Genomic DNA, 224,323 nt, shown 5'->3' on the forward strand with positions numbered 1-224,323 from the left:
CATCAGGCGGAAATCGGCGTCGGCCAGGGTCAGGGGCGAGAGCGCCGCGGGCGAGCGAGGTGGCGGATCAGCGGCCATGGGGTCTGGCCTCCGCGGCGATTCTGTCGGGTGTCACGAACGTCTTCTGGGGCATGACGGAAAAATGTAGCAAAGCGGGCGTGGCGCGCTTGTCGGGGTTTTTCCCGCGCTGCCGCGGCGCATGCAAAAAGAGGCGGACACCATCCGCCTCAGCGTTCGCGCCGCGACGCCTCCTTGCGGCTGCGGTCGGCGTACGGCGAGCTGCCCTGGTTGTCCGTCTGGCCGACCGGCGCATCGCCGGCCGATGGGGGAGGGCGCGGGGCAGGCCCGGCGCCGGCGGAATCGGAAGGCTCCCCGCGCTCGGCCGGCGTCTTCGAGAACTGCTTCATCGCCTTCTGCGCGGGCGTCTGTGGCGGTGCCGGCTCCTGCGCGGGGCTCGAGGTGTCTTTGTGGGTGGCCATGCCTGCTCCCGGGAGAAATCGATGGAATCAGCGGCCGAGCGGCGCCGTGGTGTCGCGAGCGGGCCCGCCTGGCGTGAGGACGACCTTGCGGCAGTCTTCCTCGGCCTTGTCGAAGATCTGGTAGCCGCGCGCGGCTTCCTCCAGGGCCATGTGGTGCGTGACGATGGCCTCAGGCCGCAGCCTGCCGGCCTGTATGTGTTCGAGCAGCTCCGGCATGAAACGCTGGGCATGCGTCTGCCCCATCCTGAAGACCAGCCCCTTCTCGAATGCATCGCCGAACAGGAAGCCGTGGATGAAACCCGCATAGACGCCGGGCACGCTCACCACGCCGCCGCGCCGGGTGGCCGCGATGGCCTGGCGCAGCGCCTTGCCGCTGGAGCCTTCGAGCTTGAGATCGGTGAGCACGGTTTCCACCGCGCTGCCCTTGGCCTCGAATCCCACCGCGTCGATCGACGCGTCGACGCCGCGGAAAGCGGTGCGCTCGACGATGACCTCGGCCGGATCGCCGATCTTGCGGAAGTCGATCGGCTCCACGCCATAGGCTTCGGCGGCAAAGTCCAGGCGATAGGCATGCTCGTCCACCATGAAGATGCGCTCGGCGCCCAGCAGCCGCGCCGAGGCCGCCGCCATCAGGCCGACCGGGCCGGCCCCGAAGATCGCCACCGTCGAGCCCGGGCCGATCTCCCCGTTGAGCGCGGCCTGGTAGCCCGTGGGCAGGATGTCGGAGAGAAACAGCACCTGCTCGTCCGCAAGGCCCGGCGGAATCACGAGCGGGCCCACGTCGGCCTTGGGCACGCGCACGTATTCCGCCTGGCCGCCGGGGTAGCCGCCGTACAGATGCGAGTAGCCGAAAAGGCCCGCGCCCGGACGCACGTTCTTCTTGTTGATGATGGCGCCGCGGCCGGTGTTGGTCGTCTCGCAGGCGGCGAACAGCGACTTGCTGCAGAAGAAGCACTGGCCGCAGGAAATGGTGAAGGGCACGACGACGCGGTCGCCCCTCTTCACGCGCGTCACGCCGCGGCCCGTTTCCTCGACGATGCCCATGAACTCGTGGCCGAGGATGTCGCCCGACTCCATCGCGGGAATCTTGCCGCGGAAGATGTGCAGGTCGGAGCCGCAGATCGCGGTGGCGGTCACGCGCAGCACGACGTCGTCGTCGGCTTGCAGGACCGGGTCGGGCACGGTCTCGACCGCCACGTTGTGGGCGGACTCGTAGGTCAGGGCTTTCATGCGGCGTCCTTGGTTGGTGTTGGTTGGCGGTCCTGGTGGGAGCCACGCTACGAATGCGCTTCGGGGTCGCGATGTAGGAAGACGTGCCGTCGTCCTGAGCGTATGACCGAAACGATCGGGCGCCGGGTGCGGTGACGTGCGCAGGGCGGGCGCGGGCGGCATAACGACTGCATCACTGCAAGACGTCCTACAAGCGGCCCCTGGAGGGCGTCCTAGCTTGGCTTGCCTCGGTTCCCGTTTTGCCCGTCCCCGCCCCCTTCATCCCTTGCTCAACCACCACACGAGACCCATCCATGCCCAAGACCCCTCGAACCCGCGCGCCCGCAGCTTCCTCGCCTGCCTCGCCTGCTGCCATCGATGCCGCCCGCTCGGCGGCACGCAACACCGACAGCGGCCCGGCCCACGCCGCTCCAGCCGAAGCCGGCAGCGGCGATCTGCCCGCCCGCAAGGCGATCGAGACCCAGGCGCTGGCCGCGGCCATGCCTTCCAACAGCAACAAGCCTGCAGAGCACGGCGACGCGAATGCGTTGGCGGCACCGCAAGGCCAGCACGTGCCGCCCGCATCGCCCCTGGCCACCGCCAGCACGCCTTCGGAAGCCAATGCCTCGGCCAAGACCGGCGGCGTGGCAGCGCAAGGAACGAACCCCACAGTCGGTCCGCTGGAGCGGGTGCGCGTCGACTCCGGCGGCCAGCGGCTCACGACCAACCAGGGCGTGCCGGTGGCGGACAACCAGAACTCGCTGAAGGCCGGTGCGCGGGGGCCGGTGCTGCTGGAAGACTTCATCCTGCGCGAGAAGATCACCCACTTCGACCATGAGCGCATTCCCGAGCGCATCGTGCATGCGCGCGGCTCGGGCGCGCATGGCTTTTTCGAGTGCTACGAGCCGTTGACCGACTACACCAGGGCGGCGCCATTTCGCGAGGCCGGCAAGGTCACGCCGGTGTTCGTGCGCTTCTCCACGGTGGCCGGTGAGCGCGGCTCCAAGGACACGGCGCGCGACGTGCGCGGCTTCGCCGTCAAGTTCTACACCGACGAGGGCAACTGGGACCTCGTGGGCAACAACATGCCGGTGTTCTTCATCCAGGACGCGATGAAGTTCCCCGACCTCGTGCATGCGGTGAAGCCCGAGCCGCACCACGCCATGCCGCAGGCCGCCTCGGCGCACGACACCTTCTGGGACTTCGTGTCGCTGATGCCCGAGAGCACCCACATGCTGATGTGGCAGATGAGCGACCGGGCCATCCCGCGCAGCTTCAGGACCATGCAGGGCTTCGGCGTCCACACCTTCAGGCTGGTGAACGATGCGGGCGAGTCGCGCCTGGTCAAGTTCCACTGGCTGCCCAGGCTGGGCACGCATTCGCTGGTGTGGGAGGAGGCGGTCAAGATCGCGGGCGCCGATCCCGACTTCCACCGGCGCGACCTCTGGGAGGCCATCGACGCCGGCGAGTACCCCGAATGGGAGCTGGCGCTGCAGATCTTCACCGAGGAACAGGCGGCGGGATTCAGCTTCGACGTGCTCGACGCCACCAAGATCGTGCCCGAGGAGCTGGTGCCGCTGCGCGTGGTCGGCCGGCTCGTGCTGAACCGCAATCCCGACAACTTCTTCGCGGAGACGGAGCAGGTCGCCTTCTGCGCCGCGCACGTGGTGCCCGGCATCGACTTCACCAACGATCCACTGCTGGCCGGGCGCATCCATTCGTATGTTGACACGCAGATCAGCCGGCTCGGCGGCCCCAATTTCCACGAGCTGCCGATCAATGCGCCCGTGGCTCCAGTCCACAACAACCAGCGCGACGGCATGCACCGGCAGGCCATCCATCGCGGCCGCGCGGCCTACGAGCCCAACTCGCTCGGCGGCGGCTGCCCGTTCCAGGCCGGCGCCGCGCAGGGCTTCGTGAGCGTGGCGCGCCGCCTCGACGCGAAAGAGACGAGCGACAAGGTGCGCATCAAGCCGGAGAAGTTCGCCGACCACTACACGCAGGCGGCGCTTTTCTATCAAAGCCAGTCGCCGCAGGAGCAGGCCCACATCGCGGCCGCCTTTCGCTTCGAGCTGTCGAAGGTGACGGTGCCCGCGGTGCGCGAGCGCATGGTCGCGAGCCTGCTGAATGCGTCGCCGGAACTGGCGCAGCAGGTCGCGCAGGGGCTCGGCATGGAATTGCCCGCGCCGCTGCCGCGCGTGCTGGACGTGCCGACCGCGCCCGAGGTCGACCGCTCGCCCGCGCTTTCGCTGCTGGCACGGCCGGGCGACGGAGGCATCCGCACGCGCAAGATCGCGATCCTGATCGCCGACGGGATCGAGGGCGGCCCGATCGCCGGGCTGGTGTCGGCGCTGGTGGGCGCGGGGGCCGTGCCGCGGCTGGTGGGATCGCGCCTGGGCCGCTGCACGGCGGCGGACGGTACGGCCTTCGAGGCGGACGCCAGCATGGAGAACAGCCCCAATGTCCTCTTCGATGCGCTGGTGCTGCCGGACGGCCTCGCGGCCCTGGAGTCGCTGACGCAGGATGGCCACACGATGGAGTTCGTGAAGGAGCAGTACAGGCACTGCAAGACCATCCTGGCCTTCGGCGCCTCGCAGGCGCTGCTGGCGGAGGCGGGCATTCCGATGACCTTGCCCGACGGCTCGCCCGATCCGGGCCTGATCCTCGCCGAGGCGAAGGACGCCGCCGATGCGAGCCGGGAATTCATCGCCGCCGCAGGCATGCACCGCCACCTCGCGCGCGAAACCGATCCGCCCATGGTGTGACTGCGGCCCCGGGCAACGCCACCGCGCCGGCGAGCGCGGACACGCCCGGACACGCCTCTTCCGCGCACCTGGCGCGCCTGGCACCGGGGCGGCTCGCGATCGGGACGCCCGCTCAGCGAGGGGGATTGAACGGGATCTCGCGCGGCATGGCGCGACGCCCGCGCAGCAGCGCCATGCGCCCTTCTGGCGTGATGCTGGTGACGATCGCGCGTGGAATGAATCGCTCGCCGGTGCGCAGAACCACCGGCGGCTCGGTGAGCGCCTCCAGCAGCGAGGCACTGCGCAGCGCGAGGATGCAGTCGATCTCCTCGCGCTTGGAGCACACGGCCGGCAGTTGCAGCCGCGACAGCGCCTCGAGCAGGTTCAGGTAGTTCGCGGCGCGCAGCTGGCGTCCTGTGGGGGTCTTTCGTCTCATGGGTTGCCGGGTGGGTTGTCAGGTCTTGTGTTGCATGGCAACCGGCGTGCCTGCCCCGCCTGGAAGGCGATGCCTGTGGACCTACACGTGCTGTCCCGCGGTTCCCACACCTGCTGCCGGCGCGGCGCAAAAGCATGGCCTTCTTCTCTTCATGAAGGAAGGAAACATCCCGATGGCACCCAACAGAAAACCCCAGGCCGGGAAGGACACGAAGGACACGCGCGGACTCGTGCAAAGCGGTGGAGGGGCCGGCATCCCTCCGCTCGATTTCGACGACGACGAGATCTATTCCGGACGCGGCCGCTCGCGCGACGGCGGAACGACCAGCGCCCGGGGCGGCGACAGCGGGAAGCTCGGCCCTCCGGCGGAACAGCTGTCCGGCACGAACGGACCGAGCGATCCGGCGAACCGGAAGGGCCGGCAATGACACGCACCTGTACCGGAGGCACTCGATGACCAGATTGACGGCAATCTTCATGGCCCTGCTGATCCTTGCCGCAGCGGCGATACAGGCAGCCAGGGCTCAGCCCACGGGCAATCCCAGGGGCTCGACGGCACCCAGCACACAAGGCAATACGGAGAAGGCGCCTGCAAACCCGGCCCGCAACGTCGACACGGGGCGAGCCGACAAGCTGGACGAGCGAAAAGGGCCTGCCGAAGCTCGCATCCGGCGCACCGAGCGGCCAGGGGGCGGATCGGCAACAGGCGGGCTGACCCGGCGCAATCCGCAGGATGCGAAGCCTTCGCCGGTGCCGGATCCGGGCAGCGCCAACACGCGCCAGCCTCATAAATGAACGACGAGACCGAAGCCGCCGCCGGCCCCGCCCGTACGCTTCAGCGCGGCAGCCCCTGCTCGTACCAGCGCCGTGACCGCGTCACGACCGACACCACGGCCAGCATGAGCGGTACCTCGATGAGCACCCCGACGACCGTGGCCAGTGCCGCTCCCGACTGGAAGCCGAAGAGGCTGATGGCAGTCGCCACCGCGAGCTCGAAGAAGTTGCTTGCGCCGATCAGCGCCGAAGGTCCCGCGACGCAATGCGCCACGCCGAGCTTGCGGTTCAGCAGGTAGGCCAGCCCCGAGTTCAGCACCACCTGGCAGAGGATCGGCACGGCCAGCAGCGCGATCACCATCGGCTGCGCGATGATCGCCTCGCCCTGGAACGCGAAGAGCAGCACCAGCGTGAGCAGCAGCGCGCCGATGGACCAGCGGCCCAGCCGCGTGCCCACGGCCTGCAGGTGCGACGGGCCCTTCTTCAGGAGATGCCCGCGCAGCAGTTGCGCGATGGCGACCGGCACCACGATGTACAGGCCCACCGAGATCAGCAGCGTGGCCCACGGCACCGTGATCGACGACAGCCCCAGCAGCAGCGCCACCAGCGGCGCGAAGCCCACCACCATCAGCGCGTCGTTGAGCGCGACCTGCGACAGCGTGAAGTACGGGTCGCCCCGGCAGAGCTGGCTCCACACGAAGACCATCGCGGTGCAGGGCGCCGCCGCGAGCAGGATCAGGCCTGCCACGTAGCTGTCGAGCTGGTCCGCCGGCAGCAGCGTCGCGAACGCATGGCGCACGAAGAGCCAGCCCAGCAGCGCCATCGAGAAGGGCTTGACGATCCAGTTGACCGCCAGCGTCACGCCGATGCCGCGCCAGTGCGCCCTGACCTGCCCGAGCGCTGCGAAGTCGATCTTCAGGAGCATCGGCACGATCATCACCCAGATGAGCAGGCCCACCGGAAGGTTGACCTTGGCGAGTTCGAGGCGCGCCACCGCCTGGAACGCGGTGGGGAACCATTGGCCCAGGGCCACCCCGGCGACGATGCACAGCGCCACCCACACGGTGAGGTAGCGTTCGAAGCCGCCGATGGAAGGCTGCGTGGCGGCCTGGTCCGTGCCAGGCGGTGCAATGGAGGAAGACATCGCGCGTCAGGACCCGGCCAGTTCGCGGGCGGTGGCCTGCAGCGCCATCCTGTCGAGGCTGGCCGCCGGCAGGTTCACCAGCAGCTCGAGGCGATGGCGGATGGCGTGCAGCGTCTGGCGGAAGGCTTCGCGCTTGCGGTCGTCGTCGCCTTCGACCGCCGAGGGATCGGCGTAGCCCCAGTGCGCGGTCGCCGGCTGGCCGGGCCAGTAGGGACAGGCCTCGCCCGCGGCGTTGTCGCACACGGTGACGACGAGGTCCATGCGGGGCGCATCCGGCTTCCCGAACTCGTCCCAGCTCTTGCTGCGCAGGCCCGATGTGTCGATGCCGGCCTTGTGCAGCACTTCGATGGCCATCGGATTGGGCTGCTGGTTCGCGCGCGGGCTGCTGCCGGCCGAATAGGCCCTGAAGCGGCCGGCGCCGATGTCGTTGAGCAGCGCTTCGGCAAGGATGCTGCGCGCGGAGTTGTGCGTGCACAGAAAGAGCACGTTGAGCGGGGCGGTGTTGGTGTCGGTCATGAAACGAGGAGGGGCTTGGTGGCTCAGCAGCAGGCGCTGGCCTTGCCAGGGGTGACGCAGCAGGCGGATGACCGCTCGCGCGCAATGCCGTGCACGGGCACCGTGTCGAGCGTGCGGTAGTGCTCCCAGGCGATGCCCTGCGGGTCGGTCACCCAGTGCTTGTCGCTGCGGGCGTAGCAGCAGCTGGTTTCGCCTTCGTCGAGCAGCGACCGGTCAGCCAGTTCGGCGCGCGAGCGCAGCTCCCGCAGCTCGCCTTCGTCCTCTGCCTGGATGCCCAGGTGGTCGATGCCCTTGCCGCTGCCGAAGGTCGAGATGGCGAAGTTCACGCGCGGGTCTTCGAGCATCCACTTGGCATAGTCGGCCTCGACGCGCGCGGGCTCGGCGGCGAACAGGCTGGAATAGAAGGCAATGCTCTTGTGCAGGTCGTCGACGTGCAGGTGAACGTGGAATCGCTTCATGGGGTGGCACCCTGGCTGTGGCAGGACCTGGTTCTGTCTTCCACCGCGCAGGGAGCGCCCGCGCAGCAGTTCTCGGTGAGGAAGCCCAGCAGCGCATCCATCTGCTCGAAGGCGGCGCGGTAGACCAGGTTGCGGCCGCTGCGCTCCTGCGTGATGAGCCCGGAGTTGGTCAGCTCCTTCAGGTGGAACGACAGGCTGGTGGCCGGCACTTCCATCGCTTCGACCAGCGCCCCGGGCGTCAGGCCCTCGGGGCCGGCCACGACGAGGGCGCGAAAGACGCGAAGGCGCAGCGGCTGGGCAAGCGCGGCAAGAGACTGAACGACTTTTGATTCTTCCATGATTCGAGAATATTTGAATTATTGAATGAATGCAAGCGCCATGTCGTGGGCGCCTGCGTTGCTCCTGCCTGTTTATTCCGGCTGCTTCAGCTCTTGCGGCAGCAGACCCTTGGAGGAGGGCGGCGCCAGCATGCCGTGTTTCAGGCTCCATACGCAGGCGCCGAGCCGCAGCAATCTCTCCACGTTGGCGTCGTGCAGTGGATTCTGCTTGTCTTCCCGCTCGATCAGCTCGCTGATGCAGGCGAGCGCGTCCGTGGGCGTGAAGCCCAGGCCGGCGCGCGCCATGCCGATCAACGTCACGAGAACATCCGTCTTCTTCATTTCAGCGCACGCCGGCGGCAAGCCGCATCTCGCTGCACAGCCGAGGGCCGTAGTCCTCGCTGCGCGCCGCGAAACCGTACGCGGCGGCTCGGCGCAGCGCGAAGGCGGTCACGTCGCGCAGATAGGTGCTGCCCGGCTCGCGGCCCGCGGCGGCGCGGGCCTCGAAGTCGGCCTGGAAGTCGCGGGCCCATTCCTCGCAGAGCCTGTAGCGCTCTCCTCGGGCGTCGAGGAAGCCCGCGCGCGCCAGCGTCTGCGCGATGTCGATCAGCGGCACGTTGAAGGGCATCTCCTTGGGTTCGCTCATGGCCGGCCTCTTCAGAACTTGCCCAGCACGTTCAGGAACCAGCCCTTGCTGCGGTAGCTCATGTCCGTGAGGTTGTCGGAGTAGTCGGTGAAGTTGTAGCCGACGCCCACCTTCAGGTTCTCGTTGACGTGGTAGTACGCCGCCGTGACCCAGCCGCTCTTGCGATCCTTGAGCTCCTTCGCGCGCAGGGTGCGCCATTCGAGCATCCAGTCCCAGTTGCGCACCAGCTTCCAGTCGACGCGCAGCACCGCGAGCTCGGCCGAGCTCTTGAACCACGGCGCGGAACTGTCGCGGCTCGCGCGCAGCTCGCCGCGGCGCCAGGCGTACTTGCCGCCCAGCGTCCAGCGCTCGTTGAGGTCCCAGGTGGCGTCGATGGCGAAGACGTGGCTTCGCTGCTGGTAGTCGATGCCGGTGGTCGAGACGGTGCCCAGCGTGGAATCGACACCGCCCGATACCACCTGGCCCGGCGAGGAGAGGTCGTACAGGTAGGTGTACTTGAACAGCAGGTTGAGCCGGTCGTTCAGCGCCGGGCGCAGCGCGTAGCCGAGCATGGCTTCGGTGTACTTGGCTGCGGCCAGCGTGCCGGTGGTGCTGTCGCTGTCGGCCCAGTTGAACTTGCCGATCCAGCGCGAGTCGTCGTCCACCTTCCAGCTGAAGGAGTTCTTCACCAGCCAGCTGGTGCGCGTCTCGGCGGTGGTGCGGTCCTTGCGGTATTCGAGGCCGCCGCTGTACTTCAGGCGCTCGCTTGAATAGCCGCTGGTGAAGGCCACGGCCTGGCGGCGCGTGGCGCCTAGCGTCTCGGCACCGATCCAGCCGTTCTCGAAGTTGACGCCGAAGGTCCAGTGCGTGTCGGGTGCGTACTGCACGCCGTAGGCATGCGTGAGGCCGGGCTGCGCGCCGGTGGCCTGGCGGTGCTCGGTGAAGAGCGTGAGGCCGTCGCCCACGCGCGAGCGCACGCCGGTCACCAGGCTGCCGCCGCGGCCGATGAGGTTCTCGTCGGTGCGGCCGGTGTCCGACACGTAGGTCATGTAGACGCTGGAGCGGTCGTCGTACTGGTAGTCGACGCCGGCCTTGCCCGCGAAGCCGCCGTCGCCGGTGGAGAGCTCGCCGCGCAGCGCGAGCTTGTCGTTGACGCGGTAGCGCCCGCCCAGGCCGATGCGGTCGTTCTCCAGCCGCGTGCCGGTGCGCCGCAGCGTCTTCTGCGCGAAGCCGTAGGCGCTCCAGCGGTCGGCACCGGTGTATTCGAGCTGCACGGCCGCGTCGGCGCGCTCGCCAGACACCGCCTGCGTGGTCGGCAAGGAAGGGCTGGTGATGAGCGCGTCGCCGGTCTTGTCGTCGTAGCGCAGGCCCAGGCCCAGCTTCCACTCGGGCGACAGGGCGAGCGAGTACTGCGCGTCGAGCACGCTGCTGTTGTAGCCGTTCTGTTCGTCGCGGCGGTCGGCCTTCAGGCGCAACTCGCCGTTCTCCGCCTTCTCGCCGAAGGGCACGGTGGCCTGCACGCCGACCTGCCGCGTGGCGTTGCTCGCGTACTGTCCCGGCGCCGAGAAGCCGGCGCCGCGCGACTGCGCGTAGGCGCTCACGCGGCCGCCACCGCGGATGTCGAAGTCGCCGAGGTCGGCCTGGCCTTCGAGGCGCCATGCGCTGGCGCTGCCGGTGGGGCCGTTGCCCAATCCGTTGGTCAGGGAACCGTTGCGGCCTGTGAAGCTGAAGCCCCCGTCCGTCGAGTCGAGCTGGCTGGTGCCCGGGCCGCGGCTGCGCGCGAACTCGCCCTTGAGGTAGGTGTTCTCGGTCTTGCGCAGCGTGATGTCGGCGCCGGCCAGGCGCTGGTCGCCGCCGATCTGGTCCTGCCGCGAGGCGGTGACGCCCACGCCGACGTTGTCGTTGGCCCACCACGAGACGCGGCCGCCCACGGCCAGCGTGTCGAGCGATGTGGCCAGCGGCGTGTATTCGTAGTCCACCACCAGGTAGGTCGGCATGCCGGTGAAGCCGCCGGCGCGCACCAGCGAGCCGTCGTCCGACAGGCTGGGCAGCGGCGCCGACAGCAGCACGCGGCCCTGCAGGTAGTCGATCTCGTAGTCGGTGGTGGGCACGAGCTGCGTGCGCTTGAGCACCAGGCCGGAGTCGCGGTCGCGGATCTCCAGCGTCACGCGCTCGGCGCCGCGCGTGATGTCCTGGTTGCGCAGGTAATAGAGCGAGCCGCCGGTGCCGCGGAACTCTTCTCGCGCGGCCAGCGTGCCGGGCTCGGCCGCGAAGGCGTCGATCTTCAGCCGCGCCTCGCCGAAGGAGGTCGACTCCTCGCCGAGGTAGCGGCCGTGGAAGCCGTAGAGGCCGCGGCTCACGCGGGTGAGCTCGGTGTCGCCGAAGTTGAGCTTGAAGTTGCCCCACATCGCCTGCGAGCGGCCGTCGTCCACGCGCAGGTAGAAGCGGCCCTGGGTGGGCGCGTCCTCTACGGTGGTGGAGTCGTCGCCGAAGGTGCTCCACGAATCCTCGGGGTCGAAGCGGCGGAAGAGGGAGGTCGGGTCCTTGCGGTCGAGGTTGCGGAACAACTCCTTCAGCGGACGCTCTTCCGTGTCGACGCTGGCGGTGAGCGTCCAGCGGTCGTTGAGCTGGCCCTTGGCGTAGCCGGCGATGCGGCCTTCGCTCCAGCCGCCACCGCCGTAGCGGTTCTTGTCGTTGGTCATGATCGCGGCCGGGCCGCTCACGCTGTTGCTGCCCACGGTGAGGTCGGCCTGGCCCACGAAGAACCAGTCGCTGGTGGGCAGGTCGAAGTCGCGGCGGTAGACGCGCGTGGCGCCCTGCGCGTCGGTGACGGCGATCTCGCCGGTCTGCACGCGGCGCGGCACCAGCTGCTGGAACACGAAGCGCCCGTTCTCGTCCACCGGCACCGCGAAGCCCAGCGCGCGCACGCTCTCGCCGGGGCGGATGGCCGCGCCGCTGGCGGTGACGGTGCCCGCGCTCAGCGGAATGTTGGCGATGGCGATGTTGTTCTGGCCGTAGCCGCGCAGCAGCTCGCGTGCGGGGTCGGGCGGCGTGCCGGTCTCGGGCTTGTGGCGCTTGGCCAGCGTGAGCGAGAGGTCGTCGGTCTCGTCGAAGCGGCCCTGGCGGTCGTACACGCGAACGCGGTAGTAGAGCTTGCCGCTCGCGCTCTCGGGCAGGCGGTCGAGCAGGCCTTCGGGCACCTGCCATTCGCCGCGCAGGCCGGCGTCTAGCGGCACGGTGGCCAGCAGGCGGCGCTGCATTGCCTCGTTGGCGGTGTACACGCGCAGTTCGGCCTTCGAGGTGAAGAGCAGGTAGTTGCTGTAGCCCGCGAAGCGCACCGTGTCGCCGGCCACCACGGTGGTGGGCCAGGCGCTGGCGCTCAGGCGGCGCGGCTGCGAGAGGTTGTCGTACTGCAGGCGCAGCTGGTTGCGCTCGAGTTGCACGTCGACGCAGCGCTGGCGGTCGGCGCTGGTGGTGCCGTCGGCCGCGGGCTGCTTGCCGTCGGGCGACAGCAGCTGGCCGTCCACGCTCAGGCGCAGCGGCGCGTCGTCGGTGCCGAAGGCGGTGAAGGTGCGGCACACGCCGGGGTCGGCGGGCGCGGCGACCGCCGGCGCGGTGGCGGGCAGCTCGCGTTCGCTGCTGCGCGGCAGGCGGCGTGCGCCGTCGATCTCCACCGCGCGCGGGTCGGCCGCGGCGTGGTCGAGCATGCGGCCGCGCACCGCGGTCTCCTGCGCGGCGGCCAGTCCCATGCCGAGGCAGGCGGTGGCCACGGCGCTCGCAAGGGCCATGCGCTTCGGAAGCGCCTTCTTCGTTTTTCTCATGTCGGCTCGCTCGATCGGGTTCGGTGTCTGTTGTCGGGACATGGCGGCGGTGTCTTTTCCTCGCGTCATGGCTTGGCCTCCTCGGAATAGGCGGCGGCAGGCACCAGTTCGATCTCGACGTCCAGGTTGAAGAGCGGCGGCTCGTTGCGCGAGGCGCGCTGCTCGCCGAGCTGCTTCCAGCGCGAGAGCACAGCGGCCTTCACCGCGTCGGTGCGGTCGCGGCCCAGCGAGCCGGGCTCGCCCGGCGCGGCCTTGTAGGCCAGCCGCAGTACCGATGTCTTCTCGGCCAGCACGGCGACCGTGCGGTCGAGTTCGCCCGCGAAGGCGGCGCGCAGCGTGGCGGCGCCTTCGTCGAAGGCCGCGCCCTGCAGCGCGAGGCGCACCACGCGGTGCACGGTGGCACCGAAGTTGATCTTCAGCACCTTGCCGCGCGTGGCGCGCTCGGCCGCCGGGTTCTCGCTGGTGGTGCGATAGCCCGAAGGCAGGGTGCGCTCGTCGAGCTTGAGCACCAGGTTGCTGCCGGTGCCTTCCTTCGGAATGGCGGCGCAGGCGATGTGGTAGCGGCCCTCGGCGTCGGTGGTGGCCAGCACGCCGTTGACGGTGGCGATGCGCACGTTGGCCAGGCCCGGTTCGCCGTCGTCCTGGTAGCCGTTGGCGTTCCTGTCGTCGTAGACCTTGCCGATCACGTCGGTGCAGTCGAAGAGGGCGTCGGGCACCACGCGCACGCTGGCGGTGGCCAGGTTCGACAGCGTCCTGCCCCCCACGCCCTGCGTGGCGACGACCTGGTTGACGAACTCGCCTTCGCCCACGCCCACGCCGACGCCCGCGACCATCAGGTATTCCTTGGTCTCGTTGGGCGCGAAGTTCTGGCCGGGCACGATCACCTGGCGGCCGCTGACCTGCGGCACCACCGGCAGCGCCACGCCGCCGGGCAGCGTGCGCACGCTGAGCGAACCCTGGATGTACCGGAAGCCCGGCGGCAGCGTGTCGACCACGGCCACGCCCGGCACCGTGGTGCCGCGCGTGTTGCGCGCCGTGATGCGGTAGGGCAGCAACTCGCCCTTCTTCACGGTGAGCTTCGAGGTGGTCTTGCGCAGCTCGATGAGCGTGGCGTCCGACGGGTCGAGCGGGATGTTGTTGGCCACCACGTGCTGGCCGCCGCCGCCCGGCATGTTGAACAGCATGTAGTAGCCCGCGCCCGGCACCAGTGCCGCGCCGGGGCTCACCACGCAGGGCTTTGTCTGCGCGGGTGCCGGGCCGTTGGCGGGCGCGGCGCACGACTGCGTGCCCAGCGCGCCGGCCGCGGGCGGGTACATCGAGGAGGGCAGGTAGGCCCCCGGCGGCGTGATGACGAGGCGGTACTCGCCGGCCGGCGCGCCCGGCAGCACGAAGAAGTCGTAGTAGCCGCTGGTGCCGGTGGTGTAGCTGTCGCGTCCGTCGAGCAGGTGCTGCGAGGGGTCGAAGCCCGCCGGGCCGACCAGCTTCACCAGCGCGCCGGGCACGGGCGTGCCGCTCACGCTGTCATACACCACGCCGCCCGGGTCGTAGGGCAGGTCCTGCTTCTGGATGTTGGCGCCCGCGCTCACGCGCACCTTGATGCTGAAGCGCGGGTCGCTCGCGGCAGGCGTCGGGTAGGGGCCGTTGGCGCCGTTCTGCGCGGCATCGGTCGGCCACACGCCGCCCACGACGCGGCCGTCGGGCGAGCGGAAGCGCACGCGGTATTCGCCGGGCACGAGGTCGCCGAAGCGGTAGCTGCCGTCGGCGCCGGTGGTCACGGTGTAGAGCACGGTGGCCGCGTTCTCGGCGCAGGCGTTGCCGCCGTCGGCGCAGCGCATCAGCTCGACCGTCCAGCCTTCGCCCTGGCCTTCGCCCGATTCGCGGGTGCGGTTGTGGTTCAGGTCGAACCACACGGTGCCGGTGAGCGACGCGGGCTGGTTGCTGTGCTCGGTGAAGTCGTAGCCGGTGCCGTTGGCTTCCAGGCCGGTGAAGTTCACGCGGATCTGGTTCGTGCCCTGCGCGGTGCCGCCCAGCGTGCCGGGGATGGCGATGCCTTCGTCGTAGCCGCTGGGCTGCGTCTCGGTGATGGTGTAGCCGCCGCTGCCGGGCAGGGGCAGGCCGGGCAGCTCGTAGCGGCCGTTGGCGTCGGTGACGGCGGTGCGCGTCACCGGCTGGCCGGCCGCGTCGGTGCCGGTGAGCGTGATGGTCACGCCGGCGATCGGCAGGTCCTGCGGCTCGCGCTTGCCGTTGCGGTTGGCGTCGTTGTAGACGGTGCCCGCCAGCGATGCGCCGCGTTCGCCGAAGTTGTAGTTGTCGCCGTTGCCGCCGCGGTAGGCGATGGCGCCGATGACGTCGTTGCCCAGCGTGCCGGTGGCCGCGCCCTCGACCGTGCCCACGGCGTCCAGGCCGTCGGCGTAGGTCACGGGCTGCGTCTCGCGGATGGTGTAGCCCGCCGCGTCGGCCGGCAGCAGGCCGGTGAAGACATAGCGGCCGTTCGCGTCGGTGACCACCGTGGCATTCACCGCGAGCCCGCTGGCCGAACGGCCGGTGAGCGTGAGCGTTACGCCCGGAATGCCGGCCTCTGTGGGCTGGCGCACGCCGTCGTTGTTGGTGTCGACGTACACCCAGCCCGCGATCTGGCCGCCGCGCTCGCCGAAGTTGTAGTCGATGCCCGCGTCTTCCGACACCAGCGCCAGGCCGCCGAAGCGGTCGTTGGTGCCGCCGGGGTTGGCGGTGCCGCGCGGCGCGCCGCCCACGGTGCCCAGCGACTCGGGGCCGTCGGCCACGCCGGCGGGTTGGGTCTCGTCGATCTGGTAGGTGCCGGGCGTGAGCGCGTCCACCAGGTAGTGGCCGTCGGCCGCGGTCTGCACCGTGCGGTCGACCGGGTTGCCCTGGAAGTCGGTGCCGGTCACGCGGATGGTGGTGCCGGCGATGCCGGGCTCGCCGGTGTCGCGGGTGCCGTTGGAGGGGGCCACGTCGGCGTACACGTAGCCCGAGAGGCTGGCCGGCTTCACGGCCGAGAAGTTGTTGCCGGTGGAGCCCGCGCCCGCCGCGCCCAGCACGATGTTCTGGATGACGTTCGCGGTCGAGCCGTTGGGGCCGTTGCTCACGCCGCTGCCGCTGGTGGGCACCGAGCCGGGCGTGCTCCCTGCGCCGCTGACGTTGCCGGCGCGCGTGATGCCGGGCAGGTAGCCCGCGGGGCGCGCCTCCGTCACGGCGTAGCTGCCCGGTGCGAGGTTCGGGAAGCTGTAGTCGCCGCTGGCGTCGGTGGTGGCGGTGCGCGACACCGCCTGGCCGTTGACGTCGGTGCCGGTGAGCGTGATGGTCACGCCCGCCAGGCCCGGCTCGGTGGCCGGCGCGCCCTGCGCGCCGTTGCCGTCGCGGTCGTAGTAGACGCGGCCGGAGATGCCGCCGGGCAGCAGTTCGCCGAACCAGTATTCGCCCTGCGTCAGCGGCACGTTGGTGCCCGGGACGGTCACGCCGCTGATGACGTTGCCGCCGCCTTGCGGCGTGCCGGGCTGGCCGTTGTTGTTGGCCTTGCCGGGCGCGTAGTTGGCCGGCTGCGTCTCGGTGATGGTGTAGCCGCCCGCGCCCGAGGGAGGCACGTTGCGGAACTCGTAGCCGCCCGGCGTGCCGGTGGCCACTGCGAGCAGGTTCACCGGGTTGCCCGCGGCGTCGGTGCCCGTCAGGCGCAGTTCGACGTTCGGGATGCCGGTGTCGCCGGCCTGCGGGACGCCGTCGTTGTTGCCGTCGACGAACACGCGCGTGGTGATGCGGGTGAGCAGCTCGCCGAAGTTGTAGCCGGTGCCGTTCACGTTGGAAGCCAGTGCGATGGCGTTCACCACGTCGTTGCCCGCGGTGCCGCCGGCGCTGCCGGCCGTGTCGCTGCCGTCGGCGAAGCCCGCGGGCTGCGTCTCGGTCAGCACGTAGGTGCCGGGCGTGAGGTTGTTGAAGGCGTAGTTGCCGGTACTGGCCGCCGTGGTGGTGGTCAGCGATACCGGGTTGCCGAACATGTCGGTGCCGGTGAGCGTGACGGTCACGCCGGCGATGCCGGGATCGCCCGGGCTGGCCGTGTTGTTGTAGTCGGCGTCCTGGTAGACGCGGCCGGCCAGGCTCGAGGCTCGCACCTCGCCGAAGTTGTTGGCGCTGGAGGAGCCGCCCGTGCCGAGCACGATGTTGTCGATGCGGTTGGCGTTGGAGCCGTTCGGGCCGTTGCCGGTGCCCGGCGGCACGGTGCCGGGCGTGCTGCCCGCACCGCTGACGGTGCCGGCACGCGTGATGCCGGGCAGGTATGCGGCGGGCTGGTCCTCCGTCACGCTGTAGGTGCCTGCGGGCACGGTGAAGGCCCAGTTGCCGCCCGCGTCGGTGGTGGTGGTCATCGAGACCGCATTGCCCGAGCTGTCGGTGCCGGTCAGGCGGATGGTCACGCCGGCGATGGCGGGCTCGCCGCCGTCGATCAGGCCGTTGCCGTTCAGGTCTTCATACACGCGGCCCGAGAGCGCGCTGTTCTGCACGGTCACGGAGCCGTCGTTGAAGTTGTTGCCGCCGTCCGGATCGGTGCCGCCGTTGGTGTCGCCCGAACCGGTGGTGACGATGTGGGCGCGGTTGGTGAGCACGGTGCCGTTGCCCGGCGCCGCGCCGCTGAAGCGCACCGGAATGCGCACGGTGGCCGTGCCATTGGCCGGCATCGAAGCGATGGCGCAGCTCACGGCGCTGCTGCCGGCCGTGCCGGTGCAGGTGGGCGCGGTGGGCGTGAAGCTGCCCCCGGTCACGGTGAACACCGGCGTGCCGGCCAGCACCAGCGGTGCGGGCAGGTTATCGGTGAAGGCGGTGGTCTCGGCGCTGTCGGGGCCGTTGTTGCGCAGCTGCACGATCCAGTCGAAGGGCACCGCCGAGGAGACGGTGCCCAGCGGCGTGTTGGTGCCGGCCACGACGGCGGCCTTGGAGACCACCTGCACGTCGGCCTTGAAGCGGAAGGTGGTGTTCTCGGCCACCGCGTTGTTGCCCTGCACGGTGTCGAAGGCGTTGCGCGCGGCTTCGAAGAAGTCGACCCTGGCGTTGTTCTGGAAGGTGCCGCGCGAAACGCCGCGCAGCACCACGCGGAACTGCAGCGTGTCGGGCTCTCCGGTTGCCCCTGACGAACCTTGCTTGCCGCCCAGCGTCGGGATGGTGAAGACAATCTGCCCGCCGGCCGAGCCGATCGCGGCGCCGTTGGCCAGCGCGAAGGTGGTGCCGCCCGGCGCGGTCACCGACACCAGCGTGGGCGACGCCTCGCCGCTCGGCCCTGGCAGCGGCAGCGTGTCGACCATGCGCACGTCTTCCGCCGTCGAGGCGCTGTTGTTCGACACCGTGATGGTGTAGCCCACGTCGTCGCCCACGTTCACCGGGTCGACGTCGTCGCGCTTGGTGACGACCAGGTCGTACACCGGCGCACCGATGGTGGCCGGCACGGTGGCGTCGTTGTTGGTGGTGCTGATCTCCGGCGTGGCCGTGGAGACGTGCACGCTGTTGGTCACCGTGGAGCCGTTGAGCACGTACAGCGGCCGCACGCGCACGGTGACGGTCTGCTGCACGTTGCGGTCGAGCGAGGTCCACGCGCACTCGAGCTGGTTGTTGGTGGTGCCGGTGCCCGTGGGCTGGGTGGTGTTCGGCTGCGTGCTGCAGCTGCCGCCGCCCGAGGCTGTGGCCGAGATGAACATCAGGTTGGCCGGCAGCGTGTCGACCACGTGCACGTCGTAGGCGCGGCTCATGTTGCCCTGCGCGAGGCTCTGGTTGCGTGCCGTGAGCGTGTAGGTGAGCAACTGGCCGACCGGCACCGTGGCGGGGCTTGCCGACTTGGTGACCGTGACATCGGCGCGCGCCAGCAGGTAGGCGGTGGCGCTGCCGTCGTTGTTGGCCAGGTTCGGATCGGCCGGCGTGGTTGCCAGCGCGTTGGCGGTGTTGTTGATCTGGAAACCGTGATCGGTTGCCGATGCGCCGTCGCCGTAGTGCTTCGCGACCACCTGGATGACGGGGCACAGCGGCAGGGCGCTGGCGGGGTCGGTGCTCGCGCGGCAGACCGGCAGGGTCGACAGCGTGCAGTTCGACAGCGACGCCTGCCCGAAGCCGCTGCCGTTGGCCGGCAGCGCGCAGGTGCCCGCGAAGGTGCCGCCGTTGGGCGTCTGGGTGACGGCGCCCGCGCCGATCACCTGGGCGAAGGCGTCGGTGACGACCACGTTCTGCGCCTCGGAGGGGCCGGCGTTGACCACCTCGATCTGCCAGGTGACGTCCTGGCCCGCGACCTGCCGGTTGCCCGCGCCGTCGCCGATGCCCACCACGCGCTTGAGCACCTTCACGTCGGCCGCGGTGGCGCCGTCGTTCGCGCCGGTGCCCAGGCTCACGCAGTCGTTGCCGGTGTTGGCGTCGGGGTCGGCGCCGAGCGTGGGCGCTGCCGCGGGCAGCGCCACGTTCACGCACATGCTGTTGACGATCTGGCCGCCCGCCGGCAGCGACGGGATGGTGGCGTTCACGATGATGTAGCCGCCGTTGCGCGCGCTGCTGCCGTTGGAGGTGTCCACGCCGATGTCGGCTGCGAGCGTGCGCGTGCAGGTCACGGTGGCGGGGCCGGGCACCGGCGTCGCGGGCGTCGGCACGACGGTGGCGCCGCCCTTGGTCACCGTGCAGGTGTAGCCGTCGCGCTGGGTGACGCTGTTGATCTGCACGCCGGCGGGCAGGTCGTCCACCAGCTGGATGGTGCTGCCCGCGAGCAGGCGGGTGCCGCCGAGGTTGGTGCTGCCGACCTGGTAGTCGAAGGCCTGGCCCAGCGGCACGTTGTTCTGCGGCCAGCCGCGGCGCTTGTCGGCGCGGAAGTCGGTGGCCGAGACCGCCACGTCGGCCGGCACGCTGCCGGTGGCCGAGTTGGCGATGGGGCCGGTCGCGCTCACGGTGGCTTCGTTGACGATGCCGGTGCCGGCGGTCATCGCGATGACCGGCACCACGATGTCGCCGAGCGCCACGTTCGCGCCGCCGCTGCCGCCGATGTTGCTGCGCGTGCAGCTCACCGTCTGGCCGCTGGCGGAGCAGCTCCAGCCGGCCGGCTGGCTGGGCAGCGTCTGGATCGCGAAGTTGGCGGGAATGGTGTCGGTCAGCGTCACGCCCGTGGGCGCGGTGCCGCTGAAGCTCGGGCTCAGCCTGAAGTTGAAGCGCTGGCCCACCAGCAGCTGGCCGCCGTCGTGGCTCTTCGCGAGCGCGAGCACGTAGCCCGCCGTCACGGTGGTGTTGGCGGTGGCGCCGTTGTTGGTGGAAACGCCGTCCTCCACCGAACCCGCGGCCGCCACGGCCGGCTGGTGCGTGATGGTGGAGCCCGCGCCCGCGGTGACCACGGCGTTGATGCTGTAGGTGCGGCTGTTGCTGCCGGCGGTGGCCGGCGTGGCCGGCACGTTGCAGCGCAGTTCGCTGCCCGTGATCGAACAGCCCGAAGGCAGGCCGCTGCCCGACACCGACAGGCCCGTGGGAATCGGGTAGGTCAGCGTCGAGCCGGTGCTGGTGTCGGGGCCGTTGTTGGTGAGCGTGAAGACGATCGGCACCGTCGAGCCGCTCGGCGCGGTGGCCGGGGCGCTGATGGCCACCGCCACGTCGGCGCCCTGGTTCACGGTGATGATCTTCGTCTCGCTGGAGCCGCCACCGCTGGGTGTGGCGGTCACGGTCAGCGTGCCCTGCGAGACCGTGCGCAGCAGCACCTGGAAGTCGCGAAGCTGGTTCGCCGCGAGCGTGATGCCCGAGCAGGTCAACGTGCCGGGGCCGGCCGTGCCCACCGAAATGGTCGCTGAGCAGCTGCCCACGGGGACCGTGCCGGTGCCCATGTAGATCGAATTGCCGGGAATCGTGTACGTGAACGACGCACCCGGTGCGCCGATCGGCAGGCTGTCGGTCTCGGCGATGGTGACGGTGCTCGTCACCGTGCCGCCGGCGGGAAGGATGTCCGGCGAATGCACCAGGCTCGACACCTGCGGCACCGCGTGCGCGGCCGTGGCGAAGAGCAGCCCCGCGAGAGGCGCGGCGATGCGCCTCAGGCAGTGCCGCAGTCGCGCGGCGTTGGAAGACAAGTCGCGGCGCGCCTGCGCGTGCGACAGATTCGATGGGGTCCTGAACATCCCGTCCCTCGTGATGGCTCTGGTGGCCGGGCACCTTTCGTTCTGGCGCCGCGAAGGCGGCGGGGTGCTCCGGAAAGGGCGGGATTCTTCGGCGGCCCCCCAGGGGCCACTTTTGCGATTCAGGACAAAAGCTTTGCCAATGATGACATTTGTTTACTAATGCAACATAATGTGAACTGAATGTGAACTAATTCACGCTGCGTTTAGGCGACGCACTCCTACGCTCGACGCCCATGTCCTACTGGTCGACCACGCCGCCCCGGCGCGCGCACATCCTCGTCATCGACGACAACATCGAAGAGCTGCAGCTGTTGCTGGCAACGCTGCGAGAGGCGGGGCACCGCATCAGCCTCGCATTCGATGCGCTCGAGGGCTACCGCCGTGCGACCGCGCTGCAGCCCGACCTGGTGCTGCTGGACGTGCGCATGGGCGCCACCGACGGCTACGCCACCTGCCGGCTGCTGAAGGCAGATCGCGCGACCGTGCGCATCCCGGTGATCTTCGTGACCTCGTCGAGCTCGGTGGAAGAGCGCCTCACCGGCCTGCGCGAAGGCGCCGTCGACTACATCCTCAAGCCCTTCGAGCCGGCGGAAGTGCTGGCGCGCGTGGCGGTGCACCTCGCGCTCGCGAGCTGCCGCGAGCAGGCGCAGGCCTGCATCGAAGAGGCCGAGAGCGCGCTGGAGCACGCCCGTGGCGAGCCCGCTGCGGACCATGCCGACCGTGTGCTCGCCCAGGCCGTCGAGCGGCTGGTGCGCGCCGACCTCGCCAACGTGCCGGCGCTGCCCGCGCTGGCCGCGAGCGTGGGCACGCACGAGAAGCGCCTGTCGCGCGTGTTCAGGGAGCAGACCGGCCGCACGGTGTTCGAGTTCGCGCGCGAGGCCCGGCTTGCCGAGGCGCAGCGGCTGCTCGCGGGCTCGGCGCTCAGCGTGGAAGAAGTGGCTCTGGCAGTGGGTTTTTCGGGTGCCGCCAATTTCTCGACCGCATTCCGCGAACGCTTCGGCCGCACGCCCACTGCATTCCGCCAGGCGCGCGCCGCGCCAGTCGCGCCGCCGTCGGTGCCTTCGGCCTGACGCGGCAGCGCAAAGGCGGTGACCACCCCGGGCCCTTGCGGCATTCGCGGCATTCACGGCATTCGCGGCATTCACTGCGCTCGCGCGCTCCTGCTGTGCGCCGTCCTGTGGCTGATGGCGCTTCCCGCCGCCTGGGCGGACGTGCTGCGCATCGACGACGAGACCCGCTGGCCGGTGCTGCTCGACACGCGCGTCGAAATGTTCGAGGACACCGGCGCGCAGCTCACGCTCGACGAGGTCGATGCGCTGCAGGACGACTCGCCCGACGGCTTCCAGCCCGGTAACTCCGCGCGCATGCGTCCGGGCTTCTCCAGATCCGCCTTCTGGCTGCGCCTGACCGTGGTGAACGGCAGCGCCACCATCCAGCCGCTGCGGCTGGTGCTCGATGCCACCTGGCTGCAGTTCGTCGACTTCCACGCCCGCCGCGAACTCGCCGGCTGGGCCAGCTGGACGCACGAGCAGGCGGGCGTGTCGGCGCGCTCCAGCGCGGGCCGCGACCGTGACCGCGTGCCCACGCTCGACCTCGACCTGCGCCCCGGCGAGCAGGCGCGCGTGCTGGTGCGCGTGCGCACCGACAGCAGCGTCAAGCTCGTGCCGAAGCTGTATTCGGCGGAGGCTTGGCGCATGTCGGAAAGCAGCCACGCGCTGATCGACGGCCTGCTCATCGGCGGGCTGCTGGTGCTGTCGGTGTATTCGCTGTCGCTGTGGGTCATCTCGCGCAACCTCGCGATGGCGCTGCAGAGCATGGGCTTCGCGCTGGTGGCGCTCTACGAGAGCACGTACCGCGGCCACGCGCGGCTCGCGCTGTGGCCCGACAGCATCGAGTGGAGCTACCGCGCGGCTGGCGTCACCGCGGGCTGCTGCGTGCTCTCGCTGATGTGGTACCTGTACACCGTGTCGCGGCGCGGGCCGGTGCGCGTGCCCGGGCTGCGATGGCTTTTCGTGCTCGCGCTCGCGCAGTGCGTGGTGGTGCTGGGCACGCTCGTCGGCCCCTATGCGCCGTTCGCGATGGCGGGCACGCTGAGCGCGCCGCTGGTGGTGGTTTCGCTGACCGTCAGCACCTTCATCTACATGCGCCGGGCGGGGCCGGGCGGGAGGCTGGCGTTTCCGGTGATGAGCATCGTCGCCGTCGGCGTGTGCCTGCGGCTGGTCGAGCTGGCGATGCCGGCGCACATGATCCGCGGCTTCGACGCCTATGCGCTGGGCTTCCCGGGCATGCTGGTCGGTCTGGTCGCGCTGGCGGCGTGGGCGCAGCACCTGTCGCGGCAGCGGCATTCGGCGCAGCGCACGCTGGCGCACTGGCAGGCGGAAGAGCAGCAGCGGCTGCGCGAGGAAGTGGAGCGCAAGACGCACGCGCTGAACGCGGCGCTGGAGCAGGCCGACCAGCAGGCGCGCGAGCAGACGCAGCTGCTGGCCTACATCAGCCACGACCTGCGCGCGCCGCTGTCGACCATCATCGGCAACGTGCGCCGGCTCAACGACGACGACGCTGTGCCGCCCGAGAGGCTGCAGGCCATCGAGCGCAGCGCGGCCTACCAGCTCGCGCTCGTGGACGACCTGCTCGACTACGCCAGGAGCGAGCTGCTGCCCTTTTCCTTCGAAGCGAAGCCGGTGCACCTGCGTGCGCTGATCGACGACATCGCGCAGTACGCCGACACGCTCGCGCAGCGCCAGCACAACCGCTTCGAGCTCGACGTGCTCGGCGCGCTGCCGACCGCCGTGTACCTGGACAGCAAGCGCTTCCAGCAGCTGCTGCTGAACCTCCTGTCGAACTCCGCGAAGTTCACGCGCGACGGCAAGATGGGCCTGCGCGTGCAGGCCCGGCCGCGCGAGGATTCATGGCGGCTCGAGTTCGACGTGTGGGACAGCGGCGTGGGCATCGAGAAGGAAGAGCAGGCGCGCATCATGCGTGCCTTCGAGCAGGGTGCGCCCAGTTCCAACGGCCATGGGCTCGGGCTGGCCATCGCCCGGCGCATCGTGCAGCACATGGGCGGGCGGCTGCAGCTGGAGAGCCGCCGCAACCTGGGCACGCGCGTGCGCTTCTCGGTGATCGTGAAGGAGGCGCCGAAGGAACTGGTGCCCGTGGTCGCAAGGCCGCTGCCGAACCCGGCGCTGGTCCACAAACCCAGGCGCATGCCGGTGCCCGCCATCGAGCCGTTGCCCGCGGCGGTGCGCGACGAACTGGAAACGCTCGCGCGCGACGGCCGCTGGAGCGACCTTCACGAATGGGCCGACCGCCTCGCGGCCGACGCGCGCCACTCGGCGCTGGTCGAGGCCGTGCGGCACGCACTGGACCTGCTCGATTTCGAGCACATCCGGCTGCTGGCGCGCGCGACGCCGAACGCCAGCCAGTGATCTTCGGCCCGGCTGAGGCCGGAGCTATTGCGGCGAGGCCTGTGCCTGTGCTTCCTGCGGCGGTGTCTGTGCCTGCAGCTGGGCCTGCTGCGCGTCGGGCGCGCCGGCCTGTTCGCTCCCGGCGTGGTGCCTTATCGCAATGCCCTTGACGAGGTGGCGGGGCAGGTGGTGCGTCTTCCGCAACTGAGCCAGCGCCTCGCTGCGCGCCGGCTCGCATACCGGTAGAAACATGTGCAAAACGCTCATGGTGTCGTCCCGTGGAGTAACCGGCGGACATTGTGAGCGCATGAAGACCGCAATGGGGGAATCGCCCTCCCGGCGCAGATGGCTTCGCCGAAGGGCGGCTTCCCGGATCACCATGGCAGCGAGTAAGTCTTGGTGTTGGTGAAGCTCTTCATCGCCTCCAGCACGCCTTCCTTGTAGCCCAGGCCCGAGTCCTTGATGCCGCCGAAGGGGGTGAGCTCCAGCCGGTAGCCCGGCACCTCGCGCACGTTCACGCTGCCCACGTTCAGCTCGCGGATGAAGCAGGTGATGTAGTCCATGCGGTTCGTGCACACTGCCGACGAGAGGCCGTAGGCCGTGCCGTTGGAGATGCGGATGGCCTCCTCGATGCTGGAGAAGCGGATCACCGGCGAGACCGGCCCGAAGGTCTCGTGCTTTACGACGCGCATGCCGGGTTCCACGTGGTCGAGCACCGTGGGCGAGTACAGCGCGCCATCCCGAACGTTGCCGTACAGCAGCTTCGCACCGCCTGCGATGGCTTCGTCGACCACTGCTTCGAAATGCTTCGCCGCGGCCTCGTCGATCACGGTGCCCATGTCCGTGTGCGGGTCCATCGGGTCGCCGTACTTCAGCGCCTTCGTCTTGCGCACCAGCAGCTCGACGAACTGGTCGGCCACCGCCTCGTGCACCAGCATGCGTTTGATGGCCGTGCAGCGCTGGCCCGAGTTCTTGTAAGAGCCGCTGGCGGCCAGCGTCGCGGCTTCCTCGACGTCGGCGTCCTCCATCACGATGATTGGGTCGTTGCCCCCCAGCTCCAGTATCTGGCGCTTGTACACCGCCTTGCCCGCGATGTACTTGCCGATGGCCACGCCGCCGGTGAAGGTCACGAGGTCCACGTCGGCGCTGGTGAGCATCTCGTCGGCGATCTCCTTCGGGTCGCCCGTGACCACCGACAGCATCTGCGGCGGCAGGCCCGCCTCGTAGAGGATGTCGGCCAGGATGAAGGCCGTCAGCGGCGTCTTCTCGCTGGGCTTGAGCACCATGCGGTTGTTGGTGGCGATCGAAGGCGCCACCTTGTGGATCACCTGGTTCAGCGGATGGTTGAATGGCGTGATCGCGGTGATCGCGCCCTGCAGCGGCTCGCGCAGCGTGTAGACCTTGCGGCTCTTGCCGTGGTGCGTGAGGTCGCAGGAGAACACCTGGCCGTCGTCCACCAGGGCCTGGTTGGCCGCGAAAAGCAGCACGTCGGAGGCACGGCCCACTTCATAGAGCGAATCTTTGCGGCACAGGCCCGACTCCAGCGTGATGGTGCGCGAGATCTCGTCCAGGCGCGAGGCGATGATCTCGCCCGCACGCATCAGGATCCGGTAGCGCTCGTAGCGCGTGAGCGTGGGCCTGTAGTCGCAGGCGATGCGGTAGGCGCGCCGCACGTCCGACAGCGTCGCCTTCGGCACGGTGGCGATCACCTCGCCGGTGTAGGGATAGGTCACCTCGATGACCTCGTCGCGGTAGACGCGCTCGCCGGCGATGCGCAGGGCTTCGTGATGGATCCCGGCGGTTTTTTGCAGTGGCTGGTTCATGGCGGGTGTTGCGGCGGGTTACTGGGCGTGGTTCAGCGCGAGGTCGAGCGCATCGAAGTTGCGCAGCCGGCGCTCGGAGGCGATGCCGGCGATGGGGCGGTTGCAGATCAGCGGCACGCGTTGCTCCGAGACGCCGCCATGCGAGCGCAGCGGCACCTCCAGCGCCGACAGGTCGTGCCGGCTCGCGGAGGTGCCGATGACCGTGCTGCGCTCGCTGACGACCACGATGTCGCCGATGCGGTCGGGCGGCAGCTCGAAGCGGGCCGCCGCTTCCTTGCGCGAAAGCACGAGTTCCATGCCCGGCAGGCGCTGCAGGCGGTCGATCCAGCCCGGCACGCGCGCCTCGTCGGGCGCGTACACGGTGGCGAAGGAGCCGAGCGCGCCGTGGTGCACCACGTAGGGGTCGGTGATCGGCAGGATGACGCGCGCCTCGTCCTGGCCGTACCACTCGTCGAGCACGTCCTGCAGGTAGACGACCTTCGGCGCGCCCCGCTCGTCGTGCTTGTCGTTCATGCCGTGGTCGGCCGTGAGCACGATGGTGGCACCGAGCGTGTCCAGCTGCGCGAGGTAGCGGTCCATCATCGCGTAGAAGGCGTTGGCGGCCGGGCTGCCCGGCGCGGCCTTGTGCTGCACGTAGTCGGTGGTCGACAGATACATCAGGTCGGGGCGGCGCGACTCCATCAGCTTCACGCCGGCCGCGAATACGAACTCCGACAGCTCCGCGCTGTACACCGAGGGCACCGGCATGCCGACCATCGCGACCACGCCGTCGATGCCGTTCTCCTGGACGCTCGCCTGGTCGGCCTTCTCGGACGAAAAGCAGATGCCCTTCATGCGGTGGCCCAGCAGCTTGCGCAGCTTGTCCTTCGCGGTCACCACGGCGACCTCGGCGCCGGCGTCCGCGAAGGCCGCCAGCACCGTGCCGGCGCGCAGGTACTTCGGGTCGTTCATCATCACTTCCTGGCCCAGTTCGCGGTCGAAGAAGTAGTTGCCGCAGATCCCGTGCACCGCAGGCGGCGCGCCGGTCACGATCGACAGGTTGTTCGGGTTGGTGAATGAAGGCACCACGCAGTCGGCCAGCAGGTCTGCGCCGGTCTTTCTCATGCGGCCGATGTACGGGGCCACGCCAGCGGCGATGGCTGCGTCGAGGTAGGCGGGCTCGCAGCCGTCGACGCACACGACCACGACGGGGCGGCTCATCCAGCGGTAGCTGCGGGCGTTGACTTCCAGCGATTCGGGTTTCATGGCGGAGGGTTCCTTGATGTAGATGGATCGAATGAATGAAGGGAAGGGGAAGGCGGCCTGCCTCAGCGCCGGATGAAGACCGCGATGGCCGCGCTGACGAGGCATGCGGTCGCGACGATCGGGAAGACCATCGACGTGCTGCCCGAGTGGTCCAGCAGCCGCCCGATGAGAGGCTCTCCCAGGCCCGCCAGCAGGTAGGAGAAGAAGTTCATGACGCCGGTGGCCGTGCCCGAGCGCTTGGCTCCGACGAGGTCCGGGCACAGCGCCCAGAAGGAGGAGGCGGGGCCGTAGACGAAGAAGCCCGCAAGGAAAAGCAGCGCCAGGCCGGCGATGCTCGTGGGCGTGAGGTACATGCCGATGGAGGCGGCCGCGCCCAGCAGCATGTAGAGCACGATGGCCTTGTAGCGCTTCGAGCCGAACACGCGATCGGAGATCCAGCCGTTGGTGAGCGCGCCGAAGGCCATGCCCACCGGCAGCGCCACCGAAATCCAGACCGGATCGATCATGCCGTCGGCCATCTTGCTCCAGTCCTTGCCCAGGAAGTGCACGGGCACCCAGACGATCAGCCCATAGCGCGCGGCGTTCTGGAAGCCGATGGCGAGCGCGGCGATGAGCAGCTTCGGGTTGCAGAGCACGGCCTTGTAGCGGCTCCACGAGCTTTCTTCGGGCGTGTGCTGCAAGGCTGCGGCCTTCGCGTCTTCCGCGTTGGCGATGCCCGTGTCGGGCGACTTGAAGCCCAGATCCTCGGGGCGCTCCCGGGCGATCAGATAGAACGCGATGCCGCCCACCAGCATCAGCAGCACGGGCAGCCTGAAGATCCAGCGCCAGTCCAGGTGCAGCACGTTGACAACCACGATGGAGGTGACGAACGACAGGATCGACGCGCATCCCGCCGCGAAGGTGTAGAAGCCGAACACCTTGCCGCGCTCGCCGGTGCCCCACCAGTTCGACAGCAGGCGGCTGCCCGGCGCCCAGCCGAGCGCCTGGAAGTAGCCGTTGACACCCCATGGAATCGCGAGCGTCTTGAAGCCGACCGCGAAGCTCACCACCCAGTTGGCGGCGCAGGACAGGACGGCGCCTGCGGTCATCACGCGGCGGCCGCCGAACTTGTCGGCGAGGTTGCCGTTGATCGCCTGGCCGATGGCATAGCACCACAGAAGGCTGGCCGAGGCCCAGCCCAGCACCTCCTTCGACAGCCCGAATTCCTTCTGCAGCCCCGGAATGGCGAACCCGAAGGTCTGGCGGCCGGTGTAGAAGAAGAGGTAGCAGAACATCGCTGCCAGCAGCATCCGCCACTGCGCGCGCCGGAATGAAAGCTCGTGGGGCTGCGCGTACGCGCCGGTCTGCAAACCCTGGTTCGCCAATTGCATTTTTGTCTCCTGTGCTTGACGGGCCTGGACCCGTGGAGCCGGCCTTGGCGCCGGCGTTTTTTTCTCGGGCTCTGCGGCTTCGGCCGGCTAGGCCGACATCGCGCCGATGAAGTTCCTGCCGCGCGCCCCGTCCATGGCGCGCGCGATCATGGCGGCGGCCTCGGCGTCCGCCACGCCGTAGTCCGCGAACTCGGTCTTCACGCCCAGCCCCTGGAGGAAGCCGCGCAGCCGCAGTGCGCCGGCGCGCAGGTCGGGCCCGAACAGGCGCTGCAGCGTGCGGTCGCGATCGGGCGAGCGCGCCCAGGCCTTCTCGAGCACGATGGGCAGCGTGAACGAGCAGGCGATGCCGTGAGGCAGGCCGTAGCGCAGCGTCATCTCGTACGAAATCGAATGGGCCAGTGCCGTCTTCGTGTTGGAGAACGCGAGCCCGGCCTTGAGCGCGGCCATCGCCATGCGCTCGCGCAGTTCGATGTTGCAAAGGTCCCCGACCAGGGCCGGCAGGCACTCGAAGATGTCCTGCACGGCGGAGATGGCGAAGGTGTCGGAAACGGGGTTCGCGTTCACGTTCCACACCGACTCCAGTGCGTGGGACAGCGCGTCGAGCCCGGTCGAGACGGTGGTGCCCGCCGGCACCGAGAGCATCAGCTCCGGATCGACGATGGCCGCCTCGGGCCAGGTGGCCTGCAGGTGCAGCGAATACTTCTTCTGCCTGGCGGTGTCCCAGATCGTCGCCCACGGCGTCACCTCGCTGCCGGTGCCGGCCGTCGTCGGCACGGCGATCAGCGGCTTGACGCTGGCAGGCTCGAAGGATTTGCCGGCCGCCAGCAGATCGACCAGTTCGTCGAAGCGGCCGCTCGCCGTGCCCACCATCAGCGCCTTGGCGGTGTCGATGGCGCTGCCGCCACCGACTGCCACGATCGCGTCGCAGGCGCCGGGCGTTTGCCAGAAGCGGTCGTACAGGGCGCTCAGGTGCGCCACGTCGGGGTTGGGGCGCACGTCGTCGATCACCTCGACCAGCGAGGCGGGCAGGAGCTTCTGCAGTCGCTCGACCAGCCCGAGCTCGCGCGCTTCGGGAAAAGTGACGATCGCGACGCGGCGGCCGGCGAGTATCGACGGGAGGCGTTCAAGGCTGCCTCGACCGCTGTGGATGGATACGGGGTTGTGGTATGCGTGGGGCATCGGGTTTGTCTCGTGTCGGCGGTTGTCCGTTTCTCTGCTTGTGCATCGCGCTGTGCCGCGCGTTCCGTGGGAGGCAGTGTCGAAGCCGTCCCGGATTACGTCCAATCGCATTTCCGGTGCGCGCATGGTCGAAAACCGATGGATGAATGTTCCGCCCCGCTGCCGCGCTGCCGCGATCCGGGGGAAAGCGCCCATTCGCGGGCGTCGTTGCCTGTGAGAGGCTCTGTTCCCCCGGGGCCCGAATCCATGTTCCACCAGTACTACAAATCGATCAGATGCTTCCATGCCGTGGCGAAGACCGGCGGCTTCACCTCGGCGGCGCAGTACCTGCACATCGGGCAGCCGACGGTGACCGATCAGGTCAAGTCGCTGGAGACCCGCTTCGGCGTGGAGCTCTTTCTGCGCAGCGGCCGCAGCGTGAAGCTCACGGCAGCGGGCGAGCGGCTCTATGCCATCACGCAGGGCCTGTTCGGGCAGGAAGAGGAAGCCATGCTCTTCCTGCAGAGCGCGCGCAAGCTGAAGGTGGGGCTGGTGCGCGTCGGCGCAGTGTCGCCGCCCATCGCGATGGAGCTGGCGCGCAACTTCAAGGAGGCTCATCCGCCGCTGGACATCACGGTGTCGATCGGTTCGGAGGAGTCCACCCTGCGGGGGCTGCAGGACTTCAGCATCGACGTCGGCATCGTCGTCGATCCGGCCGCGGCCGAGGGCCTGCACATCGAGCCCTATCGCACGGAGCGCATCGTCGCGGTGGTGCCCGAAGGCCATGCATGGACGAAGCGCAAGTCCATCGCCACCCGCGACATCGAGGGCGAGACGGTCATCATGCGCGAGCCCGGTTCCAAGACCCGGCACCGTGTCGAGCGCGCCTGCAGGCAGCGGGCGGTGAACCTGCACTGCGCGATGGAGATCAACAGCCGCGAGGGCATCCAGCACGCGGTGGCCAACGGAATGGGCGTGTCCTTCGTCACGCAGGTGGAGTTCATTCCGCTGCCGGGCCTGGCGGCGGTCGCCATCGACGACGACCAGCTGTCGATCAGCTATTCGCTGTGCTGTCTCTCCATCCGAAGGGAACGGCCGCTGATCGAGGCGCTGTTCGCGGTCGCGCTCGGGTGAGCCTCTCCGCGGCCTGGAAAGCTGCGGGATTTCACCAAGCTTGCGCTCCAGCCTGAGCGGCGCATACTCCGCCAAAAGCGCCACAAGCCACTCGTCGGCCCCTGCGGGGTTCCGGGCGACAGCCAGGAGACACGTGTTGCAGCGAACGAACATTGCCAACCCGGCCTACTTTCACAAGGTCGTCGATTGCCAGTACGCCTGCCCGGCGCACACTCCCGTCCCCGAGTACATACGCATGATCGCGCAGCGCCGATACGGCGATGCGTACATGGTCAACTGGGTCTCCAACGTCTTCCCCGGCATCCTGGGGCGCACCTGCGACAGGCCCTGCGAGCCGGCCTGCAGGCGCGGGCGTGTGGAAGAAAGCAATACAGAGGCCCCGGAGCCGGTCGCCATCTGCAGACTCAAGCGCGTGGCCGCCGACATGAAGGAGGACGTGCGCGCGCGCATGCCCAGGCCCGTGCCGAAGAACGGCAAGCGCGTGGCCTGCATCGGCGCGGGGCCGGCCTCGCTCACCGTCGCGCGCGACCTGGCGCCATTGGGCTATGAGGTGACGGTGTTCGACGGCGAAGCCAAGCCCGGCGGCTTCATCCGCACACAGATACCGCGCTTTCGCCTGCCCGAGTCGATCATCGACGAGGAGACGGGCTACGTGCTCGACCTGGGCGCGGAGTTCCGCGGCGGCGAGCGCATCGATTCGATGAAGGCGCTGATGGGGCAGGGCTGGGACGCGATCTTCGTCGGCTGCGGTGCGCCACGCGGGCGCGACCTGGACATTCCGGGCCGCAAGGAAGCCGCAGCCAGCATCCACATCGGCATCGACTGGCTGAGCTCCGTCTCTTTCGGCCATGTGAGCAGCATCGGCCGGCGCGTGATCGTGCTGGGCGGCGGTAACACGGCCATGGACTGCTGCCGCTCGGCGCGGCGCCTCGGCGGCAGCGACGTGAAGGTCATCGTGCGCAGCGGTTTCGAGGAGATGAAGGCTTCGCCCTGGGAGAAGGAGGACGCCGCGCACGAGGGCATTCCGATCATCAATTTCCACGTGCCCAAGGCCTTCGTGCACGACAACGGCAAGCTCGTGGGCATGCGCTTCGAGATCGTCAAGGCCGTGTACGACGACAAGGGCCGCCGCACGCTGGAGCCCACGGGCGAGCCCGAGGCCTACTTCGAATGCGACGAAGTGCTGGTGGCGGTGGGCCAGGAGAATTCCTTCCCGTGGATCGAGCGCGATTGCGGCGTCGACTTCGACAAGTGGGGCCTGCCGGTGCTGGACGCGAACACTTTCCAGTCGACAGTGCCCAACGTGTTCTTCGGCGGCGACGCGGCCTTCGGGCCGAAGAACATCATTACCGCCGTGGCGCATGGCCATGAGGCCGCGGTGTCCATCGACAAGCTGCTGCGCGCGGAGCCGATCGAGGTCCGCCCGCCGCCGATGACCAACCTGGTGTCGCAGAAGATGGGCATCCATGAGTGGAGCTACGACAACGACACCTCCAACGACCTTCGCTACAAGGTGCCGTGGGCCAAGGCCGAGGCGGCGCTGGCCAGCATCCGGGTGGAGGTGGAACTGGGCTTCGACGCCGCCACCGCCTTCAAGGAAGCCGCGCGCTGCCTCAACTGCGACGTGCAGACGGTGTTCAACGAGCCCGCCTGCATCGAATGCGACGCGTGCGTGGACATCTGCCCCATGGACTGCATCAACTTCGTCGAGAACTCCGATGAAGAGGGGCTGCGCTCGCGCCTGAAGGCGCCCGCGCTCAATCTGGCGCAGGACTTGTACGTATCCGGCGGGCTGAAGACGGGCCGCGTGATGGTGAAGGACGAGGACGTCTGCCTGCACTGCGGCCTGTGCGCCGAACGCTGCCCGACCGGCGCGTGGGACATGCAGAAGTTCCTGCTGAAGATGACGCTTGCCGGGCAGGAAAAGACCCCGGAGCAAAGCCGGAAGGAGACCGCATGAAGCAGATCGAGGCGGTCAACGACTTCGTCATCAAGTTCGCCAACGTCAACGGTTCAGGCTCGGCATCGGCCAACGAGCTGTTCGCCAAGGCCATCCTGCGCATGGGCGTGCCGGTGAGCCCGCGCAACATCTTCCCCAGCAACATCCAGGGCCTGCCGACCTGGTACGAGGTGCGCGTGACAGAAGAGGGCCACCTGGGCCGGCGCGGCGGCACCGACATGATGGTGGCGATGAACCCGCAGACCTGGGACGCCGACGTCGCCGAGCTGGCGCCCGGCGGCTATCTCTTCTACGACAGCACGCGGCCATTGCCGCCCTCGAAGTTCCGCGACGACATCCGCGTGATCGGCATGCCGCTCACCGAGATCTGCAACGCCGTCTACCAGGACCCGCGCCAGCGGCAGCTGTTCAAGAACATCGTCTACGTGGGCGCGCTGGCCGTCCTGCTGGGCATCGAGCCCGAGGTGGTCGAGAAGCTCTTCGGCGAGCAGTACAAGGGCAAGGAGAAACTGCTCGCCTCCAACGTGCAGGCCCTTCACCTGGGCTGCGACTTCGCGCGCGAGAACCTGCGCGAGCCCGTGGGGCTGAAGGTGCGGCGCGCCGACCGGGTGGGCGACAGGATCTTCGTGGACGGCAACAGCGCGGCGGCACTGGGCTGCGTGTACGGCGGCGCGACGGTGGCCGCGTGGTATCCGATCACGCCGTCGTCATCGGTGGCCGAGGCCTTCCAGAAGTACTGCACCAAGTTCCGCGTCGATCAGTCCACCGGCCAGCACCGCTTCGCCATCGTGCAGGCCGAGGACGAGCTCGCATCGATCGGCGTGGTGGTCGGTGCCGGATGGAACGGCGCGCGGGCCTTCACCGCGACCTCGGGGCCGGGCATTTCGCTGATGACCGAGTTCATCGGGCTGGCCTACTTCGCGGAGATTCCGGTCACTCTCATCAACGTGCAGCGCGGCGGGCCTTCGACCGGCATGCCCACGCGCACGCAGCAGGCCGACATTCTTTGCTGCGCCTATGCGTCGCACGGCGATACCAAACATGTGCTGCTCTTCCCCGAAGACCCGCACGAGTGCTTCGAGCATGCCGCCGCGGCGCTGGACCTGGCCGACCGGCTGCAGACGCCGGTGTTCGTGATGACCGACCTCGACATCGGCATGAACCAGCGCCTGTGCAAGCCCTTCGAGTGGGACGACAGCAAGGCCTACGACCGCGGCAAGGTCATGACCGCCGAGGAGCTGGAGGCGGGCCGCGACTTCGGCCGCTACAAGGACGTGGACGGCGACGGCATCCCCTGGCGCACGCTGCCGGGCACGCACCCGACCAAGGGCAGCTACTTCACGCGCGGCACGACGCGCGATGCCTATGCGCGCTACTCGGAGCGCGGACCGGACTACATCTACAACATGGAGCGGCTGCTGAAGAAGTTCGCGACCGCGGCCACGCTGGTGCCGCAACCGGTGCTGCGGCCTGCTGCCCAGAAGACCGGGCTCGGCGTGATCTATTTCGGCTCCACCAGCCCGTCCATGCACGAGGCGCTGCAGGAGCTGGAAGGGCGCGGCATCCACCTGGACGCGATGCGGCTGCGGGCCTTTCCGTTCCCGGAGAGCGTGGTGCAGTTCCTGGCCGAGCATGAGCGCGTGTTCGTGGTGGAACAGAACCGCGATGCGCAGATGCGCAGCCTGCTGGTCAACGAGCTGGATGCCGATCCGGCGAAGCTGGTACGGGTGCTGCACTTCGACGGAACGCCCATCACCGCGCGCTTCATCGTGCAGGCGATCGATGCGCACGTCGGCAAGGCGAACGTGCAAGGCAACACCACGACCGGCGCGAAGGAGGCCGCATGACTTACCTCGCCAAGCCGAAGCTGCGCCACCCGACGCTGGCCACCAACAAGGTCGGCTACACGCGGCGCGACTACGAAGGAAAGATCTCCACGCTGTGCGCGGGCTGCGGTCACGACTCCATCTCGGCCTCGATCATCGAGGCCTGCTGGGAGCTCGACATCGAGCCGCATCGCGTCGCCAAGCTCTCGGGCATCGGCTGCAGCTCGAAGACGCCGGACTATTTTCTCGGCGCATCGCACGGCTTCAACACGGTGCACGGCCGCATGCCCAGCGTGCTGACGGGGGCCAACCTGGCCAATCGCGACCTGCTGTACCTCGGCGTCTCGGGCGACGGAGATTCGGCCTCCATCGGCCTGGGCCAGTTCGCGCACGCCATGCGTCGCGGCGTGCGCATGGCCTACATCGTGGAGAACAACGGCGTGTACGGCCTCACCAAGGGCCAGTTCTCGGCCACGGCCGACCAGGGCTCCAAGAGCAAGAAGGGCGTGGTCAACACCGACAGCCCGGTCGACCTGGTGGCCATGGCGCTGCAGCTCGGCGCGAGCTACGTGGGCCGGGGCTTCTCGGGCAACAAGGCGCAGCTGGTGCCGCTCATCAAGGGCGCGATCAGCCATGGAGGCTCGGCCTTCATCGACGTGATCAGCCCCTGCGTGGCCTTCAACAACCACCCGGGCAGCACCAAGAGCTACGACTACATCCGCGAGCACAACGAGGCAGTGAGCCGCATCGACTTCATCAGCGGGCGGGAGGAGATCGCCGTGGACATGGAGCCCGGCGAAGTGATGGACGTGCGCCAGCACGACGGCACGCTGCTGCGCCTGCGCAGCCTGCACCCGGACTACGACCCGGGCGACCGCTTCGCCGCCATGGCCTACATGCAGCGGCATCACGAAATGGGCGAGGTGGTGACGGGGCTGCTCTACGTCGACCCGCTGGCCACCGACCTGCACACCGCACTCAACACCTGCGACCGGCCGCTCAATGCGTTGGGGCCGCAACAGCTGTGCCCCGGCGCCCAGGCGCTGGAACGGCTCAACGCCTCCTTGCGCTGAGCAACGGCCGGCGGCACCATTCAGGGTTCGACTCACGGAGGGCGCATCATGTCCGAGCGCACCGTTTTCCAATCGATTTCGCGCAAGCACGTGCTCAGCGTGGCCCCGCAGGCCACCGTGCGCGACGCCGCATGCGTGATGACGCGCGCCAACTGCGGCAGCGTGCTCGTCATGGAACTTCCCGACACGCTGCTGGGCATATTGACCGAGCGCGACCTCATGACCCGCGTGCTCGCCAAGGGGCTGGACCCCGACGGCACCTCGGTGCGCGAGGTGATGACACCCAACCCGATCTGCGTGCCGCCCGAGACGCTGGTGTCCGACGCCGTGGTGCTGATGCTGGAGCGGGGCTTTCGACATCTGCCGCTGGTGGCGGGTGCGAAGGTACTGGGCGTGTTCTCGGTGCGCGATGCGCTGCCGAGGGAGATCGGCGCGGCGGTGAGCCTGAGCGAGTTCAGGGAGCAGGTGAACGACGCGCTGGGCTGAAGCGCGGCGAGGCCCCGTTCAAGGGGTCACGTAGTCGGGATACTGCTTGCAGATATCGTTCACCGCGCTGAGCGTGCCCGACAGGTGCTTGCGCAGCGCGGCCTGGGCTGCGTCGGGGTCCTTCGCCTCGATGGCCCGCACGATGGCGCGGTGGTCGCGCAGGATCGCCTCGGTCTTGCCGGCGGTCGGCAGGTGCAGGCGGCGCAGCCGGTCGACATGACCCGAGACGCGGCCCACCAGGTCCCACAGGCCCAGCACGCCGCCGGCTTCGTACATCAGGCGATGGAACGCGCGGTCGGCGCTGACGAAATCGCTGTAGCGCTGCGAGTTGGCGAGCGATGCCTGCTGGGCGATGACGCCCTTGAGCTGGTCGACCAGCCCCGGCGATTCTTCGATTGCCAGCTGGTGCACCAGCTCCAGCTCGATGGAGCGGCGAAGGAAGTGCGCTTCGCGCGCGGCGGAGATGTCGATGCGGCTCACCAGAGTGGCGTGCTGCGGATACACGTTCACCAGCCCTTCCTCGTCGAGCCTGAGCAGCGCCTCGCGCACGGGTGTCTGGCTCACGCCGAAACGATCGGCCAGCTCCTGCCGCTGCAGCACGGTGCCGGGGACGAGTTCGAGCGCAAGGATGGCTTCGCGCAGTTTCTCCAGCACCTGGGGCGCGGCAAGGCGGGTGCGGTCAAGTCGGATCTTCGGGGAGGCGCTCATCGCCGGCGATTGTGTCATTGACGCACTAATATACTAGTGTTTTAATTCTCGGAAAGACGCCGGCGCGGGCCGGCAAGGCCGCACCTGCAGTGCAGCGCCCATGGAGACAACCCCTTGACGAAACGCCCCTACGAATCCCTTCGCAGCGCCCGCTGGTTTGCGCCCGACGACTTCCGCTCCTTCGGCCATCGCTCGCGCGTGCTGCAGATGGGCTACAGCTACGCCGACTGGATGGGCAAGCCCGTCATCGCCATCGTCAACACCTGGAGCGACGCCAACCAGTGCCACTCGCACTTCAGGCAGCGCGTGGAAGACGTGAAGCGCGGCGTGCTGCAGGCGGGCGGCTTTCCGCTCGAGCTGCCGGCCATCTCGCTTTCCGAGAGCATGGTCAAGCCAACCACCATGCTCTATCGCAACTTCCTTGCGATGGAAACCGAAGAGCTGCTGCGCAGCCACCCCATCGACGGTGCCGTGCTGATGGGCGGCTGCGACAAGACCACGCCCGGCCTCACCATGGGCGCGCTCAGCATGGGCATTCCCTTCATCTACCTGCCGGCCGGCCCCATGCTGCGCGGCAACTGGAAGGGCAAGGTGCTGGGCTCCGGCTCCGACGCCTTCAAGTACTGGGACGAGCGCCGCGCCGGCCGCCTGGGCGAACAGGCCTGGGCCGAGATGGAAGCCGGCATCGCCCGCAGCCACGGCACCTGCATGACCATGGGCACGGCCGCCACCATGATGGGCATCGCCGAAGCCGTGGGGCTGACGCTGCCGGGTGCGTCCAGCATTCCCGCGGCGGACGCCAACCACATTCGCATGAGCGCCGACTGCGGCCGCCGCATTGTCGAGATGGTGTGGGAAGACCTGACGCCCGCGAAGATGCTCACACGCGCCAACTTCGAAAACGGCATCGCCTGCGCGATGGCCATGGGCTGCAGTACCAACGCCGTCATCCACCTGATCGCCATGTCGCGCCGCGCCGGCCACGCCGTGAGCCTCGACGACTTCGACGCCTTCAGCCGCCGCGTGCCCGTCATCGCCAACATCCGGCCCAGCGGCGATGCCTACCTGATGGAAGACTTCTTCTACGCAGGCGGCCTGCCCGCGATGCTGGAGCGCATCCGCGGCCACCTGCGCACCGAGGCGCTCACCGTCAACGGCCGCACCATCGGCCAGAACATCGAAGGCGCCGAGGTCTACGACGACGACGTGATCCGGCCGCTTGCCAACCCCATCTACGCCGAAGGCGCGCTGGCCGTGCTGCGCGGCAACCTCGCGCCCGACGGCGTGGTCATCAAGCCCAGCGCCTGCGCGCCGCACTTGCTGAAGCACACCGGCCGCGCGCTGGTGTTCGACGACTACCCGTCGCTCAAGAAGGCCGTGGAAGCCCCGGAACTCGACGTGACCGGCGACGACATCCTCGTGCTGCGCAACGCCGGCCCGCGCGGTGCGGGCATGCCGGAGTGGGGCATGCTGCCTATCCCCACCAAGCTGCTGAAGCAGGGCGTGAAGGACATGCTGCGCCTGTCCGACGCGCGCATGAGCGGAACCAGCTACGGCGGCTGCCTGCTGCACTGCTCGCCCGAGGCAGCCATCGGCGGCCCGCTCGCACTCGTGCAGACCGGTGACCGCATCAGCGTCGACGTGCCCGCGCGCAGCATCCACCTCGAAATCGACGATGCCGAACTTGCCCGCCGCAAGGCCGCGTGGACACCGCCGCCACCGCGCTACGAGCGCGGCTACGGCTGGATGTTCGGCCGCCACATCCGCCAGGCCGACGAGGGCTGCGACTTCGACTTCCTCGAAACCAGCTTCGGCAAGCCGGTGCCCGAGCCCGACATCTTCTGACTCCAATCCGATTCCACCCACTTCCAGACAACGGAGACCCCACGTGAATCCCGCCACCCGCGAGCAGCTCATGAAGGTGAGCACCGCCACCCTGTGCACGGCCCTGTTCAAGCGCGGCCTGCGCCACCAATTCATCCAGGACGTGCGGCCGCTCAACGCCGGCCTGCCCAACATGGTCGGCGAAGCCTTCACGCTGCGCTACATGCCCGCGCGCGAAGACCTCAACCAGATCGGCGTCTTCCTCGACCGCGACCATCCGCAGCGGAAGGCCGTGGAGCAGTGCCCCGAGGGCGCGGTGCTCGTCATCGACAGCCGCAAGGACGCGCGCGCCGCATCGGCCGGCGGCATCCTCGTCACGCGGCTCATGAAGCGCGGCGTGGCCGGCGTGGTCACCGACGGCGGCTTCCGCGACAGCCCAGACATCGCGAAGCTGGGCTTTCCCGCCTACCACCACCGCCCCAGCGCGCCCACCAACCTCACGCTGCACCAGGCCATCGACATCAACGTGCCCATCGGCTGCGGCGACGCGCCCGTCTTCCCCGGCGACGTGATCGTGGGCGATGCCGAAGGCGTGATTGTCATCCCGGCCCACATGGCCGACGAGATCGCCGCCGAGGCGACCGAGATGACCGCCTTCGAAGACTTCGTGCAGGAGAAGGTGCTCGAAGGCCGCTCCATCCTCGGCCTCTATCCGCCCACCGACGAACAGAGCCGCACCGACTTCGCCGCCTGGCGCCAGGCCAACGGCCGCTGAGCCCGCATCGATCACAGAAATCCAAGGAGACAAGACATGCGTTTCATCCGCTTCACTGCGGCGCTGCTTTCGGCTGCGCTCGTTCCCCTGGCCGCCACGGCCCAGACACCCGACTGGCCTGCCGCCAAGCCCATCGTCTACGTCGTGCCCTTCACGCCCGGTGGCTCCACCGACATCGTGGGCCGTACGCTGGCCCAGAAGCTGGGCGAGAGCCTCAAGCAGTCGGTCGTGGTCGACAACAAGCCCGGACAGGCCGGAGGCATCGGCGCCGCCTACGTGGCGAAGGCGCCGCCCGATGGCTACACGCTCTTCGGCGGAACCATCAGCACGCACGCCATCAATGCCAGCCTCTACAAGAAGCTGTCGTACGACCCGATGAAGGACTTCGAGCCCGTCTCGCTGGTCGCGCGCCTGCCCAACGTGCTCATCGTCAACAGCCAGCTCGGCGTGAACTCGGTGGCCGACCTCGTGGCGCTGCTGAAGAAGGACGAGAGCAAGCGCACCTTCGCCTCGTCGGGTGCCGGCACCTCGACGCACCTGGCCGGCGAGATGTTCGCCGACCTCATCGGCGTGAAGCTCACCCACGTGCCGTACAAGGGCACGCCACCCGCGCTGACCGACGTGGCAGCTGGGCAGGTGCCCTTCATGTTCGACCAGGTGACGGCCGCGCTGCCGCTGGTCAAGAGCGGCAAGCTCAAGCTGCTGGCCGTGACCACCGCCAAGCGCATCGCGCTCGTACCCGACCTGCCGACCATGATCGAGTCGGGCATTCCCGGTTTCGAGATGTCGTCATGGCAGGCCGTGTATGCGCCCAAGGGCACGCCCAAGCCCATCGTTCAGCGCCTCAACGCAGAGATCGTGAAGGCGCTGCACCAGCCCGACGTGCAGGCCAAGCTTTCGGGCCAGCTCGCGATGGAACTCGTGGGCAGCACGCCCGAGGAGCTGCGCGACCACATGGCCCGGGAGATTCCGCGCTGGGCCGAGCTGGTGAAGAAGTCCGGCGCCGTAGCCGACTGAACGCCCCGGAACAACCGACAAGAACACCAGGAGACAACCGATGCAGAACAAGACGAACAACGGCCGCCGCCGATTCCTCAAGACAGCCGCGGGCGCCGGCGCCGCAGCCTTCGGCACGCTCGCGGGCGCACAGGCCTTCGATTTCAAGCCCAGCCAGCGCTACCCCGACCCGGCGGTGCTGATCCTCGACCCGAGCTTCACCAGGTACCGGCTCTACAGCAGCACGCTGGAGCAACTGGGCTCCGGCATGCGCTGGGCCGAAGGGCCGGTGTACTTTCCAGAGCACGGCTACCTGCTGCTGAGCGACATCCCCAACAACCGGCTCATGAAGTACGACGAGAAGACCGGCAAGTTCAGTGTGCACAAGACCGGCGTCAACTACGCCAACGGCAACACCCGCGACCGCCAGGGCCGCCTCGTCACCTGCGAGCACTCCGTCACGCGGCGCGTGGTGCGCACAGAGAAGGACGGTCGCATCACGGTGCTCGCCGACAACTACCAGGGCAAGCGCCTCAACGCGCCCAACGACATCGTCGTGAAGTCGGACGACACCGTCTGGTTCACAGACCCCACCTTCGGCATCAACGGCGAATGGGAGGGAAGCAAGGCCTCGTCCGAGCAGGCGACCACCAACGTCTACCGCATCGCGACCGACGGCAAGCTCACGGCGGTCGTCACCGATCTCGTCAATCCCAACGGCATCGCCTTCTCGCCCGACGAGAAGAAACTCTACGTCGTCGAATGGAAGGGAACGCCCAACCGCAGCATCTGGAGCTACGACGTGTCACCGGACGGCACGAGCGTCTCGAACAAGACCAAGCTCATCGACGCCGACGGCCCCGGCTCGCTCGACGGCTTCCGCGTCGACCGCGACGGCAATCTCTGGTGCGGATGGGGCCACTCCGGCGCCATCGCTTCGGAGCCCACCGACGTCGGAGGCGGCATGAAGGCCTACCTGCCCACTGGCAAGTCGGAGGAAATGGACGGCGTGAAGGTCTTCAACCCGCAGGGCAAGCCCATCGGCTTCATCCGCCTGCCCGAGCGCTGCGCGAACCTGGAGTTCGGCGGGCCCAAGCGCAACCGGCTCTACATGGCGAGCAGCCATTCGCTGTATGCGCTCTATGTGGAGGCGCACGGGGCGGTTTGAGGGGCCGCTGCCGGGCGGGGGCGCCGAGCCCGCGCCCGGGCAGGAGTGGCTCAGTTGAACTTCGAATTGTCGGAGTCGCTGGTGTAGGCGGACTTCGTGACCGCTATGGACGAAATGGCAATCGGCTGCAGGAATGTGGTCACCGTGCCCGCGTAGGTCTTCAGGGCTTCCCAGTTCGTACCGGGGTCGTATTTCGCTTCCTTCTTGCAATAGCACCACAGCTTGCAGCCCACGTGCTTCGTCTTGTGCTCCAGGATCTTGGTGTCATGAGCGGGATTGCCGGGAATCAGGAGACCCATCTCGGCAATCTCTTTGCGTGTCTTCTCCATGATCTTGTTGGTGGCCTGCGTGAGCAGCGTCTCTTGGTTGCGCTCCAGGTCCGCGATCCAGCCGTCCACCGCGTCCATCACCCTCTTGAACTTTCCCAATTCCTGGTTGAGCCTCTTCTTGCGCCGCTGAACCTGCTCGTACAGAAGAGCAAACTGGTACATGTCGTCGCATGTCTGGCCGCTGTTGTTGTAGGCCTCGATTCCCTGGTTGAGCTCTTCGAATGCATGGGCCACCTTCCAGCGGTACCTGTCCAGGTTCTCGACGGTCAGCTCCTTGATGCCGAACTTGGCCACCTCCGCGTTCGAGGCGGTGGCACCAAGATGCCCTTCATGAAGCGCGCCCCGGACCTTTCCGTTGACCGCATCGACAACCGCGCCCACGACGGACCCCACGACAGGCACCGGTATGAGGGTAAGGAACAGTTTCCCCACGCCCACGAGGGCTCCGATGCCTTTGCTGGCGCGGGATCCGCCGCTCGAGAACGCACTGCGCGTCGAGTGGAAGATGCGGGAGTGCGCGATCTGCGAGCCCATGCTCTTGTTCGCCACCTCCAGCTCGGCCTGCTTGAATGGATCTGGATTGAACGCCATGTCTTTTCCTCAAAAAAATAAAACGTCGATGAATGAAGCGAAGCCGTTCCGCTCAGGGTGGCATTTGCCCGAAACAGGAGCGGCTCGCGCAGGGGCCATTGCCGGTTGGGGCGTCGGGCGGGCAACCCGGCCGGCTCACTCCGGCCTGATGCCCAGAATCGAGAAATAGCGGTTCAGGTCGCCGTCCTCGCGCAACACCTCCTGCATCAACTGCGGCAGCGGCATGCGTCCCCAGGCCACGGCACGGTTCACGAGGTAGGGCGTCGGGCTGTGCGGCTCCTCGCGCATCAGGTAGGCGGCCGCGAGTTCCAGCAACTGGTAGGCCTCGGCGCGGTTGCCGATACGGCCGCTCGCCACGGCCTGCGGCAGCGACCCGGGAGCAGGGGAGAGGGGTGTGTCGCTCATGTCGTTGTCGTCCATCGGGATCGCGGGAGGGGTTGATTCGTCCGCCACCCAGCTGGCGGGAGCTTCGGCCGGTGCAAGCGGTTCTTCTTCCTTGTCGCGCGGATCGCGCCCCTGCAGCAGGCTGCGCAGCGCCTGCCGCATGCGGGCGAGCATCTCCGTCACCTTCGACAGGCTCGGCGCATCGATGCCCAGCCGCCCGTCGAGCAGGGCTTGCAGGCTTTGCCACGCATCGGTGGCCGCGGCGACGCGGTCGTCGAGCGCGGCGAGTGCATGCAGGTCGCGCGCTGCACGGTCGAGGATGTCCTGGCGCGACACCGTCTGGGCGCTCGGCTCCTCGGCCACTTCCTTCGCTTTCGCCTTGGCGTTGCCCGCAGCGCCGGCAGCTGCCGTGCCGTACTCGCTGGTCAGCGCGCGCTGCCAGTCGCCCAGGGTGATGAAGGGCGGCGAGAAATCCGGCCATTCGAGCAGCGGCACCCGCATCAGCAGCACGTGCGCGATGGTGTCGTTGACCCACACGAAGGTGGCGGTGCGCATGTCGGCGTCGCCGTCGTCGCCGATGCGCGGATGCGCGTCTTCCCAGAATTCGCGCGCCAGCCCTTCGAGCAGGCGCGCACCGGCGGCCAGTCCGTCGATCGAATGGCGGTGCACCCAGGCCTCGGTGAGCCAGGCGGCCATCTGCAAGTCCTTGCTGCGGCGCTGCAGGACCTCGGTGCAGAGCATCTCGGCGGTACGCCAGTCGGCCTTCTTCAGCGGGCGGGTCCATTCGCCCATCGGCAGGCTGGCGTCTTCCTCGGTGCGCGCCTCGCGGATGCGGGCGCACACCGGGTCGTAGCGCAGCGGAGGGCCGGCGGGGCCTTCGGGGCCTTGCAGCGGCAGGAGAAAGCTCGCGAGGTCGGGCGCGAAACCGCCGGTGTTTTCTTCTGCATCGGCGTTCAGGGGGGGCAGCAGGGCGGCCATCAGGGCATGTTCCATTCGGGAGCGCGTGCGGGGAACGCGGCGGGCCAGATCAGGGCGTTCTTCTTGCCGGCGGGGCTGGCCGCGATGCGCAGGAACACGCGTGCGCGTCCTCCGTCGGGTGCCTGCGCGGCGTCGCCGGCCGACTGGGCCACCAGCGGAAACTCGAACTTCAGCAGCTGCGAGCGGCCGTCGGGGCGCTGGGCGGGGTCGCCTTCGCGCTGCCGCTGCGCCAGCGTGAACAGCGCCCACGGGTCGGCAAAACGGAAGCTCACGGTCTGGCCGTCGGTGATCAGCGCGTGCTGCTGCGGATCGGCGCGCGCCATCAGCGGAGAGTCCTTCGCGATGCGCAGCACCAGCGCCACCGGCGTGCCGTATTCCCAGCGCAGAGTGCGCGGAGCGTCGCGCAGCCTGAGCACCTGGTCGCCGACCTCGAAGGACCAGTCGATGATCTTGTTGCCCTCGATCTCGGCCGTGGTGTTGGCGCGGAAATCCACGCTCAGGTCATAGCCCGGTGCGGCACCTTCCTCGCTCGGGAACAGCGGCTGCAGGAAGTCGCGTGCACGGGCGAACTGCTCCGTGAAACGGCGCGCGCCCGCTCCGGGCATGCCTGCATTGCGCACACCGGCGTCCGCGCCGCGGTTCTCCTTCAGCGCGCGTGCCAGCGGGTCGAAGGCGCGCGTCAGGTCGTTCACGTCGGCCGGGTCGGCCAGCTCGAAGGCCCGTCCCGTCGCCGGGCCGAACGGATGGCGGCCCGCCAGCGAACGGTTGAAGCGGGTGGAGAACTGCGTCCACAGCTCCTGCTGGTCGCCGAACTGCAGTTCCTGGCAGCGCGCGAGCAGGGCGCTGTAGATCTGCTGGTGGCGGTCGGCGAAGTAGTCGCCGATGCGCGTCGCCGGCGCCTTGCCGGCCAGCTTCGCGCCGCAGGTCTCGCGATCGATCTCCGCGCCGGTGGTGCCCAGGAACTGTTCGAGCAGCAGCAGGCTGCTGTTCGGGTTCTTCAGGCGGTAGCGCTCCAGGTCGCGGTTGATCGCCTGCCAGCGCTGCGCGAGCACCGAGCCGGCGCCCACGCCGTCGAGTGCCGCGATGTAGCTGTCGGCCTGCTTGCCCAGCGTTTCGGTGCGGTTGAACTGCTGGCCCAGGTAGGCGGCGAGCGAGCCCACGTCCGAGACGCCGAAGGCCACCAGCATCGGCCCGCGCTCGCCGCGCCAGGCCTGGAAGTCGCGTCCGCGCATGGCGTAGAGCTCCGACTGGTTGAAGGCCTCGTCCACGGCCTCCAGGCGCTGCAGCGCGTCGCGCGAGATCATCGCGCGAAGGTCTTCGGCGCGGGAGCCGGCTCCCAGCTCGTACAGCAGCGCCTGGATCTTCACGAGGCGCTGGCGCGAGGCCTCGTAGGCGGTCGCCTGGGTGTCGATGGAGCGGCCGCCGTCGCCCATGCCGTTCGCGGCCTCGGCCACCTGGTCGACCACCAGCTGCGCGAAGTGCGCGTTCAGCGCGCCCTCGATGCCGGGGCGCAGCGTGGCCGGGAAGGCCTGCATGCCCTCGCTCATGTAGCGCTTGCGGATGTCGCCGACGGCCAGCGCCTGGTCGAGCCGGGGCAGGTCCCACACGGCCATGGTGCGCACCCCCGCGCCGGGCAGCTCGCGATCGCGCGCGGGCGCCATGAAGGGCTGCGCCAGCAGTGCGGTCAGCGCGTCGCGCAGCGCGATGCGTTCGGGCGTCAGCGCGAAGCGGCCGTCCTTGTCTTGCCATACCAGGCCGGGCTGCGCGCCGCCGAAGCGAAGGCTGAACTCGACGCGGAATTTCTGGAAGGCGTCCTGCGCGCGGCTTCGCACCGCGTCGGCCGATTCCAGCCCCAGCAGCCGGTTCTGCTCGATGCGCGCGATGGTCCGGTCATACGAAGAGCCCAGCACCAGCACCGGCTGGCGCATCCAGCCGCCCTTGCCCGATGCGACCAGGTCTTCCTGGTCCTTGATGGCGGCGATCACCTCGCGGTAGCTCGCAGTGGTGCGCGCGAAGGTGCCGGTGCTCGCGAGCGAAGGCAGCAGCCGCGCCAGCGACTGCTCCGACACCAGCAGCTCGTTGTTGACGAAGAGCCGGGCATCGAGCTGCGCCGTGCCCTTGTCGAGCGCGCAGCGCAGCGCCGCCTGCACGGGCGCCAGCGGAATGGCCAGCGCATTGCCCTCGGCCGCCTGGCGGAAATAGCGCAGGTTGCGGCTCAGGTCGGCCGGCAGCTCGGCGCCCAGCGCGTAGCGCACGGCCACGCGCAGGTCGTCGGCATTTCCGGTGGCGGGCTGGCGCAGCCGCTCCACCGCCTGCAGGGCGGCATCGAGCTGCTCGACCGAGCCCAGGTAGCGCTGCAGCGCGCCGAACTCGGGCTGGTCTTCCACCAGCAGGCCGTTCTTGCGCGGCGCGTCGCCGATGGTCCTGAAGCTCGGCGGCAGGCCGCAGCTGGCACCGACGATGAATTCGCCGGTCGCCTCGTCCTGCTCCACGCCACTGATCTGGCTCACGCGCGCCATCAGCTCGCGCCGCAGCGTGCTCACCGCGATGTCGCCGAACTCGCGTTCGATGCGCTCGATCACGCGCTCGTTCAGGTCGTCGAAGGGCTGCCACGAACCCGGCATGAAGAAGGAGTACGTGCCGTCGGTGCGCAGCCGTTCGTTCATGGCCAGCAGCGACAGCGCCTTGTTTCGGTACCACGCGGTCGGAATGGTCTCGCCGCGCTGCAGCGCGCGCATGCGGTACTGCGCGTCGTGCTGCAGCTGGGCCAGCGCCGGCACCAGCGTGGCGTTGTGCCGGTGCAGCTGCCAGGTCGCGACCATCAGGCCGATGCCCCAGCCGCCGAGGAAGATCACCGCCGCCCAGCGCAGCGCACGGTGCAGCACCGGGCGCGTGAGCGTCTGCGTGCGCGAAGGCCTCGTGAGGCCGTACTCCAGGAAGATCTTCTTCTCGAACAGGTCGCGAAGGAAGGCCGGCTGGCGCATCAGCTGCGCGATCAGGTCGCCGCCGATGGGCTCCAGGTCCTTGTGGCCGTAGGCGTCGTGCTGGGCATCGATGGCCGCCACCGTCTGTGCCGACTCGCCGCTGTCGCCCGTGAGGTAGATGCCGCGGAAGAAGAAGGGCTCGTGGTAAGCGCTGGGGCGCATGAGCTCGTCGACGTACAGCTGCAGCTGGCCGCGCAGCGCCTCGACGCGCGAGGGCAGCAGCAGCTGCGCGCCGGCGCCTTGCGGCTCGGTACCGGTGGCGAAGAGCTCGGCCGACACGTCCGACACGGAGCGCACCACCGTGCCCACCGCCTCGTCGACCCACGCCGGCTGGTAGGTGGTCGACAGGTCGTAGGGCGAAGACCAGCCCAGCATGCTCGCGCGCAGCGGCTCGGGCAGCGCGCTCGCGAAGGCGCTGAAGCCTTCGAGCTGCTCCGCGCCGGTCACCAGCACGTACACCGCGAAGCGCATCGCGAAGCGGTTCTGCGCGAGCCACAGGCGCCGGTGCGCGAGCTTGGCGCGCTTGGAGAGCTCGAGCCGCCCGTCGGTGCTGTCGTCCAGCAGCAGCGCCGCCGGGATGGTGATGACCACCGAGTCGAAGGGGCGCTGTGGCCGGTAGGCGCGGCACATGCCGAGGAACTCGTCCCACGGCTTCTCGGAGGCGTCGTCGTCATCGGGCGAGCCCAGGTAGGCGCCCTGGATGTCGATGACCACGCCGCGGTCGAAGAAGTGCCACGAGATGCCCTGCGTGGCCGCGGCCGAAGCCGACTCGGTGCTCAGCGCGCTGGCCACGCCCGACTGCTCGATGGGCAGTTGCCGGTGGTCGTCGCCCTCGTTGAGCAGCATGATCCACGGGATGCCGTAGCGGTCGGCGCGCGAGGCGATGTTGCCCTCGATCAGCTCGACCGCCTGGCGGAACGAGCTGCGCAGCGAGTCGAAGCGGATGCGCGCGACCTTCGGGTCGCTCGACGGCTTGGCGTGCGAGCGCCGCGCCGCGAAGTACAGCACCATGCCGAGCACGAGCAGCACCACCAGCGTGAGCACCGCGATGGAAATCAGGAAGAGCTGGTCGGTCAGCATCGCGACGCCCTCCGGTGAATGCTGTGGAGACGCAAGTCGTTCATCGCAGGTAGGCCCCCGATGAGTCGATGGCGCCCGGCTGCAGCACCTGCCGCACCGGCCACGACTGCCACAGCCACAGCAGCTCCGACACCGCCAGCAGCGTGGCCACGCCCAGCAGGAACAGCACCGTCCAGCGGCTCAGCGTGGGCAGCTTGCGCGGCGCGATGTGCGAAAGCGTGCTCGCATAGGCCCGCTCCGACACCACGCGGTCGCGCCCCGAGAAGTCGGCGGGCCGCTGGTAGACGAACTGGAACAACTCCTCGCGGTAGCCGAGCAGGCGGGCTTCCTCGCCCGCGCCCCGGTACTTGCCCTGGAAGCCCAGTGCCAGCGCGAAGAGGTACAGCCGCGCGATGTCTCGCTTGGAGGGTTCGCGGCCCGACAGCAACTCCTCGATGCGGCTGAACACCAGGTCGCCCGCGATGTTGGTGCGAAAGAGCGACGACTCCAGCAGGTGGCCCGTCCAGCGCTCGCGGCCGATCCACGGCGTGTGCAGCAGGATCTCGTCGGCCAGCGCGGCCTTCAGGTAGCGCGCGTCGGCCACGTTCTCCAGCTCGAAGCGCGAGCTCTCGCGGCGCGACTCGAGCGACTGCAGCTCCAGCAGGTTCTCCAGGTGGCGCGCCAGCGTCTGCGCCACCGCGTCGATGTCGCTCTCGCGCGATTCGGCGGTGCGGTCGCGTGCCTTCACGATCTCGTCGTAGAAGGCGCGGAACTGCCTCGTGATGTGGTCGTCGACCGCGAGGTCGGGGAGGTTGCGTGCCATGGTCCGGTCAATCCTTGATGAACAGCACGATTTCCTGCGGAGGCTGCGCGGTGGCGCCCTCGTTGGCATTGGCGATCACCAGGAGTTCGCCGGGCACGGTCAGCCCCGGGCTGGTCTGGATCGCGTAGAGCAGGTAGCCCGAGCCCGGGCGCAGGCCCAGTTCGTCTGCCGATTCGATGCAGCGGCGCACCGCGCCCAGCACGCGGCGTTCGCGCAGCGAGGGGTACGCCGACTGCGAACCCACGATGGCGCTGTCCATCCAGGCCATCAGGTCCTTGTCGGACTGCCCGCGCAGGCCCACCACGATGCGCGCGCCTGACACCCATTGCGGCTGCAGCGTGGTCTCGAAGGCGCCCTGGCGGAAGTCGAACTTGTGCTCGCGGTACTCCTGGCTCACCTCCGACACCGCGTCACGCAGCGCCAGCAGCAGCGGCTGGAACACGCGCGAGGGGTCGGCGTGGTCGTAGTCCATCGGCACCGGCGGCACGCCCCCCGGGCGCAGCAGGCTCAGCGAGGCCAGCAGCGCACAGAGCGACCAGTACATCGGCAGCGGATGCAGGTGCGGCGTGCGCATCACTGCCTCCGCATGCGGCAGGCCCGACAGCAGGCTGCGCAGCCGGTCCTTCAGCTCCAGGTGCGCGAGGCGGTCGTCGATGCGCGAGGAGGGCACGGCCGTCTGCTTGGCCACGAAGGCCGCCTTGCCGCGCAGCTGGCCGAGCAGGGCGGACGCGGCCGTCCACAGCGGGTTGTCGCGCGCCACTTCCAGCAGCGGCGGCTGCGCGTCGCCCAGCTTCACCACCTCGTTGTCCTTGAAGACCTGGCCCAGGCGCAGGTGCACGTGCGTGCCGGGCGGCACCGCGCCGGCGCTGAGCGCCAGGCGCGGCAGCATGCGCGGGATGTTCGCGGGCTCGGCGTCCGACACCGCATCTTCCACCGGCGCGCCGGCCACCGAACGGAAGCGCACGGTCGCGGCGCGGTGCCGGTTGGGCGTGGTGACGGGCAGGGTGAGGTAGATGTCCAGCGGCTCGTTGGCCAGCCGCTCGGCGTAGGGCGCGAGCGAGAGTTCGAGCGCGCCGTGCGCGGCCTCGGCGGCGGAGAACTGCACCGCGGTGCCGTCCGGCAGGATGGCTTCGAGCACCAGCACCCGCAGCAGGCCGGCGGGCAGCAGGCCCTGGTCGAACACCAGGCGGCGCACGCCCCAGGCGAAAGGCGCGGCGGCCAGCATCTGCCAGGCGACGAGAGTGTCCATGCGCGCGGAGAACTGCTGGAAGTGCTGCGGCGACAGCAGCATGCCTTCATGCCACTCGACGCGGTCGGTGATGGGGGCGGCGCGGTGCAGGTCAGACATGGTGTTCTCCCGCGCGGCTGTATCGAAGTTGTTTGTTCACTTGAAGGAATCCGGGTTGTTCAGCGCGCCGCGGCCGACACGTCGAAGCTCTGTGCATCGAAGCGGGCAACGATCGAGCCCTTGAGGTCTTCCACCCGGATGCGGTTGGCACCGGGCGTGGTGTAGTTCGCGAAGACGAGCACCGCCGCCACGCGCGGTGAGCCGATGGCGCTGGCGGGCACGCGAATCGTCTGGCCCGGCACCAGCTCCCACGAGAGGTACGACAGGCTCTGCGGAAAGGTCTTCTGCAGGTCGGCGCGTGCGCCGAACCACTTGGCGGCCGTGAGTTCGGTGACGCGCGCGAGCATCGCGTCGTCGAGCACCATCACCACGTCGACCGCCACCGGGCTGTTCTGGTTGGCGCCGGGCGCGGCCGAGAGCGTGAGTTCGTTCCAGCTCACGCGCGTGCCCTTGGGAAAGAGGCTGCCGCATGCGGCCAGCTGCACGACGAGCAGCAGCGCCGCCATCCGCCTGAGAAGGTTCTTGGTCCGGTTCATCGCGAAATTCCTGTGTTCGCCGTGGCGGGTGAGGCGTGCACGGCCGCCGGCTGCGCCTGCCGCACGCCCACGGCGATGCCCATCAGCATGATCAGCACCGAGGCCAGCACGCTGCAGCCCGCGAGCAGCGCGACGTGCCCGCGCGCGAACACGAAGCGCAGCGGCTGGGCGGGCTTGACCTCGACGGCCGGCGCCGCAACACGCTCCGAAGGCAGGCCGGCCGACACCACGGAAATCAGCGCGCAGGTGGCCAGCAGCGTCAGCAAGTTGCGCGGGCCCTCGCAGATCAGGTCGATGGCCAGGAAGAGCGCGAGCGCGGCCTCGATGGGCAGCTGAAGCATCGACAGCACGATGCCCGCGTAGCCCACGTTGGTCATGCTGTTGTTGCCGGCCGAGGCGAAGGCCGCGATGGTCGCGCCGATGCCGATGGTGGCGAAGTCGGCCGGGACCAGCGTGCGGTCGTAGAGGTTGGCGACGAACAGCGCCGCCAGCACGTAGTAGAGCGCCGAGCCCGCGCGCAGGAACACCGAGGCCGTGGGCACCACCAGTTCGACGATGCCGCGGCTGAAGCCCAGGCGAGCGCTCATCGCCTCGATGGTGTGCGGAATGCTCGCCGTGGTGCTCGACGACATGAGGCTCACCAGCATCGGCGTCTTCAGGTGCTGCAGCACCTCGGCCAATGGCTGGTTGCCGCGCCGGTGGATCACCGCGATGGCCGCAGTGCCCAGCAGCGCCACGAGCACCACGAAGTGCAGCAGGAAGCCGCTCATGGCGCGGATCGTCACCGCGTCGGTCTGCGACAGCACGTGCGCCGACATGCCGAAGGCCACCACCGGCAGCAGGATGTTGGCGCGCGCGATGATGAGTTCGAGTGTGCGGTAGATGCCCTCGAACATGTGGTTGAGCGCCGTGTGCTGAGTGCGCGCCAGCGCCGCGAAGGCCAGCCCGAAGAGCAGCGCGCACGAGAGGATGCCCAGCGAACGGCCTTCCGCCAGCACGCGGAAGAAGTTGTCGGGCAAGAGCGTTGCCCTGGGGCGCTCGATGGGGGTGGCCTGCGTGCCGCTCTCGTGCAGCCGCATCTCGATGTCGCCGCCGTCGCCGGCGCGTTGCACGAGCTCGCCCAGGTGCTCGCGCGAAGCGGCGTCGAGCTGCGTGCCCGGCGCGTTCACCCAGCCCAGCGCCAGTCCGATCGCCGCGCAGCTGGTCACCAGCAGCAGCGCCAGCCCCGCGATCATCAGGATGCGCCGACCCGGAAAGGGCAGCCCCATGGTCTGCCTCAGGCCGAAGAAGGTGGCCACCACCAGCAGCGGAATGGCAGCCATGCTCACGATCGACAGGTAGACCTGCGCCACCGCATACGCCACGTCGCCCGCCACCGGCAGGTACACGCCCGCGAGGCCGCCCGCCGCCATGCACAGGAGCAGGGCGAACAGGCTGTGGGACATGCGCGTCAGGAAACCCATGTCGGCTTGTTCCATCCCTTGTCGAGAGCGAAGGCGACCGTGGCGCGGGCGAGCTCCAGCGAGCTGTCGACCAGGGCGAGGGGCGTGTGCTGCGCGGCATGAGCGGCCTGCGCTGCGATGGGCAGCTCGGTGCAGCCCATGATCACCGCCGTCGCGCCCGTGGCGGCCAGCGCCTCCAGGGCGCGCCCGAATGCGGCCGCGCCGGCCTGCACGTCGCCGCCCTTCACGGCGCGGATGCAGGCGTCGACGTGGTCCTGGCCGGTGGAGGCATCGGGCACGAGGAAGTCGATGCCGCGTTCACGCAGTGCATGCTGGTAGAAGCCGGAGGCCAGCGCGCCGCGCGTGGCGAGCACCGCCACCCGCACCGGCCGGTCTTGCGACGCCGTCGCGATCGCGGCCACGCACGACTGCGCGATGTGGATCACCGGCGCGCGGCTGTGCGCCGCGATCTGCGCGTACCAGTGGTGCGACGAGTTGCAGGGGATCGCGATCACGCCCACGCCGGCGTCGTTGAGCACGTCGATGCCCGCGAGCAGCGCGTCCAGCGGATCGGGGCCCGTGCCCAGGATGGCGCTGGAGCGGTCGGGCACATGGGGCAGGTTCGCCACGATCACCGGCAGGTGTTCCTGGTCGCGCGTGGCGGGGGTGAGCTGGATGATCTTGTCCATGAAGTCCACCGTCGCCGATGGGCCCATGCCGCCGAGAACGCCGATGCGTGACATGAAGGCGCGCTCCCTAGATCTTCAATGGCCGCGGGCACACGACGGCCACGGCGGCCGTGTTGCCGATGACCAGCACCAGCGTGCGCAGCATGTCGCAAACCGGGTCCACCGCCAGGAACAGGATGAAGGCCGCCTCGAAGGGCAGGCCCAGGTAGGTGCAGGTCATGCCGATCAGCGACACCGTCACCAGCCCCGTCATGCCGGCGGAGGCGAAGCCGGCGAGCACCGAGGAGGTGAGCACGATGCCGATCTCCACCGGCGAGAGCGAGCGCCCGTAGATCTGCGCGATGAAGAGCGTGGCGCACACGTAGTACACGACCGGCCCGATGCGCAGCAGCGACACCGTGAGCGGCACCAGCAGTTCCACGCGCGAGCGCGCGAAGCCCAGCCGCGTGACCAGGCTCTCGATCATGATCGGCATGCAGGTCGCGCTGCTGCGCGTGGCCAGCGCCAGCGCGAAGGGGCCGCGCAGGGCGTTGAGCGTCTGGCCCAGCGTGCCGTTGGAGCGCTTCCAGATGATCACCGCCGCCACGGCCAGCAGCAGCGCCGACACGACGAGAAAAGCGACCACGAAGGCGCCCATCGCCTTCAGCGGCTCGATGCCGGTCTTGCCCAGCTGCGCCGCGCTCATGCAGAACAGCACCGCAGGCAGCGGAAAGCTCAGCCAGCGCATCAGCGTCTGGCAGGCGTGGTAGACGGTCTCCAGCGCCTGCGTGAGGCCGTCCGAGATGCGCGTGGGCACGTGTCCCACCGCCAGGCCGAAGAGCAGCGCGAACACCAGCGTCTTCAGCGTGTCGCCGTTGGCAAGCGCCGAGAAGATGTTGGCGGGCACCAGGCTCACCAGCATGTCGGCGAAGCTCGCGGTCTTCTTGACCTCGTCCACGCCGCGCAGGTTCATGGCCGTGTCGCTGGCGCTGAGGTCGCCGCCCACGATCTGGCCGAAGGTATGCATGGTGCTGCTCGGCAGGTTCTCGCCGGGGCGAAGAATGAGCAGCGTCGCCGCGCCCGCGATGGCCACGAAGGCCGAGAACGCGAGGAACACCAGCGCCACGCGGCCCAGCAGGCTGGCCGTGCCACCGTCGCGGAACAGCCGCTGCAGGCTGAAGATCACGGCCGAGACCATGAAGGGCAGCGTGATCATCTTCAGCAGGTCGACGTAGATGTCGCCCACGAAGGCCAGCGGCGTGGCCAGCAGCGGCGCGAGCATGCCGAAGGCGACACCGGCGCCCAGGCTGATGATGACCACCCAGGGGTTGAGGACGAAGGCGTAGATCTTGGAGGTATTCATGATGGTTCGGGCGTCCTGTGCGGCTCAGCGGTCGAGTGCCTGCAGCACCTTCTGGATGTCCAGCTTCTCGGCGCGCTGCGCGAGGAACTGGTTGACGTAGGCCAGCAGCGTGGTGTCGGTAACCGCCACGCCGATGCCCAGCGTGTCCTCCAGGTCCTTCAGCGTCACGGTGCGCAGCACGAGCGAGACGGTGGGGTCGGCCTTGAGCACGCGCTTGACCTCGAACTCGTCGCGGTAGGCGCTCACGATCTCTCCCTTGTTCACGGCCACCAGCACGTCGTTCCAGGTGGCGTACTCCTGCACCTTGGCGTGCGGGAAGTTGGTGCGCGCGTAGTCCGCGAAGGACGACTTGGCGATCACGCCGATGCTGCCGTCGAAGTTGCGGATGACCTCCGGCAGCGGCCGTCCGCGCGAGAGCTGGGCGAACTTCACGCGGTTGAGGATCAGCGAGTGGTTCAGCGTGAGATAGGAGTCGCTGAAGGCGATGGTCTGCGAGCGCGCCAGCGTGCGCGACAGCTTGCTGATGGCCAGGTCGGCCTGGCCGTTGGCCAGCAGGTCCACCACCGCGTTGAAGGTACCGGCTTCGCGGTTGAAGCGCAGCTTCACGCCCAGCTCCTTGGCCAGCGACTGGGCCAGGCCCACCTCGAGCCCGGTCCACTGGCCGCTGTCGTCAAAGAAGAAGAACGGCGGCGTGTCGACCTTGAGCATGGCCACCACCAGTTCGCCGCGCGTCACGATGCGGGCGATGTCGGGCGCGAGCAGCCGGCCGTCGGGAACGCGCACGAGACCGTTGACGAGCACGGGCGGCGTGGCGGGGGCGGCCGGTTCGACGGCGAAGGTGGCCGCCGGTGCCGCAGGAGCCGCAGGCGCAGCGACGACGGGCGTCGCTGCCGCGGCGGGCACCGCGGTCGCGGGCGCGCTGAGCGTGCCCTGCACCACGGGCCTTTCGCCCGCCGCGAGTGCGCCGATGCCGGTGCAAAGGCCGGTGAGCGCCAGCAGTGTGGGAAGGGCAAGGCGGCGAAGCGCGTTGTGCATGCCCGTGAGGTGTCGTGCGTTGTTCGACATGCTTGGAGTCGGTTTGGTCATTGGGTGGAGGCCGCGGGAGCGGGTGCCTGTGCGGGTGCCGGCGCGGCGGAAGGGGGTTGCTGCTGCGCCGGTGCAACCGCGGCGGGCACCGGCAGCGGCGCGGGCGCCAGCAGCTTGCCGATCTCGATGCCCATCAGGAACAGCAGGACGCACAGCAGCACCAGGCAGGCCGCCGTGATGGCGACCATGCGTGAACTCATCGTGAAAACGTATTGGGACATGGGGTGGTCGGGCGTGCCGTTCGTTGGTCGTCGTTCGTGTCAGGGAACCATGGAAGTGAATTGCCCCGGCGCTGCCACCTGGATCACGCCGCCCCAGTTGCAGGCGAGCTTGGAGCTGTCCTGCAGCGCGGGCATGTTGCCGACCAGCACCGTGGGCGAGCCCGGCGCCCATGGGGCGGCCGTCACGGGGATGCAGGGCATGGGCGTGAAGGCGCCGAGCGCGGCGGCGGTGGCCGCGGCCACCATCGGGTTCGACATGCTGTTGCAGGTGCCGAAGGGAAGGATGTTGACGATCGGCTTGTTGTCCATGATGTTGGCCGCCGGCACGCCGCCGGTGACCACGCAGCTCGCGGGCAGCACCACGAGGCTGGAAGGCGCGGCGCCGAAGCTGCACTGCAGCGTGGCTCCCATGCAGACGTGCATGCCCATGGCTCAGCTCCCCCTCACGAGTTTTTCCAGGCTCTTCATGAAGCCCGGCGACGCGGCGGTTTCCACGATCTCGCGGCCGGCCTGGTCGAAGCGGCGCGCATTGCCGTAAGGCTTGCCCTGGCGGTAGGCGATCTCTTCCATCAGCTGACCGTTGGGCCAGAAGCGGCGCAGCGGGCCGTGCAGCACGTTGGCCACGTAGGTGGACGACTGCGCCACGCCGCCGCCCGGCGCGTAGTCGACCACCTCGCCATCGAGCAGCCCGGCGCGGTAGCGTTCGCGCCGCAGCATGCGGCCTTCGTGGAAGTAGCTGGCCTCGCCTTCGAGGCGGCCGGCCGCGTAGGGCAGGCGCGCGGTGACATCGCCTGATTCGGCATACGCCACCGCCTCGCCGTGCAGAACGCCGCGCACGTGCTGCTGCGTCTGCATCAGCTTGCCCGTGGGGTAGTAGGTGCGCGTGATGCCCTCGGCCACGCCGCCAAGGCGCTGCGTTTCCTGCAGCAGCTGGCCGCGCTCGTCGAAGAGCCGCATGGCGCCGTGCGGCAGGCCGGCCTGGTAGGAGGCGTCGAACGCGGGCTTGCCCGGGGCCGAGAAGACCTGCATCGGCCCGTGCGGCAGATCGCCCACGAAGGAGGCGCGCACCACCGTCTGGCCGGCATCGTCGAGCGTCTCGCGCACCACGGCGGCGGGAAGCGCGGCCGGCAGCGCGGCGATGTCGTTGGCGGGGAGGGAGGAAGGAAGTGCCATGGCGCCGCTCAATTGATCTTCACCAGCCCGCCCTTGAGCGTGACCATGCCGCCGCCTTCGACGGCGTTCATGCCCGAAGCCTTGCTGCTGATGGAAGGCGCCTCGTTCGAGAGCGTGGCGCCGCCCTTGGCCGACAGCGCCACGCCGGCTTCGGCCGCGAAGTTCATGCCGGCGTTGGCGCCCAGGTTGGTGCCGGCCTTCAGGTCCAGCGTCTGCGCCGACTTGATGAGCAGCGTGCCCGTCACGTCGATCACCAGGTTGCCCGTGACCTTGAGCTCGTAGTTGCCCGTCACCGTCTGCGTGAAATTGGCCTTGTTGTCGTGTGTCTCGTTGCCGGTGACGTCGAGCGCGCGCGTGCCCTTCACCGAGTGGGTCTCGTTGCCGGTGTCGACCTTGACGGTGCGATTGCCCTTGGTGACGGTGTGCAGCTCGTTGCCGGCCATCACCGTGGTGGTGAGGTCGTTCTCGATTTCCACGCGCATGTCCTTCTGCGCGTGCATGTAGAGCTCCTCGGAGCCCTTCTTGTCCTCGAAGCGCATCTCGTTGCCGGCTTCGCCGGCCTTGGTCGAGCGCGAGCGGATGGTGCTTTGCGACGAGCTGCCCGGCAGGGCGACCGGCGTGGCGTGCGTGCCGTTGTAGACGCTGCCCGAGACCAGCGGCCGGTCGGGGTCGCCGTCGACATAGCTCACGACCACCTCCTGCCCGATGCGCGGCAGGAAGAGCGCGCCCCAGCCTTCGCCGGCCCACATCTGCGAGACGCGGATCCAGCAGGAGCTCTTCTCGTCCTTCCTGCCAAGGCGGTCCCACGGAAACTGCACCTTGATGCGGCCGTGCTGGTCGGTCCATATCTCCTCGCCCGCGGGGCCCACCACCCGCGCCGTGTGGCTGCCCGCCACCACCGGCCGTGGGGTGAGGCGCGGCGGGCGGAAGGGCATGGCCGGGGGCAGGGTCTCGAAGCTGTTGCCGTAGTGCTCCAGGTCGGCGTGGTGCCGCACGCTGTGCACCATGTGCTGCGCGTTGAGGTCTGCGCGCGGATGCTCCTCCAGCGTGAAGGTGGTGCCGGGCGTGAGGTAGTGGCAGTGGCTGTCGCCGCGGCCCGACTGGCTGCGGCTGCGGTATTCGTCCAGGCGGATGCGTGCGCGCGGCTCGCCCGCCGAGATCGCCACGCGCGAGGGGTATTCGTAGTCGGTGCCGCGCCCGGTCTCTGCCTCCTGCTTCTTCAGCAGGCTGGTGTCGGGCGTGAGGAAGTCGTAGTCGTCGACCTCCTGGCCCTTGGTCACCAGCCGGGCGTCGGATTCGAAGCGCGTGACGGCGTGGGCATGCGCGAAGCCTTCCTCGGCGCTGCGCACGACCAGCTTCTCCGCATTCGGGCAGGTGGTGCATGCGGAATTGCTGTCGGCCAGCACCAGCGTGTGCGCGCCGTCCGCGAAGGTGAAGAAGTAGAAGATGCCTTCCTCTTCCATCAGCCGCGAGACGAAGTCGAAGGCCGTCTCGTCGTAGCGCACGCAGTACTCGCGCGGTGCGTAGGTGCCGGTCAGCGATAGCCTGAAGTCCACGCCGAAGTCGCCGAGCACCTTCTGCACGATGTCCGGCGTGCTCAGGTTCTGGTAGATCACGCGGTCGCGGCCCAGCGTGAGCAGCCACATGCGCGGCACCAGTTCGAGCGTGTAGGTCGCGAAGTCGCGGTTGCTGCCCAGGTAGGTGAAGCGCGAGACGATGCCGTTGAAGAAGCGGCTTTCCTTCTCGGGCCGCTGCAGCACCACCGTGGCCGAGGTGCCTATCAGGTCGGCGGCCTGCAGCGTGCTGTTTGGCGAGCGCATGGTGAGCGAGCACGCGAACAGCTGCGACAGGCCCTCGGTGGCCTGGAAGGCGTCGAGCAGCAACTCGTCCGGCCCGAGCGCGGTCTTCACCGTCAGGAAAGCGGCGTGCTGGGTGAAGCCTTCGCGCATGTTCATCGCTTGTTCGTCCCGATCCAGCTCAGCTCAGCGTCGACGGCTCGAAGCCGAAGGCGAAGGCACCGTCCGCGCCCACGCTCATGTGCACGCCGGTGAAGGCCGCGGCCATCGAGATGCGCTCCAGCACCTGGCGCGACAGCTCGGGCAGCACCGCGTGCGCGAGGATGTGGTCGATGTTGCGCGCGCCGCTGTCCACCTCGGTGCAGCGCGCGGTGATGGCGTCTTCCACCTGCTCGTCCCAGGTGAAGCCGGCGTGGTGGTTCAGCGAGAAGCGCCGTGCCAGCTTGCCCAGCTTGAGGGCGACGATGGCGCGGATCTGCCCGTCGCCCAGGTGGTGGTACGGCACCAGCGCCAGCCGGCCCAGGAAGGCGGGGCTGAACTGCTTGAGCAACTCGGGGCGCAGGCGCTCCACCAGCTCCTCGGGGTCGGGCCGGCGCCCGCCCTGCGAAGCCTGCGTGATGACGTCCTGCGCGGCGTTGGAGGTCAGCAGGATCAGCGTGTTCTTAAAGTCGATCGGCACGCCTTCGCCGTCTTCCATCGTGCCCTTGTCGAACACCTGGAAGAAGAGCTCGAGCACGTCGGGGTGCGCCTTCTCCATCTCGTCGAGCAGCACCACGCTGTAGGGCCTGCGGCGCACCGCCTCGGTGAGCACGCCGCCGCGCCCGTAGCCCACGTAGCCGGGCGGCGCGCCCTTGAGGCTGGAGACGGTGTGCGCTTCCTGGAACTCCGACATGTTCACCGTGATGACGTTGCGCTCGCCGCCGTACAGCAGGTCGGCCAGCGCGAAGGCCGTCTCGGTCTTGCCCACGCCGCTCGGGCCCACCAGCATGAACACGCCCACCGGCTTGCCGGGGTCGTCCAGGTCGGCGTGGAAGGTGCGGATGCGCCGCGAGATGGCGTCGAGCGCGTCGTCCTGGCCGACCACGCGCTCGGCCAGCTTTTCCTTCAGGTTGAGCACCGTGTGCAGCTCGTCGGTCATCATCTTGCCGACCGGGATGCCGGTCCAGCCCGAGATGACCTCCGCCACCATCGTGCCGTCCACGCAGACGGGCACCATGGGTTCGTCGTTCTGCAGCGCCTCCAGGCCCTTCTCCAGGCGGCGCAGCGCGGCGGTGAGCAGGGCGGGGTCGTTCTCCTCGTCGGCCGGCGGTGCGTCGCTGCGCAGGCTCTCGGCGATCTTGCGGCGCAGCGCGACGATCTCCATCACCGCGTGCTTCTCCTCGTCGACCTTGTCCGAGAGGCGCTTGTGTTTCTGGCGCAGCGCGTCGAGCCGCGCCGAGAGGGTGGCGATGGCTTCCTGGCGGTCGCTGCCCGTGGCCGCTTCATGGCGCAGCACGCGCAGCTCGCTCTCGCCGGTGGCGATGTCGCGCGCGGCCGATTCGAGCTCGGCCGGCAGCCCGTTCTGGCCGATGGCCACGCGCGCGCAGGTGGTGTCGAGCACGCTGATGGCCTTGTCGGGCAGCTGCCGGCCGGTGATGTAGCGGTGCGAGAGCTTGACGGCTTCGCGCACCGCGTCGTCGACGATCTCCACGCCGTGGTGCTTCTCCAGCGTCTCGACCATGCCGCGCAGCATGTCGATGGCGACTTCCTCGCTGGGCTCTTCCACCTTCACGACCTGGAAGCGCCGCGCCAGCGCCGGGTCGCGCTCCACGTATTTCTTGTACTCGGCCCAGGTGGTGGCGGCGATGGTGCGCAGCTCGCCGCGTGCCAGCGCCGGCTTGAGCAGGTTGGCCGCGTCGCCCTGGCCCTCGGCGCCGCCCGCGCCGATGAGCTGGTGCGCCTCGTCGATGAAGAGGATCACCGGCGTCGGCGATGCCTTGACCTCGGCGATGACCGACTTGAGCCGGTTCTCGAACTCGCCCTTCACGCCGGCCCCGGCCTGCAGCAGCGCGAGGTCGAGCGAGCGCACCGACACCTGGCGCAGCGCGGGCGGCACGTCGCCCTGCACCACGCGCTGAGCGAAGCCTTCGACCACCGCCGTCTTGCCCACGCCGGCCTCGCCGGTGAGGATGGGGTTGTTCTGGCGGCGGCGCAGCAGCACGTCGATGATCTGGCGGATCTCGCCGTCGCGGCCGCGGATCGGGTCGATGGCGCCGTCGCGCGCGAGCTGCGTCATGTCGACCGTGTACTGGTCGAGCGAGGGCGTGGCCGAGCTGCCGCGGCGCGCGGTAGGCATCTGCATCGCGCCGGCTTCGCTCGCCGGCCGTGGCGCGGCGGGCTGGTTCGCGGCGGGTGCGGAGGGTGCCGATGCGATCGGCGCGGCGGCCAGCGCGGCACCCGCCGCATCTTCGGGAGAAGACTGCAGCAGGCCCGCGAGCTCGTCGCGCAGCGAGCCGCGCGGAATCTGCAGCAGCGCGGGCGCGGCATCGACCAGCCGGCCGCGCAGGCGGTCGACCTCGAGCAGCGCCAGCATCAGCGTGCCCGAGCGCACGTGCTGCTGGCCCAGCAGCATCGAGCTCATGAGCCAGGCTTCCTGGAAGAGCGGCGCGAAGTCGGGCGCGAGGCTGGGCGTGCGGCCGTTGCCGCGCTTGAAGGTGTCGAGCGACTTCTGCAGCTGCGCCTGCACCGTGTCGGGCCGGATGCCGAAGCGGCCGAACACCAGCCGCAGGTCGGGCGCCTCGTTGTCCACCAGCTTCATCAGCAGGTGCTCGATGTCGACGTTGTAGTGCGTCTGCTGCACGCACAGCTCGGCGGCCTGTTCCATGGCGCGCTTGCATTCCGGGTTGAGCCGGCCGAGCAGGGTGCGGATGTCGATGTCCATAGGAGTGTTCGGATCAGGCGTGGGGCGCGTCGCCGCGGTCGCTGGTCAGGGTGTGTTGAACGGGCGGCAGCGCGCCGCGGAAGGCCGGTCCGGCGACCCACGAGGTCCAGCCCAGGCGCATCGGGTTGGCTGCGCCGAGCACGCTGCTGCGCGGTTCGGCGGGCGCCAGCCGCAGCTCCATCTCGACCTTCAGGTCCTGCGGGATGAAGCGGCGCACCAGCCACTTGGCGAGTGCGTGGTCGGCGCCCTTGGGCAGCAGCTCGCGCAGCCGCTGCTGGCTCAGGTTGCCGAAGACGAGGCGGATGCCCGCGCCCTGGTCCCACACGCGCTTGCCGAGCACCGCGCCGCCGCCCAGCGGCGTGCGCATGTCCAGCCGCGCCGAGGCATCGGGCTCCAGGCCCAGCCAGCGGCCGCGGAACTGGGTGCCGTCCACCTGCACGCCCAGGCGGTCGCGCAGCAGCGCGAGCAGGGCGGTCATGCCGCGCGGCGCACCACCGAGCAGGCCGGCATGGCGCAGCCACAGGGCGGATCCGTCGGGCGCGCGCACGCCGGCGCGCAGGCCCAGCGCACTGGCGGCGTCGAGCGTGGAAGCCAGCGTGGAGCGCGCGGGCGACTGCGGGTTGAGCGCCACGTGGTGCTTGCGCCGGCTGCGGTAGAGAAAGGCCAGGAAGCGGTGGTTGAAGATGTCGAGGAAATCGCCCGTGGCGTGGTCGCGCTGCTGGCGGCGCTCCAGCAGCATCTCGGTGAAGGGCATCGGCAGCGGGCCGCCGCTGCCGGCCAGCGAGAGCGCGGGCGTGGTGAGCGAGTAGGGCTCGCCGGTGACGGCCTCGGTGCCGACTTCTCGCACGTCGCTGGCCTCGAAGGCGAGCGAGACGAAGGCGTGCAGCCGCACGGCCTCGCGTTCGCGCGGGCCCTGCGAGCGGCCCACGGGCACAGCCTCGGGCGCGGCGCGCTCCAGCAGGCTGATGGCCTGGAACAGGTTGAAGTCCTGCGGGCGGGCGGCGAGTTCTTCGACGATCACAGCACCACCTGCCGGCCCGTCATCGGGGGCCATTGCTTGCGGATCTCCTCGCCGCTGCGCACCGCGAGGCGCACGAAGGAGTTGACCGAGGTGTACATCGCGAAGAAGCGCGCGAGCACCGCCGACATCATGAGCGGCGAGCCGCCGACGAAGGCGTCGTCCTCGAATTCGAGCGTGACCTGCGTGCCCCGGCAGTACCCGCGCCAGGCCTCGGTGCCCACGTGCGCCGTGACGCCGCGCGCGGAGAGCCCCGCGATGCCGCGGATCTGCGCATGGTCGCGGCGGCTGTCGGAGGCGAACAGCAGCAGCATCTCGCGCAGCTGCTCGCGGCCGGTGGAGCCGTCGACCAGCGACTGGTGGTTGAGCGTGAGCAGCGACACCAGCCGCCAGAGCGTTTCGCTGCCCAGCGGCGGATCGCGCTGCGCGGTGGGCTCGTAGAGGCAGTGCACGTGCGTTGGCTGCGGCGGGCCCTCGGCCAGCAGGCGCGCGCCCACGGGCACCTGCTCGGCCAGGCGCCGGTTGGTGCACAGCAGGTGCGCGTAGACCACGGGCTGCGCGGGGCGGGTGTGGGCCTTGCCCTGGTCGACGAAGGACAGGAAGACGTCGGTGCCCGGAATGTTCTGGCGCAGGCAGGGCTCGCGCCGCGCGGACCAGAAGACCGTGCCGTCCTTCGCGCCCGGCGCGCCGTCCACGTGGCCTAGCGCGGCGAAGCCGGGTACGTTCACCGGCTTGTCGGCGTCCGGGTCGGACGCGACCACGGAGACGATGGAGTGCACCTCGGTGGTCGCGTCGCGCTGGCGGTCGGGCACCAGCATGTATTCGTAGTGGCGCTGGTCCATCGCCAGCGGCTCGCTCACGCGCGGGAACAGGTTGACGATGGGCGTGCAGCCGAGCTGGAAGTTGTCGGCGTCGATGTAGCGCAGCGCGCGCGTGGAGCGGTCGAGCTGGAAGGCAATCTCGCAGCGGCGCCCGCCGCCCAGGCGCGATCGCAGGTGATGCAGGTCGAAGAAATGGAACTTGCGCGGGAACGCGAAGTACTCCTGCAAGAGGCCATAGGCAGGCTGCGCGTTGGCGGGCTGCGGCAGAACTTCTTCTCCCTCGGCGAAGCCGACCTCGCGCCAGGCGTCGGCCGGCAGCATCTGCGCCATGCCGCCTTCGGGAACGACGGCCACCGACTTCACCCCGGACACCAGCGCGTCATACAGCGGCATGGTGGTCATCCAGTCGCCCTGCAGGTGGATGCGCAGGCTGTCGATCTCCAGCTCGGAGAAGTCGGTCTGCTCCTCGCATTCGAGCGCGAGCCGCAGCACGGCGTCGGTATCGATGGCGGCACGCGTGATTCGCAGCGGCCACAGCAGGGTGTCCCAGGCGGTGCGGAAGCGGCAGTCCTGGGAGGAAGCACCTGGCGTGTGCGGCGATGTGCGCGCGTGCAGCATCGTGTGGCGCGGCACGCGAAAGCCCGCCGTGACCTTGCCCTGCGCCGGATCGAGGCCGAACTGCGCCACCGACATCGACGGCAGCGGCTGCACGAGCGAAGGGCAGAGGTTGTCGAGCAGGGCGTAGGCGACGTCGGGAAATTCCTGGTCGAGGTCGCGGTGAACGCGCGCCGACAGGAAGGCCACCGACTCGATCAGCCGTTCGGTGTGCGGGTCGAGCGATTCGCCGCCGTGCAGCGAGAGGCGCGATGCGACCTTGGGGTAGCGCTGGGCGAAGTCCGCACCCTGTCCTCGCAGGTAGGACAGCTCGCGCTTGTAGTACTGCAGCAGGTCGCTGTGCTGGATGTCGGACACGTCAGGCGACTTTCATCAGGCTGTCCGGCGTGCCCAGGAGCATCTCGAAGTCCACGCGGCGCAGCGCGAGCCCGGCGCGCGCCTGCGCGCCGATGCGCACCAGCGCCACCTCGTGCCGGTTGGGCGCGGGGCTGACCTGCACGCTCACTTCCGACAAGCGCGGCTCGTAGCGCGAAACGGCCGTGCGCAGAAGCGCGGCCAACCTCTGCAGGTCGGCCGCGTTCTGCGAGCTGAACACGGAAAAGTCGGGAATGCCGTACTCCAGGACGGTGCCGCTGCCTTGCGCGTAGTCATCCGCCGAAAGCGGCGAGCGCGTGTTGAAGAGCCGGCGCAGCTCACGGCCGATGGAGTCCTGCACGGACTCCATCGTCTCGAGATGCGCGGCCCCCCGCACGTGCTCGGACTGCGCGGACGCCAACCGGTCGAACAGGGGGGCGACGCCCCCTTTGACGAGTTCGGACACGGTGGTTAGCGCCCGGGGTCAGCGGCGCCTCATCAGGCCACCGCGACGTTCTTCGAGATGTCCCAGCCGAACGGTGCGACGCCTTCCTGGCCGCCTTCTTCCTTCTGCTTCGTGTAGTCGACCTTGATGGCCGCGTAGTTCAGGGAGATGCTTTCGGAAGGCAGGTCGCCGCCGCTGGAGACCGAGAAGCCGCTGAGGATCACGTCGGTCAGCGTCACCACCATCAGGGGCAGCAGGCCGCTCTTGTCCTCGCGCGGGAATGTGATGACGGTGTCGCCCGCGAACACCTCGCCGCCGGCGAGCTTCTGCAGCAGCTGGGGCGTGGCCGAGTCGCTGATGCGCGTCACCGTGATCTCGGAGAAGCTGGGCTTGCCCGCGGTGCGTTCCTGGTTGGAGGTGCCCGAGGTCACGGCCAGGCCGGCGCCGAACTGGAAGCTCTGCACTTCCATTTCGTCCTTGTGGCCTTCGATCTGGGTCTGGCCGGTGACGCCCGGCATCTTGAGGTAGATAGGCATTTTCGAGAATTCTTTCTTTCAGTCGGTATGTCGACGTTGATTGAGACGGTGCGGTGCGATCAGGCGGCGGCTGCCGGCAGGTCGGCCACCAGGCGGATCGAGGCCGAGAGTTCCTCGAGCTGGAAGTGCGGCTTCAGGAAGGCGATGGCGCGGTACGAGCCCGGCTTGCCCGGCACCTCGGTCACGTCCACGCGGGCCTGGCTCAGCGGGTACTTGGCCTTCATGGCCTGCGGCGCCGAGGGGCTCACCAGCACGTAGTTCGCGACCCAGTTGTTCAGGTGCTTCTGCATGTCGGCCTGCGTCTGGAAGCTGCCGATCTTGTCGCGCACGATCACCTTCAGGTAGTGGGCGAAGCGCGACGCGGCCAGGATGTAGGGCAGGCGTGCCGACACTGCCGCGTTGGCATTGGCCGCGTCCTTGTCGTACACCTTGGGCCTGTTGACGGTCTGGCCGCCGAAGAAGGCGGCGGTGTTCGAGCCCTTGGAGTTGACGATGGCGATGAAGCCCAGGTCGCTCAGTTCCTTCTCGCGGCGGTCGGTGATGGTCACTTCCGTCGGCGGCTTCAGGGCGATGTCGCCTTCGTCCGTCTTGTAGGCGTGGGCCACCATGCCGTCGACCTTGCCGCCGCCTTCCACGCCGCGGATGGCCGTGGTCCAGCCGTACAGCGAGTGCGCCTGCGTGATGCGAAGGCCGAGCTGGTAGGCCGCGTTGGCCCACAGGTACTTGCCGTGGTCGGTGCCGTCCACGTCTTCCTCGTAGTTGAAGTTCTCCACGGGGATGGTCTTGGCGCCGTAGGGCAGGCGGGCCGCGTAGCTGGGCAGCACCAGCGACACATAGCGCGAATCTTCCGAATCGCGGAAGCCGCGCCACGAGGCGAGCTCGGCGCTCTCGAAGGTCTTGGACAGGTCGCGCGGAACGCCCAGTTCGGTGAAAGACTTGAAGTCGAACAGGGCCGGGGCGGCGGCGGCGATGAAGGGCGCGTGCGCGGCGGCGGCCACGCGGGAGATGCGCTCCAGCAGGGCGATGTCCTGCGGATGGCGGCCGAAGTAGTAGTCGCCGATCAGCAGCGAGTAGGGATGGCCGCCGTAGGTGCCGTATTCCTCTTCGTAGATCTTCTTGAAGAGCACGCTGGTGTCGTGGTCGACGGCGCCTTCCAGGTCCTTCAGCAGGTCCTTCTTGCTCACGTTGAGCAGGCGCAGCTTGAGGTTGCTGCCGGTCTCGGTGCCGAACACCATGTCGTGCAGGCCGCGCCAGGAGGCTTCGAGGGCCTGGAACTCGGGGGCGTGCAGGATCGCGTTGAGCTGGTCGGTCAGCAGGCGGTCGATCTCGGCGACGCGCTCGTTGATCAGCGTGACCACGCCCTTGTCGGGGCTGGTCTTCATGCCTTCGTCGAGGATCTGCGAAGCCAGCTGGCCGATCAGCTTCTTCGCATAGGCGCCCTGCGAGGGCTCGGTCGTCATGTTGCCTTCGTAGACGATCTTGTCGAGCAGGCTCATGTCACTGGTCGTGACGGTGGTTGCTGCTGCGCTGCCGGCTTCGGCGGCTTTGGATTTGTTGGCCATCTCTATCACCATTCATGAAGTGCCGGACTGCGCCGCGAGGGGCAGCGGCCGGCGTGGTTGATCACGCTGCCGGTGCTTCGGCTTCGGAGGAGGTCTGGGCAGCGGCTTCCGCGGAAGCCGAAGCCGAGGCTTGTGCCGGTGCCACGTCGGCTTCCGCCTTGGCCTGGCTCTGGACCGTCTTGAGGTCTTCGCTGTTCTGCACCACGCGCTCGAGCAGGCCGTCGAGTTCGTCGTTGCCGTCGAGCTTGGCCAGCAGGTCGCGCAACTGCTGGCGCGCCTCGAGCAGCTTGGCCAGGCGTGGCACCTGGCTCACGATGGCTTCGGGATGGAAGTCGCCGAACTCCTTGAAGTTCAGTTCGATCTTCAGGTTGCCTTCGCCCTTCATGGTGTCGGGCACCGAGAGGTCCAGGCGCGGGGAGATGTTGCCCATCACGCCGTCGAAGTTGTCGCGGTCGATCTCGACGAAGCGGCGCTCCTTGAGCTTGGGCAGCGGCTGCGCGGGCTGGCCCGACAGGTCGGCCAGCAGGCCCACCACGAGCGGCAGCTCCTTCTTTTCGACTGCGTCACCGATCTCGACGTCATAGGTGATCTGGACGCGCGGAGGACGATTGCGTCCCACCCATTTTTGCAAGCTGTTCGACATTGTTCGCTCTCAGAAAAGGTTGAATTGACAAGAACACACGTTGGTGTCTTCGACGCTGCTGCGCCTTGTGGAAGCGCCCGCGCGGCCCGTTGCCGTTGCAGTCCCGGCATGCATTGAGACGAACGAAAGATACAAATCGAGATATCTGCTCACAATCCCCAGAATTGGGTAGGTACCCCATGAAGCGGGTAAAACCGCGCGAGAAAGCAAGCCATCGATCCGTAGAAAATCGTGTAATTGAGCGTTTTGTCACGCAATTGACGCGCAAAAGGCCGGCGTGGTAACGCAGACGCGCGCGAGCAAGCGCCTCCGGTCACGCGGATGACCAAGAAAGGCGAAGCGGAGGATGGCCGCGAACCGGCCGGGTTACGCGGAAAAGAGGGCTATTTGTAACAGCCGATGGAGGGTGCCGATGCGCGGCCGCGGGGCTCGCGCGCAGGGAAGACGCAGCTGCGTCTTCCTACAGTTCGATGAATGCCGAGGTGGCCTTGTTGAGTGCCAGCATGCCCTTGGCCGTGATCGATTCGACCTGGGCGAGCTGGCGGATCGCGCGCTCGTCGGGCGCACGCTCCGAAGGCGGGATGAATGCTGTCACCAACTCTGCCGCACGCAGCACGCGCAGCCTGTCGATGTCGGCCGGCGTGTGGATGACATATGGCAATTTCTGCTCGGCGATGACCCGAAGAAATTCCATGGACATGAGCCGTCTCCTTTTGGTTGAGGGCGTTTCGGACATTGTGCGCACAAACAATTAGCGTTGTCTAAACCCTGTGCCGTGCGTGCCTTTCCTCGCGTGTACCGAAGTGTTCCTTTCGCAAAGAGAAGGGGACGAAGGTGCCAGTTTGTTTCCGGCGACCTGCCGCAGGCCTGACCGGTGCGCAGGCTGGTCGATGCCTAGTTGATGGCCTGCACGGGCCACTCGGCGGTGTCCGGCATCACGATGTGCCAGCGCACCGGATCGATGCCTTCGAAGGTCGCGCGATAGCGCTCGGAAGTGCGGCCTTCGCCCGTCACGTCACGGATCACGATGCTGTCGATGCGCCGAGGATGCGAGCGAAACGTTTGCGCGTAGATCTCGGGATCGGCTTCGCCCGAATCGCCCACCAGCACGAAGCGTCGCTGCGGAAATTCCGCGAGCAGCCGGCCGATCACGCCGAGCTTGTGCGCGCGCGAATCGTCGTCGCCCGGAATGAGCGTGCGCCACGTCGTGCTCTCGCGCAGGTGCATGCTGCCCTGCGGGAAGTCCGCGTTGCGGATGAAGTCCGACAGCGCCGGATACAACTGTATGGGACTCGCCGAGAGATAGTGGAAGCGCGTGCCCGGCACCTTCGCCAGTGCGCGATACCAGCCCGCCATGCGAGGCGCCGCCTCGAAGCGGCGGGCGAAGGTGTTGAGCAGCATCTCGCGCCGCTCGCGCACCTGCGTGCGCTTGATGGTGTCGTCGATGTCCGAGATGACCGACACACCCTGCTCGGGCACCACGAGCGCGTGCCCCCTGAAGCGGTGCAGCAACTCGCCCGGACCGGTCACGCCGTGGAACTGCACCCACTCCTGCGGCGAGGGCGAAGTCGGCAGCAGCGGTGCGCGCGGCGTGTCGATCACGACGCGCAGGTTGCAGCGGCCATCCTTGCCCGATGGCGGCATCGTCACGCGCGTGCGCCCGCCTTCGAAATCGACGTCGATCACCTTGCCTTCCTCCGACTCCGCGTGGAAGAGCGCGGTGCGCTGGTTGAAGCGCAGGCGCGCCGCGGGTGAGAGCTTCTTCAGGCTGAGGCCCAGGTAGCGCGCGAAGGCCGCGTTGAGGCCCCAGCGGTTCTCGCGCTCGAAGATCCATGCGTGGATGTCGACCTCGATGCGGCCATCGATGGTGGGGCGCGCCGTGCCGGTCATGAAGAGCGCTTCCTCGTCGGGCTCCAGTGGCTCGGCCGCCTGCACAGCTCGCATCGGCGCGAGGCCCGCGAGAAGGACCGCGCCGGCGATCACCGAGCGGCGTCGCAAGCCGGGCGGAAGTGGCCGGTGCGCAACGCCTTCGCTCATGCCTGTTCGTCTATTTGTTCGCCGCGGCAGCGATGCGCTCGTAGGTCACGAAGCTGAAGCCCAGGCCGTCCTTGGCCGAGACATGCGATTCGCGCTGCGTCTCGCGCCAGGAGGCGGCATCGAGCTCGGGGGCGTATGCGTCGCCTTCGTACTCGCGGGCAACTTCCGTCACCACAGCGCGCTGGGCGAGCGGCGCGGCCTCTGCGTAGATCTGCGCGCCGCCGATGACCCAGACGGTATCGACCTCGGGCTGTTCGCAAAGAGCGAGCGCCTCCTGCAGGCTGCCCGCGCGCTGCGCGCCCTCGGCCTGCCAGTCGGCCTGCCGCGTGACAACGATGTTGCGCCGGCCCGGCAGCGGTCGGAAGCGCGGCGGCAGCGAGTCCCAGGTCTTGCGGCCCATGATCACCGGCGCGCCTGCGGTCTGCTGCTTGAAGTGCGCCATGTCCTCCGGGATGTGCCAGGGAATGGTGTTGTTCAAGCCGATCACGCCGTTGGCGGCGCGGGCGAAGATGATGTTGATGCGGGGCTTGCTCATACCGCCACAGGTGCCTTGATCGCCTCGTGATGCCGGTAGTCGAGCACTTCGAAGTCCTCGTACTGGTAGTCGAAGATCGACGCCGGCTTGCGCTTGATGTTCAGCGTGGGGTAGGGGTAGGGTGTGCGGCTGAGCTGCAACGCCACCTGTTCGGCGTGGTTGCTGTAGATGTGGCAGTCGCCGCCGGTCCAGATGAAGTCGCCCACGTCGAGGTCGCACTGCTGCGCGATCATGTGCGTGAGCAGCGCATAGCTCGCGATGTTGAAGGGCACGCCCAGGAAGATGTCGGCGCTGCGCTGGTAGAGCTGGCAGCTGAGCTTTCCGCGTTCGCCCTCGCCCTGCGGCGGCGCCACGTAGAACTGGAAGAAGGCATGGCAGGGCATGAGCGCCATCTTCGAGAGCTCTGCCACGTTCCATGCGCTCACGATGATGCGGCGCGAATCGGGGTTGGTCTTCAGCGTCTTGACGACTTCGGAAATCTGGTCGATGTGGCCGCCATCGGGGGTGGGCCAGCTGCGCCACTGCACGCCGTAAACGGGGCCGAGGTCGCCGTCCTCGCGCGCCCACTCGTCCCAGATGGTGACGCCGCGCTCCTTGAGCCAGTTGTTGTTGCTGGAGCCGGTGAGGAACCACAGCAGCTCCTGGATGATGGACTTCAGGTGCACCTTCTTGGTGGTCACCAGCGGGAAGCCCTCGTTCAGGTCGAAGCGCATCTGGTGGCCGAACACGCTCCTGGTGCCCGTGCCCGTGCGGTCGCTCTTGAAGACGCCATGGGTATCGACATGGCGCATGAAATCTTCGTACTGGGAGCGGACGGGGCGGGCGGGCGTGGAGGTCATGGACGAAAGGCTTCCGGGGGATCTGGCGGGAGGCTTCGAATTTTAAGTGCCCGGGCGTAGCATCGCCCGGATGAGCTCCGACCACCCCCACGACGACAGCGGTCACGACCACGGCCACCACCACGGCCACCACCACGGCCATGACCACGATCACGAACACAGCGAACTCGGCGAGATGGACCTGCGCGTGCGGGCGCTCGAGAGCGTGCTCTCGCAGAAGGGCTACATCGACCCGGCCGCGCTCGACGTGCTGATCGACACCTACCAGACCCGCATCGGCCCGCGCAACGGCGCGAGGGTCGTGGCGCGGGCCTGGGTCGATCCGGCCTTCCGGCAGTGGCTGCTGGCCGACGCCACAGCGGCGATTGCCTCGCTGGGCTACACCGGCCGCCAGGGCGAGCACATGGTGGCGGTGGAGAACACCGACGACACGCACCACATGGTGGTTTGCACGTTGTGCAGCTGCTACCCCTGGCCCGTGCTGGGCCTGCCGCCCACCTGGTACAAGAGCGCGCCGTATCGCTCCCGCGCGGTGAAGGACCCGCGCGGCGTGCTCGCCGACTTCGGCGTGACCCTGCCCGAGACCACGCGCATCCGCGTGTGGGATTCGACCGCCGAGGTGCGCTACCTCGTCATCCCCCAGCGGCCCGCCGGCACCGAGGGCCTGAGCGAAGAGCAACTCGCCGATCTGGTCTCGCGCGATTCGATGATCGGCACGCGGCTGGCCGGTGCGCCGGCCGAAGCAGGGAGTGCCGCATGAGCTACGCGACGAAGGCCGACCTGGGCGGCCAGCCGGGCTTCGGCAAGGTGGTGCCCGAGGCTGAAGGCGAACTCTTCCACGCCGCCTGGGAGCCGCGCGCGCTGGCGCTCGTGCTGGCCATGGGCGCGACAGGTTCCTGGAACATCGATGCAAGCCGCTGCGTGCGCGAGACGCTGCCCGACTACGGCGAGTTGAGCTACTACCGGATCTGGCTTGGCGCGCTGGAGCAGCTGATGCTGCAGCGCGGCCAGATCTTTCCCGACGAGATTGCGAGCGGTGAGATGAGCCATCCGGCCGCGCCCGTGGCCCGCGTGCTGCGCGCGGCCGACGTGCCGGCGGTGCTGGCCAAGGGCTCGCCCGCGCAGCGGCCGGCACCTGCGCCGGCACGCTTCGCCGCGGGCCAGGAGGTGCGCATGCGTCTCGGCAAGGTCGAGCATCACACGCGGCTGCCGGCCTATGTGCAGGGCAGGCGCGGCACCATCGTCCAGGTACACGGCGCGCACGTGTTCGCCGACACCAACGCGCAAGGGCTCGGCGAGCAGCCGCAGTGGCTCTACACGGTGGAGTTCGACGAGGCCGAACTGTGGGGCGAAGATGCGCCGCGCCAGAACCTCTCGGTGTCGGTCGATGCGTGGGAAAGCTATCTGGAGGCCGCTGCATGAGCGGCGAACGCATGCCCCTCGCGCCCGGCATGCCGCGCGATGCGCACGGGCCCGTGTTCAGCGCGCCGTGGGAGGCCCAGGCCTTCGCGATGACGCTGGCGCTGCACGAGCGCGGCCTCTTCACATGGCCCGAATGGGCCGAGGCGCTGGCCGCGCAGATCTCCGAAGCCCAGGCCGCGGGCGACCCCGACAACGGCCAGACCTACTACCTGCACTGGCTCGCCGCGCTAGAGAAGCTCGTGGCCAGCAAGGGCGCCAGCTCGGGCGACGAACTGGCCCGCTACCGGCATGCCTGGGAGCACGCGGCGGGCCGCACGCCGCATGGTCAGCCGATCGAGCTGCGCGGGGAAGACTTTCCCGGCTGAACTGTCTGTAGAGTGCGGGCGGCAAGGCGGGTGCGAGCCCGCCTTGCCTTTCCCGAACTTCCTTCAACAGAACGGACAACATGACGACTCACCCGCGCCATCCCGCATCGGCTTCTTCCGCTTCTTCGGCTTCTTCGGCCATGAAGTTCCCGGCACCCGCGCGCCGCCGCATGCTCGCCATCGCCCAGGGCACCGCGCTCGCATGCGCGCTCTTCGCCGGCAGCGCCATGGCGCAGAAGGCCCACCAGGGCGTGCTCGACGCGGCCACCCAGAGCAAGGACGGCGCGCTCAAGATGCTGGAGACCATGGTCAACATCGATTCGGGTTCGGCCGACACGGCGGGCCTGGCCAAGGTGCGCGAGCTGGCGGTGGAAGAGCTGCGCAAGCTCGGCGCGCGCATCGAGACCTTTCCGGCCGACCCGCATCCCGGCACCAACGTGGTGGCCACGCTGACGGGGCAGGGCAAGAAGAAGATCCTGATCCTGGCGCACATGGACACCGTCTTCAAGGAAGGCACGGCCGCGGCCAAGCCCTTCTACATCAAGGACGGCCGCGCCTACGGCCCCGGCGTGATGGACGACAAGGGCGGCGTGGTGGCCGGCCTGTACGCGCTGAAGATCCTGCAGCAGATCGGCTTCAAGGACTATGGGCAGATCACCTTCCTGCTCGACACCAACGAGGAGACCGGCTCCGTGGGCACCAGCGCGCTCATCGAGCGCGTGGCGAAGCAGCACGACGTGGCGCTGAACCTGGAGCCGGGCCGCCCGGCCGACGGCCTCGTGGTCGAGCGCAAGGGCTCGGCCACCGCGCTCGTCGAGGTGAAGGGGCTGGCGGCCCACGCGGGCGTGGCGCCCGAGGCCGGCCGCAACGCGGCGATGGAAGTGGCGCACCAGGTGCTGCAGCTGTCGAAGACGGCCGACGCGGCGAAGAAGACCACGGTCAACTTCACGGTGCTCACCGCCAACGGCCCGACCAACGTGATTCCCGCGACTGCGAGCGCCAAGGGTGACGTGCGCGCCGCCACGCCGGAGGAGCTCGACCGCGTCGAGAAGGACCTGGTGCGCATCTCGCAGAACAAGCTGATTCCCGAGACCGAGGTGCGCGTGCGCCTGATCCGCGGCCTGCCGCCGATGCCGCGCTCGCCCGCTTCCGACAGGCTGGTGAACATGGCCGAAGGCATCTACGCCGAGATCGGCAAGAAGCTCACCATCGAGAGCAGCGGCGGCGCAGCCGATGCGAGCCTGGTGGCGGGCGTCGGAGTGCCGGTGCTCGACGGCTTTGGCATCGTGGGCGGCGGCATCCACACGCCGGAGGAGTACGCGGAAGTCGAGAGCGTGGTGCCGCGGCTTTATCTGCTCTCGCGCATGCTGATGGACCTGTCCACCGGCAACTGAGTGCAATCGAAAGGGGCGCGGGCTTCCAGCTCAGCCGCGCTTCGGAATGCCCAGCCCCGCCACCACGGCGGGGCGCGCCACGAAGGCTTCGAGCGCGCGCGCGACGTTCGGGAAGTCCTTGAAGCCGACGAGGTCGCCCGCTTCGTAGAAGCCGATCAGGTTGCGGATCCACGGGAAGGTGGCGATGTCGGCGATGGTGTAGTCGCTGCCCATGATCCATGCGCGGCCGGCCAGGCGCTTGTCGAGCACGCCCAGCAGGCGCTTCGACTCGTTCACGTAGCGGTCGCGCGGACGCTTGTCTTCATAGTCCTTGCCGGCGAACTTGTTGAAGAAGCCGAGCTGGCCGAACATCGGGCCGATGCCGCCCATCTGGAACATCACCCACTGCAGGGTCTCGTAGCGGCCGGCGGCGTCCTGCGGAATGAACTTGCCGGTCTTCTCGGCCAGGTACATCAGGATCGCGCCCGATTCGAACAGCGCCAGCGGCTTGCCGCCGGGACCATCGGGGTCGAGGATGGCCGGGATCTTGTTGTTCGGGTTGAGCGACAGGAACTCCGGCGACATCTGGTCGCCGGTCTCGAAGCTCACCAGGTGCGGCTCGTAGGGCAGGCCGGTTTCCTCCAGCATGATCGACACCTTCACGCCGTTGGGCGTGGGCAGCGAGTACAGCTGCAGCCGCTCGGGGTGCTGCGCGGGCCACTTCTTCGTGATGGGGAAGCTCGAGAGATCGGTCATGAAAGGGTCCTTGGGGGAGAAGACTGCAAGCGCGGGATTCTGCCCGGGCCTGCGGCCGGGCGTGCGCGTGCGGTCTTGTCCTGCCGTCGGCCCTTGCGCGTCCCCCAAATCAGATGCCGAGCCAGTTCATCAGCGAAGCCTCGACATCGGCCGAGGGCTTGACGAAGCCCACGTAGCTCGATGCCGCCAGCGCGCGCTTGCCGGCGTCGGTCTGCGCCAGGCCCAGCAATGCGTCGCGCGCCGTGTTCACCGTGGCCGCGTCGAGCTTGCTGGAAGCCAGCCATTGCTTGATCGGCACCGCGCGCGATTCCGCGCAGATCTTGCCGCCGCCGTCCTTCCAGGTCTTGATCACGCCCGAAGCCGCGGTGGCGCCATAGGCCGCGAAGCCGTTCTGCACATAGAAGGGCACGGCCTCCTGGAAGCGCGTGTTCGTCACCTTCACCGTAGCCGGCCCCTGCAGGCCCTGCTCGCGCAGCATGGCGCGCGTGATCACCGAGGTGATGGAGTCGGCGTCGGGCATCACCAGCTGCTTGCCGGCCACGCTCTTCCAGTCGGAGATCGGCTGCTGCTCCTTGCACAGGAACGAAACCTTGTAGTCGGTGTAGCCGGTGGTCCAGGCGAAGGCCTTGTACTGTCCGCCCTTGATGGCGCCGAGCGCCACGTGCGAGGGATGCACGAAGGCCAGGTCGACCTGCTGCTGCTTCAGCGCCTCGCGCGTCCCGTTGTACGAATTGAGCACCTTGACCGTCACCGGCTGCTTCAACGCCTTGGAGAGCACCTCGGCGATCGGTTCGAAACGCGCCGTGACCTGCGCGTCGGACACGTCGTAGCTCACGCCTTCGCTGACACCGATCACGAAGGCATGCGCCGAGGCGCCGGCCGCGACAAGCGCGCCCGCGGCGAGGCGAGCGACGAGGCGAAGCGAGGGATGAAGGGGCAGGCGTTGCATGGCGAGGGCTTTCTTCGGAGGGTGGTAGTGAATTTTGTAACTAAATTATTACATTGATCCAGTCTGGTGCAACAGCCCCACGTATTCCATCGCACGCCGATGGCGGCAGATAGTAGGTTCGTGCTACGGCTTGCGCATTGACGCCGGTCAACGGGTGCACCCCTCGGAAGGCTGCCCGCCCGCCATCTATCGGAGGCGGAATACAAGGCGCGCCAGCTTTGTCCGACGCGACCGGAGCCCGGGGCCACGCAGACTCCTGCCGTCATCAACCGGAGGGACAAGAGATGAGAAGCCGCAGTCGACGAGGCCACCAGCAGCCACAGCCGCAATCCCAGCCCCAACCCTTGCGGGGAGAGCTATGGCTCGTGTTCGCCATGGCGGTGCTGATAGCAACCATTGCCCTCCTGCACCTGGCCGTGGAACGCGAGCGCGCCGGGGGCAGCTTCCAGTTCGATCTCCAGCAACTGATGTCCGAGGCGCCCGTCAAGAGCCCGGTGACGACGATGAGCCTGCAGCAGGAAATGCGTTGACGCCGGCGGAAAAAGCCCCGTACGGGAGGGACCTCAGGCCCGATGCCCCCCGACCGGATGCGACGCCACCTGATAGTTGTTGCGGCCCGCGCCCTTGGCCTGGTAGAGCATCTCGTCGGCCTGCCTGACGAGCGCGGCGGCCGTCGCGTCGCCGCCCTGGTAGAAGGCCACGCCGATGCTCGTCCTCACGAGGATCGTGCGCTCCTCCAGATCGAACGGCTGCTGCATGGCGTCGATCAGCCCGGAGGCCACCGAGATCGCGGCATCCGCGCCGGGCAGTCCTTCCATGATCACCGTGAACTCGTCCCCGCCCAGGCGCGCGCGGACGTCACCGGAGCGCAGCGCCTGCGACAGCCTGCCCGCGAAGCCGCGCAGCAGCTCGTCTCCCACCTGATGCCCGAACTGGTCGTTGATCTTCTTGAATCCGTCGATGTCCAGGTACATCAGCGCCATCAGCGCGCCGGCACCCCGGGCGCGCTCCATCGCTTCGTCCAGGCGCGCCTCGAAGCCCGAGCGATTGGCGAGGCCGGTCAGGGGATCGACCTGCGCGAGAGTCACGAGGCGCTTCTCCTCGAGTTTCTGCCGAGTGATGTCGGTGATCACGGCATGGAAGCCGACGATGGTCTCGTCGTTGACCGCGGGCTGCGGGATGTACTGGGCCTCGTAGCAGTAGTAGCTGTCGCTCCTGGCGACCTCGCTCTGGAAGGTGACGGTTTCGCCGGCCAGTGCCGCGCGGATGTGCGGCTGCAGGGCCAGGTAGTCGGGCTCGCCCAGCAGCTCCTGCACGGTGTGCCCCTGGATCTGCTCGCGCGAGAGCCCGAAGCCGCGCTCGTAGGCCAGGTTGTTGAACCGGTAGCGCTCCTGCGCGTCGATGTAGGCCACGCGCATCGGCAGCGCATCGGCCACGGTGCGCAGGCGTGCCTCGCTTTCCTGCAGCGCCTCTTCCGCCTCGTGGTGCGCGGTGATGTCGCTGTCCAGCGTGTAGAGGCCGATCACCTCGCCGTGCTCGTCGCGCTCCGGCACCACCGTGGCCTGGACGTCGCGGCGTCCGCCGGGCGTCTTCAGCCTGCGCTCGTAGGTGACCTGCCTGCCGGCCAGAGCCGCGCGCAGGTGCGGCTCCATCTCGGCCCATGCCTCCTCGCCGTAGAACTTCCACAGGCCCATGCCCAGCAATTGCTCGGTGGGGATGCCGAACCAGTCCTGGTGGGCCTTGTTGACGAACCGGAACCGCAGGTCGCGATCGAGGTAGGAGATCAGCGCCGGCAGGTGGTCCGTCACCATGCGCAGGCGATGCTCGCTGTCGCGCAGCGCCCGTTCCGCGGCCTTGGCCGCGGAGATGTCGCGCATCAGTCCGGAGAAGTACTCCACCTTGCCGTGCTTGTCGCGATGCGCGATCACCATGTGGCTCGCCGGGAACGCCTCGCGCCTGGCGTCCCACACCATCGACTCGCCCACCCAGATGCCCGCGCGCACGGCGGTGGGCACGATCTCCGTGGCGAGCCTTTCCATGGTCTCCGGCGGGTTGAAGTCGGCCACGCTGAACTGCTCGATCGGCGCGTCGAGCGCCAGGCCCGTGCGCAGCCGCGCCGCAGGGTTCATGTAGATGAGCCGCCCCTTCGCGTCCAGCTGGACGATGTAGTCGGTCGTCATGTCGAAGATGGCGGTCAGCGTGCGCAGCGCCTGCTCGGCCCGGGTGCGCTCGGTGATGTCGGTCACCGTGCCCACATGGCCGAGCACGCGGCCGTCCGCCGCGAGCACCGGCCGGCTCCTCAACGCAACCAGCACGCGGGTGCCGTCCCTGCGATGGAGCCGGCGCGTGACCGCCACCGGCGTAGCCGAGTTGGCAAGGCGCGCCCACTCCTGGCGAACCGTCTCGCGGATCTCCTCGCGCACCAGCGTGAGCCAGCCCGCCGCCGCATCCTTGCGCGCGAGGCCGTGGATCGCCAGGTACTCGTCGTTCACGTAGGTCATGCGGCCTTCGCTGTCGCAGCGGAAGAGGCCCACCGGCGAAGCGTCGGTGACCGCGGCCATCTCGAGCCGCTGTTCGCGCAGCTCGGCCATCAGCGCGTCGAACTCGCGCGCGAGGTCTCCGCGCTCGTCGTTGGCGACGACATCGAGGCCGACCTGGCTGTCGGGCGAGCGGCGCAGGGTGCGGATCGCGCCGCTCAACGCTTCCAGGGGGCGCATCACCCATGTAGTGCCCACCCAGACCAGGAGCGCGCAGCCCAGGCCGAGCCAGAGCAACTGCAGCACCAGGTTGCGCCGCACCTGTTCCAGCGGCGCGTAGGCGATGGCGGCGGGCACGACCAGGCGCAGCTCCCAGCCGGCGGCGGGAATGAGTGCATGAGTGGCCACGTCCCGGCCGATGCCGTCGCCGGAGGCGAGGGCGCTCGCGGGCTTGAGCAGCAGGTTCGCATCGGGGTGCATGACGATCTGCGGGGAGGGGCCGCGCGTGACGATCACGTAGTGGCCGCCCCGGCCGACGGTGGCGCGGCTGAGATCGCCGAGCACGTTGGCGCGCTGCAGGTTCAGCGCCGCGCCCAGCACGCCCGCGAGGCGGCCGTCCGTTCCGTCCACGGGCACGGCCATGATGACCGCCGGCTGCCGCGCGCTCCTGGTGAGAAGGGGCGCCGAGATCGTGGGCTGGCCCGTGTCGCGCACGCGGCGGAAGTAGTCGCGGTCGGCAATGCTCGAAGGCCGCTCGGCGGGAGGGTTGATCGCCACGATGGCGCCGTCGGGCGTGGCCAGCGCGGCGTTGTCGAACATCGTGCGCAGGTCCTGGTCCCTGAGAAAGCGCTGCTGTGCCGCGGGGTCCGCGAAGCCCTGCGCGCCGAGTTCGCGGGCCGCGCGCGCCAGGGCCGACAGATGGATGCCGAGCTTGTAGTCGAGGTCGGCAGCGGCGCTGTCGGTCAGCGCCTGCTGCTGCTCGCGCATCAGTTCGATGTACTCGCTGGACAGGCTGCGGTATTGCCACCCGCCCGTCACGCCGACCAGCACGAGCACCAGTGACGTGATCAGCAGTGCCGTCTTCGTTCTCAGCTTGAGCCGCACTCGCTTTCCTCCGCCACCACGGGGTGGCCGTGACTGCATGAGTCGATGATAGCAACGGGGTTTTTCTCTCGACCGCACGAGCAATGCCCTTGCGCCTGTAGGCATGGCGCTGAGGCGCAACGGTTCCTTTCACCCGCGATGGACAATGAATCGGGCGCGGATGCCCCTGTGCGAAGGCCATCGTTAGGTCGAAGGTACAGGTGTCATCGCGATCCTTCCTGCGAATGAAGACAAATGGATCTACGGATGACGGAAGAACATGCGGTAGTGATTGTCGGAGCGGGCCCGACGGGCCTGGTGCTGGCGGGTGAACTGGCTCTGGCGGGCATCGATGTCGCCATCGTCGAGCGCCGGCCGGACCAGGAGCTTGCCGGCTCGCGCGCCGGCGGCCTGAGTTCACGCACGCTGGAGGTGTTCGACCAGCGCGGGATCGTGGACCGGTTCCTCGCGCAGGGACAGGTGGCGCAGGTCACGGGGTTCGCGGTCACGCGCCTGGACATCAGCGACTTTCCGACCCGGCACAACTACGGGCTGGCGCTGAGGCAGAAGCACATCGAGCGCATCCTCGCGGGCTGGATCGACGAGCTCGCGGTGCCGGTCCATCGCGGCCGCGAGCTGAAGGGCTTCGTGCAGGACGATGCGGGCGTGACCATCGAGCTGTCCGGCGGCGAGACGCTGCGCGCGGGCTACCTGGTGGGCTGCGACGGCGGGCGCAGCCTGGTGCGCAAGACCGCGGGCATCGAGTTTCCGGGGTGGGACGCGACCACCAGCAGCATCCTCGCCGAGGTCGAGATGGCCGAGGAGCCGCCGCTGGGCGTGCACCGCACCGCGCGGGGCGTGCATGCCTTCAGCAGGGAGCAGTACGAGATCCGCGACGGCAGGATCATCTTCGCCAGGGAAGGTCCTGTCGGCGTGATGGTGACCGAGAAGACCGCGGGCGCCACGAGCGAACCCACGCTGGACGAGCTGAAGGAACTGCTCGTCGAGGCCTGTGGAACGGACTATGGAATCCGGCGCCTGAACTGGATCTCGAGGTTCACCGACATGTCGCGCCAGGCCGCGGCCTACCGCAAGGGCCGGGTGCTCCTGGCCGGCGACGCCGCGCACGTGCATTCCCCGGTGGGCGGGCAGGGCCTCAACACGGGCGTGCAGGACGCGATGAACCTCGGCTGGAAGCTGGCTCAGGTGGTCAAGGGCGTCTCCCCCGAAGGCCTGCTCGACACCTATCACGCCGAGCGGCATCCGGTGGCGGCTCGCGTGCTGCGCACGACGATGGCGCAGGTCGCGCTGCAGCGCACGGACGATCGCACCGAGGCTTTGCGTGAAATCATGTCGGAGCTTCTCGGCATGGAAGAGCCCCGCAGGCGGATCGCGGCGGAGATGTCGGGGCTCGCCATCCGCTACGACCTGGGCGAGGGACACCCGTTGCTCGGTCGCCGCATGCCGGATCTCGACGTGCTCACCGCCGATGGCCCCGTGCGCGTGTTCGCGCTGCTGCGGGATGCGCGGCCGCTGCTGCTGGATTTCGGCGCGCCAGGCCGCTTCGATGTCTCGCCGTGGGCTGGCCGCATCAAGCTGGTCAATGGCAGATGCGACGACCCGTGGGAGCTGCCCGCGCTCGGAGCGGTCGCGGCGCCGGCCGCGGTGCTGGTCAGGCCCGATGGCTATGTGGCTTGGGCGAGCGATGGCGCATCGGATGGTCTCCAGCAGGCGATGAACAGGTGGTTCGGCGCCTGAGCGCAGCCGCCTTGCTCAGCGTGACGCAGTCACATCCTTGCCCGGTCGCGCCGCCATGTAGCCGAGCGTGCTGCCCACCAGCGCACGCACGCCGATGCGCAGGGCCTTCTCGTCGATGACGAACTCGGGCGAATGATTGGGCGCGCCGGGCTTGTCGCCGAACGGGGATGCGTTGAGGTTCCAGAACACCACCGGCAGGTTCCTGCCGAAGGCGCCGAAGTCTTCCGAGGCCATGCGCGGGCCGATCTCGCGGGCCTGCGCGTTGGGGCCCGCCGCGGCTTCGAGGCTCTTCACCACCGTCTGGGTCGCCTCGGGGTCGCTCACCAGCACCTCGTAGCCGGTGTCGATGTCCACCTTGGCCGTCAGGCCGTACTGCTCGGCGATCTTCTGGGCCTTCAGGCGGATGTTCTCGTGCGCCACCTTCTGATTCCTGGCCGACAGCGAGCGCACCGTGCCGGCGAGCTCCGCCGTCTCGGGCAGGATGTTCGCGCGGTTGCCGCTTTGCAGCATGCCCACGGTGACCACGGTGGGGCCGTCGAGCGGATCGATGCGCTGGCTCACGATGTTCTGCAGCGCCAGCACGATCTCGGCCGCCGCCAGCGTCGGGTCTTTCGCGGTCCAGGGCGAGGAGCCGTGGCCGCCCTGGCCCTTCAGCGAGATCTTGAACATGTCGCCGCTGGCCATCAGGGCGCCGCGCCGGTAGCCGATGCCCACCGCGCCGCTGGCGTTGATGTGCTGTCCCATCACCACGTCGACCTTCGGGTTGTCGAGCACGCCCGCCTGCACCATCGCCGAGGCACCGCTCGGCACCGGCCCCGGGCCCAGTTCCTCGGCCGGCTGGAACAGGAAGACCACCGTGCCGGGCAGGTCGGCACGCATCTCCGACAACGCCTGCGCCGCGCCAAGCAGCATCGCGACGTGCGTGTCGTGGCCGCAGACGTGCGCTACGGGTACCTCCTTGCCGAGCCAGTCGCCCTTGGCGAGCGACTTGAAGGGAAGGTCGTTGCGCTCCTCCACCGGCAGCGCGTCCATGTCGGCGCGAAGGGCCACCACCGGCCCCGGCTTGCCGCCGCGCAGCACGGCCTTGATGCCTGTCCTTGCAACGCCGGTCTGCACCTGGATGCCCGGCATCTTGCGCAGCGCCTCGGCCACGTACGCGGCCGTGCGCACCTCCTGGAACGAGAGCTCGGGGTTCTGGTGGATATGGCGGCGCCACGCGATCACCTGCGCCTCGGTGGCGTCCGCCAGCGACAGCCCGCGCTGCTGCAGTTCGGAGGGTGCCGCCGGGCCGTTGCCCTGGGCGACGGCATTCAGGTTGAACAGGCAGGCCGTGGCGAGTGCGGCAAGGAGATGCAGTTGCTTCATGCTGGTGCTCGAAAGGTTCGAAGGAGGAGGAGGGGGCAGTCGTCGGTCGGCGCGAAGTTAATGGACCGGGGGATAGAAGAAAAGACAAAAATCTCCATCCGGCGATCAAACTTCTCGATCACCTTCCCGTGTACTCCGTACCCCGATGAGCTCCACGATGAACCTGCGACACCTGGAAATCTTCCGTCTCGTGGCCGAGGCCGGCGGCATCCGCGCCGCGGCCCGCAATGCCGCGCTGACGCAGCCGGCCATGACCTATGCGATCCGCGAGCTGGAGCGATCCATCGGCGCGCCCGTGCTGGTGCGCAGCGCCAGGGGCATCGTTCCCACGGAGATCGGCCAGGTCCTGCTGCGGCGCGCCGCCGTGCTCTTCGACGAAATCCGCCGCACGGAAAGCGAGATCGCGCAATTGCGCGACGGCGGCGGCCACCTGCGCGCCGCCTTCAGCTCGCTCGCGGCGGCGCGGTTGCTGCCGCGGGCGTTGCTGGCCTTTCGTGCGCGCTGCCCCGGCGTTTCGCTGGAACTGGTGGAGATCACGAGCGCCGAGGCCACCGGCCTTCGGGCAGGCCACGACCTCGCTGTGCTCAGCGACCTGGAAGGCGCGGCCGTGCAGGACGGCCTGACGAGCGAGGTGCTGCTGCAAGCCCCGCTGGCCGCCATCGCCCGCGCGGGGCATCCGATGGCGCGCGTGCGCACCATCGAGCGGCTGCAGGACGCGCTGTGGGCCGTGCCGCCCTACGGCGTGCGGGCGCTGGGCCAGGCCGGGCTGGCGGCGCCGCGCAACATCGTGGTGTGCCAGTCGGTCCAGTTCGGCCTTTCGCTGGTTCGCAATGCCGACGCGCTGACCCTGGCCGCCGCTTCGCTGGCGGACGACCCCGTCGCCGCCCGCGGGCTGGTCCGCCTGCCACTGGCCGCACCGCTGCCGCGCGTGCAGGTGTCGGTGTGCCTGCCCGCCGGCTCCGGGCCTACGCCGGCGGCGCAGGCCTTCGTCGAATGTCTGCGCGATGCCGCCGCGGGCCAGCGGGATCGTCTGCCTGCGAAGCCGGCTTCGCGGCAGAAAGGGCGGACGGTGAAGTGATTGCTGCGTTGCAGCCTTGGAGGCCAGCGTGCGGGCAAACCCTGCTCACCAGGGCTTCCACCAGGGCCGCTTTCCCTGCCGGTGCTCGAGCGACCGCAGGTCCAGCGTGTCGTAGTCGGCATGGTGGTGGACGCCGGCGCGCCGGCGCAGTTCGGCCTCCAGCTGATGGGCGATGCCGCGGGCGTGCAGCTCGCCTTGCAGCGCCCGCCGACGCCACTCGGCGGCCTGCGCGCCCAGCTCTTCATCGGGCAGCGTCTCTGTCTCGATCATGGTTCGCCTGGTGAAAAAGGGTCCGGGGGCTTCATTGAAGACAACGCGCCCCGTGGCTTCCCGAGCCTACGGGTTTGCCGCATGTCTTCATCGCCAGAACATGGGATGCGGGAGCGTCCCCAATGTGGGGCTCCGATCCCTGAATCGGGGCTGCTTCGCGGGTTGCGCACCACCTTTGTCGTTCTGATCGGGTGCATGAGTCTTGTATACCACTGGCACGGTTCGTGCGGCTTGGGGCAGGCGCGGCCGGGCCCGGCCGCGCGCTCGACATCAAACCCACAACCACTCGTCATCGTTCAGGCATCATGAAATTCGGCAGATTGCAATTCGTTCTGGGGCTGGCGCTCAGCGGCCTCATGGCAACCGGTGCGGTTCATGCGCAGAGCGCGCTGGACACCATCCTCAAGAACAGGAAGATCGCGATCGCGGTCCCTCCCGATTTCCCGCCCTACGGCTCGATGGACCGCGACTTCAAGATGCATGGCCTGGACATCGACATGGCCAACTACATCGGCGCGAAGCTCGGCGTGGAGGTCGACCTGATCCCCGTGACCAGCGCCAACCGCATTCCGACCCTGCAGAAGAAGAAGGCCGCGCTGGTCATCGCCACCCTGGGCAAGAACCCGGACCGCGAGAAGCAGATCGACTTCACCGCTGCGTACTCGCCGTTCTATCAAGCCATCTTCGGCGCGAAGACCGTGAACATCAGGAGCTTCGCCGACCTGTCCGGCAAGTCGATCGCGGTCACGCGCGGCTCGGTCGAGGACCAGGAGCTCAACAAGGTCGCGCCTTCGGGCACCGACATCCGCCGCTTCGACGACAACACCCGCACCGTCTCGGCCTTCGTTTCCGGGCAGGTGCAGCTGATCGCCACGGGGGCATCGGTCGCAAACACCATCATGGTCGGCAACCCGGCGCTGGGCACCACCTACAAGCTGCTGCTGAAGGAGAGCCCCAATTACATCGGCGTGGCCAAGGGCGAGGACGCGTTGCGCCAGAAGGTCAACGCCATCCTCGACGAGGCGAAGAAGAGCGGCGAACTCGACCGGCTGTCCATGAAGTGGCTGGAGCGCCCGGCCGGAGACCTGCCGCAGTAGATCCCCGAGACAGGAAACGCCAGGCCGATGCTCAGTGCCCGGCCGCCTCGACGATCACCCTGGTGACCGCCTCGGGCTGGGAGGTCATCACGACGTGCGAGGCGCCCTTGACCACCACCGTCTTGCGCGCGTTGGCGCGCTGCGCCATGAAGGCCAGCGCAGCCGGCGGAATGTTCTTGTCGCGATCGCCGTACACGAACCATGACGGCACCGACTTCCACGCCGGAGCCTGCGCCGCCTCGTTCAGCGCCGCCTCGGCGATGGGGCGCTGGCCCACGGCCATCAGGCGCGCCTTGGCCAGCGGAACGTCGGCCGCGAACTGCGCGGGAAACTTGTCCTGCTGGATGTAGAGGTCCTTGCCGCCGTCGGCGAGCGGCACCGCCGGTGCCAGCGTGGGCCCGAGCGTGCTGCCGGGGAACTTGCCCGTGAGGCCGAGCGCCGTTTCGCCCGCCTCGGGCGCGAAGGCCGCCACATAGACCAGCGCCTTCACGTTCGCCTTGCCGTTCGCGGCCGACGAGATGACCGAGCCGCCGTACGAATGCCCGACGAGCACGACCGGCCCCTTGACCGAGTCGACGACGCTGGCGACGTAGGCCGCGTCGAACGAAGGCCCGCGCAGCGGATTGGCGGCGGAGATCACGGCGTAGTGCCGTGCCTGCAGGCGCTGCACCACGCCGTCCCAGCTCGATGAGTCGGCGAAGGCACCGTGCACGAGAACGATCGTGGGCCTGGGGGAGGGCGCCGCATCCGCCGGCTGCGCGAACGAGTGCAGGGGCGCCAGCGCTGCCAGGCCGAGCGCCTGGGCCATCAGGGTCGCGGCGAGACGGCGAGAGAACTTCTTCATGACGATTCTTCCTTTTGGACTTGGGTGAAACAGGATCGGCCCGGTGCCGACGGCGCTGAATCTATGGGCGATGCGGGGCAAGTACGGCCCGGTCTGTATGCCTCTGTGTCCGGGGCGCGTGCAGTGACATTACTTTTCAAGCCGGGTGGCCGGAACAGCGCCGGTACACCCCGGTTCGGGGCGGCGCATGCCCGCGCCTAACAACGCCTAACACCAGCCAACGCACGCAGCGCCAATCTCGCGACCGGCGAGGTTCCAATGGCATCCGCGCACGAATGCGCCCGAAGACGGGGAGAGAAAAACGAGCAATGGCGGGCTGTGCCCGCGCCCCACGCATTCCGCGGCCCGAGCGGCCGCAAGAGGCCCACATCCATGCAGCAACACCAGGAACTCAGCGGACCCGAAGAGGCGGACGCAGCCGTGCCGGACGCCCCCGTTGTCGCGCAGCACGGGGCCTCGTCGGTGCGGTACCGGGACTTTCGCGAACTCGGCGCGGGCACGCCGCGCCTGGAGCGCGCACGCGCGCACGGCGTGGCTTCTTCGCTCGTGGCCGGGCGCGGCCAGACCACGCCGGCCACCGCCGCGCTGCTTCAACGGGAGTACGCGCTGCGCCACATGCTTCGCGACGAATGGGCCGCCGTGCCGGTCGCGCTGGTGCCGCATGGCGAGAGCTTCCTGCTGATCCTGAAGGACCCCGGCGGCGAGCCGCTTCGCCGCGGTGGCGCTCCTTGCTCCGACGTGGGCGCCTTCCTCGCGCTCGCGCTGCGCCTCGCCACCGCCGTAGGCGCGATGCACGAGGCCGGCGTTCTGCATCGCGCGCTCACGCCCGATCGCATGCTGCTCGGCGAGGACGGGCGGGCCTGCCTCACCGGCTTCGGCCAGGCCGCCGCCATCGGCGACGCCGGCAGCAAGGCTGCGGGCGACGACCAGCTTTCCTGGGATGAGGACAGCTTCAACTACATGGCGCCGGAACTCGGCGCACGCATGAACCTGCGCGTGGATGCGCGCGCCGACCTCTACGCGCTCGGCTGCATCCTCTACGAGCTGATGACCGGCAGGCTTCCCTTCGAGGGCGCCGATGCCGTCGCGCGCGTGCACGCCCACGCGAGCCGGATCGCCCGCGCGCCCGCAGAGCTGGTGCCGCAGCTTCCGCCGCAGCTCTCGCTGCTGGTCATGAAGCTGCTGGAGAAGACGCCCGAACACCGGTACACGGACGCCGCCGGCGTGCTGGCGGACCTGCGGCGCTGCGAGACCCTGCTGCGCCAGCACGGGCGCATTCCCCTGTTCGCGCTGGATGCCCATTCGGCCCTGCGCAAGCCCGGCGGCGCGGGCCTCGTGCTGGGACGCGACGCAGAACTGCAGGCACTGTTCGCGCTCTACCGCGAGGTCGCGGACAGCGCCCGCATGCGCGCGGCCTGGGTCTCGGGCCCCTCGGGCATCGGCAAGTCGACGCTGCTGCGCGAGGCCGTGGCGCGCATGCAGCGCTCGGGCGCACCGCTGCTGGCCGCGGCCAAGAGCGAGGAAGGGCGCCGCGGCAAGCCGTATGCGCTGCTGGTGGAGGTGCTCGATCCGCTGCTTCGGCACGTGGTCGGCTGCGCCAACGAGGAATTCGCGGTCTGGCGCAACCGCATCGCGGCCGCCGCGAAGCCGGTGGAGCGGACCCTTGCGGGCCTGCTGCCGGCGCTGGGCGTCATCCTCGGCCTGCAGTCCGGGCAGCCCGTGCCCGCCGCTCCGGAGGCGGCCCCCGCGCTCGAGCGCGAGCGCGTGCTGCAGGGCATGGCGCGGCTGATCGCCTGTTTCGCCGTGCCCGCGCGTCCGCTCGTGATGCTGCTCGACGACCTGCAATGGGCCGATGTCGAAACCCTGCAGGTGATCGAGCGACTTCTGCATCAGCACGACGATGCCGCGCTGCTGCTCGTCGGAACCTTCCGCGACAGCGGAGTGGATGCCGATCATCCGCTGCGCGCCGGCCGGCTCGCCGAGGTGCCGCAGGCCCTGCGCATCGAGCTCGGCCCGCTGGACGAGAGCGCCTTGCGCGAGATGATCGCGCTCACGCTGCAGCAGGACGCGAGCGCCGTCGGCGAGCTTGCCGAGCTCATCGGCCGGAAGACGCAGCGCAATCCGCTCTTCGCCCGGCACCTTCTCCATCTGCTGGCCGACGACGGACTGCTCGCCTACGACGCCGAGACCGCCTCGTGGCGCTGGAGCCTCGAACAGCTCGCTTCCCACCCCGGTGCCGACACCGTCGGCGACCTGATGGCGCGCCGTTTCGAGCAACTGCCCGCGGCGGCGCAGGCCGTCCTGCGCGTGATGGCCTGCCTCGGCCACCGGAGTTCGGGCGAAGCGCTCGCGCTCGCGATGGACGTGCAGCCCGGCACCGAAGCGGCCAGGCGCCTGCAGGCGGCGCTCGACGATGCGCGCGAGGCAGGCAGCATCCAGCGCGACGGCGAGGACTGGGTCTTCTGGCACGACCGCATCCGCGAGGCCGCCTACGGCTCGATCCCGCCGGCGGAGCGGCCGCGCATGCACCTGTGGATCGTGCGGCGCCAGCTGCGGCAGGCGCCCGATCCCGCGCGGGTGTTCTCGCTCGCCGCGCAGGCCAGCCTCGCACGCCTGGCCGTCGAGGCACCGCAGGAGCGGCGCGAGTTCGCGCGGCTCAACCTGGAGGCCGGCCGCCAGGCGAAGGCCGCGACCGCCCACCATTCGGCGCTCGGCTTCTTCCGCGCCGCGCTCGCCTTCCTCGGCGAGGACGACGCCAGCGAGGACGGCCTGCATGCGCGCGCGCTCTGCGGCGAGGCCGAGTTCATGACCGGGGCGCTGGAAGCCGCCGAGGCCCGCCTCGCGGCACTGGAGGAGATCGCGGGAGACGGCATCTTCGGCGCCGATCTCGCGCGCCTGCGCGCGGCGCTGTACACCACGCTCGGCAACTTCGACCGCGCGCTGGACGTGGGGCTGGCCTTCCTGCGCAAGTCGGGCATCGACATGCCGAGGCGGCCCGACGCCGCGGCCGTCGACCGGGAGCACGCGGTGCTGCAGGCATGGATCGACCAGCACGGCATCGGGGCGCTGCGCCGGCTGCCCGTCGTGGCCGACCCGCTGCGCCGGGCGATCACCGACATCTTCGCGGACCTCATCCCGCCGGCGCTCTACACCGACCAGGACCTGGTCGACCTGATCCTCTTGCGCATGATCGGTCTCAACATCGCGCAGGGCCATTCCGACGCGTCGGCGGACGGCTACGTCTGCATGACGCAGGTCTTCGGCGTGCGCTACGGCAACTACGCCGCCGCGCGGGAGTTCGGCGCGCTCGCGCTGCACCTGGTCGACGAGCGCGGGCTCGCCCAATACCGGGGCCGGGTCTACATGACCTTCGGCACCATGGTGGTCCCGTGGACGCAGCCGGCGCGCGCGGCGCGCGACTACATCCGGCGCGCCTACGACGTGGCGGTTGCGAGCGGCGACCACACCTTCGCGATCTACTGCGGGCGCAACCAGGCGACGGGAATGCTCTTCGCGGGCGAGTACCTCGGCGACGTGCGGGATACGGTCGAGCGCGGGCTGGCCGTTGCACGCGACGCGAATTTCCAGCTCGTGATCGAGGCGCTGCTGGCCCAGAAGGTGCTGCTGGCGCAGCTGCAGGACGGCACCGCCGGCGATGCCGACGAGCAGCCGAGCCCGCCGCGGGAAGGCCAACCCGCCACGCTCGTCGATTTCGCCTGCTGGGTCTACAGGCTGCAGGCGGCGCTCCTCGGCGGCAGGCTCGCCGAAGCGATCGAGGCGCGCCATCGGGCCGAGGCCTGCGCCTCATCGGGCCGGACCTTCGCCGAGAGCGGCGACCTGCCGTTCTACGGCGCGCTGGCCTTGCTCGCGCTTCCCGGGCGCGATGCGTTCCAGCAGGCGGCGCTGCAGCGTGACGTGAAGCAGCTGCAGGCCTGGAGCCAGGCCTGCCCGGCCAACTTCCTGGCCCGCTTCCAGCTGGTGCGCGCGGAGATGTGCCGCATCGACGGCGATCCGCTCGCCGCCGTGCAGGCCTATGCGCGGGCGGTGTCGCACGCGCGGCGCCACGGTTTCACCCAGGTCGAGGCGCTGGCGGCCGAGCTTGCCGCGGCCTTCCATGCCGGACGCGGCGACGACCTGTCGGCGCACGGCAACCTGCGCCACGCACGCGGCGCATGGCAGCGCTGGGGCGCCACGGCCAAGGTGCGCCAGCTGCAGGCTTCGCACCCGGGTCTCTTCGAGATCGAGGACCCGGCGCCGAACACGCGGCGGATGCAGGGGCTCGATGCGCAGGCCGTCCTGCGCATCTCCACGGCGCTGGCCGGCGAGATCGTTCCGGTGCGCCTGGTCGAGACGCTGCTTCGCACCGCGCTCGAGAACGCCGGTGCGGAGTCCGGCACGCTGGCGCTGTTCCGGCAGGAGGTGTGGCAGGTTCGTGCCCAGGCGCGGGTGCGCGACGGCGCCGTCGTGCTCACGCAGGAGGGCGTCGCCTTCGATGCAGGGGCACTGCCTGTCTCCATCGTCCAGGCGGTGGCGCGCACCCAGCAGCACATCGTGGTGGACGACGCGCGCGAGAGCGCCTCGCTCGCGCAGGACGACTACATCCGACGCCGGCGTCCGCGCTCGATTCTTTGCGTGCCGCTGATGCGCCACGCCATGCTCGTGGGCGTGCTCTATCTGGAGAACAACCTGGCCTCCCACGTGTTCACGCCCGCCAAGGCCGAGGTGCTGGAGGTGATCGCCTCGCAGGCGGCCTTCGCGCTGGAGAACGCACGGCTGTACGAGGAACTGATCGACCAGAACCAGCAGCGCGCGCGGGCCGAGGAGCAGCTGCGCAGCACGCTCACCGAGCTCGAGCGCGCGACCCGCCTGAAGGCGATGGGCGAGCTGGTGGCTTCCATCGTGCACGAGGTGGGCCAGCCGATCGCCGCGGTCGACACCTCGGCCAGCGCCGCACTGCGCTGGCTGGACCGCAGCCCGCCCGACATAGGCGAGGCCCGCGAGATGCTCACGCACATCAGCAGGAGCGCGCTGCGCGCGCGCACCATCATCCAGGGCCTTCGCGCCAAGGCGCGCAACGCGGAGCCGCAGTTCGCCGCCTTCGATCTCGGCGAAGCCCTGAGCGAGGCGGCCACGCTGGTCGCCGGCGCGCTCGACACCATGGGCGTCACGCTGGAGACGAAGGGCCTGGAGGCACCACTGGCCGTGCATGGCGACCGCGTGCAGCTGCAGCAGGTGGCGGTCAACCTGCTGATGAACGGCGCCGAGTCGATGGCTGGCCTGCCGCCCGGCCCGCGGCCGCTGTCGATGGCCTGCGTGCACGACGGCGGGCATGTGAGCATCGTGGTGGAAGACGCCGGACCGGGCGTCGGCCCCGAGGCGGCGCAGCATCTGCTCAAGCCGCTGTTCACCACCAAGTCCAACGGCATGGGCATGGGGCTGGCGATCTGCAAGTCGATCCTCGACGCGCACGGCGGCACTCTGGAGCTGCAGCAGCGCGAGCCCACGGGCATGCGCGCCGTCTTCAGCCTGCCGCTTCCGGGCACCGGCGGCCGCTGAAGGGGCCGTCGCCCCCGAAGCCTTCAACAACGTCTCCGTCCATGCCTCCTTCCGATCCGACTCCGGCAACTCCTCGCTGCGTGTTCATCGTCGATGACGACGAGCTCGTTCGCAATGCGCTGTGCAGCCTGCTGCGCTCCATCGACCTGGCGGTGCACGCCTTCGCCACGACCGAGGAGTTCCTCGCCGCGCCGCGCTCCGGCGGGCCCTCCTGCCTGGTGCTGGACGTGCGCCTGCGCGGCCAGAGCGGGCTGGCCTTCCAGCAGGCCCTGCTGGAGCGCGGCGAGCCCCACATGCCGATCGTGTTCATGACCGGCCACGGCGACATCGCCATGACCGTGAAGGCGATGAAGGCCGGGGCGGTGGACTTCCTGGCGAAGCCTTTCCGCGACCAGGACATGATCGACGCGGTCATCGCCGCGCTGGAGCGCGATGCGCGGCGCCTGGAGAGCGCACGGCTGCTGCAGGCGGCGCGCGCCTGCTGGGATTCGCTCACGCCGCGCGAGTGCGAGGTGGTGCAGCACGTGGCCGGCGGCCTGATGAACAAGCAGATCGCCGATCGCATGGGCATCGCGGAGATCACGGCCAAGATCCATCGCGGCCAGGCGATGCGCAAGATGAACGTGCGCTCGGTCGCCGAGCTGGTGCGCAAGATGGAGGCGCTGGGTGTGGTGGAGGGCGCCTGCTGAGGCGAAGCCATACCTACGGATGATGGCGCCGCGCGCTGGTGCCGCTATCCTGCAATCCTGGGCAGGGGCGGGAATGTTCCTGCGCCTTCACCGGAAACCCCCGGGGTAGAGAACGGGCTTCCTCCTTGTCCTCCTCCTTGTCCTCTTCAGCCATCGAACTCGTTTCCATCGTCGACGACGATCCCTTCGTGCGTGCCGCGACGAGCAGTCTCGTGCGCTCGTTCGGATGGGAGGCCCGCGCGTTCGAGTCGGCCGTCGACTTCCTCGCCTCCGACGTTCCGGCGCGCACGCGCTGCCTCGTCTGCGACATCCAGATGCCGGCCATGGACGGCATCGCGCTGGTCGAATGCCTGGAGCGCGAAGGCCTGCGCGTGCCCGTCATCTTCATCAGCGCCTTCGCCAGCGCCCGCACGCGGGAGCGCGTGGAGGCCAGCCCCGCGCTCTGCCTGATCGAGAAGCCGATCGACGCCGCCGAGCTCGAGACCTGGATCGGCCGCGCGCTGGGGCGGGCCTGAAACTCCCCGCAAGGAGACGGATTTCGGGGCACCCCGGCGCATGACGGGGGCAAACCTTCGTAGGGGGGCGGCAAACGCTGATGCAATGGTCTGTGCGACCCCTCGCGTGATGTCATCACTCCCATGCCGGCACGTGCGCCGGCAGCAGGAGAAAACCAATGACGAAGAAGTCCCGCGCATCCATCAGTTCCTTCCATCCGCCGCGCGCATCCGCAGCGCCCGCCGGGGCCGTTTCGAGTTCAGGGCGTCCGGGCCGCCGGTCCCACGGCCTGGCCTTGATCGCGGCGCGCGCGCTCGCGGTGGCCACGCTCGGGCAGAACGTCCATGCCGCGACGCTGTCGCCCCTGACCTGCCCGCTCGACGACAGCCTGCGATGGATCCTGTGCGTGTCGGTGCTCGTCGGCCTCATGCTGCTCGCCGTCTTCCTCTGGCTGGAGGCGATGGACCACCGCGCGGGCGCGGCACGCCTGGCTCGCGCGCTGGAGCAGCAAGGCAGCGGCGCCGGCATGCCCGAGCTCGCCGAAAGCGGCCCGCGCGCCATCGTGCGGCTGGCACGCGCGATCAACAACGTCCGCCGCCGCCAGTCCGAGCGCGACGTGGCGCATCTCGACGTGCAGGCCGCCTATGCGCACGACCTGCGCACGCCGCTGACCCGCATGGGCCTGCGCTGCGAGATGCTGGAAGACGTCTCGCTGCGCGAAGCCATGGAACGCGATCTGGCGCAGATGCGCGAACTGGTCGAGGCCAGCGTGGCCAGCGCGCGGCTGCAGCGCAGCGTGGCCGAGCCGCTGCAGCGCGTCGATGCCGACGGCCTGCTCGGCAGCCTGATGCGCGACTACCGCGAGTCCGGCCGGGCGATCGCCGTCGACGGCCACATCGGGCAGCCGGTGATGGCCTGCCCGCTCGCGCTGCGCCGCGTGCTCGCCAACCTGATCGACAACGCGCTGCGCTACGGCAGCGACGTGCGGATCAGCGCCCGCGTCGACGCCACGAGCCTGGTGCTGGCCGTGGTGGACTCGGGGCCGGGCATCCGGCCGGCGCAGATGGAGGCGGTTTTCGCGCCATGGGTCCGCGCGCAGCAGGGTGGCTCGGAGGCCAAGGCCGGCTCGGGCCTCGGCCTCGCGATCGCCAGGCGGCTGGCCCGGTCGATGCAGGGCGACCTGCAGCTGCAGAACCGCCGCTGCGGCGGGCTCGAGGCGCGGCTCACGCTGCCGCTCGTGGTCGCATGACAGGGGCGGCGGCGTGTGCTTCTACCTGGCTCAGCGCAGCGACCTGAACGCCGCGCGCACTTCCTGGCTGAACAGCGCCGGCTGTTCCCACGCGGCGAAATGACCGCCCGTGTCCACCTCGTTCCAGTAGATCAGGTCGTGGTACGCGCGGTCGGCCCAGCTGCGCGGCGCCTGGTAGATCTCGCCGGGGAACACCGTCACGGCGGCCGGCAGCGAGATGTCGACGGCGTTGAAGTTGTTCGAGTGGTCTTCCCAGTAGATCTGCGCGGCCGAGGTCGCGCTGTTGGTCAGCCAGTACAGCGAGATGTCGTCGAGCATCTCGTCGCGCGGCAGCACCCGTTCGGGCACGCCGCCCGAGTAGGTCCAGGTGGCGAACTTGTCGTAGATCCACGCGGCCTGGCCTACGGGCGAGTCGGCCAGCGCGTAGCCCAGCGTCTGCGGGCGCGTGACCATCATCGCGGAGTAGCCCGAGCTGTTTTTGTAGAAGGCGTCCAGCTTGTCGAAGGCCGCGCGCTCCTTGGGCGACAGCCCGGCGGGCGCGGGGCCGCCCGCCGCGAGGATCGACGCGATCTCGGCGGGCACGGTGCCCGGCATGTTGACGTGGATGGCCATGAGGCCCGGCACCTTCTGCATCGCCATGCGGTGCGAGATGACCGAGCCGCAGTCGCCGCCCTGCGAGACGAACTGGCTGTAGCCCAGCCGCGCCATCAGCACACCCCAGGCGCGCGCGATGTGGTCGGAGCCCCAGCCCGTGGCCTCGGGCTGGCCCGAGAAGCCGAAGCCGGGCAGCGAGGGCAGCACGAGGTGGAACGCATCCTCCGCGCGGCCACCGTGGGCGGTGGGGTCGGTCAGCGGGCCCACGACCTTGAGCAGCTCGAAGATCGAGCCCGGCCAGCCGTGCGTCATGACCAGCGGCATCGCGTCGGCGTGGCGCGAGCGGATGTGCGCGAACTGGATGTCGAGGCCGTCGATGGTGGTCACGAACTGCGGAATGGCGTTGAGCCGCGCCTCGCCCTTGCGCCAGTCGTAGTCGGTGGACCAGTGGCGCACCAGCGAGCGCAAGGTGGCGAGCCGCACGCCCTGCGAGTCGTCCGCGACGGTCTCGGCGCTCGGCCACCGCGTGGCGGAAAGCCGCCGGCGCAGATCGGCCAGCGCCTCGCGGTCGACGCTGATGCGGAACGGCCGTACCGAGGTGTCGTCCGGGCCGGAGGCCCCGGACGGTCGCAGCATGGCGAAGGCGCCGGTGGCTGCCGACGCCGCGCCGAAGGCGAGCGACGTGGCCAGGAGGTGGCGGCGCGAGAGGGATGGATGGAGGCTGTTCATGCAGGCATCTCTGTGAAGTTGAAACGCCTCCATTGAAGTGGGCGGATGTATCCCGCGTGTGTGAAGAAAGGGCTGAATCGCATGCGCAGGTACCTCGGGGGCGGACCGACACACGGTCATACAAATCGGTACGCCGCGACCCTCGGTTATGCTCCGTCCGCCCGCGCTGCCGAGGCGGCCGGCGGGTCCGCCGGGCCGATCGGATCGACCGCGTGCGGCCTGGCAATCCGCCGCGTGCGCGGCACGCCGCAGTTCCCCCATCTCCATGAGCGACGACAACTCCTTCAAGACCGCCGGCCCCGTCTCCTTCGGTCCGTTCACCCTGCGCGTCGCGCAGCGGCTGCTGGAGCGCGAGGGGGTGCCGGTGGATCTGGGTGGACGGGCGATGGATGTGCTCCTCGCGCTGGTCGCCAATGCCAACACCATCGTGAGCAAGCGGGAGCTCATGGCGCTGGCCTGGCCCGGCATGGTGGTTTCGGACGGCAGCCTGCGCTACCAGATCGCGATGCTGAGGCAGGCGCTGGGCGACGGTCAGGACGGCGCACGGTACCTGTCGAACGTCGTCGGCCGCGGCTACTGTTTCGTGGCCCGCATCACGCCGGCGGAGGCTGCAATCGAAGTGCAGCCCGAGGCCGAGGCAAGCTCCGTCGAGCCCGGCCTTCCCGCGCAGCCGGTGGAGCTGGTCGGCCGCGCGAAGGACCTGGCCGCGATCCCGGCCCAGCTGGCCCGCACGAGGTTCGTCACCATCGTGGGCTCGGGCGGCGTGGGCAAGACCAGCGTCGCGGTCCGCACCGGGCAGGACATGCTCGGCGAGTTCGGCGGGGCCGTGGTGTTCGTCGATCTTTCGATGCTGCTGGACCCCGGCCTGGTGCCCAGCGCCATCGCATCGATGCTGGGGCTGTCGGTGCGCTCCGCCGACCCGGTGCCCAGCCTTATCGCCTACCTGCGCGAAAGGCGCATGCTGCTGATACTGGACAACTGCGAGCACGTGATCGCGGCGGCCGCCTCGCTGGCCGAGCGCATCTTCCAGGCGGCGCCGCGCATCCACATTCTTGCCACCAGCCGCGAGGCTTTGCGGGTGCAGGGGGAGCACATCCACCTGCTCGATCCGCTGGACAACCCGCCCGACCAGCCCGGGCTCGTCGCGCGCGACATCCTCATGTATCCCGCCACGCGCCTGTTCGTCGACCGGGCCGGCGCGAGCGGCGCGATGCCCGACCTGAACGACGAGGACGCGCCCGTCATCGCGAGCATCTGCAGGAAGCTCGATGGCGTCGCGCTCGCCATCGAACTCGCGGCGCGGCGCGTTGCCGCCTACGGGCTTCAGCAGACGGCCGCGCTGCTCGACGAGCGCCTGGCGCTTTCGTGGCTGGGGCAGCGCACGGCGCAGCCGCGGCACCAGACGCTGCAGGCCACCCTGGACTGGAGCTACGAACTGCTCGACATGCCGGAGCGCCTGGTGCTGTGCCGGCTGTCGGTCTTCGTGGGCCACTTCTCGCTGGAGGCCGCTCGCGAAGTGGCAGCGGACCAGGAGCTGACGCAGGCGCAGGTGGTCGACGCGGTCGCGAGCCTCGCGGAGAAATCGCTGCTCTCCCTCCGGCGCTCCGGCGCCTCGACCCAGTACCGGCTGCTCGAAAGCACCCGCGCATACGCGCATTCGAAGGCCGGCGCCGATCTGGCCGACTCGGCGGCGCGGCGCCACGCCATCTACTTCCGCAAGCGGCTGGAGCAGATGGCCGCGCAGGACGACGCCTTCTCGCGCGACACCGCCCGCGCGTCGGACCTTGCGGACCTGGGCAACGTGAGGGCTGCGCTCGCCTGGTGCTTCGATCGCGCCGATGCCAGGGAGCTGGGCGTTTCCCTGATGCTGGCGGCCGTGCCGGCCTTCATGGCGATGTCGCTGCTGGCGGAGTGCCACGACTGGTCGAAGCGTGCGCTCGCCGGGCTGGGCACGGCTTCCGCGGGCAGCGCCGCAGAGATGCATCTGCAGGCGGCCGTCGGCCTCTCGCAGATGTTCACGCGTGGCCACAGCGACGAGGTGCGCCATGCGCTCGAACGCAGCCTGCGGGTGGCCGAGGAGCTCGGCGATTCCCGCAGCCAGGTCGAGCTGCTGGGGCGGCTGCAGATATTCCACGAGCGCATCGGCGACTTCGTCGAATCGCTCAGCCACGCCAGGCGCTGCGCCGACGTGGCCGCGTCCATCGACGACGCGACGGCGCAGGCGACCGCCAATTCGCTGGTGGGCCTGTGCCACCACCTGGTGGGCGACCAGCCCCGCGCGCGGCACTTCCTGGAGGCCGCGATCGCCGGTGCCTCGGTGTCGCGGCAGCGCAGCAGCATCCACGCGGGCTTCGACTTCCACAACCGCGCATGCATCGCGCTGGCCAGGACCCTGTGGCTGCAGGGCCATCCCACGCAGGCCGTGGTCGTCGCCCAGCGTGCGGTCGAGGAGGCCAGGCACCTGAACCACCCGGTCACGCTGTGCATCGCCCTGATATGGGCCGTGTCGGTCTACATGTGGGTCGGCGACCTGGCGCGGGCCGAGCAGGACATCGACCGCTTCATCGCCTATGCGGAATCGCATTCGCTGACGCCGTACCTGGCAGTGGGCCGCGGCGTGAAGGGCGAACTCGCGGTGAAGCGCGGCGATGCGGCAAGGGGCGTGCAGGCGATCCAGGAGTCGCTGATCGAGCTGCGCGCGTCACGCTACGAGTTGCTCACCACCTCGTTCAACATCACGCTCGCCGAAGGCCTGAACGCCATCGGCAGGAACGGCGAGGCGCTGGAGCTGATGAACGACACGCTCGCGCTGGTGCATGCCAAGGGCGACCTCTACAACCTTCCGGAACTTCTTCGCGTGAAGGCGCGCGCATTCTCGGGTGCCGTGCCGCCGGACATGGCGAGCGCCGAAGAGTCGTTGCTCGAAGCGCTGGCTGCCAGCAGGCAGCAAGGGGCACGCTCGTGGGAGCTGCGCGTGGCGATGGACCTGGCTCGCCTCCGGGAAAAAGCCGGGCGCGTGCGGGAGGGAAAGGAACTGCTGGCCGGCGTGCTCGCCCACTACACGGAGGGCTTCGAAACCGCGGATCTGCAGGAAGCCGAACGGCTGCTTGGCGAATCGATGGACTAGGGCAGGCGCGGCCGCGCCGCGCGCTTCCTCGACGGGAAGCGGGCGGCGGGCTGCGGCCGGGAAAAGATCATCGAAATTTCCCGGCGTCGGGAACGGTGGAAGCGGATGCGACGCGCATCGGTGGCCGCTTACAGCGTTCCCTCGGTCACGCCGTGGGCCGCCGTTGCGCGTGCCTGCGCGCGCACCGTCGAACGATCGAGCGTGCTGGTGAACGCCTGCGGCACGCCGGCGTCGGCACCGTCCGCATAGAGGTTGCCGGCGCGGGCGGCCGCCACGGCTTCGGCACGCGTGTCCGAGCGCTTGGCCAGGGTGGGCAGCGCGGGAGCGACGTCCGCCGAGGCGCCTTCGCGATAGGGGTCCGCGCTGTGCGAGGCGACGACGGCCTCGGCCCGGACGCCGGCGCGGCTCGCGCTGGAATGGAACTGCAGCACGCCCTGGTATTCCTCGGCGCTCGCGCTCAAGGCGAACAACGAAGAGACGGCTGCGGCGGCGAGGAGGACGGAAGCTTTCATGATGAATCCTTTCGGTTGGGTGATGACTGTTGGCAAGAAGGTTTGCAGGAGGGTTTGTCAGCCGGATCGCTGTGCTTTTCCGAACTGATGGAGAGATTGTTCGGCTCCGAAGGCACCTCGCGACCGGTTTGCGTATGCCTCTGTATCCCGGCCGTGTTCGCCAACACTAAATTTCAAAATGACCGCTGCGGGCCCTCAGGGAGCGAGCCGCGTGAACACGTAGTCGTGGTTCTTCACCAGCGACTGATGGCAGGCGAAGCAGGTCTGGTGCTGTGCCAGGTCCGCGGGCTTGCCATCGATGAAGCGGCCGAAGCCCCAGCCGCCGGTGGCGGCGTATTTCTTCGAGTCCTTCACCATCACCTGCACGGTGGTGGCCGCGCCAGGAACGGAGGCGGGCGCGAACTCGGGCGACTGCACGTGTTTCCATGCCAGCTTGACGAGCACGGTCCCGTCGGGAAAGGGCAGCGTGCCCTGGTCGTAGGCCTTGATCGCCTTGGTGTTGCCGAGCACGACGCGCAGTTCGTTCAGCGGCTCGGCCTCGATGGCGGGCGCGATCAGCTGCCACTGCCGGTAGCCCTTGGGCAGCGTGACGCCGTAGATCGGCGATGCCTGCGGGTCCGGCGCGGCAGCGCGGGTCTCCTTCGCCGCAATGGGAGCGACCGCGAAGATGGCCAGGGCGGCTGCGAGCGCGAGAACGCCTGCGCCGGCGAACTTCGCCGTAGCGCCTTTGAGGGAAAGGGGAAATGCCTTCGCCGCATTCGTGCTGGAAGGCTGGTGCGTGTGGAGGTTGTTCATGGGTGGACTGTGCAGTTGGACAAGAAAATGCCCACGACACGCGGGACCGCACCCCGGGGCGCGCCGATGGTCCGCCGCCTTCTTCCCTGTCTCCGCACACTGCGTATGCGCGTGTATCGCGCTTCGCCGGCCCACACACTACGTTACTGGGGCGTACTGTCGCGCTCGTGGGCCCGCACCCCCGCGGCGGCCTGCCGTGCGCTGTCGAGCACGCGCGGTGAAGTCCTGCACGAAGGCGCAGGCGTGAAGGCGGACCGGGCCCGGGTCAGTACAGCTCGATGGTCTCGCGCAGCAGCCCCGATGCATCGGCGCTCGGCCCGACGAGGATATCGACCTCGCCAGCCTCGAACAGGGGCTGCAGGTCCGGACCGGGATAGCGCAGTTCGGCCGCCGGCAACTCCAGTTTCACGGAGCCGGTTTCGCCGGGCGCCAGCCGCAGCTTCGCGTAGCCCTTGAGCTCCAGCAGCGGCTGGGTGACCCGGCTCACCTTGCGGCGGGCGAACAGGAAGACCGTCTCCTCGGCCTCGCGCGCGCCGGTGTTGCGCAGCCCGATGCTGATCTTCAGCGTGTCCTGCTCGCTCACGCGCTTCTGTTCGACCTGCAATTCCTCATAGCCGAACTTGCCGTAGCTCAGGCCGTGGCCGAAGGCGTAGAGCGGCGAGTTGTCGACGTCCTGGTACTTGCTCGTGAAGTAGTCGGCGGGGTTCATCGGCCGGCCGGAAGGGCGCTGGCCGAAGAAGACCGGCACCTGCCCGACGGCGCGCGGCCAGCTCATCGGCGTGCGGCCGCCGGGGCTTGCCTGGCCCGTGACCACGTCGGCGATCGCATTGCCGGCTTCGACGCCGAGGAACCATGCGGCCAGCAGTGCATCGGCGTGCCCGGCCAGCCAGGGAACGACGAGCGGACGGCCCGAGAACAGGATCGCGATGACGGGGATGCCCTGCTTCTTCGCGCGGGCCATCACCGCTTCGGCCAGCGCCTGCTGCCGGCCGGCGAGAGCGGGCGTGGCGCGGCTGGCCGCTTCGCCGCTCATCGTGGCGCGTTCGCCCAGGCACAGCAGCACGGCGTCGGCGCCGTCGCACAGCGCGACGGCGGCGTCGATGCCGCTGTCGTCGTCGCTCTCGATGGCGACGCCCGGCGCGTGGCGTATCTCGGTCTGCGGCAGCGCGGCGCGAAGGCCGGCCAGCACGGTGACCGCCGGCTCGTGTTCGCCGGCGCCCCACCACGGGCCCTTCATCTCGGTGCTGGCGTCGGCCAGCGGGCCGATGACGCACAGCGTCTTCGCGGATGCGGGCAAGGGCAGGGTGTCGCGCTCGTTCTTGAGCATGACGATGGCCTTGCGTGCTGCGTCGCGCGCCACCGCGCGCCGTTCGGTGATGGCTTGTGCGGGCTCGGGTGTCGCGCCACGGCGGTAGGGGTCGTCGAACAGGCCGAGCTGTTCCTTCAGCCGCAGCACGCGTCGCACGCTCGCGTCGATCTCCTCGATGGTCACGCGCCCCTGTTCGAGCGCTACCGGCAGGCCCTTGCGGTACGCGTCGGCCATCATGTCGATGTCGACACCGGCCTTCAGCGCCAGCACCGCGGCATCGACCAGATCGGCGGCGACGCCGTGCTTGATGAGTTCGGCGATCGCGTTGTAGTCGCTGACGATCACGCCCTCGAAGCCCATCTCGCCGCGCAGCCAGTCGCGCAGCAGGGGGACGTGCGCCGTCATCGGCACGCCGTTGAGATCGGTGAAGGCGGGCATCAGCGTCGCGACGCCGGCGCGCACGGCGGCCGCGAAGCCCGGCAGGTGCACTTCGTGCAGGGTGCGCTCGGAGATGTCGACGGCGGCGTACTCCCGCCCCGCGTTGACGCCGCCGTATGCGACGAAATGCTTCGCGCAGGCGGCCAGTGTGCCGGCCGACGACAGGTCGGTGCCCTGGAAACCGCGAACCTTTGCCTGCGCGATGCGCGCGTTGAGCCAGGGGTCTTCGCCCGGGCCTTCGGCGGTGCGGCCCCAGCGCGGATCGCGCGACACGTCGAGCATCGGCGCGAAGGTCATCGCCAGGCCGTCGGCGGCGCCTTCGCGCGCGGCCTCGCGCGCCGTGCGCTCCCAGAGTTCGTCGTCGAAGGCGCCGGCCTCCGCGAGCGGAATCGGGAAGAGCGTGCGGTGGCCATGGATGATGTCCAGGCCGATCAGCAGCGGAATGCCCAGCCGCGACTTCTCGACGGCCAGCCGCTGCATCTCGTGCGTGGGGCCGGCCCCGACCATGTTCAGCAGGTTGCCGACGGTGCCGTCGATGATCGACTGCGTGGAGTCTCCCGCGAGCACCGGTCCGGTGACCGTGTAGCTGGAGGCGGTCATCGTGAGCTGGCCGAGCTTTTCGGCAAGCGTCATCCGGGCCATGAGGGAATCGATGCGGCTCATCAGGGATTTCGAATAGAACCCAGGGGCCTCAATGATGGCATGCTGCGGGGCAGGGCCATCGGCCATGTGGTTTGGTCGATGATTCGGTGAAACCAAACGTCACACCGAAGACGACAACGACGAAAGGATCCGTTCGTGTTGAAGGATGAGAGAACCCCGAAGGAACTGGCTGCGCTGCCCGACGAGGCCTTGATCGAGGCCGTGCAGCGGCAGACCTTCCGCTATTTCTGGGACGGCGCCGACGCCACCAGCGGCCTTGCGCTCGATCGCCGCACGCTGGTCGCTGTCACGGGCGAGGACCTGGCCGACGAGCGCGTCGCGATCGGCGGCACGGGCTTCGGCATCATGGGGCTGATCGTCGCGGTGGAGCGCGGCTGGGTCTCGCGCGACGCGGCGCTGGAGCGGCTGGGCCGCATGCGAGACGCGCTCCTGCGCGCCAGGCGCTATCACGGCACCTTCCCGCACTTCATGGACGGGGCGAGCGGCGAGACGATCCCGATGAGCCCGAAGGACGACGCGGGCGACCTGGTCGAGACCTCGTTCCTCTGCATGGGCCTGCTCTGCGCGCGCCAGTATTTCAACGACGACACGGCCATGGCGCGCCGTCTTCGCGCCGACTTCGACATGCTCTGGCACGAGGTCGAGTGGGACTGGTTCACCCAGGGCGGACGGGACGTGCTGTACTGGCACTGGAGCCCGAACCACGGCTGGGCGATGAACCACGAGGTGCACGGCTGGAACGAGTGCCTCATCACCTATTTCATGGCCGCGGCGGCGCCGCGCCACGCGATCGATCCGCGGGTCTACCACCGCGGCTTCGCTTCGGGGCCCGACTTCCTCAACGGCCGCTCGTACCACGGCATCGAGCTGCCGCTGGGCCCGCCGAACGGCGGCCCGCTGTTCTTCGCGCACTACTCGTTCTGCGGTCTGGATCCACATGGCCTGAAGGACCGCTACGCCGACTACTGGAGCCTCAACACCCGCCACGTGCAGGTCAACCGCGCGCACTGCATCGCCAACCCCCGGGGCTTCGCGGGCTACGGCGAGTCGTGCTGGGGCCTGACCGCCAGCGACGACCCCGACGGCTACCTCGCGCATGACCCGAACAACGACAACGGCACCATCTCGCCGACGGCGGCGCTGGCCAGCCTGCCATATGCACCGGCCGAGGTGATGCGGGTGCTGCGGCACTTCCTCGACGTGCACGGCACGCGCGTTTGGCGGGACTACGGCTTCATCGATGCGTTCTGCGAGTCGCGCGGCTGGTTCGCCGACACCTTCCTGGCCATCGACCAGGGCCCCATCGTCGTGATGATGGAGAACCATCGCACGGGCCTGCTGTGGAAGCTGTTCATGAGCGCGCCGGAGGTGCAGGCCGGGCTGCGGCGGCTGGACTTCAGCAGTCCGCATCTGGGGGCGTCCGCGTCGTGAGTCCTGGCGCGGCGAATCGAAAAGACCCGGGCTTCGAGTCCTGGCTCGAAGGGCAGCTGCGCCATTCGGCGGGCGCGATGCTGTCGAGCATCTCGCCGGTGTCGATCGTCAAGCATCGCCCGGGCTTCGGGCAGACCGTGCGGCCGGTCGCCGGCGCCATCGTCGCCTCGCCCGTGCTCGGCGACTACAACCCCGACCCGGACTACTTCTTCCATTGGTTCCGCGATTCGGCCGTCGTCATCGACGCGTTGCGGCTGCTCTACATCGACGGACACATCGGCGCCGAGGCACTGCGGCATCTGCGCGACTTCACCCGCTTCAGCCTTGCCCTGAACGGGCTCGACGGCCGGGCGATTGCCGCCGTGCCGGACCGCAGGGCGCGCGTGGCTCCCGAGCTGCTGCAGTACCTGCGCGAGGACCATGACCTGGCAAGCGTCCACGGCGACGCGGTCGTCGCCGAGACGCGGGTGAACCCCGACGGCACGCTGGACATCCTGCGCTGGGCGCGACCCCAGCACGACGGACCGCCGCTGCGCGCGCTGGCGCTGCTGCGCTGGGTGGCCGGCGGGCATCTCGACGATGCGGACCTGCTGGCCGAGGTCGCGTCGCTGATCCGCTTCGACCTCGAGTTCACGCTGCGCCACTGGCGCGAGCCGTCGTTCGACATCTGGGAGGAAGAAAGCGGGCATCACTACTACACGTTGCGTGTCTCGGCAGCGGCACTGGCCGAAGGCGCGGCATGGCTGGACGGCCTGGGGGAGACGGCTCAGGCATTGCACTGCAGTGAAGAATCGCGGGCCGTGCTGCGGCTGCTCGACGGCTATCGGGTCGATGACCGCGGCGCGACGCATGGCTACTACCGTTCGCGCGTGCTGGCGGACGGCGGGCCCGGCCCGAAGGCGCTGGACATCGCGGTGATCCTCTCGGCGATCCACTGCGCCGGCACCGGGGCCATGCACGGCCCGGCCGATCCGTGCATGCAGGCCACGCTGGCGCGGCTCGACGCGCTGTTCGACGCGGCCTATCCGATCAACCATGGCCGCTCCTCGGACCGTGGCGCCGCGATGGGCAGGTATGCCGGCGATGTGTACTGCTCAGGTGGCGCGTATTACTTCTCGACGCTCGGCGCCGCCGAGTTCTGCTTCCGCGCCGCGGCGGCGCATGGCGGCGACGAGCACCGGCGCGACGAGTGGGTCGGGCGCGGCGACGCCTATCTCGCCACCGTGCGCGCCTACACGCCGGCCAGCGGCGATCTGTCCGAGCAGTTCGATCAGCGCAGCGGCGAGCAGACTTCGGCGAAGCAGCTGGCCTGGAGCCACGCCGCGTTCATCTCGTGCGTCTCGGCGCGCCGCGCCGCGCTCGCCGCTTCCGGGCAGCCGCGCCGACGATGAGCGAGAGGGCAGAGACCCCCCCCGCCGAGCCCGTCGCAAGGGTCGGCGTCTTCCGCCAGGTCGGCGAGCTGATCGGCGCCCTGCGGGGCTCTCCGGTCTCGAGGAAGCTGGTCGGGCTGATCGGTGCGATCGTCGTGGTCGTGGGGCTCACGGCCTACGGGCAGATCGAACTCAACAGCTGGAACAAGCCGTTCTACGATGCCATTTCGCGCCGCGACCTGAACGAGTTCATCGTGCAGGTCGGCGTGTTCGCTGTGATCGCGGGCGCGCTGCTGGTCCTGAACGTGGCGCAGCGGTGGCTGGGCGAGACTCTGCAGCTGAGGCTGCGCGAGGCCGTGGTCAATGACCTCGTGGGGCTGTGGCTGCAGCCGCGCCGCGCGTTCTGGCTGCAGGCCAGCGGCCCGATGGGCGCCCATCCGGACCAGCGCATGCACGAGGACACGCTGAAGCTGTGCGACCTGTCGGTCAACCTCGGCGTGGGCCTGCTGCAGGCCACGATGCTGTTCGGCAGCTTCGCGAGCGTGCTGTGGGTGCTCTCCAAGGACTTCAGCATCTTCTTCAACGGCCAGGACCACGTGCTGCCGGGCTTCATGCTGTGGGCAGCGATCGCGTACGCGGTGGCCGGCTCGCTGGTGACCTACTGGGTCGGCAACGGCCTGATCTCGCGCAACGCCGAGCGCTACGCGCGCGAAGGCGAACTGCGCTTCTCGCTCACGCGCATCAACGAGCATCTCGACGGCATCTCCCTGGCCGGCGGCGAGGCCGACGAGAAGCGCCGCGTCGCCGTGCATTTCGGCGACGTGCTGCGCGCCACCTCGCGCGTGGTGCTCGGGCTGACCAACCTGACGTGGGCCACGGCGGGTTTCGGCTGGATCACCGTCATCGCGCCGACGCTGGTGGCAGCGCCGCTGTACTTCTCGGGCAAGGTGTCCTTCGGCGGCCTGATGATGGCCGCCGCCGCCTTCACGCAGGCGCAGTCGTCGCTGCGCTGGTTCGTCGACAACTTCAGCATCATTGCCGACTGGCGCGCCACGCTGCTGCGCGTGACCGACCTGCGCCGGATGCTGGCGTCCGACCTGGAGGCGCAGGCGGGCGGCAGCCGCATCGCCTACGAGGAGGGTGAAGCCGGGACGCTCGCGATGGAGGCGCTCGATGTCCGCTCCTGGAACGGCCACGACCGGCTGGACGTGCCGGCGCTCGTCGTGCAGCGCGGCCAGTGCGCGCTGATCCTCGGCACGCCCGGTACCGAGAAGACGCTTCTGTTCCGGGCGCTCGCGGGCCTGTGGCCCTGGGGCTCGGGCACGGTGCGCCGGCCGGACGGCGAGACCATCCACTACATGCCGCGCGGCACGCCCTACATTCCGCGCGGCACGCTGGCCGAGGTGCTGTCGTATGCAATGGAGCCGACGACCTATCCGAGGGAAGCGATGGTGGCCGCCCTGGAGAGCGTGGGCCTGCAGCGCCTCGAACCGCTGCTGGACAGGACGGGCCGCTGGGAGAGCGACCTCAGCATGGACGAGCAGCTGCGGCTGGGCTTCGCCCGCGTGGTGCTGCAGGAACCGCCCTGGCTGGTGATGGACGAGGCCTTCAGCGCGTTCGACGACGACACGCTCGAACTCATCATCGGTGCCTTGGGCAAACTCACGCGCACGGGCATCATTCACATCGGCTCGGCCGGCGGGGCGCACGACCGGCTGTTCACGCAAGTGGTTCATCTGGTCAAGGCGCCGCACGACGTGCCCGAGGAGCCGCGACCATGAGACGCAAAGAGTCGACCGTCAGCCGCGTGCGCCGCGCCCTCATGCGGCTGGGCGTCGCGCTGCCTGCCTTGCCCTCATGGGCCTGGGCGGCGGATTTCGGCTTCCGGCCGCCGCGCGATCCGGAGGATGCCGCGGCCGAGGGCCTGATGCGGGACCTGGCCGAGCGCATCCTGCCGGTGTATCAGGACGCGGACAAGGACGCCTTCCTGGCCAACGTGACGGCCCTGCAGATCGTCAGCGGCGCCTATCGTGCGGCCCAGGACAGCAGCCGCTCCCTGCGCGAGCGCCGCAAGGGCAAGCCCTTCGACGTGCTGGCCGAGCGCGCGACTCTCGACGGCATCTATGCGGGCGCGCGCATGCTCGAGGCGCAGGGGCGCGTCGGCTTCGCCGAAGCCTACGCGCGCTCTTTCGACGAGCTGGTATCGCCGCTGGACAACGCGCAGGCCCAGGCCGTCATGGCGCGGCTGGAGATTCCGGCGGCGGCGTTCAGGGAGCCGCTGCGCCAGGCCTTCGATCTCTGGCGCGCCAAGGGCAGCCTGCCGGAGGCCGAGGCCCTGGCGCTCGTGCGGACCTGGCTGTCGTACCAGTCGCGCCGCAGCTTCAGCGGGCTGCTGCCCGAGCTGTTCGCGGCGCAGAACGGCAGCCGCTACGTGGCGCAGGCCGACATCAGGATTCCCGTGCGCGGGGGAGTCATCCATGCCAGCATGGTCCGGCCCGGCCGCGCGGAAGGAGCGCTGCCGGCACTGCTGCGCTTCACGCTGGACCCCGCCGAGGACGACGCGCGGCGCAGCGCTGCCAGGGGCTATGTCGGCATCACGGCGTACGTGCGCGGCCGCACGCCCGACGGCAAGGGCGCCGTGTGGCCCTTCGTCCGCGACAGCGAGGACGCCGCCGCCGTCATCGACTGGATCGCCCGGCAGGCGTGGAGCGACGGGCGCGTGGTCATGCTCGGCGAGGGCTATTCCGGCTACGCCGCCTGGGCGGCAGCCCGCAGGAGGCCGGCGGCGCTCAAGGCGATCGCCACCATCGCGCCGATGGCGCCGGGCATCGACTTTCCGATGGCCGGACAGATCTTCCGCAACGCCATGGTCCGATGGGCGCAGGAACATGCGCTGGCCGAGCCGCTGCACGCGAGCACCAACGGCGATGCCGACGCCGGCCCGGATGCCGTCTGGCAGGCGCTCGATGCTCGCTGGTATCGCGGCAATCGTCCCTATTGGGACATCGACCGCGTCCTGCTGGGCAAGCGCAGCAGGCTGATCCGCACGTGGCTGACGCACCCGAGCCACGACCGCTACTGGCAGAAGTTCCTGCCGTCGGCGGAGCAGTTCGCGCGCATCGACATTCCGGTGCTCAGCTTCGCGGGCTACTTCGGCGCCGACGCCGGCGCGCTCCATTTCCACCGCGAGCATCTGCGCAACCGGCCGAAGGCCGACACGACGCTGCTGCTAGGCCCCTACGACGCGAGCTCGATCCGGCGCGGCATGGCGACGACGCTGCGCGGCTATACGCCGGACCCCGTCGCGCATGTCGACCTGCCTGAGCTGCGCTACCAGTGGATCGACCACATCCTCAAGGGCGCGAACAAGCCTGCGCTGCTGGCGGATCGCTTCAACTACCAGGTGATGGGGGCGGACCAGTGGCGCCATGCGCCGCTGCTGGAGGCGCCGGAGCGCGCGCCGCTGCGCCTCTATCTCGACACCAGCGCGCGCGGCGAACCGCATCGGCTGCTGCCTGCGCCGGCCGAGGAGGGCGGCAACGCGCGGCTGTCGGTCGACCTGGCCGACAGGCGCGACGTGCACACCCCCTGGCCCGACGCGCTGCGGATGAAGCAGCTGCCGGCGCGCAACAGCATCAGCTTCGTCGGCGACCCGCTGCCCGATGGCACCGAGATCATCGGCAGCCTGCGCGGGGTGTTCGACATCACGCCCTCGCGGCAGGACGTGGACTTCAGCGTCTCGCTGTACGAGCAGACGGCAAGCGGCGAATGCCAGTTGCTTTTCGATCCCTATGACTTTCGCGCGAGCTATGCGGGCCATCGCGTGCGTCGCCGGCTTCTGCGGGCGGGCGAGCGCCAGCTGCTTGCCTTCACCGTCGAGCGCGTCACCGCCTGCAGGCTGGCGGCGGGCAGCCGCCTCGTGCTGGTGGTCGGCATCAACAAGCGGCCCGACCGGCAGATCGACTACGGCAGCGGCAAGGACGTGAACTCGGAGACCATCACCGACGCGAAATGGCCTCTGCGCGTGCGCTGGCATGCGCGCAGCTACGTCGAGATCCAGACCGGCAAATCGTCCTGATTCACTAAGCTTGCCCGGTGCCGATCACGACGCCTTCGCAGGGCGCCAGCACCAGCGGCTTTTCGATCGATCCGGCGCGCGCGGGATCGGTCGATGCCAGCACGACCGGCTGCCGCGGCAGCAGCGACGGCTGCACAGGCGCCGGAGTGCCGCCGAAGTTCAGAACAACCACCAGCCGCTGCCCGTCGCTCTCGCGCGCATAGGCGAGCACCTCGCTCCCGGCTTCGAGCGCTTCGTAGCTGCCCCGGTGCAGCGCGGGCTGCGCGCGGCGCAGCGCGATCAGACGCCGGTAGAGCGCCAGCATGGACCCGGCGTCGCGCGACTGCGCCTCGACGTTGCACGTGCGCCAGTCGGATGCCAGGCGCAGCCAGGGGCTGCCCGTCGTGAAGCCGGCGTGCGGGGCTGCGCTCCACTGCATCGGCGTTCTCTCCGGGTCGCGGCCCAGGCCCATGCCGGGCTTGTTCTTCTCGAACGGGTCCTGGACTTCGTCGGCGGGAATGGGAACGTCCGTCATGCCGATCTCGTCGCCGTAATAGAGCGTGGGCGTACCGCGCAGCGTGAGCAGCAGCATGGCCGCGAGCCGCGCCATCCGCGGGCCGACGCGGCTGGCGATGCGCGCCCTGTCGTGGTTGCCCAGCACCCAGTTCGGCGCGGCGCCGGGGGGCAGGGCGGCTTCGTAGTCGCGCACCAGCCGGTCGATGAGCGCGGCCTGCCATTCGGTCGCGATCAGCTGGAAGTTGAAGGGCAGCTGCACGCCTTCGAGCACGCCCCGGGCGTTGAGGCCGTAGTAGGCGACCAGGCGCGCGAGCGGCAGGTAGAGCTCGCCGATCAGCACGCGCGACGAGCGCGCGTCGCTGAACTCGTCGACCACGCGGCGCATCTCGGCCACGATGGGCTGCACCTCCGGCAGGTCGGTGTTGTAGAGCATCGTCAGGCGCAGGAAGGGGTCCTGGCCCTCGACGAAATCGGGGTTCGGCGGGTTGTCGCGGAACTGCGCGTCCTTGACGATCTGCGAGAGCACGTCGACGCGGAATCCGTCGACGCCTCGCCGCAGCCAGAAGCGCAGCACCTCGTACATCGCGGCGCGCACCTCGGGGTTGCGCCAGTTGAGATCGGGCTGCTCCTTCAGGAACGAATGGGCGTAATACTGGCCGGTGGCCTCGTCGAAGCTCCACGCCGGGCCGCCGAAATTGCCGAGCCAGTTGTTGGGCGGCCCGCCGTCGGGCGCCGGATCGCGCCAGATGTACCAGTCGCGCCGCGCATCGGTGCGCGCCCTGCGGCTGTGCACGAACCATGGATGACGGTCCGAGGTGTGGTTGGGCACGAAGTCCAGGATGAGCCTGAGGCCCTTCGCATGAGCCTCCCGCACCAGCGCATCGAAGTCGTCCAGCGTGCCGAAGCGCGGATCGATGTCGCAGAAGTCGGAGATGTCGTAGCCGAAGTCGGCCATCGGCGAGGGATAGATCGGCGATATCCAGACGGCGTCGACGCCGAGCGCGACCAGATGGTCGAGCCGGGCGCGTATGCCGTCGATATCTCCGATGCCGTCGCCGTTGCTGTCCTGGAACGAACGCGGGTAGACCTGATAGACGATTCCGTACTTCCACCAGTCGTCAGCTGACATCGTGATTCCCTTGCCCAGGCGTCGATCGGGCCATTGTCTCCAGAAAGCGCGCCGGGCATTCCCGGGAGCGCCGGAATCTCCAGATATCCAAGTTGCCGCGTCTTTGCCGAGCCTGTCGGCGGAAAAAGTCAAGAGGCGGTTGCCTCGAATACAGGCACTCTGGCGACGGCCCGCACGGATGCTGGCAACGCCGATGTTGTCCCTGCGTTATCCACAAAGATTTCCACAGACTGGTGGAACAACTTTCTGCTGGAACACTGTCCCGGCGCGTCGCGCACCGTCTTCGTGAACGCACCTGCATTGCGCATCTCGACGCGAGATACGCCGATCTTCAATCCATATGAATCTTGCGTGGAAACCCGCAACGGCGAGGCGGGGTGTGGACGCGACCATCGCCTGCAGCCGAACCAGGCGAAGGAAAGCGACGCACCCCATGAGCACCAGCACCATCGCGCAGCCCTGCGAGGGCCGCTTCGACAGCACCTCCGATGCCGTCTACCGCAAGGTCGGATGGCGGCTGATACCGCTGCTGTTCCTCTGCTACATCGTGGCGTACCTCGACCGCGTGAACGTCGGATTCGCCAAGCTGCAGATGCAGGGCGACCTGCGGCTCAGCGACGCGGTCTACGGGCTGGGCGCGGGCATCTTCTTCATCGGCTACTTCCTGTTCGAGGTGCCGAGCAATGTGGTGCTGCACCGCGTGGGTGCGCGCCGCTGGATTGCGCGCATCATGATCACCTGGGGCCTGCTCTCGGCGGGCACCATGTTCGTGGGTTCGCCGCTGTCGTTCTACGTGATCCGCTTCCTGCTCGGAGCGGCCGAGGCGGGCTTCTTCCCCGGCATCATTCTTTACCTCACCTACTGGTATCCGGCCGCGCGGCGCGGCAAGGCGACCTCGCTGTTCCTCGCGGCGATCCCGTTCGCGGGCATTCTCGGTGGGCCGTTCTCGGGCTGGATCCTGCAGGGCATGGGCGGCGTGAACGGATGGGCGGGCTGGCAGTGGCTGTTCCTGCTGCAGGGGCTGCCGACGGTGGCGCTTGGCTTGATCGTGTGGCGCTACCTCGACGACCGCGTGAAGGACGCGCGCTGGCTCACGCCGGCCGAGCGCGAACTCATCGCCCGCGACATCGCCGCCGAGGCCGCGGGCAAGTCCGAGCCGCGCGTCGCCGGCGTGCTGGGCAACGGCCGCGTGTGGCTGCTGGCTCTGGTGTACTTCGCCTACACCTCGGGGCTGTACGGCATCTCGTTCTGGCTGCCCAGCATCATCAAGGCGGCGGGTGTCAAAGGGGCGCTCGACATCGGCCTGCTCAGCGCCATTCCATGGACATTCGGCGTGATCGCGATGTATTTCATGGCCCGCAGCGCGGACCGCCACCTCGAGTACCGCTGGCACAGTGCGACCGGCGCGGTGGTCGGCGCGATCGGGCTGGTGCTGAGCGTGGCCTCCCACGGCGACGTGACGCTCGCGATGGCCGGGCTCACGCTGGCGACGATGGGCATCATGTCGACCTTCCCGGTCTTCTGGGGCATGCCCACGGCCTTCCTCGGCGGTGCGGCGGCGGCCGCGGGCATCGCGCTCATCAACTCCTTCGGCAATCTCTCGGGCTTCAGCGCGCCGTACCTGATCGGGCTCATCAAGGATGCAACGCAGAGCACCGATGCGGGGCTGCACATGCTCGCGGCGCTGCTGGTGATCGGCGCCGTGCTGGTGCTGTTCGTCGGGCGGGGCGCCACCTCGCCGAAGCGCTGATCGGTACCTGGCCAGGAGACATCCATGGACTCCATCGTGAACATTCCCGTGCGCTCGAACACACGGCGTTCGCCATCGCCCGAGCTGCTCGCCCTGCTGGAGAGCAGGTTCGCCGAGCGCTTCTCCACCAGCAAGAGCGTGCTGCTGCAGCATGGTACGGACGAGTCGATCTATCCGCCCCGGCCGCCCGATGCGGTGGTGTATGTGCGCAGCACGGAAGAAGCGGCTTTCGTGGTGCGAGCCTGCGCGAAGGAGCGGGTGCCGGTCATAGGCTTCGGTGTGGGCTCGTCGGTCGAAGGGCATCTGCTGGCGGTGGCGGGCGGCGTGTGCGTCGACTTCTCCCAGATGAACAAGGTGCTTGCGATCAGGCCCGGCGACCTCACGGCCACGGTGGAGGCGGGCGTCACGCGGGGGCAGTTGAACGCGGCGCTGCAGGGCACGGGTTTCTTCTTCTCGGTCGATCCCGGCGCCGATGCGTCCATCGGCGGCATGGTCGCAACGGCGGCTTCAGGCACCAACACCGTCCGCTACGGCACCATGCGAGACAACCTCGTGAGCCTCACGGTGGTCACGGCCGACGCAGAGGTCGTGCGCACCGCCTCGCGGGCTCGCAAGAGTTCGGCGGGCTACAACCTCACGCAGCTGTATTGCGGATCCGAGGGCACGCTGGGGCTGATCACCGAAGTCACCGTGCGGCTGCATCCGCATCCCGAGACGTACGCTGCCGCAGTGGTGCACTTCCCATCGGTGCGAGCGGTGGTCGACTGCGTCATCGAGGCGATCCAGATGGGTGTGCCGCTGGCGCGCGCCGAACTGCTGGACGCACTGACCATCCGCGCCGTGAACGCGCACAGCCGTACCGCGCTCGGCGAGCATCCGACACTGTTCCTGGAGTTCGGCGGCAGTCAGGCGCAGATCGACGAGCAGGCGGGCATCGTGCGCGAGATCGCGAGCGGTCATGGCGGCGGCGCTTTCCAGTGGGCGAAGCCGCCCGAGGAACGCTCGCGCCTGTGGACGCCGCGCCATCACGCCTACTTCGCATGCCTGCAGCTGAAGGCAGGCTGCCGCAGCCTGAGCACGGATGCCTGCGTGCCGCTTTCCGCGCTCGCGCAATGCATCGAGGAGACGCAGGCCGACATCGCTGAACACGGGCTGCTGGTGCCGGTGCTGGGCCATGTCGGCGACGGCAACTTCCATTGCCTGGTGCTGGTGGACCCGGGAAATGCGGCGCAGAACGATGCCGCCGAGGCCTTCAGCCATCGGCTGGTGCAGCGCGCATTGCGCCACGGCGGGACTTCGACCGGAGAGCATGGCGTGGGGCTGCACAAGATGAGGTACCTGGTCGAGGAGCATGGCGAGCACACTGTGGCGCTGATGCGTGCAGTGAAGAAAGCGCTGGACCCGCATGACATCTTCAACCCCGGGAAGGTCGTCGCCCTGTCCCAGGGCTGAGCGCGGGTGTGCGATCTAGAATTTCCGGCCTTGCCCGCACCTCGCGGCGAGCGGCCGGAGGCCCCCTGATGGAGTTGCGCCAGTTCAAGTACTTCGTTGCCATCGTGGATTGCGGCAGCCTCTCGCGCGCCGCGCAGCAACTCTTCATCGCGCAGTCGGCCCTGAGCAAGCAGATGGCCGAGCTCGAATCCGAACTCGGCACGCAACTGCTTCTGCGCAGCCGCAACGGCGTTGCGATGACCGAGGCCGGCAAGGTCTTCTACGAATACGCGCAGGGCATCACCAAGCAGGTGCGCGACGCGAAGGCCGCGGTGCACGTCGCGGCCGAGTCCGTGGCGGGATCGGTGGTGGCGGCGCTGCCGCAGAGCGTGTCGCCGATGATCGCGCTGCCGCTGATGCGCGCTGCTGCGCGGCGCTATCCCGACGTGGTGCTGCATCTGAACGAGGAACTCACCGGCAACATGGCCGACCAGTTGCTGCGCGGCCGGGTCGACGTGGCGATGTTCTCGCCCACCATGCCCGAGGAGGACATCCGCTTCTTTCCGCTGGTGGAGGAAGACTTCGTTTTCCTCGACTCGCCCCAGAGCCCGCATGCGCTGCCGCCTGGTGACGTGAGCATCGCGCAGGCCACCGCGCGGCCGCTGGTGTGGCCGGCCCATGCCCACGGGCACTGCACCCGATGGCTCGTCGACACGGTGCTGGAGCAGGCGGGCCATCCGGCTGCGCGGGTGGCGGCGGAGATCAACTCCGTCTATACGCTGAAGGCGGCGGTGGAGGCGGGGCTGGGGCCGACGATCATGCCGTTCGGACTTGCGCAGCGCGAGGTGCAGGAGGGGCGCCTCGTGGCGCACCGCATCGATTCGCCCTCGATGCATCGCACGCTGGGGCTGTGCGTTTCGGTGCACCTGCCGACCACGAACGCCAAGCGCGCGGTGTGCACGCTGATCGGCGACGTGGTGCGCGACCTGTGCGAGAGCGGGCAGTGGGCCGGCGCGCGTGCGCTCGCGCCGGTGAAGAGCGCCGCGAAGTAGGGCCGCGAAGTGGGGCCGCGAACTGGGCCAGCCCTTCGCTTCAGGCGCGGCGCTTGCGGGCCGCGGGCGCGGCCTTTGCCGCAGGGGTGAAGAGGCGCATGATGGCCTGGCGCACATCGGCCTGCATGTTCTCGACGGCCTTCGTGTCGCCGGACATGTGCTTCAGCAATGCCTGCTGGAAGAGCCCGTCGAACAGCGCATAGGTGGCTGATGGCGACATGCCGGGCTGCTCGCCGGAAAGCTCGGCGAAGCGGCTCATGATGCGCCAGATCATGTCTTCCAGGCTCTTGTCGATCTGCACGACGTCGGTGCGGAAGGCTTCCTCGAAAAGGGCCTGCGAGCGCAGGTCGTACCAGAGGCGGTGCACGTGGCCTTCGTCGCAGAGCGTGTCGCCCAGGCTCTTGAGGAAGCCGGCCATCAGTTCGTCGTAGGTGGTGGCGCTTTCCACCGCATGGTCGTAGCGCGTGACGCAGCGGGCCTTGTACTGCTTCACGCTGCAGATGATCAGGTCGACCTTGTCGCTGAAGTAGTAGTGCAGAACGCCGTGCGAGAACTCGGAGTTCTGCGCGATCTCGCGCAGGCTCGTACGCGCATAGCCCAGTGCCGCCAGTGTGGTCAGCGCGGCTTCGCCCAGCTCGGCTCGGCGCTCGGAGAACTTGTCGACCCGCGCCTTGGGCACTCGTTCAGCGTGTTTCTTTACCCGTTGATGTGTCGTCATTGAAAGCCGGGCCGCGTGGATGCCGACCCTGTGTTCCTCGTGATTGCAGAACATAGCACGCAAGCGGGAGAACCCGCATCCGGCTTGCCACGGATGCCATTCTAGAAAAACTTGACGAGTGACTAGAAAAATCTTGACAGTCGTAAAGTCGATTTCTAGGATGGCCGCTCCATCTCACAACATATCCACAGGAGACAAGTGATGGCCAAGTTCGACTTGAAGGGGCGCCGTGCGCTCGTGACGGGTGGTGCGCGCGGCATCGGCGCGAGCATCGCCGAGACGCTGGCCACCGCCGGCGCGTCCGTGATGATCGGCGACGTGCTCGCCGACCTGGGGCGGGAAACCGCCTCCAGGCTCGCTTCCTCCGGGGCCAAGGTGGGCTTCGTCCCGCTCGACGTCACGAAGGACGGCGACTGGGCCTCGGCCGCCGAGACCACGGTGAAGGAGCTCGGCGGCTTCGACATCCTCGTCAACAACGCAGGCATCGAGATCACCTCGCTGGTGGTCGACGTCGACGGCGACGACCTGCGCCGCATGCTCGACGTGAACGTGGCCGGCACCCTGCTCGGCATGAAGCACGCGTTCCGCGCGATGCGTCCCGGCGGCAGCGCGGGCAAGGGCGGGGCGGTGGTCAACATCGCGTCGGTCGCCGCCACCATCGCATTCCCCGCCATCTCCGGCTACTCCGCCACCAAGTCTGCCGTCGACCGCGCGACGCGCGTGGCGGCCATGGAGTCCGGCAAGCTGGGCTACGGCGTGCGCGTGAACTGCATCTACCCGGGGCTCGTGCCCACCGAGATGGGCATGAAACTCGCCCAGGACATCGTCGCCGCCGGCCTTGCGCCCAGCGTCGAGGCGGCCGTGGGCGACGTGGTCGGCCAGACGCCGCTGGGCCGTCTCGGCGAAGTCGGCGACATGGCCGACGTGGTGGTCTTCCTCTGCTCCGACGCGGCCCGGTTCATCACCGGTGCCGGCATCGCGGTGGATGGCGGCATGGGCATGTAAGTCACGCAGGCAAGCAATCAGGAAGGAGACACAACATGAGCAACAGCAAGAAGAAACCCGTCGTCGTCTACGGCGCTTCCGGTTACACCGGCCGGCTGGTATGCGAATACCTGCGCGAATACAACATCCCCTTCATCGCCGCGGGCCGCAGCGCGCAGAAGGTGGAGGCGGCGATGAAGGCCAACGTGCCCGGCATCGAGACCGCAAGCTACGAGGTGGTGGAAGTGGCGCACTCGGTCGAGGCGTTCACCGAGCTCTTCACCGGTGCCTCGGTCGTGCTCAACACGGTCGGCCCCTTCGCCCGGTTCGGCCCTGAGGTCGTCGACGCCTGCCTCGCCGCCGGCTGCCACTACACCGACACCACCGGCGAGCAGGACTGGCTCATCACGCTCGACCAGAAATACGGCGCGCGCTTTGCCGCCGCGGGGCTGCTGCTCTCGCCGGGCCTCGCCCACATGTACACCACCGGCGAGATCGCGGCGCAGATCTGCCTGGAGACGCCCGGCCTCGACACCCTCGACATCGCCGTGTTCTGGGGAGGCAGCCCGACCATCGCATCCACCCAGACCATCCTGGTGAATGCCGCCACCTCCAAGGCCTTCTACCTGGAGCAGAACGAGTACGTCGAGTGGCAGCCCGACGCGGGCCTCTACCACCTGTCCATTCCCGGCCAGCACGAGGCGGCGCTTGCGCTGCCCTGGGGAGGCACCTCGCATCCGGTGTGGTTCAGGCGCGATCCGCGCGTGGCCAACGTGAAGGTGCTCGGCGGGGTCTTCAACAAGGCGCTGATGCAGGGCGTGCCGCAGATCGTGGCCGCCGCGCTCAAGGCCACCGAGGGCATGAACGACGACGACCGCTATGCCGCGCTGGCCCAGACCGCTTCGGGCGTGATGAACACCATGCCCCCGCGCGAGAACCCGCGCATCAACAAGTCCGTCGACTCGGTGCATGCCTCCGGGCCGCTGGGTCGCGTGCACTGCGTGATCTTCGGCAACTGCAACTACAAGCAGACCGGCCTGCTGCAGGCCTATGCGGCGGCCTCGCTGCTGCAGCAGCCGCCGCGGCGCGCAGGCTTCGCATCGGGTTGCCAGGCCTTCGGGCACCGCGAGCTGCTGGGGGCGTTGCGCGGCTTCGGACTGGTGCAGGAGCCTGTGCTCACCCGGATGGGCTGACTTCCATGCGCCTCGTCGACTATCTCGACAAGGGCGCCCAGCTGGGCGCCCACGCGCCGTGCCTCAGCATGGCCGGCAAGGACCTCGGCTACGGCGAAGTGCGGCGCATCAGCTGGCGCGTGGCGCGCGGCCTGCAGCGCGCCGGCATCGAGCCCGGAGACAAGGTGGCCGTGCTCTCGAGCAACGACGCCACCGCATTCGCCACGGTGTTCGGCATCTCGCGCGCGGGCTGCGTGTGGTGCCCGATCAATCCGCGAAACGAGGCGAGCGAGAACGCCTTCGTGCTTGACGCCTTCGACTGCGCCTGCCTGGTCTTCCACGGCAACTACGCGCCCATGGTCGAGCAGATGCGTTCGCAGCTGCCCAAGCTGCGCGCGCTCGTGTGCCTCGACCAGCGGCTGCCTTTCGCCCCTTCCATGGACGACTGGCTCGAAGGCCTGGACGATTCGCCGCTCGACATCGCGCCGCCCGATGACGTCGCGATGATCGCCGGCACCGGCGGCACCACCGGCCAGCCCAAGGGCGTGATGCTCTCGGGGCGCAACCTGGAAGCGATGTCCGCGCTGACGCTGATGGGCTATCCCTTCGAGGGCCGGCCCGTCTACCTCGCGCTCGCGCCACTCACGCACGCGGCCGGCGTGCTTTGCCTGCCGATCATGGCCCTGGGTGGGCAAGTGGTCATCATGCCCAGGCCCGATCTGGCCGAATTCCTCGGCCTCGTCGAGGCGCATGGCGTCACCCACACCTTCCTGCCGCCCACGCTGATCTACATGCTGCTGCAGCATCCTCGGCTCGAGCAGGCCCGGCTCGATTCGCTGCAGTGCTTCTGGTACGGCGCGGCGCCCATGTCTTGCGCGCGGCTCGAAGAGGCGCTGCAGAAGATCGGCCCCGTCATGGCCCAGCTCTTCGGCCAGACCGAGGCGCCGATGATGATCTCGATGATGTCGCCGCGCGAGCACTTCAACGCCGACGGCACCGTCGCGCGCCAACGCCTCGCGTCGGCCGGCCGGCCGGGGCCGCTGGTGCAGGTCGCCGTAATGAACGGCGAAGGCAAGTTGCTGCCCACCGGCGAAAGCGGCGAGATCGTGGTGCGCGGCTCGCTGGTGATGCTCGGCTACTACAAGAATCCGGGCGCCACCGAAGAGGCTTCGCGCCACGGCTGGCACCACACTGGCGACATCGGCTACCTCGATGCAGACGGCTTTCTCTACATCGTCGACCGCGCCAAGGACATGATCATCTCCGGCGGTTTCAACGTCTATTCGGCGGAGGTCGAGCAGGCTCTGCTGCAGCACCCCGACGTGCAGGACAGCGCGGTGGTCGGCCTGCCCGACGAGAAGTGGGGCGAGCGCGTGGTGGCCGTGCTGCAGCTGCACGACGGCAGGCAGGTGGATGTCGAGGACGTCAAGGCCTTCGTCAAGTCTCGCATCGGCAGCGTGAAGGCGCCCAAGCAGATCGAGGTGTGGCTCGACCTGCCGCGTTCCAGGGTGGGCAAGGTGCTGAAGAAGGAGGTGCGCGCGACGCTGCTGCAGCGCGCGGATCAGCCGCCGCGCTCGTAGTGGTCGTGGTGCGCACGGCGCAGCTCGAACTTCTGGATCTTGCCGGTCGATGTCATCGGCAGCGCCGGCAGGAAGACGATCTTCTTCGGCACCTCGAAGCCGCCCAGGTGCTCCTTGCAGTGCGCGGTGAGCACGTCCTCGTCGAAGTCCGCCGGCGCATCGGGCCTGCGCGTGACGAAAGCGGTGATGGCCTCGCCCCAGCGCTCGTGCGGCAGGCCCACCACCGCCGCGTTGAGCACGGCGGGGTGCCGCAGCAGCACCTCCTCGACCTTGATCGAGGGCACGTTCTCGCCGCCCGACTTGACCATGTCCTTGAGCCGGTCGAGAAAGATCAGCTGCCCATCGGCGTCGAGCTTGCCCAAGTCGCCCGAGTGGTGCCAGCCGAAGCGCTGCGCGTTCGCCGTGGCCTCGGGGTCGTTGTAGTAGCCGAGCATCACGTTGGGGCCGCGAAAGACGATCTCGCCGACCTGCCCGGGCCCCAGCAGCTCGCCCTCGTCGCCCATCACGGCGACCTCGTTCACCAGCGTGCCCACGCCCCAGTAGGAGCCGAAGCGCCTGCGCTGCTCGTGCGCTTCGAAGATGGTGGCGCCTGGGTACATCTCGGTCTGGCCCGAGACGAGGGCGAAGTTCGGGCAGAACTCGTCGAGCAGGCGCAGCAGCAGCGTGCGCGACATCGGCGCCATCGCGTACACGCAAAGCCGCAGGCTCGAGATGTCCCGCGCGGTGCGCTGCGGGTGCGCGAGCAGCGCGCCGTACATCATCGGCAGGCCGACCATCACCGTGATGCGATGCCGTTCGATGGCCGCGAGCACCGCGCCAGGGTCGAAGCCGCGCAGCGCCACCAGCGAGCCGCCCACCGCCAGCGCCGACATCAGCACCGTGTGCTGGCCGCAGTGGAAGAGCGGCAGCACGCTGCTCCAAACATCGGCGCGCTCGGGGCTGCTGCCCCATTCGACCATGTTGCTCAGCAGCACCGAATGCACCGAGGCGTGCGAATGCATCACGCCCTTCTGCCGGCCGGTGGTGCCGCTGGTGTACATGATGAGCGCGAGCTGCGTGCTGTCGATGGGCACCTCGGGCAGCGTCGCCGGGCCTTGCGCAATGGTCTGCGGCACCGTGGGCACGCCGGCGGGCGGCGCGTCGCCGTCGAGCACGCAGAGGATGGGCGCCACGCCTTTCTCGGCCAGCAGCTCGCGCAATTCGGGCCGCGCGTGCAGCGCCGTGTCGATCACCATGTGGCGCACTCCGGCATGGCCGAGGATGTAGCCGATGGCATCCACGGCCAGCGCGGTGTTGATCGGCACCCACACGAGGCCCGCCTTCTGGATGCCCAGCATGGCGACCACCATCTGGATCGAGTTGTTGCACAGCATGCCCACGCGTTCGCCGCCCGCGAGGCCCAGCCCCAGCAGGTGGTGCGCGAAGCGGTTCGATGCGGCGTCGAGTTCGCTGTAGGTGATGCGGTGCTCGCCTTCGATCAGCGCGGTGCGCGCGCCGAAGCGGCGTGCGCTGCGATGGACCACGTCGCCCAGTGCGATGCGCGAGATGCGTGAATGGAACTGCGACGGCACAGGGCCGGGGGCGGCTGCGGGCATGCTCTTCGTCTCCGTTCTTCGATGATGCGTCGGGGATGCGCGCAGCCTAAGGCCGCATCCCGCGCCGCGTCTTGCGAAGACTGGCTACCGCCCCGCAGGCGGCCGCAGAGGCTGCTAGAAGCGCGCCTTGAGGAAGGCCGATGGCCCTTGCAGCTTGACCTTCAGGCGCGACTCCGCGAAGTCGTTCTCGCGCGTCAGGTCGATGTTCGTCACGCCATAGGCCAGCACCACGCCGATGTTCTTCACGGGGAACCATTCCACGCCCGCCGAGGCGTTGTAGATGTTGCCGTGGAAGCGTCCGCTGCTCTTCCACACGCCGGAGGCGTCGGCGAAGAGCCGCAGGTCGGGCGTGATGGCGTGCCGCACGCCGATCTCGAGCAGCGGCGCCACGGTGCTCCCGCTGGAGCTTTCGCTGAGCGTGCCGATCTGGCCGTTCACCGAGGCCAGCGCGGTGGTGCCCAGCGTCGCCCGGTAGTAGGCCGCGCCGGCACCGAGGCCGAATACGGTGTTGCCCGAGCCGATCCACCACTTGTACGAGAGCTTGGCGAAGTCGAGCTTGGTGCTGATGTTGGCGTTGCCGAAGGTGTTGAGCGTGCCGAAGGGGCCCAGTGAGGTGGTGCTGTCGATGCCGCCCGAATAGTCGCGCTTGTAGCGGTAGTAGTCGAAGGAGATGCCCTGGCTGTCGCCCAGCAGCAGGTCGGCCGAGATGCGCGGCATGGTGACGCGGCCGGGCTTGACGTCGCCCGTCTGCAGGGCGCCGTAGGCCGTGCCGAAGGAGGCGTCGAGCTTCGGATCGGCGCTGAAGCCGCCGACCGAGAGGCTGAAGCGGTCCAGCGCGGGCGAGGGGTCGGCGAAGGCCGGCACGGCAGCCAGCAGCATGCCGGCACCGAGCAGCGCGGGCTGGTGAATGAGGCTGGAGAGCAGGAAACGATCGCGGGAACGAGTGCGGCGATGCAGCGGCGTGAAGAGCGGCATGAAGCGGATCCTTGATGGCCCGGAGGACCGGAAATGAATGAATGCCGCGGGCGCGCTGTCGTGACTTCAGGTGACGCTGGCGTGCTCCGGGCGGGGCTCCCTTGGACGGCAGCGACGACAGTAGTGGCGCGCGCGCGTCCCGCGGATGCGCGGAATGCCGCAGTGGTTGTAGGAATTCCTCTACGCCGCGACGGCCGTTGCGCGCCTTGGCGGGCGCTACAGTGCCGTCATGCGCAGACACCTTTCCACCACCACCGGCCCCCAACGTCTTCTCTACGGTGCGGCCGCGGGCTGCGCCGTCGTCGCCGCGCTGATGCCGGTGCCGATGAGCGGCATGGCTCGCGGGCTGGCCGGCTGGTGCGCGGCCGTGGGCGTGTACCAGGTGCTGTCCTGGTGGCTGGCCAGTACCTTCGACGCGAGGCGCACGCGCGAGCGGGCGCAGTCGCTGGACCAGCCCAACGTGGTGATCCTGGTGTCGATGCTGGTGGTCGTGGCGATGAGCGTGGTGGCCATCGCCATGCTGCTGCAGCAGGTGAAGGGGCTGAGCGGCCTGGAGCGGGCGGCGCACATCGCGCTGGGCCTGGTGGCGCTGGCGGGCTCGTGGCTGACGATGCACACGATCTACGCCTTCCACTACGCGCACCGCTACTACATCGACCAGCGCGACGGCACGCCCGACGGCGGCCTCGACTTTCCGGGCAAGGGCGATGCGCCCGACGCGCCGGACTACTTCGACTTTCTCTATTTCTCGTACGTGATCGGCATGACCTCGCAGGTGTCCGACGTGCAGGCGACCTCCAAGGAGATGCGGCGCATCACGCTGCTGCACAGCGTGCTGGCCTTCGCCTTCAACATGCTGGTGCTGGCGCTCTCGGTGAACGTGGTCGCGGGCGCCGTCTAGGCGCCTCGCGATGCCCGTTCAGGCCGCGGCCTTGCGTGGCCAGCCGGGCTTGACGATGCCGGTCGACAGCGCCACGCCGCAGACGATCACCACCGCGCAGATCAGCATCCACTGCGTGATGCTCTCGCCCAGGAAGACCGCGCCATAGAACAGCGCGAACACCGGCACCAGGAAGGTCACCGTCAGCGCGCGGGCCGGGCCGGCGCGCTCGATCAGTCGGAAGAACAGGATGTAGGCCACACCGGTACAGGCGATGCCCAGTGCCAGCAGCGCGAGCCACGCGCGCAGGCTGGGCATCTGCGCGGGCCAGAGCCAGATGGCGGGCAGGGCGAGGAATGCGGTGGCGCCGATCTGGCTGCCGGTGGCCGTGGTCAGCGCGGGCACGCCGCCCAGGTAGGCCCGCGTGGCGCTGGCCGAGATGCCGTAGCAAAGGCACGCGCCCAGGCAGGCCAGCACCGCGAAGAGAGCCGCATTGCCGCTGGCGCCGGAATGCAGGCCCGCGTTGCGGCTCGCCAGCATCGCCACGCCCGCGAAGCCGATCGCCAGCCCCACCAGCCGCCAGTTCGCCGGACGCTCGCGGAACCAGGCCCAGGCCACGAGCGCGCCGAACATCGGCGTTGTGGCATTGAGCACCGCCGCAAGGCCGGTGTTGATGGTCAACAGCGCGAAGCAGAAGAGCGCGAACGGCATGCCCGAGTTGAAGACGCCGACCAGCAGGCTGGCCTTCCAGTGCTTCGCCAGCGACGGCCCCTGTCCGCGCAGCAGCGCGATGGGCAGCAGGAACAGCGCGGCGATCGCCACCCGCACCGCGGCCGTCGGCAGAGCGCCGAACTCGGCGGCGCCGATGCGCATGAAGAGAAAGGAGGCGCCCCACAGCGCGCCCAGCAGCACCAGGTCGATGAGCCAGGCGGTGGGTGCGAGGGGCTTGGCGGGAGTGGCAGCGGCGATGTTGTTCTTCGTTGTGGTCATGCGTCCTCTGATCGATCTCTTTCTTTCTCTTGCTATGCGCCCGGATTGCTCAGATCGCCTTTTCGAGCTGCAGCAATGCCGTCTTGCGTTCGAGCCCGCCAGCGTAACCGGTCAGCGAGCCGTCGGAGCCGAGCACGCGGTGGCAGGGCACGATCACGCTGATCGGGTTGCGCCCAACGGCCGCGCCCACCGCGCGCACCGCGGCCGGGTTGCCCACGTTGACGCTCAGCGCGCCATAGCTCGTGGTGGCGCCGGCCGGAATGGCCAGCAGCTGCTGCCACACGCTCTGCTGGAAGGCGGTGCCGTGCGAGAGGTCGAGCTTCATGTCGAAGCTCTCGCGCTTGCCGGCGAAGTAGTCGCGCAGCTGCGCGGCCGCCTCGACCAGCGCGGGGTGGTCTTCCTTCGCGACCCAGCCGCTGGTGTCGGGCCAGTGGCGCTGCTGGTCGAACCAGACGCCGGCCAGGCCCTTGTCGGTGGCGGCCATCGTGATGCCGCCCAGCGGCGTGTCGATGTGCGAGGTGTAGATGACTTTGCTCTTGAACTTCATGACGCTTCAGGCTGCGACGCCTGCCGTTGCAACAAGGGGAGAACCGGCGTCGTTCGCCGGAACAGGAGAAGGGGCCGCACCGGGCGCATGCCAGGCTCGCAGCACCGCGTAGCTGCGCCAGGGCCGCCAGGCCTGCGAGGCTTCGCTGGCGGCGCGCGCGGTGGTCACGCCCAGCGCCTTCTGCAGCGCGACGTCGCCGGCCGGAAAGGCGTCGGGCCAGCGCAGTGCGCGCATCGCGATGTACTGCGCTGTCCAGGCGCCGATGCCGGGCAGTTCCTGCAGCGCGGCGATGGTGGAAGGCACGTCGGCCCCCGCGTGCAGCGCCAGCTTGCCGGAAGCGACTTCGCGCGCGATGGCCTGCAGCGCCGTCTGCCGCTGCCGCACGATGCCGAGGCGGCCCAGTTCGTCGCCGCTCGCGGCAGCGATGGCGGCCGGGGTTGGAAAGAGCCTGTTCAGCCCTTCGACGGGCGTGGCCAGCGGCTCGCCGAAGGCCTCGACCAGCCGCGAGCCCAGCGTGCGTGCCGCGGCCACAGTGATCTGCTGGCCCAGCACCGCGCGCACCGCGAGTTCGAAGCCGTCGACCGCGCCTGGCACGCGCAGTCCGTCGCCGTGCGGAAAGGCCGCGTGCAGTGCCGCGTTGATCGCCATCGGTTCCGCGTCGAGGTCGAACAGGGCACGGGCGCGGCTGATGACGATGGGCAACACGGCGGCCAGCGAGTCGCTGACCGACAGCAGCATCTGCTCGCGTTCCAGGTCGAAGCGCAGCTGCAGCCAACCGGCGTGGGCCTGACCGCCCTGCTGGATGCGCAGGGTGCGGATCAGCTTTACGTACTCGGGCGTGCTGCCCTTGGCGGGCTCCTTGCCGTCGGCCGTGGAGACGAGCTCCACGCCGCGCAGCGCGCGCCGCGCGAAGAAGCCCAGCATCGCGTTGGCGTCGTAGGGCGGGCGGAAGCCCAGCCGGACCTCGATGGCCTTGCCCTGGCTGCTACCGCTGCCATCCGCGTCGCCCCCGGCGCGCCGCAGTGCGCTCGGATTCAGGCCGTAGTGCTCCAGGAAGGCCGCGTTGAAGCGCCGCACGCTGGCGAAGCCGCTGGCCAGCGCGACCTGCGTCATCGGCAGGCGCGTGTCGGCGATGAGCTGCTTGGCGGCCAGCAGGCGGCGCGTCTGCAGGTATTGAAGGGGCGAGACGCCGAACTGCGACTCGAAGATGCGCCGCAGGTGGCGGTCGCTCACGCCCAGGCGTGCGGCGATCTGCGCGGCGCCGGGGCCGTCTTCCGACCAGGCGTCTGGCTCGTCGATCAGCCGTGCCGCCTGCAGCGCGAGGATGCGCGAGGCGTCTTCGGTCGACCAGCTGGCCGCGCGCGGTGCCAATTCGGGCCGGCAGCGCAGGCAGGGACGGAAGCCCGCGGCCTCGGCCTGTGCCGCATGGCGGAAGAACCGGCAGTTCTCGCGCCGCGGCAGTTTCACGCGGCAGACCGGGCGGCAATAGATGCCGGTGGATGTCACCGCGGTGAAGAACGACCCGTCGAAGCGCGCGTCATGCGTCTTCATCGCCAGGTAGCAGGCGTCGCTCTCGAGCGCTTCGGTGGAATGGTGGTTGGCAGGCATGGAGAAATGATACGGTTTCGACTCGTTTCAACTGGCCGTTTCCGGACATGTGGCCAGCCGGGCCCTTGCCTACAATGCCCGGTTTGCAAAACCATCAGGGAAACGCCTCTCCATGCAGCTCAGCGCGTCGATCTTCAAGGCCTATGACATCCGCGGCGTCGTGCCGGTCACTCTCGATGCGGAGGTGGCGCAAGCGCTCGGCAGGGCCTTTGGCAGCGCGGCCCGCGCGGCGGGAGAGAAGTCGGTGGCCGTGGGGCGCGATGGTCGCCTGTCGGGCCCGGCGCTGGCCGAGGCGCTGATCAAGGGCCTGGTGGCCACGGGCATCGAGGTCATCGACGTGGGCGCGGTCACCACGCCGATGCTGTACTTCGCGGCCCACACGCTGTGCACCAGCGGCATCCAGGTCACCGGCAGCCACAACCCCAAGGACTACAACGGCTTCAAGATGGTGCTTGCCGGCCGCGCGATCTACGGCGACGAGATCCAGGCCCTGCGCAGGACCATGGAAGCCGGCTCTGCCCAGCTCGCCCCGGGTGGCAGCGTGCGCAAGGTCGACGTGACCGATGCATACATCAAGCGCATTGCGGGCGACATCAAGCTGGCGCGGCCGATGAAGATCGTGGTCGATTCCGGCAACGGCATCGCCGGCGCCTCAGCCCCGGCCATCTTCCGCGCCCTGGGCTGCGAGGTGACCGAGCTCTTCAGCGAGGTCGACGGCAACTTCCCCAACCACCACCCCGACCCGAGCAAGCCCGAGAACCTGAAGGACCTGATCGCGGCGCTGGCCACCGGCGACGCAGAACTGGGCCTGGCCTTCGACGGCGACGGCGACCGCCTGGGCATCGTCACCAAGGACGGCCAGAACATCTTCCCCGACCGCCAGATGCAACTGTTTGCACAGGACGTGCTCTCGCGCGTGCCCGGCGGCACCATCGTCTACGACGTGAAGTGCTCGCAGCGCCTTGGCCCGGCCATCGAGGCCGCGGGCGGCAAGCCGATGATCTTCAAGACCGGCCACTCGCTCATCAAGGCGAAGATGAAGGAAATCGACTCGCCCCTGGGCGGCGAGATGAGCGGCCACATCTTCTTCAAGGAGCGCTGGTTCGGCTTCGACGACGGTACCTATGCGGGCTGCCGCCTGCTGGAGATCCTGAGCAAGAGCCCGGACGCCAATGCCGTGCTCAACGCGCTGCCCACGAGCTTCTCCACGCCCGAGCTGAACGTGGCCTGCGCCGAGGGCGAGCCGCACGCGGTGGTCGACAAGCTGGTGAAGAGCGCTGCCTTTGCCGCGCCCGCCCAGGTCTCGACCATCGACGGCCTGCGCGTCGACTGGCCCGATGGCTTCGGGCTGATCCGCGCATCGAACACCACGCCCGTGCTGGTGCTGCGCTTCGAAGGGCAGACCGATGCGGCGCTCAAGCGCATCGAAGCCGAGATGCTGGCTTTGCTGAAGACCGCCAAGCCCGACGCCAAATTGGCAGAGGCCGCGCACTAGGATGACCCCCAGTCTTCGCGCACTTCGTGTCGCTACGCCAACCCCCTTTCAGGGGGCGATACCGGTGGCCCGGCAAAGCCGGTTCCACGGTATCCCTGGAGTGAAAGGCCGCGGCAATTTCACGCGCTACGGGTTCAGCAACGGTGTAGTGGGGCGCTGAATCGTGCGTTCCCTGCTGCTGCGCCTCTACGGCGTCTTCACCACCGTCGTGCAACCGCTCGTGCGCCGCAAGCTGCGGCGCCGCGCGCAGGCCGAGCCGGGCTATGGCGTGGCCGTGGAGGAGCGCTTCGGCTACTACGACGAAGCCACCACCGGCCAGGCCCAGTGCTGGGTGCACGCGGTCTCGCTGGGCGAGACGCGCGCGGCCGCCATCCTCATCGCCGAGCTGCGGCGGCAGTACCCGGGCGTGCCTATCCTGCTCACGCACGGCACCGCCACCGGCCGGGAGGAGGGCGCCAAGCTGCTCGAGCCGGGCGACACGCAGGTCTGGCAGCCCTGGGATACGCCGGGCGCGGTCGGGCGCTTCCTGGACCGCTTCCAGCCGCGCATCGGCGTGCTGATGGAAACCGAGGTCTGGCCCGAGATGACGGCCGCCTGCGCCGAGCGCCGCATTCCGCTGGTGCTGGCCAATGCGCGCCTCAACGAGAAATCGCTGGCCGCCGCCGAGCGCCTTGCCTGGCTGGCGCGGCCCGCGTACTCGGCCCTCACGGCCGTCTGGGCGCAGACCGAGGCCGATGCCCACCGGCTGGTGTCGCTCGGCGCCAAGGTCGCCGGCATCTACGGCAACGTGAAGTTCGATGCCACGCCCGATGCGCGCCAGCTCACAGCGGCCGCTTCGCTGCGCGAGCGCCTGCCCAAGCCGATGGTGGTGCTGGCGAGTTCGCGCGACGGCGAGGAGCGCATGCTGCTCGAAGTGCTCAAGCGCTTCGGCGCGACTTCGCCCGTGCCGCCCGAGCAGGGCGCGATCCGCTCGATTTCCAAGCGCGTGCACGACGTGCAATGGATGATCGTGCCGCGCCATCCGCAGCGCTTCGACGAAGTGGCGGCGCTGATCGAGGCCGAGGGCTTCGCGGTGGCCCGCCGCAGCGCGGCGGGCCAGCCGTCCGAGGCCGAGATCTGGCTCGGCGATTCACTGGGCGAGATGGCGCTTTATTACGGGCTTGCCGACGTGGCGCTGCTCGGCGGCAGCTTCGAGCCGCTGGGCGGGCAGAACCTGATCGAGCCGGCGGCCTGCGGCTGTCCGGTGGTCATGGGGCCGTCGACTTTCAATTTCGCCGAGGCGGCGCAGCTTTCGCTGGCTGCCGGCGCATCGCTGCGCGTCGAGGGCATGGAGCAGGCCGTGACGGCCGCCTTGAAGCTGGTCGAGAACCCCGAGCGCCGCGCCACCATGGCCCAGGCCGCGCTGGCGTTCTCCTCGTCGAACCGCGGGGCGGCCGAGCGCACGGCTGCCGCGGTGCTGGCCATTGCGCAAGCTGCGCAGCCGGTGACGGCGAAGGGCGAGCCGGTGGAAGAGGGCGGCGAACCGGCGCGGGCCGAGCCTACGCTCGATTGATCGAAAAGAGCTGAAGCCGCGCCCGGCGGCTCAGCGCACAGGCGGATTCACGATCACCGGCGGCACGGGTGCCGTCGGCATCGTCGGCGCGGGCGGATTGAACTGCGGCGTCTGCACCGGCGGAATCACCGGAATGCTCGGCGGCGTCACGGGCACCGCGGGCGTCGTCGTGCCGCGGTCGGGACCGATGGCCGGCGGCACGGCCGGCACGCTGCCGCTGCTGGCCAGCGTCGCGTTGATCGCGTTCATGTCGTCCACCGTCAGCGTGCCGTTGGCCTGGCGCAGCTTGAGGTTGCCCAGCAGCACGTTGTAGCGCGCCTGCGCGAGGTCGCGCTTGGTCTGGTAGAGCTGGCTCTGCGAGTTCAGCACGTCGATGTTGATGCGCACGCCCACCTGGTAGCCGAGCCGGTTGGCGTCGAGCGCGCTCTGGCTCGACGCCTCGGCGGCTTCCAGCGCCTTCACCTGGCCGGCACCCGAGACGAGCCCGAGGTAGGCGGCGCGCGTGGCCTGCGCCACGCTGCGGCGCGTGCCTTCGAGCACGCTGCGCGACTGGTCTTCGAGCGCCAGGGTTTCCTTGATGCGGTTCTCGGTGGCGAAGCCGGCGAACAGCGGCAGGTTGAAGGTGACGCCCACCGTGGCCGCGTTGACGCGAGTGCCCACGGTGCTCGTGCTGGTGCCGGTCGGGTTGCGCGTGACGTTGTAGCCCAGGTTGGCGTCCAGCGTGGGCTTGTGGCCGGCCTTGGCCTTGTCCACTTCGAGCCCGGCCACGTCGAGGCCCAGGCGGGCCTGCCGGATGGCGGGATGCGCCTCGTCGGCCTGCGAGACCCAGGCGTTGATGTCGGCGGGTGTCGCCGTCGGCAGCACCACCGGCACGGCGAGCGGCACCGGCACGCTGCCGGGACGGCCGACCAGCTGGTCGAGCACCACCTTCTTCACCTGCAGGTCGTTCTCGGCGGCGATTTCCTGCGCGATCACCAGGTCGTAGCGGGCCTGGGCCTCGCGCGAGTCGGTGATGGTGGAGGTGCCGACCTCGAAGTTGCGCTTCGCCGAAGCCAGCTGCTCGGCCACGGCCACCTTCTGTGCGCGCACGAGCGCCAGGCTGTCCTGGCTCGCGAGCACGTCGAAATAGGCCTGGCTCACGCGCACGATCAGGTCCTGCTCGGCAACCGTGAGCACCGCCTGCGCGATCTCGGCCTGGCGCTTGCCCTGCTCGTAGGTGGCCCAGTTGGCTGGCCGGTACAGCGGCTGCGTGGCGTTTATGCCGACGTTCTGCGTGTTGAAGTCGCGCGATGCGGAGGTGCCCCGGCCGGCGCCCGTGAGGGTGTCGATGTCGAGGTCGCTGCGCGTCACGCCGGCCGTGAGCCCCACGCTGGGCAGGATGCCGGCCTTGGCCTGCGCGGCGCGCGCGATGTTCGCGTCGTACTGTGCCCGCGCACCCTGGTAGGTGGCGTCGAAGCCGCGGGCGGATTCGTAGAGTTCGTTCAGTGTCTGGGCCTGGGTCAGGGCCGGCGATGCGAGCAGGGCTGCGAAGGTGGTAGCGAGCGCTGCGGAAAGAGGCGAAAGCCGGGGCCTGGGGGGCATTGAACGTCCTTGGGGGAAAGAATCAGTAGCGCGGGACCTTGGGGTCGTGCGAGGACCAGGCGTCGATGCCGCCCGCCACGTTGGCGAGCTGGTCAAAGCCGTTCTGGTGCAGGAAGGCGGCCACGCGCTGGCTGCGCGCGCCGTGGTGGCACAGGCAGGCGATCCGGAGTCCGGGTTGGCCGTCATTCAGCTCGGCCAGCCGCCCGGGGATCTCGTTCATCGGAATCGCCACCAGGGTGAAGCCCTGGGGCGTGACGCTCGCCGTCTGCAACTCCCAGGGCTCGCGCACGTCGAGCAGCACGGGGGTGGCGTCGGCGTTCTGCGCGAACCAGGCGGCGAGGTCGGCGGGGCGGACTTGGTCGATCATGCTTCGGTCAACCGTCTGCTCAGAACGCGAAGCGCGAGGGCTCGGGGAAGTTCAGCAGGCGCGGAGCCATCGTGTCCCAGGGCTGGATGGTGTCCCACTTGCTCTCGCTGGTGCGTGTGACGAAGTGGGCGCGCATCATCGGCTCGTCACCCACGATGGCCGAGAGGCGGCCGCCGACCTTCAGCGAACCCAGGAGGTTCTGCGGAATGCGTGCGACGGAGCCGCTGAGCACGATCACGTCGAAGCTGGGGCCGCTGGGCAGGGGCACGGAGCCGTCGGCATGGCGCACCTCGACATTGGTCACGCCGTTGCGGCGCAGCGTCTCGGCGGCGCGGGCGGCCAGCACGGGGTTGATTTCGAGCGAGAGCACCTGCGCGGCGCGGGCGCCCAGCAGGGCGGCCATGAAACCGGAGCCGGTGCCGATCTCGAGCACGGTCTCGTGCTTCTTGATGTGCAGGTCCTGCAGCGTGCGGGCCTCGACCTTGGGCGACAGCATGATTTCGCCGGGCACGGAGCCGTCGAGCAGCGGCAGTTCCATGTCGAAGAACGAGAGGGTGCGGTGCGCGTCGGGGACGTAGTCCTCGCGGTGGATCCGGGCCAGCAGCTCGAGGATGTCGTTGTCGAGCACGTCCCAGGGACGGATCTGCTGCTCGATCATGTTGAAGCGCAAGCGCTCGAGGGTGGGGGTGGGGTTCATGGCGTGGCTTTCCTTGTGGGCTCAGGACAAACCTTCAATTTTAGGTGCCGTCGATGACACCCCCGGTTCGGTCGGCCTTCCGGGACGCACGCTGAGGCCGTTGATCACCACTTCGGCCTGGGTCGCCACGTATTTTTCGGGGTCGAGCGCCGCCGTTGCGTCGACGCAGACCATGGCCGAATGCTTCCAGAGCATGAGAAAGACCATGGGCGCGACCACCGAGTAGATCGCGTGGTCGATGTCCATGGGCGCGAATTCGCCGCTGTCGATGCCGCGCTGGAAGATGCGCCGAAGCAGCTCGTGGCCGGGCCGGACCACCTGCTCGCGGTAGAACTCCGCGAGTGCCGGAAAATTGGCGCCCTCGCTCATCATGAGCTTGGTCAGGCCCGAGGCCTGGGTCTTGCCGACGCGCTCCCACCACACGTTCATGCAGTAGCGCAGCATGTCGGCGGTGGTGCCCTCGAAGGCCTCGAACTCGGCATTCCACTCGGTGAAACGGCCGCCGAGGTTCTCCATGACCACGGCCTTGAAGAGCTCTTCCTTGCTCGGGAAGTAGAGAAAGAGGGTGCCCTTGGAAACGCCGGCGCGGGCCGCCACTTCCTCGGAGCGTGTCGCCGCAAAGCCTTTCTCGACGAACAGATCGAGTGCGGCCGCCAGCAGTTCGCCGGGGCGCGCCTCTTTCCGGCGCTCGCGCTTGGCGCGCACCGGGCAGATCTTGTCGACGAAGGAGCGGGGCGTGGACATACTCTTAATGACTCGTGGGTTAGTAATGTAGTGACGGGCATCCGTCACGTCAAGCCGCGACAATATCGGGTTAGCCTTTTCAACCTCCGCCGGAGCAGCACCATGTCCACTTCATCGTCGGCCACCGAAACCATCGTCCTGGGTGGAGGCTGCTTCTGGTGCACCGAGGCGGTCTTCGACCGCGTGCAGGGCGTGCTCGACGTCGAATCGGGCTACAGCAATGGCCAGGCCGTCAACCCGACCTACGAGCAGGTCTGCACCGGCCGCACCGGCCACGCCGAGGTGGTGAAGCTCGAATTCGACCCGGCGCAGATCAGCCTGCGCGAGATCCTCGAAATCTTCTTCGTCGTGCACGACCCGACCACGCTCAACCGCCAGGGCAACGATGTCGGCACCCAGTACCGCAGCGGCATCTACTACACGGACGATGCCCAGAAGCAGGTGGCCGAAGACGTCATCCGCGAGATCGGGGCCAGCAAGACCTACTCCTCGCCCGTGGTCACCGAGGTGGCCCCGCTGGCCAACTACTCGACGGCCGAGGCCTACCACCAGGACTACTTCCTGAACCACCCGAACCAGGGTTACTGCGCCTTCGTCGTCGGCCCGAAGGTCGAGAAGTTCCAGAAGACCTTCGCGTCCCGCCTCAAGGCCTGATGGCCTGAACACGCCCTTTTCGTGCACCTCGCGATCCGACAGTCCCGCCCCCGCTCGACCCGCGCGCTCGCGGTCGTGCTCGCGGTCGCGCTGTGGTTCGCGGGCACGCTGGGGCTGATGCACCGTTCGCTGCACGTGCCGGGCCTGCCGGACGCCGCGGCGCAGGCCGCGCAGGTCGTCCACAAGCACGCGGCTCATCACCTGGCCAGCCTGTTCGGCGATCACACCGACGCCGAATGCCGGCTGTACGACCAGCTCGCCCATGGCTCGGCCGCGCCCGGCGTGCCGCTGGTGGTGCTGCCGGTTTTGCTGCCGTCGGCCACCTTCGCTTTCCTGCAGGGCGAGGCTCTCGCCCGCTGGGTTGCGCTTTTCGACGCGCGCGGCCCGCCTCCCTCTCGCTGAATCCCCTGTGTGCCGGCTGCTGCTGCACCCGCCTTGCGCGCGGTGGCGGCTGGTCGTCCCTTGATTCACCGAGTTTCCATTCATGACCCCCAATTTCCGTCGCAACGCCATCGGCGTTGCCGTTCTTTCGCTTGCCTCCTTCGCAAGCATGGCCCAGACGCAGGCATCCGATGCTGCCCCGGCCCAGCCCGCCGACGCCGCGAGCCTGCGCGAGATCACCGTCACCGGCAACCCGCTGGGCGCCACCGACCTGATCGCGCCCACCACCGCGCTGTCGGGCGACAAGCTGCTGCTGCGCTCCCAATCGACCCTCGGCGAGACGCTGGACAACGTGCCGGGCGTGAGCAGCAGCTACTTCGGCCCCAACGCCAGCCGACCGATCATCCGCGGCCAGGACGGCGACCGCATCCGCATCCTGCAGAACGGAGGCGCCGCGCCGGATGCCTCGGCGCTCAGCTACGACCATGCCGTGCCCGTCGATGCGCTGGTCACCGAGCGCATCGAGGTGCTGCGCGGCCCCTCGGCGCTGCAGTACGGCGGCAGCGCCGTGGGCGGCGTGGTCAACGTGATCGACAACCGCATTCCGTCCGAGCCCATCAACGGCTTCGGCGGCCGCGCCGACCTGGGCTATTCCACCGGCAACAAGGAGAAGAACGGCGGCGTGGTGCTCGAAGGCGGCAACGACCGCTTCGCCCTGCACGTCGACGCCTTCAACCGCGACTCGAAGGACGTCTCGGTGCCGATCACCCTCGAGTGCAGCAAGCCCGGGTCGCCCTGGACGGCGCGCAAGATCTGCAACTCGGCCAACGAGGCGAACGGCGGCGCGCTCGGCGGCACGCTGTTCTTCGACCAGGGCTACATCGGCGCCTCGGTCAGCAGCTACCGCAGCAAGTACGGCACGGTGGCCGAGGACGACGTGACCATCAACATGAAGTCCGACCGCTACGCGCTCGAAGGCGAGTGGCGCCCGGGCGGCTTCATCAGCAGCATCCACGCCAAGCTCAGCCACACCGACTACCGCCATACCGAGTTCGAGGGCGGCACGCCCGGCACCACCTTCTCGAACATGAGCAACGACCTGCGCATCGAGGCGCGCCACCGGAAGATCGGCAACTTCGAGGGCCTGGTCGGTTTCAGCAGCGAGACCAATCGCTTCGCCGCCGACGGCGAGGAAGCCTTCGCGCCGCACAGCCGCACGCGCTCCAACGCGTTCTTCCTGCACGAGGAGTACAGCACTTCGTGGGGCCGCCTGAGCTTCGGCGCGCGCACCGAGCAGGTCCGCATCCGCTCGCTGGGCTATCCGGACGATCCGACAGTCACGCGCTTCGCCATCGGCGAGCGCACCTTCAACCCGCACAGCGCTGCATTCGGTGCGCTGGTGAACCTCGCGCCGCAGTGGCAGCTGACCTCGAACCTCGCCTACACCGAGCGCGCGCCCAAGGACTACGAGCTGCTGGCCAATGGCCCGCACGTGGCGACGGGCGCCTGGGAGGTGGGCGATCCGAACCTGAAGAAGGAGAAGTCGACCGGCCTCGACCTCGGCGCGCAGTGGAAGTCGGGCCCCAACACGGCCCGCGTGAACGCCTACGTCACGCGCTTTCGCAACTACATCGGCCTGACCGCGACGGGGCGCAGCCTCGACGAGGAGGGCAACGTGGCCGAGCCCGGGGCCACCGACACGCTGGCCGAGTATGTCTACAGCGGCGTGCGCGCGCGCTTCACCGGCATCGAGGCCAACGGCAACCTGCGCTTGCTGGGCTCCGACGGCTTCGCGCGGATGAACGACGCCGGCACGCTCGACCTGGAATGGCGCGGCGACATCGTGCGCGCGAAGAACCTCGACACCGGCGAGCCGCTGCCGCGCATCGCGCCACTGCGCCTGGGCGCCACGCTGGCCTACAACAACGGCCCGTGGGGCGCGCGCTTCGGCTTCGACTACAACGCCGCCCAGCGCCGCGTTCCCTCGGTGGGCGCGCGCGAGACCGATGCCTACACGCTGTGGAACGCGGCCATTACCTATCGCATGAAGGTGCAACGCGCCAACCTCACCTGGTACGCGCGCATGGACAACATCACGAACAAGCTGGCCTACAGCGCGACCTCGATCCTGACGAGCACGGTGTATCCGAACGCGCCGCTGCCGGGCCGCACGCTGAAGGTCGGCCTGCGCGTGACGTTCTGATCGGTGTGTTTCTCCTCCCCCTCTCTGGGGGAGGGCAGCGGTGGGGCAAGCGGCGTCCGATGAGGCCGCGGCCATGCAAAAGCGCCGCCTGCTCCCATCCCAACCTTGCCCCGGAGGGGGAAGGGGCAAGACAGGGGAGTCCGTGGGCTATCCTCGCCCGGTGAACTCCATCGTCGTCTCCTCGCTCGTGCCCGTGGTCGTGCTCATCGCCGCGGGCTACCTGGCCGGCAAGCGGCGCTGGATCGGCGGCGGCGCGGTGAAGGATCTTTCTCACCTCATCTTCCTGCTGCTGGCGCCCGCGCTGTTGTTCCGCGCGATGAGCACGGTGCATGTGGAGCAGCTCAGCCTGAAGCCGGTGGCTGCCTACTTCATCGCCTCGGGCCTGCTGTTCGCGGGCACGCTGGCCTTGCGCGGCTTCAACCGCACGGCGGCGGTGATCGCGCTGGCCAACACCTACAGCAACACCGTGATGATCGGCATCGCGCTGATCGGCCTGGCCTATGGTGAGGAGGGCATGGTGGTGCTGCTCACGCTGATCTCGCTGCATTCGCTGGTGCTGCTGACCAGCGCCACGGTGGTGCTGGAGCTGGCCGTGGCGCGCGAGCAGGCCGGTGCCTCCGGCAATGAGAAGCGCCCCTCGATGGCGCGCACCGTGGTGCGTGCGCTGCGCAACGCGATCATCCACCCGGTGCCGCTGCCGATCATCGCGGGCCTGCTGTTCGCGCAGACCGGGCTGGCGATGCCCGAGGCGATCGACAAGCCGATCCAGCTGCTCGGCCAGGCCTTCGGCCCGATCGCGCTGGTGATGGTGGGCATCACGCTCGCGCTCACGCCCATCGGCCGGCACTGGCGCGGCGCGCTGACACAGGCGCTGGTGAAGAACCTGCTGCATCCGCTGCTGGTGGCCCTCATCGGATGGCTGCTGGGTGTGCGCGGCATTCCGCTCACGGTGATGGTGGTGGCGGCCGCGCTGCCCATCGGCGCCAACGTGTTCCTCTTCTCGCAGCGCTACCGCACCGCCGAGGACCTGGTGACCGCCAGCGTCGTGGTGTCGACGGTGCTCGCGCTGGCCACGCTCACGCTCGTGATGATGTGCGCGCAGTGGCTGCCCTGAGTCCTTCGGACTTCTTCAGGTAATTTCTCGCGCACTTTCGCCTTAGAGCTGCCGCCGGGCGCGCCTATGCCGTTCGGCAGGGTGGCCGTTTGGCGAGATGGCGCGCGGCCTTCGCGCACCTACATTTGCCGGCTGATGATTTACCCGGCGCGCTCTTCGCCCCTTCTTGCTATGGCGGTGGTCGCGACGGTGATCGCGCTGCATGGCCGACCCGCGCAGGCAGCCGAGACTGCCGCCGAGGCCCCCAAGCCGTGCCGCACGCCGTGCCTTTCGGCGGGCGTGCCGCGCGAGCCGGCGGAGGCGAAGGCGGAGAAAGCGGAGAAAGCGGACAGGGCCGAGGAGGGGCCGTCGAAACCGAAGCCGGTGGCCAGGGCTCGCCCGCAGCCGGTCGCGCCGCCGCCGTCGCAACCACCCGTGCAACGCGAAGCAGCCGCCGCGCCGCGCCCCGCGCCGTCGAAGCGCTGCACCGAGATCAACATGCGCGCCGCCGTCGGCGAGCCGCTGTCGGACCAGGACATGAAGACATTGAGGAGCCAATGCTGATGACGACCACCACCCAACGTGCCCGCCTGGCGCTGCGCGCGTTCGCGCTGTGCGCTGCCGCCGTGCTCGCCGCCGCCTGCGCGCACCGTCCCGTGCCCGGCAACGCCATGCCCTTCGACCAGGCCGTGAACCAGGCGGTGGACGACCTGATGGTGCAGACGCAGAAGCTGCCGGCCTTCCTGGCCAAGGTGGAGTCGACGCTCACGCAGCGCCGCATCGTGATCGATCCGTTGCTCGAAGGCGCCAGCGGCCAGCAGACCGAGGTGACGCGCGTGGCCGAGCAGCGCATCGTCCAGCGCATGCAGGCGCAGTTCAAGCAGTTCACCGTCTCGCCCTTCAACGCCACCGAGATCGGCAATGCGCAGTACGTGCTCAACGGCACGCTGGTGCGCGACAAGGACGCCTCGGGCGGGCCCTACCGGCTGAACCTGGCGCTCACCGAAATCAAGAGCGGCGTGGTGATCGCGCAGTCGGTAACGCGCATCAGCGACACCTCGCTCGACACACGCCCCACCGCCTTCTTCCGCGACAGCCCGGTGAACGGCAAGGACCGCGGCGTGGAGGGCTACATCCGCACCGCGGAGACGCAGCCCGGCCAGGCCGCCGATGCGCTCTACCTGGAGCGCCTGCCGACCGCCACCGTGCTGCAGGAAGCCACCGCCGCCTACGAGGCCGGCCGCATGAGCGAGGCGCTGAGCCGCTACGAGGCCGCATCGAAGCGCCCCGACGGGCAGCAGCTACGGATCTACAGCGGCCTGTACCTCACGCAATCGCAGCTCGGCCGCACAGCCGATGCCGAGAAGACCTTCGGCACCATCGCCAGGCTCGGGCTCGAAACCAACAACCTGAGCGTGAAGTTCCTGTTCAAGCCGGGCTCGACCGACTTCCTGTCCGACCCGAAGATCAGTGCCGCCTATCCGATGTGGCTGCGCCAGATCGCGCGGCAGGCGGCGCAGATCGATTCGTGCGTGGTGGTCACGGGCCACACCAGCCGCACGGGTTCGGAGGCGGTGAACGAGCGGCTGTCGCTGCAGCGCGCGACGAGCGTGAAGGCGAAGTTGGTGGGAGAGGCTCCGCCGCTGTCGAAGAAGCTGCGCGAATCGGGCATGGGATTCCGCGAGAACATCGTCGGTACGGGCGCCGACGATGCGAGCGACGCGCTGGACCGGCGCGTCGAGTTCAAGGTTGTCGGCTGCGAGGCTTGATTCGCCCCAGGCTGCGCGCACTTCGTGTCGCTTCGCCAGCTCCCTTCCGGTGCAACACCTGCAGCCCGGCAAAGCCGGTTCTGCGGTGTTCCTTCAAGGAGTAGGGGTCAGGGGGCGAGGCGTTCGCGTACCCAGTCCGCACCCTCGAGCCGGTAGCGCAGCCGGTCGTGCAGGCGGCTCTTGCGGCCCTGCCAGAACTCCCAGCGGTCCGGCACCAGCCGGTAGCCGCCCCAGTGCGGCGGTCGCGGCGGCGAGAGCAGGTGCTTGGCGGCGAACAGGGCGGCGTTCTTCACCAGCACGTCGCGCCCGCTGATCACCTCGCTCTGCGGACTGGCCCAGGCGCCGATGCGGGAGTCGAGCGGGCGGCTCGCGTAGTAGGCGTCGCTCTCATCGGCGCCGGCTTTCTCCACCCGGCCCTCGATGCGCACCACGCGTTCCACCTCGACCCAGTGGAACTGCAGCGACGCATAGGGGTTGCCCGAGAGCTCGCGGCCCTTGCGGCTCTCGTAGTTGGTGTACCAGACGATGCCGCGCGCGTCGTAGCCCTTGATGAGCACGATGCGGCTCGACGGGCGCAGGTCGCTGCCCACGGTGCACAGCGTCATCGCGTTGGGCTCGGGCACCTGTGCCTCAACGGCCTCGGTGAGCCAGCGCTCGAACTGCTTGAGCGGATCGTCGGCGCTGCGGGTCTCGTCGAGCTCGGCGCGCTCGTAGCTCTTGCGCAGCGCGGCCAGCTCGTCTTTGGAAAGAGGAGAAGTCATGCCGGGATTGTTGCGCACATACTCGGCCCATGACGACGCAGAAGGCGAATTCCCCGGTGGTGATCGTGCTGGCTTCCGGCCGTGGCGAGCGCTTCATCGCGGCCGGCGGCACCGGCTCCAAGCTCAGGGCGCTGCTGGCCGGCAGGCCGGTGCTGGAGCGAACGCTCGACGCGGTGCGCGCCAGCGGGCTGCCCTGGCATGTGGAAGACGCGGGGCATCCCGGCATGGGCGATTCGATTGCCGCGGCCGTGCGCGCCACTTCCGGGGCTGCCGGCTGGCTGATCCTGCCGGGCGATCTGCCGCTGGTGCAGCCGCGCACGCTGCAGGCCGTGGCGGCCGCTCTGAACGGTGCGGTGAATGCCGTGCAGCCGCAGTACCTGGGGGAGCGCGGCCACCCGGTGGGCTTCGCCGCCGTATGCGGCGCGCAACTGGCGGCGTTGGAGGGGGCTGCCGGCGCGGCGTCCGTCCTGCGGGCGATGCGCGCCATCGATTCGGTCGTCGATCTCGCGGTGGACGACGTGGGCGTCGTCACCGACATCGACACGCCCGAGGCCCTGGCGAGGGCCGAGGCGCTGTGGCTGGCGCGCGAGGGCGCCTAGCTCTTTCTCTCGGCGATCAGGGCTTCGCGATCACCGCGCAGGCGATGCGCGGGCCTGAGTTGCCCGCGGGCTGCGTCGTGAAGTCGTCTGGGTCGCGGTGCACCACCAGTGCGCGGCCGACGACGCTGTTGGCTGCGCCCGGCGTGAGCGAGATCGAGTGGTCTTCCACGCTGAAGCGGGCCACGCCTTTGGCGTCGGCCACCAGGCTCGGCAGTTCGCCGGCATGGCTGCCCGGCGCGCCGAACTTGCCGTGCGTGCCGCCGGTCGGGTTGAAGTGGCCGCCCGAGGCATTGCCGTTGTCGCCGCAGTCGCCCTTTTCGTGGATGTGGAAGCCGTGCTCGCTGCCCGGCACCAGGCCGCGCACCTCGCCCGCCACGCGCACGCCATGGTCGAGGGCGGTGAAGGTCACCGTGCCGCGCGTCGGGTTGGGCGTGATCGCGGCGGTCGGCACCAGCTCGACGGCGGAGCTCGGCTTGCCGCCCATGCTGCCGCAGGCGGCCAGCAGGGCCGACGCGAGGAGGGTGGCGCCGATGGCGGTGAGACGACTTTGGTTCATGTGTTTTCCTTGTTGGGTCCGGATGGTTGGGAGGAAGACTTCTTGTCTGCTGACCCCGGAACATATACCGGAGCCTGCGGCACATCGCAATCAGCGGCGTTCTCCGACAGCAGCTGCTCCTTCACCTCGGCCAGCGCCACCAGCCGGGCCAGCGCGGCGTCGTGGATCGAATGACGCCGCAGCTCCAGCAGAGTCTGCTGGGCATAGTCGAGCGAGCTGCCGTAGCGGCCCACGGCATTGGCGAAGATGTGGCGGTAGCGCTCGTCGCTGAGTTCACCCGTGAAGTTGGGGCTGCGCCGCGAGAGCGTGAAAGCCAGCGCGCGCACGTCGCCCTCGGCCGTGCCGCAGCGCAGCCACCTGGGGTCGTACACGCCGGTGGGCATCTCGCGCAGCCAGAGCCGCCGCAGGGTTTCGAGCCCCTCGGCCTTCGGCACGCGGAACACCATGCCGCGGCAGCTGCCGCCGGAGAGCAGCCCGAACACCAGGCCCGGCGTCTGCACGCTGCCCCGGTTCACGCGGCTCCACATCTTCAGCGCCCGGTGCCAGCCGCGCACCCAGGCCTGGCGCCGCTCGACGAAGTCGAACTCGGGCCGCCAGATCAGCGAGCCGTAGCCGAAGAGCCAGAGGTCCTCGTGCCCGCCCCAGTCGGCGATGGCGCGCTCGAGCATCGGCTGCGGGTCGCGCAGGGGCGCGGGCATGGGGTCGAGTCCCGGCGGACCGGGGTTCGGCGCCGGCTCCGACACGGAAGTGCCGGAACCGCCACCTACAATTTCCTGATCATGGTTCACCGCACCATTATTTACCGGCCCCTTCCTTACGGAGCAAGACCCCCGATGAGCGACGACGACAGCCAGCAGAACTTCATCCTCGGATTCGTCATGGCGTTGATCGCCCTGGTGATCTTCTTCGTGGTGGGCATCGCCATCTGGCACAAGGGCCACGGCAACGCGGCCGCTGCCAAGCCGCCGGCGGTGACCGCGATGGTGACGACCATGCCAGCTCCGCCCCCGGCCCAGCCGGCGCCCAAGGTGGCCGAAGTCACCGAGACGGTGACCGTGGTCATCCCCGACGGCGCGAGCATCCGCGTGGTCGACGGCGTGGTGAACTTCTATTTCGCGACCGGCAGCGCCGACCTCGCGCCGGGCGCCGCGGAGGCCCTGGCCGCGGTCATCAAGGGCGTGGAGAGCGGCCGCAAGGCGGTGGTCTCTGGCTTCCACGACACCACCGGCGACGCCGCCATCAACGAGCAGCTCGCGAAGAAGCGGGCTGAGACGGTGCGCGACGTGCTCGTGGGCCTGGGCGTTCCGGCCGCCAAGGTCGACCTGCAGAAGCCCGCCGTGACGGCCGGCTCGGGCAACAACGCCGAGGCGCGCCGTGTCGAGGTCAAGCTGGTCGACTGACAGCCGCCTCGCCGCAAGAACAACAAGCCCGGCCATGCCGGGCTTTTTTGTGCGCGGCCTCTTTCAGCGCGCAACTGGGTAAATTCGTATTGCCCCGCGCTCGGATTTCATCGGGCTGCCGCACCCGGCTTGTTACCATGGGCCTCCAGGCCCAGAGTCGCCCGGGCGACAGCAGCAAGAGCCATAGACCCCCCATGAGCAGCAGCACCAACCCCACCGTACGCGACGTCACCGATCGCATCCGCGAGCGCAGCCAGGGGCTGCGCAGCGCCTACCTCACCCGCCTTGCAGAACTCCGCAGCCGCGACCGCGGCTCCGACCGCATGGGCTGCGCCAACGTGGCGCATGCCGTGGCCGGCATTCCGGCCAACGACAAGTTCCGCGTGGTGGCCGAGCGCGCGCCCAACATCGGCATCGTCACCGCCTACAACGACATGCTCTCGGCCCACGCGCCGTACCAGGGCTACCCCGACATCATCAAGAACGAGGCCCGCGGCCTCGGCGCCACCGCCCAGGTGGCCGGCGGCGTGCCCGCCATGTGCGACGGCGTGACGCAGGGCACGCCCGGCATGGAGCTGAGCCTGTTCAGCCGCGACCTCATCGCCATGAGCACCGCCGTCGCGCTCACCCACGACATGTTCGACGCCGCGCTGATGCTCGGCGTGTGCGACAAGATCGTGCCCGGCCTGCTCATCGGCGCGCTGCACTTCGGCCACCTGCCCACCGTGTTCGTGCCGGCCGGGCCGATGCCCTCGGGCCTGTCGAACGGCGCCAAGTCGAAGGTGCGCGAGCAGGCCGCGCAAGGCCTGGTCGGCCGCCAGGGCCTGCTCGACGCCGAGATGGCCGCCTATCACACGCTCGGTACATGCACCTTCTACGGCACCGCCAACAGCAACCAGATGCTGCTGGAGGCCATGGGCCTGCACGTGCCCGGCACGGCCTTCATCCAGCCGGGCGACGCGATGCGCGAGACGCTCACGCGGGAAGCCGTGCGCACGGTGCTGGGCAAGGCGGGCAATACGCCCTTCGACTGCCCGCCGATCGGCGTGATGGTCGACGAGCGCTGCATCGTCAACGCCATGGTCGCGCTGCTTGCCACGGGCGGTTCCACCAACCACCTGATCCACTGGGTGGCCGTGGCGCGCGCCGCCGGCATCCTGATCGACTGGGACGACTTCTCGAAGCTCTCCGACGTGGTGCCGCTGCTGAGCCGCGTGTACCCCAACGGCAGCGCCGACGTGAACGAGTTCCAGGCCTCGGGCGGCCCCGGCTTCGTGATCGGCGAACTGGTCGATGCCGGCCTCATGCATGCCGACGTGCTGACGGTGCGCTCGGGCGGCATCCGCGAATTCGCGAACATTCCCTCGCTGGCGAGCGGTTCGGATGACAAGCGCCTGCAATGGACCCCTGCCGCACCGCTGAAGAACGAAGCCGTCACCCGCACCGTCGAGAGCCCCTTCAGCGCCACCGGCGGACTCAAACTGCTGAGCGGCAACCTGGGCCGCAGCGTCATCAAGGTGTCCTCGGTGCCCGATGACCGCCACGTCATCGAGGCGCCCGCACGCGTCTTCGATTCGCAGGCCGCGCTGCAGAAAGCGTTCACGGCGGGCGAACTGGAGCGCGACGTGGTCTGCGTGGTGCGCTGGCAGGGTCCGCAGGCCAACGGCATGCCCGAGCTGCACAAGCTCACGCCACCGCTGTCGGTGCTGCAGGGCAAGGGGTTCCGCGTGGCGCTGGTCACCGACGGCCGCATGAGCGGCGCGTCGGGCAAGATCCCGGCCGCCATCCACGTCTCGCCCGAGGCCGCCGCCGGCGGGCCGCTCGCCAAGGTGCGCGACGGCGACCTGATCCGTCTCGATTCCGTCGCGGGTACGCTCGCCGTGTTGCTGCCCGAGGACGAATGGGCCGCGCGCAAGGTCGCGACGATGCCCGAGGCACAACGCATTGCCGACGGGCACGGCCTGGGCCGTGAACTGTTCGCCGGCATGCGCCGCAATGCACTGACCGCCGAAGAGGGGGCCTGCTCCTGGCTGTGACCAGGGCGGCTTCTTCCACAAGGCGAGGCATACGTAACCAGTTGGAGCCAGGAAATGACTGAAAAACTCACCCCCCTCGACGTGATGCGCGACGCCCCGGTTATTCCGGTGATCGTGCTCAACGATGTGAAAGACGCCATCCCGCTCGCGCGCGCCCTGGTGGCCGGCGGCATCCGCATGCTCGAAGTGACGCTGCGCACGCCGCAGGCGCTGCAGTGCATCGAAGCCATCGCCAAGGACGTGCCCGATGCCGTGGCCGGCGCCGGCACCATTCGCAGCGCCGCCGACGCGCAGGCCGCGGCGCTTGCCGGTGCGAAATTCGGCGTGAGCCCGGGCTACACGCGCTCGGTCGGCAAGGCATGCCACGACATCGGCCTGCCGCTCTTGCCCGGCGTGGCGACCGGCAGCGAGATCATGACGGCGCAGGAAGACGGCTACACGCAGCTGAAGTTCTTCCCCGCGCTGCAGGCCGGCGGCCTGCCGATGCTCAAGGCATGGCAGGGCCCCTTCGGCGATGTCACCTTCTGCCCGACCGGCGGCATCCACGCCGGCAACGCGGCCGAGTTCCTCGCGCTGTCGAACGTGGCCTGCGTGGGCGGCTCGTGGATCGTGCCGACCGACGCGATCCGCGACGGCGACTGGACACGCATCGAGCAGCTGGCACGCGCCGCGAGCCAACTGCAGCGCTGAGCGCCGCCGCCATGAGCAGCGCTGAATTCGACGCGAGCGATCTCAAGGTCATCGCGTTCGACGTCTTCGGCACCGTGGTCGACTGGCACAGCGGCATCGCCGCCGAGGTCGAGCGCGTGTTCCCTGGCGTGGACGGCGCGGCCTTCGCGCTGGCGTGGCGCGCCGGCTACCAGCCGGCCATGAAGGCGGTGATGGAGCGCATCGCCGCGGGCGAGGGCGGCTTCACGCTGCTCGACGAGCTGCACCTGAGCATGCTCGACCAGGTGCTGCACGACTTCAGCCTGGCCGATCGCATCGACAACGCCGCCAGGCGCGACCTGAGCCGCGCCTGGCACCGCCTGCCGGCATGGCCCGACTCGGTGGCGGGGCTCGCGCGGCTCAAGAAGAAGTTCACCATCTGCACGCTGTCGAACGGCAACATCGGCCTGCTCACCGAGATGGCCAAGCGTGCCGGCCTGCCCTGGGACTGCGTGCTCTCGGCCGAGGTGTTCAAAGCCTACAAGCCCGATCCGCGCACGTATCTCGGCGTGGCGGGCGTGTTCGACGCGACGCCGGGCCAGGTGATGCTGGCCGCCGCGCATCATGACGATCTGGCCGCCGCGCGCGCATGCGGCCTGAAGACGGCCTACATCGAGCGGCCCCACGAGTTCGGCCTCGCGCGGCCGAAGGATGTCTCGCCGAAGCCGGACAACAACCTGCACGCACGCGACATCAACCAGCTGGCCGAGCTGCTCGGCTGCTGATCAGTCGGCGAGCAGCTTTTCCACCGTGCGCAGGTTGCGCGTCGTGGTGCTCGACTTGTAGCGGGCCTTGCCGAGCAGCTTGGCCACGGGCGTGTCCAGGCTCTCGCCGAGCGGGCATTGCCAGTACAGCACACCCTTGCCGCGTTCGAGCCGCTCGGTATCGGTATTGGCATCGACCGTGCCGGCCTTTTCCATGATCTCGTCGAGCATCGCCTTGTCGGAGCCGAACACGATGTACGGGTGGCGCTCCTCGTCGATGCGTTCGAAGGGGTAGGCAGCGGCGATCGCGGCAACGGTCTTCTGCGTGAGCAGCACGATCCAGGCGTCGTAGCCGAAGCGCTTGCGCAGCGCCTGCTCGATGCGCGTGCGCAGCGCGGCGGCGTCGCTCTCATCGGTGTCGAAGAGCACGTTGCCGCTGGCGAGCACAGTGCGCACCGCGCCGAAGCCCAGTTCGACGAATAGCGCCTTCAGGTCCGCGCTCTTGATCGTGATGCCGTTGACGTTCACGCCGCGCAGCAGCGCGACATGGCGCGTTGCCGTGGCGGCTTGCTTCTTCGCGGTTGCCATGGCGTATCCGGCGCCGGGGCCTTCAGCGCAGGCCGCCGCCCGCAGCCTTCTCGTCGCGCTGGATCAGTTCCACCTTGTAGCCGTCGGGGTCCGTGACGAAGGCGATGACGGTGGTGCCGCCCTTGACCGGGCCGGCCTCGCGCGTCACGTTGCCCCCAGCGGCCTTGATCTTCTCGCAGGCCGCGTAGGCGTCGGGCACGCCGAGGGCGATGTGGCCGTAGGCGGTGCCCAGTTCGTAGCTCTCGGTGCCCCAGTTGTAGGTGAGTTCGATCTCGGCCTGGTCGGGGTTGCCGTTGCCATAGCCGATGAATGCGAGGCTGTACTTGTACTCGGGGTTCTCCGAGGTGCGCAGCAGGTTCATGCCGAGCACCTTGGTGTAGAAGTCGATGGAGCGCTGCAGGTTGCCGACGCGCAGCATGGTGTGGAGGAGTCGCATCTCGTGTTGCCTTGTTCGTAGTCGTGGAGAGGGAAGCCCGCTATTGTGGGCCTGCGGGCGCGGCGATCAAACGGCCAGTGTCAGCAGGTGGGCCTGGTGGCGCTTCAGGAACTCCATCAGGTGCTGCGGGTACTCGGGCACCACCGCGTCGCGCACGCTGGGGCGTTCGGCCAGCGCCTTGCGCCATGCATCGACCTTGGGCAGGGCGTCGAAGATGTGCGAGTCGCTGATCGCATCGAACACCTCGAAGTAGCGGAACACCGGCGCGAAGACCGCGTCGACGAGGCTGAAGCTGCCGCCCGCGAAGTAAGGGCCCTGGCCCAGCGCCGCTTCCACGCGCTGGAACTTGGCGAGCAGCGCCTGGCGCTTCTGCTCGAACACCGCCGCGTCCTGCGTGGTCTCGTAGCCCCAGAGGTCGCCGAGGATGGCCGAGCCGAACTCCATCCATGCGCGGTGTTCGGCGCGGGCGAGCGGGTCCTCGGGGTGCAGGCGAGCGCCGGGCTGGGTTTCTTCCAGGTACTCGCAGATCACGTTGCTCTCGAACAGCACGGCCTCACCTCCGTCGGACCTGCGCACCTTCAGCAGCGGCACCTTGCCGAGCGGAGAGATGTCGAGGAACCACTGCGGCTTGTTGGCGAGGTCGATCACGACGCGCTCGAAGGGCACGTCCTTCTCGTGCAGCGCGATCGCGGCACGCTGCACGTACGGGCACAGCAGGTGGCTGACGAGGGTGAGGGATTGCTGGGGCATGGGGCTCTCCGTTTTCTGGATCGGTTGTGTCTGGATCGCGGCGATTCTTGCGGTCCTGAACAACCTTTTCCCGGAAAGCCCATTAGGGAAACGGGCGCCTTGTGCTAGATGGGATCGACGGCCGTCGTATCTATCCAGTGCGTGATGCGCCCGCCGTGCATCACGCCGATGCGGTCCGCCATCGCGTGCGCCTCGGCCTCGTTGTGCGTGACGAGAATGGCCGTCTGCCCCGCCTGCTTCAGGATGTAGCGCACCTCCACGGTGAGCCGTTCGCGCGTGCCGCCGTCGAGGTTGGAGAAGGGCTCGTCGAGCAGCAGCAGGGCGGGCGAAGGTGCGAGCGCGCGGGCCAGCGCGATGCGCTGCTGCTGGCCCCCGGAAAGCTCGTGCGGATAGCGCTCGCCCGCATCGGCGAGACCGACCAGCGCGAGCATTTCGACGACGCGCGACTGTTGTTCGGCGCGGCCCAGCCGGCGCAGGCCGAAGGCCACGTTCCTCGCGGCCGAGAGGTGCGGGAACAGTGCGTACTCCTGGAACATCATGCCCACGCGCCGCTGCTCGGGCGGCAGGTGCTTCTGCGCGGACGACAGAAGCACCTCGCCGAGGCGGATCGTGCCGGCGCGCACCGGCTCGAAGCCCGCGATGGCGCGCAGCACCGTCGTCTTGCCGCAGCCGGAAGGGCCGAACAGGCAGGCGATGTCGCCCGCGTCCAGCGCCAGCGAGAAGCCGTCGACGACGGTGTGCAGGCCGCGCGGCGTGTCGTAGGCGAGGCTGATCGCGTCGAGGTGCAGTGGGGAGCTCATGTCATGTCTTCTCGGGAGCCAGTGTGGCCGAAGGTGCGCCCAGCTGGTTGCGCGCCAGCAGCACCACGGGCAGCAGGCCGGCCAGCACGATGGCGAGCGCGGCGATGGCGCCTTCCTCGTACGTGCCGCGCGCGGCCTCGGCGTACAGCCAGGTGGCCAGGGTGTCGAAGTTGGCGGGCCGCAGCAGCAGCGTGGCGGGCAGCTCCTTCATGGCGTCGACGAACACCAGCAGCGCGGCGGCTGCCATCGCGGGCCGAAGCAGCGGCAGATGCACGCGGCGCAGCGTGCCGGCGGTGGTTTCGCCGAGCAGGCGCGAGGCCTGCTCGATGGCGGGCGGAATGCGCGAGAGGCCGGCCTCGATGCCGCCGACCGGCATGGCGAGAAAGCGGATCGCACAGGCCACGACCAGCACCACGCCGCAGCTCATGAGAGGCAGGCCCTGCAGGCCGAAGACCGTGGCCAGCGCCGAGTCGAAGGCCAGTGCCGGCGTGAGCAGCCCGATGGCCAGCACCGTGCCCGGCACCGCGTAGCCCAGTGTCGCCGCGCGCGCCTGCCAGCGAGTACGGCTGGGGCCAGAACCCTGGCTGCGTGCGGCCCACGCGACGACCAGCCCGGCTGCCACCGCGACGGCGGTGACGCCCGTGGCCAGTGTCAGCGTATTGCCCAGGCTCGCGACCAGCCCCTGCGAGATGCCGCCGCCCTGGCGCAGCCGCTTGGCGCTCTCCCAGACCAGGTAGAGGGCAGGCGCCACGAAGCCGATCAGCACCGGCAGCGAGGCGGCCGCCATCGCGGCCCAGCCCGCGGCTCCGTGCAGCCTGCGTGGCTGCACCGCGCGCATTCGCTGCGCCGAGCCGAAGCGCTGGTGACGCCGGCCGTTGCGCTCCAGCCAGACCAGCGCGATCACCACGAACAGCATCGCGCAGGCGATCTGCGCGGCGCCCGCGAGGTCGGAGCGCGTGATCCAGGTGGTGTAGACCGCCACCGTCAGCGTGTTCACGCCGAGGAACTCGGAAGCGCCGATATCGTTGAGCGTTTCGAGCAGTGCGAGGCTCAGCCCCACGGCCAGCGCAGGACGTGCCAGCGGCAGCGCCACGCGGAAGAAGGCGCCGCGCCGGCTCTCGCCGAGCATGCGCGCCGCTTCCATGAGATGCGCCGGCTGTGTCATGAACATCGCGCGCGCCGTCATGTAGACGTATGGATAGAGCACGAAGCCCAGCACGAAGATCGCGCCTGGCATCGAGCGCAGGTCGGGCAGGCGGAACTGGCGCGGGCTGTCGAAGCCCAGCATCCAGCGGATCGCACCCTGCACCGGGCCGATGGGGTGCAGCAGGTCGAGGTAGGCGAAGGCGACGATGTAGGTCGGCATCGCCAGCGGCAGCAGCAGGGCCCAGTGCAGGGTGCCGCGTCCGGGGAAGTCGTGCGCCGTCACCAGCCAGGCACAGCCGGTGCCGATCACCAGCACCAACGCACCGACGCCCGCGAGCAGCACGGCCGTGTTGAGCGCCGCCTGCGGCAGCACGTGCGCGAAGAGCGGCCCCCAGTGGCCGAGGCCCGAGCCGAAGGCCAGCCACGCCAGCGTGAGCACCGGCGCGAGCACGCCGATGGCGATCAGGAACGACGCGCAGCGCCAGGCCGGGCCGGCGGCTTGCAGGCCCGGCGGCTGGCGCCGCAGGAGACTCATTCAGTCAGTCGCCGGCAGGCATGCCCGGCGCTCGTCGATGTCACTGGTCGAAGCCAACCTTGTCCACAAGCGCGCTCGCCTGCTTGCGGTATTTCGCGATCTCGGTCAGCGGCAGCGGGTCGACCTTCAGCTCGCCGATGGACTGGCCGATGATCGGGTCGAGCGCCACGCCCTTGCGCACCGGGTACTCGTAGTTGGCCTGGGCGTAGAGGGCCTGCGCCGGTTCCGATACCAGGAACTCGAGCAGCTTGACCGCGTTGGCGCGCTGCGGCGCGTTCTTCGCGACGGCCGCGCCGCTGATGTTGACGTGCGTGCCGCCGCTCTTGGCATTGGCGAAGGTCGGGCGCACCACCTTGATGGCGTCGCCCCACTTGCGCGCGTCGGTGCCTTCCTTGGCGCTCTTCATCTGGCCGACGTAGTACGAGTTGGCCAGGCCCACGTCGCAGATGCCGCCGAGGATGTCGCGCGCCACGTCGCGGTCGCCGCCGGTGGCCTTGCGCGCCAGGTTGGCCTTGACGCCGCGCAGCCACTGCTCGGCCTTGGCTTCGCCGTCGTGCGCGATCAGCGAGGCCACGAGTGCGGTGTTGTAGGGATGCTGGCCGGCGCGGATGCAGACCTTGCCCTTGTACTTGGGGTTGGCCAGGTCTTCATAGCGGAAGCTGGTGAGCGGCAGGCTCTTGTCGGCGTAGAGCACGCGTGCGCGCATCGAGAGCGAGAACCATTGGCCGTCGGCGCCGCGCAGGTTGGCCGGAATGGCCGACTCGAGCGCGGCCGACTTCACGGGCTGCGTCACGCCGCCGTCGACGAGGTCCATCAGGTTGCCGATGTCCACCGTCATCAGCACGTCGGCGGGGGATCGGGCGCCTTCGGCCTTGACGCGCTCCAGCAAGCCGTCCTTCACGAAGACGGTGTTGACCTTGATGTTGCTCTGGGCGCTGAAGGCGGCGATGAGGGGCTGGATCAGCGCAGGCTCGCGCGTCGTGTAGAGCGTGAGTTCTTCGGCAGCCTGCGCGGGCAGGGCGGTGGCGGCCAGCCACGCGGCGCCTGCGCCAAGCAGTGCGCGCGCGGCGCGGCCTTGGACGCGCGAGCGTTGTTCGGTCATGAGGATCCTCCAGGAGCGGGTGTTCTAGAAAGCTCCGGCGCCGGCAGCGGATGACGTCGCCGCCGGTGTCGCGTGTTGCGGCCGCCGGATGAGAATAATTATCACTGGCCGCCCTGGATCGCGACGCCTTTGGACTTACAGGTTGAAGGCCTACTGCAGTCCGCCTTCGCCCGCTGGCCTCGCGGCTCAGCGCGCCGGCGGCACCTCGAAGACCAGGCAGGTGGTCGTCGCGTGCGCGTACAGCGTGCCGTCGGGACCGTAGAGGCGGGCCTCGGCGGTGGCGAGCTGTTTGCCGCAGTGGATCACCTTGCCTTCGGCGCGCACGCGCTGCACCTTGGGCGTTAGGCCCTTCACGTAGTTGACGCCGAGCTCTGCGGTGGTGTAGGCGCGGCCGGGCGGCATCATCGTGTGGACCGAGCAGCCCAGGGCCGAATCGAGCATCGTCGCGACCCAGCCGCCGTGGATGGTGCCCAGCGGGTTCAGGTGCTGCGGCAGTGGCGTGCCCTGGAAGATGGCCACGCCCAGGCGTGCCTCGATGATCGTGAAGTCCAGCGTCTTGGCGATGGCGGCGTAGGGAATGTCGCCGTTGAGCATCGCCTGCATGATCTCCAGGCCGGTCTTGCCGGCGATCTGGTCGGGGCGGGCGAGGCCGGGGCCCGGGCCGGCCTCGAGGCGGCCGGTGATCTTCTGTTCCTCGGCGATCCATGCGTCGAGCTGGCTGGTGGCTTGTGTCATGCCTGTGTTCCTTCTGGGGGCTTTGTGCCGGGGTGTTGATTGCATATGCAATAGTTGCACATACAATAATAGCCTATGGACACTCCCGCCAAGCCACGCGGCTGCACCAGCTTCAAGGTGCGACAGCTTTCGCGACGCCTCTCGCAGCACTACGACGCCGAGGTTTCGCAAAGCGGCCTCAAGACCACGCAGTACTCGCTGCTGTCGCACCTCGCGCGGCTCGGTCCCTCGCGTCCCGTCGACCTGGCGGCCGAGCTCAAGATGACTGCCTCCACCCTGAGCCGCAACCTGCAGCCGCTGATCGTCGCGGGCTGGATCGCGCAGGGTGCCGGTGCCGATGCGCGCAGCCGGCTGGTGCAGCTCACCGAGGAAGGCGAGGTCAAGCGGCGCGAAGCGCTGGCGCACTGGAAGACCGCGCAGCAGAAGCTGAATGCGTTGCTGGGCGTGGAGCGCGTGCTCGCGCTGCACCTGCTGATCGACGAGGCCATGGAGCTGCTGGGCGGCGAGGAAGAGCACGCCAGCGACGACTGACCCCCCAACTTTTCTTCACCTACACCCCATTCGCTCAATCGTGCGCACAGGCGCGCGAGGGACCCGTTTCGCCTTTTTTCCTCCCATTCAATTCCAACAGCAGAGGCCTCATGTTCGCCAACTCCGTTTCCGCATGGCTGCAGCGCCGCGGCATCCACTACGGCTGGATCGTCGCCGCCATCACCTTCCTCACCATGCTGACCATGTCGGCCGCGCTGGGCCTGCCCGGCGCCATGCTGCAGCCGCTGGGCAAGGAATTCGGCTGGAGCACCGAGCAGATCTCCTCGTCGCTGGCACTGCGCTTCGCGCTCTTCGGGCTGATGGGACCGTTCGCCGCCGTTCTGATGGAGCGCTATGGCCTGCGCGCGGTGGTCTGCACCGGCCTCGCGCTCGTCGGGCTGGGCATGGCGCTGGTCACCATGGCCTCGCAGCTCTGGCAGCTCTTCGTGCTCTGGAGCCTGATGCTGGGCCTGGGTACCGGCATGACGGCGCTGGTGCTCGGCGCAGTGGTGGCCAACCGCTGGTTCGTCGCGCGGCGCGGGCTGGTGGTGGGCATGCTCACTGCGAGTTCGGCGACGGGGCAACTGGCCTTCCTGCCGCTGGCGGCCTGGATGATCGAGCACTGGGGCTGGCGCTCGGCCATCGTGCCGATCGTGATCGGCACCATCCTCATCGGCCTGCTGGCGCTGCTGCTGATGCGCAACCGGCCCTCCGACGTCGGCCTGCTGCCCTACGGCGAGGCACCCGGCACGCAGCCCGCGGCGCCCGCCGCAGCCGCGCCCGCGATGAACTTCGCCACGCCCTTCCGAGTGCTGAAGGAAGTCTCGACCAACCGCACCTTCTGGGTGCTGGCCGGCACCTTCTTCATCTGCGGCCTGAGCACCAACGGCCTGGTGCAGACGCACTTCATCTCGCTGTGCGGCGACTACGGCATGAGCGCCGTGCCGGCAGCATCGGTGCTCGCGATGATGGGGGCCTTCGACTTCGTCGGCACGATCCTGTCGGGCTGGCTCTCGGACCGCTACGACAACCGCAAGCTGCTCTTCTGGTACTACGGCCTGCGCGGGCTGTCGCTCTTCTGGCTGCCGCATTCGGAGTTCACCATCTACGGCCTGGGCATCTTCGCGATGTTCTACGGCCTCGACTGGATCGCCACCGTGCCGCCGACCGTCAAGCTCGCCGGTGCAGCCTTCGGCCCGGCAAAGGTCGGCCTGGTGTTCGGCTGGGTTTTCGCCGCGCACCAGCTGGGAGCCGCCACGGCTGCGTACGGCGCCGGCTTCGCACGCACGCTTCTGCTGACCTACACCCCGGCGCTCTACACCGCCGGCGCGGCCTGCCTGGTGGCGGCGCTGATCGTGATGACCATCCGCCGCCCGGCTGCGAAGTCCGGCTCCCCGGCCACGCCGGCTGCGGCCCGTGCCTGAACCCGCCAAGGCTCCAGCCATGACCACACCCCACGGCACCACCGAACTCGATCCGCGCACGCGCCGCCTGCTCGAGGCTCCCATCGTCCCCACGCTGCTGCGCCTGGCCGCGCCCAATGTGCTGGTGATGGTGGCGCAGGCCTGCGTCGGCCTCATCGAGACCTACTTCGTCGGCAAGCTGGGCACCGATGCGCTCGCCGGCATGGCGCTGGTATTCCCCATCGTGATGCTGATGCAGATGACCTCCAGCGGCGCCATGGGCGGTGGCATCGCCTCGTCCATCGCCCGTGCGCTCGGCGCGCGCCGCCGCGACGATGCGAATGCGCTGGTGTGGCACGCCGTCGTCATCGCGCTGGGCTTCGGCCTTTGCTTCACTCTGGCGCTGCTTTTGGGCGGGCGCTGGCTCTACGGTGTGATGGGCGGCACGGGGGCCGCGCTGGAAGCGGCGCTCACGTATTCCAACTGGGTCTTCGCGGGCGCGACGCTGGTGTGGCTCTTCAACTCGCTCGGCGCCATCATCCGCGGTACCGGCAACATGTCTGTGCCGGCCAACGTGACGGTGGTGGGCGTGGTGTTCCTCATTCCGGCGTCGCCGCTCTTGATCTTCGGCGTCGGGCCGCTGCCGGGCATGGGCATCGCGGGCGGTGCGATCGCGCTGCTGCTGTACTACCTGCTGGGCTCGATCGCGCTCATGGCCTACCTGCGCTCGCCGCGCAGCCTGCTCAAGCCCACGCTCGACGCGCTGAAGCTGCGCTGGCCGCTGTTCCGCGACATCCTGCGCATCGGCCTGGTGGGCGCGGTGTCGACGGTGGCGACCAATCTTTCCATCGGCATCGCCACCGCGCTGACCGGCCATTTCGGCTCGGGAGCGCTGGCCGGCTACGGCACGGCATCGCGGCTCGAATACCTGCTGGTGCCGCTGGTGTTCGGCCTGGGCGCGCCGCTGGTGGCGATGGTCGGCACCTGTATGGGCGCGGGGCTGCGCGAGCGGGCATTGCGCGCCACCTGGGCCGGCGCGGCGCTGGCCTTCACGCTCACGGAGACGATCGGCCTCGCGGCGGCGCTGTTCCCGCGCCCTTGGCTGCTGCTGTTCGGCAACGACCCAGCGATGCTGGAGACCGGCGCGCACTACCTGCGCGTGGTCGGACCGATGTACGGCCTCTTCGGCGTCGGGCTGGTGCTGTACTTCGCCTCGCAGGGGGCGGGCCGGCTGCTGTGGCCGATGCTCGGCAACATCGCGCGCCTGGCGGTGGCGGGCACCGGCGGCCTGCTGGCCCTGCAGTGGGGCGCCGGGCTCACCGGCGTGTTCGCGGCGCAGGGCGTGGCGCTGGCGGTGTACGGCATCGTGACCGCATCCGCCATCGCGGGAGGCGCCTGGTTCGGCCGCGTGGGCTGGCCGCGAACCACCAGCGGGCTGCTGCGGCGCATGGCCCAAGCCTGAAATCCAGCCATCGATTCATCCACCAACCAACGAAAGACTCGTCATGAAAATCAAGGACTCCGTGGTCTTCATCACCGGCGCCAATCGCGGCCTCGGTCTCGCCTTCGCGAAGGCTGCGCTCGCCGCGGGTGCGCGCAAGGTCTATGGGGCCGCGCGCGACCCCAGGAGCATCGACCTGCCCGGCGTGACGCCGGTGGCGCTCGACGTGACGCAGCCCGCGCAGATCGAGGCGGCGGTGCGTGCCTGCGGCGACGTGACGGTGCTGGTCAACAACGCGGGCATCTCGCGCGGCTCCAGCTTCCTGGGGTCGCCCGACGCCGTGGCCAACGCGCGCGCCGAATTCGAAACCAACTTCTTCGGCCTGTGGGCGGTGACGCAGGCCTTCGCTCCGGTGCTCGCGGCCAACGGCGGTGGCGGGGTGATCAACGTGCTGTCGGCGCTGGCCTGGACCACCTTCCCGAGCGTGGCGACCTACAGCGCGACCAAGTCGGCCGCGTGGTCGCTGAGCAACGGGCTGCGCAACGAACTGGCCGGGCAGGGCACGCAGGTCACGAGCCTGCACGTGGGCTACATGGACACCGACATGACGGCACACATCCAGGGCCTGCCCAAGGCATCTCCGGACGATGTGGCGCGCCAGGCGCTGGCCGGCCTCGAGGCAGGCCAGGCCGAGGTGCTTGCCGACGAGACTTCACGGCAGCTCAAGCAGGGCCTGTCGAGCGCGACACCCCCTTACGCCAGCGTGCCCCAGGCAGCCTGAACGGGAAACCCGGGCGCGGGGCCCGGGTCTCGTTCATCCTGATCAGTAGCGGTAAGGGTTGTTGGGGCGGCGGTCGTAGCGGTTGGGCACACCGTCGCCATCGTTGTCGCGGCGGCCGTAGCGGCGGCGATCGTCCCAGCGGCGGTCGTAGTGGTGGTGAGGGCGGTAGCCCGGGCCGTAATAGTGGCGCGGCGGAGGCGGCGGCGCGTAGTAGCGGCGCGGCGGCGGCGGTGCCGGAACGACGTACACCTGCGCCTGGATGAACGAGCCGCCGGTCTGCGCCTGGGCGGGTGCGCTGATGGCGGCCAGCGAGAGCAGGGCCGCGGCGCCGAATGCGAAAGTGAGCTTTTTCATCTGATCCCCCGGTTGTGAGTTGGAAGCCTCATCCTCGCTGCCCTTTGTTAAGTTGGTGTAAGGCTCGAGCGAAATCGGATGAAGAGCTGTAACCCGTGCGCACGACGTGCGGCACGGGCAAGACACAATTGTGAATGGACTTTTCACCGCGGAAAACCTCCGCGGGTAGGCCATCGGCTCTATCGGCCGAAGGTTCAGCCGCGCGGCGCTGGCAGGAGGCGGCGCAGCGCCTCGAAGAACAGGTCGGATTGCTCGCGCTCGCCCTGGATCTGCGCCGCCACGTGGGCGGCCAGTTTCGGGTCCACCGGCGCCAGCGGGCGTCCGGTCGACTGCGCGATCACCTGGTGCAGGCAGGCGCGCTCCAGGTAGTAGAGATCGTCGTAGGCATGGGCGATGGTGCCCCCGGCCACGATCACGCCGTGGTTCGCGAGAAAGGCCACGTCCTTGCCGGCCATCGCGCGCGCGATGCGCTCGCCCTCGGCGTCGTCCAGCGCGAGTCCGTTGTATTCGGCGTCGATGGCGATGCGGTTCATGTAGCGCATCGCGTTCTGGCTCGCGGTCGGGTCGAGCGCGCGGTCGACCGTGATCGTGAGCGCCGTGGCGTAGGGCATGTGGCAGTGCAGCACCACCGCATGCCCGGTGAGCCGGTGCACCGCGCCGTGGATGAACAGGGCGGTGGGCTCCACGCGGTGGCGGCCCGCCAGCACCTCGCCGTGCACGTCGATGAGCACGATGTCGTCGGGGCCGATCTCGCTCCAGTGCAGGCCGCGCGGGTTGATGAGATAGCGGTCCTGCGTGCCCGGCAGCATCACGCTGAAGTGGTTGCAGACGCCTTCCGACAGTCCGTGATGGTCGGCGGCGCGCAGGGCGAGGGCGAGGTCTTCGCGCAGCTTGCGCACGGCGGGGCTGGCGTAGAGGGCATCGGCGGACATCGGTGGGGTCTCCTGTTTTTTCTTTGGGGGATCAGGCGAGCGTGAGGCCTTTCCAGGCCGCGACGAATTTCCGGGCGTCCTCGCGCACCGCCGCGGCCTGCTTGCCCGGCTTGTAGAGCGAGGAACCGATGCCGAAGCCGGCGGCCCCGGCCGCGCGCCACTCGGCCATGTTCGTGGGGGAGATGCCGCCCACGGGCATCACTGGCGTGCCGGCCGGCAGCACGGCCAGCAACGCCTTCACCACGGCGGGCGAGGCCAGTTCGGCCGGGAACAGCTTGAGCCCCGTGGCGCCGGCCGCGAGCGCGCCGAAGGCCTCGGTCGGCGTCATCACGCCAGGCAGGCACACCATGCCCAGCCGCACAGCCTCGACGATGACTTCGGCATTGAAGTTGGGGGAGACGATCAGCTCGCCGCCCGCCGCATGCACCTCGCGCACCTGCTGCGCGCCGAGCACCGTGCCGGCGCCGACCAGCGCCTGGGGAAAGCGCTTGCGCATGAGCGCGATGCTTTCGAGCGGCTGGGGCGAATTCAGCGGCACTTCGAGCAGCCGGAAGCCGGGCTCGACGATGGCGTCACCGACGTCGGCCGCTTCGGCCGTCGTGAGGCCGCGCAGGATGGCCACCAGCGGCAGCTCGCGCATCGCGGCGTCGAATTTTTCGAGGGGAGTGGGGGCGGTCATGCGGGAGTCCTGTCGGAATCGAGAAAGCCGGACAGCGCGTGCAGCCCGGCCCATGTGGCCTCGGCGCCGAGCGTGCGCGTGGCGACGCCGGTGGCGCGCAGGGCCAGCGTGTAGCGTTCGGTGAGGTTGGACGAGCCGATCAGGATCACCTCGCCCGACGCCTGCAGCGCCTGCGTGCGCAGCTCCTCGCCGATCAGCAGGCCTGAGAGGTAGCTCGACAGCTCCTGCTTCGGCATGCGCTCGAACAGCGCGAGGGTGCGCGTGCCGAAGGCGTTGTGCAGCAGGCCGTGTCCGTTCTCGGAGCGGGTCACGCCTTCGAGGAAGGCTGCTTCGTCGAGCGGCGCCGATGCATCGAGCGTGCGCGCGAGGATCGAGTGCTGGCTCAGCAGCGCATAGAACTCGCCCGTCATGTAGGTGCGGAAGCCAGCGACGCGGCCCTTCTTCACCGATGCCCACTTGTTGTGCGTGCCGGGCAGCACGAAGACGCCTTCGCTCAGGCCGGTGAGTTCCATCGCGCCGAAGATCTGCACTTCCTCGCCGCGCATCACGTCGGGCACGCCGGCGTGCTCGTCGCTCAGGCCCGGCACGATCGCGATGCGCGCGCCCGCAACGGCGTCGATGTCGATGATCTTGCGGCCCACCTCGACGCGGCCGGCGGGGCAGGCGCAGTAGGGCGCCTCCACCCAGCCCTGCTTGCTGCCGGCCATGCCGGAGATCAGGCAGCGCGCGCCTTCGAGGCGCATCCAGTCGCCGAAGAGCTTGTCGAAGACGGCCGGAAAGCCGCCTTCGGGCACCGTGAGAATGCCGCGCGCATCGTTGCGCTCTTCAAGCACCTTGCCGCTGGCGTCAAGCAGCGCGCCGCGCAGTGAACTCGTGCCCCAGTCGATTGCAACCAGTCTTGTCATCTAGTGATTGTCGCGCGGCACGAAGGCACCGCGGCGACCGCGCAGGAAGGCCAGGTCTGCTCCCTGGTCGGCCTGCAGCACCGTATCGACATACAACTTCCAGTAACCGGATTCGAGCGGCGCCTTGGGCGCGACCCATTTCTCGCGGCGCTTCGCGAGCTCTTCGTCGCTCACGTGCAGGTGCAGCCTGCGGTTGGGCACGTCGAGCTCGACGATGTCTCCGTCCTGCACCAGCGCCAGAGGGCCGCCCGCTGCCGCCTCGGGCGCGGTGTGCAGCACCACGGTGCCGTAGGCCGTGCCGCTCATGCGCGCGTCGCTGATGCGGACCATGTCTGTGATGCCCTTGCGCAGCACCTTCGGCGGCAGCGGCATGTTGCCTGCCTCGGCCATGCCGGGGTAACCCTTGGGCCCGCAGTTCTTGAGCACCATGATGCAGTTCTCGTCGATGTCGAGGTTTTCGTCGTCGATGCGCCTGTGCAGGTCGTCGGCGCTCTCGAACACCACCGCGCGGCCCTTGTGCACCAGCAGCTCCGGCGTGGCCGCGCTGGGCTTGATGATGGCGCCGTTGGGCGCGAGGTTGCCGCGCAGCACGCAGATGCCGGCCTTGTCCTTGAAGGGCTCGGCCAGGGGGCGGATGACCTGCGGGTTGAAATTCTCGGCGTCCTTCACGTTCTCCCACAGGCTCTGGCCGGTGGCGGTGATCACGTCCTTGTGCAGGTGCTCGGCGATCTCCTTGATGACCACCGGCAGGCCGCCCGCATAGCAGAAGTCTTCCATCAGGAACTGGCCCGAGGGCTGCAGGTTCACCAGGCAGGGCAACTCGGAGGCGAGGCGGTCGAAATCTTCCAGCGTGAGTTCGACGCCCATGCGTCCCGCGATGGCCAGCAGGTGGATCACGAAGTTGGTCGAGCCGCCGATGGCCGCGTTGACCTTGATCGCGTTCTCGATGGCCTGGCGCGTGAGGATCTTCGACATGTTCATGTCCTCATGGACCATGCCGACGATGCGCCGGCCCGCCTGCCGCGCGAGCACGTTGCGGCGGCCGTCTACCGCAGGGTAGGCCGCGTTGCCCGGCAGGCCGATGCCCAGCGACTCGACCATGCTCGCCATGGTGCTGGCGGTGCCCATCGTCATGCAGTGGCCGTGGCTGCGGTGCATGCAGCTCTCGGCCTCGAAGAAATCCTGCAGCTTGAGCGTGCCGGCGCGCACCTGCTCGCTCATCTGCCACACGCCGGTGCCCGAGCCGAGCTCCTGCCCGCGCCACTTGCCCGAGAGCATCGGGCCGCCCGACACGCCGATGGTAGGCAGGTCGACGCTGGCCGCGCCCATCATGAGCGCGGGGGTGGTCTTGTCGCAGCCCATGAGCAGCACCACGCCGTCGAGTGGGTTGCCGCGGATGCTTTCCTCCACGTCCATGCTCGCGAGGTTGCGATACAGCATCGCGGTGGGACGCAGCAGCGTCTCGCCGAGCGACATCACCGGGAACTCGAGCGGGAAGCCGCCGGCTTCGTACACGCCGATCTTCACCTGCTCCGCGAGCGTGCGGAAGTGCGAGTTGCAGGGCGTGAGTTCGCTGAAGGTGTTGCAGATGCCGATGACCGGGCGGCCGTCGAACTGGTCGTGCGGAACGCCCTTGCCCTTCATCCAGCTTCGGTAGATGAAGCCGTCGCGATCGTGCCGGCCGAACCATTGCTGGCTGCGGAGTTCTTCGGGTTTCTTCCTGGGGGCGGTGCTCATTGGATGTCTCTCTTTGTTGTCGAAACCTGCGCCCGATCCTCAGGGTTTGTCCTGCCGATAGAGCGTTTCAATCATCATATGATAAGCGCGAACAACGCGCCGGACCCTTAGTGTTTTCGAGCGACGGGATACCAGTTTTCACATCACGCATGATCAAGAACATCCACGGTCGCACGCTCGAACTCCTCGGTGAAGCCGTGGTGTCGGGCCGCTATGCGATCGGTGCATCCATCCCGTCCGAGCCCGTGCTCGGCGAGGAGCTGGGCGTGAGCCGTACCGTGGTGCGAGAGGCCATCAAGTCGCTGGTGGCCAAGGGCCTGATCGTGACCGGCCCGAAGGTCGGCACGCGCGTGCTGCCCAAGGACAAGTGGAACTGGTTCGACCCCGACGTCATCACCTGGCAGGCGCGCGCCGGCCTCACGCCCGAGTTTCTGCGCGACCTGCAGGACCTGCGCCGCGCGGTGGAGCCGGCGGCGGTGCGGCTGGCCGCGGAGAGGGCCACCGCGGAAGACATCGACGAGATCGAGCGTGCCTACGCCGGCATGAAGGAAGCCGTGGAGAACGGCGGCGACTACGTCACCTTCGACCTGCGCTTTCACAATGGCCTGCTGGGGGCCGCGCGCAACAGGATGATTGCGCAGATGAGCAAGGTGCTCAACGCATTGCTGCGCACCAGCTTCGAGATATCGACCACCAAGCCCGACGGCCCCACGCTCTCGCTGCCGCTGCACCGTGCTGTGCTCGACGCGGTGATCGCGCACGACCCCGACGTCGCGGAACGCGCGATCCTCCGGCTCATCGACGGCGCCCGCCAGGACATCGAGGACGTGCTCGGCTCGCGCCGCCGGCTGCCGCGGCTGAGCAGGCCGCCACCCAGGCTCAGGGCCAGTTAGCCAGCCAGGCGCACTGGCGGCGCTCACGGTCCATTTCCGGTTCTTTCACCCCCACGCTCGCGCGCCGAGCAGATTCCACCCCAGAAGAGAAGGAGACAACGTCCATGAAATTCGTCAAGTCGCTGATCGCGCCGACGCTGGTCGCGATGGGCCTGCTGTCGGCAGGCCACGTCGCCGCGCAGGAGAAACTCACCGTCTGGTGGGTCAAGGGCTTCTACAAGGCGGAGGACGACGCACTGTTCGCCGCCATCAAGAAGTTCGAAGAGAAGAACAAGAACGTCAAGATCGAACTCTCGCAGTACCCGATCCAGGACATGATCCCCAAGACCGTGTCCGCGCTCGACTCGGGCAGCCCGCCTGACGTGGCGTATGCCGACGTCTACGACTTCCAGGTCACGGGCAAGTGGGCCTACGACGGCAAGCTCGAGGACATCAGCAGCGTGCTCACGCCCATGAAGGACCGCTTCGCGCCGAACACGCTGGAGACCACCTACCTCTACAACGACCAGACCAAGGGCAAGGCGTACTACGCCTTCCCGATCAAGCAGCAGACCATGCACATCGAGTACTGGCTCGACATGCTGGCCGAAGCCGGGTTCAAGGAGTCCGACATTCCCACCGGCTGGAAGGACTACTGGTCGTTCTGGTGCGAGAAAGTGCAGCCAGCCAGCCGCCAGAAGAGCGGCAAGCGCAACTTCGGCATCGGCATGCCGATGGGCGTGGACTCGAGCGACGCGTTCTATTCGTTCCTGACCTTCATGGACGCCTACAACGTCAAGCTGGTGGACGACAACGGCAAGCTGCTGGTCGACGACCCGAAGGTGCGCACCGGCCTCATCGGGGCCATGACCGACTACACCACGCCCTACGTCAAGGGCTGCACGCCGCCTTCTTCCACCAGCTGGAAGGACCCGGACAACAACGTCGCGTTCCACAATAAGACGACCGTGATGACGCACAACGCGACCATCTCCATCGCCGCCAAGTGGCTCGACGATTCGAACAACGCCTCGCTCACGCCCGAGCAGCGCGAGGAAGCGCGCAAGAACTACACCGAGCGCATCCGCACGGCCGGCTTCCCGAACAAGCCCGACGGCAGCAAGATGGTCTACCGCACGGCCGTGAAGACCGGCGTGGTGTTCAAGGACGCGAAGAACAAGGCGCGCGCCAAGGAGTTCGTCTCGTTCCTGATGCAGGAAGAGAACCTGACGCCGTACGTCGAAGGCTCGCTGGGCCGCTGGTTCCCGGTGACCAAGGCCGCGCAGCAGCGTGACTTCTGGAAGGCAGACCCGCACCGCCTCTCGGTCTACAACCAGTACGCCGCCGGCACCGTGACCTTCGAATTCACGAAGAACTACAAGTTCACCGTGCTGAACAACGAGAACGTCTGGGCCAAGGCCATGAGCCGCGTCGTCACCGACAAGGTGCCGGTGGACAAGGCGGTGGACGAGATGATCGCCCGTATCAAGACGGTGGCGGGTCAGTAAGCCGCGCACGCACGGTACCCGTCGGCACGTTCACCATCAGCAGCACGCCATGAGCAGCGCAACTGCCTCCGCCGCCGCGCCGAGTACTTCGGCGCCTGTCGTCAATCCCGGAGCGCGGCATGCGCGCTGGCAGTTCTGGGGCGCGGTCATGGTCGTGCCCTACCTGCTGGTGTTCGTGGTGTTCGTGCTGTACCCGGTGGGCTACGGCCTCTGGCTCGCCCGCCATCCGCAAAGCTACGTGAAGCTGGTCGAAGACCCGATCTTCTTCCGCTCCGTGATCAACACGGCCATCTTCCTGGTCGTGGCGATCAACCTCAAGATGCTCGTGGCACTCGTGCTCTCGGGCTTCTTCGTGACATCGCGCTGGTGGATCAAGATCGTCTCGGCGATCTTCATCCTGCCGTGGGCGATGCCCTCCATTCCCACGATCCTGTCGATCCGCTTCATGCTGAACCCGGAGTGGGGCGTGATCAACAGCACCATCTTCCGCCTGACCGGTGCCGACGGCCCCAACTGGCTCAACGATCCCTCGCTGGCGCTGGCCTTCGCGATGATCGTGCACATCTGGAAGTCGCTGCCGTTCTGGACGCTCATCCTCGTGGCGGGCCGCCTGGCCATTCCCACCGAGCAGTACGAGGCTGCTTCCGTCGACGGCGCCTCGTCGTGGCAGAAGTTCCGCTTCGTGAGCTGGCCGGCGTTGAAGACGCTCTACATCACCTCGCTCATCCTCTCGATGATCTGGACGCTGGGCGACTTCAACAGCGTCTACCTGCTGACCGGCGGCGGCCCCGCCGACCTCACGCACGTGCTCGCCACGCTGGGCATCCGCTACCTGCGCCTCGACCAGGTCGACCTGTCGATGGCTTCCATCGTGGTGGCGATGCCGCTCGTTCTGCCGCTGGTTTACTTCATGATGAAGAGGCTCTCGAAATGAAGCGCTGGACACCAAGAGCCGTGCTCACCGAGGCCCGGCTGCTGCTCATCGGCATCCCCGTGCTGCTGTGGACGCTGATCCCGGTCTACCACATGGTGCTGTTCGCGATCTCGTCGAAGGACTCCGCGACCTCGGGTCACCTCTGGCCCAAGAGTCCGACGCTGGACAACTTCCGCATCGTGTTCCAGCAGAAGCACTTCTACCTCGACCACTTCTGGCTGCAGCTGTGGAACTCACTGCTGATCGCGCTGTCGGTGGGCGCGCTCACGCTCTTCGTGGCGACCACGGCGGCGTTCGCCATCAGCCGGCTGCGCGTGCGCGGCGGGCGCACGGTGATGAACATGGCGCTGTTCACCTACTTCATCCCGGCGGCCTTCCTCGCGGTGCCCATGTACAAGACCATGGGCAACTACGGCCTGCTCAACAGCCAGTGGGCGCTGATCCTCGCGATGGTGACCATCGCTTCGCCGTACTGCATCTGGGTGCTGAAGCAGGCCTCCGACAAGCTGCCCTACGAGCTCGACGAGGCCGCGCGCATGGACGGCGCCTCGCCGCTGCAGCTCTTCCGCCTCGTGTACCTGCCGCTGATGGTGCCTTCGCTGGTGGCCGTGGGCACGTATTCGCTGCTGCTGGCCTGGAACGAGTACCTCTACGCCTTCCTGCTGCTGTCCAACGACAAGAGCGTGACGCTGGCCGTGGCGCTGGGCAACTTCCTCTCGGCCGACGATTCGCCGTGGGAGCTGCTGATGGCCACCGGCCTGATCTACGCGCTGCCCCCGGCGGCGATCTATTACGCATTCAAGCGCTACATGGTCGGCGGAATAACCGCCGGCGCAGTCAAGAGCTGAAAGAGCCCACGCAGGAAACGAAAAATGGCATCCGTATCCTTTCGCAATATCCAGAAATCCTTCGGCAAGGTCCAGATCATCAAGGGCCTGGGCTTCGACATCACCGACGGCGAGTTCGTCGTGCTGGTCGGCCCCTCGGGCTGCGGCAAGTCGACGCTGCTTCGCATGCTCGCGGGCCTGGAGGACATCAGCGGCGGCGAGATCGTCATCGACGGCCGAGTGGTCAACGACCTCGAGTCCAAGGACCGCGACATCGCGATGGTGTTCCAGAGCTACGCGCTCTATCCGCACATGACGGTGGGCGAGAACATGGGCTTCAGCCTGCGGCTGCGCAACGCCGACAAGTCGGTGACCGACGAGCGCGTGGCCAAGGCCGCGAAGATCCTCAACCTCGACGCGCTGCTGGGCCGCTATCCGCGCGAACTCTCGGGCGGCCAGCGCCAGCGCGTGGCCATGGGCCGCGCCATCGTGCGCGACCCGAAGGTGTTTCTCTTCGACGAGCCGCTGTCGAACCTCGACGCCAAGCTGCGCGTGGCGATGCGCGCCGAGATCAAGGCGCTGCACCAGAGGCTGAAGACCACCACCGTCTACGTGACGCACGACCAGATCGAGGCGATGACCATGGCCGACCGCATCGTCGTGATGCACGACGGCATCATCGAGCAGATCGGCATGCCGCTGGAGCTGTACGACCGTCCCGACAACCTCTTCGTCGCGCAGTTCATCGGTTCGCCGTCGATGAACGTCATCGAGGGCACGGTGCGGCGCTCGGGCGGGGAATGCTGGGTCGAGTCGCAGGGTGCGCGCTGGCCGGTTCCGGCCGCGACCGCGGTGCCCGATGGCCAGCCGGTGCACTACGGCATCCGCCCCGGCGACATGACGCTGGGCGGCGGCTCGCACGGCGTGGAAGCCAGGGTCGTCGTCGTGGAGCCTACCGGCGCCGAGACCGAACTGCTGGTGCAGGTCGGCGAGGCCAGGCTGGTGCTCGCAGTGCACGGCCGGGTCGATGCCGGGCCCGACGACATCGTGCGGCTCGCCATCGAGTCGGAGAACGTGCACCTGTTCGACCGGCAGACCGGCCGCCGCATGGGCTGAGCCCGATCGTGGCTACGTGCGCAGCCGCAGCAGGGCGCGCACGAAGCCGTGGTCCGAGCGCGAGCGGTCGCGCCCTTCGTGCAGGTGGTCGTTGAAGTAGTCGACGCGCCGCACGTCGCCCAGGCTGTGCCGGCTGGTGGCGACGAATTCCTCGCTCACGAAGATCTGGTCGAGCACGTCCGGGTAGCCCTGGTGGATGTGCGAATAGGCCACGTCCTTCTTGAGTGCCGACTCGCCCTGCATCTCGTAGGCGTTGAAGAGGGCAACGTCGCGCGCCGCCTTGTCGTAGGCCACCTCGGAGGTGGCGGCCACGAGCTGCGTGGTCACGCTGTGCGGGTTGTCGTTGAAGTCGCCCATCACCACCAGCGGCACGTTGGTGCCCTGCAGCAGGTCGATCACGATGCAGCGCAGGGCGGCGGCCTCGGCGCCGCGCATCAGCAGCGAGCGCAGCGAAGCCATCACGCCCACCTTGCGGTCGTCGCGGTCTTCCAGCGGGTTGCCCTGCGCGTCCTGCAGGAACTTGGGGCGCTTGGACTTCAGGTGCACCGTGAGCACGTGCACCTGCTGGCCGTGCTTCATGCGAACCGTGGCGAGCAGGGGAGGCCGCTCGAAGCGCGTGTGCGGACCGAGCCCAGGCACATCGACGCCGAAGCCGGGCGGAAAGTCGACGAAGGAGCGGACCTCGTCCACCTTCAGCCGCGTCGCGATGCCCACGCGCGGCGTGCCCTGTGCGCCTGGCCTCCCGGGCGTGCCCTCGGGGCTGCCGGGCGGCGGCGTGTTCTCCGCGCCGGGCACCGAGATGAAGTCGTAGCGCAGGCCGCTGCGCGCGATGCAGGCCTTCAGCGCCGATTCGTCCCACACCTCCTGCACCGCCAGCACGTCGGCATTGAGCGCATGGAAACGCTCACCGGTCCAATCGATCTTCCGCTCGTACTCGCGCTCGGTGTAGGCGTCCTGGTTCTCGTAGTACACGCGGTTGGGCGCCGCAAGGTTCAGGAGATTGCAGGTGGCTACGAAGAGGGTGGCGTAGTTGGGCGGGATGTATTGCATGGCGTGACGATTGTGTCTTGAGTCGTCGTCCGCCCGCCCTGTGCCGCGGCGCAGGAAAACCCCATGAAAAAAGGGCACCCGGCGGTGTGCCGGATGCCCTTTTCCGATTCCTGGCGGTAGCAGGCTGGCGCTACCGGCGGATCTCAGCGGCCGAACGAACGGCCACCGCCGCCGCCGCCGCCGGAGCGGTTGCCACCGCCGTAGCCGCCACCGCCACCCGAGCGACGGCCACCACCGCCGCCACCGTAGCCACCGCCGCCCGAGCGGCCGCCGCGACCGCGGCCGCCCATGTGGTCGACGCTGGTGCGCAGCGGATCGGGCTGGCCGGCGCCGCCTCCGACCGATTCGGCGCGCAGGTGCGCGACCTGGTTGGCCTGCGTCGGGCTGTGGCTGTTGCCGTGATGGCGCGGCTGGCGCTCCTCGTGCGGAGCGTGATGGTGATGCTGCGGAGCGCGTGCCGGACCCTGCGGGTTGCGCGGCTGCTGTTGCGGACGCGCGCCCTGGCCGCGCGGGCCCTGGCCTTGTCCTTGACCCTGGCCGCCGCCATTGGCATTGCGGCCCTGGCCGTTGCCACCCTGGCCGCCGCCACGGCGCTGGCCGCCGCCACCGCCGTTGCCGCCACCCTGGCCAGCCTTGTTCTCGCGGATGCGCTGCAGCATCTCGGTGCGCGCGGCCTTGGCGGCCGCCTGCATGACTTCGCGGCTCGGCGGACGGCCGGCGCCGCCCCAGATGGTCTGGCGGCCCATGGCGATGGGCTCGGCGCGCTCGCCTTCCTCGGGGCCGAAGCCCTCGATGACCTGCACGGGAATCGTCTGCTTGGTGAAGCGCTCGATCTCCTGCATGAAGCCTTCCTCGTCCAGGCACACGAAGCTCACGGCCTCGCCGCTGGAGCCGGCGCGGCCCGTGCGGCCGATGCGGTGCACATAGTCTTCGCTGACGTTGGGGATCTCGTAGTTCACGACGTGCGGCAGCTCGTCGATGTCGATGCCTCGCGCGGCGATGTCGGTGGCCACCAGCGCGCGCAGCTCGCCGCTCTTGAAGCCGGCCAGCGCCTGCGTGCGTGCACTCTGGCTCTTGTTGCCGTGCAGCGCCATCGCCTCGATGCCGTTCTTGGTGAGGAATTCGGCCACGCTGTTGGCGCCGAACTTGGTGCGCGTGAACACCAGCACCTGGCTCCACTTGTTCTCGTTGATGATGTGCGCGAGCAGCGCCTTCTTCTTGCCGCGGCCCACCGGGTGGATCACCTGGGTGATGCGCTGCACCGTGGTGTTGCGTGGCGTGACCTGGATGCTCTGCGGGTTGCGCAGCAGGGTGGCGGCCAGGTCGCGGATCTCGTCGCTGAAGGTGGCCGAGAACAGCAGGCTCTGCTTTTCCTTGGGCACCAGCGCCAGGACCTTCTTCACGTCGTGGATGAAGCCCATGTCGAGCATGCGGTCGGCTTCGTCGAGGATCAGCATCTGGACCTGGCCCAGGTCGAGCATGCCCTGCTGCTGCAGGTCGAGCAGGCGGCCGGGGGTGGCCACGAGGATGTCGACGCCGCTCTTGAGCTTGCTGATCTGCGGGTTCATGCCCACGCCGCCGAAGATCACGGTGGAGCTCAGCTGCAGGTACTTGCCGTAGGTGCGCACAGATTCCTCGACCTGGGCGGCGAGTTCGCGGGTGGGGGTCAGCACCAGGGCGCGGATGCCGGTGCCGCCGAACTTGTTGGTGGCGCTGCGGCTCATGGTGAGCTTGTGCAGCATCGGCAGCGTGAAGGCGGCAGTCTTGCCGGTGCCGGTCTGGGCGCCGCCGAGCAGGTCGTGGCCCTCGAGGACGGCAGGGATGGCTTGCGCCTGGATGGGGGTGGGGGTGTCGTAACCGTGCTCGTGCACAGCCTTCAAGATGGCGGGAGCCAGCTTCAGTTCGTCAAAAGTCATTGAAAACAATAAGCGCCATACACGGCGCAGTGGCATCGGCCCGCTTGGCGTCTTGTTGACGCCGAGCCAGTCAAGGCAGATGAGGGTCAGGGGTGGGAGCCGGAAAGTCCGCCCTCGCAAAAGGGTTGAAATGGACCTTTCTTCGTCCCCGGCAGAGAGCCGGTGTTGCGGGCAACTGGACCCGGCAACGGAGCCTATTGTCGCATGAGTCGATAATCGGTGGTTTGCCGCGCCCGAATGGCTCCATTCCGGCGGCCGCGCATTCCCTCGAATCCCGCTACCCAAGGTAACAAAACCACACATGGCTCAATACGTCTATTCGATGAACCGTGTCAGCAAGACCGTGCCGCCCAAGCGGCAGATCTTGAAAGACATTTCGCTGTCCTTCTTCCCCGGCGCCAAGATCGGCGTGCTCGGCCTGAACGGCTCGGGCAAGTCCACGCTGCTCAAGATCATGGCGGGCGTCGACAAGGAAATCGAGGGCGAGGCGCTGCCCATGCCCGGCCTGACCATCGGGTACCTGGAGCAGGAGCCCAAGCTCAACCCCGAGCACACGGTGCGCGAATCGGTCGAGGAATCGATGGGCGCCGTCAACGCCGCCAAGAAGCGCCTGGAAGAGGTCTACGAGCTGTACGCAGCCGAAGACGCCGACTTCGACGCGCTTGCGGCCGAGCAGGCCGAGCTCGAAGCCATCATCGCCACCGCCGGCACCGACTCCGAGCACCAGCTGGAGATCGCCGCCGACGCGCTGCGCCTGCCGGCCTGGGACGCCAAGATCGGCGTGCTCTCGGGCGGTGAAAAGCGCCGCGTGGCGCTGTGCCGCCTGCTGCTGAGCAAGCCCGACATGCTGCTGCTCGACGAACCGACCAACCACCTTGACGCCGAATCGGTCGAATGGCTCGAAGTGTTCCTGCAGCGCTTCCCCGGCACCGTGGTGGCCATCACCCACGACCGCTACTTCCTCGACAACGCCGCCGAGTGGATTCTCGAACTGGACCGCGGCCGCGGCATTCCATGGAAGGGCAACTACAGCACCTGGCTCGAGCAGAAGGGCGAGCGCCTGGCGCAGGAGCAAAAGAGCGAGGAAGCCCATGCCAAGGCCCTGAAGAAGGAACTCGAGTGGTCGCGCCAGAACCCGAAGGCGCGCCAGGCCAAGAGCAAATCTCGCCTGGCCCGCTTCGAGGAGCTGAGCGACGTCGAATACCAGAAGCGCAACGAAACGCAGGAAATCTTCATTCCCGTGGCCGACCGCCTGGGCAGCCAGGTGTTCGAGTTCAAGAACGTCAGCAAGTCCTTCGGCGACCGCATGCTGATCGACAACCTGAGCTTCAACGTGCCGGCCGGTGCCATCGTCGGCATCATCGGCCCGAACGGCGCCGGCAAGTCGACGCTGTTCAAGCTGCTGGCGGGCAAGGAGAAGCCGGATTCGGGCGAGGTCACCATCGGCCAGACCGTGAAGATGGCCTTCGTCGACCAGGCGCGCGACGCTCTGGCCGACCAGAAGACCGTGTGGGAAGACATCTCGGGCGGGCTCGACATCATCAACGTCGGCAAGTTCCAGATGGCCAGCCGCGCCTACGCGGGCCGCTTCAACTTCAACGGCGCCGACCAGCAGAAGAAGGTCGGCACGCTGTCGGGCGGTGAACGCGGCCGCCTGCACCTGGCCAAGACGCTGATCGCGGGCGGCAACGTGCTGCTGCTGGACGAACCGTCGAACGACCTCGACGTGGAAACCCTGCGCGCCCTGGAAGACGCGCTGCTCGAGTTCGCCGGCACGGTCATGGTGATCAGCCACGACCGCTGGTTCCTCGACCGCATCGCCACGCACATCCTCGCGGCCGAAGGCGACAGCCAGTGGACCTTCTTCGATGGCAACTACCAGGAGTACGAAGCCGACAAGAAGAAGCGCCTGGGCGAAGAGGGCGCCAAGCCCAAGCGCATGCGCTACAAAGCCCTGAAATAAGGCTCGCCCCCAGGCTGCGCGCACTTCGTGTCGCTACGCCAACCCCCTTCCGGGGGCAACACCTGCGGCCCGGCAAAGCCGGTTCCGTGGTGTTCCTCGAATGGGCTCAGATCGCTTCGGCAAGAGCGCGCGGTTCCGCAAGGGGCCGCGCGCTTTTTTCATCCTCCGCCGCGAACACGTCGCGCGCCGCGAAGAGGCCGTTGAGTGCCGCCGGAAAGCCCGCGTACACCGCCATCTGCATGATGACCTCGACCACCTCGTCGCGCGTCACGCCGACGTTCAGCGCGGCATGGATGTGCACCTTCAGCTGCGGTGTGGCATTGCCCATGGCTGTGAGCGCGGCCACCGTCGCGATCTCGCGGGAGCGCAGGTCGAGGCCGGGGCGTGAGTAGATGTCGCCGAACGGAAACTCGATCACCAGGCGGCCGAAGTCCGGCGCGATGCCGGCCAGGCTCTCGACGACCTTGACGCCGCCTTCACCATCGATCTCACGAAGCTTGGCCAGGCCACGCGCGTAGCGTTGGCTGTCGTCTTGATCCTTGTCTTGTCGTGTGTTCGTCATTGCTCGTCTTTCCTTCCCGGGCCTTGCCCGACAGAGGGGGACGCTTCTTCGTCTTCTCGACCTCGCGGTAATGGTCGATCTTGAGCGACAGCGCCTGCATGGATTGCTGCAGCGCCACCACCTTGGCCTGAACCTCGGCGAGATGCCGTTCGAGCATCTCGCGCCGTTCGCCGACGCTGGCGTCCCCCAGGCTTCGAAGCCTGACGAAGGCCTGCATGCCCTGGATGGACATGCCGGTCTCGCGCAGGCGCAACAGGAAATCCAGCAAGTCCATGTCGGCGCTCGCATAGCGCCGCTGACCGCCCGGTGCACGGGGCACCGCCGCGATGAGCCCGATGCGCTCGTAATACCGCAGCGTGTAGGCCGTGAGGCCGGTTCGTTCAGCGACTTCCGCGATGGTCAGGCTGGTTTCCATGGCGTCGATTCTCGAAATTGGAGCGCGCTCTAAGTCAAGCGCTTTGTCGAACTATTTTTGAAAAGGGGCAAAGTCGGCATCGATCCAGCCGCGCAGGCTGTTGACGAAGGCGAGGGCCTGCACGCGGGGCAGATCGTCCACGCGCACGACCGCTTCGGCAAGCTGGCCGCTGCGCAGGCGATTGGCGCGGCCGATGCCGCCGAGCAGCCCGCAGCGCAGCGGCGGCGTGACCCAGCGGCCGTCCAGCAGCAGGGCGATGTTGCCGCGCGTGCATTCGGTGATCTCGCCGTCGCGGTTCCACAGCAGCGTGTCGAACGCGCCGGATTCCGTGGGCGCGAGGGCTTCGTAGTGGGCGCGGCGCGTGGTCTTGAAGCGGGTGAACTCGCTATGGGCCTCGCCGAAAGGGCGCGTGGCAAGCTGCAGGAGCACGCGCGCGGGCGGCGCTTCCATCGCGAAGGCTTCGGCGCGCGGCGTGCCTTGTGCGTCGAGCAGCAGGCGCACACGCCACATGCCCGTGGCGTGCCGGGCCTTCAGATCGTCGAGGCAGGATGCAACCGACGCCTGGTTCCACGGGCGCTCGAAATGCGCGGCTGCGATCGCCATGCGCGCCAGATGGGCCGGTGCGTCGCGGAGTTCGCCATCCACCAGCGCGAGGGTTTCGAGCAGGTCGAACGGCGGCCCCGACGCCCGGCCCGCCCGGTCCAGAAAGGCCCGCTTGTGCCGCCATTCCTCCCACTCCGCATCGGCCCGGGCATCGGCCGTGATGCCGCTGCCGATGCCGCAGCGCGCCTGCGCGCCGCGCAATGCCACGGTGCGGATCGGCACGTTGAAGATCGCATGGCCGCCGGGCTGCACGACGCCCACCGCGCCGCAGTAAACGCCGCGCGCCTCGGGCTCCAGCTCGCGGATCATGCGCATCGCGCTCACCTTGGGCGCGCCGGTGATGGAGCCGCACGGGAACAGCGCCGCGAACGCGTCGGCCAGCGTCGTGCCTTCGCGCACGAGGGCTTCCACGTCCGACGTCATCTGCCACACGGTAGGCAGCGCCTCGGTGTGGAAGAGGCGTGGCACGCGCACCGAGAAGGGCTTGGCCACGCGCGAGAGGTCGTTGCGGATCAGGTCCACGATCATCACGTTCTCGGCCCGCTCCTTGGGCACGGTGCGAAGCCGTTGGGCCAGCGCCTCGTCCTCGGCGGGCGTGGCGCCGCGCGGGGCCGTGCCCTTCATCGGGCGCGTCAGGATGCGTTCGCCCTGCCAGTCGAAGAAAAGCTCGGGCGACACCGACAGAAGCTGCTCCTCGCCGGCGTCGATGAAGGCGGCATAGCCGTCGGGCTGCGCCTGCCGCAGCGCCATGAACAGGGCCAGCGGCTCGCCGTGGAAGTCGGCGTGCAGCGTGGCGGTGTAGTTGAGCTGGTAGAGCTCGCCGTTGGAGATCGCGCGGTGGATGGCCTGGATGCGGCTATCGAAGTCCGCCCGAGAGAGACCGAGCTGCCAGTCGAGCGACGCAGGAGCGTCGTTGCCCGTGGCTTCGGGCCAGGGCAGGGCTTCGTCGTGCACGCCGAACCATGCCAGCGGTCCATCCGCCGCATGCACCGCGAACGCGCGGTCGAACGCTGCCGCCGCTTCGTAGCGCAGATAGCCCACGCACCAACGCCCCTCGCGTGCCAGCGCCTCGACGGCATCGAGCACGGGCCGCACCTCGTCCGCCGTGCGCGCCACCAGCACGCGTGAAGGCTCGCCGAAGCCCAGCCGCAGCCGGCCGGCGCCGCCGAGCGGCTGTGCGAAGTCGATCAGCGTGCGCAATGTCCTGGGCCGGGCCTCGTCAGGTCGCATCGTTCGCGGCGGTCGTCGGGGCCGCTTCGGTCGCGGCGCCCTGCGGCGTCCTGGCCAGCACCCGCTTGCGCACCGCGTAGATGTTGTTGCGCAGCGCATAGAGCTCGTCGGCGTACGACAGAGGCACCGCCACCTTGTTGACCACGCGGTCGAGCTGGTCGAGGTCTTCGAGCAGTTCCTTCTGCTCGCCCTTCTGTGCGTCGACCTTCGCCTCGATGTCGCGCAGCCGCGCATACCAGCGAAACACGCGCCGGCGCACGCGGAACTGGTACAGCGGCGGCACCACGCGGCTCAGCGGCAGCATCAGCACCAGCAGACCGCCGAGCACCAGCCACATGCGCTCCACGAGGTTGCTGGCCCAGAAGGGCAGGTAGCGCTGCCACACCGGCGGCGTGCCGTTGATGGCGCGGTCGCCCTCGGGGCTCACCGGCAGTTCGCTGGTGCGGGTGTTGGGGAAGTCGCGCGCGCGGTTGAACCAGCCGGCGCCGCTGTGCACCGACTGCGCCGCCTGCGCGAAGAGCTGGCGCAGCGCGGGGTGGGTCTCGTCGCGCGACAGCAGCGAGGTGGTGGCCGCGAGCAGCGACACGTCGTGCGGCGGCATGTCCTTCGACAGGTCGATCATCCCGCGCGGCAGCGTCACGGCCGAGAGGAAGGGAAAGCGCCGCGAGTAGGCGTCGGCTTGCCCGAAGTCCATGAGCTTGATCGAGTCGGAGCGCAGCAGCCTCTGCACCTGCAGCGACTGCGGCGCGGAAGACAGCACGATGGCGTCGAGGATGCCGGCTTCCAGCGCCTCGGCGGCCGAGGCCTGTTCCAGGTTCGACAGCAGCAGGTCGTCGGGCCCGAGCCTGTTGGCCTTGAGCATGCGCTCCATGATGTCCGGCAGCCCGCTGCCGGGCAGGTCGACGTTCACGCGCAGGCCGCGCAGCTGGGTGAGCGAGGTCAGCGTGGCGGTCTTTCGGTCGATCTTCTGGGCCGAGTCGGTGCGGTAGAAGAGCCAGATCGGCTCGTAGAAGAGGCTGCCCAGCGAGGTGAGGCCGGCTTCCTCGTCGGCCTTCGGGTCGGCGCTGCCCCCGCGCACGAAGCCCACGTCGGCGCCGCCGGTGCGCAGCAGCTGCAGGTTCTCGGTCGAGCCCGAGGTGGCCTTGAGCTCCACCTCGATGCCGTTGTGCCTGAGCGCCTCGGCATAGCGCTTGCCGAACTGGGCGTAGGCGCTGCCCGTTGGGCCGGTGGCCAGCGTCACGTGCTTGGGCGGCTGCGGCTGCAGCCACCAGTAGGCCGCGACCAGCAGCCCGATGACGATGAACACGATCGGCCCCGCCGAAGCGATCAGGTCGCGGATCGACAGCAGTATCAGCTTCAGGGTTCTGGGGAACGCCATGGTGATGCCTCCCGTTGTCAGCCGCGCGCCTTGCCGAGATCCGCCGCGCAGGGAATGTGCAGCTCGCCCACCGTCACCGTGCGAGCCGCGTGCACCGCGCGCAGCGTGGCGATGGCGACGGCCTCGGCAGCCATGGTGCTCAGCACCGTCATGCCGGGGGCGTCGCCCTCCAGCGGCACGCGGCCGGTAGCCAGCGCGAACAGCGTGTCGCCGTCGCTCATGGTGTGAACCGGGTTGATGGCGCGTGCCAGGCCGTCGTGCGCCACCGTGGCGAGCCGGTTGGCCTGCACCTTGGTCAGCACCGCGTCGGTGGCGATCACGCCGATGGTGGTGTTGGTGCCCGCGAGCAGCGGCTTGGGGCTCAGGCCGCGCAGCAGCGCGCGGCGGGTGTCGAGCAGCGCATTGCCGTCCTCGGTGCGCGCGCCGGCCACGGGCTGGCCGGTGTCGTGGTCGATCACGTCGCCCAGCGAGTTCACGGCAATCAGCGCGCCCACCGTGACGCCGCCCACCTTGACCGATGCGGTGCCGACGCCGCCCTTCATCGCGCGGTGCACGCCGAAGAGCTTGCCCACCAGCGCGCCGGTGCCGGCGCCCACGTTGCCCTCGGCGGGCGCTGCGGTGCTGGCGGCTTCGCAGGCCGCATAGCCGGCGGCCGCGTCGGGACGGATGCGCGCGTCGCCCATGGGCAGGTCGAACAGCACGGCAGCCGGCACGATGGGCAGGGTGCCGAAGCGCACGTCCATGCCGATGCCGCGTTCCTCCATCCAGCGCATCGCGCCTTCGGCGGACGCCAGGCCCCAGGCGCTGCCCCCCGCGAGCATCACCGCGTGCACCTGCTGCACGAGGTTGCCGGGCGAGAGCAGGTCGGTCTCGCGCGTGCCGGGCGCGGCGCCGCGAACGTCCACGCCGGCAACCGCGCCTTCGCGCGCCATGATCACGGTGCAGCCGGTGGGACGGCGGGTTTCGGTGAAATGGCCGACCTCGATGCCGGCGACGTCGGTGATGGCACCGGCGGAATGGGAGAGGAGGGAGGAAGACGGTGCTGACATGGCGGCCGATTATGAGACCGTACCCTCTACGATCGCCCTCCATGACGGTTGCAAGAAGTTTCTCTTCCCCCGGCGGGGTTCGCCACGTGGCGGTGATCGGCGCGGGCGCGGTCGGCAGCGCCACCGCCATCGAGGCACTGCGCGCGGGCCTGCGCGTGACGGTGCTGGAGCCCGGTGAGCCGGGCGGCCAGCACGCCACCAGCTACGGCAATGCCGGCTGGCTTTCGTCGCACTCGGTGGTGCCGCCCGCGCTGCCGGGCGCATGGCGCAAGGTGCCGGGCTGGCTGGCCGATCCGCTCGGCCCGCTGGCCCTGCGCTGGCGCTACCTGCCGCGCGCCTTGCCGTGGCTGCTGCGCTACCTGGCCTCGGGCTGGACCGAGGCGCGCGTGCAGCACACGGCCGACGTGCTTCGCACGCTGCTGGCCGATGCGCCTGCGCTGCATGCGCGGCTGGCAGCCGAAGCCGGCGTGCCGCAGCTCATCGAGCAGCGCGGGCTGCTGCATGCCTACCGCTCGCGCGCCGAGTTCGACGGCGACGCGCTGGGCTGGCGCGTGCGCCGGCGCACCGGCGTGCAGTGGGAGGAATGGCCGCAGGACGAACTCCGCCGCCGCGAGCCCGACCTGGATGCGCGATACACGCTCGGCATCTTCGTGCCCGAGGCCGGCCATTGCCGCGACCCGGGCCGCTACGTGGCTGCGCTGGCACGGCATGCGCTCGACGCGGGCGCCGAGCGCATTGCGGCTCGCGCGACTGGTTTCCGCATCGAGGGCGGCCGGCTGCGAGCCGTGCTCACCGATACCGGCGAGATCGCCTGCGACGCTGCCGCCATCTGCGCCGGTGCCCGCTCCGGCCCGCTGGCGGCAGCGGCCGGCTCGGCGGTGCCTCTGGAATCGGAGCGCGGCTACCACGTGGTCGTCGAAGACGCCAAGGCCGGCCCGCGCACGCCGACCATGGTGGCCGACGGCAAGCTCATCGCGCACTGGATGGACGGCGGCCTGCGCGCGGCCGGGCAGGTGGAGATCGCGGGCCTCGAAGCCGCGCCGGACTGGCGCCGTGCCGAGATCCTGCACGCGCATCTGCAATCGATGTTTCCCTCGCTTGCACGGCCCGCATCGGGAGCGATCACCGTGAAGCACTGGCTGGGGCATCGCCCGAGCCTGCCGGACGGCTTGCCCTGCATCGGCCCGGCTGCCGCGACGCCCGACATCGTGCTGGCCTTCGGCCATGGCCATGTCGGCCTGTGCGGCTCGGCGCGCACCGGGCGGCTGGCGGCGCAGTTGCTCGCGGGTACCGATCCGGAGATTCCGCTGACGCCCTTCGACGCGGCGCGTTTCTAGAGTTCGGCGCGCTCCAGCTCGGCCAGCAGTGTGCGCGTCGCGCGGCTGAGAAACGCCGAGCGGCGCACCACGCACGCCACGGGCACGCGCACGTCCAGATCGTCGATGCGGATCAGCGCGAGGCTGCCCCGCGCGACTTCTTCCGCGATGCCGCTTGCCTGCAGGAAGGCGAGCCCGAACCCCGCCTCCACCAGCCGCTTCTGCGCCGTGAGGCTGTCGACCGCACTCCAGTCGATGCGCTCCACGCCCCGCACGAGGAACTGCGAAAAGATCGCCTCCGCATGCGGCTCGGTGCGCCGGGGCGGCTGCGGAAAGGCCAGCCACCGCTCCTTCGAGAGCCGCACCAGCGACTTCAGACGCCTGCCCGCCAGCGGATGCGACGGCGCGCAGGCCACCACCAGCTGCTCGTCGTGGATGACCTTGCACAGCAGGTCCGGCGACGGGTCTTCGTAGTAGCGCAACCCCACTGCCACGTCGCTCGCGCGCACCTTCTCGCTGACCTCGGCGCTGGTGGCCGTCTGCAGGCGGATGTCGAGGCCGGGCAGCGAGGTCCGCAGCTTCGCGAGCACCGCCGCGAGGCCCGAGCTTGCCAGCGTGCCGACGGCGGCGATGTGCACCGTTCCCGCCGCGTCGGATTTCGCGGCCTGCACGGCGGCCATCGCGTCGCCCAGCGCTGCAGCGACCTTCTCCGCATGCGGCAGCAGCGCCTCGCCCGCCTGGCTCAGCCGCAGTCCCCGGCCCACGCGCTCGAAGAGCGGAGCGTCGAGCTCCTCTTCAAGCAGCGCCAGGCGGCGGCTGATGGCCGACTGCGTGCGCGAGAGGGCGGTCGCGGCGGCCGACACGCCGCCTTGGCGGTGGACCGTCAGGAATGTGGCGAGGGCTTCCGAGTCCATGTGGCGAATCCATGCAAAGAATCGATGGGTTGAAGAAATATTATGCGTTTGACGCGCGCCACAGCGGCCGCGACGATCGGGCCTTCATCGATCAGCCGGAGCTGGAATGGACCAGAAGACACGCCTGGCGCGCGGCCGCGCCTTTCTCGAGCTGCACCGCGCGAATCGCGGATTCGTCATGCCCAACGCCTGGGACCCGGGCAGCGCGGTGCTGCTCGCGGCGGAGGGCTTCGAGGCGATAGGCACCACCAGCGCGGGCATCGCGTTCTCGCTGGGCAGGCCCGACTACAACGTGAGGGACTCGCGGCTCGCGGTAGGGCGCGAGGAGATGCTGGAAGTGGTCGGGAAGATCGCCGCAGCGGTCTCCATCCCCGTCAATGCCGATCTGGAAGCGGGCTACGGCGACGCGCCCGAAGATGTGGCCGACACGGTTCGCATGGCGATGGATGCAGGTGCGGCGGGCGGCAATATCGAGGACACCGATGCCGCGCACGGACGCCTGTTCGACGAGCAACTGGCCGTGGCCCGCATCGCGGCCGCCCGGGCCGCCATCGATGCGGCCGGCGGCGGTTTCGTGCTGAACGCGCGCACCGACGCGTTCCAGTTTCCAGGCAACGGCGCGCTGCGCATCGCGATCCAGCGCGCCAACCGCTTCATCGAGGCTGGCGCGGACTGCGTGTTCGTGCCCGGCGTCACCGATCCGTCGCTGGTGTCGACGCTGGCGCGCGAGATCGCGGGCCCGCTCAACATCGTGATGGGGCTGAACGAGGCTGGCGCCAGCGCCTTCAGCCTGATCGAGGCCGGCGCCAGGCGCATCAGCGTGGGCGGCTCGATCGCGCGCTCGGCCATGGCGCTCGTGCGGCGCAGCGCGCAGGAGCTCCGCACGCTGGGAACGGTTTCCTACGCGAGCAGCCAGATCCCGCAGCGCGAGCTGAACGCGGTGTTCGAAGCCGCACTGCGGGCCGGGCTCAGTGCGCCGGAGCTATCGACAGCACGGTGAGCGCGCCGTCGACCTTGTCGGCGGTGAACTGCACCTTGTCGCCGGGCTTCACCTTGCCGAGCAGCGCGGGGTCGCTCACGCGGAACACCATCGTCATGCCCGTCATTTCGAGGTTGGGAATGTCGCCGTGCTTCAGCGTGATCTTCTTCGCGTCGAGGTCGATCTTGCGCACCTCGCCCTCCACGGAGGGCAGGGCAGCCTGGGCGAAAGCCGCGGCGGCGAGCAGTGTGGCGGCGAGGGCAGTGAACAGTTTCTTCATGATGAGTTTGCTTTCCTTGTCTGGGTGGTTCGGGGTCGATTCAGCGATAGCTCTGGAAGACGCGCGTGCTGCCATCGGCCAGCACCAGCAGCACGTCGTAGGGATCGCGCTGGTCGCCGTAGGCCGGGCCGTCCATGCCTGGGGAGCCGACCGGCATGCCGGGCACCGCGAGGCCGATGGCCTTGGGCTTTTCCTTCAGCAGCCGCTGAACCTCGCGTGCGGGCACGTGGCCTTCGATGGCGTAGCCGCCGACGAGGCCCGTGTGGCAGGAGCTCAGCTTGGCGGGCACGCCCAGCCGGTTGCGCGCGGCCGTGTTGCCTTCGTCGTGCACGCGGGTGGCGAAGCCGTTCCTGTTGAGATGCTTCACCCAGTCCTGGCAACAGCCGCAGTTCGGGGCTTTCCAGATCTCGACCATCGGCGCGGCGGCCAGCGCTTTGGTCGCGGCGAAAGGCATGGCGGTGGAAGCCAAAGCCAGCAACACGCGTCTTCTCTTCATGGGGTCTCCTTCAGGATTTGTAGCCGCCCATGGCGGCAGGCAGCACGCGGACGCGGCCCGCCATGCCGAGCTCGTAGTGGTCTTTCACGAGGCAGGCGAAGTCGAAGTCGCCGGCGCGGTTGAAGGTCCAGACCATGCTGCCGGTCTTGCCGGCGGGCACGTGGACCATCCATGGATCGTCGTGCTCCATGTCCGGAAACTTCTTCATCATGGCCGCGTGGGCCTCGATCTCGGAGGTGGTGCCGAGCACCAGCTCGTGCAGCTCCTTGCCGCGGTTCTTCAAGCGCAGGCGGACGGTGTCGCCCTCGCGCACCTCGATGACCGAGGGCGTGAAGCTCATGTCGTCGGCCATCGCGATGTCGATGGTGCGCTTCACCGCGCTGCTCTTGCCGGCGATGCCCCAGGGCTTCTGCTCGGGCGCGAGTTCGGCGGCGCCCTTGGGCTTGGGTTTGTTGTGGGCCTCGTGCGCGAACGGGGCGCTGGCGAGTGCCGCGAGCGCAAGGCCCGCGACGATGGACTTGAGTTGTGTCTTTTTCATGAGGTGAGCTCCGTGAGAAAGGAGGACGAAAGAGCAGAGGTCAGTGGTTGTGCGCGTCGTGCCCCGAGGGCTTGCGCACGGTCGCGTCGGGCTTGGCGCCCGTCGGCGAGGCCGGGGCTTCCTTGCGGGTCGCCGGCGGCACGTTCGCGCCCTTCACCTCGCGCGCGACGGTGCCCGGCGGGTGCCTGAACCAGCCCGGGTCGCGGTAGTCGCCCGGCTTCTGGTCGCGCCGCACCTTCAGCAGCGTGAACATGCCGCCCATCTCGGCCGAACCGAAGGGGCCGGTGCCGGTCATCATCGGCACGGTGTTGTCGGGAATGGGCATCTCCATCTCGCCCATGTCCGCCATGCCCTTGTCGCCCATCACCATGTAGTCGGGGACGAGCTTTTTTATCTTCTCGGCCACGCCCTTGTGGTCGACGCCGATCATGGTGGGCACGTCGTGGCCCATCGGGCCCATGGTGTGGTGCGACTTGTGGCAGTGCATGGCCCAGTCGCCTTCCTCGTCGGCGATGAACTCCAGCTGCCGCATCTGGCCCACCGCCACGTCCACCGACACCTCGGGCCAGCGCGCGGTGCGCGGCACGGGGCCGCCGTCGGTGCCGGTCACCTCGAACTCGTGGCCGTGGATGTGGATCGGGTGGTTGGTCATCGTCAGGTTGCCCACGCGGATGCGCACGCGGTCGCCCTTACGCACGTTGAGCGTGTCGATGCCCGGGAACACGCGGCTGTTGAAGCTCCAGATGTTGAAGTCGGTCATGGTGTTGACCTTGGGCGTGGCGCTGCCGGGCTCCACGTCGAAGCTGCCGAGCAGGAAGCAGAAGTCGCGGTCGGCCTTCTCGATCAGCGGGTGGTCGGCCTTCGGGTGCGTGACCCAGAAGCCCATCATCCCCATCGCCATCTGCACCATCTCGTCGGCGTGCGGGTGGTACATGAAGGTGCCGGGCCGGCGCGCGGTGAACTCGTAGACGAAGGTCTTGCCCGGCGGAATGTGCGGCTGCGTGATGCCGCCCACGCCGTCCATGCCGTTGGGCAGGCGCTGGCCGTGCCAGTGCACGGTGGTGTGCTCGGGCAGCCTGTTGGTGACGAAGATGCGCACGCGGTCGCCCTCGACCACCTCGATGGTCGGGCCCGGCGACTGGCCGTTGTAGCCCCACATGTTGACCTTGAAGCCCGGCGCCATCTCGCGCACCACCGGCTCGGCGACGAGGTGGAACTCCTTGACGCCGGCGTTCATGCGCCAGGGCAGCGTCCAGCCGTTGAGCGTGACGACAGGGTTGTAGGGGCGGCCGTTGGGCGGCGAGAGCGGTGGCGCGGTGGCGGTGGAGCCCTGCGACACCGGCTCGGGCAGCGCGGCCATGGAAACGCGGCTCACGCTGGTGGCGGCGACGGCCGTGGCCGCGCCCGCGAAGAAGTTGCGGCGGTTCATGTCAGTGCCCTCCCGTTGCCGGCGCTTCGGCGGCCGAAGCGGTCTGCAGCGCGGACATTCCACCGGGCGAACTGCCCGTGAGCACAAGCTGCAGGTCGGTGTCGGCGATCCAGAAATCGCGCTGCGCCTCGATGCCCGCGTTCACCGCGAGCATGCTGGCGCGCGTCTCGCCCAGCAGTTCCCACACGCTGGCGAGCATGCCGTTGTAGCGCAGCACCATTTCCTCGTTGACCTTCCTGCGCAGCGGCAGCACCTCGTCGCGGTAGCGGCGGGCGAGCGCGTACGCCGTGTTCCAGCCCTGCCATGCCTCGCGCGCCTCGCTCGCGGCGAGCACGCCCACGTCGCGCACGCGGGCCGCCGACTGCAGGTACTGCGCCTCGGCGCGGCCGTTGCGGGACTGGCCCCAGTCGAAGATGGGAATCGGCAGCTCCAGGTCGAAGCCGCGCTGGGTCTTCTTCGTGCGGTCGGCGTCGTTGTCGAAGGTGGTGTTGCGCACCACGCCGATCTCCAGCGCGTTGATGACGCTGGTGGCGTGCGTGAGGCCGAGCGAGCCGGCCACAGCGTCGTTCTGCGCCTGTGCAGAGCGCACGTCCAGGCGGTCGCGCAGCGCCAGCGCCTGCACGTCGCCGAGTTCCGGCGCGGCCTTCGGCAGCGGCGGCAGGCGGTCGGGCAGGGTGTAGCTCGCGGCGCGTTCGCCGCCCAGGCCCATCAGGCGCGTGAGCTGCTCGCGCGAGGCGACGGCGGCCTGCTCGGCGCGCGCCAGCTGCGCTGCGGCATCGGCCAGCAGAAGCTGCTCGCGCGTGCGCTGCAGCGCGCTCCAGTTGCCGACCTGGGCCATGCGGTGAGCGAGCTCGGCGCCGGCTTCGGCGGCTTCCTTCGCGTCGCGCAGATAGGTCACGCCCTGTTGTGCGGCCACTGCGCGAACCCAGGCGCGGCGCGTGTCGGCCGCGAGCATCAGCACGCTCTGCGCTGCCTGCAGCCTGGCGGCCTCGTGCCGCTGGCCCGCCCACCGGGCCTGCCATGGCAGCGTGACGAGGCCCAGCACGTTGAAGCTGAGCATCCGCTCGAACTCGCGCTCGCTGCCCTGCGCCAGGCGGCTGAACGAGAGCACCGGGTTCGGCAGGCTCGCGGCCTGCACCCGGTCGGCATCGCTGAGCTGCAGGGTCGCGAAGGCGTCCTGCACGCGCGGGCCGTTGATGAGCGCGATGCGCACCGCGGACTCGACGTCCAGCGGTTTGGCCAGCAGCGCATCGACGCTCTTCTGCGAAGCCTCGTCGGGCGTACGCTGGGCGGTGGCGCCCGCCATGAGCGGGTTGCCCGACACCAGCGCCTGCACGTCGGCGCTGCCGCCGTCGGGCGAGAGGCTGGCGCAGCCGGCGAGCACCAGCGCGGCGGCCAGCGCTGCGCCGGTCCTGATGGTTCTGATGGATGGGAGCCGGGGCGGGCGCGCTTCGCTACGCCTGCGATGGCCACGGGTGCCGGCAGCCTGCCGGCGAATGAGGGAATTCACTTTCGATCTCCATGAGCAATACGACGGACGCCGCGAGCCGGAACAACGGGCTCACTGCGGACGGACTACGGGCAGGGAGATCAGGAAATGGGCGGCTTCAGGCCCTGGACGGGCTCCGCGCTGACGAAGCGGGCCGCGTGGGCCGCGGGCGACGCCTGGGGCGCGCCGTGAACGATGGCGACCAGCGGCATGCCGCCGAGCGCCACCGTGTGGCAGACCTGGCAGGCAACGCAGGTGCCGCAGCCTTGATGGTCGTTGTGGCTGGTGTTGCTGCTGCCGTCGTCATGGCTGCTGCCGTGGGCAGACGACATAGCCATCGCGATGTCGCCGCCTGCATCGGCATCCATCGCCTCGTGGCAATGGGCCTCGGCCGCTGCTGAGGCCACGGTAGCGGCCTCCATGGCCGCCGGCAGCGAATGCCGCACCATCTCGACCGCCATGGCATCGCCCAGCCAGCCGCGGATGGGCAGCAGGACGATCATGATGGCGAGCAACAGGGTGCGCATGGGGCGGGATGATAAACCGGCGGATCGGCACGCCGGTCAAGACACCAGTTGGCCGCGGGCCTTGTCGACCCACACCTGCAGGTTGTCGAGCAGGTCCTTCTGGCTGAATGAGCAGCTTTCCTCGCTGAAGAGCGCGCTCGACTCCAGCCGGTCGAGCAGGCCGAGCAGCACCTCGCCGTAGCGCGGGGGCAGGGCGCCCAGCAGTTCGGTACTGGCGCGGGCCTCGTCCGACAGCGTGGTGACGGAGCCGCCTTCGTTGTTGCGCAAGGCCGCGACGCGCGCGGCGATGGCGTCGAGCTGCTGCAGCGCGGCGCTCACGATGCGTTCTTTCCGGGCGGCGGCAGCGAGAGGCCGCGTTCGCGCATCAGGTCGCGCAGGATGTCGGGGTAGTCGGTGATGATGCCGTCGGCGCCCCAGTCCATCAGCCGCTGCATGTCGGCGCGCTGGTTCACCGTCCAGGGAAGCACCTTCAGGCCGAGCTTGTGGGCCTCGCGAATGACCTCGGGCGTGAGGTCGGCGAAGGCCGGCGACCAGATCACCGGCCCCGGCGCATTGGCCGACGCGGCCCTGACCATCTGCGGCACCGAGGCGAAGCTGGCCGCGTCGAGGCCGTCGGTCCAGCGCTTGTCCTTCAGCGTGCGGGCCGTGGTGAGATAGGCGCGCGGCAGCTGCGGCGCGAGCTTGCCCACCAGCGTGAGCGTGCGCCAGTCGAAGCTCTGGATCGTCACGCGGCCGGCCATGTTCGCCTTGTCGATCTCGGCGAGCAGCGCGCGCACCATCGGCTCGGGCGCGGCGGTTTCGTCGGGCTTCGACGGGTCGATCTTGGTCTCGATGTTGAAGCGCACCGTGGCGGCATCCGCGCCGCGAGCCTGCACTTGCGCGAAGAGCGAGGCCAGCGTGGGAATGCGCTCGCCGTCGCGCGGAGCCTGCAGCGCGAACAGCTTGCCGTAGTTGCTTGCCGGGTTGATGCGCCCCACGTCGTAGGTCTGCAGCTGTGCCAGCGTGAGCGTGCGGATGGGCGCGCCGCTCTTCGGCGCGAGCCATGCGCCGCTCGCGTCGCGCGTGTGGTCGGGGTTGAGCGAGGTGTCGTGCGAGATCACGACCACGCCATCGGCCGTGAGCCCGATGTCCAGCTCCAGCGTGGTCACGCCCATGTCGACTGCGTTGGAGAACGCGGCCAGCGTGTTCTCGGGCGCCAGTCCGCGTCCGCCGCGATGGGCTTCGAGGTCGAAATGCTGCCTGGCCGTGGGCATGATGGCCGAGCAGCCGGCCAGGAGCAGCGCCGAGGCCAGGAGGGTGTATTTCATTTGAGCTGTACCTTGATGCCGTTGTCCTGCACGGTGATGTCGCCGATCTCGTAGGTCTTGCGCCCCACGGTGAGCTCGTCGGCCGTGAAGCTGCGCAGCACCTGCCCCTGCAGCAGCTCCTGCGCGACCACCGCGCCCACCTTCTGCAGCCGCTCCGCGTCGCGGCCCTCGATGCCCTGCAGCTCCAGGCGCTCGGCCTTGGGCTGGTCGAGCCGCAGCGCGCGCGCCGTGGCGTCGTACCTCAGGGCGCTGCTGACCGACACCACGCCCTGCACGGGCGAAGCCGCGAGCAGCGGGCTCGCGATGGTCAGCGTGGCGGTGATGGCGGCGCGATTGGCCTTCGAATCCAGGCCCAGCTGCGGATCGCGCAGGCCGACCATGAAGATCTCGGCATAGCGCTCTGCCACCGGAAAGCGCTTGGCGATCTGCGTCTGCAGCTCGTCGCGGCTGGCGGTGTACTCACTTGTGAAGAAGTTGAAACCGGCCAGCGCCGCGAAGGGCGCCTGCAGCGCCGTGGCGCCCAGCAGCGCGCGCAGCACCCGGCGGCGGGAGTTGGGGGGCGGGTTGCGGTGGTTCATAGGGCTCCGAGCTTGCCACAGGCGGGAAGTTTCCCGGTGTCGGGCGGCGCGCCGATGGCCTGTACCTGCAACTCGTAGCGGGCGAAGGCCCGTTCGCCCTTGTGGATTTCGCTGTGTAGTGAAAAACCGAAGCGCTCGTACAGCGAGCGCAGCGGCGTCCGGTCGGCCACGCAGTCGAGCCGCAGGCACGGCCGGCCCAGTTGCGCCGCGCGTTCGCGCGCGAACTCCAGCAGCCGCACCGAAACGCCATGCCCCGCCCAGGCCCGGCTCACCGCGAGCTTGTGCACGTAGAGCGCGCTGCCGCTTTCCATTTCGGGCCAGAAGCCCGGGTCTTCGAGGTCGATCCGCACCACGCCGGCCACGTCGGTGCCTGCGCGGGCGATGAAGTAGCCGCCGGCATCGGTGTCGCGCTGCACGCGCCCCAGGCCGACGTCGGCAGCCGACCACAGCGGCCGGCCCTCGGCGGCGATCCATCGGGCGGCTTCGTTCAGCACGGCGGCGACTGTGGCGGCCTCGTCGGGCCTGGCTTGTTCGATCTGCATCGGGAGCAGAGCATAGCGGTGCGAGACCTCAGCCATGCCGGACGACGTCGAAGCCTTCCTCCGGCAACGGCGCGGCGAAGTGGCTGCCGATCAGGTCGAACTGCGCGTCCGTCGTCTCGAAGGGATGCGTGCCGCTCGCGTTGCGCGCGCGCAGGCGGGCCTTGCAGACCTCGTCGGGCACGTCGAGAAAGTGCAACGCATGCGCCGCGCCCGCAGCCTCGAAGATGCCGCGCATCCACTGGCGGCTGGCCACCGTGTTGGCGGGAAAGTCGAGCACCACCGAAACGCCCGCGCCGAGCAGCGCCACCACATGCTCCGCCATCGCCTTCTTCAGCCGGCCCGCACGGCGCACGTAGTCGGGCAGTTCGTGGATCTCGCCGGGGTACAGCGCGGCCAGCCATGTGTCCTCGCTGATCAGCACCGTGGCGGGCGCCTCGGCGAGCTGCCGCGTGAGCGTGGACTTGCCGGCGCCGATCTTGCCGCAGACCATGTGGAGCACGGGGCGGGGGAGTGGTGTCATTTCGATCTCCTGGAAGGGTGGAAGAAAGATGCCCCAGGAAACGAAAAACCCGCCTCGTGGGGCGGGTTGCATGGCGTGTACCTGTTGTCGTTCGAAGTGCCGCGCGCTAACCCACCGTCTTCCGGATGGGTCGAATAATGGACGCGGTACGCAGGCAGGCCATGGGCCGAGGATAACCCGGCCGGTTTCGATTCAGTCGTGCAGCGAAGACAGGAACTGCTTCAGCTCCGCCGTCCGCGGATTGCCGAACAGCTCCGCCGGAGGCCCCATCTCGTGCACGCGGCCCTGGTGCATGAAGATCACGCGGTCGCTGACCTTGCGCGCGAAGCTCATCTCGTGCGTGACCATCAGCAGCGTCATGCCCTCGTCGGCCAGCGATTCCACCACGCGCAGCACCTCGCCCACCAGCTCGGGGTCGAGCGCGGACGTGATCTCGTCGCACAGCAGCACGGCCGGCTCCATCGCCAGCGCGCGGGCGATGGCCACGCGCTGCTGCTGGCCGCCGGAGAGCTGGTCGGGCATGGCATCGAATTTCTCGGCCAGACCCACGCGAGCGAGCAGCTTGCGCGCCTGCGAGGCGGCTTCGAGGCTGGTGCGCTTCTTCACCAGCGTGGGCGCGAGCATCACGTTCTTGCCGACCGTGAGGTGCGGAAACAGGTTGAAGCCCTGGAAGATCATGCCCACGCGCTGGCGCAGCTCGCGCATGGCCATGGCGCTCTCGTGCAGCAACGGTTTGCCGTCCACCGTGAGCGAGCCTTCCTGGAACACCTCCAGCCCATTGATGCAGCGAAGCAGCGTGCTCTTGCCCGAGCCGCTCTTGCCGATGATGGCGATCACCTCGCCGCGCTTCACTTCGAGGTCGATGCCCTTGAGCACCTCGTTGGTGCCGTACGACTTGCGCAGCGCCGTGATGCGCACGATGGGCGAGCCTGCCACGGTGGCGGGTTGTTGTTGGGGTTCAAGCACGGCGGCCATGGGATTTCCTCTCGAGGTTCTTGGCGTACAGGCTCACCGGGAAGCACAGCACGAAATAAAGCAGGGCCACGCAGCTGAACACCACGAAGGGCTTGAAGGTGGCGTTCGAAATCATGCTGCCGGCCTTGGTGAGTTCGACGAAGCCGATCACCGAGGCCAGCGCGGTGCCCTTGATGACCTGTACCAGGAAGCCCACCGTGGGCGCGATGGCGATCTTCACCGCCTGCGGCAGGATCACGTGGCGCAACTGCTCGCCGAAGCTCAGCGCGAGGCTGCCCGAGGCCTCCCACTGGCCCTTCGGTATCGAGGCCACGCAACCGCGCCAGATCTCGGTGAGGAAAGCGCTGGTGTAGAGCGTGAGCGCCACGCTGGCGGCGGTCCACGCCGAGACGTCCACGCCGAAGAGAGCGATGCCGAAGTAGGCCAGGAAGAGCTGCATCAGCAGCGGCGTGCCCTGGAAGAGCTGCACGTAAAGGCCCACGGCCCGGCCGATCGCCTTGCCGCCGCGCAGCCGCAAAAAGAGCAGCAGCGCACCCACGATGCCGCCGCCTATGAAGGCGATGAGCGAGAGCACGACAGTCCAGCGCAGTGCCAGCAGCAGGTTGCGCAGGATGTCCCAAAGTGAAAAGTCAGCCATGGTGGTGAAAGTGCCCGTGTTCGCTCAGCGCCCGAAGAAGAACTTCGGCCCCGCCCAGTCGAGCAGCCGCCGCAGCGCCACCGACAGCGCCAGGTAGATCAGCGTGGCGACGATGAAGGCCTCGAAGGCCCGGAAGTTGCGGCTCTGGATGAGGTTGGCCGCGTAGCTCAGCTCCTCGGTGGAGATCTGCCCGCACACGGCAGAGCCCAGCATCACGATGACGATCTGGCTCACCATCGCGGGCCACACCTTCTTGAGCGCCGGCGGCAGCACCACGCGCAGGAACACCTGCGACTTGCTGAGCGCCAGGCTCACGGCCGCCTCGATCTGCCCCTTGGGCGTTGCCTCGATGCCGGCGCGGATGATCTCGGTGGAATAGGCACCCAGGTTCAGCACCATCGCGATCACCGAGGCCACCTCCGGCGTGAGCTTGACGCCCGCGGCCGGCAGCCCGAAGAAGATGAAGAACAGCTGCACGATGAAGGGCGTGTTGCGGATCAGCTCCACGTACGTGCCCACGATGGCGCGCAGCCACTTCGGGCCGTCGGCGCGCGCCCACGCGCAGAAGGTGCCCACGATCATGCCCAGCACGGTGCCGACGGCGGTCAGGCCGATGGTCCACGCCACGCCGCGCAGCAGCAGCGGCCACTCGGAGAGCACCGCAGCAAAGTCAAACTCGATGTTCATAAGTCAGCCTTCTCTTCGTGGAACGCCGCGGAACCGGCTTTGCCGGGCCGCAGGCGTTGCCCCCCGGCGAGGGGGTGTGCGCAGCGACACGAAGTGCGCGAAGCATGGGGGAGTGCTTGTTCAGACGGGGAGGTCGCCAGCGGCCTTGCCGAGCCACTTCTTGGACATGGCGTCGAGCGTGCCGTCCTTCTTGGCGGCCGCGATGATCTCGTTGACCTTGGTCTTCAGCGCGGTCTCGCCCTTGGCCACGCCGACGAAGCAGGGGCTGTCCTTCAGCAGCAGCTTGAACTCGGCGCTGACCTTCGGGTTCTTGGCGAGCATGTCGCCGGCAACTGCGGCGCTGGTCGCGATGGTCTGCGTCTGGCCGGCCACGAAGGCGGCGATGGTCGCGTTGTTGTCCTCGAAGCGGCGGTAGTCGACGTTCGGCGGCGCCACCTTGTTCAGCTCCTGGTCTTCCATCGCGCCGCGCGTCACGGCCACGGTCTTGCCGGCCATGTCGGCGAAGCTGGTGAGCTTCATGCTCTTGGCGGCGTACACGGCCTGGAAGAAGGGCGCGTAGGCCGACGAGAAGTCGATCACCTTCTCGCGCTCGGGGTTCTTGCCCAGCGTGGAGATCACCAGGTCGGCCTTCCTGGTCTGCAGGTACGGGATGCGGTTGGCGCTGGTCACGGGCACCAGCTCGACCTTCACGCCGAGCTTGGCGGCGATCAGCTCTGCCATCTCCACGTCGAGGCCTTGCGGCTTCATGTTCTTGTCGACCGAACCGTAGGGCGGGTAGTCGGTGGGCACGGCGATCTTGATGGTCTTGGCCTTGAGCACGTTGTCGAGCGCGTTCTGGGCATAGGCGCCGCCGGCCGAGGCGAGCATGGCGGCGGAAGCGAGCGCGAGGGCGATGCGGCGCTTGGAAGCAGAGAAAGTCATAGCAGGGCTCCTAGGTAAGTCGAAGAATCGGAATCGGGTGGTGCGCCGGGCTTGCGGCCCTTGCCTTTGGGCGTGGCCGTGTTCTGCAACGGCGCCAGCGCGTCGCGCAGTTGCGCGAGCGGATCGGTGGGCGCCTGCACGCGCAGGGCCGACTGCACCGTACCGATGTGCTCGGCCATCAGCGCCTCGGCGGCGGCGTGGTCGCCGCGCTCCAGCGCCGCGACGATTTGCACGTGGTCTTCGCAGGACTGCACCGCGTCGTGCGTGGACTGGTAGAGCATCGCGATCAGCGTGGTGCGCGCCGTGTAGTCGCGCAGCGTGTCGGCCAGCAGCGTGTTGCCCAGGCACTCGGCCAGGCAGACATGGAAATCGCCCAGCAGGAAGCTGCGGTTGCCGACGTCGCTCTCTTTCAGTGCGGCCTTTTCACGCTGCAGGTGCGCTTTCAGTTGGCGCAGGGCGGCCTTCTCGATCTTGCCGGTGCTGCCCGCGCTGCGGATCAAGCCCAGTTCGATCACCCGCCGCGCCTCGAAGGCCTCGCGCGCCTCGTCTTGCGAAGGCTCGATGACGAACCAGCCGCGCCGCGCGCTCACCGTGACGATGCCGCGCGCCGCCAGCCGCGTGAGCGCCTCGCGCACGATGGTGCGGCTGCAGTCGAACAGCATCGCCAGCTGCTGCTCGCCCAGGCGCGAACCCGGCGCGAGCTTCTGTGCCATCACCGCCTCGACGATGCGTGCACTGATTTCGGATGCGGAGATGGCCATAGGCCTGCATACCAGCAGCTTCTGTGCCAACTGGTATGCAAGATTTGCGCACCTGAATGGAGCATGCCCCCGCACGGAGGCCCGGCGCGGTGCGCCGATTCAGTGCCGGTGGCGCCCCAGCGCGCTGGCCGGCAGCGCCACAAGCATGAGCAATGCCGACAGCACCAGCGCCCCGCTCAGCACGTAGAGGCTGGCGGTGAAGCCGCCGGTTAGCGTCTTGAGCCAGCCGACCATCATCGGCGCCACCAGCCCCGCGCTGCCGCCGATGGTGCTGATGAGCGCGATGCCAGCCGCTGCCGCGCTCTTCGACATGAAGTTGCCCGGCACCGCCCACAGCACGGTGAAAGCCGCCGAGATGCCCATGGCCGCTAGCGAGAGACACAGCACGGCGGCGATGGCGTCGTGCATGAAGAGCGTGGTGAGCGCCAGCCCGGCCGCGCCCACGACCGCGCTGAGCGCGAAGTGCCAGCGGCGCTCCTTGCGGCGGTCCGAATGCCGGCCCACGACGATGTTCGCCGCGATGCCCGCCACCGCCGGTATCACCGAGTAAAAGCCGATCTGCAGCACGCTCAGCCCCATCGACTTCAGGATCGTCGGCTGCCAGAACGACAGCGCGTAGATGCCCAGGATGATGAGGAAGGACATGAAGCCGATCAGCCAGACCCGGCCGTCGCGCATGGCCGCGCCGAAGGTGTGGCGCTCGGCGGCACCGTGCGCGGCCTGGTCCTCGGCCAGCAGGCGGGCCACGCGCTGCTTCTCGGCGGCGCTCAGCCAGGCCGCCTGCGCCGGGCTGTTCGACAGCAAGCCGAAAGCCGCGATGCCCAGCAGAACGCTCGGCAGCCCCTCGAGCAGGAAGAGCCACTGCCAGCCGCGCAGCGACAGCACGCCGTCGAGATACGTCATCGTCAGCCCCGCGATCGGCCCGGCCACGATGGGCGCCGCGCCGAAGGCCATGAAGAAGAGCGCCGTGGCCTGCGCGCGGCGGTGCGAGGGGAACCACAGCGTCAGGTAGAACAGCACGCCCGGCGCGAAGCCGGCCTCGAACACGCCGATGAGGAAGCGCAGCACGTAGAACTGCGTGGGCGTGGTCGCGAACATCATCGCGGCCGAGGCCAGCCCCCACAGGCCCATGATGCGCAGCAGCGTCGCGCGCACGCCGATCTTCGCGAGCATCAGGTTGCTCGGAATCTCGAACACCGCGTAGCCGATGAAGAAGATGCCCGCGCCCAGGCCGAACACCGCGTCGCTGAAGCCGAGCTGCTCCTTCATCTGCAGCTGCGCATAGCCCACGTTGGTGCGGTCCAGGTAGTTCAGCACGTAGCAGGCGCACAGCAGCGGCATCAGGCGCCAGGTGATCTTGCGGAAGAGGGCGGCGTCCTCGCGCGCGGCGGCGCCCGGGGAGGTGCTTGCCTGCGCCCCGGCCAGGGTGGCTGCGTTCATCGTCTGTCTCCTCGTTGTCGTTGTCGTTGTCGTTGTCGTTGTCGTTGTCGTTGTCGTTGTCGTTGTCGTTGTCGTTGTTGGGTCAGGCCGTCACCGGCGTTCCGAAGCTGGTCTCGCCCCAGAGGAAGCTGGCCGGTGCGCCCGGAAAGAGCCAGTGCGGCGTGCATTCGGCCGACGGCACCACGTTGCTGAAGCCGTGCGAGGAAGATGTGCCCGCGAGCGTCTTCTCCAGCACCATCGACAGGTACTGGTCGTTGCTGCTCTCCTGCGTGTTGCCGTTGAGGATCACCTCCGCACCGGTGGCCTGCGCGTAGCGGCGGATGCCGTTGTGCCGCGACTGCAGCGGCGCCCAGCTGTCGGCCGACACACCGTTCTCGCTGCTCACCCGCAGGCCGTCGGCGGCGCGGTAGACCAGCGAATGGTTGCCCTCGGTGTGGCCCGGCGTGTGCACCAGCGCCAGCTCGCGTCCGAGCTGGATGCTGCCGTCGAAGGCCACGATGCGATCGGCCGGAATGCCGTCGAGCCCGTGCGGGCAGTACCACTCGGCCTGCACCGGCATCAGGCCCTGCACGTTCGCGAGTTCCTGTCGGTGCACCAGCAGCTTCGCGTTCGGCAGCAGGCCCGGCGTGCCGTCGTTGCCCAACCAGCGGCGCACGTCCTGCGTGTGCAGGTGGTCGTAGGTGATGTAGTCGACCTGCTCCGGCGCCACGCCGCAGCTCGCCAGCGCCTGCGGCACGGTCTGGTAGACCGGCGCGATGGCCTTGTGCAGGAACTTCGGCGTCTGCGCGGCCAGGCGCTTGAAGTAGGGCGTCTCGTTGCCGGCCTCGAAGTCGGCCGGGGTGAACAGCAGCGTGCGCAGCCGGCCCTCGAAGTCGTCGTACTGGACGAGCACCGTGCGCGCCAGCAGGTGAACCATGTGCGGCTTGAGCAGCTGCTGCGAATACACGCCGGTGAAGGCGAACCAGGCTGGGTAGGGAATGCGCAGCAGGTCGAAGCTGCGTGCGTAGCGCACCGGCGGTGCGTCGAGCAGGCGCTCGCGCAGGCCCTCGGCGGCGCGGCGGACGGCGCGCAGGCGGTCCTGGGGCATGGCGGCGTCGCGCGCGCCGTCGAAATCCGCGAGCTGCGCGAGGCCGGAGGGTTCGGGGTCTCGGATCATGGGGGCTCCTTGTCTGCCTCGAAGGAAGCGAAATGGATGGGCGGGCGCTCAGTACATCGAGCGCCCGCCCGAGATGTCGAACACCGCGCCGGTGCTGAAGGAACAGTCGTCCGACGCGAGCCATGCGGCCATGGCCGCCACCTCGTCGACCTCGACGAAGCGCGCCATCGGCACGCGCGAGAGCAGGGCGGTGCGAAGCTGCTCGCGGTGCTCCGCGGGCACGGCCGCGAATACGTCGGTGTCGGCCGCCGAGGGCGTGATGCAGTTCACCAGCACGCCGGACGAGGCCATCTCCTTGCCCAGCGACTTGGTGAGTGCGATGAGCCCGGCCTTCGAGGCGGAGTAGGCGGCGTTGAAGCCGTTGCCCTCCTTGCCCGCGACCGAGGCGATGTTGACGATGCGGCCGCGGCGCCGGGCGAGCATCGTTGGCGCCACCGCTCGGCAGCACAGCCATGCGCCCGTCAGGTTGACGTCCAGCACGTTGCGCCATTGCGCGGGCGTGTGCTCCCAGGCCGGCACGGTCGGGCCGAGCACGCCCGCGTTGTTGACGAGGATGTCGGTGCCGCCGAAGCGCTCGTTCGACTGCGAGGCCGCGTGTGCGATCTGCTCTTCGTCGCGCACGTCGACCACAGCCGATGTGGCGGTGCCGAGCGGTTCGAGCTTGCGCAAGGCATCCGCCAGCGCCGATGCGTCGAGATCCCACAGCGCGACGCTCGCACCCGCCGCCATGAGCCGCCGCGCGATCGCCAGCCCGATGCCGCGCGCCCCGCCGGTCACGATGGCGTGCCGGCCCGCGAGCGCATCGCCGCGCAGCGCGCTCATGCCGAGGCCGTCTCGGGTGCGCGTGCGGCGGCGGGCTGGCCCAGCAGGCCGCCAACCAGCGCGCCGACGTGCTCGGCCGGCACGCCCGCCAGCAGCTGCCGCAGCATCGTCAGCGTGTCGAAGTACACGCGCTCGCACACCAGCCGGTCGCCCTCGAAGATGAAGAAGGCGTTCATGCGGCAGCGGAAGCTGTTGCCCGTGGGCGGCAGGCCCTTCAGCGGGCCCTTGTGGGTGCCCAGCAGCCAGAACTCGACGACCACCGAATCGTCGGCGTGGCGCAGCTGGATGATCTCGTGGCGCTGGTCGGGAAATGCGCGGCGCGTGTCGACGTAGTACTGGCGCACCTCGGCGATGCCGTCGTGCACCTCGCCGCTGGGAACCAGCTCGTAGTGGGGGTGCGGGAAGGTGCCGAGCACCGCGTCGAAGTCCTGCCGGGTCTCGTCGGCGAAGTGGTCGAGCACGAGGCGCTCGCGGCGGGCCTGGAGTGCCGTGCGTGGGGTGCTGTCGTCGTTCATCGGGGTGTGCTCCATGTGACAGGAAAGCTGCTGACATCGGGTTGGCGCGAATGCGCCTGCCCGGGCTCGCTGCGTACTATCGGCACGCCCCTGAAACAAGACTGTCCGGTGTTGGCAATCGCCGCTACGGACAAACCCGCAATGCCACGCACGCCCCCTTCATCGACCGGCACGGCGCCGGACTCTGCGCAGCCATCGCCGGTGCACAACGGCGACATGCGGCTGGCCGAGCACGTGCAGCGGCGCCTGCTCGAAGTGGCGCACCGGCGCACGCTGGCGCGCGGCGAATCGCTCTTCCACAAGGGCTCGTCGCCCGATGCGCTCTTCGGCGTGGTTTCAGGATCGCTGCGCGTGAGCGTGGTGGCGCCGGGCGGGCGCGAGGCCGTCATCGCGATGCTCGAACCCGGCCACTGGTTCGGCGAGGTGTCGCTGCTGGTGGGGCGCGAGCGCGTCTACGACACCTGCGCGGTCGACACCACCGAGATGGCGGTGGTCGCGGCGGCCGATTTCCACCGGCTCGTGGCCGAGCATCCTGACGTGCACATGGCCTTCACCCGGCTGGTGTGCCTGCGGCTGCGCCAGGCGCTGGCGTGGATCGACGACGTGATCCTGATGCCTCTGCCGGTGCGGCTCGCGCACCGGCTGCTCACGCTGGACGCGCGCGCCGAAGGTACGGGCGAGGGCGGCGGCACGATGCTGGGTGTGTCGCAGGAAGACCTGTCGTTCATGCTCGGCGTGTCGCGCCAGAGCGTGAACCGGCAGCTCAAGCTCTGGGAGGAAGACGGCACGCTGCGCGTGCGCTACCGCGCCATCGAGCTGCTGGACCGCGCGCGGCTCGAGCGGCACGCGGCCACGCCGCCCTGAGCCGCACGGGTCGGGTCAGTCCATCCGTGCGCCGGAGGCCTTCACCGCCTTCTCCCAGCGCGGCGTTTCCGTCGCGAGGAAGCGCGCGAAGTCGTCGCTGCCCAGGAAGGCCGGGTCGGCGCCCTGGCTCACCATGCGCTCGCGCACCTCGGGGTTGTTGAGCACCTGCTTGAAGGCGTCGCTGAGCTTCGCGACCACGTCTTTAGGCGTGTCCTTCGGCGCGAGGAAGCCGTAGAAGCCCACCACCTCGAAGCCCTTGACGCCCGATTCGATGACGGTCGGGATGTCGGGCAGGGCGGGGTTGCGCTCGCGGCTGGTCACGGCCAGCGCGCGCACCTTGCCCTGCTTGTGATAGTTGGCCGCCTGCGGGATCGACTCGGCCATGAACTGCACCTGCCCGCCCATCAGGTCGGTGAAGGCCGGCGCGCTGCCGCGGTAGGGGATGTGCACCATGAAGATGCCGGTGGCGGTCTTGAACATCTCGGGCACCAGGTGGCTGATGCCGCCGTTGCCGGCCGAGCCGTAGTTGACCTGACCGGGCCGCGCCTTGGCGTAGTCGATGAACTGCTTCAGGTTCTGCACCGGCAGCTTGGGCGTGACCAGCAGCGCCAGCGGCTGCATGGCGGTGCGCGCGATGGGCACGAAGTCGCGCTGCGTGTTGTAGGGCAGCTTGCTGTAGAGCGCGCCGTTGATCACCGCCACTCCGGTGTTGGCCAGCATCAGCGTGTAGCCGTCGGCCGGGCTCTTGGCGACTGCGTCGGCGCCCACCGAGCCGCCCGCGCCGGGCTTGTAGTCGACGATCAGCGGCTGGCCCAGCACGGCCTGCAGCTTGTCGGTGAGCAGGCGCGCATGCTGGTCGAGCGGGCCGCCGGCCGGGAAGCCGATGACGATCTTGATCGGCTTGTCGGGAAAGGCGGCCGTTGCCGCCGTGGCGCCGAGGCCGAGGGAAATGGCCGCGAGCGCGGCGCGAAAGGGCTTGTTCATGATCCGTCTCCTGTTCTTGTGAGGAGACGATCATAGGCAGCCCGCTCAGCCGGCCAGCGTCGCCTTCAGCGTGATCTCGGGCACGCTCGCCAGCGCCTTCGACAGCGGGCATCCGGCCTTGGCGGCGGCCGCGATCTCCTGGAACTTCGCCTCGTCGAGGTTCGGCACGCTGGCGTCGAGTTCGAGCTGGATGCGGTCGATCTTGAAGCCCGCGCCATCCTTGGCCAGGCGCACGGCGGCCCGGGTGTCGATCTTCGTGGCTGTCAGGCCTTCTCGTTCCAGCGCGAACGCGAAAGCCATCGTCAGGCAGGCAGCATGGGCCGCGCCGACGATCTCCTCGGGGTTGGTGCCGCGCTTGTCGTCCTCGAAGCGGCTGGCGAAGCCGTAGGGGTAGTCCTTCAGGGCGCCGGTCTCGGTGCTGATCAGGCCCTTGCCGGTCTTGCCGGCGCCTTCCCAGTGAACGCTCGCGTGCTTGTCTGCTGCCATGTCGACTCCTTCATTGCGGTGACGGGTTGCGGGTCAGCAGGTATCGCCGAAGCGGGGGCGCTTGTCTGTAGTCGCACATCGCGTCGCATGCCGCGTCAGAAAAATGGGCGTCGCCAAGGTGACGCCCCGGGGGCTTCCCCGATGGGAGCGGCGGGCGCGGCGGCTTAGGCTGGCGCAAAGCTGCTTTCCCTTCCTTCCCTCTTTCCTCCTTCCGCCCGTTTCAACCATGGAACAACGCCCGCACCACAAGTTCTGGCCCAAGCGCCTGCCGCATTCGATCACCGTCCCCGCCACCTCGCTCTGGCACAACCTGGCCACCTCGGCCGCGCGCTACCCCGACAAGCCCGCGCTGGTGTTCTTCGGCCGGGTGACCAGCTACCGCGACTTCGCCGCGCAGGCCGAGAAGCTGGCCGGCACGCTGCACGCGCTGGGCGTGAAGCGCGGCGACCGCGTGATCCTGGACATGCAGAACTGCCCGCAACTGGTGATCGCGCATTTCGCGATCCTGCGCGCCAACGCGGTGGTGGTGCCGGTCAACCCGATGAACCGGGCCGAGGAGCTCAAGCACTACATCACCGACCCCGACGCCAAGGTGGCCCTCATCACCGGCGACCTGGCGCCCGAGCTGGCCAAGGCCAGCAACTCGCTGCCGCCCGGGCAGCGGCTGGACCACATGATCGTGACCCAGTTCACCGACGCCTTCGACGCCGAAGCCTCGGGCGACGACGCCCCGGCGCCCGCCTGGAAGGAGTGGCTCACCACGCGCCACCCGCTGCCCGCGCTCGATGGCGGCAAGGTCGTCGCCTGGACCGACGCCCTCGAGGCCGGCCACCCGCCGCCCGAGCACGTGGTGGGCGCCAACGACATGGCGCTGCTGCCCTACACCAGCGGCACCACCGGCCTGCCCAAGGGCTGCATCCACAACCACTCCAGCCTGATGCACAACGCCGTCTCAGGCCAGATGTGGGGCTGCTCGACCTCCGAGACGGTGGTGCTCGCGGTGGTGCCGATGTTCCACATCACCGGCGTGGTGAGCATGATGCACACCGCCATCCTCGCGGCGGCCACGCTGATCATCATGCCGCGCTGGGACCGCGACGTGGCCGGCCGGCTCATCTCGCGCTGGAAGGTGACGGCGTGGACCAACATCCCGACCATGGTCATCGACCTGATGGCCAGCCCCAACTTCGCGAACTACGACCTGTCGAGCATGACCTACATCGGCGGCGGCGGCGCCGCCATGCCGCAGGCGGTGGCGCAACGCCTGTTCGAGCAGTACGGCCTGAAGTACCAGGAGGGCTACGGCCTCACCGAGACCGCGGCGCCCTCGCACACCAACCCGTCGGACCACCCCAAGCAGCAGTGCCTGGGCATCCCTTTCATGAGCACCGACGCCCGCGTGGTCGACCCCGACACGCTGAAGGAAATGCCCATCGGCGAATCGGGCGAGATCATCATCCACGGGCCAGAGGTGTTCCAGGGCTACTGGAAGCGCCCCGATGCCACTGCGGCAGCTTTCGTCGAATTCGAGGGCAAGCGCTTCTTCCGCTCGGGCGACATGGGCCGCATGGACGAGGATGGCTACTTCTTCATCACCGACCGCCTGAAACGCATGATCAACGCGAGCGGCTTCAAGGTGTGGCCGGCCGAGGTCGAGCTGCTGATGTTCCGTCACCCGGCCATCCAGGAAGCCTGCGTGATCTCGACCAGGGACGACTACCGCGGCGAATCCGTCAAGGCCGTGGTGGTGCTGCGCCCCACCCACAAGGACACCACCGAGCAGCAGATCATCGACTGGTGCCGCGAGAACATGGCCGTCTACAAGATCCCGCGCAAGGTGCAGTTCGTCGATGCGCTGCCCAAGAGCGGGAGCGGGAAGGTGATGTGGCGGCTGCTGCAGGAGGATGAGAACGCGGGGAAGTGAGCTGGAGCCGGGGGCGCGCTACTCCTTGCGCCCCATCGACTTCAACAATCTCCCGGCTTCTTTCTTCCCATCGGGCGTAACCGAAGCCGCCAGCGTCGCCTTCGTCAGGTAGTCGACGACCTTGCGGTGGTTCCTGTGCGGGCCTTCCCAGAGGAAGAGGCGGCCCAGCTCCAGCGCTGCGTCGCCGTCGCCCTGGGCGTAGGCGCGCTCGAACCAGAAGCGGGCCCAGCGGAAGTTGCCTTCGTCGCGGTAGCAGATGGCCAGGTTGGCGCAGCCCGCAATGTCGCCTGCCCTGGCCGCCTTGCGATACCAGAGTCGGGCGGCGGCGCTGTCCTGCTTCACGCCGATGCCGTGGTCGAGGAAGTAGCCGACGCTGTTGAGCGCGTGCGTCTCGCCGGCGGCAGCGGCCTTGAGGAACAGCGACAGCGCCTTCTTGTGCGCGCCGGCGTCCCATGCGTCGTTGGCCGCGAAAAACCAGTCGTCCCGGGTGGGTTCCTGCATGTGCGGGTCTCCTTCGAAGCGCCGTTCAGGGAAGAACGCAAGAAAGAAAAAAACTGTGTCCCGATCTTTTCCGGCGTGCGCATCACTTAGCCTCGACCGGACCGGCCATTCTGCCAATCTCCTGGTCCTTCCGGCTTTTTCATGCACTTTCGCGCGCTGCCTTCCAGTCTTCTTGCTCTCGCTCTTCTTGCCTTTCCCCTTCTTTCCCAGGCCGCGCCGCGCAACTGCCTCGTCGTAGGCATCAGCGACGGCGACACGCTCACCGCGCGCTGCGGGCGCATCGGCGCCTACGAGCGCGTGAAGGTGCGCATCGCAGCCATCGACGCGCCCGAGAAGGCCCAGCCCTACGGCCAGCGCAGCAGGCAGGCGCTCGGCGGCATCTGCTTCGGCGAGCAGGCGCTCATCACCGAGGTCGATACCGACCGCTACGGCCGCACCGTGGCCGACGTGAGTTGCAACGGCGAGGACGCCGGCAGCCGCATGGTCTCCGAGGGCTGGGCCTGGGTGTACGACTACAACCGCCTCGCCACCAAGCGCGGCGGCGGCTTGTTCAAGCTCCAGGAGCGCGCTCAGGCGCGCCGCGCCGGCCTCTGGGCCGACCCGAAGCCGACGCCGCCATGGGAATGGCGCAAGCACCAGCGCGACGAACAGGCACGGCCGCACTGGGGCGGCGGCCATTGGGGAAACCTTTTCTGAGCCTGCCGGTGCCTGGAGCCCAGGTTGCCAATGTCACGGCAAATTCACGGGATCTCCGGAGCATGGCGGGTTCCCACAATCCCCCGCGACAACAACATGGCCAAAGACTTCGCCCGCATGGAGGACTCCAATCCCTCCGCCAACCCCACGATCCATGAAGTTTCCGACCCGGCCCGGCGTGTGTTCGTGCGCGGCGGCATGGCGGCGGCGGTGGCCGGGCTCTTCGGCCCGCTGGCGGCCGGCACTCTGGCCGGATGCGCCACCACCGGCACCACCGGAGGAGGCGGCAACGTGAGCGGCCTGGGCCGCTCCATCGACTTCAAGAGCGTGCCCATGGCAGCCGTCGACACCGTGGTCGTGCCCGAGGGCTACAGCACCCAGGTTCTCTACCGCTGGGGCGACCCGACCGGCATCGCGGGCGCCATGCCCGCCTTCAAGACCGACGGTTCCAACACCGCCGAAGAGCAGGCGCTGCAAGCCGGCATGCATCACGACGGCATGGCCTTCTTCCCGATCGAAGGCTCCAACCGCGGACTGCTGGTGCTGAACCACGAATACGTCGACGATGGCCTGCTTCACCCTGACGGCATGAAGACCTGGACGCCCGAGAAGGTGCGCAAGTCGATGAATGCGCACGGCGTGTCGGTCATCGAGCTGCAGCGCGACGGCGCCGGCAAGTGGACCCAGCTCGCGCCATCGCGCTTCGCGCGCCGCATCACCGCGCTCACCCCGATGACGCTCACCGGCCCCGCCGCCGGCCACGCGATGCTGCGCACCGCCGCCGACCCCTCGGGCACGCAGGTGCTGGGCACCTTCAACAATTGCTCCAACGGCCACACGCCGTGGGGTACCTACCTCACCTGCGAAGAGAACTTCGCCGACTACTTCGAGGGCACCGATACGCCCGACGCCCACCAGAAGCGCTGGGGCATCAAGAAGGGCAACGGCGCCAAGTACCGCTGGCACGAGCACGAGGCGCGCTTCGACGTGTCGAAGCACCCGAACGAGTCGAACCGCTACGGCTGGGTGGTCGAGATCGACCCGCAGGACCCCACCTCCACGCCGCGCAAGCGCACCGCGATGGGCCGCGCCGCTCACGAGGGCGCAGCCACCGCGCTCACCAACGACGGCCGCGCCGTCGTCTACATGGGCGAGGACTCGCGCTTCGAATACATCTACAAGTTCGTGAGCCGCGACGCGGTCAAGCCCGGCGGCGCGGCCGCCAACCGCGACCTGCTCGACCACGGCACGCTGTATGTGGCCCGCTTCGACGTGGATGGCACCGGCGAATGGCTGCCGCTCACGCAAGGCAAGGGTGGCCTCGTGGCCGAGAAGGGCTTCACGACCCAGGGCGACGTGCTCATCAAGGCGCGCCAGGCCAGCGACCTGCTGGGCGCCACGAAGATGGACCGCCCCGAGTGGACCACGGTGGACCCGCTGACCAAGGAGGTCTACTGCACGCTCACCAACAACAGCAACCGCGGCGCCGCCGGCCAGCCCTTCATGGACGCGGCCAACCCGCGCTCCAACAACACGATGGGGCAGATCATCTGCTGGAAGGAAAGCGGCGACCTCGACGCCACCAGGTTCACGTGGAACCACCTCGTGCTCGCGGGCGATCCGAAGCAGACGCGCTACGAGGCGCAAGGCAACATCAGGGGCGACACCTTCGGCAGCCCCGACGGCCTGATGGTCGACGCGCGCGGCGTGCTGTGGATCGAGACCGACGTGTCGACCTCCACGCTGGGCAAGGGCGAATACGCCAACCTGCCCAACAACCAGATGCTGGCCTGCGACCCGACCAAGGGCGAGATCCGCCGCTTCCTGCTCGGTCCGGCCGGCTGCGAGATCACCGGCCTCACTGCCACGCCCGACCTGCGCACGCTGTTCATCAACATCCAGCATCCGGGCGAACCGGCCAACGAGCGCAGCGACCCCGACCGCCCGCTCGCCGTGTCGAAGTGGCCCGACGGCGCGGGCCGGCCGCGCTCGGCGACCATCGCCATCACCAAGAACGACGGCGGCGTGATCGGGACTTGAGGCTTGGGGGGGCAGGGCGCTGCTAGCAGCTGCCCCAGCAGCGCAGCCCCGGCACGAACAGGCCCGCGACGAAGCTGACGGCGCAGAACAGCAGCAGGATCAGCGCCGCCATCTTCAGCCCCTCGGCGCTCCAGCGCGGCGCGAAGTTGCTGAAGAAAAAGCCCGAGGCGAAGGTGCCTTCGAGCCGCTCGGCGCCGCCCCAGCGCAGCACCCAGAGGCAGAACAGCGCTTCGGCCGCATGCGCCGCGATCCAGATGAAGAGCGAGAGCATGTAACTGGTTTTCAGGATTCGCTTTTGCCTTGAACGTCGGCCACCACGCGCGCGTTGCGCTGGAAGCTCCAGTAGGCGCTGGCCCAATCCATCATCACGACCACGCGGTTGCGAAAGCCGATCAGGAAGTAGGCGTGCGCGAACAGCCAGAACAGCCATGCGAGCCGGCCGCTGAAGCGCAGCGGGCCGAAAGGCGTGCCCAGGTCGACCACCGCCGAGTTGCGGCCGATGGTCGCAAGGTTGCCGTAGTCGGCATAGCGGAACGGCACCGTCGGCTGGCCCGCGATGCGGCGCAGGATGTTGGCGGCCGCCGCGCGCCCCGCCTGCTTGGCGCCGGGCGACACGCCGGGCACCGGCCTGGGCGGCTTGCCAGGCGCGTGGCTCATGGCGGCGGCGAGGTCGCCAACCACGCTGATCTCGGGGTGGCCCGCGAGGCTCAGGTCGGGCTCGACCTTGATGCGGCCCGCGCGGTCGCATTCGACGCCCGTGGCCGCGCCGAGCATGCGGCCCAGCGGCGAAGCCGCCACGCCGGCCGCCCACACCACGCAGCTGCTATCGATTCGGTAGCTGTCGACCGGAGCACCGTCCGCGCCGCCGCCAGTCTGCACTTCGAGCCCGGTGGTGTCGATGGAGGTCACCCGCGCGTTCAGCCGCACTTCGACGCCCAGCTTCTGCAACTGCTCCAGCGCCTTCTGGCTCAGCGACTCGGGCATGGCCTGCAGCACGCGCGGGCCGCCTTCGACCAGCAGCACCTGCGCGCTGGCCGGATCGATGTGGCGGAACTCGCCCGAGAGCGTGTGCTTGGCGATCTCGGCCAGCGTGCCCGCCATCTCGACGCCCGTGGGGCCGGCGCCGATCACCACGAAGGTGAGCAGGGCGCGACGGCGTTCCAGGTCGGCGGTGATCTCGGCGGTCTCGAAGGACAGCAGCACGCGGCGGCGGATCTCGAAGGCATCGGCCAGCGTCTTCAGCCCGGGCGCCACGGTGGACCACTCGTCGTGCCCGAAGTAGCTGTGCGTGGCGCCGGCGGCGACGATCAGGTGGTCGTACGGCACGCGGTCGCCGTTGGCCAGCTGCACCGACCGCGAGGCCGGATCGATGCCGCTCACCTCGCCCAGCAGCGTCGTGATGTTCTGCTGCTTGCGGAACAGCCCGCGCACCGGCGCCGCGATGGACGGTGCGGCCAGCCCGGCGGTCGCCACCTGGTACAGCAGCGGCTGGAACAGGTGGTGGTTGGTCTTGTCGATCACCGTCACGTCGACATTGGCGTTCTGCAGCTTGCGCGCCGCTTCGAGTCCGCCGAATCCGCAGCCGACGATGACGACTTTGGGCCTGCCCGATGGGTTGGTCGTTTGCATGCGTCGGATGATACGCAGCCCTCCTGCACGCCCCGGCGTCTTGTGCCACAGTGGCTCCCCCTTGTGCTCTTTGCCGAAGTCGCGGCGGCAGGCCTGCGGCGTTTTGTCCTACGTGCCGCCGCGACCCGGATGGGCTACAACTTGCGGCTGACCCGACTGGAGACTCCATGACGCTTTCCCGGCCGACCACTCAGGCGGCGGGCGCCCTGCGCGACAGGTTTCGCGAAGTGCGCGCAGCCAGCCTGACGCTTGCCGCCCCGCTGTCCGCCGAAGACCAGTGCATCCAGTCGATGCCCGATGCCAGCCCCACCAAGTGGCACCTGGCGCACACCACCTGGTTCTTCGAAAGCGTGCTGCTGCAGCCGCACGCCAGCGGCTACCAGCCCTTCGACGCGCGCTTTCTCTATCTCTTCAACTCGTACTACGAGGCGCTCGGCCCGCGCCATCCGCGCCCGCAGCGCGGCCTGCTCACGCGGCCGTCGCTGGACGAGGTGCACGAGTACCGCCGCCATGTCGACGAGGCCGTGGTGGCGCTGCTGGAAGAGGGCGGGCCCGACTGGAGCGTGATCGAGCCCATCGTCACGCTGGGCCTGCACCACGAGCAGCAGCACCAGGAGCTGCTTCTCACCGACATCCTGCATGCGTTCTCCTGCAACCCGATGCTGCCCGCCTACAGGCCCGCCGGCGGCCCCGCGCTGCGCCTTGCCGCGGTGCCGCCCGCGATGCGCTGGATCGAGCAGCACGGTGGCGTGGCCGAGGTGGGGCACGCCGGCACCGGCTTCTCCTTCGACAACGAAACGCCGCGCCACCGTGCGCTGCTGCAGCCTTATGCCATTGCCGACCGACTGGTGAGCTGCGGCGACTTCGCCCAGTTCATCGCCGACGGCGGCTACCAGCGGCCCGACCTGTGGCTGTCCGACGGCTGGGCCGCGGTGCAGGCCAATGGCTGGCGGCATCCGGCTTACTGGCTGGCGCAGGACGATCCGAGGTTGCGTTTCGCCGGTGCCGCCACGGCCCAGGCTGGAGGTGGCTGGCATGTGTTCGGCCTGCACGGCGTGCGGCCGATGGAGGCCGACGCGCCGGTGTCGCAGCTCAGCTTTTATGAAGCCGCCGCCTACGCCGAATGGGCCGGCGCGCGGCTGCCGACCGAGTTCGAATGGGAGGCGGCGCACGATGCGCCCGGCATCTCGCAGATGACCGGACATGTCTGGCAATGGACGCGGTCGTCGTACGACCCGTATCCCGGCTTCAGGCCACTGCCGGGCATCGCCGCCGAATACAACGGCAAGTTCATGGTGGGGCAACTGGTGCTGCGCGGCGGCAGCGTCGCCACGCCGGCCGGGCATGCGCGGCCCAGCTATCGCAACTTCTTCCCGCCGGCGGCGCGCTGGCAGTTCACGGGGCTGCGGCTCGCGAAAGACCTTTGATCATGCGCAATCCAACTTCCTCGTCCTCGCTGTCATCCTTCGTGCCCGCGAAGGCGCGGCAGAAGCCGGCGGCTTCGTCTTCGTCGCGGGCCGATGCAACTGCAGCGCCGCTGTCCGAGTTCGGCCGCGAGATGCAGGCGGGACTGGCGCGTTCGCCGCGCAGCATCTCGCCGAAGTTCTTCTACGACGCGGCAGGCTCGCAGCTGTTCGACCGCATCTGCGAACTGCCCGAGTACTACCCGACGCGTACGGAGCTGCGCATTCTTGGCGAATGCGCTGGGGAGATTGCGGGGCAGATCGGGCCGAATGCGGAGATCGTCGAGTTCGGAGCGGGGTCGCTGACCAAGGTTCGGCTGCTGCTCGATGCGCTGGAGACGCCCAAGCGGTATCTGCCTATCGACATCTCGGGGGAGTATCTGGAGGCTGCCGCGCAGCGGCTGAAGGCGGACTATCCGGAGCTGGTGGTACAGCCTATCGCGGCCGACTACACGATGCCGCTGGTGCTGCCTGCGCCCATGGCTGGTTCAGGTCGACGGGTTGGATTCTTTCCCGGGTCGACGATCGGGAACTTCGAGCCCGACGAGGCGCTGGCTTTTCTGCAGCTGGCTGCGCGGATGTTGCGTGGAGGCGGGCTGCTGATCGGGGTGGATCTGGTGAAGGATCCGGGGCGGTTGCATGCGGCTTACAACGATGCGCAGGGGGTTACGGGGGAGTTCAACCTGAATCTGTTGCGTCGGGCCAATGCTGAGTTGGATGCCGACTTCGACCTCGATGGGTTCTCGCATGCGGCGTTCTACAACGCGCCTCGGCAGCGGATCGAGATGCATCTTGTGAGCCGGCGGGCTCAGAGTGTTTCTTTGAATGGGCAGGTGTTCGGGTTTGAGGAAGGCGAGACTATTCATACGGAGTACTCGCATAAGTTCACTGTTGAGGGGCTTCGGGCGCTGGCTGTGAGGGCTGGGTTTCGGCCTGGGGCTGTTTGGACTGATCCGGAGAGGCTGTTCAGCGTGCACTGGTTGGCTGCTTGAGTCCTTTGGGTTGTTTGCTTCCCGAGGCCGGGACTCGCCCCGGCGGGCGACCTACTTTCTTTTGCTTCGCCAAAAGAAAGTAGGCAAAGAAAAGGCGACCCCACTGTCTGCGACCCCTTCGCTTTGCGAAGGGGCAACCTGCGGTGCTCGCGTTTCGCGGGGTCTCGCAGAACTCGCTTCGCTCAGACAGCTGCGATCCCTGATCCGCGAAACGCTGCGCTCCTCGGCGTAGCCAGAGGGGAGGGGAGATGCCCGGGCCTTTGCTTCGCTCGGCCCCCAAGGCACAGCAGGCGCTTCGCGCCTGCTGTGCTTGGTATAGGGCGGTCGGCTTGCATGCACTTAGTGCTGCAGAGATCGGTTCCTTAACGTGCATCCCCGGCCGAGCGAAGCAAAGGCCAGTCCAAGGCTGTTCAAAAGCCGAGCGCAGCGATGGCGCGTGGAGATCCCTTCTGGCTGCGCCGAGGAGCGCGGACGTAGGAGGGATAAGGGCCGCAGCTGTTTGAGCGCAACGCAGTGGAGCGAGTTCTGCGGACCCCCTCCTACGTCGAGCACCGCAGGTTGCCCGTAGCGAAGCGAAGGGACGCAGACAGTAGGGTCGCCTTTCTTTTGCCTACTTTTCTTTGGCGAAGCAAAGAAAAGTAGGTCGGCCGCCGGGCCGAGACCCGGCCCCGGAAAACAAACCTTCAAACAGGGTAGATACAGGTACCCCAAAAAAGCCCAACCCCCAGCAGCGGCACAATACCCCCGCAGCGGCAGCCAGCCGCCCTGGAGACCCCAAAAATCATGAAAGCAACCTGGAACGGCGTAACCATCGCCGAAAGCGACGACACAGTCCTCGTCGAAGGCAACCACTATTTCCCGATGAGCTCGCTCAACCGCGACTTCGTCACCTTCAGCAATCACAAGACCACCTGCCCCTGGAAGGGCACAGCGAACTACTACTCGCTGCTGGTCAACGGCGAACTCAACACCGACGCCGCCTGGTACTACGCCGATCCGAAGCCCGAAGCCGAAGAGATCCGCGACCGCGTCGCGTTCTGGAAGGACGTGAAGGTCAGCGCGCAGTGACCACCGCCGCCTTCACTCCTCCGTTCATCTCGCCGGCCGAGCTGCCCGCCGCGCTGCGCGATCAAGGCTATGCCGTGCTGAGCCCCCAAGGCGTAGCCGAATGGCTCGGTCTCCCGGTCGCGCAGCTCGAAGCGCTGCATGCCGACTGGAACGATCTTCCGCCTGACGACTACCTGAAGGACGGCGGCCGCTATCGCACGCGACGCCATGCCTGCTTCACCGTTGAAGCCGACGAGCACGCCACGCTCGCCCAGGTGCCGCATCGCGCGCACTGGCAGCCGGTGGAATACAACGCGCTGCATGGCGGCATGCAGCGCTGGTTTGCGCCGATGCTCGACGCCACCATCGCGCAGCCGGTGTGGCAGCGGCTGCTGCAGCAGCTCGGGAAGGCCAGCAGCGAGATGCGCGGTGCGGCGCAGCGCTGGTACGTGGAAGCGCACCAGTTCCGCATCGACACCGCGGGCGGCATCGGTCGCCCCACGCCCGAGGGCGCGCACCGCGATGGCGTGGATCTGGTGGCTGTCGCGCTCGTGGGGCGGCACGGCATCAAGGGCGGAGAGACGCGCGTGTTCGAGGCCAACGGAAGGCGCGGCGAGCGCTTCACGATGACCGAGCCGTGGACGCTTCTGCTGCTCGACGATGCGCGCGTGATCCACGAGTCGACGCCGATCCAGCCGCTCGAAGAGGGCGGCGAGGGCTGGCGCGACACGCTGGTGATCACCTGCCGGGCCGAGGGTTTCCAGGGGGACTGAAGCTGGGCGATCTCGGGGCTTGCCCTTGCTGGCACGAGTCCTACAGCCTGCTCCGCGCAACAACGGTTAAATTCGGGTCCCCGGTCCGGTATGGGCCGAGTCTGTCTGCGAACGAAAGCGAGGTCCCGCCATGTTCAATCACATCCTGGTTCCGATCGACGGCTCCGAAACTTCCATGCTCGCCGTCAGCAAGGCCAGCGGCCTCGCGCTGGCCTTCGGTAGCCGCATCACGCTGATCCACGTGATCGACAACTACCCCTTCATCGGGGTGGGCGCGGACTACGCGCTCGGCCAGAACGAATACCTCGCGGCGGCCACTGCCAGTGCCAATGCCGCCCTCGCACGCGGCGTGGCGGCGCTCGCGGCGGAAGGCCTTCACAGCGACCAGCGCGTGATCGACGGCCACGTGGTGCACGAAGGCATCGTCGACACGGCCATTGCCATCGCGGCAGACCTGATCGTGATGGGCTCGCACGGCCGCAGCGGCATCGAGAAACTGCTGCTGGGCAGCGTGACGCAGCGGGTGCTCCAGGACGCGAACATGCCCGTGCTGGTGGTGAAGGGCGGCTGAGGAAGGGCCCAGCCCGTCACGTCCAATCAGGCGGCCGGTTGAAGAAAAGGCTCTGCTGCGTCACCGGGTGCACGAATCCCAGTTCGCTCGCATGCAGCAGCAGGCGCGCCGCACGCGCCTGCAGTGCGGCGTCGCCGTACAGCGCATCTCCCAGGATCGGATGTCCGATCGACAGCAGATGCACGCGCAGCTGATGCGAACGGCCCGTCAGGGGCTCCAGCAGCACATGTGTGGCGGCGGGCTCGCCGGGCAGCACTGACAGCGCCTTCCATCGCGTGAGGCTGGGCTTGCCCTCCGGATCGATCTTCTGCAGCGGGCGGCGCGGCCAGTCGGCCATCAGCGGCGCGTCGATCAGCGACCACTCCTGGCGCAGCGGCATCGCGCCATCGACGATGGCTTCGTAGCGCTTGTGTACCTCGCGGTCGGCGAAGGCCGCGCTCAGCGCGCGCTGCATCTCGATGCCGCGCGCCATCAGCACCAGGCCGCTGGTGGCCATGTCGAGCCGGTGCACGATCAGCGCGTCGGGCCACTGCCGCATGGCGCGGGCGCTCAGGCAGTCCTGCTTGTCCTCGCCGCGGCCGGGCACACAGAGCAGGCCCGCGGGCTTGTCGAGCACCAGCAGGTACGGGTCTTCGTGAACGGGTTGCAGTGGCGGCGGGGCGGTCATGGAAGCCGCAGAGTGTAGACAGCGGGGCGCCGGGCCCCTTGCCCACGCTCACGCCCCGCTCATCCGGCCTCGGCTATCCTCGGACGAATGTCCGGCCCCGCCCAAGCCTCCGCTTCCTCTTCCCCCGACGCCCAAGCCACATCGACGGCCGCAGCGGTTTCTCCCCCCAGCTTCTCCGACCTGACGCGCGAGCGCCCCTTCATGCAGATGTGGACGGCGCGCCTCTTCGGCACGGCGGCCTCGCAGATGTTGCTGGTGGCCATCGGCTGGCACATGTACGAGCTCACCGGCAGCGCCTGGGACCTGGGCCTGGTCGGCCTCTACCAGTTCGTGCCCGCGCTGCTGCTGGCGCTGCTGGCCGGGCACATCGTCGACCGTCACCATCGCGGGCGCATCGTGGCGGCCTGCTTCGCGGTGCAGGGGCTGGTGGCACTGGTGCTGCTGCTGGCGGTGCTCGAGAAGTACGACACGCGCGGCCTGCTGCTGGGCCTTTCTCTGGTGCTGGGCGCGGTGCGGGCCTTCCAGATGCCGGCGCAGCAGGCGCTGACGCCGCTGCTGGTGCCGCCCACCATGCTGGCGCGCGCAATGGCCTTCAGCTCGGCGGGCATGCAGGGCGCGATCATCGGCGGGCCGGCCCTTGGCGGCCTGCTGTTCGTGGCGGGCATGGCGGTGGTGTATGGCGCCAGCGTGGCCTTCTTCGGTGTCGCCTGCGCGCTGGTGCTGCGTCTGCGTTATGCCTACACGCCGGCCGCGCGCGAGCCGGTGACGCTGTCCACCGTGTTCGCGGGCGTCGATTTCATCTGGAAGCGCAAGCCCGTGCTCGGCGCCGTCTCGCTCGACCTGTTCGCGGTGCTGCTGGGCGGCGCGGTGGCGCTGCTGCCGATCTATGCCAAGGACATCCTGCACACCGGTCCCTGGGGCCTGGGCCTGCTGCGCAGCGCACCGGCGGTGGGCGCGCTGGTGATGTCCATCGCGCTCACGCGCCGGCCGGTGGAGCGCCACATCGGGCGCACGCTGCTGCTGGCCATCGGGCTCTTCGGGCTGTGCATGGTGGTGTTCGGCATTTCGAAGAGCTTCGTCGTCTCGCTGATCGCGCTGGCGGTCTCGGGCGGCGCAGACATGGTCAACGTGGTGATCCGCCAGACACTGGTGCAGCTGGAAACGCCCGACGCCATGCGCGGGCGGGTGAGCGCGGTCAACTCGATCTTCATCGGCGCGAGCAACCAGCTCGGCGAGTTCGAGTCGGGCGCCACGGCGGCGCTGCTGGGGCCGGTCGGCTCGGTGGTGGTGGGCGGCGTGGGCACCATGCTGGTCGCGCTGACCTGGTTCAAGCTGTTTCCGTCGCTGGCGCAGCGCGACCGGCTGGTGGTGGCGGCGCCTTCGGTCAGGCCGCCGGCCGCCTAGTCGGCAAACAGGGAGCGCGCGCCCGGCACTTCGAGCGTGACGTCGCCCAGCGCCTGTGCCACGCAGGGCAGGATCCAGCCCTCGGCCTTTTCCTCGGCGCTCAGGCCTGGCCATTCGATGATGTGGCGGGTTTCACCCGCGAGCCGCAGGCAGATGCAGGTGCGGCAGGTGCCGTTGCGGCACGAGCTCGGCAGCTCGATGCCGGCGGCCTCGGCGGCCTTCAGCAGGGTGGTTTCGGCGTCGGTCTCGAAGTCGAGGCCCGAAGGCTCGATCCGGACCTTCATGGTTGCTGTTGCTGTTGCTGCTCGCGGCGTTGCTCGCGCAGCATGAAGAGATACAGGCTCTCGACCTTCTCGCGCGCCCACGGCGTCTTGCGCAGGAACTTGAGGCTGGAGCTCACGCTCGGGTCGAGCGTGAAGCAGCGGATGGGAACGAGCTCGCTCAGGCGCTTCCACCCGTAGTGGCCGGCCAGCGCCGTGACGATGGCCTCCAGCGTGACCCCGTGCAGCGGATTGCGCGGCTGGGGCCTGGGGGCGGGCGCTGGCGCTTCGCTCATCACTTGTTCTTGAGCTTGCCGCGGGGGATCACTTCGGTCGTGATGGTGCGGACCGGCTCGATGCCGCCAGTGCTCACAGGCTTGGGCGGCGAGGTGTCCTTCTTCGGCTTCTTCGCTTCCTTGTTGCTGCGTTGCTGACCCTTGGCCATGTCGGTTTCTCCTGTAGTTGCGACGTATGCGGCCAGCAGTTTAGCGGTGCGGCGACAATAGCCGGTTCCATCCGATTTCCCGCATCCATGTCAGATTACGAAGTTCGCCCCGCGACCCTGCGCGACGCCAAGGCCGTCGCAGAAATCCACGCACTCTCCGTCAAGGCCGCCTACGAAGGCATCCTTCCCGAGGAAGAACTGCGCGCGCTGGCCCCGGCCTCGCGCGAAGCCAAGTGGCGCGAGGCCATCGAATACAGCGAACCCCAGGTGCACGTGGTGGTGCAAGGCAGCGAGGTCGTCGGCTTCGTGGGCTTCGACCGCTCGCGCGACCCCAAGACGCCGCCGACCACCGGCGAGATCTGGGCCATCTACGTCAAGCCCGAGCACTGGGGCAAGGGCGCCGGCGTGGCCCTGTGGGACGCCGCCCGCGAAGGCCTGGAGGAAGAGGGCTGCACCACGGTCACCATCTGGGTGCCCATTCGCAACGACCGCGCCATGCGCTTCCACGAGCTCGCGGGCTTCAAGCGCGAGATGAAGACCGCCAAGACCACCGCCATCGGCACCGTGCGCATCGAGGAAATCCGCCTCAAGCGCAACGTGGCCTGAGCCGGCGACCGCCACATGGACGCCGCCGGCAGCAGTTCTTCCTCCCTCGGCCATGCCGCGCGCGTGCGCTCGCACCAGCGCCGCACGGCCGCCGTGCAGTGGATCCGCCGCACCCATGGCTGGTTCGGCCTGTGGGGCGCGGTGCTGGGGCTGCTGTTCGGCTTCAGCGGCATCTGGCTCAACCACCGCAACGTGCTGAAGCTGCCGCAGGCCCAGGAGCGCAGCCGTGCCCAGCTGGCGCTGCCCGACCCGGTGCCGGAAACGCCCGAGGCCATGAGCCGCTGGCTGCAGGAGGCGCTGCGCATGAGCGGCCCGCCGAACTCCAGCCGCGTCGAGGCTGCCAAGCCCGTCGCGTGGGCCGACAAGAGCGACAAGAGCGCCCCTGCGCTCACGCAGCCGGCGCACTGGATCTTCAACTTCGGCGGCCCCAACGAGATCGTCCAGGCCGAATACTGGCAGGGCAACCGCTCGGTGGGCGTGACCACCACGCGCAACGGCTTCGTCGCCACGCTCACCAACATGCACAAGGGCGGCGCCATGCCGCTGCCCTGGATCCTGCTGGTCGATACGCTCGCCGGCAGCCTGATCTTCCTGTCGATCTCGGGCGTGGTGCTGTGGATGCTCACGCACCGGCGCCGCCGCGTCGGCCTGGCGCTCTTCGGCGCCTCGCTGGCGGCCGTGCTGGCCATTGCGCTGAGCGCGCTCTGAGGGCCCGGGAGGCGCCGGCGTACGGGTATTGCCGGGGCGCAACCCGGCTGCGGATAAGCTCGCCGCTTCCTTTTCAGCCCGAATCCTGCCCATGGCCTCCAGCCTGCTCCTGCTGCTCGACGACATCGCGACCGTTCTCGACGACGTATCGGTCCTCACCAAAGTAGCCGCCAAAAAGACGGCCGGCGTCCTGGGCGACGACCTCGCGCTCAACGCGCAGCAGGTCACCGGAGTGAAGGCCGAGCGCGAGATCCCGGTGGTGTGGGCCGTGTGCAAGGGCTCCTTCGTCAACAAGGCCATCCTCGTGCCGGCCGCCCTGGCCATCGGCACCTGGCTGCCCTGGCTGGTGACGCCGCTGCTGATGATCGGCGGCGCTTTCCTCTGCTTCGAAGGCGCGGAAAAACTGGCGCACAAGTTCCTGCACAAGGACGAACACGACACCGACACGCAGCGCCACGAGAAGGCCATGGCCGATGCCTCGATCGACGTGGTCGCGATGGAAAAGGACAAGATCAAGGGCGCGGTGCGCACCGACTTCATCCTCTCTGCGGAAATCATCGCCATCACGCTGGGCACCGTGCAGGGCCAGCCCTTCACCACCCAGCTGAGCGTGCTGGTGGGCATCGCGCTCATCATGACCATCGGCGTCTACGGCCTGGTGGCCGGCATCGTGAAACTGGACGACGCGGGCCTCTACCTGAGCCAGCGCGCGAGCGCGGGCGCCCAGGCCCTGGGCCGGGGCATCCTGGCGGCGGCGCCGTGGCTCATGAAGGCGCTGTCGGTGGCCGGCACGGCCGCGATGTTCCTCGTGGGCGGCGGCATCCTGGTGCACGGCGTACCGGCGCTGGGCCATGCAGTCGAGGACTGGGCCAAGGCCACCGGCGGCGTGTTCGGCACGCTGGGCTCCATGGGCGTGAATGCCGGCGTGGGCCTGGTGGCCGGCGCCATCGTGCTGGGCGTGGTGGAGCTGGTCGGCAAGATGCGGGGCAAGAAGGCCTGACGCGGTCCGGCTGCCGGTTGTTGGTGTGAGGGGCTGTTGAGCTTCGGCGGATGGCCGCTGCTGCACCGGGGGCGTTCTGTGGCCTTCGCCAACTGCGTATTGCAGGCGCGTTGCGCCTCATCCGACCTGTTCCGAGCCTTGCAGATACGGCTGCGGGCCCATTCGCAAAACTAGCGGGGCCTGACCCGGAGCCCGCGCTACCTACTTCGTGAGCGCGAAGAACTGCGGCCCGTTGGCTCCGGCTGGTCGCGCGGTTTGCAGAGCGAGCGCGCCAGTGGTCCGGTCGATCGTGAAGATCGAGATCGTGTTGTCGCCTTGGTTCGCCGTGTAGGCGAACCGGCCTGTGCGATCCACGGTCACGGAGTTGGGCGTGTTGCCTCCGACGGAGAACGGTTGGCCCGGTACCGCTGTCAGCGCGCCGGTTCGTGGATTGATGGCGTAGGCCGAGACGTCGTGGGAGTTCCGGTTCGCAACGTACACGAAGCGTCCGGTCGGATCGATGGCCATGCCGAAGGGCGTGTTGCCGGAGGGCACCGAGCCGATCGAAGTCAACGCGCCCGTGGTCTGGTCGATGGAATAAGCGAACAGGGTGCCGGGGTTGTTGCCGGTGCTCACGTAGGCGAAACGGCCACTGGGCTCGGTCGCGACGTCGACGAAGCCGCCGACCGGCAGCGCGACCGACACGGGTGGCGAGATCGGAACGCCGGTGCCCTGGTCCAGGCGGAACACCTCGATGGACGCACCGTTGGGCACGAACGCGAATCGCCCGTCGGGATCGAAACCCAGCTTGCGGCTGTTGCCGCCGGCCACGGCCACGGCCGTGCTGCCGTCGAGGTCGCCGGTGGTGGCGTCGATATTGAGCCGATGGATCTGCCCGTCGCCGATCACGTAGGCAAAACGCCCCTTGGGTTCGACGCCGACAAAAACCGGGCTCGTGCCGACGCCGGTGGTGATATTGAGGTTCTGCGACAGCGTGCCGGCGGGATCGATGGTGTATTGGGTGACGCCTTGGGTACCGACGTAGATGCTGGCGTAGAGCTTTTTCCCCGAGGGATGCGCTGTCACGTGCTGGGGGGTGCCTGCCAGGGAGTACGCAGCGGGAGTGGCTGCCGACAAACTGCCATCCGCAGAAACGGTGTATGCAGTCAGATTATTCGATCGCTCGTTGGCCGCAAAGCCGAAACGATCGGCTCCGGCCTCCGAGCAATTGACCCTCACCGAGTTCACTGCCGCCCCCGCCACCGTCCCGAAGGCCTGTTTCGCAACGCAGACCTGCAGCGCCGTGGGCTGCGTCTTCACGGTCACGCCGTAGTCGGCACCGTCGTCCAGCGAAGTGGCGAAGCTGAAGCTGCCATCGGCGCCTATGGCCAGGTCGTCGCCCGCGTTGTTCTGCAGCACCAGCCCGCTGCCTGCCAGGCCAGTGACGGTGCCGCCGACGGTGAACTTCGGCGCGCCCGGGGGCGGCGCAGGAGGAGGTGGTGCGTCGCCTCCGCCGCCGTTGGCTGCAGGAAATGGCGCGAAGGAGAAGCCGCCGCCTCCGCCCCCGCCGCATGATGCAAGCATCAAGGGCACGGCGATGGCCAGGGCGAGGCTCAGGCGGGTGCGAGGGGGCAGCGGCGGCATTTTTTTCTTTGGGAAACAAATGTGGCCGCGATGTTATCGGGACACGCTTCCATTTGCACGCCCCGCGACTGGCCGCCATCCGCATGCCCGATGGCCGTGCCTATGAACAGCATCCGCTGCCGCGCCGGATGTCAGCAGGCCATACCGGCTGACGGCAACCAGTCCGGGGCTGCCGTCCATCGCCTAGCGTGGAACGACCGCTTGAATCCGCCGCCGGATGCCGCTGTGGGCCAACTGGATCATGATGCAGGCCTTGGTCGTTTGCCGAGCCCATTTGCCGAGCTCATTTGCCATGAAAAAAATTCGCCACCTTCTCGTTCTTTTCACTGCGGCCGCGTGCACCCACACCGGCGCTCAAACCGCGGGAGCCACCCCGCGCGGTTCCAGCGACTTCCCGAACCCCGCCGCGTCGCATGGCTCCGTTTCCGAATCGAATGCCGCCGTGTTCAAGGCTTGCGCCAACGCCCCGATAGCGAATGGGACGTGCCCGCTCGATGCGGTCTTCGGCCTCTTCAAGCTGGCGCCGAACAACGACGTGCTGGATTTCAAGGCTTCGAACACCGTCCCCCGGACGATCAACCAGAACTACGGCTGGATCCTGAAGCTCAACCGGAAGACCGGCAAGGTCCGCGTTCTCGAACGCATGACATTGCCGGAAACCCCGAAGACATGGGGCACCGGCGGCCAGCCTTACGGCATGTCGGCGGACCGCAAGACTCTTTCGCTGGACGTGACCTTGACCATCCACGACGGCACCATTGCGAAGTCCTGGGATGTGGTCGAGGGCGATCCTCCCGGCCACTACCTGATCACCGCCTACGTCGAAGACTCCGCCCCGGTGCAGTTCGAGTTCGATGTCATCGATCCAAGATGACCAACTGTCGCGGTCCTGTGGGTTGAATGCGGCTGAGCTGTCTTCCCACGGCAGTTCATGATCGTCCACAGGGGCGCGCCGTTTCGTGCCGTTGGCAGATGCTGCTGCGCCAGCCCGCCGCGCTGCGGATTTTTTCCCTACTCGCGCTTCCTGCCCAGCTTCACCAGCTCGACCACGATCAGCGCGATGCCCAGCACCAATGCGAACCAGCCCACCAGATAGGCCCCCGCCACCATCTCGAACCAGCGCGTGCCCTGGAGGAAGCGCGGCCCCAGCAGGACGGCGACGCTGATCACCAGGCAGAGGATGCCGCGTTCGAGCGTGCGGAGTTGTCGTTTGGGTTGCGCCATGGCTTCGTCGTTGTCCGGGAGAGTGAGGGGGGGCGGGAAATCAGTGCGTCATTTTCCCGCGCATCGCGGCCGGATGGCCCTGCAGCTGGAACGACTGGCCCGTCGGCACCAGCGTGTCGCCATCGAGCCTCAGGATCGTGATGTCCTGGTCGATGAAGTTGCCCACGTACAGATACCTGCCATCGGCGCTCCACACCGCACCCTCCGGCAGCCCGCGCACCACCACCTCGTTGGCGCGCGTGACTTTCTTGCCGTCGATCTTCAGCAGCACCACCGAGCCGTTGCGGTTGTAGAAGTAGGCGTTCTTCGCCGCGTTGCTGCCGCGCAGGATCACGGCCACCGCATGCTTGCCGGTCGGGCTCACGGCCAGGCCCTCGGGGCCGTCGCCGACGACCACCTTGTCGACCACGCGCGGCGGCGCGGCTTCCATGTCGATCACGCTGACCGTGTCGACCTGTCCGTCGGAGGCGCCCGAGTTGCCGTTGTCGGCGGTCAGCGCGAGCTTGCCGTCGGGCGTCACGTCGAGGTTGTAGGGCCACAGGCCCGCGGCGAGGTCGACCTTGTTGTAGCTGACCTTCTCGCCGTTCACGTCGAGCAGCGCGATCTTGTGGCTCGGGAACTTGGCCGCCAGCGCGCGCTTGCCGTCGGGCGTGAAGCGCACGTGCGCCACCGAGTCGCCCATGGCCACGGTGTCGACCAGCGCCACCTTCTTGCCCGAGATGCGCAGCACGCTCACCGAGTTGTCGGCGCGGTTGGCCACCAGCGCCAGGTCGCCCGCGCGGTTGATCGACAGGCCCGAGGGCTGCCTGCCCACCTGCAGCGTGTCGAGCAGCTTGGGCGGCGTGGTGGTCAGGTCGATCACGAAGAGCCGGTTGTCGGGCACCTGCTTGCGCGCGCCGTTGTCCTCGACCACGTTGAGCGAGTTGGCGACCAGCGCCAGCGTCTCGCCGGGCGTGATCGCGAGGTTCGTCGGCGGGCCGGCGATGGTGTTGTCCAACTGCAGCGTGCCGAGCACCTTGGGCGCCAGCGGATCGGTGCCGATGTCCAGCACCTGCACCGTGTCGCGCCCCATCGGGCCGAGGATCACTGCGCCGGCGTCGTTCCACGACTGCTTCTCGTCGTTCGCCACCAGCATCAGTTGGCGCTGGGGCAGCGTTGGGGTGAGGTTCGTGCAGCCCGCGACGAGCGCAAGGGCAAGGGCCGCGAGCGCGGTGGAACGCAACTTCATGGGTGTCTCCGGTGTGTGTTGTTGTGAGCGCGCATGGTAGCGAAGGGCTGGGCGAATGCGGCAAGAATGCGGCAACCATTGATCTTTGCTATGAATCAGACGCCGACCGCCCTCGTCCGTGCTGCCACTATGGTCGATCTGCCAGCGGTGCAGGCGCTGTATGCCGAACTCCGCCCGAATGATCCGGTGCTGTCGCCGGATGAGGCGCAGCGCCTGTGGCGCGAAATCGTGGAAGACCCGCATGCCTGTGTCGTCGTCGCCGAAATAGCGGAAACGCTCGGCGCGACCTGCATGCTCGCGACGATTCCTAATCTCGCCAGTGGCGGACGGCGCATCGGCGTCATCGAGCACGTCATCACGGCCGCGGCCTTCCGCCGGCGCGGGCTCGCGCGGCTGGTGTTGCAGCATGCGCTCGATCTGGCCTGGCAGCAGGGCTGCTGCAAGGTGCTGCTGCTTTCCGGCGTGGCGCGCGAGGAGGCGCATGGCCTCTACGAGGCTGTCGGCTTCAGAGGTGACGTGGAGCGCGGCTTCGTCGCCAAGCCTGCCACGGATGCTCCGAGCGGCACAATCGACCGATCTCATCTGCGAGCCCAGTCATGACCATCGAGATACCGAAGGAAGCCCGCCAGCAGGCCATCACCTCCATCGAGCGCTATTTCCGCGAGAACATGGAAGAGCCCATCGGCAACGTCGCGGCGGGTGCGCTGCTCGGTTTCTTCCTGGAGGAGATCGGGCCGCTGGTCTACAACCGGGCGGTGGCCGAAGTGCAGGAGCGGCTGCAGGCGCGCGTTTCGGAGATCGACCTCGAGGTGCACGAGGACGAATTCCAGTACTGGCGCAAATTCGACAAGCAGAAGAAAGGCCGCTAGCGAAGCCTGCCAGCGTAGCGCCCGCGCATCGTGGCGAGTTCAGAAATGCTTCAAAACGTTGCAGAATTCGCGGCCATGCACCTCCACCGCACCTCCCAAAGCCGCGCGACTCCTTCCGTTTTGCGCGCCCTTGCGGCCTTGCCCTTCGTGCTCGCCGCTTCCTTCGCCACCGCACAGCAGGACCCGTCGGGCTTTCCGCTCGACTCGGTCGGCTACCTGAACGAGGAACTGCCCCGCATGGAGGCGGCCATCGCCGCGAAAGACCGAAGCTTCTTCCACGGCGCGATGGTCCGCACCGTGCAGTTCTCGGAGCGCTGGGGCTTCAAGAGCAAGGCCAATCCCGAGCTCGCGGCGTACCCGATGTGCACGGCGGCGGTGATGGACTACGCTGTGGTCGGCATGTGCCGGCTCGCACCGTCCGACGAGTGCGAGCCCGGGCTGGCCTCGCGCTTCGACGCGAACGTGCAGCGCTGCCGGGAGCTGGCGGCAAGGAAATAGCCCAAAGAGACGAAAGAAAGAGACACCCGCCATGGACTACGCCGCCCGCTACAAGACCCTCGCCATCGAGCGCCGCGGCGCGAACGGCGGGGTGCTCGACATCCGGATGCTGGCGGCCAACGGCAAGCTGCCCACGGCGGGCCACGACGGCCATCGCGAACTCGCCGAGATCTGGCGCGACGTGTCGGCCGACGACAGCGTGCGCTGCGCGGTGCTGCGGGGCGAGGGGCTGGGCTTCTCGGGCGGCGGCGACCTCGCCATGGTGCAGGACATGACCACCGACGACGCGGTGCGCCAGCGCGTGTGGCGCGAGGCGCGAGACCTCGTCTACAACATCGTCAACTGCGACAAGCCCATCGTGAGCGCCATGCACGGCCCGGCGGTGGGCGCGGGCCTGGTGGCGGGGCTGCTGGCCGACATCTCCATCGCCGCGAAGAACGCGAAGATCGTCGACGGCCACACCCGCCTGGGCGTGGCGGCGGGCGACCACGCCGCCATCGTCTGGCCGCTGCTGTGCGGCATGGCCAAGGCCAAGTACCACCTGCTGCTGTGCGAGCCGGTGAGCGGCGAGGAGGCCGAGCGCATCGGGCTCGTGTCGCTCGCGGTGGAAGAGGCCGACCTGCTGCCCCGCGCCTACGAGGTGGCCGACCGGCTCGCGGCCGGCAGCCAGAGCGCGATCCGCTTCACCAAGTACGCGCTGAACAACTGGCTGCGGCAGGCCGGCCCGACCTTCGATGCTTCGCTGGCGCTCGAATTCATGGGCTTCGCGGGGGCCGATGTGCGCGAGGGCGTCGCCTCGTTGCGCGAGAAGCGCGCGCCCAACTTCGGCTGAACAAAGACCGGCCGGCCTCAGGCCTTGCGCAATCCCTGCAGCGTCTGCAGCAGCACCACCCGCGTCTGCCCGAGGATCATCCCCTTCCACTCGTCGTTGTCGCAGTAGAAGCCGTCGCGCAGCCGCGTGCGGATCTCGCGCTTCTGCGCTTCCGGCGCCTCGGGGTGGCGGCGCAGCCAGGTGTCGGCGCGCAGGCGGTCGAGCACTTCCAGGTCGGGCAGGGTGCCGAATTCGAGGCCCATGGGCGCGATCTTCGCGTTGGGGCATTCGTCGTACGCGGTGGAAATCACAGGGCCCGACACGTCGGCCGAGGCCGAGTCGCCGGCGAAGGGCGCGAACACGTCGGCGCCCCACCAGTCGTGAGCCCGCGCCAGGTCTTCGGGCGTGTTGCGGCCGGGGTAGATCTTCTCGCCGTGGCCGTAGGGGCCCAGGCCGGTGTGCACGTCGATCCAGCCCAGGTGCGTGGCCGAGGCGGCGTACTTGCGCAGGATCTTGCGGATGGTCCTGTTGCTCCACGAAGGCGCGGTGCCGCCGTAGAACAGACCGTCGGGCGAGGTGTACTGGCCGCGCGTCACGGCGGCGCGGAAGGCGCGCATGCCGTGCTTCTCGACGTAGGCGGCCACGGCCGCTTCGTCGGCGGGCGTCGGCGGCCAGGTGGCGGGCAGCACCAGCGGCTCGACATCGGCGTACTCGGCATTCACCGGCAGCGGCGCGTTGAAGTCGATGTGGTTGCGGTTCAGGTCGATGTTGTCTTCGTTCGTGCGGTGCAGGTGCGAGAAGCCGTGCGGGTTGACCGCGTGCACCAGCAGCAGCGAGACGCCGGCCTGCTCCAGCCGCGAGAGCAGGTCCGCGTCGTTGAGCGTGGCGATCTGCGTGCCCGAGCCGCAGAAGCCTTCGGGGCCGTGCGTGCCCGAACTCACGAGCAGCACCTTCTTCGCGTCGATGGCGCCGACCAGCGCGACGTCGGTGGCCAGCTCTTCGCCTAGCGCGCCCCTGTGCGCGTCCATCACGAAGGATTCGACCGTGGCGCCGCGCTGCGCGGCAGCCTCCAGGAACTTGGCGCGGGCCTCGACATACGTGCCCGAGAAGAAGCGCGTGGCGGCGGTGGGTTGTGCTTGCATGGGGTGGGGACTCCTGTGCTTCGAATGGGGATGAAGGCCGTGGGTCAGGCCGATGCCGAATGGGCGCCGGCGGCGTCGATGTCGCGGCCCGTATGGTCGCGCAGCCAGAGCAGGCCCAGCAGCGAGACCACCGTCATCGCCACCAGGTACCAGGCCGGCGCGAGCTTGCTGCCCGTGGCGTTGAGCAGCCAGGTGCTGATGAAGGGCGCGAAGCCGCCGAAGAGCGCCACGCCCACGCTGTACACCAGCGACATGCCGCTTGCGCGCACCGCCTTCGGGAACATCTCCGGCAGCATCGTGATGCCGGGCACCGTCTGCACGACCAGGCCGAAGCTGAACACGCCGAGCACCACGAACAGCACCGTGGGCGTGGGCGAGGCGTTCAGCCACAGGAAGCCGGGATAGATCAGCAGGGCGAGCGCGACGCGGCTCCAGACGATCAGCGTCTTGCGGCCCACCACGTCCGATAGCTTGCCGACGAAGGGCGCGAAGGCGAAGGAGATGAGGCCGGTGAGCGCGGCGCCGAAGAGCGCCACCGAGGGCGTGAAGCCCAGCTCGCGCACGGCGTACGTGGGCATGTAGAAGGTCACGACATACGCGGCCGTGGTGCCGCCGACCAGCGAAAGAATGGCTGCCAGCACCGTCCTGCCGTGCCGCGTGCAGACGATCTTCAGGCTGCTCTCGCGCGGCGCCGCGGCCTCCCGCGGCGAGATGTGCAGCGACTCTTCGAGATGGCGGCGGATGTACATGCCCACCGGCGCGATCAGCATGCCGATGACGAAGGGAATGCGCCAACCCCAGCTCTGCATCGATTCGGCAGACAGCGTGAAGGTCAGCAGGCCCACCACGACGGCGCCGAGCATCACGCCCAGGCCCTGGCTCGCGAACTGCCAGCTCGCCATGTAGCCGCGGTTGGCCGGCGTGGCGTGTTCCACCAGCAGCGTGGTCGATGCGCCGACCTCGCCGCCGGCCGAGAAGCCCTGGATGAGCCGCGCCAGCACGATGACGATGGGCGCCGCGACGCCGATGGCTGCATAGGTGGGCGTGAAGGCGATCATGGCGCAGCCCAGCGCCATCAGGAAGATGGTGAGCGTCATGGCCTTCTTGCGGCCCGCGCGGTCCGCGTATGCGCCGATCACGATGCCGCCCAGCGGCCGCATGATGAAGCCCACGCCGAAGCTGGCCACCGTCAGCAGCAGCTGGCCGTAGGAACTGAAGGTCGGGAAGAACAGCTTGCCGATCACGAGCGCCAGGAAACCGTAGACGGTGAAGTCGAAGAACTCCAGCCCGTTGCCGATGGTGGTGGCCACGATGGTCTGGCGGCGGCGCGCGGGGGACGAGGACGGCGCGGGCCGGGTGCTTGGGGTGCTCATGTGTCTCCAGTGTTGGCTTTGCTTTTCGGAATGTCGGTCGAAGGTCTACGCCCTGGCCGCGCCGGATGCTAGAGATTCGCCGCTGTCATGAAAAGACAATAATTGGGCTTCTAAGATAACTTTTGGTTTTCATGAAACCCAACCAGCTGCATGCCTTCGTGGCCGTGGTGGAGCAGTTGAGCATCCGTGCCGCTGCGCGCGTGCTGGGCATCTCGCAGCCGGCTGTCACCAAGATCGTGCGCGAGCTGGAGCGCGAGGTCGGCGCGCCGCTGGTGGAGCGCAGCGTCAAGGGCGTGCAGCTCACCGAATTCGGCAAGGCCTTCGCGCCGCGCGCCCGGCTGCTGCTGGCCGACATGCAGCGCGCCCGCGACGAGATCGCACAGATCCGCGACGGTCTCACCGGCAAGGTGGCGCTGGCCGTCAGCACCTCTTTCGCGCTCACCGTGCTGCCGGTGGCCTTCAAGGACTTCCACGCGCGGCTGCCCGCCGTCGATGTGCAATTCAGCGAAACCGTGCTGCCCTGGATGCTGGCGCGCCTGCGCGAGGGCTCGCTCGACTTCGCGGTGGCGCACGTGGTGCCGGGCCGGCTCGATCCGCAGTTCGAGGCGATGGAACTCTTTCCGGTGAAGCTGGTGGTGGGCCTGCGCGAGCGCCACCCGCTGCGCGCGAGCCGCTCGATCCGCGATCTCTACAAGGCCGAGTGGATCCTTCCGGGCGACGACCACTTCAGCGGCCGCGAGGCCGTGTCGCCGCTGCTGCCGCTGGGGCTGCCGCCGCCGGCGCGGGTGATCCAGGGGCAGTCGGTCACGGTGGCGCTGGCGCTGGTGGGGCAGATGGATCTTGTCGGCCTGTTCGTCGAGCCGCTGGCCACGCTGACATTCAAGCGCCACGGCATCCGCCGCGTGGAGATCGAGGAAGAGCTGCCGATGCTCAGCGTGAGCGTCATCAAGCGGCGCGGGCAGTTGCTGACGCCGGCCGCGCAGCATTTCGTCGAATGCATCCAGCGGGCCTCGGCGGCGGCGGTGGCTGCCTAGGCCTGGGCAGGAGGAAAGACCACGCCGGCCTCGCCCGGCTTCCAGGGCTCGTACTTGTGCATGGCGCGCTCGAAGAGTTCCGATGCGGTCCAGCCCGAGAGCCAGGCCTGCAGGCGCGGCCAGGGCTGGGCGCCGAACCATGCCGCGTCGACCATCGCGAACTGGCGCACGAAGGGCATGAGGGCGGCGTCGGCCAGTGTCGTGCGGGTGCCGGCCAGGTTCGCCGAGGTCGAGAGCCGGGCTTCGAGATCGCGCAGGAAAGCCGCGCCACGCTCGCGTGCGGGCTCGTCGCCGTCCGCATGCCGGTCGGGGTACTTGTAGCGGTCGAGCTGAGGCTTGAAGCCCTCGTCGCAGGCGGCGACCAGCGCGAGCATGTCCTGCAGCGTGCCGGTCTCTGGCTGGAGCCAGCCGTGCGGATCGCTGCGGCGCAGCGCCCACAGCATCACGTCCAGGCTCTGCTCCAGCACCGCGCCGTCCTCGGCGACCAGCACCGGCACCGTCCCCTTGGGAGAGGCCGCGAGCATGTCGGCCGGCTTGTTCTTCAGCGCCACCTCACGCAGCTCGCACCGCTGGCCACTGGCGACCAGCGCGAGGCGGGCGCGCATCGCATAGGGGCAGCGGCGGAACGAGTAGAGAACGGGCAGGGCGGGAGGCATTCGATCCGGACAGGCGAAGCAGCCGATTTTCGGACATGCCACGGCCGTTTTCCAGACAATCGGGCCCCATGGGTGAACGCCTCTTCCTCCGGCTCGACGACGACCCGCTGCACGGGCCGGAATCGGGTGCACCCGCCGGCACGCTGCGCGCGTTTCCGGTCGCGGCCGCGCTGCGCGGACATGTCTCGCACCTCATGCTGTGCCGCGAGAACCTTGCCAACGGCCACGAGGTACGCGAGCGGGTGTTGCCTGACGGCGCTGTGCGGCTGATCTTCAACTTCGGCGATGCGCCCTTCGTCGGGGACGAGCAGGGGCAGGCGGTGGAAGCCATCGGCGCCTCGATCACGCCGGTCATGTTGCGCATGCGGCGGAAGGTGGAGGGCCTTTCCGTCACCCTCCGCCCCGGTGCCGCCGCCGCACTGCTGGGACTGCCGGCCGGAGAGATCGGCGGCACGGCGGTGCATCTCGACGAGCTCTGGCGTGGCGAAGGCGCGGAACTGCTCGAACGCATGACCGAAGCGCGTGACGATGCGGCGCGGGTGGCGCTGCTGCAGGCCGCGCTGCTGCGCGGGCTCCGCGATGACGATGCCGGGGGTAACGCTGCTGCCATCCGCGCGGCGCAACTCATCGCAGGCTCCGGTGGGCGGCGCCCTTTGCGCGAGGTGGCTGCGGCCGTGGGCGTCGGAGAGCGGCGCCTGCAGCAGCTCTTCCATGCCCACGTGGGGCTTTCGCCGCGCGCCTGGAGCCGGCTCGCGCGCATGCACGGTTGCCTGCGCGCACTGCGCCAGCAGCCTTCGCCGGCCTGGGCCGAGGTGGCGCTGGAGGGCGGCTTCTACGACCAGTCGCATCTGGTCAACGAGTTCCGCGCGCTGTGCGGCGTCACGCCGACCGAGTTCCTCGACCAGGCGGTTTC

At 68.9% G+C, this 224,323-nt stretch carries 205 protein-coding genes (2 of these 205 cut by a window edge); 83 read left to right on the forward strand and 122 right to left on the reverse strand.

Annotated elements, in window-relative coordinates:
* The 3 genes from ABL843_RS09585 to ABL843_RS09595 form a co-directional block, all read right to left on the reverse strand.
* On the reverse strand, positions 1-78 hold the start of the coding sequence (locus tag ABL843_RS09585; RefSeq protein WP_418119695.1) for a PAS domain S-box protein. 1,872 nt of this gene lie to the left of the window's left edge; 78 of the gene's 1,950 nt are visible here — the first part of the coding sequence; its start codon is at positions 76-78; its stop codon lies off the left edge, out of view.
* A gap of 149 nt (positions 79-227) precedes the next feature.
* The gene (locus ABL843_RS09590) at positions 228-479 is read right to left on the reverse strand and encodes a hypothetical protein (RefSeq protein WP_418119696.1); all 252 of its coding nucleotides are present in this window, start codon (positions 477-479) and stop codon (positions 228-230) included.
* Positions 480-506: 27 nt separating this feature from the next.
* Positions 507-1,709, reverse strand: coding sequence for a zinc-dependent alcohol dehydrogenase (locus tag ABL843_RS09595; RefSeq protein WP_418119697.1), 1,203 nt, complete (start codon positions 1,707-1,709; stop codon positions 507-509).
* 293 nt (positions 1,710-2,002) lie between these two features.
* Here ABL843_RS09595 and ABL843_RS09600 point away from each other — a divergent pair, with 293 nt between their 5' ends.
* Positions 2,003-4,453 (forward strand): catalase, encoded by a 2,451-nt coding sequence (locus ABL843_RS09600; protein WP_418119698.1) that lies wholly within the window; start codon positions 2,003-2,005, stop codon positions 4,451-4,453.
* A 112-nt stretch (positions 4,454-4,565) separates the two neighbouring features.
* On the opposite strand, the gene ABL843_RS09605 is transcribed toward ABL843_RS09600, so the two are convergent.
* The gene (locus ABL843_RS09605; RefSeq protein ID WP_418119699.1) at positions 4,566-4,868 is read right to left on the reverse strand and encodes a hypothetical protein; all 303 of its coding nucleotides are present in this window, start codon (positions 4,866-4,868) and stop codon (positions 4,566-4,568) included.
* 172 nt (positions 4,869-5,040) lie between these two features.
* Here ABL843_RS09605 and ABL843_RS09610 point away from each other — a divergent pair, with 172 nt between their 5' ends.
* Positions 5,041-5,295 carry a hypothetical protein gene (locus ABL843_RS09610; RefSeq protein WP_418119700.1) on the forward strand — a complete coding sequence of 85 codons (255 nt, stop codon included), beginning with the start codon at positions 5,041-5,043 and terminating at the stop codon, positions 5,293-5,295.
* A 25-nt stretch (positions 5,296-5,320) separates the two neighbouring features.
* The gene (locus tag ABL843_RS09615; protein ID WP_418119701.1) at positions 5,321-5,662 is read left to right on the forward strand and encodes a hypothetical protein; all 342 of its coding nucleotides are present in this window, start codon (positions 5,321-5,323) and stop codon (positions 5,660-5,662) included.
* A gap of 40 nt (positions 5,663-5,702) precedes the next feature.
* Here the strand turns inward: ABL843_RS09615 and arsB are convergent, their stop codons facing one another.
* From arsB to ABL843_RS09655, 8 genes are all read right to left on the reverse strand, one after another.
* Positions 5,703-6,785, reverse strand: a complete 1,083-nt coding sequence (gene arsB, locus ABL843_RS09620; RefSeq protein WP_418119702.1) for an ACR3 family arsenite efflux transporter — start codon at positions 6,783-6,785, stop codon at positions 5,703-5,705.
* Between the two features lie 6 nt (positions 6,786-6,791).
* Positions 6,792-7,301 carry an arsenate reductase ArsC gene (locus ABL843_RS09625; RefSeq protein WP_418119703.1) on the reverse strand — a complete coding sequence of 170 codons (510 nt, stop codon included), beginning with the start codon at positions 7,299-7,301 and terminating at the stop codon, positions 6,792-6,794.
* Positions 7,302-7,324: 23 nt separating this feature from the next.
* Complete coding sequence (locus ABL843_RS09630) at positions 7,325-7,759, reverse strand: ArsI/CadI family heavy metal resistance metalloenzyme (RefSeq protein ID WP_184635932.1); 435 nt, start codon at positions 7,757-7,759, stop codon at positions 7,325-7,327.
* Entirely contained in the window at positions 7,756-8,097 is a 342-nt protein-coding gene (locus ABL843_RS09635) for an ArsR/SmtB family transcription factor (RefSeq protein WP_418119704.1), read from the reverse strand. Before ABL843_RS09635 ends, ABL843_RS09630 begins: the two co-directional genes overlap by 4 nt.
* 72 nt (positions 8,098-8,169) lie before the next feature.
* The gene (locus ABL843_RS09640; protein ID WP_184635936.1) at positions 8,170-8,418 is read right to left on the reverse strand and encodes a hypothetical protein; all 249 of its coding nucleotides are present in this window, start codon (positions 8,416-8,418) and stop codon (positions 8,170-8,172) included.
* Between the two features lies 1 nt (position 8,419).
* Positions 8,420-8,722 (reverse strand): hypothetical protein, encoded by a 303-nt coding sequence (locus tag ABL843_RS09645; protein WP_126024586.1) that lies wholly within the window; start codon positions 8,720-8,722, stop codon positions 8,420-8,422.
* A gap of 11 nt (positions 8,723-8,733) precedes the next feature.
* Positions 8,734-12,591 (reverse strand): OmpA family protein, encoded by a 3,858-nt coding sequence (locus ABL843_RS09650; RefSeq protein WP_418119705.1) that lies wholly within the window; start codon positions 12,589-12,591, stop codon positions 8,734-8,736.
* Positions 12,588-20,651: an SdrD B-like domain-containing protein gene (locus ABL843_RS09655; RefSeq protein WP_418119706.1), complete on the reverse strand. Its 8,064-nt coding sequence runs from the start codon at positions 20,649-20,651 to the stop codon at positions 12,588-12,590. The genes ABL843_RS09650 and ABL843_RS09655 overlap by 4 nt, the downstream gene beginning before the upstream one ends.
* Before the next feature lie 233 nt (positions 20,652-20,884).
* On the opposite strand from ABL843_RS09655, the gene ABL843_RS09660 reads away from it, so the two are divergent.
* Entirely contained in the window at positions 20,885-21,721 is an 837-nt protein-coding gene (locus ABL843_RS09660; protein WP_418119707.1) for a helix-turn-helix domain-containing protein, read from the forward strand.
* 114 nt (positions 21,722-21,835) lie between these two features.
* Complete coding sequence (locus ABL843_RS09665) at positions 21,836-24,076, forward strand: ATP-binding protein (RefSeq protein WP_418119708.1); 2,241 nt, start codon at positions 21,836-21,838, stop codon at positions 24,074-24,076.
* Between the two features lie 24 nt (positions 24,077-24,100).
* Here the strand turns inward: ABL843_RS09665 and ABL843_RS09670 are convergent, their stop codons facing one another.
* The 5 genes from ABL843_RS09670 to psrA all read right to left on the reverse strand — a co-directional run bounded on the left by ABL843_RS09670 (position 24,101) and on the right by psrA (position 29,672).
* On the reverse strand, positions 24,101-24,322 hold the full coding sequence (locus ABL843_RS09670; RefSeq protein WP_240650786.1) for a hypothetical protein: 222 nt from the start codon (positions 24,320-24,322) through the stop codon (positions 24,101-24,103).
* Between the two features lie 107 nt (positions 24,323-24,429).
* On the reverse strand, positions 24,430-25,878 hold the full coding sequence (phnY, locus tag ABL843_RS09675; RefSeq protein ID WP_418119709.1) for a phosphonoacetaldehyde dehydrogenase: 1,449 nt from the start codon (positions 25,876-25,878) through the stop codon (positions 24,430-24,432).
* A gap of 18 nt (positions 25,879-25,896) precedes the next feature.
* Positions 25,897-27,123: a phosphonoacetate hydrolase gene (phnA, locus tag ABL843_RS09680; RefSeq protein ID WP_418119710.1), complete on the reverse strand. Its 1,227-nt coding sequence runs from the start codon at positions 27,121-27,123 to the stop codon at positions 25,897-25,899.
* A gap of 62 nt (positions 27,124-27,185) precedes the next feature.
* Positions 27,186-28,493 (reverse strand): MFS transporter, encoded by a 1,308-nt coding sequence (locus tag ABL843_RS09685; protein WP_418119711.1) that lies wholly within the window; start codon positions 28,491-28,493, stop codon positions 27,186-27,188.
* Positions 28,494-28,580: 87 nt separating this feature from the next.
* Positions 28,581-29,672 (reverse strand): iron-containing alcohol dehydrogenase PsrA, encoded by a 1,092-nt coding sequence (psrA, locus tag ABL843_RS09690; protein WP_418119712.1) that lies wholly within the window; start codon positions 29,670-29,672, stop codon positions 28,581-28,583.
* 246 nt (positions 29,673-29,918) lie between these two features.
* Here psrA and ABL843_RS09695 point away from each other — a divergent pair, with 246 nt between their 5' ends.
* From ABL843_RS09695 to ABL843_RS09715, 5 genes are all read left to right on the forward strand, one after another.
* Positions 29,919-30,785 carry a LysR substrate-binding domain-containing protein gene (locus tag ABL843_RS09695; protein ID WP_418119713.1) on the forward strand — a complete coding sequence of 289 codons (867 nt, stop codon included), beginning with the start codon at positions 29,919-29,921 and terminating at the stop codon, positions 30,783-30,785.
* A gap of 136 nt (positions 30,786-30,921) precedes the next feature.
* A complete protein-coding gene (locus tag ABL843_RS09700) occupies positions 30,922-32,745 on the forward strand; it encodes an FAD-dependent oxidoreductase (protein ID WP_418119714.1) in 1,824 nt (607 codons plus the stop codon).
* The gene (locus ABL843_RS09705; protein ID WP_418119715.1) at positions 32,742-34,592 is read left to right on the forward strand and encodes a 2-oxoacid:acceptor oxidoreductase subunit alpha; all 1,851 of its coding nucleotides are present in this window, start codon (positions 32,742-32,744) and stop codon (positions 34,590-34,592) included. The genes ABL843_RS09700 and ABL843_RS09705 overlap by 4 nt, the downstream gene beginning before the upstream one ends.
* Positions 34,589-35,644: a 2-oxoacid:ferredoxin oxidoreductase subunit beta gene (locus ABL843_RS09710; protein ID WP_126024593.1), complete on the forward strand. Its 1,056-nt coding sequence runs from the start codon at positions 34,589-34,591 to the stop codon at positions 35,642-35,644. Before ABL843_RS09705 ends, ABL843_RS09710 begins: the two co-directional genes overlap by 4 nt.
* A gap of 48 nt (positions 35,645-35,692) precedes the next feature.
* On the forward strand, positions 35,693-36,130 hold the full coding sequence (locus ABL843_RS09715) for a CBS domain-containing protein (RefSeq protein ID WP_184635955.1): 438 nt from the start codon (positions 35,693-35,695) through the stop codon (positions 36,128-36,130).
* Between the two features lie 18 nt (positions 36,131-36,148).
* Here ABL843_RS09715 and ABL843_RS09720 read toward each other — a convergent pair whose 3' ends face one another.
* Positions 36,149-36,838: a GntR family transcriptional regulator gene (locus tag ABL843_RS09720; protein WP_126024595.1), complete on the reverse strand. Its 690-nt coding sequence runs from the start codon at positions 36,836-36,838 to the stop codon at positions 36,149-36,151.
* A gap of 114 nt (positions 36,839-36,952) precedes the next feature.
* On the opposite strand from ABL843_RS09720, the gene araD reads away from it, so the two are divergent.
* Genes araD through ABL843_RS09740 form a run of 4 tightly spaced genes read left to right on the forward strand, consistent with a single transcriptional unit; the run spans position 36,953 to position 41,601 of the window.
* A complete protein-coding gene (araD, locus tag ABL843_RS09725) occupies positions 36,953-38,683 on the forward strand; it encodes an L-arabinonate dehydratase (protein ID WP_418119716.1) in 1,731 nt (576 codons plus the stop codon).
* Positions 38,684-38,726: 43 nt separating this feature from the next.
* Positions 38,727-39,437 carry a ribonuclease activity regulator RraA gene (locus tag ABL843_RS09730; RefSeq protein WP_126024597.1) on the forward strand — a complete coding sequence of 237 codons (711 nt, stop codon included), beginning with the start codon at positions 38,727-38,729 and terminating at the stop codon, positions 39,435-39,437.
* Positions 39,438-39,473: 36 nt separating this feature from the next.
* A complete protein-coding gene (locus tag ABL843_RS09735; RefSeq protein WP_126024598.1) occupies positions 39,474-40,454 on the forward strand; it encodes a Bug family tripartite tricarboxylate transporter substrate binding protein in 981 nt (326 codons plus the stop codon).
* A 40-nt stretch (positions 40,455-40,494) separates the two neighbouring features.
* Positions 40,495-41,601 (forward strand): SMP-30/gluconolactonase/LRE family protein, encoded by a 1,107-nt coding sequence (locus ABL843_RS09740; RefSeq protein WP_418119717.1) that lies wholly within the window; start codon positions 40,495-40,497, stop codon positions 41,599-41,601.
* A 50-nt stretch (positions 41,602-41,651) separates the two neighbouring features.
* Here ABL843_RS09740 and ABL843_RS09745 read toward each other — a convergent pair whose 3' ends face one another.
* The 25 genes from ABL843_RS09745 to ABL843_RS09865 form a co-directional block, all read right to left on the reverse strand.
* Positions 41,652-42,521: a hypothetical protein gene (locus ABL843_RS09745; RefSeq protein WP_126024600.1), complete on the reverse strand. Its 870-nt coding sequence runs from the start codon at positions 42,519-42,521 to the stop codon at positions 41,652-41,654.
* Positions 42,522-42,656: 135 nt separating this feature from the next.
* Positions 42,657-43,898 carry a type VI secretion system protein TssA gene (gene tssA / locus ABL843_RS09750; RefSeq protein WP_418119718.1) on the reverse strand — a complete coding sequence of 414 codons (1,242 nt, stop codon included), beginning with the start codon at positions 43,896-43,898 and terminating at the stop codon, positions 42,657-42,659.
* Complete coding sequence (locus tag ABL843_RS09755) at positions 43,883-47,947, reverse strand: type VI secretion system protein (RefSeq protein ID WP_418119719.1); 4,065 nt, start codon at positions 47,945-47,947, stop codon at positions 43,883-43,885. Before ABL843_RS09755 ends, tssA begins: the two co-directional genes overlap by 16 nt.
* Before the next feature lie 40 nt (positions 47,948-47,987).
* Positions 47,988-48,749, reverse strand: coding sequence for a DotU family type IV/VI secretion system protein (locus ABL843_RS09760; protein ID WP_418119720.1), 762 nt, complete (start codon positions 48,747-48,749; stop codon positions 47,988-47,990).
* 7 nt (positions 48,750-48,756) lie between these two features.
* Positions 48,757-50,097 (reverse strand): type VI secretion system baseplate subunit TssK, encoded by a 1,341-nt coding sequence (gene tssK / locus ABL843_RS09765; protein ID WP_418119721.1) that lies wholly within the window; start codon positions 50,095-50,097, stop codon positions 48,757-48,759.
* Between the two features lie 59 nt (positions 50,098-50,156).
* Entirely contained in the window at positions 50,157-50,633 is a 477-nt protein-coding gene (locus ABL843_RS09770) for a hypothetical protein (RefSeq protein ID WP_184635970.1), read from the reverse strand.
* Complete coding sequence (locus ABL843_RS09775; protein ID WP_418119722.1) at positions 50,630-52,111, reverse strand: dicarboxylate/amino acid:cation symporter; 1,482 nt, start codon at positions 52,109-52,111, stop codon at positions 50,630-50,632. Before ABL843_RS09775 ends, ABL843_RS09770 begins: the two co-directional genes overlap by 4 nt.
* A complete protein-coding gene (locus tag ABL843_RS09780) occupies positions 52,084-52,818 on the reverse strand; it encodes an aspartate/glutamate racemase family protein (RefSeq protein ID WP_418119723.1) in 735 nt (244 codons plus the stop codon). Before ABL843_RS09780 ends, ABL843_RS09775 begins: the two co-directional genes overlap by 28 nt.
* Before the next feature lie 13 nt (positions 52,819-52,831).
* Complete coding sequence (locus tag ABL843_RS09785; protein WP_126024608.1) at positions 52,832-54,106, reverse strand: dicarboxylate/amino acid:cation symporter; 1,275 nt, start codon at positions 54,104-54,106, stop codon at positions 52,832-52,834.
* Between the two features lie 24 nt (positions 54,107-54,130).
* Complete coding sequence (locus ABL843_RS09790; protein ID WP_418119724.1) at positions 54,131-55,171, reverse strand: ABC transporter substrate-binding protein; 1,041 nt, start codon at positions 55,169-55,171, stop codon at positions 54,131-54,133.
* A 17-nt stretch (positions 55,172-55,188) separates the two neighbouring features.
* Entirely contained in the window at positions 55,189-55,392 is a 204-nt protein-coding gene (locus tag ABL843_RS09795; RefSeq protein WP_418119725.1) for a hypothetical protein, read from the reverse strand.
* Positions 55,393-55,452: 60 nt separating this feature from the next.
* Complete coding sequence (locus tag ABL843_RS09800; protein WP_126024611.1) at positions 55,453-55,842, reverse strand: DUF4280 domain-containing protein; 390 nt, start codon at positions 55,840-55,842, stop codon at positions 55,453-55,455.
* Between the two features lie 3 nt (positions 55,843-55,845).
* Entirely contained in the window at positions 55,846-56,586 is a 741-nt protein-coding gene (locus ABL843_RS09805; protein ID WP_369658902.1) for a toxin-antitoxin system YwqK family antitoxin, read from the reverse strand.
* 8 nt (positions 56,587-56,594) lie between these two features.
* Complete coding sequence (locus tag ABL843_RS09810; RefSeq protein ID WP_418119726.1) at positions 56,595-58,541, reverse strand: type VI secretion system Vgr family protein; 1,947 nt, start codon at positions 58,539-58,541, stop codon at positions 56,595-56,597.
* Positions 58,542-58,563: 22 nt separating this feature from the next.
* On the reverse strand, positions 58,564-61,302 hold the full coding sequence (tssH, locus tag ABL843_RS09815) for a type VI secretion system ATPase TssH (protein ID WP_418119727.1): 2,739 nt from the start codon (positions 61,300-61,302) through the stop codon (positions 58,564-58,566).
* A 13-nt stretch (positions 61,303-61,315) separates the two neighbouring features.
* Positions 61,316-62,356, reverse strand: coding sequence for a type VI secretion system baseplate subunit TssG (tssG, locus tag ABL843_RS09820; RefSeq protein ID WP_418119728.1), 1,041 nt, complete (start codon positions 62,354-62,356; stop codon positions 61,316-61,318).
* Positions 62,320-64,104: a type VI secretion system baseplate subunit TssF gene (tssF, locus tag ABL843_RS09825; RefSeq protein WP_418120456.1), complete on the reverse strand. Its 1,785-nt coding sequence runs from the start codon at positions 64,102-64,104 to the stop codon at positions 62,320-62,322. The genes tssG and tssF overlap by 37 nt, the downstream gene beginning before the upstream one ends.
* A 10-nt stretch (positions 64,105-64,114) precedes the next feature.
* A complete protein-coding gene (tssE, locus tag ABL843_RS09830) occupies positions 64,115-64,576 on the reverse strand; it encodes a type VI secretion system baseplate subunit TssE (RefSeq protein ID WP_126024615.1) in 462 nt (153 codons plus the stop codon).
* A 32-nt stretch (positions 64,577-64,608) separates the two neighbouring features.
* The gene (locus ABL843_RS09835; RefSeq protein ID WP_126024616.1) at positions 64,609-65,091 is read right to left on the reverse strand and encodes an Hcp family type VI secretion system effector; all 483 of its coding nucleotides are present in this window, start codon (positions 65,089-65,091) and stop codon (positions 64,609-64,611) included.
* A 59-nt stretch (positions 65,092-65,150) separates the two neighbouring features.
* Positions 65,151-66,653 carry a type VI secretion system contractile sheath large subunit gene (tssC, locus tag ABL843_RS09840; protein WP_126024617.1) on the reverse strand — a complete coding sequence of 501 codons (1,503 nt, stop codon included), beginning with the start codon at positions 66,651-66,653 and terminating at the stop codon, positions 65,151-65,153.
* A 61-nt stretch (positions 66,654-66,714) separates the two neighbouring features.
* Entirely contained in the window at positions 66,715-67,296 is a 582-nt protein-coding gene (gene tssB, locus ABL843_RS09845; protein ID WP_126024618.1) for a type VI secretion system contractile sheath small subunit, read from the reverse strand.
* A gap of 460 nt (positions 67,297-67,756) precedes the next feature.
* A complete protein-coding gene (locus tag ABL843_RS09850) occupies positions 67,757-67,996 on the reverse strand; it encodes a hypothetical protein (RefSeq protein WP_126024619.1) in 240 nt (79 codons plus the stop codon).
* Between the two features lie 194 nt (positions 67,997-68,190).
* Positions 68,191-69,333 (reverse strand): phosphatidate phosphatase App1 family protein, encoded by a 1,143-nt coding sequence (locus ABL843_RS09855; RefSeq protein WP_369658896.1) that lies wholly within the window; start codon positions 69,331-69,333, stop codon positions 68,191-68,193.
* A gap of 10 nt (positions 69,334-69,343) precedes the next feature.
* Positions 69,344-69,868, reverse strand: coding sequence for a dihydrofolate reductase (locus tag ABL843_RS09860; RefSeq protein WP_418119729.1), 525 nt, complete (start codon positions 69,866-69,868; stop codon positions 69,344-69,346).
* A complete protein-coding gene (locus ABL843_RS09865) occupies positions 69,865-70,707 on the reverse strand; it encodes a thymidylate synthase (protein ID WP_418119730.1) in 843 nt (280 codons plus the stop codon). The genes ABL843_RS09860 and ABL843_RS09865 overlap by 4 nt, the downstream gene beginning before the upstream one ends.
* Positions 70,708-70,777: 70 nt before the next feature.
* Here ABL843_RS09865 and nthA point away from each other — a divergent pair, with 70 nt between their 5' ends.
* The 4 genes from nthA (at position 70,778) to ABL843_RS09885 (ending at position 73,888) form a co-directional block, all read left to right on the forward strand.
* On the forward strand, positions 70,778-71,467 hold the full coding sequence (nthA, locus tag ABL843_RS09870; protein WP_184635995.1) for a nitrile hydratase subunit alpha: 690 nt from the start codon (positions 70,778-70,780) through the stop codon (positions 71,465-71,467).
* Complete coding sequence (gene nthB, locus ABL843_RS09875) at positions 71,464-72,129, forward strand: nitrile hydratase subunit beta (protein ID WP_418119731.1); 666 nt, start codon at positions 71,464-71,466, stop codon at positions 72,127-72,129. Before nthA ends, nthB begins: the two co-directional genes overlap by 4 nt.
* On the forward strand, positions 72,126-72,494 hold the full coding sequence (locus tag ABL843_RS09880; RefSeq protein ID WP_369658891.1) for a nitrile hydratase accessory protein: 369 nt from the start codon (positions 72,126-72,128) through the stop codon (positions 72,492-72,494). Before nthB ends, ABL843_RS09880 begins: the two co-directional genes overlap by 4 nt.
* Positions 72,495-72,664: 170 nt before the next feature.
* Positions 72,665-73,888, forward strand: a complete 1,224-nt coding sequence (locus ABL843_RS09885) for a glutamate carboxypeptidase (RefSeq protein WP_418120457.1) — start codon at positions 72,665-72,667, stop codon at positions 73,886-73,888.
* Positions 73,889-73,918: 30 nt separating this feature from the next.
* Here the strand turns inward: ABL843_RS09885 and ABL843_RS09890 are convergent, their stop codons facing one another.
* Together ABL843_RS09890 and ABL843_RS09895 are read right to left on the reverse strand one after the other, a co-directional pair.
* Entirely contained in the window at positions 73,919-74,623 is a 705-nt protein-coding gene (locus ABL843_RS09890) for a glutathione S-transferase N-terminal domain-containing protein (protein WP_184636001.1), read from the reverse strand.
* Positions 74,624-74,732: 109 nt separating this feature from the next.
* On the reverse strand, positions 74,733-75,572 hold the full coding sequence (locus tag ABL843_RS09895) for a phosphate/phosphite/phosphonate ABC transporter substrate-binding protein (RefSeq protein ID WP_126024627.1): 840 nt from the start codon (positions 75,570-75,572) through the stop codon (positions 74,733-74,735).
* A gap of 284 nt (positions 75,573-75,856) precedes the next feature.
* Between ABL843_RS09895 and ABL843_RS09900 the strand changes: the two genes are divergently transcribed.
* On the forward strand, positions 75,857-76,102 hold the full coding sequence (locus ABL843_RS09900; RefSeq protein ID WP_418119732.1) for a hypothetical protein: 246 nt from the start codon (positions 75,857-75,859) through the stop codon (positions 76,100-76,102).
* A 33-nt stretch (positions 76,103-76,135) separates the two neighbouring features.
* On the opposite strand, the gene ABL843_RS09905 is transcribed toward ABL843_RS09900, so the two are convergent.
* Positions 76,136-79,153: a PAS domain-containing protein gene (locus ABL843_RS09905; RefSeq protein ID WP_418119733.1), complete on the reverse strand. Its 3,018-nt coding sequence runs from the start codon at positions 79,151-79,153 to the stop codon at positions 76,136-76,138.
* A 246-nt stretch (positions 79,154-79,399) separates the two neighbouring features.
* On the opposite strand from ABL843_RS09905, the gene ABL843_RS09910 reads away from it, so the two are divergent.
* Positions 79,400-80,890 carry an FAD-dependent monooxygenase gene (locus tag ABL843_RS09910; protein WP_418119734.1) on the forward strand — a complete coding sequence of 497 codons (1,491 nt, stop codon included), beginning with the start codon at positions 79,400-79,402 and terminating at the stop codon, positions 80,888-80,890.
* A 15-nt stretch (positions 80,891-80,905) separates the two neighbouring features.
* Here the strand turns inward: ABL843_RS09910 and ABL843_RS09915 are convergent, their stop codons facing one another.
* Complete coding sequence (locus tag ABL843_RS09915) at positions 80,906-82,255, reverse strand: M20 metallopeptidase family protein (protein ID WP_418119735.1); 1,350 nt, start codon at positions 82,253-82,255, stop codon at positions 80,906-80,908.
* Between the two features lie 157 nt (positions 82,256-82,412).
* On the opposite strand from ABL843_RS09915, the gene ABL843_RS09920 reads away from it, so the two are divergent.
* Positions 82,413-83,333, forward strand: a complete 921-nt coding sequence (locus tag ABL843_RS09920; RefSeq protein WP_418119736.1) for a LysR family transcriptional regulator — start codon at positions 82,413-82,415, stop codon at positions 83,331-83,333.
* Positions 83,334-83,378: 45 nt separating this feature from the next.
* Here ABL843_RS09920 and ABL843_RS09925 read toward each other — a convergent pair whose 3' ends face one another.
* On the reverse strand, positions 83,379-83,603 hold the full coding sequence (locus ABL843_RS09925; RefSeq protein WP_418119737.1) for a hypothetical protein: 225 nt from the start codon (positions 83,601-83,603) through the stop codon (positions 83,379-83,381).
* A gap of 305 nt (positions 83,604-83,908) precedes the next feature.
* On the opposite strand from ABL843_RS09925, the gene ABL843_RS09930 reads away from it, so the two are divergent.
* Entirely contained in the window at positions 83,909-84,700 is a 792-nt protein-coding gene (locus ABL843_RS09930; protein WP_418119738.1) for a transporter substrate-binding domain-containing protein, read from the forward strand.
* Positions 84,701-84,731: 31 nt separating this feature from the next.
* Here the strand turns inward: ABL843_RS09930 and ABL843_RS09935 are convergent, their stop codons facing one another.
* Complete coding sequence (locus tag ABL843_RS09935; RefSeq protein WP_418119739.1) at positions 84,732-85,544, reverse strand: alpha/beta fold hydrolase; 813 nt, start codon at positions 85,542-85,544, stop codon at positions 84,732-84,734.
* Positions 85,545-85,916: 372 nt separating this feature from the next.
* Here ABL843_RS09935 and ABL843_RS09940 point away from each other — a divergent pair, with 372 nt between their 5' ends.
* The 4 genes from ABL843_RS09940 to ABL843_RS09955 all read left to right on the forward strand — a co-directional run bounded on the left by ABL843_RS09940 (position 85,917) and on the right by ABL843_RS09955 (position 93,533).
* Positions 85,917-91,100, forward strand: coding sequence for a trifunctional serine/threonine-protein kinase/ATP-binding protein/sensor histidine kinase (locus ABL843_RS09940; RefSeq protein ID WP_418119740.1), 5,184 nt, complete (start codon positions 85,917-85,919; stop codon positions 91,098-91,100).
* 41 nt (positions 91,101-91,141) lie between these two features.
* Complete coding sequence (locus tag ABL843_RS09945) at positions 91,142-91,789, forward strand: response regulator transcription factor (RefSeq protein WP_184636022.1); 648 nt, start codon at positions 91,142-91,144, stop codon at positions 91,787-91,789.
* 137 nt (positions 91,790-91,926) lie between these two features.
* Complete coding sequence (locus ABL843_RS09950) at positions 91,927-92,304, forward strand: response regulator transcription factor (RefSeq protein ID WP_126024648.1); 378 nt, start codon at positions 91,927-91,929, stop codon at positions 92,302-92,304.
* Positions 92,305-92,462: 158 nt separating this feature from the next.
* Entirely contained in the window at positions 92,463-93,533 is a 1,071-nt protein-coding gene (locus tag ABL843_RS09955) for an ATP-binding protein (protein WP_418119741.1), read from the forward strand.
* Between the two features lie 30 nt (positions 93,534-93,563).
* Here the strand turns inward: ABL843_RS09955 and ABL843_RS09960 are convergent, their stop codons facing one another.
* Positions 93,564-94,856, reverse strand: a complete 1,293-nt coding sequence (locus ABL843_RS09960) for an epoxide hydrolase family protein (RefSeq protein ID WP_418119742.1) — start codon at positions 94,854-94,856, stop codon at positions 93,564-93,566.
* A gap of 265 nt (positions 94,857-95,121) precedes the next feature.
* Here ABL843_RS09960 and ABL843_RS09965 point away from each other — a divergent pair, with 265 nt between their 5' ends.
* Entirely contained in the window at positions 95,122-97,983 is a 2,862-nt protein-coding gene (locus ABL843_RS09965; protein ID WP_418119743.1) for an ATP-binding protein, read from the forward strand.
* A gap of 128 nt (positions 97,984-98,111) precedes the next feature.
* On the opposite strand, the gene ABL843_RS09970 is transcribed toward ABL843_RS09965, so the two are convergent.
* The 3 genes from ABL843_RS09970 to ABL843_RS09980 all read right to left on the reverse strand — a co-directional run bounded on the left by ABL843_RS09970 (position 98,112) and on the right by ABL843_RS09980 (position 101,700).
* The gene (locus ABL843_RS09970; RefSeq protein WP_418119744.1) at positions 98,112-98,495 is read right to left on the reverse strand and encodes a helicase SNF2; all 384 of its coding nucleotides are present in this window, start codon (positions 98,493-98,495) and stop codon (positions 98,112-98,114) included.
* A 195-nt stretch (positions 98,496-98,690) separates the two neighbouring features.
* Positions 98,691-99,290 (reverse strand): cytochrome P460 family protein, encoded by a 600-nt coding sequence (locus ABL843_RS09975; protein WP_418119745.1) that lies wholly within the window; start codon positions 99,288-99,290, stop codon positions 98,691-98,693.
* 265 nt (positions 99,291-99,555) lie between these two features.
* Positions 99,556-101,700: a glycoside hydrolase family 3 N-terminal domain-containing protein gene (locus ABL843_RS09980; RefSeq protein ID WP_418119746.1), complete on the reverse strand. Its 2,145-nt coding sequence runs from the start codon at positions 101,698-101,700 to the stop codon at positions 99,556-99,558.
* Positions 101,701-101,835: 135 nt separating this feature from the next.
* On the opposite strand from ABL843_RS09980, the gene ABL843_RS09985 reads away from it, so the two are divergent.
* The 4 genes from ABL843_RS09985 to ABL843_RS10000 are packed head-to-tail and all read left to right on the forward strand — an operon-like array spanning position 101,836 to position 108,579.
* Positions 101,836-103,131, forward strand: a complete 1,296-nt coding sequence (locus ABL843_RS09985; protein WP_418119747.1) for a glucoamylase family protein — start codon at positions 101,836-101,838, stop codon at positions 103,129-103,131.
* Positions 103,128-104,522 carry a glycoside hydrolase family 15 protein gene (locus ABL843_RS09990; protein WP_418119748.1) on the forward strand — a complete coding sequence of 465 codons (1,395 nt, stop codon included), beginning with the start codon at positions 103,128-103,130 and terminating at the stop codon, positions 104,520-104,522. The genes ABL843_RS09985 and ABL843_RS09990 overlap by 4 nt, the downstream gene beginning before the upstream one ends.
* The gene (locus ABL843_RS09995; RefSeq protein ID WP_418119749.1) at positions 104,519-106,282 is read left to right on the forward strand and encodes an ABC transporter ATP-binding protein/permease; all 1,764 of its coding nucleotides are present in this window, start codon (positions 104,519-104,521) and stop codon (positions 106,280-106,282) included. Before ABL843_RS09990 ends, ABL843_RS09995 begins: the two co-directional genes overlap by 4 nt.
* Positions 106,279-108,579: a CocE/NonD family hydrolase gene (locus tag ABL843_RS10000; RefSeq protein WP_418119750.1), complete on the forward strand. Its 2,301-nt coding sequence runs from the start codon at positions 106,279-106,281 to the stop codon at positions 108,577-108,579. The genes ABL843_RS09995 and ABL843_RS10000 overlap by 4 nt, the downstream gene beginning before the upstream one ends.
* A gap of 4 nt (positions 108,580-108,583) precedes the next feature.
* On the opposite strand, the gene ABL843_RS10005 is transcribed toward ABL843_RS10000, so the two are convergent.
* On the reverse strand, positions 108,584-110,203 hold the full coding sequence (locus tag ABL843_RS10005; protein WP_418119751.1) for an alpha-amylase family glycosyl hydrolase: 1,620 nt from the start codon (positions 110,201-110,203) through the stop codon (positions 108,584-108,586).
* A gap of 433 nt (positions 110,204-110,636) precedes the next feature.
* Here ABL843_RS10005 and ABL843_RS10010 point away from each other — a divergent pair, with 433 nt between their 5' ends.
* The 3 genes from ABL843_RS10010 to ABL843_RS10020 all read left to right on the forward strand — a co-directional run bounded on the left by ABL843_RS10010 (position 110,637) and on the right by ABL843_RS10020 (position 114,436).
* Positions 110,637-111,953 (forward strand): MFS transporter, encoded by a 1,317-nt coding sequence (locus tag ABL843_RS10010; protein WP_418119752.1) that lies wholly within the window; start codon positions 110,637-110,639, stop codon positions 111,951-111,953.
* A 24-nt stretch (positions 111,954-111,977) separates the two neighbouring features.
* A complete protein-coding gene (locus ABL843_RS10015; RefSeq protein ID WP_418119753.1) occupies positions 111,978-113,405 on the forward strand; it encodes an FAD-binding oxidoreductase in 1,428 nt (475 codons plus the stop codon).
* Positions 113,406-113,473: 68 nt separating this feature from the next.
* On the forward strand, positions 113,474-114,436 hold the full coding sequence (locus tag ABL843_RS10020) for a LysR substrate-binding domain-containing protein (RefSeq protein ID WP_418119754.1): 963 nt from the start codon (positions 113,474-113,476) through the stop codon (positions 114,434-114,436).
* Positions 114,437-114,476: 40 nt separating this feature from the next.
* Here the strand turns inward: ABL843_RS10020 and ABL843_RS10025 are convergent, their stop codons facing one another.
* The gene (locus tag ABL843_RS10025) at positions 114,477-115,115 is read right to left on the reverse strand and encodes a TetR/AcrR family transcriptional regulator (RefSeq protein ID WP_206169545.1); all 639 of its coding nucleotides are present in this window, start codon (positions 115,113-115,115) and stop codon (positions 114,477-114,479) included.
* Between the two features lie 240 nt (positions 115,116-115,355).
* On the opposite strand from ABL843_RS10025, the gene ABL843_RS10030 reads away from it, so the two are divergent.
* Genes ABL843_RS10030 through ABL843_RS10040 form a run of 3 tightly spaced genes read left to right on the forward strand, consistent with a single transcriptional unit; the run spans position 115,356 to position 118,890 of the window.
* The gene (locus tag ABL843_RS10030) at positions 115,356-116,159 is read left to right on the forward strand and encodes an SDR family NAD(P)-dependent oxidoreductase (protein WP_418119755.1); all 804 of its coding nucleotides are present in this window, start codon (positions 115,356-115,358) and stop codon (positions 116,157-116,159) included.
* Between the two features lie 35 nt (positions 116,160-116,194).
* Positions 116,195-117,331, forward strand: a complete 1,137-nt coding sequence (locus tag ABL843_RS10035; protein ID WP_418119756.1) for a DUF5938 domain-containing protein — start codon at positions 116,195-116,197, stop codon at positions 117,329-117,331.
* A gap of 5 nt (positions 117,332-117,336) precedes the next feature.
* Positions 117,337-118,890 carry an acyl-CoA synthetase gene (locus tag ABL843_RS10040; RefSeq protein WP_418119757.1) on the forward strand — a complete coding sequence of 518 codons (1,554 nt, stop codon included), beginning with the start codon at positions 117,337-117,339 and terminating at the stop codon, positions 118,888-118,890.
* Here the strand turns inward: ABL843_RS10040 and ABL843_RS10045 are convergent.
* Both ABL843_RS10045 and ABL843_RS10050 read right to left on the reverse strand, forming a co-directional pair.
* Positions 118,872-120,485 carry a class I adenylate-forming enzyme family protein gene (locus ABL843_RS10045; RefSeq protein WP_418119758.1) on the reverse strand — a complete coding sequence of 538 codons (1,614 nt, stop codon included), beginning with the start codon at positions 120,483-120,485 and terminating at the stop codon, positions 118,872-118,874. The genes ABL843_RS10040 and ABL843_RS10045 overlap by 19 nt on opposite strands.
* A 114-nt stretch (positions 120,486-120,599) precedes the next feature.
* The gene (locus tag ABL843_RS10050; RefSeq protein ID WP_260319235.1) at positions 120,600-121,364 is read right to left on the reverse strand and encodes a hypothetical protein; all 765 of its coding nucleotides are present in this window, start codon (positions 121,362-121,364) and stop codon (positions 120,600-120,602) included.
* A 325-nt stretch (positions 121,365-121,689) separates the two neighbouring features.
* Between ABL843_RS10050 and ABL843_RS10055 the strand changes: the two genes are divergently transcribed.
* Complete coding sequence (locus tag ABL843_RS10055) at positions 121,690-122,361, forward strand: DUF1345 domain-containing protein (RefSeq protein WP_369658862.1); 672 nt, start codon at positions 121,690-121,692, stop codon at positions 122,359-122,361.
* Between the two features lie 18 nt (positions 122,362-122,379).
* On the opposite strand, the gene ABL843_RS10060 is transcribed toward ABL843_RS10055, so the two are convergent.
* From ABL843_RS10060 to ABL843_RS10070, 3 genes are read right to left on the reverse strand one after another with little or no spacing between them, the layout of a single operon-like run.
* A complete protein-coding gene (locus ABL843_RS10060) occupies positions 122,380-123,330 on the reverse strand; it encodes a DMT family transporter (RefSeq protein ID WP_184636065.1) in 951 nt (316 codons plus the stop codon).
* 49 nt (positions 123,331-123,379) lie between these two features.
* Positions 123,380-123,877, reverse strand: coding sequence for a methylated-DNA--[protein]-cysteine S-methyltransferase (locus ABL843_RS10065; RefSeq protein ID WP_126024083.1), 498 nt, complete (start codon positions 123,875-123,877; stop codon positions 123,380-123,382).
* 6 nt (positions 123,878-123,883) lie between these two features.
* Positions 123,884-125,485 (reverse strand): DNA-3-methyladenine glycosylase 2 family protein, encoded by a 1,602-nt coding sequence (locus ABL843_RS10070; protein WP_418119759.1) that lies wholly within the window; start codon positions 125,483-125,485, stop codon positions 123,884-123,886.
* Positions 125,486-125,597: 112 nt separating this feature from the next.
* On the opposite strand from ABL843_RS10070, the gene ABL843_RS10075 reads away from it, so the two are divergent.
* Positions 125,598-126,980, forward strand: coding sequence for a phosphomannomutase/phosphoglucomutase (locus ABL843_RS10075; protein ID WP_418119760.1), 1,383 nt, complete (start codon positions 125,598-125,600; stop codon positions 126,978-126,980).
* A 163-nt stretch (positions 126,981-127,143) separates the two neighbouring features.
* Positions 127,144-128,532 (forward strand): 3-deoxy-D-manno-octulosonic acid transferase, encoded by a 1,389-nt coding sequence (locus tag ABL843_RS10080; protein WP_184636071.1) that lies wholly within the window; start codon positions 127,144-127,146, stop codon positions 128,530-128,532.
* Between the two features lie 30 nt (positions 128,533-128,562).
* Here the strand turns inward: ABL843_RS10080 and ABL843_RS10085 are convergent, their stop codons facing one another.
* The 4 genes from ABL843_RS10085 to ABL843_RS10100 are packed head-to-tail and all read right to left on the reverse strand — an operon-like array spanning position 128,563 to position 131,921.
* Positions 128,563-130,113: a TolC family outer membrane protein gene (locus tag ABL843_RS10085; RefSeq protein WP_418119761.1), complete on the reverse strand. Its 1,551-nt coding sequence runs from the start codon at positions 130,111-130,113 to the stop codon at positions 128,563-128,565.
* A gap of 22 nt (positions 130,114-130,135) precedes the next feature.
* Positions 130,136-130,480: a rhodanese-like domain-containing protein gene (locus ABL843_RS10090; RefSeq protein WP_184636076.1), complete on the reverse strand. Its 345-nt coding sequence runs from the start codon at positions 130,478-130,480 to the stop codon at positions 130,136-130,138.
* A gap of 19 nt (positions 130,481-130,499) precedes the next feature.
* A complete protein-coding gene (locus tag ABL843_RS10095) occupies positions 130,500-131,177 on the reverse strand; it encodes a protein-L-isoaspartate O-methyltransferase family protein (protein ID WP_126024089.1) in 678 nt (225 codons plus the stop codon).
* Positions 131,178-131,198: 21 nt separating this feature from the next.
* On the reverse strand, positions 131,199-131,921 hold the full coding sequence (locus ABL843_RS10100; RefSeq protein WP_418119762.1) for a TetR/AcrR family transcriptional regulator: 723 nt from the start codon (positions 131,919-131,921) through the stop codon (positions 131,199-131,201).
* A 102-nt stretch (positions 131,922-132,023) separates the two neighbouring features.
* Between ABL843_RS10100 and msrA the strand changes: the two genes are divergently transcribed.
* The 6 genes from msrA to ABL843_RS10130 all read left to right on the forward strand — a co-directional run bounded on the left by msrA (position 132,024) and on the right by ABL843_RS10130 (position 138,021).
* Complete coding sequence (gene msrA, locus ABL843_RS10105) at positions 132,024-132,575, forward strand: peptide-methionine (S)-S-oxide reductase MsrA (protein ID WP_418119763.1); 552 nt, start codon at positions 132,024-132,026, stop codon at positions 132,573-132,575.
* A 21-nt stretch (positions 132,576-132,596) separates the two neighbouring features.
* On the forward strand, positions 132,597-132,977 hold the full coding sequence (locus ABL843_RS10110) for a hypothetical protein (protein WP_418119764.1): 381 nt from the start codon (positions 132,597-132,599) through the stop codon (positions 132,975-132,977).
* A gap of 82 nt (positions 132,978-133,059) precedes the next feature.
* Complete coding sequence (locus tag ABL843_RS10115; RefSeq protein ID WP_418119765.1) at positions 133,060-135,159, forward strand: TonB-dependent receptor; 2,100 nt, start codon at positions 133,060-133,062, stop codon at positions 135,157-135,159.
* A 160-nt stretch (positions 135,160-135,319) separates the two neighbouring features.
* Positions 135,320-136,273, forward strand: a complete 954-nt coding sequence (locus ABL843_RS10120; protein WP_418119766.1) for an AEC family transporter — start codon at positions 135,320-135,322, stop codon at positions 136,271-136,273.
* A 171-nt stretch (positions 136,274-136,444) separates the two neighbouring features.
* Complete coding sequence (locus tag ABL843_RS10125) at positions 136,445-136,816, forward strand: hypothetical protein (RefSeq protein ID WP_418119767.1); 372 nt, start codon at positions 136,445-136,447, stop codon at positions 136,814-136,816.
* Positions 136,810-138,021, forward strand: a complete 1,212-nt coding sequence (locus tag ABL843_RS10130; protein WP_126024096.1) for an OmpA family protein — start codon at positions 136,810-136,812, stop codon at positions 138,019-138,021. The genes ABL843_RS10125 and ABL843_RS10130 overlap by 7 nt, the downstream gene beginning before the upstream one ends.
* Before the next feature lie 107 nt (positions 138,022-138,128).
* Here the strand turns inward: ABL843_RS10130 and pdxH are convergent, their stop codons facing one another.
* Positions 138,129-138,782 (reverse strand): pyridoxamine 5'-phosphate oxidase, encoded by a 654-nt coding sequence (gene pdxH / locus ABL843_RS10135; RefSeq protein ID WP_418119768.1) that lies wholly within the window; start codon positions 138,780-138,782, stop codon positions 138,129-138,131.
* Between the two features lie 29 nt (positions 138,783-138,811).
* On the opposite strand from pdxH, the gene ABL843_RS10140 reads away from it, so the two are divergent.
* Positions 138,812-139,381 (forward strand): nucleotidyltransferase family protein, encoded by a 570-nt coding sequence (locus ABL843_RS10140; protein ID WP_418119769.1) that lies wholly within the window; start codon positions 138,812-138,814, stop codon positions 139,379-139,381.
* Between the two features lie 16 nt (positions 139,382-139,397).
* On the opposite strand, the gene ABL843_RS10145 is transcribed toward ABL843_RS10140, so the two are convergent.
* Both ABL843_RS10145 and ABL843_RS10150 read right to left on the reverse strand, forming a co-directional pair.
* A complete protein-coding gene (locus ABL843_RS10145; protein WP_126024099.1) occupies positions 139,398-139,937 on the reverse strand; it encodes a superoxide dismutase family protein in 540 nt (179 codons plus the stop codon).
* Entirely contained in the window at positions 139,934-140,635 is a 702-nt protein-coding gene (locus ABL843_RS10150; protein ID WP_126024100.1) for a gamma-glutamylcyclotransferase, read from the reverse strand. Before ABL843_RS10150 ends, ABL843_RS10145 begins: the two co-directional genes overlap by 4 nt.
* A 135-nt stretch (positions 140,636-140,770) precedes the next feature.
* Here ABL843_RS10150 and ABL843_RS10155 point away from each other — a divergent pair, with 135 nt between their 5' ends.
* The 4 genes from ABL843_RS10155 (at position 140,771) to ABL843_RS10170 (ending at position 144,806) form a co-directional block, all read left to right on the forward strand.
* The gene (locus ABL843_RS10155) at positions 140,771-141,337 is read left to right on the forward strand and encodes an OmpA family protein (protein ID WP_184636094.1); all 567 of its coding nucleotides are present in this window, start codon (positions 140,771-140,773) and stop codon (positions 141,335-141,337) included.
* Between the two features lie 194 nt (positions 141,338-141,531).
* Positions 141,532-143,373, forward strand: a complete 1,842-nt coding sequence (gene edd, locus ABL843_RS10160) for a phosphogluconate dehydratase (RefSeq protein ID WP_418119770.1) — start codon at positions 141,532-141,534, stop codon at positions 143,371-143,373.
* Between the two features lie 54 nt (positions 143,374-143,427).
* Positions 143,428-144,063 (forward strand): bifunctional 4-hydroxy-2-oxoglutarate aldolase/2-dehydro-3-deoxy-phosphogluconate aldolase, encoded by a 636-nt coding sequence (gene eda, locus ABL843_RS10165; RefSeq protein WP_418119771.1) that lies wholly within the window; start codon positions 143,428-143,430, stop codon positions 144,061-144,063.
* An 11-nt stretch (positions 144,064-144,074) separates the two neighbouring features.
* A complete protein-coding gene (locus ABL843_RS10170) occupies positions 144,075-144,806 on the forward strand; it encodes a haloacid dehalogenase type II (protein WP_418119772.1) in 732 nt (243 codons plus the stop codon).
* On the opposite strand, the gene ABL843_RS10175 is transcribed toward ABL843_RS10170, so the two are convergent.
* From ABL843_RS10175 to ABL843_RS10205, 7 genes are all read right to left on the reverse strand, one after another.
* Positions 144,807-145,373, reverse strand: coding sequence for a DUF1697 domain-containing protein (locus ABL843_RS10175; protein ID WP_418119773.1), 567 nt, complete (start codon positions 145,371-145,373; stop codon positions 144,807-144,809). It lies immediately after the preceding gene.
* A 22-nt stretch (positions 145,374-145,395) separates the two neighbouring features.
* Positions 145,396-145,809: a lactoylglutathione lyase gene (gene gloA / locus ABL843_RS10180; RefSeq protein ID WP_369658842.1), complete on the reverse strand. Its 414-nt coding sequence runs from the start codon at positions 145,807-145,809 to the stop codon at positions 145,396-145,398.
* Between the two features lie 66 nt (positions 145,810-145,875).
* Complete coding sequence (locus ABL843_RS10185) at positions 145,876-146,559, reverse strand: glutathione S-transferase family protein (protein ID WP_418119774.1); 684 nt, start codon at positions 146,557-146,559, stop codon at positions 145,876-145,878.
* Positions 146,560-146,663: 104 nt separating this feature from the next.
* Positions 146,664-147,359, reverse strand: a complete 696-nt coding sequence (locus tag ABL843_RS10190) for an ABC transporter ATP-binding protein (RefSeq protein ID WP_418119775.1) — start codon at positions 147,357-147,359, stop codon at positions 146,664-146,666.
* Between the two features lies 1 nt (position 147,360).
* Positions 147,361-149,040, reverse strand: a complete 1,680-nt coding sequence (locus ABL843_RS10195) for an ABC transporter permease (protein WP_418119776.1) — start codon at positions 149,038-149,040, stop codon at positions 147,361-147,363.
* Positions 149,041-149,080: 40 nt separating this feature from the next.
* Positions 149,081-150,142 (reverse strand): Fe(3+) ABC transporter substrate-binding protein, encoded by a 1,062-nt coding sequence (locus tag ABL843_RS10200; protein ID WP_184636108.1) that lies wholly within the window; start codon positions 150,140-150,142, stop codon positions 149,081-149,083.
* 186 nt (positions 150,143-150,328) lie between these two features.
* Complete coding sequence (locus ABL843_RS10205; RefSeq protein WP_369658837.1) at positions 150,329-150,877, reverse strand: PaaI family thioesterase; 549 nt, start codon at positions 150,875-150,877, stop codon at positions 150,329-150,331.
* Between the two features lie 75 nt (positions 150,878-150,952).
* On the opposite strand from ABL843_RS10205, the gene ABL843_RS10210 reads away from it, so the two are divergent.
* From ABL843_RS10210 to ABL843_RS10225, 4 genes are all read left to right on the forward strand, one after another.
* Complete coding sequence (locus ABL843_RS10210; protein WP_126024114.1) at positions 150,953-151,408, forward strand: MarR family winged helix-turn-helix transcriptional regulator; 456 nt, start codon at positions 150,953-150,955, stop codon at positions 151,406-151,408.
* Positions 151,409-151,518: 110 nt separating this feature from the next.
* On the forward strand, positions 151,519-152,832 hold the full coding sequence (locus ABL843_RS10215; protein WP_418119777.1) for an MFS transporter: 1,314 nt from the start codon (positions 151,519-151,521) through the stop codon (positions 152,830-152,832).
* A 19-nt stretch (positions 152,833-152,851) separates the two neighbouring features.
* On the forward strand, positions 152,852-154,273 hold the full coding sequence (locus ABL843_RS10220) for an MATE family efflux transporter (protein WP_418119778.1): 1,422 nt from the start codon (positions 152,852-152,854) through the stop codon (positions 154,271-154,273).
* A gap of 43 nt (positions 154,274-154,316) precedes the next feature.
* The gene (locus ABL843_RS10225) at positions 154,317-155,033 is read left to right on the forward strand and encodes an SDR family oxidoreductase (RefSeq protein WP_418119779.1); all 717 of its coding nucleotides are present in this window, start codon (positions 154,317-154,319) and stop codon (positions 155,031-155,033) included.
* Between the two features lie 42 nt (positions 155,034-155,075).
* Here ABL843_RS10225 and ABL843_RS10230 read toward each other — a convergent pair whose 3' ends face one another.
* The 5 genes from ABL843_RS10230 to ABL843_RS10250 form a co-directional block, all read right to left on the reverse strand.
* Positions 155,076-155,387 carry a hypothetical protein gene (locus ABL843_RS10230; protein ID WP_184636118.1) on the reverse strand — a complete coding sequence of 104 codons (312 nt, stop codon included), beginning with the start codon at positions 155,385-155,387 and terminating at the stop codon, positions 155,076-155,078.
* A 194-nt stretch (positions 155,388-155,581) separates the two neighbouring features.
* On the reverse strand, positions 155,582-156,319 hold the full coding sequence (locus tag ABL843_RS10235; protein WP_418119780.1) for an aldolase: 738 nt from the start codon (positions 156,317-156,319) through the stop codon (positions 155,582-155,584).
* A 31-nt stretch (positions 156,320-156,350) separates the two neighbouring features.
* Positions 156,351-156,998: a 2-dehydro-3-deoxy-6-phosphogalactonate aldolase gene (locus ABL843_RS10240; protein WP_418119781.1), complete on the reverse strand. Its 648-nt coding sequence runs from the start codon at positions 156,996-156,998 to the stop codon at positions 156,351-156,353.
* On the reverse strand, positions 156,995-157,903 hold the full coding sequence (locus tag ABL843_RS10245; RefSeq protein WP_418119782.1) for a 2-dehydro-3-deoxygalactonokinase: 909 nt from the start codon (positions 157,901-157,903) through the stop codon (positions 156,995-156,997). The genes ABL843_RS10240 and ABL843_RS10245 overlap by 4 nt, the downstream gene beginning before the upstream one ends.
* Positions 157,904-159,640 (reverse strand): IlvD/Edd family dehydratase, encoded by a 1,737-nt coding sequence (locus ABL843_RS10250; RefSeq protein WP_418119783.1) that lies wholly within the window; start codon positions 159,638-159,640, stop codon positions 157,904-157,906.
* A 149-nt stretch (positions 159,641-159,789) separates the two neighbouring features.
* Between ABL843_RS10250 and ABL843_RS10255 the strand changes: the two genes are divergently transcribed.
* From ABL843_RS10255 to ABL843_RS10275, 5 genes are all read left to right on the forward strand, one after another.
* Positions 159,790-160,533, forward strand: a complete 744-nt coding sequence (locus tag ABL843_RS10255; RefSeq protein ID WP_126024123.1) for a FadR/GntR family transcriptional regulator — start codon at positions 159,790-159,792, stop codon at positions 160,531-160,533.
* A 104-nt stretch (positions 160,534-160,637) separates the two neighbouring features.
* Positions 160,638-162,020, forward strand: a complete 1,383-nt coding sequence (locus ABL843_RS10260; protein ID WP_418119784.1) for an ABC transporter substrate-binding protein — start codon at positions 160,638-160,640, stop codon at positions 162,018-162,020.
* Positions 162,021-162,069: 49 nt separating this feature from the next.
* Positions 162,070-162,954 (forward strand): carbohydrate ABC transporter permease, encoded by an 885-nt coding sequence (locus ABL843_RS10265; RefSeq protein ID WP_126024125.1) that lies wholly within the window; start codon positions 162,070-162,072, stop codon positions 162,952-162,954.
* Complete coding sequence (locus ABL843_RS10270; protein WP_126024126.1) at positions 162,951-163,802, forward strand: carbohydrate ABC transporter permease; 852 nt, start codon at positions 162,951-162,953, stop codon at positions 163,800-163,802. The genes ABL843_RS10265 and ABL843_RS10270 overlap by 4 nt, the downstream gene beginning before the upstream one ends.
* A 24-nt stretch (positions 163,803-163,826) precedes the next feature.
* The gene (locus ABL843_RS10275) at positions 163,827-164,897 is read left to right on the forward strand and encodes an ABC transporter ATP-binding protein (protein WP_418119785.1); all 1,071 of its coding nucleotides are present in this window, start codon (positions 163,827-163,829) and stop codon (positions 164,895-164,897) included.
* Positions 164,898-164,909: 12 nt separating this feature from the next.
* Here the strand turns inward: ABL843_RS10275 and ABL843_RS10280 are convergent, their stop codons facing one another.
* Positions 164,910-165,947: an endonuclease/exonuclease/phosphatase family protein gene (locus ABL843_RS10280; RefSeq protein WP_418119786.1), complete on the reverse strand. Its 1,038-nt coding sequence runs from the start codon at positions 165,945-165,947 to the stop codon at positions 164,910-164,912.
* A 143-nt stretch (positions 165,948-166,090) separates the two neighbouring features.
* Positions 166,091-167,863 (reverse strand): DEAD/DEAH box helicase, encoded by a 1,773-nt coding sequence (locus tag ABL843_RS10285; RefSeq protein WP_369658830.1) that lies wholly within the window; start codon positions 167,861-167,863, stop codon positions 166,091-166,093.
* Between the two features lie 301 nt (positions 167,864-168,164).
* On the opposite strand from ABL843_RS10285, the gene ettA reads away from it, so the two are divergent.
* Positions 168,165-169,826, forward strand: a complete 1,662-nt coding sequence (ettA, locus tag ABL843_RS10290; protein WP_126024130.1) for an energy-dependent translational throttle protein EttA — start codon at positions 168,165-168,167, stop codon at positions 169,824-169,826.
* Positions 169,827-169,932: 106 nt separating this feature from the next.
* On the opposite strand, the gene ABL843_RS10295 is transcribed toward ettA, so the two are convergent.
* The 5 genes from ABL843_RS10295 to ABL843_RS10315 are packed head-to-tail and all read right to left on the reverse strand — an operon-like array spanning position 169,933 to position 175,063.
* Positions 169,933-170,388, reverse strand: coding sequence for a carboxymuconolactone decarboxylase family protein (locus tag ABL843_RS10295; RefSeq protein ID WP_418119787.1), 456 nt, complete (start codon positions 170,386-170,388; stop codon positions 169,933-169,935).
* Complete coding sequence (locus tag ABL843_RS10300) at positions 170,315-170,803, reverse strand: MerR family transcriptional regulator (RefSeq protein WP_184636134.1); 489 nt, start codon at positions 170,801-170,803, stop codon at positions 170,315-170,317. The genes ABL843_RS10295 and ABL843_RS10300 overlap by 74 nt, the downstream gene beginning before the upstream one ends.
* Positions 170,804-170,854: 51 nt before the next feature.
* Positions 170,855-172,636, reverse strand: a complete 1,782-nt coding sequence (gene pabB / locus ABL843_RS10305; RefSeq protein ID WP_418119788.1) for an aminodeoxychorismate synthase component I — start codon at positions 172,634-172,636, stop codon at positions 170,855-170,857.
* Positions 172,626-174,014, reverse strand: coding sequence for a TAXI family TRAP transporter solute-binding subunit (locus ABL843_RS10310; RefSeq protein WP_418119789.1), 1,389 nt, complete (start codon positions 174,012-174,014; stop codon positions 172,626-172,628). Before ABL843_RS10310 ends, pabB begins: the two co-directional genes overlap by 11 nt.
* A 17-nt stretch (positions 174,015-174,031) precedes the next feature.
* A complete protein-coding gene (locus tag ABL843_RS10315; protein WP_184636140.1) occupies positions 174,032-175,063 on the reverse strand; it encodes a P1 family peptidase in 1,032 nt (343 codons plus the stop codon).
* Between the two features lie 41 nt (positions 175,064-175,104).
* Between ABL843_RS10315 and ABL843_RS10320 the strand changes: the two genes are divergently transcribed.
* On the forward strand, positions 175,105-176,400 hold the full coding sequence (locus ABL843_RS10320; protein ID WP_418119790.1) for an NAD(P)/FAD-dependent oxidoreductase: 1,296 nt from the start codon (positions 175,105-175,107) through the stop codon (positions 176,398-176,400).
* On the opposite strand, the gene ABL843_RS10325 is transcribed toward ABL843_RS10320, so the two are convergent.
* Complete coding sequence (locus ABL843_RS10325; RefSeq protein ID WP_418119791.1) at positions 176,397-177,293, reverse strand: LysR family transcriptional regulator; 897 nt, start codon at positions 177,291-177,293, stop codon at positions 176,397-176,399. The genes ABL843_RS10320 and ABL843_RS10325 overlap by 4 nt on opposite strands.
* Positions 177,294-177,399: 106 nt before the next feature.
* Between ABL843_RS10325 and ABL843_RS10330 the strand changes: the two genes are divergently transcribed.
* On the forward strand, positions 177,400-178,293 hold the full coding sequence (locus ABL843_RS10330) for an isocitrate lyase/PEP mutase family protein (RefSeq protein ID WP_418119792.1): 894 nt from the start codon (positions 177,400-177,402) through the stop codon (positions 178,291-178,293).
* On the opposite strand, the gene ABL843_RS10335 is transcribed toward ABL843_RS10330, so the two are convergent.
* The 20 genes from ABL843_RS10335 to ABL843_RS10430 all read right to left on the reverse strand — a co-directional run bounded on the left by ABL843_RS10335 (position 178,262) and on the right by ABL843_RS10430 (position 193,892).
* Positions 178,262-178,552 (reverse strand): copper-binding protein, encoded by a 291-nt coding sequence (locus ABL843_RS10335; RefSeq protein WP_418119793.1) that lies wholly within the window; start codon positions 178,550-178,552, stop codon positions 178,262-178,264. The two genes, ABL843_RS10330 and ABL843_RS10335, sit on opposite strands and share 32 nt — an antisense overlap.
* Before the next feature lie 40 nt (positions 178,553-178,592).
* Entirely contained in the window at positions 178,593-179,048 is a 456-nt protein-coding gene (locus ABL843_RS10340; protein WP_418119794.1) for a DUF411 domain-containing protein, read from the reverse strand.
* Between the two features lie 10 nt (positions 179,049-179,058).
* Positions 179,059-179,586, reverse strand: a complete 528-nt coding sequence (locus tag ABL843_RS10345; protein WP_418119795.1) for a cupredoxin domain-containing protein — start codon at positions 179,584-179,586, stop codon at positions 179,059-179,061.
* Between the two features lie 40 nt (positions 179,587-179,626).
* Positions 179,627-181,015 carry a multicopper oxidase family protein gene (locus ABL843_RS10350; protein WP_418119796.1) on the reverse strand — a complete coding sequence of 463 codons (1,389 nt, stop codon included), beginning with the start codon at positions 181,013-181,015 and terminating at the stop codon, positions 179,627-179,629.
* A 1-nt stretch (position 181,016) separates the two neighbouring features.
* A complete protein-coding gene (locus ABL843_RS10355) occupies positions 181,017-182,525 on the reverse strand; it encodes a TolC family protein (protein ID WP_418119797.1) in 1,509 nt (502 codons plus the stop codon).
* Positions 182,526-182,605: 80 nt separating this feature from the next.
* A complete protein-coding gene (locus ABL843_RS10360) occupies positions 182,606-183,031 on the reverse strand; it encodes a hypothetical protein (RefSeq protein ID WP_418119798.1) in 426 nt (141 codons plus the stop codon).
* A gap of 36 nt (positions 183,032-183,067) precedes the next feature.
* Complete coding sequence (locus ABL843_RS10365; RefSeq protein WP_126024145.1) at positions 183,068-183,349, reverse strand: hypothetical protein; 282 nt, start codon at positions 183,347-183,349, stop codon at positions 183,068-183,070.
* A complete protein-coding gene (locus tag ABL843_RS10370; protein WP_418119799.1) occupies positions 183,346-184,338 on the reverse strand; it encodes a glycerophosphodiester phosphodiesterase in 993 nt (330 codons plus the stop codon). Before ABL843_RS10370 ends, ABL843_RS10365 begins: the two co-directional genes overlap by 4 nt.
* Positions 184,335-184,916: a DUF1439 domain-containing protein gene (locus tag ABL843_RS10375; protein ID WP_184636180.1), complete on the reverse strand. Its 582-nt coding sequence runs from the start codon at positions 184,914-184,916 to the stop codon at positions 184,335-184,337. Before ABL843_RS10375 ends, ABL843_RS10370 begins: the two co-directional genes overlap by 4 nt.
* On the reverse strand, positions 184,913-185,458 hold the full coding sequence (locus ABL843_RS10380; RefSeq protein WP_418119800.1) for a GNAT family N-acetyltransferase: 546 nt from the start codon (positions 185,456-185,458) through the stop codon (positions 184,913-184,915). The genes ABL843_RS10375 and ABL843_RS10380 overlap by 4 nt, the downstream gene beginning before the upstream one ends.
* Positions 185,459-185,486: 28 nt before the next feature.
* Entirely contained in the window at positions 185,487-185,978 is a 492-nt protein-coding gene (locus ABL843_RS10385; RefSeq protein WP_418119801.1) for an AAA family ATPase, read from the reverse strand.
* A 192-nt stretch (positions 185,979-186,170) separates the two neighbouring features.
* Positions 186,171-186,953, reverse strand: a complete 783-nt coding sequence (locus ABL843_RS10390; RefSeq protein WP_126024150.1) for an amino acid ABC transporter ATP-binding protein — start codon at positions 186,951-186,953, stop codon at positions 186,171-186,173.
* A complete protein-coding gene (locus ABL843_RS10395; protein WP_019654918.1) occupies positions 186,937-187,590 on the reverse strand; it encodes an amino acid ABC transporter permease in 654 nt (217 codons plus the stop codon). Before ABL843_RS10395 ends, ABL843_RS10390 begins: the two co-directional genes overlap by 17 nt.
* A gap of 24 nt (positions 187,591-187,614) precedes the next feature.
* A complete protein-coding gene (locus tag ABL843_RS10400; RefSeq protein ID WP_126024151.1) occupies positions 187,615-188,277 on the reverse strand; it encodes an amino acid ABC transporter permease in 663 nt (220 codons plus the stop codon).
* Between the two features lie 120 nt (positions 188,278-188,397).
* Positions 188,398-189,198, reverse strand: coding sequence for a transporter substrate-binding domain-containing protein (locus ABL843_RS10405; RefSeq protein ID WP_126024152.1), 801 nt, complete (start codon positions 189,196-189,198; stop codon positions 188,398-188,400).
* Positions 189,195-189,959 (reverse strand): GntR family transcriptional regulator, encoded by a 765-nt coding sequence (locus ABL843_RS10410; protein ID WP_418119802.1) that lies wholly within the window; start codon positions 189,957-189,959, stop codon positions 189,195-189,197. Before ABL843_RS10410 ends, ABL843_RS10405 begins: the two co-directional genes overlap by 4 nt.
* Before the next feature lie 99 nt (positions 189,960-190,058).
* A complete protein-coding gene (locus ABL843_RS10415; RefSeq protein ID WP_418119803.1) occupies positions 190,059-191,399 on the reverse strand; it encodes an MFS transporter in 1,341 nt (446 codons plus the stop codon).
* Between the two features lie 82 nt (positions 191,400-191,481).
* A complete protein-coding gene (locus ABL843_RS10420; protein WP_418119804.1) occupies positions 191,482-192,555 on the reverse strand; it encodes a hypothetical protein in 1,074 nt (357 codons plus the stop codon).
* 48 nt (positions 192,556-192,603) lie between these two features.
* Positions 192,604-193,377, reverse strand: a complete 774-nt coding sequence (locus ABL843_RS10425; RefSeq protein ID WP_418119805.1) for an SDR family NAD(P)-dependent oxidoreductase — start codon at positions 193,375-193,377, stop codon at positions 192,604-192,606.
* A complete protein-coding gene (locus ABL843_RS10430; protein ID WP_418119806.1) occupies positions 193,374-193,892 on the reverse strand; it encodes an ester cyclase in 519 nt (172 codons plus the stop codon). Before ABL843_RS10430 ends, ABL843_RS10425 begins: the two co-directional genes overlap by 4 nt.
* A gap of 141 nt (positions 193,893-194,033) precedes the next feature.
* On the opposite strand from ABL843_RS10430, the gene ABL843_RS10435 reads away from it, so the two are divergent.
* Entirely contained in the window at positions 194,034-194,756 is a 723-nt protein-coding gene (locus tag ABL843_RS10435; protein WP_418119807.1) for a Crp/Fnr family transcriptional regulator, read from the forward strand.
* A 15-nt stretch (positions 194,757-194,771) separates the two neighbouring features.
* Here the strand turns inward: ABL843_RS10435 and ABL843_RS10440 are convergent, their stop codons facing one another.
* Both ABL843_RS10440 and ABL843_RS10445 read right to left on the reverse strand, forming a co-directional pair.
* The gene (locus tag ABL843_RS10440) at positions 194,772-195,740 is read right to left on the reverse strand and encodes a Bug family tripartite tricarboxylate transporter substrate binding protein (protein ID WP_184636197.1); all 969 of its coding nucleotides are present in this window, start codon (positions 195,738-195,740) and stop codon (positions 194,772-194,774) included.
* A gap of 45 nt (positions 195,741-195,785) precedes the next feature.
* The gene (locus ABL843_RS10445; protein ID WP_184636200.1) at positions 195,786-196,226 is read right to left on the reverse strand and encodes an OsmC family protein; all 441 of its coding nucleotides are present in this window, start codon (positions 196,224-196,226) and stop codon (positions 195,786-195,788) included.
* A gap of 226 nt (positions 196,227-196,452) precedes the next feature.
* On the opposite strand from ABL843_RS10445, the gene ABL843_RS10450 reads away from it, so the two are divergent.
* Positions 196,453-198,150, forward strand: coding sequence for a long-chain fatty acid--CoA ligase (locus ABL843_RS10450; RefSeq protein WP_418119808.1), 1,698 nt, complete (start codon positions 196,453-196,455; stop codon positions 198,148-198,150).
* 18 nt (positions 198,151-198,168) lie between these two features.
* Here the strand turns inward: ABL843_RS10450 and ABL843_RS10455 are convergent, their stop codons facing one another.
* A complete protein-coding gene (locus ABL843_RS10455; RefSeq protein ID WP_418119809.1) occupies positions 198,169-198,651 on the reverse strand; it encodes a tetratricopeptide repeat protein in 483 nt (160 codons plus the stop codon).
* 141 nt (positions 198,652-198,792) lie between these two features.
* Between ABL843_RS10455 and ABL843_RS10460 the strand changes: the two genes are divergently transcribed.
* Together ABL843_RS10460 and ABL843_RS10465 are read left to right on the forward strand one after the other, a co-directional pair.
* Entirely contained in the window at positions 198,793-199,347 is a 555-nt protein-coding gene (locus ABL843_RS10460) for a thermonuclease family protein (protein WP_418119810.1), read from the forward strand.
* A 96-nt stretch (positions 199,348-199,443) separates the two neighbouring features.
* On the forward strand, positions 199,444-201,387 hold the full coding sequence (locus ABL843_RS10465; RefSeq protein ID WP_418119811.1) for a PhoX family protein: 1,944 nt from the start codon (positions 199,444-199,446) through the stop codon (positions 201,385-201,387).
* Positions 201,388-201,409: 22 nt separating this feature from the next.
* Here ABL843_RS10465 and ABL843_RS10470 read toward each other — a convergent pair whose 3' ends face one another.
* Both ABL843_RS10470 and ABL843_RS10475 read right to left on the reverse strand, forming a co-directional pair.
* Complete coding sequence (locus ABL843_RS10470; RefSeq protein WP_418119812.1) at positions 201,410-201,658, reverse strand: hypothetical protein; 249 nt, start codon at positions 201,656-201,658, stop codon at positions 201,410-201,412.
* 11 nt (positions 201,659-201,669) lie between these two features.
* Positions 201,670-203,016 carry an NAD(P)/FAD-dependent oxidoreductase gene (locus tag ABL843_RS10475; protein WP_184636210.1) on the reverse strand — a complete coding sequence of 449 codons (1,347 nt, stop codon included), beginning with the start codon at positions 203,014-203,016 and terminating at the stop codon, positions 201,670-201,672.
* Positions 203,017-203,183: 167 nt separating this feature from the next.
* Between ABL843_RS10475 and egtB the strand changes: the two genes are divergently transcribed.
* From egtB to ABL843_RS10500, 5 genes are all read left to right on the forward strand, one after another.
* A complete protein-coding gene (egtB, locus tag ABL843_RS10480; protein WP_184636212.1) occupies positions 203,184-204,443 on the forward strand; it encodes an ergothioneine biosynthesis protein EgtB in 1,260 nt (419 codons plus the stop codon).
* A gap of 131 nt (positions 204,444-204,574) precedes the next feature.
* Entirely contained in the window at positions 204,575-205,471 is an 897-nt protein-coding gene (gene egtD, locus ABL843_RS10485; RefSeq protein WP_240650767.1) for an L-histidine N(alpha)-methyltransferase, read from the forward strand.
* A gap of 783 nt (positions 205,472-206,254) precedes the next feature.
* A complete protein-coding gene (locus ABL843_RS10490) occupies positions 206,255-206,539 on the forward strand; it encodes a DUF427 domain-containing protein (protein ID WP_126024165.1) in 285 nt (94 codons plus the stop codon).
* On the forward strand, positions 206,536-207,291 hold the full coding sequence (locus ABL843_RS10495) for a 2OG-Fe dioxygenase family protein (protein WP_418119813.1): 756 nt from the start codon (positions 206,536-206,538) through the stop codon (positions 207,289-207,291). Before ABL843_RS10490 ends, ABL843_RS10495 begins: the two co-directional genes overlap by 4 nt.
* A 130-nt stretch (positions 207,292-207,421) precedes the next feature.
* Entirely contained in the window at positions 207,422-207,862 is a 441-nt protein-coding gene (locus ABL843_RS10500) for a universal stress protein (RefSeq protein ID WP_007833935.1), read from the forward strand.
* Between the two features lie 16 nt (positions 207,863-207,878).
* On the opposite strand, the gene ABL843_RS10505 is transcribed toward ABL843_RS10500, so the two are convergent.
* Positions 207,879-208,529: an RluA family pseudouridine synthase gene (locus ABL843_RS10505; RefSeq protein ID WP_369658800.1), complete on the reverse strand. Its 651-nt coding sequence runs from the start codon at positions 208,527-208,529 to the stop codon at positions 207,879-207,881.
* Positions 208,530-208,616: 87 nt separating this feature from the next.
* Here ABL843_RS10505 and ABL843_RS10510 point away from each other — a divergent pair, with 87 nt between their 5' ends.
* The gene (locus ABL843_RS10510) at positions 208,617-209,933 is read left to right on the forward strand and encodes an MFS transporter (protein WP_418119814.1); all 1,317 of its coding nucleotides are present in this window, start codon (positions 208,617-208,619) and stop codon (positions 209,931-209,933) included.
* Here the strand turns inward: ABL843_RS10510 and ABL843_RS10515 are convergent.
* The 3 genes from ABL843_RS10515 to ABL843_RS10525 are packed head-to-tail and all read right to left on the reverse strand — an operon-like array spanning position 209,930 to position 210,638.
* Positions 209,930-210,217 (reverse strand): 2Fe-2S iron-sulfur cluster-binding protein, encoded by a 288-nt coding sequence (locus tag ABL843_RS10515; RefSeq protein WP_126024168.1) that lies wholly within the window; start codon positions 210,215-210,217, stop codon positions 209,930-209,932. The two genes, ABL843_RS10510 and ABL843_RS10515, sit on opposite strands and share 4 nt — an antisense overlap.
* Positions 210,214-210,489 carry a VF530 family DNA-binding protein gene (locus tag ABL843_RS10520; RefSeq protein ID WP_418119815.1) on the reverse strand — a complete coding sequence of 92 codons (276 nt, stop codon included), beginning with the start codon at positions 210,487-210,489 and terminating at the stop codon, positions 210,214-210,216. Before ABL843_RS10520 ends, ABL843_RS10515 begins: the two co-directional genes overlap by 4 nt.
* Positions 210,489-210,638 (reverse strand): hypothetical protein, encoded by a 150-nt coding sequence (locus ABL843_RS10525; protein WP_165909684.1) that lies wholly within the window; start codon positions 210,636-210,638, stop codon positions 210,489-210,491. Before ABL843_RS10525 ends, ABL843_RS10520 begins: the two co-directional genes overlap by 1 nt.
* Before the next feature lie 87 nt (positions 210,639-210,725).
* On the opposite strand from ABL843_RS10525, the gene ABL843_RS10530 reads away from it, so the two are divergent.
* The 3 genes from ABL843_RS10530 to ABL843_RS10540 all read left to right on the forward strand — a co-directional run bounded on the left by ABL843_RS10530 (position 210,726) and on the right by ABL843_RS10540 (position 212,952).
* The gene (locus ABL843_RS10530; protein ID WP_126024170.1) at positions 210,726-211,244 is read left to right on the forward strand and encodes a GNAT family N-acetyltransferase; all 519 of its coding nucleotides are present in this window, start codon (positions 210,726-210,728) and stop codon (positions 211,242-211,244) included.
* A 15-nt stretch (positions 211,245-211,259) separates the two neighbouring features.
* Positions 211,260-211,952, forward strand: a complete 693-nt coding sequence (locus tag ABL843_RS10535) for a PepSY-associated TM helix domain-containing protein (protein WP_418119816.1) — start codon at positions 211,260-211,262, stop codon at positions 211,950-211,952.
* 91 nt (positions 211,953-212,043) lie between these two features.
* On the forward strand, positions 212,044-212,952 hold the full coding sequence (locus ABL843_RS10540) for a DUF808 domain-containing protein (protein ID WP_184636222.1): 909 nt from the start codon (positions 212,044-212,046) through the stop codon (positions 212,950-212,952).
* Positions 212,953-213,153: 201 nt separating this feature from the next.
* On the opposite strand, the gene ABL843_RS10545 is transcribed toward ABL843_RS10540, so the two are convergent.
* Entirely contained in the window at positions 213,154-214,575 is a 1,422-nt protein-coding gene (locus tag ABL843_RS10545; RefSeq protein WP_418119817.1) for a lactonase family protein, read from the reverse strand.
* Positions 214,576-214,792: 217 nt separating this feature from the next.
* Between ABL843_RS10545 and ABL843_RS10550 the strand changes: the two genes are divergently transcribed.
* A complete protein-coding gene (locus ABL843_RS10550; protein ID WP_418119818.1) occupies positions 214,793-215,449 on the forward strand; it encodes a hypothetical protein in 657 nt (218 codons plus the stop codon).
* A 137-nt stretch (positions 215,450-215,586) separates the two neighbouring features.
* Here the strand turns inward: ABL843_RS10550 and ABL843_RS10555 are convergent, their stop codons facing one another.
* Both ABL843_RS10555 and ABL843_RS10560 read right to left on the reverse strand, forming a co-directional pair.
* A complete protein-coding gene (locus ABL843_RS10555) occupies positions 215,587-215,799 on the reverse strand; it encodes a hypothetical protein (protein WP_418119819.1) in 213 nt (70 codons plus the stop codon).
* 40 nt (positions 215,800-215,839) lie between these two features.
* Entirely contained in the window at positions 215,840-217,027 is a 1,188-nt protein-coding gene (locus tag ABL843_RS10560) for a lactonase family protein (protein ID WP_418119820.1), read from the reverse strand.
* A 90-nt stretch (positions 217,028-217,117) separates the two neighbouring features.
* Between ABL843_RS10560 and ABL843_RS10565 the strand changes: the two genes are divergently transcribed.
* The 4 genes from ABL843_RS10565 (at position 217,118) to ABL843_RS10580 (ending at position 219,226) form a co-directional block, all read left to right on the forward strand.
* A complete protein-coding gene (locus ABL843_RS10565) occupies positions 217,118-217,627 on the forward strand; it encodes a GNAT family N-acetyltransferase (RefSeq protein WP_369658792.1) in 510 nt (169 codons plus the stop codon).
* Complete coding sequence (locus ABL843_RS10570) at positions 217,624-217,896, forward strand: DUF2164 domain-containing protein (protein WP_126024178.1); 273 nt, start codon at positions 217,624-217,626, stop codon at positions 217,894-217,896. The genes ABL843_RS10565 and ABL843_RS10570 overlap by 4 nt, the downstream gene beginning before the upstream one ends.
* A 75-nt stretch (positions 217,897-217,971) precedes the next feature.
* A complete protein-coding gene (locus ABL843_RS10575; RefSeq protein WP_126024179.1) occupies positions 217,972-218,394 on the forward strand; it encodes a hypothetical protein in 423 nt (140 codons plus the stop codon).
* 31 nt (positions 218,395-218,425) lie between these two features.
* On the forward strand, positions 218,426-219,226 hold the full coding sequence (locus ABL843_RS10580) for an enoyl-CoA hydratase/isomerase family protein (RefSeq protein WP_418119821.1): 801 nt from the start codon (positions 218,426-218,428) through the stop codon (positions 219,224-219,226).
* Positions 219,227-219,243: 17 nt separating this feature from the next.
* Here ABL843_RS10580 and ABL843_RS10585 read toward each other — a convergent pair whose 3' ends face one another.
* Both ABL843_RS10585 and ABL843_RS10590 read right to left on the reverse strand, forming a co-directional pair.
* The gene (locus ABL843_RS10585) at positions 219,244-220,347 is read right to left on the reverse strand and encodes a M14 family metallopeptidase (RefSeq protein ID WP_418119822.1); all 1,104 of its coding nucleotides are present in this window, start codon (positions 220,345-220,347) and stop codon (positions 219,244-219,246) included.
* Positions 220,348-220,391: 44 nt separating this feature from the next.
* On the reverse strand, positions 220,392-221,720 hold the full coding sequence (locus tag ABL843_RS10590) for an MFS transporter (RefSeq protein WP_418119823.1): 1,329 nt from the start codon (positions 221,718-221,720) through the stop codon (positions 220,392-220,394).
* Positions 221,721-221,851: 131 nt separating this feature from the next.
* Here ABL843_RS10590 and ABL843_RS10595 point away from each other — a divergent pair, with 131 nt between their 5' ends.
* Positions 221,852-222,754, forward strand: coding sequence for a LysR family transcriptional regulator (locus ABL843_RS10595; protein WP_184636240.1), 903 nt, complete (start codon positions 221,852-221,854; stop codon positions 222,752-222,754).
* Here the strand turns inward: ABL843_RS10595 and ABL843_RS10600 are convergent.
* Positions 222,751-223,410, reverse strand: a complete 660-nt coding sequence (locus tag ABL843_RS10600; protein WP_418119824.1) for a glutathione S-transferase — start codon at positions 223,408-223,410, stop codon at positions 222,751-222,753. The two genes, ABL843_RS10595 and ABL843_RS10600, sit on opposite strands and share 4 nt — an antisense overlap.
* Positions 223,411-223,478: 68 nt before the next feature.
* On the opposite strand from ABL843_RS10600, the gene ABL843_RS10605 reads away from it, so the two are divergent.
* Positions 223,479-224,323: the 5' portion of a helix-turn-helix domain-containing protein gene (locus tag ABL843_RS10605; RefSeq protein ID WP_418119825.1), read on the forward strand. The gene runs 25 nt beyond the window's last position; the window shows 845 of its 870 coding nt (coding positions 1-845); the start codon lies at positions 223,479-223,481; its stop codon lies beyond the right edge, outside the window.

It is taken from the genome of Variovorax sp. 350MFTsu5.1 (genome assembly GCF_048302515.1).
GTDB classification, from domain to species: Bacteria; Pseudomonadota; Gammaproteobacteria; order Burkholderiales; family Burkholderiaceae_C; genus Variovorax; species Variovorax guangxiensis.

Bases quoted from the DNA above. Each gene is read 5' to 3' on its own strand.
- ABL843_RS09590 (WP_418119696.1), bottom strand. From the start codon at position 479: ATGGCCACCCACAAAGACACCTCGAGCCCCGCGCAGGAGCCGGCACCG.
- ABL843_RS09595 (WP_418119697.1), bottom strand. From the start codon at position 1,709: ATGAAAGCCCTGACCTACGAGTCCGCCCACAACGTGGCGGTCGAGACC.
- ABL843_RS09600 (WP_418119698.1), top strand. From the start codon at position 2,003: ATGCCCAAGACCCCTCGAACCCGCGCGCCCGCAGCTTCCTCGCCTGCC.
- ABL843_RS09605 (WP_418119699.1), bottom strand. From the start codon at position 4,868: ATGAGACGAAAGACCCCCACAGGACGCCAGCTGCGCGCCGCGAACTAC.
- ABL843_RS09610 (WP_418119700.1), top strand. From the start codon at position 5,041: ATGGCACCCAACAGAAAACCCCAGGCCGGGAAGGACACGAAGGACACG.
- ABL843_RS09615 (WP_418119701.1), top strand. From the start codon at position 5,321: ATGACCAGATTGACGGCAATCTTCATGGCCCTGCTGATCCTTGCCGCA.
- arsB (WP_418119702.1), bottom strand. From the start codon at position 6,785: ATGTCTTCCTCCATTGCACCGCCTGGCACGGACCAGGCCGCCACGCAG.
- ABL843_RS09625 (WP_418119703.1), bottom strand. From the start codon at position 7,301: ATGACCGACACCAACACCGCCCCGCTCAACGTGCTCTTTCTGTGCACG.
- ABL843_RS09630 (WP_184635932.1), bottom strand. From the start codon at position 7,759: ATGAAGCGATTCCACGTTCACCTGCACGTCGACGACCTGCACAAGAGC.
- ABL843_RS09635 (WP_418119704.1), bottom strand. From the start codon at position 8,097: ATGGAAGAATCAAAAGTCGTTCAGTCTCTTGCCGCGCTTGCCCAGCCG.
- ABL843_RS09640 (WP_184635936.1), bottom strand. From the start codon at position 8,418: ATGAAGAAGACGGATGTTCTCGTGACGTTGATCGGCATGGCGCGCGCC.
- ABL843_RS09645 (WP_126024586.1), bottom strand. From the start codon at position 8,722: ATGAGCGAACCCAAGGAGATGCCCTTCAACGTGCCGCTGATCGACATC.
- ABL843_RS09650 (WP_418119705.1), bottom strand. From the start codon at position 12,591: ATGACGCGAGGAAAAGACACCGCCGCCATGTCCCGACAACAGACACCG.
- ABL843_RS09655 (WP_418119706.1), bottom strand. From the start codon at position 20,651: ATGTTCAGGACCCCATCGAATCTGTCGCACGCGCAGGCGCGCCGCGAC.
- ABL843_RS09660 (WP_418119707.1), top strand. From the start codon at position 20,885: ATGTCCTACTGGTCGACCACGCCGCCCCGGCGCGCGCACATCCTCGTC.
- ABL843_RS09665 (WP_418119708.1), top strand. From the start codon at position 21,836: ATGGCGCTTCCCGCCGCCTGGGCGGACGTGCTGCGCATCGACGACGAG.
- ABL843_RS09670 (WP_240650786.1), bottom strand. From the start codon at position 24,322: ATGAGCGTTTTGCACATGTTTCTACCGGTATGCGAGCCGGCGCGCAGC.
- phnY (WP_418119709.1), bottom strand. From the start codon at position 25,878: ATGAACCAGCCACTGCAAAAAACCGCCGGGATCCATCACGAAGCCCTG.
- phnA (WP_418119710.1), bottom strand. From the start codon at position 27,123: ATGAAACCCGAATCGCTGGAAGTCAACGCCCGCAGCTACCGCTGGATG.
- ABL843_RS09685 (WP_418119711.1), bottom strand. From the start codon at position 28,493: ATGCAATTGGCGAACCAGGGTTTGCAGACCGGCGCGTACGCGCAGCCC.
- psrA (WP_418119712.1), bottom strand. From the start codon at position 29,672: ATGCCCCACGCATACCACAACCCCGTATCCATCCACAGCGGTCGAGGC.
- ABL843_RS09695 (WP_418119713.1), top strand. From the start codon at position 29,919: ATGTTCCACCAGTACTACAAATCGATCAGATGCTTCCATGCCGTGGCG.
- ABL843_RS09705 (WP_418119715.1), top strand. From the start codon at position 32,742: ATGAAGCAGATCGAGGCGGTCAACGACTTCGTCATCAAGTTCGCCAAC.
- ABL843_RS09710 (WP_126024593.1), top strand. From the start codon at position 34,589: ATGACTTACCTCGCCAAGCCGAAGCTGCGCCACCCGACGCTGGCCACC.
- ABL843_RS09715 (WP_184635955.1), top strand. From the start codon at position 35,693: ATGTCCGAGCGCACCGTTTTCCAATCGATTTCGCGCAAGCACGTGCTC.
- ABL843_RS09720 (WP_126024595.1), bottom strand. From the start codon at position 36,838: ATGAGCGCCTCCCCGAAGATCCGACTTGACCGCACCCGCCTTGCCGCG.
- ABL843_RS09735 (WP_126024598.1), top strand. From the start codon at position 39,474: ATGCGTTTCATCCGCTTCACTGCGGCGCTGCTTTCGGCTGCGCTCGTT.
- ABL843_RS09740 (WP_418119717.1), top strand. From the start codon at position 40,495: ATGCAGAACAAGACGAACAACGGCCGCCGCCGATTCCTCAAGACAGCC.
- ABL843_RS09745 (WP_126024600.1), bottom strand. From the start codon at position 42,521: ATGGCGTTCAATCCAGATCCATTCAAGCAGGCCGAGCTGGAGGTGGCG.
- tssA (WP_418119718.1), bottom strand. From the start codon at position 43,898: ATGGAACATGCCCTGATGGCCGCCCTGCTGCCCCCCCTGAACGCCGAT.
- ABL843_RS09755 (WP_418119719.1), bottom strand. From the start codon at position 47,947: ATGCTGACCGACCAGCTCTTCCTGATTTCCATCGCGGTGCTCACGCTG.
- ABL843_RS09760 (WP_418119720.1), bottom strand. From the start codon at position 48,749: ATGGCACGCAACCTCCCCGACCTCGCGGTCGACGACCACATCACGAGG.
- tssK (WP_418119721.1), bottom strand. From the start codon at position 50,097: ATGTCTGACCTGCACCGCGCCGCCCCCATCACCGACCGCGTCGAGTGG.
- ABL843_RS09770 (WP_184635970.1), bottom strand. From the start codon at position 50,633: ATGAACCGGACCAAGAACCTTCTCAGGCGGATGGCGGCGCTGCTGCTC.
- ABL843_RS09775 (WP_418119722.1), bottom strand. From the start codon at position 52,111: ATGGAACAAGCCGACATGGGTTTCCTGACGCGCATGTCCCACAGCCTG.
- ABL843_RS09780 (WP_418119723.1), bottom strand. From the start codon at position 52,818: ATGTCACGCATCGGCGTTCTCGGCGGCATGGGCCCATCGGCGACGGTG.
- ABL843_RS09785 (WP_126024608.1), bottom strand. From the start codon at position 54,106: ATGAATACCTCCAAGATCTACGCCTTCGTCCTCAACCCCTGGGTGGTC.
- ABL843_RS09790 (WP_418119724.1), bottom strand. From the start codon at position 55,171: ATGTCGAACAACGCACGACACCTCACGGGCATGCACAACGCGCTTCGC.
- ABL843_RS09795 (WP_418119725.1), bottom strand. From the start codon at position 55,392: ATGAGTTCACGCATGGTCGCCATCACGGCGGCCTGCCTGGTGCTGCTG.
- ABL843_RS09800 (WP_126024611.1), bottom strand. From the start codon at position 55,842: ATGGGCATGCACGTCTGCATGGGAGCCACGCTGCAGTGCAGCTTCGGC.
- ABL843_RS09805 (WP_369658902.1), bottom strand. From the start codon at position 56,586: ATGGCACTTCCTTCCTCCCTCCCCGCCAACGACATCGCCGCGCTGCCG.
- ABL843_RS09810 (WP_418119726.1), bottom strand. From the start codon at position 58,541: ATGAACATGCGCGAAGGCTTCACCCAGCACGCCGCTTTCCTGACGGTG.
- tssH (WP_418119727.1), bottom strand. From the start codon at position 61,302: ATGGACATCGACATCCGCACCCTGCTCGGCCGGCTCAACCCGGAATGC.
- tssG (WP_418119728.1), bottom strand. From the start codon at position 62,356: ATGGCCCCCGATGACGGGCCGGCAGGTGGTGCTGTGATCGTCGAAGAA.
- ABL843_RS09835 (WP_126024616.1), bottom strand. From the start codon at position 65,091: ATGCCTATCTACCTCAAGATGCCGGGCGTCACCGGCCAGACCCAGATC.
- tssC (WP_126024617.1), bottom strand. From the start codon at position 66,653: ATGGCCAACAAATCCAAAGCCGCCGAAGCCGGCAGCGCAGCAGCAACC.
- tssB (WP_126024618.1), bottom strand. From the start codon at position 67,296: ATGTCGAACAGCTTGCAAAAATGGGTGGGACGCAATCGTCCTCCGCGC.
- ABL843_RS09850 (WP_126024619.1), bottom strand. From the start codon at position 67,996: ATGTCCATGGAATTTCTTCGGGTCATCGCCGAGCAGAAATTGCCATAT.
- ABL843_RS09855 (WP_369658896.1), bottom strand. From the start codon at position 69,333: ATGAGCGAAGGCGTTGCGCACCGGCCACTTCCGCCCGGCTTGCGACGC.
- ABL843_RS09860 (WP_418119729.1), bottom strand. From the start codon at position 69,868: ATGAGCAAGCCCCGCATCAACATCATCTTCGCCCGCGCCGCCAACGGC.
- ABL843_RS09865 (WP_418119730.1), bottom strand. From the start codon at position 70,707: ATGACCTCCACGCCCGCCCGCCCCGTCCGCTCCCAGTACGAAGATTTC.
- nthA (WP_184635995.1), top strand. From the start codon at position 70,778: ATGAGCTCCGACCACCCCCACGACGACAGCGGTCACGACCACGGCCAC.
- nthB (WP_418119731.1), top strand. From the start codon at position 71,464: ATGAGCTACGCGACGAAGGCCGACCTGGGCGGCCAGCCGGGCTTCGGC.
- ABL843_RS09880 (WP_369658891.1), top strand. From the start codon at position 72,126: ATGAGCGGCGAACGCATGCCCCTCGCGCCCGGCATGCCGCGCGATGCG.
- ABL843_RS09885 (WP_418120457.1), top strand. From the start codon at position 72,665: ATGCTCGCCATCGCCCAGGGCACCGCGCTCGCATGCGCGCTCTTCGCC.
- ABL843_RS09890 (WP_184636001.1), bottom strand. From the start codon at position 74,623: ATGACCGATCTCTCGAGCTTCCCCATCACGAAGAAGTGGCCCGCGCAG.
- ABL843_RS09895 (WP_126024627.1), bottom strand. From the start codon at position 75,572: ATGCAACGCCTGCCCCTTCATCCCTCGCTTCGCCTCGTCGCTCGCCTC.
- ABL843_RS09900 (WP_418119732.1), top strand. From the start codon at position 75,857: ATGAGAAGCCGCAGTCGACGAGGCCACCAGCAGCCACAGCCGCAATCC.
- ABL843_RS09910 (WP_418119734.1), top strand. From the start codon at position 79,400: ATGACGGAAGAACATGCGGTAGTGATTGTCGGAGCGGGCCCGACGGGC.
- ABL843_RS09915 (WP_418119735.1), bottom strand. From the start codon at position 82,255: ATGAAGCAACTGCATCTCCTTGCCGCACTCGCCACGGCCTGCCTGTTC.
- ABL843_RS09920 (WP_418119736.1), top strand. From the start codon at position 82,413: ATGAACCTGCGACACCTGGAAATCTTCCGTCTCGTGGCCGAGGCCGGC.
- ABL843_RS09925 (WP_418119737.1), bottom strand. From the start codon at position 83,603: ATGATCGAGACAGAGACGCTGCCCGATGAAGAGCTGGGCGCGCAGGCC.
- ABL843_RS09930 (WP_418119738.1), top strand. From the start codon at position 83,909: ATGAAATTCGGCAGATTGCAATTCGTTCTGGGGCTGGCGCTCAGCGGC.
- ABL843_RS09935 (WP_418119739.1), bottom strand. From the start codon at position 85,544: ATGAAGAAGTTCTCTCGCCGTCTCGCCGCGACCCTGATGGCCCAGGCG.
- ABL843_RS09940 (WP_418119740.1), top strand. From the start codon at position 85,917: ATGCAGCAACACCAGGAACTCAGCGGACCCGAAGAGGCGGACGCAGCC.
- ABL843_RS09945 (WP_184636022.1), top strand. From the start codon at position 91,142: ATGCCTCCTTCCGATCCGACTCCGGCAACTCCTCGCTGCGTGTTCATC.
- ABL843_RS09955 (WP_418119741.1), top strand. From the start codon at position 92,463: ATGACGAAGAAGTCCCGCGCATCCATCAGTTCCTTCCATCCGCCGCGC.
- ABL843_RS09960 (WP_418119742.1), bottom strand. From the start codon at position 94,856: ATGAACAGCCTCCATCCATCCCTCTCGCGCCGCCACCTCCTGGCCACG.
- ABL843_RS09965 (WP_418119743.1), top strand. From the start codon at position 95,122: ATGAGCGACGACAACTCCTTCAAGACCGCCGGCCCCGTCTCCTTCGGT.
- ABL843_RS09970 (WP_418119744.1), bottom strand. From the start codon at position 98,495: ATGAAAGCTTCCGTCCTCCTCGCCGCCGCAGCCGTCTCTTCGTTGTTC.
- ABL843_RS09975 (WP_418119745.1), bottom strand. From the start codon at position 99,290: ATGAACAACCTCCACACGCACCAGCCTTCCAGCACGAATGCGGCGAAG.
- ABL843_RS09980 (WP_418119746.1), bottom strand. From the start codon at position 101,700: ATGAGCCGCATCGATTCCCTCATGGCCCGGATGACGCTTGCCGAAAAG.
- ABL843_RS09995 (WP_418119749.1), top strand. From the start codon at position 104,519: ATGAGCGAGAGGGCAGAGACCCCCCCCGCCGAGCCCGTCGCAAGGGTC.
- ABL843_RS10000 (WP_418119750.1), top strand. From the start codon at position 106,279: ATGAGACGCAAAGAGTCGACCGTCAGCCGCGTGCGCCGCGCCCTCATG.
- ABL843_RS10005 (WP_418119751.1), bottom strand. From the start codon at position 110,203: ATGTCAGCTGACGACTGGTGGAAGTACGGAATCGTCTATCAGGTCTAC.
- ABL843_RS10010 (WP_418119752.1), top strand. From the start codon at position 110,637: ATGAGCACCAGCACCATCGCGCAGCCCTGCGAGGGCCGCTTCGACAGC.
- ABL843_RS10015 (WP_418119753.1), top strand. From the start codon at position 111,978: ATGGACTCCATCGTGAACATTCCCGTGCGCTCGAACACACGGCGTTCG.
- ABL843_RS10020 (WP_418119754.1), top strand. From the start codon at position 113,474: ATGGAGTTGCGCCAGTTCAAGTACTTCGTTGCCATCGTGGATTGCGGC.
- ABL843_RS10030 (WP_418119755.1), top strand. From the start codon at position 115,356: ATGGCCAAGTTCGACTTGAAGGGGCGCCGTGCGCTCGTGACGGGTGGT.
- ABL843_RS10035 (WP_418119756.1), top strand. From the start codon at position 116,195: ATGAGCAACAGCAAGAAGAAACCCGTCGTCGTCTACGGCGCTTCCGGT.
- ABL843_RS10040 (WP_418119757.1), top strand. From the start codon at position 117,337: ATGCGCCTCGTCGACTATCTCGACAAGGGCGCCCAGCTGGGCGCCCAC.
- ABL843_RS10045 (WP_418119758.1), bottom strand. From the start codon at position 120,485: ATGCCCGCAGCCGCCCCCGGCCCTGTGCCGTCGCAGTTCCATTCACGC.
- ABL843_RS10050 (WP_260319235.1), bottom strand. From the start codon at position 121,364: ATGCTGCTGGCTGCCGTGCCGGCCTTCGCCGACCCCTCGCCCGCGCTG.
- ABL843_RS10055 (WP_369658862.1), top strand. From the start codon at position 121,690: ATGCGCAGACACCTTTCCACCACCACCGGCCCCCAACGTCTTCTCTAC.
- ABL843_RS10060 (WP_184636065.1), bottom strand. From the start codon at position 123,330: ATGACCACAACGAAGAACAACATCGCCGCTGCCACTCCCGCCAAGCCC.
- ABL843_RS10065 (WP_126024083.1), bottom strand. From the start codon at position 123,877: ATGAAGTTCAAGAGCAAAGTCATCTACACCTCGCACATCGACACGCCG.
- ABL843_RS10070 (WP_418119759.1), bottom strand. From the start codon at position 125,485: ATGCCTGCCAACCACCATTCCACCGAAGCGCTCGAGAGCGACGCCTGC.
- ABL843_RS10075 (WP_418119760.1), top strand. From the start codon at position 125,598: ATGCAGCTCAGCGCGTCGATCTTCAAGGCCTATGACATCCGCGGCGTC.
- ABL843_RS10085 (WP_418119761.1), bottom strand. From the start codon at position 130,113: ATGCCCCCCAGGCCCCGGCTTTCGCCTCTTTCCGCAGCGCTCGCTACC.
- ABL843_RS10090 (WP_184636076.1), bottom strand. From the start codon at position 130,480: ATGATCGACCAAGTCCGCCCCGCCGACCTCGCCGCCTGGTTCGCGCAG.
- ABL843_RS10095 (WP_126024089.1), bottom strand. From the start codon at position 131,177: ATGAACCCCACCCCCACCCTCGAGCGCTTGCGCTTCAACATGATCGAG.
- ABL843_RS10100 (WP_418119762.1), bottom strand. From the start codon at position 131,921: ATGTCCACGCCCCGCTCCTTCGTCGACAAGATCTGCCCGGTGCGCGCC.
- msrA (WP_418119763.1), top strand. From the start codon at position 132,024: ATGTCCACTTCATCGTCGGCCACCGAAACCATCGTCCTGGGTGGAGGC.
- ABL843_RS10115 (WP_418119765.1), top strand. From the start codon at position 133,060: ATGACCCCCAATTTCCGTCGCAACGCCATCGGCGTTGCCGTTCTTTCG.
- ABL843_RS10125 (WP_418119767.1), top strand. From the start codon at position 136,445: ATGGCGGTGGTCGCGACGGTGATCGCGCTGCATGGCCGACCCGCGCAG.
- ABL843_RS10130 (WP_126024096.1), top strand. From the start codon at position 136,810: ATGCTGATGACGACCACCACCCAACGTGCCCGCCTGGCGCTGCGCGCG.
- pdxH (WP_418119768.1), bottom strand. From the start codon at position 138,782: ATGACTTCTCCTCTTTCCAAAGACGAGCTGGCCGCGCTGCGCAAGAGC.
- ABL843_RS10140 (WP_418119769.1), top strand. From the start codon at position 138,812: ATGACGACGCAGAAGGCGAATTCCCCGGTGGTGATCGTGCTGGCTTCC.
- ABL843_RS10145 (WP_126024099.1), bottom strand. From the start codon at position 139,937: ATGAACCAAAGTCGTCTCACCGCCATCGGCGCCACCCTCCTCGCGTCG.
- ABL843_RS10150 (WP_126024100.1), bottom strand. From the start codon at position 140,635: ATGCCCGCGCCCCTGCGCGACCCGCAGCCGATGCTCGAGCGCGCCATC.
- ABL843_RS10155 (WP_184636094.1), top strand. From the start codon at position 140,771: ATGAGCGACGACGACAGCCAGCAGAACTTCATCCTCGGATTCGTCATG.
- edd (WP_418119770.1), top strand. From the start codon at position 141,532: ATGAGCAGCAGCACCAACCCCACCGTACGCGACGTCACCGATCGCATC.
- eda (WP_418119771.1), top strand. From the start codon at position 143,428: ATGACTGAAAAACTCACCCCCCTCGACGTGATGCGCGACGCCCCGGTT.
- ABL843_RS10170 (WP_418119772.1), top strand. From the start codon at position 144,075: ATGAGCAGCGCTGAATTCGACGCGAGCGATCTCAAGGTCATCGCGTTC.
- ABL843_RS10175 (WP_418119773.1), bottom strand. From the start codon at position 145,373: ATGGCAACCGCGAAGAAGCAAGCCGCCACGGCAACGCGCCATGTCGCG.
- gloA (WP_369658842.1), bottom strand. From the start codon at position 145,809: ATGCGACTCCTCCACACCATGCTGCGCGTCGGCAACCTGCAGCGCTCC.
- ABL843_RS10185 (WP_418119774.1), bottom strand. From the start codon at position 146,559: ATGCCCCAGCAATCCCTCACCCTCGTCAGCCACCTGCTGTGCCCGTAC.
- ABL843_RS10190 (WP_418119775.1), bottom strand. From the start codon at position 147,359: ATGAGCTCCCCACTGCACCTCGACGCGATCAGCCTCGCCTACGACACG.
- ABL843_RS10195 (WP_418119776.1), bottom strand. From the start codon at position 149,040: ATGAGTCTCCTGCGGCGCCAGCCGCCGGGCCTGCAAGCCGCCGGCCCG.
- ABL843_RS10200 (WP_184636108.1), bottom strand. From the start codon at position 150,142: ATGACCGAACAACGCTCGCGCGTCCAAGGCCGCGCCGCGCGCGCACTG.
- ABL843_RS10205 (WP_369658837.1), bottom strand. From the start codon at position 150,877: ATGACACAAGCCACCAGCCAGCTCGACGCATGGATCGCCGAGGAACAG.
- ABL843_RS10210 (WP_126024114.1), top strand. From the start codon at position 150,953: ATGGACACTCCCGCCAAGCCACGCGGCTGCACCAGCTTCAAGGTGCGA.
- ABL843_RS10215 (WP_418119777.1), top strand. From the start codon at position 151,519: ATGTTCGCCAACTCCGTTTCCGCATGGCTGCAGCGCCGCGGCATCCAC.
- ABL843_RS10220 (WP_418119778.1), top strand. From the start codon at position 152,852: ATGACCACACCCCACGGCACCACCGAACTCGATCCGCGCACGCGCCGC.
- ABL843_RS10225 (WP_418119779.1), top strand. From the start codon at position 154,317: ATGAAAATCAAGGACTCCGTGGTCTTCATCACCGGCGCCAATCGCGGC.
- ABL843_RS10230 (WP_184636118.1), bottom strand. From the start codon at position 155,387: ATGAAAAAGCTCACTTTCGCATTCGGCGCCGCGGCCCTGCTCTCGCTG.
- ABL843_RS10235 (WP_418119780.1), bottom strand. From the start codon at position 156,319: ATGTCCGCCGATGCCCTCTACGCCAGCCCCGCCGTGCGCAAGCTGCGC.
- ABL843_RS10240 (WP_418119781.1), bottom strand. From the start codon at position 156,998: ATGACCGCCCCCACTCCCCTCGAAAAATTCGACGCCGCGATGCGCGAG.
- ABL843_RS10245 (WP_418119782.1), bottom strand. From the start codon at position 157,903: ATGACAAGACTGGTTGCAATCGACTGGGGCACGAGTTCACTGCGCGGC.
- ABL843_RS10250 (WP_418119783.1), bottom strand. From the start codon at position 159,640: ATGAGCACCGCCCCCAGGAAGAAACCCGAAGAACTCCGCAGCCAGCAA.
- ABL843_RS10255 (WP_126024123.1), top strand. From the start codon at position 159,790: ATGATCAAGAACATCCACGGTCGCACGCTCGAACTCCTCGGTGAAGCC.
- ABL843_RS10260 (WP_418119784.1), top strand. From the start codon at position 160,638: ATGAAATTCGTCAAGTCGCTGATCGCGCCGACGCTGGTCGCGATGGGC.
- ABL843_RS10265 (WP_126024125.1), top strand. From the start codon at position 162,070: ATGAGCAGCGCAACTGCCTCCGCCGCCGCGCCGAGTACTTCGGCGCCT.
- ABL843_RS10270 (WP_126024126.1), top strand. From the start codon at position 162,951: ATGAAGCGCTGGACACCAAGAGCCGTGCTCACCGAGGCCCGGCTGCTG.
- ABL843_RS10275 (WP_418119785.1), top strand. From the start codon at position 163,827: ATGGCATCCGTATCCTTTCGCAATATCCAGAAATCCTTCGGCAAGGTC.
- ABL843_RS10280 (WP_418119786.1), bottom strand. From the start codon at position 165,947: ATGCAATACATCCCGCCCAACTACGCCACCCTCTTCGTAGCCACCTGC.
- ABL843_RS10285 (WP_369658830.1), bottom strand. From the start codon at position 167,863: ATGACTTTTGACGAACTGAAGCTGGCTCCCGCCATCTTGAAGGCTGTG.
- ettA (WP_126024130.1), top strand. From the start codon at position 168,165: ATGGCTCAATACGTCTATTCGATGAACCGTGTCAGCAAGACCGTGCCG.
- ABL843_RS10295 (WP_418119787.1), bottom strand. From the start codon at position 170,388: ATGACGAACACACGACAAGACAAGGATCAAGACGACAGCCAACGCTAC.
- ABL843_RS10300 (WP_184636134.1), bottom strand. From the start codon at position 170,803: ATGGAAACCAGCCTGACCATCGCGGAAGTCGCTGAACGAACCGGCCTC.
- pabB (WP_418119788.1), bottom strand. From the start codon at position 172,636: ATGCGACCTGACGAGGCCCGGCCCAGGACATTGCGCACGCTGATCGAC.
- ABL843_RS10310 (WP_418119789.1), bottom strand. From the start codon at position 174,014: ATGGCGTTCCCCAGAACCCTGAAGCTGATACTGCTGTCGATCCGCGAC.
- ABL843_RS10315 (WP_184636140.1), bottom strand. From the start codon at position 175,063: ATGTCAGCACCGTCTTCCTCCCTCCTCTCCCATTCCGCCGGTGCCATC.
- ABL843_RS10320 (WP_418119790.1), top strand. From the start codon at position 175,105: ATGACGGTTGCAAGAAGTTTCTCTTCCCCCGGCGGGGTTCGCCACGTG.
- ABL843_RS10325 (WP_418119791.1), bottom strand. From the start codon at position 177,293: ATGGACTCGGAAGCCCTCGCCACATTCCTGACGGTCCACCGCCAAGGC.
- ABL843_RS10330 (WP_418119792.1), top strand. From the start codon at position 177,400: ATGGACCAGAAGACACGCCTGGCGCGCGGCCGCGCCTTTCTCGAGCTG.
- ABL843_RS10335 (WP_418119793.1), bottom strand. From the start codon at position 178,552: ATGAAGAAACTGTTCACTGCCCTCGCCGCCACACTGCTCGCCGCCGCG.
- ABL843_RS10340 (WP_418119794.1), bottom strand. From the start codon at position 179,048: ATGAAGAGAAGACGCGTGTTGCTGGCTTTGGCTTCCACCGCCATGCCT.
- ABL843_RS10345 (WP_418119795.1), bottom strand. From the start codon at position 179,586: ATGAAAAAGACACAACTCAAGTCCATCGTCGCGGGCCTTGCGCTCGCG.
- ABL843_RS10350 (WP_418119796.1), bottom strand. From the start codon at position 181,015: ATGAACCGCCGCAACTTCTTCGCGGGCGCGGCCACGGCCGTCGCCGCC.
- ABL843_RS10360 (WP_418119798.1), bottom strand. From the start codon at position 183,031: ATGCGCACCCTGTTGCTCGCCATCATGATCGTCCTGCTGCCCATCCGC.
- ABL843_RS10370 (WP_418119799.1), bottom strand. From the start codon at position 184,338: ATGAAATACACCCTCCTGGCCTCGGCGCTGCTCCTGGCCGGCTGCTCG.
- ABL843_RS10375 (WP_184636180.1), bottom strand. From the start codon at position 184,916: ATGAACCACCGCAACCCGCCCCCCAACTCCCGCCGCCGGGTGCTGCGC.
- ABL843_RS10380 (WP_418119800.1), bottom strand. From the start codon at position 185,458: ATGCAGATCGAACAAGCCAGGCCCGACGAGGCCGCCACAGTCGCCGCC.
- ABL843_RS10385 (WP_418119801.1), bottom strand. From the start codon at position 185,978: ATGACACCACTCCCCCGCCCCGTGCTCCACATGGTCTGCGGCAAGATC.
- ABL843_RS10390 (WP_126024150.1), bottom strand. From the start codon at position 186,953: ATGGCCGCCGTGCTTGAACCCCAACAACAACCCGCCACCGTGGCAGGC.
- ABL843_RS10395 (WP_019654918.1), bottom strand. From the start codon at position 187,590: ATGGCTGACTTTTCACTTTGGGACATCCTGCGCAACCTGCTGCTGGCA.
- ABL843_RS10400 (WP_126024151.1), bottom strand. From the start codon at position 188,277: ATGAACATCGAGTTTGACTTTGCTGCGGTGCTCTCCGAGTGGCCGCTG.
- ABL843_RS10405 (WP_126024152.1), bottom strand. From the start codon at position 189,198: ATGACTTTCTCTGCTTCCAAGCGCCGCATCGCCCTCGCGCTCGCTTCC.
- ABL843_RS10410 (WP_418119802.1), bottom strand. From the start codon at position 189,959: ATGGCCATCTCCGCATCCGAAATCAGTGCACGCATCGTCGAGGCGGTG.
- ABL843_RS10415 (WP_418119803.1), bottom strand. From the start codon at position 191,399: ATGAACGCAGCCACCCTGGCCGGGGCGCAGGCAAGCACCTCCCCGGGC.
- ABL843_RS10420 (WP_418119804.1), bottom strand. From the start codon at position 192,555: ATGATCCGAGACCCCGAACCCTCCGGCCTCGCGCAGCTCGCGGATTTC.
- ABL843_RS10425 (WP_418119805.1), bottom strand. From the start codon at position 193,377: ATGAGCGCGCTGCGCGGCGATGCGCTCGCGGGCCGGCACGCCATCGTG.
- ABL843_RS10430 (WP_418119806.1), bottom strand. From the start codon at position 193,892: ATGAACGACGACAGCACCCCACGCACGGCACTCCAGGCCCGCCGCGAG.
- ABL843_RS10435 (WP_418119807.1), top strand. From the start codon at position 194,034: ATGCCACGCACGCCCCCTTCATCGACCGGCACGGCGCCGGACTCTGCG.
- ABL843_RS10440 (WP_184636197.1), bottom strand. From the start codon at position 195,740: ATGAACAAGCCCTTTCGCGCCGCGCTCGCGGCCATTTCCCTCGGCCTC.
- ABL843_RS10445 (WP_184636200.1), bottom strand. From the start codon at position 196,226: ATGGCAGCAGACAAGCACGCGAGCGTTCACTGGGAAGGCGCCGGCAAG.
- ABL843_RS10450 (WP_418119808.1), top strand. From the start codon at position 196,453: ATGGAACAACGCCCGCACCACAAGTTCTGGCCCAAGCGCCTGCCGCAT.
- ABL843_RS10455 (WP_418119809.1), bottom strand. From the start codon at position 198,651: ATGCAGGAACCCACCCGGGACGACTGGTTTTTCGCGGCCAACGACGCA.
- ABL843_RS10460 (WP_418119810.1), top strand. From the start codon at position 198,793: ATGCACTTTCGCGCGCTGCCTTCCAGTCTTCTTGCTCTCGCTCTTCTT.
- ABL843_RS10465 (WP_418119811.1), top strand. From the start codon at position 199,444: ATGGCCAAAGACTTCGCCCGCATGGAGGACTCCAATCCCTCCGCCAAC.
- ABL843_RS10470 (WP_418119812.1), bottom strand. From the start codon at position 201,658: ATGCTCTCGCTCTTCATCTGGATCGCGGCGCATGCGGCCGAAGCGCTG.
- ABL843_RS10475 (WP_184636210.1), bottom strand. From the start codon at position 203,016: ATGCAAACGACCAACCCATCGGGCAGGCCCAAAGTCGTCATCGTCGGC.
- egtB (WP_184636212.1), top strand. From the start codon at position 203,184: ATGACGCTTTCCCGGCCGACCACTCAGGCGGCGGGCGCCCTGCGCGAC.
- egtD (WP_240650767.1), top strand. From the start codon at position 204,575: ATGCAGGCGGGACTGGCGCGTTCGCCGCGCAGCATCTCGCCGAAGTTC.
- ABL843_RS10490 (WP_126024165.1), top strand. From the start codon at position 206,255: ATGAAAGCAACCTGGAACGGCGTAACCATCGCCGAAAGCGACGACACA.
- ABL843_RS10500 (WP_007833935.1), top strand. From the start codon at position 207,422: ATGTTCAATCACATCCTGGTTCCGATCGACGGCTCCGAAACTTCCATG.
- ABL843_RS10505 (WP_369658800.1), bottom strand. From the start codon at position 208,529: ATGACCGCCCCGCCGCCACTGCAACCCGTTCACGAAGACCCGTACCTG.
- ABL843_RS10510 (WP_418119814.1), top strand. From the start codon at position 208,617: ATGTCCGGCCCCGCCCAAGCCTCCGCTTCCTCTTCCCCCGACGCCCAA.
- ABL843_RS10515 (WP_126024168.1), bottom strand. From the start codon at position 210,217: ATGAAGGTCCGGATCGAGCCTTCGGGCCTCGACTTCGAGACCGACGCC.
- ABL843_RS10520 (WP_418119815.1), bottom strand. From the start codon at position 210,489: ATGAGCGAAGCGCCAGCGCCCGCCCCCAGGCCCCAGCCGCGCAATCCG.
- ABL843_RS10525 (WP_165909684.1), bottom strand. From the start codon at position 210,638: ATGGCCAAGGGTCAGCAACGCAGCAACAAGGAAGCGAAGAAGCCGAAG.
- ABL843_RS10530 (WP_126024170.1), top strand. From the start codon at position 210,726: ATGTCAGATTACGAAGTTCGCCCCGCGACCCTGCGCGACGCCAAGGCC.
- ABL843_RS10535 (WP_418119816.1), top strand. From the start codon at position 211,260: ATGGACGCCGCCGGCAGCAGTTCTTCCTCCCTCGGCCATGCCGCGCGC.
- ABL843_RS10540 (WP_184636222.1), top strand. From the start codon at position 212,044: ATGGCCTCCAGCCTGCTCCTGCTGCTCGACGACATCGCGACCGTTCTC.
- ABL843_RS10545 (WP_418119817.1), bottom strand. From the start codon at position 214,575: ATGCCGCCGCTGCCCCCTCGCACCCGCCTGAGCCTCGCCCTGGCCATC.
- ABL843_RS10550 (WP_418119818.1), top strand. From the start codon at position 214,793: ATGCCGCTGTGGGCCAACTGGATCATGATGCAGGCCTTGGTCGTTTGC.
- ABL843_RS10555 (WP_418119819.1), bottom strand. From the start codon at position 215,799: ATGGCGCAACCCAAACGACAACTCCGCACGCTCGAACGCGGCATCCTC.
- ABL843_RS10560 (WP_418119820.1), bottom strand. From the start codon at position 217,027: ATGAAGTTGCGTTCCACCGCGCTCGCGGCCCTTGCCCTTGCGCTCGTC.
- ABL843_RS10565 (WP_369658792.1), top strand. From the start codon at position 217,118: ATGAATCAGACGCCGACCGCCCTCGTCCGTGCTGCCACTATGGTCGAT.
- ABL843_RS10570 (WP_126024178.1), top strand. From the start codon at position 217,624: ATGACCATCGAGATACCGAAGGAAGCCCGCCAGCAGGCCATCACCTCC.
- ABL843_RS10575 (WP_126024179.1), top strand. From the start codon at position 217,972: ATGCACCTCCACCGCACCTCCCAAAGCCGCGCGACTCCTTCCGTTTTG.
- ABL843_RS10580 (WP_418119821.1), top strand. From the start codon at position 218,426: ATGGACTACGCCGCCCGCTACAAGACCCTCGCCATCGAGCGCCGCGGC.
- ABL843_RS10585 (WP_418119822.1), bottom strand. From the start codon at position 220,347: ATGCAAGCACAACCCACCGCCGCCACGCGCTTCTTCTCGGGCACGTAT.
- ABL843_RS10590 (WP_418119823.1), bottom strand. From the start codon at position 221,720: ATGAGCACCCCAAGCACCCGGCCCGCGCCGTCCTCGTCCCCCGCGCGC.
- ABL843_RS10595 (WP_184636240.1), top strand. From the start codon at position 221,852: ATGAAACCCAACCAGCTGCATGCCTTCGTGGCCGTGGTGGAGCAGTTG.
- ABL843_RS10600 (WP_418119824.1), bottom strand. From the start codon at position 223,410: ATGCCTCCCGCCCTGCCCGTTCTCTACTCGTTCCGCCGCTGCCCCTAT.